Genomic DNA, 227184 nt, shown 5'->3' on the forward strand with positions numbered 1-227184 from the left:
CCTGGGGGTTTCGGAATTCCAGGCGATTTGCAGGCCATTGCTGTTTTTGAATACGTAGAGCATTTGGGTGTTTCCTCAGTGGCTGCGATCTCGTCGCGACGCCTTATGTTTTGTCGATCCAATACGCCTCGCAAATCCACGACGCCCCTCTGTAAATCGTCACGCGATGTCGCAAAATGAATAGTGCGTCTAAATGCGCAGGCAGGCGGTGATCCGGTTCGGATTTGCGGGGCCTGTTGACTTCACGCCCCGCATGTCCGACGATCTGAGTGCAATACGAATCCAGACAAACCCGAACACGGACCGGACGCCTCTGACATCTACGAATCGTCCGGTTTCGTCTGGCCTCTATGCGACCTTCCTCAATGATCCTATCCGGCAAAACAGCTCTTGTGCTCGGCGGCGCCCGCTCCGGGAAATCGGCCTTTTCCGAGCGCCTGGCTGAAGCTACAGGCCTCGAGCGCCATTATATAGCAACCGGTCGCGCCTATGACGACGAGATGCGCGAACGGATTGGCCGCCATCAGGAGGATCGTGGGGCATCCTGGGTGACGCATGAAGAGCCGGTCGAACTTTCCCATACGCTTGGCGCAATCGACAGGCCGGGACGCGTGGTGCTTGTCGATTGCCTGACGCTCTGGGTCACCAATCTGATGATGGAGGGCGAAGATATCCCGATGCGCTGCGCCGAACTCGCCGCACAACTCTCCAGCCTCGACGCCCGTATCATTTTTGTCTCGAACGAAGTCGGTCTGGGTATTGTGCCGGAGAACAGGATGGCGCGCGAATTCCGTGATCACGCCGGGCGCCTGCACCAGCAGATTGCCGCCTCGGTTGACGAAGTGTTCTTCGTGGCCGCTGGGCTACCCCTTCGGATGAAGGGGTAATCTTCCTCTCACCAGCCGAGCCAGAGCCGGGCAGGGTGGTTCGGGTCCGCAAGAAGCTTTGTCGCCAGCACAAGGCATGACAGCACCAGCAACGGCTTGATGATCTTCGCGCCCTTTTTCATCGCCAGTCCCGAACCGATCTGCGCGCCGATAAACTGGCCGACCCCCATCAGCAAGCCGACTTTCCACAGGATCGATCCTGTCGCGACGAAGACCAGGAACGAGCCGAAATTCGAGCCGAAATTGATGAGCTTGGTGTGTGCCGTCGCTTTCAGCATGCCGAAGCCTGCGAGAAGCACGAAGCCGAGCATATAGAACGAGCCCGCGCCCGGCCCGAACAGGCCGTCATAAAGCCCGACGAGCGGCACGGCGGTCAGGCCGAAAACGAATGGTGTCACCCGCCGCCGCCCATCCGTATCCGACAGGCTGGGCTTGAAGGCGAAGAACAGCGCGATCGCAATCAGCAGGAAAGGGATGGCGGCGGCCAGCGCCGAAGCCGGAACGACCGAGGCAAGCACTGCACCCACAGCACCGCCTGCGGCTGCCATCAGCGCCATGGGCAACTGGTTACGCAGGTTGATATGTCCCTTGCGCGCATAGGCAATCGTTGCCGACGCCGCGCCGAACTGGCCTTGCAGCTTGTTGGTCGCGATCGCCTCCAGCGGCGGTATGCCTGCGATCAGCAGGACGGGAATGGTGATCAGCCCGCCGCCGCCGGCGATCGAATCGACAAAACCTGCAAAGCAGGCGGCAAGGAACAGGATGAACAGCAATTCGAAAGCAATGTCGGGCACGGAGAATGCAATCACTGGGAGGGTGGATCTCAGGAGGGAGCCGCCTTTTGGCACCGAACGTGTTCACGGGCAAGGCCCCGGATAGCCTGGTGCCAACGGATGACTTTGCGGGATTGCGCCTGATCCGAATGCCGTTATGGTGCGCGGCTTCGCATTCGATTGAAAGACTGGATAAGCTCGCATGCTCAAAGTGATATTCGACACCGACCCCGGCGTGGACGATGCCATGGCGCTCCTCTACCTGCACCGGCATCCGGGCATAGATCTCGTCGGTGTCACGACTGTGTTCGGCAATGCTCCGATCGAGATCACGACCCGAAACGCACAGTACCTGCATCAGCAGTGGAAGATCGAAGCGCCCATCGCCGGGGGGGCGGGGCGGGCCTATGATGATGGCCGCGATGCCGCACATTTTGCACCGGTCGTTCATGGCGAGGACGGGCTTGGCAATATCGGCGTGCCGCTGGACGTCGACCATCCGCTTGACGAGCGCTCGGCCACACAATTCATCATCGATACCGTCAGGGCGGACCCTGGCAATGTCACGCTTGTTGCTGTCGGCCGCATGACCAATCTGGCGCTGGCGCTGAAGGCAGATCCGCAGATCGCTTCTCTGGTCAAGGAAGTAGTGATCATGGGCGGCGCCTTCGACGTCAACGGCAACGTGACACCGGCGGCCGAGGCCAATATCCATGGTGACCCGGAGGCTGCGGATGTCGTCTTCACTGCGCCCTGGAAAGTCACGATTATCGGCCTCGATGTGACCCTGAAAACAACCATGTCTTCTGATTATTTGGCGAAAATGGTCGAGGCCGGGCCTTCGGAGCTCAAGCTCCTTTCCGACCTGTCGCAATATTACATCGATTTTTATCGCCAGCGCGTTGGTCTGGACGGCATGGCGTTGCACGACAGCTGCGCCTGCGTTTATCTCACCGAGCCACATCTCTTTGAAGTTCGCACCGGGCCGGTTCGTGTCGTTTGTGGCGGCCTTGCAGATGGAAAGACTATCCAGGCACCGGATCAGGTCCGCAAATATGTCGGCAGCGCCTGGGATGGCGTGCCGAGTCAGGTCGTTTGCACCGGCATCCAGCCGGAGGCGGTACTCGAAGCTATCCGTGCTGTTCTCGTCGAAGGACGTACGCCGTAATCGTGGTGTGTGCGGGCGGTCAGTCGCCGCCCGCGGTCACGGCCAGCTTGTCGAGATCTGGCACATAAACCTGCCGGTTGTTTTCTATGTGAATGAGGCCGTCCTTGCGCAACTTGGTCATCTGGCGGCTGACCGTTTCGATCGTCAATCCGAGAAAGTCTGCGATATCTGCGCGAGACAGCGGCAGTTCGAAGGCGCAGGCACCGAGCCGGTCGGGGTCGGCATGTGCTGCTACCAGAACCAGAAGGCTTGCGACTTTCTCGCGGGCCGATTTGCGCCCCAGCGTCAGCATCCAGTCCCGCGCTTCGTCCAGTTCCGTCAGTGCCTGGTTGTGAAGACGGCTGCCGAGTTCCGATGATTCGGAGATCATCCGTTCAAGAATTTTTCTCGGCAACACGCAAAGTTCGGCATCTGTTGCCGCTTCCGCCGCCATCAGGCTTTCGCCGAGAAACGGCCGGCCCATGAAATCCGGCGCAAATTGCAGGCCGACGATCTGCTGGCGTCCGTCTGCCATGATCTTCGACAGCTTTATGACGCCCCTGAGTATATTCGAATAGGAATGAACCTGCTGGCCCTGGCCGATAAGCTCCGTACCGGCTTCTACCGCCCTGCGTTGCGAATGCTTGTTCAGCTCTGTGAGTTGAAGCGGGGTGAGCGTCGAACAGATACCGCTATGACGGGCGTCGCAGGCGCGACAGACCAGCGGCACCTCGTGAATGTCCAGAATTTTTAGCTGCGCATCCATTCCCATTCCCCCACGCCGGCACATCTGGCCCGAAAATCGGAATTGATTTTCGCAAACCTGATACACTGCTCAAAAGCTGCAGCACTCCTCATTCACCTGACGAAAGGTGCGGCGCTGCAGGCGGCGATCGATGGTCCGAACTTGGTTCAGTTGCCCTTCTCATGCTTGATCCAAGTCAAAGTCGCTAAAATATTCCGCAGGTAGCTCTTGAGGCACATGAGAAGAGGTGTGCGATGAGCGAAAGATTGCTTGCGAAATATTCAGGCTCTGTGCCGCGATACACTAGCTATCCGACTGCGCCGCATTTTCACACTGGTGTAAATTGCGACATCTATTCGCAGTGGCTGTCAAAGCTGGATACCGGCAACAATCTGTCACTCTATCTTCACATCCCCTATTGCGATCGGCTCTGTTGGTTCTGCGCCTGCCATACCAAGCAGACGCTCCGCTACGATCCCATAACAACCTATCTCGCCGCACTCCGCTTGGAGATCGCTGCTGTCGGCGCGAAAGTGCCGAAAGGTGCAAAGGTCACTGCCATACATTTCGGCGGCGGATCGCCGACAATGCTGAAGCCTGAGGACATGACAGATCTGATGGCCTGTCTGCGGGCATCATTCAATGTCGCCGCCGATGCCGAAATCAGCGTCGAAATGGATCCGAACGATCTTGACGAAGCCCGTTATGATGCGCTGGCGGCGATTGGTCTGACGCGCGCAAGTCTCGGCGTTCAGGATTTCGATCCGACCGTACAAAAGGCGATCAATCGCATCCAGACCTTCGAGCAGACCAAGTCCGTCGTTGATGCCGTCCGTGCACGTGGCGTCGGTTCGGTCAATTGTGATGTGCTCTATGGGCTTCCGCATCAGACGCTGGAAGGCGTCGGGCGAACGCTTTCCGACATTTTGTCCCTTTCGCCCGATCGCGTGGCGCTTTTCGGCTATGCTCACGTTCCGTGGATGAAGAAACATCAGACGATGATACCCGAATCCGCATTGCCGGATATCGGCGAACGCTTCCGTCAGAACAATTTTGCCAGTCAGCTTCTTATTGAAGCGGGTTACCAGGAGATCGGTATCGATCATTTCGCAAAGCCGTCTGATTCGATGGCCGTAGCGGCAAGGACAGGCCGGCTGCGGCGCAATTTTCAAGGCTACACCACCGATAGCGCTGATGCGTTGATAGGTCTTGGCGCGTCTTCCATCAGTCAGTTGCCGCAAGGCTATGTGCAGAATATGCCGGCTACCGGCGAATATCAGCGCATGGTCGAAGGCGAGGGGATGGCGGCGGTCCGGGGCGTGGAAATGTCTGAAGATGATCGTATGCGCGCCTATGTCATCGAGCGGCTGATGTGCGATTTTGGCTTCGATTTCATGCCCTTGCTCGCCAACTTTCCGGCGGGCGCTCACGCGTTGATTTCCGAGGCCCGCGCTTTTGCTCGCAGCAATCCGGATGACATCTGTCGCGTCGGCAACGCATCCTTCACGATTACGCCGGAGGGGCGGCCGTTTACCCGCACGATTGCCGCGGTCTTCGATCGTTATCTTGAGAGCGGGCGTGGCAGGCACTCTATTGCGGTATAAGTCGCAAGCCTTCATGATTGCGGTGTTAACGATTGCTGTTTAGGCAACAGTTTCGGTGCAAATTTTGCGTCCGAAAAACGAAGCCATTGGCATTTGGAACCATTTTCCCTATGTGGAGCTACGAATTACCTATTCTCAAAGGACATGGGCGTGACTGCTACATTCGACAAAGTTGCCGACATCATTGCTGAAACCAGCGAAATCGACCGGGAAACCATCACTCCGGAAAGCCACACGATCGACGATCTCGGCATTGATAGCCTTGATTTCCTCGACATCGTGTTCGCGATCGACAAGGAATTCGGCATCAAGATTCCGCTCGAGCAGTGGACCCAGGAAGTCAATGAGGGCAAGGTTTCGACGGAAGAATATTTCGTTCTGAAAAACCTCTGCGCCAAGATCGACGAGCTGAAGGCGGCAAAGGGCTGATGCCCTGTCGTAAACCAGATGCTGCTTGAATATTTCCAGATGATCGATCGGGTGGAAACACTCGATCTCGAAGGAAAGACATTGACGGCGCGCTCGACCGTGCCGGCAAAAAGCCCCGTATTCGAAGGTCACTTTCCCGGCATGCCTCTAGTGCCGGGTGTCCTTCTTATCGAAACGATGGCGCAGGCGTCCGGCATGCTTGTTCTCGCTGCCACCGATTTCGCCGCCATGCCGTTCCTAATGTCCGTCGACGGTGCCAAGATGCGTTCATTCGTAGAGCCGGAAGCCGTTCTCGACATCGAGGCGTTTTTGGAGCACGAGGGCTCAGGTTACGCCGTGACCAAGGCGAAGATCACCTCTGGCGGCAAGAAGGTTTGCGACGCACAGCTCAAGCTGCGAACCATGCCGTTCTCCGAAATTCCGCTGGCGCCGATCGTGCGCAAGCGCGCCGAGGAAATTGGTCTGGTCGCTGCGATGAAATCCGGCGCCTGAACGCGTCTCCCAAACGCGCTTGGGCTCCATTAGATGCGCAAGGTCCGCAAAGAGGACGAAGATGAAGTCTGACAATGATGTTGTTATCACCGGCATTGGTATCGTCACCGGCCAGGGTGTAGGCAAGGAAGCGCATATCGCTCTCCTGTCTGGTGCAGCAGCCGGCAAGCCGACCGTGGACACCGAGCGGTTCGCTCCCTATCCGGTCCATCCGCTTCCGGAAATCGACTGGTCTGCCCAGATCGTCAAGCGCGACCAGCGCCAGATGGAAAACTGGCAGCGGCTGGGCGTATTTTCAGCGGGTCTCGCGCTTGATGATGCTGGACTGAAGGAAGATGTCGAAGCCTGTGCCTCGATGGATATGATCGTAGCGGCTGGTGGCGGCGAGCGTGACATCAAGGTCGATTCGCTGATCGTAGACGAAGCGCTGAAGCGCAACGACCGTGACATCCTGTTGAACGAGAAGTTGACGACAGAGTTGCGGCCGACGCTGTTCCTCGCGCAGCTCTCCAATCTGATGGCCGGCAATATTTCGATCGTTCACAAGGTAACCGGTTCGTCGCGCACCTTCATGGGCGAAGAGGCTGCCGGCATTTCCGCCGTCGAAACTGCCTATCATCGCATCAAGGCAGGTCAGTCAAGCCACAGCCTCGTCGGCGGCGCCTTCATAGCTGAGCGTGCAGACATTCTGCTCCTTGTCGAAGGTATCCGCGCCCATGCAACGGGCGACTGGACACCGCTCTGGTCCCGCTCGTCTGAGAATGGCGGCGGCATGATTACGGGTTCGGTTGGCGCATTCCTCGTGCTCGAGAGCCGCGCACGTGCGCAAGCGCGCGGTGCCCATATCTACGCAGTCATCGATGCCGTCGAAGGCGATCGTGGCAACCGTGACGAAGGTAAACTCGAAAAGCGCCTGTCGCGTCTCGCAACTCCCGCTTCCGGCCTCAAGGGTGAAGACACGGTCGTGTTTTCCGGTGCAAGCGGTCTCGTCGATCTTGCCGCCCGCGAAAAAGCTGTCCTGGAAAAGGAATTCGAAGGCGCCGCCATCCGCGGATTTGGTGGGGCAACCGGCCACGGGCTGGAAGCACAGTTCCCGCTGGGCCTGGCACTCGCTGCTCTTTCGCTCGATGGCAACAGTCTCGTGCCGGTTTTCGACGCCGAAAACGAAAAGCAGATGACGAAACCTGCAAGTCATGCCGTGGTGACAACGGTCGGTTACACGCGCGGCGAGGGCGTCGCAGTCCTCTCTAAGAACGCGTGAAGGAGTAGACGATGAGTGACAACCGTTTCACCGACCATCTCGGACGTCCGCTCGTTGCCGTCACCGGCATGGGCGTCATTACCTCGCTCGGTCAGGGGCTGGCCGATAATTGGTCGGCGCTGACCTCCGGCACTTCGGGCATCCATAAGATCACCCGTTTCCCGACCGATGGCCTGTCGACTCGTATCAGCGGCACGGTTGATTTCATCACCGTCCCTGCCAACAATTCAGTCGAACGCTCTTTTGCCTTTGCCCGCGAAACGACCAGAGAAGCATTGGCTCAAGCCGGTCTTTCCGGCGATTTCGATGGTCCGCTGTTTCTTGCGGCCCCGCCGGTAGAGCCTGAATGGCACGACCGTTTCGCACTGGCTGATCGCTCCCCGCCTTCGAAAGCCGAGGGGGATGCCTATGAGCGGTTTCTGGCCGCCATGCGCGAACGTCCCGATCCGGTCTTCCTCGAAGCGGTGCAATTTGGCTCGATCTCGGAGCGCCTCGCCGACATGTTCGGCACGCGCGGTCTGCCGGTAACGCTGTCGACCGCCTGTGCATCGGGCGCGACCGCCATCCAGCTCGGTGTCGAAGCTATCCGCCAGGGTCGCACCGATCGCGCACTCGTTGCGGCGACCGATGGTTCGGTCAGCGTCGAGGCGCTGGTACGCTTCTCGCTGCTTTCGGCGCTTTCGACGCAAAATGACCCGCCGGAAAAGGCATCAAAACCCTTCAGCAAGGATCGCGACGGTTTCGTCATCGCTGAAGGTGCTGCGACGCTCGTGCTGGAATCGGTCGAATCCGCGCTCGCTCGTGGTGCCACGGTTCTCGGCATCATCAAGGGGCTGGGCGAAAAGGCCGACCATTTCCATAGAACCCGCTCTTCGCCGGACGGTGGTCCCGCGATCGCGACCATCCGTGCAGCGCTCGAAGATGCAGGCATGGACGAAAGCGGCATCGGCTATATCAACGCTCATGGCACATCCACACCGGAAAACGACAAGATGGAATATGGCTCCATGCTCGCCGTCTTCGGTGATCGCATGAAGAACATCCCGGCCTCGTCGAACAAGTCGATGATCGGCCATACGCTGACCGCGGCAGGTGCTGTGGAGGCCGTGTTCTCGATCCAGACCATGCTGACCGGAACCTTGCCGCCGACCATCAACTACACCAATCCCGATCCGACGATCGAGCTCGATGTGGTGCCGAATGTGAAGCGCGATGGGCAGCCGAAGGCCGTCCTGTCGAATTCCTTCGGATTCGGCGGCCAGAACGCCAGCCTTGTCATGACGCTGGAACCGGTCTAAGGCCTGCGCCACAGGTAGGAACACGTCATCCCCGGTCTCGCACCGGGGATTTTGTGACGTGGCTAGATAAGAACGAAGGTCGGCAGATGCTCGGGCTCGCCCGAGCATGACGCATATTTGGACGTCAGTGCAGGCCTCGTGAATCCGGAAGGAAAATGAAAACATGCGCGCGCTGCAACTGATTGATGATCGCAAGCTCGAAGCCGTCGATATCCCCGAGCCGGATGCACCAGGTCCGGGTGAAGTGACGCTGCGCGTCAAGGCCGTCGCGTTGAACCATATCGACGTCTGGGGCTGGCGCGGCATGGCATTTGCCAAGCGCAAGATGCCGCTGACGATCGGCGCGGAAGCGTCGGGTGTCGTCGAGGCGATCGGCCCCGGCGTCTCCAACGTTCTTCCCGGCCAGCTTGTGTCGATCTACGGCGCACGCACCTGTGGCCTCTGCAAGCCCTGCCGCGAAAAGCGTGACAATCTGTGCGAGCACGTCTCCGGTGTACATGGCTTCCACCTCGACGGCTTTGCCCAGGAAAAGGCAAATATTCCCGCCCGCCAGCTCGTTCCGGCGCCTCCGGGTATCGATGCGGTCGCAGCAGCTCTCGCACCTGTCACCTTCGGTACCGTCGAGCACATGCTGTTCGACAACGCAAAACTGCAGCCCGGCGAAACCATTCTCGTCCATGCCGGCGGTTCCGGCATCGGTACGGCGGCGATCCAGCTTGCCAAGAAGATTGGCTGCACCGTCATCACCACCGTCGGCTCCGACGACAAGATCGAAAAGGCCAAGGCGCTTGGTGCCGATCATGTCATCAACTACCGCAAGGACCGTTTCGAAGGCGTCGTGCGCAAGCTGACCAAGAAGAAGGGCGTCGATGTCGTCTTCGAACATGTCGGCAAGGATACCTGGGCCGGTTCCATGCTCTGCATGAAGCGCGGCGGCCGCCTTGTGACCTGCGGGTCCACTTCGGGCGTGTCGACCGACATGAACCTGATGATGTTGTTCCAGCAGCAGCTCAAGCTTCTCGGCTCTTTCGGTTGCCGCATGGAAAACATGGCCGACGCCATGCAGAAGATGGCGCAGGGCATCGTTCATCCGGTCATCGACACCGAAGTTACCTTCGACGAGATCGACCGCGCGCTCGAGCGGATGGAAGGTCGCCAGATCTTCGGCAAGATCGTCCTGCGTATGGATTGATCGACCATGAAGATGGTCATCACCCGCATCGTTCTGGCGTTCATGCATTTCCGGCAATGGCTGGTGGCGCAGGCGACCTTTGCTCTGCTGACAGTGCTGAAGGTTCTGCCTGCTGATCCGGCGATACGTTTCGCCGAGCGCGTTGCGCGTTTCATCGGTCCGAAGCTGTGGCGTCACAAGCTGATGATGGCCAATCTGCGCAACGCCTTCCCGGAAAAGTCTGAGAATGATCTTCAGGAGATCGCGGTCGCCAGCTGGGGACATATGGGGCGCATGGCCGCCGAATATGTGTTCCTCGACCGGCTTTTCGATTTCGATCCGGAAAAGACGGAAGCGGGCAGGGTGGAAGTTTCGGGCATACCGATCTTCCTCGATCTGCGCGACAACCCTCGGCCTTTTATCGTCTTTACCGCGCATACCGGCAATTTCGAACTGCTGCCTGTTGCTGGAAAGGCCTTCGGGCTTGAGGTCATGGTGCTGTTCCGCCCGCCGAACAACCCTTACATTGCCGACAAGGTCTTTTCCTTCCGTGCGGCCCGCATGGGAAGTCTCGTTCCCTCTCATGCAGGATCGTCCTTCGCGCTCGCGCGGCGTCTCGAGGCCGGCGGCGGAGTAGGGGTTCTTGTCGACCAGAAATTCAAAAAAGGCCTGTCGACCTCTTTCTTCGGGCGGCCGGTCAAAACCAATCCGCTTTTGGCCAAACTGGTCCGTCAGTTCGATGCCGAGGTCTACCCGGCTCGCTGCATCCGTCTTCCCGACAATCGCTTCCGCCTGGAGATCGAACCGAGAATCGATCTGCCACGCGATGAAAACGGCAACCTCGATATTCAGGGCACTTCGCAGGTTCTGAACGACAAGGTTGAAAGCTGGGTTCGCGAATATCCTGAACAATGGCTGTGGTATCATGATCGCTGGAACATCAAAGGAACCGTCGAGCGTTGATCGGCCTTCGATAACTTGTGATCCTATGGTATTTTGTGGGGCATTATTTGGGGCCGCACTAGACGAAATGATTAATTATAATCATATCTTATGCAGGGTAGGCTTGCAGTAGGTAGAAGGCGCCGCTTCTCGCGTTGTTCTGAGAGGGGTCGATTTTGAAAGCATTGATTGATCTGTTCTGGGCGAAATATTCCGACCTTCGCCAGGCAGTCGAACATGAAGATGACGATGCCGTTTCTCGGATCGACCGGGAAATCGATCCGCTCGTCAAGGCTATACTTGGAAGCCAGGGGCGCGATCAGTCGGCGATTGGCGTGCAGTTCCGATTCGCACTCGACCTGTTGAATGAGGAAGCCGATGATGGCGGCTGCGTCAGGCGCAACGGCCATCTGCTGCAGATGCTGGTCGAACGTTATTTGATAACCGACCAGTCACTGCCTTCCAAAACGAAAACCACCGAAGATCCGGCCCAGCCCGTCGATATCACGCAGGCCATCGCCGACGGTTACCTTGATGATGCGCTGCTCAACAGCCTGCCGGAACGGGTCATGGTCGTCGCGCCCGGTTATCGCATCTTCTATAGTAACGAAACCAATGCGCAGCGAATGGATGTGCCGCGCGATACTCTCATTGGCCGCCATTTTGCCGAGTTTGTCGGACTGCATCATTTCCGTCATGATCTGCAGCCCAGCCTTGATCGTTGTTTTGCCGGCGAGAGCCTGACCTTGACTTATGCTGACAAGCTTGAGGGCCGCACAGTCGTCATTCATTGCCGCATGTCTCCGATAAGCAGATCGGGAACATTGATCGGAGCGCTGGTGGTGATGCAGGAGAAGGAAGATCGCCGCCGGCGGCGTGCCGACTGACGCGGTCGTTATTCCGATATCGGGCTGAACGGCAGGTAGTCGTGTAGCAGATAGGCCTTTTCGAAGGCGATATGCCGCCTTACGCCCTCAAAGAAGCCGCGCAACATATATCCCACCGCTTCGTCATTGACCGGTTCGCCTGAGCCGAGACGTAAGAGTGATTCCGTCAGTTCCTCCGCATAGCCCTCATCTTCGAGATGCTCGAATTTGAGACGTGAAAGCGTTGCCGACATCGGTCCAGAATGGGCGTGCTGTCGCGCGATATGGGGAAACAGAACGCTCTCTTCGTAATGGTGGATGCTGCGGATCAGCGGACAGAGTGCCTTGGCGGCGTAGATGCACTTCTGTTTGTTGATGCTCGCCGGCAGCGAGTCGGCGATTTCTTCAAGTTCGACGCAAAGCGCGAGTTGTTCCTCATGCGCCTGCCGGATCCACGACATGATGACGTCCTGATCGTATTGTCGGACGGGCTGAGCAGACAGAACTGCATTCGTCAGATCGATATCGTGTCTCAAGTCTGACCTCCGGAAGCTGCATGACCGTTGATCGCGCAAAGTTCCATCATGCCCGGCTTACTTGCGTTGATTCAAATCAAGGCATTTGACGTGACCTGCTGCCATCTGTCGCGGTGGTCGCGACGGAAAGTGGCAGGGGGGATTCGTTCGGAATCGTTGTTTCGCCACCCTCGCGACGGCCAATCACGCCGTTGGGGGATACCAACAATGAACTACCCTTTGGAAACTGCAGCGCTGGTAATCGGGACATTCCTGGCGTTGCTTGGCGCGGCTTACGCGCATGACAGTCTGTTTGCCGCCCATATGTGGGTGCTGTTCCTGACACTCGGCATCAGCAGCATCGTCATGCTGCGCCGAGTCTCTTTCGCACCCGTCGGTGCACCACGAGCCGTCCCGGCAAAGTCGGAATACTTTGACGAAGTCATCAAATACGGCACGATCGCCACTGTTTTCTGGGGTGTGGTCGGCTTCCTGGTCGGCGTTGTCGTCGCCATGCAGCTGGCTTTCCCCGATCTGAACATCGAGCCATGGCTCAATTTCGGTCGCACGCGCCCGCTGCACACTTCGGCCGTTATCTTCGCCTTCGGCGGCAACGCCCTGATCGCCACATCATTCTATGTTGTCCAGCGCACCTGTCGGGCCCGCCTGTTCGGCGGCAATCTCGGATGGTTCGTGTTCTGGGGCTACCAGCTTTTCATCGTCATGGCGGCAACCGGCTATCTGCTCGGTATCACCCAGGGCAAGGAATATGCTGAGCCGGAATGGTATGTCGATATCTGGCTGACCATCGTCTGGGTCGCCTATCTCGTCGTCTTCCTCGGCACGATCTTCATGCGCAAGGAGCCGCATATCTATGTGGCGAACTGGTTCTATCTGGCCTTCATCGTCACGATCGCCATGCTGCACATCGTCAACAACCTGGCGATTCCGGTCTCTTTCCTCGGCATCAAGAGCTATTCGGCTTTCTCCGGCGTGCAGGATGCCCTGACCCAGTGGTGGTACGGCCATAACGCGGTCGGCTTCTTCCTGACGGCCGGCTTCCTCGGCATGATGTATTACTTCATCCCGAAGCAGGTGAACCGTCCGGTCTATTCCTACCGCCTGTCGATCATCCACTTCTGGGCCCTGATCTTCATGTATATCTGGGCCGGTCCGCACCACCTGCATTACACAGCGTTGCCCGACTGGGCGCAGACGCTCGGCATGGTCTTCTCCATCATGCTGTGGATGCCGTCCTGGGGTGGCATGATCAACGGTCTGATGACGCTTTCCGGCGCCTGGGACCGTATCCGTACTGACCCGATCGTCCGCATGATGGTCATGGCCGTCGCCTTTTACGGAATGGCGACCTTCGAAGGCCCGATGATGTCGGTCAAGGCCGTCAACTCGCTCAGCCACTATACCGACTGGACCATCGGTCACGTCCACTCCGGCGCACTTGGCTGGAACGGCATGATCACCTTCGGCGCGATCTATTTCCTCGTGCCCAAACTATGGAATCGCAAGCGGCTCTATAGCCTGCAGCTGGTCAACTGGCACTTCTGGCTCGCAACGCTCGGCATCGTTCTCTACGCCGCCGTCATGTGGGTTGCCGGTATCCAGCAGGGCCTGATGTGGCGCGAGTATGATGACCAGGGCTTCCTCGTCTATTCCTTCGCGGAAACTGTCGCAGCCATGTTCCCTTATTACCTGATGCGCGCCCTCGGTGGTCTCATGTTCCTCGCCGGCGCACTGCTCATGGCATTCAACGTCACAATGACAATTCTCGGTCACGAACGGCAGGAACGCACCCCCGGTGTCGCCCCCGCCGGTCTGCAGCCGGCTGAATAAGGAGCTGACAGCATGTCTCTTCTCGATAAACACCAATTCATCGAGCGAAATGCCACGCTCCTTCTTGTCGGCTCCCTGCTTGTCGTTTCCATCGGCGGTATCGTGGAAATCGCACCGCTCTTCTATCTCGAAAACACCATCGAGAAAGTCGACGGGATGCGGCCCTATACGCCGCTGGAGCTTGCCGGTCGCAACATCTACATCCGCGAGGGCTGTTACGTCTGTCATAGCCAGATGATCCGCCCGTTCCGCGACGAAGTGGAGCGTTACGGTCACTATAGCCTTGCGGCGGAATCCATGTACGACCATCCGTTCCAGTGGGGGTCGAAGCGAACTGGGCCTGATCTGGCCCGCGTCGGCGATCGTTATTCCAACGAGTGGCACGTTCAGCATCTCATCGAACCGCGCGACGTCGTGCCGGAATCGGTGATGCCGAGCTATTCCTTCCTCAAGGAAAATACGCTCGAAGTGACCGACGTCTCCATGGATCTAAAGGCAAACCGCACCGTCGGCGTTCCCTATACTGACGAGATGATCGCCGAGGCGAATGCCGATCTGAAGGCGCAGGCCGATCCGAATGCCGATACCAGCGCTTTGCTGGCTCGGTATCCGAAGGCAAAGGTCGGCGATTTCGACGGCGATCCGACCAAATTGACCGAAATGGATGCGCTGGTCGCCTATCTGCAGATGCTCGGCACGCTGGTCGATTTCTCGACCTATGACGACACAACCGGTTACCGCTGAGGAGGGCGCGATATGGAAACCTATACCGCACTCCGCCAATTCGCCGACAGTTGGGGCCTGCTCGCCATGACCCTGTTCTTCGCCGGCGTCATCCTGTTCACTTTGCGCCCGGGCTCGAAGTCTCATGCAGACGATGCCGCCCAGATCCCTCTGAAGGAGGACTAAAATGGCGGACAAACATATCGATGAGATCAGCGGCGTCGAAACCACCGGTCACGAGTGGGACGGCATCCGCGAACTGAACAATCCCATGCCCCGCTGGTGGGTGTGGACGTTTTATGCCACGATCGTCTGGGCTCTCGGATACACCGTCCTTTATCCTGCATGGCCGCTGGTAAACGACGCGACTCGCGGTGTTCTCGGCTATTCCAGCCGTGGTGCGCTGTTGGACGAAATGGCGACGGCAAAAGCAGCCCAGGGTGCAATCCTTGAACGGATCGCGGCTGCGACACCGGAAGAAATCATCGCCAACCCTGAACTCAACCAGTTTGCCATGGCCGGCGGCGCGGCGGCTTTCCGCGTCAACTGCACGCCCTGTCACGGAACCGGTGCAGCCGGTGGTGAAGGTTATCCCAACCTCAACGACGATGACTGGCTTTGGGGTGGCAGCGTAGATGCGATCTACCAGACTGTCGCGCATGGAATTCGCGATGCGGTCGATCCCGATACTCGTATCGGCGAGATGACCGCTTTTGCGGATGTACTTCAGCCGGACGAAATACGTCAGGCCGCAGCCTATGTTGTCAGCCTCACCGGCAAGCCTCGTGATCCTTCGATGGTCGAACCCGGAAAGCAGATCTTCATGGATAACTGCGCGTCCTGCCACGGCGAAAATGCCGAGGGCAATCGCGATCTGGGTGCCCCGAACCTAGCCGATGCCATCTGGCTGAAGGTGCATGGTGAAGATCAGATTGCCGGCCAGATCCGCGCACCGAAGCACGGCGTCATGCCAGCCTGGACCACCCGTCTTGGTGACGTCACCGTCAAGCAGTTGGCTGTTTATGTCCATTCCCTGGGAGGCGGGGAGTAGAGTTTCAGCCCTTCCGGGCAGAAACTCTCTTGGGCCGGGATCCTTGGGTCCCGGCCATCGAATATCCGGTATGGCAGGAGGTTGCGACCGACTAGGATTGTTCGAGGATTTGCTTCAGAGTGCCTAGGTCCGTTTGGATGGCCGCCGCATCCACCTCGAAAGCCTGATCGTCCGTGTCTGGCTGTCGGAGCAAGGTGAACATGATTTCCGCGCCATCGCCATTCGGTACGACCCGCAGTGCATTTTCGAAACTCATCCCGGTATCCAGCGTGACGGTGTGATCGATGACGCCAAGATCGTTTCGGGGCGTAAACCGCACACGAATCTTGCCGATCGGCCCACCGTCGCCGATCCAGTCTTCGCCTTCTCGGCTCAAGCCCGCGGCGAGGCCGGCAGCCCATCGGGGCATGTTTTCCGGCTGGGATGCGAAGGCGTAGACGTCACGCCATGGCCTGTCGATCGTCGTGTGAATGATGCGTGCGGGCATTGGCGTCATTGTAATCTCCGTTCTGTCGTCCGCATGGGCGAGGGGCGTGAACCGGTCTGCGAATGCCGCATGCCTTGACTTGCGTCAAGGAATTGAGGGTCGCGCGGTGGGAAAAGGCATGGTGCAAAGGAATGTTCCGATGAATCTCTATACCGCCGAAAGCGTTTCCGCAGGTGACGCATCTGTCGAACGGATTGATGTCAAGGCGGTGCATTCGCCTGGCGAAAAACGCCAGCCGCTTTATGAAAAACGCAAGAAGATTTTTCCCAAGCGTGCCGAGGGACGTTTCCGCCGGTTCAAGTGGCTGGTGATGCTCGTCACGCTCGGAATCTATTATCTGACACCGTGGATCAGGTGGGACCGTGGCCCCTTCGCCCCCGATCAGGCCGTGCTTGTCGATCTCGCCAGCCGGCGTTTCTATTTCTTCTTCATCGAGATCTGGCCGCAGGAATTCATCTTTGTCGCCGGCCTTCTGGTCATGGCGGGCTTTGGCCTTTTCCTACTGACCTCGGCCGTCGGTCGCGCCTGGTGCGGATATGCCTGTCCCCAGACGGTGTGGGTCGATCTCTTTCTCGTCGTCGAGCGCTTCATCGAAGGCGATCGTAACGCGCGGATGAAACTCGATGCCGGCCCCTGGACCGCGAACAAGATCACCAAGCGCGTCGTCAAGCATTCGATCTGGATCGCCATCGCAATCGCGACTGGCGGCGCTTGGATTTTCTACTTCGCCGACGCGCCGTCTCTTGCCTTCGATTTCATCACCGGTCAGGCGGCCTTCGTTGCCTATTCCACCGTCGCCATCCTGACCGCCACCACCTATCTGCTCGGTGGCCTGATGCGCGAGCAGGTCTGCATCTACATGTGTCCCTGGCCGCGTATCCAGGGCGCCATGCTCGACGAGCATTCGCTGGTCGTGACCTATAACGACTGGCGCGGCGAACCGCGCAGCCGCCACGCCAAAAAGGCGGCAGCCAGCGGCCAGATCGTCGGCGATTGCGTCGATTGCAACGCTTGCGTCGCAGTCTGTCCCATGGGGATCGACATTCGCGACGGCCAGCAGATGGCCTGTATCACCTGTGCGCTCTGTATCGACGCCTGCGATGGCGTGATGGACAAGATCGGCAAGGAACGCGGCCTGATCGCTTATGCGACGCTCGACGAATACGATGCCAACATGGCGTTGGCGACAGCCGGTGGTACCTCGCCGATCAATCCCACCCGAACCCGCAAGCCGGATGGTGGTTTTGTTGAAGGCGTCCGCCATTTCAACTGGAAGATCCTGCTTCGCCCGCGCACGTTGCTTTACATGGGCGTCTGGACAGCGGTCGGCATCGGCCTTGTCGTTGCGCTCCTGTCCCGCGACCGGCTGGAAATCAACGTGCTGCATGACCGCAATCCGCAATTCGTCATGGAGTCGGATGGTTCCATCCGCAATGGCTACACCGTTCGCCTCCTCAACATGATCCCTGAACCGCGCACGATCATGCTGACGCTAGACGGCATGCCGGAGGCGACGATGAAGATCATCGGCATCTCCGACGTGCCCGGACGCGAATTCGCCATCGAGGTCGCGCCGGACAAGGCAATGGCGCTGAAGGTCTATGTCACGCTGCCGAAGGATGAAGCCAAAAGCGAAGCATCCTTCCATTTCATCGCCGAAGACCGCTCCAGCCATGAGCGAAACAGTTACTCGGCTAACTTTTTCGTACCAGGAGGCAAAAGATGAGCACAGCATCGCAAAAGGGCTTCGTTTTCACGGGCTGGCACATGGCGGGCGTCATGGTGCTCTTCTTCGGCACGATCATCTCGGTCAATGTCTTCATGGCCTATAACGCTATTACCAGCTGGAGCGGTCTCGTCGTCCCGAACACCTATGTCGCCAGCCAGCAATTCAACGGCAAGGTGGCGCAGGCAAGGGCGCTTGCCGCAACCGGCGTCAACGGCAGGCTCGCCGTTAGCGCCGAGGGGGCTCGCTACGAAATCCTCGGTCCCGATGGCCAGCCGGTCGAGGCCGACCGCCTCGTCCTCAATTTCAAACGCCCTGTCGGCGAGCATCAGGATTTCAGCGTCGAGATGACGAAAGAAGGCATGGGTGTCTTCAGTATTTCCCGTGAGGTCCTACCGGGTCACTGGATCGTCGAGGCGATCGCCGAGCGCGGCGGAGAACGAATCCTTCATCATGCGGAGCGTGTCTCCGTTCATGGAGCAAAGAAATGAGCTGCTGCGCACCCGGAACGGAAGGCGAGATCGTCAGGTCTGCACCGTCTTCCGAAGAAATGCTGCTCGCAAGCCGGGACCTCGGCGAGGGCAGGCGGCAGGTAGATCTCAGCGTACCCGGCGTCCATTGCGGCGCCTGCATCGTCTCTATCGAAAACGCGCTCAAGGGCATCCATTCTGTCGAGAAGGCCCGCGTCAACCTTTCCACCAAACGCGTCTCGATCGTCTGGCAGCAGAAGGCTGACGAGCCATCTGTCGATCCGGCCGATTTCGTTGGTTCGATCACCGCTGCAACCGGCTATGACGCCTATCTCTTCGATGCTTCGCTCGATGATGGAGATAAGCTGCAGCGTGACCTCGTGCGCGCAGTCGCGCTTTGCGGTTTCGCCGCCGCCAACATCATGCTTCTTTCCGTTTCCGTCTGGTCCGGCGCCGATGATGCCACGCGCGACATGTTCCACTGGATTTCGGCCTTCATCGCCGCACCTGCGCTGATCTATGGCGGCCGGTTCTTTTACGCCTCCGCCTGGGCCGCGCTTAAGCGTGGACGCACCAATATGGACGTGCCGATCGCCCTTGCGATCACGCTCTCCTATGCAGTGTCGCTGTGGGAAACCATGCATCACGGCGAACATGCCTGGTTCGATGCCACCGTCTCGCTTCTGTTCTTCCTGCTGATCGGCCGCACGCTCGACCATATCATGCGTGACCGGGCAAGGGCTGCGATCAGCGGTCTTGCTCGCCTGTCACCGCGCGGTGCCATGGTCGTCTTGGCCGACGGCACACGTGAATACCGCCCCGTCGAGGATGTAAAACCCGGAGATCGCGTCGCGATTGCTGCCGGCGAACGCATCCCTGTCGATGGCACCGTCGAATGGGGCGCCAGCGATCTCGACGTCTCGATCGTCAACGGCGAAAGCGTGCCGCAGGCCGTCGCTGCCGGTGCCGCCGTCCATGCCGGCACGCTCAGCCTCACCGGCTCGCTCATCATCAAGGTCACCGCGACGGCAAGAGAATCCTTCCTTGCAGAAGTCATCTCGCTGATGGAGGTGGCGGAAGGGGCCAAGGCCGGTTATCGCCGTCTCGCGGACCGCGCCGCGCAATATTATTCGCCTGCCGTCCACCTTCTGGCTCTCACCGCCTTCGTCTCCTGGGGGCTTGCAGGCGGGGACTGGAAGCGCGCCATGCTGATCGCCATCGCGGTCCTGATCATCACATGCCCCTGTGCGCTCGGTCTGGCCGTTCCGGTCGTTCAGGTCGTCGCTGCCGGCCGTCTGTTCAGGAACGGCATCATGGTCAAGGATGGCTCGGCCATGGAGCGGCTCGCCCAGGCGGACAGCGTCATCTTCGACAAGACCGGGACCCTGACGCTCGGCCGTCCGCGCCTCGTCAATGGCAGCGATATTCCGGGGCCCATCCTGTCGCTCGCAGCCGGCCTTGCCGCCCATTCGCGCCATCCGCTGTCGCGGGCGATCTGCGCCGTGGCATCCGGCCCGTTCCCGCTCTTTGACGACGTGATCGAAATTCCCGGAAGCGGGCTTGAGGCTCGCCGTACCGAAGGGCTCTACAGGCTCGGCAACCGCCGCTTCGCCTGTGGCGAAACGACCGCCAGCGAGAATGCCGATCTCGAAGTCGTGCTGTCGCGCGACGGTCACGAGGTTACCTGCATCCGTTTCGAGGATGCGCTTCGCCAGGACGCCGCCTCTGCCATCCGGACGCTCGAAGCCGACGGCATGCCGGTCGACCTCGTCTCGGGTGATCGCGCCGGGCCGGTGACGGCGCTGGCGGCTCAACTCGGCATCGCCCGCTGGAAGGCGGAGGTCTCGCCCAAGGGTAAGGCCGATTATTGCGCCTCGCTTGCCGGTGAAGGCCGTAAGGTCCTGATGGTCGGCGACGGTATCAACGATGCACCTGCACTCGCCGCAGCTTATGTCTCGATGGCGCCGGCCACCGCGGCAGATATCGGCCGCAAGGCCGCCGATTTCGTCTTCATGCATGAAAGCCTTAACGCCGTGCCGCTGGCGATCGATATCTCGCGCCGTGCAAGCCGCCTGATCCGGCAGAATTTCGGGCTCGCTATCGGTTACAACATTATCGCTGTGCCGATCGCTCTTGCCGGCTATGCAACGCCGCTGATCGCCGCCGTCGCCATGTCCACTTCTTCGATCATCGTCGTCGTCAACGCACTCAGGCTGAACCAGATCGGCAGCGAGGATCTGGCGACACAGGCGGGGGCTGAGAAGACGGCTGAAAAAGGAAAGATGCGCGCCGCATGAACATGCTCATCTACCTCATCCCGGTCGCGCTCTTTCTCGGCGGACTCGGACTTGCTGCCTTTCTCTGGTCGTTGAAGAACGGCCAGTATGACGATCTCGACGGTGCCGCCTGGCGCATCATCGACGATGGCGAGGATCGCCCCGGCTGACAGGCCCGAATTATAGGGGCAGGCTATGGGGGCAGACAAATGCAGAATGTAGCCGATTTAGACAATCGCTCCCTTGCCCCCATGGCGCACCAATGCCAAAAGAAGGCGCAACAAAATCGGAGGCTCCTCCCGTGGAACAGGCAGAAATCGGCCTAATCGGCCTTGGCGTCATGGGCGCCAACCTTTCCCTCAATATCGCTGAAAAAGGCAACAAGATTGCCGTCTTCAACCGTACGGTCGAAGTCACGAAGAAATTCTACGCGGATGCAGGCGCCCTCCAGGGCCAGATCATTCCGTGCGAAACGATGGAAGATTTCATCAAGGCCATCCGCCCGCCGCGCCCGATCATCATCATGATCAAGGCCGGAGATCCGGTCGACCAGCAGATGGATCTCCTGAAGCCCTACCTGTCTTCCGGCGACATCATGATCGATGCCGGCAATGCCAACTTCCGCGATACGATGCGCCGCTTCAAGAGCCTTGAAGGCAGCGACCTGACCTTCATCGGCATGGGCGTTTCTGGTGGCGAGGAAGGTGCGCGCCACGGACCGTCCATCATGGTCGGCGGCACCGAGGAAAGCTGGAAGCGCGTCGAGAAGGTCCTGACCTCGATCTCGGCCAAGTTCAACGGCGAACCCTGCGTCGACTGGCTCGGCCCGAACGGCGCCGGTCACTTCGTCAAGACCATCCATAACGGCATCGAATATGCCGACATGCAGATGATCGCCGAAATCTACGGCATCCTGCGTGATGGCCTCGGCATGAGTGCGCCCGAGATCGGCGGCGTCTTCGGCCGCTGGAATGAAGGCCGCCTTGATTCCTATCTCATGGAAATCTCGGAAAAGGTGCTGAAGGCCAACGACCCGATCACCGGCAAGCCGATGGTCGACGTCATCGTCGATTCGGCAGGCCAGAAGGGCACCGGCAAGTGGTCGGTCATCGAGGCCCAGAACATGGGCGTCGCAGCGACCGCGATCGAAGCTGCCGTTGCCGGCCGTGTCATCTCCTCGCTCCGTTCCGAACGCCAGGCGGCCGAAAAGATCCTCGGCAAGCCGGCTCTGGTCGATCGCCCGAAGGATGGCATGGCCTTCCTCGCCGATCTGGAACTCGCGCTTCTGGCCGCCAAGATCGGCGCTTATGCGCAGGGCTTTGCCGTCATGGCGGAAGCTTCTAAGGAGTTCGGCTGGAACCTGCCGATGCCGACCATCGCCAAGATCTGGCGCGCTGGTTGCATCATCCGTTCGCAGTTCCTCGATGAAATCACCTCGGCCTTCACCAAGGATCCGAACGTGGCAAACCTCATCGTCACCCCGGCCTTCTCGCAACTGGTCAAGGAAACCGACGGCGCGCTTCGCCGCATCGTTTCCTACGCAGCACTGAATGGCCTTCCTGCTCCGGCGCTCACCTCGGCTCTTTCCTATTTCGACGCCTATCGTCGGGGCAGAGGCACGGCTAACCTCATCCAGGCTCAGCGCGACTTCTTCGGCGCGCATGGTTTCGACCGCCTCGATGGCGTCGACAAGCACCACGGCCCTTGGGGCAGCGGCCTTGCCGATTTCGCCTGATCGGTGTTCATAGATAAGATGAAAAAGCCCGGCCAAGTGCCGGGCTTTTTTCGTGATACGCTAATCTTTCGGTCCCATCACCGACCACACCGGCCCGTCGATGCTCTGCAGCAGTTCCGGTGCTACACCGTCGATACGAGCCAGAACCGCTTTTGCCAGTTCCCGGCCGGCATGGCGCACGTCTTCCGTCACGGTCAGCATTTCCGGCCTGATCCAGTTCAAAAATTCGGCCGACTGTTTCGAGACCATGTCGATCTCCTTGCCCAGTCGGCGTCCGGCAGCCTCGGCTCCGGCAACCAGTGCGATCGATGCGGATCCGCTGAGCGAGATGATACCGTCCGGCGGTTCGGCGAGGCGACACAGGCGCTCCGCATAGGCGCGGATTTCCTCGAGTGGCGTTTCCGTGGTCATCCGGCCCATCGAAACTTCCGTCGCCTGAAAATCGTTCAGGCCGCGCTCAAAACCTATCCGGCTATGGATCTGGTAGGAAAAGCGGCTGAGCGGCGCCAAGAGCGCGATGCGCCGGCGCCCGCGTCGTACAAGCCTTTGCACCGCCTGATAGACATAGGCTTCGTTGTCGAAATCGTGGAACGGGTGAACGATGCCCATATCCGTTCGTCCGTGGGTCACGAAGGGAAGATTCCGCTCGGTCATTAGCCGCACTCGCGGATCGTCAGGCTCCATGCGCGAGATGATCACCCCGTCCGCCGATCCGGTATCGAGGATGTAGCGCACCGGTACCATCGGATCTTTCTCGAATGAATGCGGCGTCACCACAAGGTGATACTGGGTTCCTCCCAACACTTCCGAAATTCCCTGCACCATCTGGCTGGTGAAACCCATCAATTCCTGCTCGATGCTCAGCACCAGCGCGATCACGTTGGTCTTGCCGGTCCGCAGGCGCACACCCGCCCGGTTCGGCTGATAGCCGAGCTGGCGCGCCACCAGTCGAACGCGCTCCTTGGTCTCGGACCCGATATCCGGCGCATCTTTCAGTGCGCGCGATACGGTCGTGATCCCGAGACCCGTCATGAAGGCGATCGTCTTGAGGGTAGGGCGTTCGTTAGTCGCCGTGTTGCGCGTGGATGTTTTTCTGATCTCGTCCATCTTGCTGCTCGCATCGATTGCCGTGATTGGCTTCTGAATGATGCAGATCGGTTATTACAGGAAAAACTGAAACGTTACAGGTAATTTTCAACCCGCATCCGATGAAAATACTTCTATCCGCAACCATGTGTTGGCATTACGCAATCGCACATCGATTTTGTGCATATGCGAAATAAAATAGCCTTAGATCGATCTTATGCCGGTATTTTCTGGAATTATTTACCTGATGACCTTGAGCTAAATGCCCTCAGAAGTTGTTCTAGTGCTCAATCATGCAATAATTTGGAGAAGCAGGCTTGCCACCTATCTGGCTTTGCCCTAGCTTTTTACTGCAACGTTTCAGTGAGGGAGGAGACTCATGCGTATCCGTGCATTCGCAGCCGTTCTGGCTGCCACCGCGGCGCTGCCTTGTGCAGCTATGGCCGCCGATCTGGAAGTCACGCATTGGTGGACATCGGGAGGCGAGGCGGCTGCCGTGAAGGAGCTGGCAACCGCATTCGATGCGACCGGCAATAAATGGGTCGATGGCGCCATTGCCGGTTCAGGCAGCACGGCGCGCCCGATCATGATCAGCCGCATCACCGGCGGTGATCCGATGGGCGCGACCCAATTCAACCACGGACGCCAGGCTGAGGAACTGGTCATGTCCGGCCTGATGCGCGACCTCAACGATGTCGCCGAAAAGGGCAAGTGGAAGGACATTATCAAACCGGCGAGCCTGCTCGCTAGCTGCACTTACGAGGGCAAGATCTACTGCGCCCCGGTCAACATCCATTCCTGGCAATGGCTGTGGCTTTCCAATGCGGCATTCGAAAAGGCTGGCGTACCGGTCCCGAAGGACTGGAACGAATTCGTCGCAGCCGGTCCCAAACTCAGGGAAGCCGGTCTTCAGCCGCTTGCCGTCGGCGGTTCCGCCTTCCAGGTCAACGGACTGTTCGACACGCTGGTGATCGCGCTGGGCGGCACCGAGCTTTACAACAAGGTCTACAAGGACAAGGACGAGGAAACCGCGGCCGGTCCTGAAATGGCAAAGATCTTTGCGGCGGCCGACGATGCCCGCAAGCTCGCCAAGGGCTCCAACGTGCAGGACTGGAACCAGGCCACCAATCTGGTCATCACCGGCAAGGCCGGCGGCCAGATCATGGGTGACTGGGCGCAGGGCGAGTTCCAGCAGGCCGGGCAGGTTGCCGGCAAGGACTATACCTGCCTTCCGGGCCTTGGTCTCAACCAGACCCTGACCACCGGCGGTGATGCCATCTACTTCCCGATTCTGAAGGACGAGGCGAAGTCCAAGGCGCAGGAAGTGCTGGCGGAAACCATTGTCGATCCCAAGGTGCAGGTGGCATTCAACCTCAAGAAGGGCTCCGTTCCGATCCGTAGTGACGTCGATCTTGCCGCTGCAAACGACTGCATGAAGAAGGGTATCGAGATCATCTCGAAGGGCAGCACGGCAACCAGTACCGACCAGCTCGTTTCGGCCGATACGCAGAAGCAGAAGGAAGACCTGATGTCCGAATTCTTCGCCAATGCGTCGATCACACCGAAACAGGCGCAGGAACGCTTCGCCTCCATCATCGGCTCGGCGGACTGATCACTCCATCACGATCCTGAACCGCACTGGCCTCGCCCTTTCGCAAGAGGGGCGGGGCCGGAAGGAAAGGCTGCGCCTTGAGCGTACCGATCGAGGAGGAACAATGTCCCGTACCGTGCCGTCCGCTACACCATCCAGACCGCTGCCGAAATCGTCCGGCCGGCCTAATCAGCTCTTCCGCAATCTCAATTCCAAGATTGCGCTCACCCCCATGATCCTCGTTGCCGCTGTCGTATTCTTCGGCGGCACGATCTGGACGGTGATCTATTCCTTTACCAATTCCAGGCTTCTGCCGCGGGCAAGCTTTGTCGGTTTTGACCAGTATGAGCGCCTTTGGGCGTCGTCCCGCTGGATCATCTCGATCCAGAACCTCTTGATCTACGGCATCCTGTCCCTGATCTTCTCGCTCGTGGTCGGCTTCGTGCTGGCGGCGCTGATGGACCAGAAGATCCGCTTCGAAAGCGCCTTCCGCACCATTTTCCTTTATCCCTTCGCTCTGTCCTTCATTGTCACCGGCCTTGTCTGGCAGTGGATCCTCAATCCGGAATTCGGGGTGCAGGGCATCGTCCGCTCGCTCGGCTGGACGAGCTTTACCTTCGACCCGCTCTACAATCCCGACATCGTCATCTACGGCATCCTGATCGCAGGTCTCTGGCAGGGGACAGGGCTGGTCATGTGCCTGATGCTCGCCGGCCTGCGCGGTATCGACGAGGATATCTGGAAGGCGGCCCGCGTCGACGGCATCCCGATGTGGCGGACCTATCTTTTCGTCGTCATTCCGATGATGCGTCCGGTCTTCATCACCACGCTGGTCCTCATCGGCAGCGGCATCGTCAAGCTCTATGATCTCGTCGTGGCACAGACATCCGGCGGCCCCGGCAATGCGTCGGAAGTGCCTGCAAAATACGTCTATGACTACATGTTCCAGGCGCAGAACCTGGGGCAGGGCTTTGCCGCCTCCACCATGATGCTGCTCACCGTCGCCATCATCATCATCCCCTGGGCCTATCTCGAATTCGGAGGGAAGAAGCGTGGCTAACGTCTCCACTCTCAACGCGACCGGCGCCGCGATAGACGCCGTCAGAACCGAAATTGCAGCGGGACCGCGCGGAAAAAAGCCGAAGAAGGTCCTCTCTCGCCGCAACATCATGATTTACGGCATTCTCGGCCTGGCGGCGCTTTATTACCTCCTGCCGCTCTACGTGATGGTCGTCACGTCATTGAAGGGCATGCCGGAAGTGCGTCTCGGCAACATTTTTTCGCCGCCGATGGAAATCACTTTCGAACCCTGGGTAAAAGCCTGGGCCGAGGCCTGCACTGGCCTTAACTGTGACGGTCTTTCCCGCGGCTTCTGGAACTCGGTGCGCATTCTCGTGCCCTCGGTCATAGTCTCGATCGCAGTCGCCTCGGTCAGCGGTTATGCGCTTGCCAACTGGCGTTTCAAGGGCTCGGAACTGTTCTTCTCCGTGCTCATCATCGGCGCCTTCATTCCCTATCAGGTAATGATCTATCCGCTCGTCATCATCCTGCGTGAAATCGGTATCTACGGTTCGCTCACCGGCCTCGTCATCGTCCATACGATCTTCGGCATGCCGATCCTGACGCTGCTCTTCCGCAACTATTTCGCCGGCCTGCCGGAGGAACTGTTCAAGGCGGCACGCATCGACGGTGCAGGCTTCTGGCAGATCTACGGTCGTATCATGCTGCCTATGTCGCTGCCGATCTTCGTCGTTGCGATCATCATCCAGGTCACCGGCATCTGGAACGACTTCCTCTTCGGCGTCGTCTTCACGCGGCCGGATACCTATCCGATGACCGTCCAGCTCAACAACATCGTCAACTCCGTCCAGGGGGTGAAGGAATACAACGTCAACATGGCAGCGACGCTGCTCACCGGCGCTGTTCCGCTCATCGTCTATTTCGTTTCCGGCCGGCTGTTCGTTCGCGGCATCGCTGCCGGCGCAGTAAAGGGGTAAGCCTTGATGACCGACCTCTCCAATTCCGTTTCCATTCGTGACCTGTCTCTGCACTTCGGGGCGGTGACCGTTCTCCAGAACCTCGATCTCGATATCAAGGACGGAGAATTCCTCGTCCTGCTCGGCTCTTCCGGCTGCGGCAAGTCCACGCTTCTCAACTGCATTGCCGGCCTGCTCGAGCCGACCGACGGCCAGATCTTCATCAAGGACAAGAACGTCACCTGGGAAGAGCCCAAGGACCGCGGCATCGGCATGGTCTTCCAGTCTTATGCGCTCTACCCGCAGATGACGGTGGAGAAGAACCTCTCCTTCGGCTTGAAGGTCGCCGGCATGCCCAAGGACGAGATCGCAAAGCGCATCGCCCGAGCCGCTGGCATCCTGCAGATCGAGCCTTTGCTTCAGCGCAAGCCGGCAGCCTTGTCCGGCGGCCAGCGCCAGCGCGTCGCGATCGGCCGCGCGCTTGTCCGTGATGTTGATGTCTTCCTTTTCGACGAACCGCTCTCCAACCTCGATGCGAAACTGCGCTCCGAACTGCGCGTCGAGATCAAGCGTCTGCACCAGTCGCTGAAGAACACGATGATCTACGTCACCCACGACCAGATCGAGGCGCTGACGCTGGCAGACCGGATCGCCATCATGAAGAGCGGCGTCATCCAGCAGTTGGACGATCCGATCACCATCTACAACCGCCCGAGAAACAAGTTCGTCGCCGGCTTCATCGGCTCGCCCTCGATGAACTTTCTCAATGGCGAACTGGCGGAGGAGGGCGGCAAAAAAGTCTTCCGCACCAATGGCGTCAGCATTTCGCTTGCCGGCTATGAAGCAACTGAGGCGCTCACCCCCGGCCGCAAGGTCGTGCTCGGCCTGCGCCCCGAACATATCAAGGTCGATGGCGACGTCACGACCGAACAGGCTCACGAAGCGATCGTCGATATCGAGGAGCCGATGGGCGCCGACAACCTGATCTGGCTGAAACTCGCCGGCCACACGATCTCCGTGCGCATCGGCGGTGCCCGGCGTTACAAGGTCGGCGCAAAAGTCCGCCTCGGCTTCGACATGACCATGGCCTCGCTCTTTGATGCGGAGACGGAGGAGCGGATTTGATTACCTGCAGCGGGATTTACCCCTCGCCCTGCTGCCGGTCCCGTCTCTCCGGTCATGCCGGAGAGACGGGGCGCGTTCTGACAATTGATGAGAAGCGACAATGACCAGCATGATCGATCTCTTGGGCGAATGGAGCCTTACGTCTCCCGACAGCGCCCACGCCGCCAGCATATCCATCCCCGGTGACATCCACACGGCGCTGAAAACCGCCGGCCTCATCCCGGACCCCTATATCGGCCGCAACGAAAACGACATTCAATGGGTAGCGCATCAGGACTGGCAGATCGAAAAGACCTTCTTCATCGATGATCCTGACGGCTCCTGGTATCTCGACATCACCTATCTCGACACGGTAGCGATCGTCTTCGTCAACGACGTGCCAGTCCTCTCTGCCGACAATTGCTTCCGGCGTTATCGCCCGGATGTCTCGTCGGCCCTGAAGCCCGGCGAAAACACCGTCCGCATTCTTTTCCATTCCAATATCAAGGCGGGGGCAGAACGCCAGGCAAGGCAGCCATTCTACCTGCCGTTTTCGAAGAACTGCCCGATCCCGGACGGTAACATGCTGCGCAAGCCGCAATGCCATTTCGGCTGGGACTGGAACCTCGCGATCGCACCGCTCGGCCTCTACGGTGAAATTTCCCTGAAACGACTGGAAATCGCCCGCATCGAACACGTTGTCACCGAGCAGCGACATCACGAAGATGGCTCCGTCGATCTCTATGTCACCGTATCCTTCCATGCCGACACGCAGGGTGTGATCCCCATCCATCTACAATTCGGCGAAGAACGTCTTCGCCTCGATTGCGGCATGCGCCCCGGCGAAAACAGCATTACCCACATCTTCCATGTCGAAAACCCAAAACTCTGGTGGCCGGCCGGAAGCGGTGAACAGACGCTCTATTCATTGATCGTCGATACGCAGAGCGAGACGGTTACCCGCCAGATCGGCCTGCGCACCGTCGAACTGCTGACCGACAAGGACGAGGCGGGCAGCCGTTTCGCCTTCCGCATCAACGGTCGTGAAATCTTCTGCCGCGGCGCTAACTGGATTCCCGCCGACGCGCTCTTCTCTCTCACCAGCCCGGAAAAGACGGAAGATCTTCTGCAATCCGCCGTCGATGCCAACATGAACATGATCCGCATCTGGGGCGGCGGCTTTTACGAGGATGAGCATTTCTACGATCTCTGCGACCGCCTCGGCCTGATGGTCTGGCAGGATTTTCAGTTCGCCTGCAACATCTATCCCTCGACGCCCGACTTTCTCGAAAATGTCGAACACGAAGTCGAGTATCAGACGAAGCGCCTGATCTCCCATCCGTCGATCGTGCTCTGGTGTGGCGATAACGAACTCGTCGGTGCGCTTCTCTGGTACGAGGAAACCCGCAACAACCGCGACCGCTATCTGGTCTCCTACGATCGCCTCAACCACACGATCGAGAGGGCGATGAAAAAGGCGGTCCCGCAGGCGATCTGGTGGCCGTCGAGCCCAGCTTCCGGTTATCTCGATTATGGCGACGCATGGCATGCAGACGGTTCCGGCGACATGCATTTCTGGTCCGTCTGGCACGAGAACAAGCCGTTCGAACATTACCGCGATGTCAAACCGCGCTTCTGCTCCGAATTCGGCTTCCAGTCCTACACGTCCCTGCCGGTGATCCACACCTATGCCGAGGAAAAGGACCTCAATATTGCCTCGCCGGTGATGGAGCATCACCAGCGCAATGTCGGCGGCAACGAGCGTATCGCCGCCACCATGTTCCGCAATTTCCGTTTCCCGAGCGGCTTTGCCAATTTCGTCTATCTGAGCCAAGTCCAGCAGGGTGTCGCGATCAAGACTGCGGTCGATTACTGGCGCTCGCTGAAGCCCCATTGCATGGGCGCTCTCTACTGGCAGCTCAACGACACTTGGCCGGTTGCCTCATGGGCAAGCCTTGATTACGGCGGCGGCTGGAAGGTGCTGCATTACATGGCACGCCGTTTCTTCCAGCCCGTTGCCGTAGCTGCCATCCCTTCGGAGGATGGCAGCGAGATCCGCTTCTCGCTGGTCAACGATACGCTCGAAGACGTCACCGTCACGCTCAACATCTCGCTGCTGACGCTTGCGGGCGAACGCCGCTCGTTGAGGAGTATCGACGCCGTCTGCTCACCGGATGCCGCCGTCACGGTTCTGACCATCCCCGCAACCACGGTCCCGAGCGACAACCTTCTGGCATGGAGCTTCACCGCCTCGAACGGATCGAGCGGCGAGGGGCATCATGTCATGGAAAGCTACAAGGCGCTGGAGCTTCTGCCCGCGAGCCTGGAAATGTCCGTGTCCCCATCCGGTGCCCAAGGGGAGAATGGCGCCTTCGACATTCTCGTTCAATCCAAAGGCCTCGCGCTTTTCGTCCTCATCGAGAGCGAAACACCCGGCCGTTATTCCGATAACGCTTTTGATCTTGCCGCCGGCGAAAACCGAACGGTTCGCTTTACCCCGAGCGTGCCGGCGGCAAGCCCCCCAGGTTCCCCGCCTGTTTTCCGCATCTACGACCTTCAATCCTGCCAGTCCGCAGGCTGACATTTCATTTCAAGGAGGATGACATGACGACCTTTGGTTTCCAGCTTTATAGCGCCCGCAATTTCCCGCCGCTCTCCGACGTGCTGAAACTCGTGGCGAAGAACGGCTACAAGCATGTCGAAGGGTATGGCGCTCTTTATGCGACGCTGGACGAGGCGGGCCTCAAAGCCATGCGCGCCGAACTCGACGCAAACGGCCTGACCATGCCGACCGGCCATTTCGGCATTGATCTGCTTGAAAAGGAGCCTGAACAGGCATTGCTGATCGCCAAGACACTCGGTGTCGAAGCGATCTATTGCCCGCATCTGGTTGCCGATCAGCGCCCCACCGACGCGGCCGGCTGGTTCGCCTTCGGCAAGCGTCTAGCCGAAGCCGGCAAGCGTTATCAGGATGCCGGCTATACATTTGGTTGGCACAACCACGATTTCGAATTCAAGGCATTGCCGGATGGCTCCACTCCGCAGGAGCAGATCTTTGCCGGCGGCCCTGATCTCACCTGGGAAGCCGATATCGCCTGGGTCATCCGCGGCGGCGCCGATCCCTTTGCCTGGGTCGAAAGCTACGGCCGGAAGATCACCGCGGTACACGTAAAAGATATCGCACCGGCCGGCGAAAACACCGACGAAGACGGCTGGGCTGATGTTGGTCACGGCACCGTTCCGTGGAAGGATCTGATCGCCGCCTTGAAGGCGAAGACCTCGGCGAAATACTATGTTCTGGAGCACGATAACCCCAAGGATATTGAGCGCCTTGCCTCCCGTTCCATCGCCGCCTTCAACACCTACTGATCTCACGTAATCATTCGGAGTATCCCCAATGACCAAGGAACTTGGCGTCGGCATCCTCGGATGCGGCAACATTTCCACCACCTATTTTGCGCTGTCTCCCCTGTTCAAGGGCATCAAGGTTCTCGCCTGCGCAGATATCAATCCCGTCGCCGCACAGGCGAAGGCGAAGGAATATGGCGTCAAGGCGCAGACGGTCGAAGAGCTTCTCGCCAATGACGAGATCGATGTGATCGTCAACCTGACCATTCCTGATGCACATTTCGCCGTCTCCAAGGCGATCCTGCAGGCCGGAAAACATGTCTATTCGGAAAAACCGCTGACGGTGACGCTGGATCAGGGCAAGGAACTGCAGGCGCTCGGCCGGGAAAAAGGGCTCGCCATCGGTTGCGCCCCCGATACTTTTCTAGGCGGCGCACACCAGCTTGCCCGCGCCTATATCGACGAAGGCGGGGTAGGGCGCATCACCTCCGGTACCTGCCACGTCATGAGCCCCGGCATGGAGATGTGGCACCCCAATCCGGGCTTCTTTTTCCTCAATGGCGGCGGCCCGATCCTCGATCTTGGCCCTTATTACATCGCCAACCTGATCAACTTCCTCGGCCCGGTAAAGCGTGTCGCGGCATTGACTACCATGGCGAACCCGACCCGTACCGTCACCAGCGAGCCGTTGAAGGGCACGATCATTCCGGTCGAGACGCCGACCAATATCCACGCGCTTCTGGAATTCGTCGATGGCGCGACCATCACGCTCTCTGCCAGCTGGGATGTCTGGTCCCATCGCCACGCCAATATGGAACTCTACGGCACGGAAGGCTCGATCTACGTGCCGGATCCGAACTTCTTCGGCGGCGTGGTTGAAGCGAGCGGTCGCAACAAGGATATCGCGCCCCTGAAGGATTGGGATCACCCCTTCGGCAAAGCCAATCAGGAGCATCCGAACGGCCCGCGCGCCAACTACCGCACGGCGGGTCTGGCGGATATGGCCATGGCGCTGATCGAAGGCCGCGATATCCGTTGCTCGATCGACCGTGCGCTTCACGGTGTCGATGTCATGACCTCGATCCTGAAATCCGGTGCCGAGGGCAATTTCGTCGCCACAACGACGACCTGCACCAAGCCTGCGGCACTTGGCATAGAAGAGGCACTGGCGCTTCTGGCGTGAGACGCTAAAACTGCAGCCGGCGCCGGAAATGAGGTTCGGCGCCGGTTTCATTTGGAGGACTTTTCATATGGCTTGGCTCCCGGCGGAAAACCGCTACGAAAGCATGACCTATAATCGCTGCGGCAAATCCGGCCTCAAGCTGCCGGCAATTTCGCTCGGCCTCTGGCACAATTTCGGTGATGACACGCCGCACCAGCGCAAGGTCGATATTTGCCAGAAAGCATTCGACCTCGGCATCACCCATTTCGACCTCGCCAACAATTACGGCCCGAAGCCCGGCTCAGCCGAACTCGCCTTCGGCCAGATCCTGCGCGAGGAATTTTCCGGGCTGCGCGACGAACTGATTATCTCGTCGAAAGCCGGCTACAACATGTGGCCGGGTCCTTACGGTGAATGGGGCAGCCGCAAATATCTGATCGCCTCCTGCGACCAGAGCCTGAAGCGCATGGGCCTCGATTACGTCGACATCTTCTATTCGCACCGTTTCGACCCGGATACGCCGCTCGAGGAAACCTGCGGCGCGCTGGATCACATTGTTCGCTCGGGCAGGGCGCTTTACGTCGGTCTCTCGTCCTACAATTCCAAGCGTACCCGCGAGGCGGTCGAAATCCTGAAACAGATGGGCACGCCCGTCCTCATCCACCAGCCGAGCTATTCGATGATCAACCGCTGGGTCGAGGAAGACGGCCTGCTTGATACGCTGGAGGATCTCGGCGTCGGCTCGATCGTCTTCTCGCCGCTGGCGCAGGGCATGTTGACCTCGAAATATCTCGGTGGCATCCCGGAAGACAGTCGCGCCGCCCAGGGGAAATCGCTGCGCCCGGCTTTCCTGAACGACAAGAACATCGAGAACCTCAAGGGTCTCAATGCAATAGCCGAACGCCGCGGCCAGACTCTGGCGCAGATGGCGCTCGCGTGGGTCCTGCGCGGCAACCGCGTCACGACCGCACTGATCGGTGCCAGCCGTCCGGAACAGGTCGAGGATTGCGTCAAGGCGCTCGAAAAGCGCGATTTCACGGCGGAAGAACTGGCCGAAATCGACAAGTTCGCCAGGGAAGCCGACATCAATATCTGGGCAGCCTCGGCTGAACGGGAAGGTCCGGCGCGGAATAAGTGAGCTGACATTTCCGCGCAAGCATTTGCCCTCACGTTAATGGAGGGATTTGCCCCTCTCCCCGTAAACGGGGCGAGGAGACTTGCCCCGCTCAACGGAGGAGAGCGAGGCAAGGCGGTGCCACATCGTCCTTCTCCCCGCGAGCGGGGAGAAGGTGCCGGCAGGCGGATGAGGGGTAGGCCTCTGTCCGCGCATAAGTGAAATCCTACAAGCGTCTGAGGAGCCGCCTCATACAATCTCTGGGAGGAGACACGTTCATGATCCGCAACCCAATCCTGCCGGGCTTCAACGCCGATCCATCCATCTGCCGTGTCGGCGAGGATTATTACATCGCCACCTCCACATTCGAATGGTATCCCGGCGTGCAGATCCATCATTCCCGTGATCTGGTGAACTGGACGCTCATCCGCCGCCCGCTGGAGCGAAAATCCCAGCTCGATATGCGCGGCAATCCCGATAGCTGCGGCGTCTGGGCGCCGTGTCTGTCTTATGCTGATGGCCTGTTCTGGCTCGTCTATACGGACGTCAAACGCTACGACGGCAATTTCAAGGACGCCCATAACTACATTGTCACCTCGCCGACGATCGAGGGCGAGTGGTCCGATCCGGCCTATGCCAATTCCTCCGGCTTCGATCCGTCACTCTTCCACGATGACGATGGCCGCAAATGGTTCGTCAACATGCAGTGGAACCACCGGACTGAAAGTTACGGCGGCGCGCCGAAACATCCGGCCTTTGACGGCATCCTGCTGCAGGAATGGGATACCGAGGCGAAGGCGCTGGAAGGCCCGATCACCAACATCTTTCCCGGCAGCCCGCTCGGCCTCGTCGAGGCGCCGCATCTCTTCAAGCGCAACGGCTGGTATTATCTGACGACGGCGGAAGGCGGCACCGGTTACGACCATGCGGTGACGATGGCCCGCTCGCGCGCCATCGACGGCCAGTACGAGCTTCACCCGAATACACATCTCCTGACATCCAAGGACAATCCGGAAGCCGTTTTGCAGCGCTCCGGCCATGGCCAATACGTCGAGACACCGGATGGTGACGTCTACCACACCCATCTCTGCAGCCGTCCCCTCGCGCCCAACCGTCGCTCGCCGCTCGGCCGCGAAACCGGCCTGCAGAAATGCGTCTGGAAGGAGGATGACTGGCTCTATCTGGCCCAGGGCGGCCTCGTGCCGGATGTCGATGTGCCGGCCCCTGCCGATGCGGAGCCGATCGCAAAACCCACTCGTATCGACTACTCCTTCAATGGAGACACGCTGCCGATCGATTTTCAATGGCTGCGCACGCCCGAGCCGGATCGCATCTTCAGCCTCACGGAACGTCCAGGCCATCTCCGGCTGATCGGCCGCGAAAGCATCGGCTCATGGTTTGAACAATCCCTCGTCGCCCGCCGGCAGGAGCATCACCGGTTTCGCGCAGAAACCACGGTCGAAACCTTCCAATCTGATACCTATCAGCAGGCGTGTGGCCTGACCTATTATTACAATCGCCACAAGTTCCACGCACTTGTCGTAACGCTGCATGAAAAGCTTGGCCGCGTGGTGACGATCTTTTCATGTCCCGGAGATTTTCCGCATGGTCGTATGCAGTTCCCCGCCGGCAGCGGCGTTGCCATTCCGGATGGCCCGGTGGAACTGGCAATGGAAATCCGTGACAACGACCTGCAATTCTTCTGGCGATCCGGCGGAACCAATGATTGGCAGGCAATAGGCCCAGCCCTTGATGCCAGTGTCATCTCGGATGAGGGTGGCCGCGGTGAGCACGGCTCGTTCACGGGTGCCTTTGCCGGCATGTTCGCCTTCGATACGTCGGGCAGGGCGAGGCCTGCTGATTTCAGTCGTTTTTCCTACGAGGCGATTCTCGACTGATTTGCCAAAGGGCTTGCGAAATCGTTAATTTCGTCCGCGAGAATGTTACCGCAAGTCCATATTTTCATTACGCATATTTAATCTTGCATTCATACGGCATTCATCGCTTGAGCCCTAATTCTCGGGTGTGTTCAACGCGAGGATTTAGCCATGAAGAAGTTCATTGTCGCACTTGTTGCCGCCACCGTTCTGGCCGGCCCGATCGCCACCGCAGCCCAGGCGCAGGACTGGCGCAACGACCGCAGCCGTCAGGTCGAACGTCACGTCGATAAGCGGGTGGACAAGCGCGTTCATGTCGACAAGAAGGTCGTCATCCACAAGCAGCGCTGGTCGAAGGGCCATCGTGCGACTGCCGCCGAGCGCCGCCGCATGGCTGATGTTCGCGACTACCGCCGCTACCGCCTGTCGGCTCCGCCGCGCGGTTACAAGTGGGTGAAGGTCGATAACGACTACCTGATGATCGGCATCGCCACCGGCGTCATCTCCAGCATCATCGCTGCTCGTTAAGAGCGGGTACTAAAAATAGGAGACCGGCGGGTGTGTCGTTAGGCACCCGCCGGTCGTCTGCCTGAAGACCGGTCGTGAGGGGAAACTCTTGCCGGTCCGTCACATCACTGCGACAGGCAGGTCTTCAACGAGGTCGCAAGACCCCGCATCATGTCGAAATAAAGCTCCGGCCCTTCCTTCAGGGCGCCTGCCTCCGGGTCCAGCACGCCGGATTTCGCCTTGCTCCCCTCGGTCACCACCTTCACCAGCTTCGGCTCGAACTGCGGCTCGGCAAAAACGCAGGTCGCGCCGAGATCTTCGACCTTCTGGTGGATTTCCTTCACCCGTTCTGCACCCGGCATCGTCTCAGGGCTGACCGTGATCGAGCCGGCCACCTTCACGCCGTAGCGATGCTCGAAATACTGATAGGCGTCGTGGAAGACGATGAACGGCTTGTCCTTGATCGGTGACAGTTCGGCTTTCAGATCTGTATCCAGCGCATCGAGCTTGCCCATCAGTTCGGCAGCATTCTTCTGATAGATGGCAGCATGTTCCGCATCGGCCTGAACCAGCTGTTTTTCGATCTCCGCGGTCATAGCCTTGGCATTCATCGGGTCGAGCCAGAGGTGCACGTCATTGCCTTCATGGTCGTGATCGCCGTCATCCTCGCCGTCGGCATGGTCTTCGCCGGCACCATGGTTGTGGCCATGCCCGTGGTCATGGCCTTCTTCCGCTTCCGGCTCGAACACGCCGCCTTCGCGGAATTTCAGCTTCGTCAGCCCCGGCGCATCTTCCAGCGTCACCACCGTCGCCTTCGATCCCAGCGCCTCGAGCGGCTTTTCCAGAAATGCCTCCATTCCGTGGCCAACCCAAAAGATCAGGTCGGCATTCTGTAGTGCGGCGGCATTCGACGGCCGCATGTTATAGGTATGCGGCGATGCTGCGCCCTCGACGATCAGCTTCGGCTCGGCAACACCCTTCATCACCGAGGCGACCAGCGAATGAATCGGCTTGATCGATACGACGACGTCCGGCGTAGCGGCAAAGGCGCTGGGGGCGCAGATCATCGCAGCCGAGGAAAGAAGGAGGGCGGCGGCAAATTTCATGGCATTCTTCCTTGTTTAGAGATGTAATGTTATTACATCAATTGCGTTATGCTATAACGTGTGCCAAGACGGTCGGCAAGAGGGCCGGTAACAGGAATTTTGAACCAAGATGCTGATGAGCAAGCGGGCCGCCCCGGCCGCAGACAACCGCCCGAAACTGAAGGAAACGCTGGTTTCTCTTTCCAATGCCGGCATCCGCCGCGATGGCCGCTGGCTTGTACGCGGCGTCGAATTCGATATTGCTCGAGGCGAAGTCGTCACCCTTATCGGCCCGAACGGCGCCGGAAAATCGACCACCGCCAAGATGGCGATTGGCGTTTTGAAGGCCGATGAAGGGTCTGTCACCCGCAAGCGCGATCTGCGCATCGGCTATGTCCCGCAAAAACTCGCCATCGACTGGACCATGCCGCTTTCAGTCCGCCGCCTGATGACATTGACCGGCCCGCTGAAGGAGGCTGAGATCGCTGCCGCTCTTGAGGCCACCGGCATTTCGCATCTTGCCGATTCCGAGGTCCGCCATCTTTCCGGCGGCGAATTTCAGCGCGCGTTGCTGGCCCGCGCAATCGCCCGCAAGCCGGATCTGATGGTGCTCGATGAACCCGTCCAGGGCGTGGATTTCGCCGGTGAGGCGGCCCTCTACGATCTGATCCGCACCATCCGCAACGCCACCGGCTGCGGCATCCTGATGATCTCGCACGATCTCCACATGGTCATGGCCGGCACCGATACGGTGATCTGCCTCAACGGCCATGTCTGCTGCCGCGGCACGCCGGAAGTGGTCAGCCAGAGTTCGGATTACATGAAGCTCTTCGGCGGCAATGCCCGCTCGCTTGCCGTCTATAACCACCATCATGACCACACCCATCTTCCCGATGGCCGGGTGCGTCACGCGGATGGCTCTATCACCGAACACTGCCATCCCGAAGACGGCCACCACCACGATCATTCGGATCATGATCACGGCCATGATCATCCTCAAGATCATGCCCATCACCACGACACGCAGAAAGGTGAGGGCACCCGCCATGCTTGACGATTTCTTCATCCGCGCTCTCATCGCGGGCATAGGCGTGGCGCTTACTGCCGGTCCGCTCGGCTGTTTCGTCGTCTGGCGGCGCATGGCCTATTTCGGCGATACGATGGCCCATTCGGCACTGCTCGGTGTGGCGCTGTCGCTGTTCTTCGAAGTCAACCTTCTGATTGCCGTTTTCGGCGTTGCCATCCTTGTATCCGCCGTACTGCTCTTGCTGCAGAGACGCCAGTCGCTTTCGGCTGATGCGCTTCTCGGCATCCTCTCCCATTCGGCACTGGCGATCGGCCTCGTTCTCGTCGCCTTCATGACCTGGGTAAGGATCGACCTTATCGCCTTCCTTTTCGGCGATATTCTCGCCGTCACGCCGTCCGATATCGCCCTTATCTGGGTCGGCGGCGCCGTTGTCGTCGCGGCGATCGTCTACCTCTGGCGCCCGCTCGTCGCCTCCACCGTCAGCGAGGACGTGGCGGAAGCCGAAGGCATGAATCCGGCGCGCACAAAACTCTTCTTCATGCTGCTGATGGCGCTCGTCATCGCCATTGCCATGAAGATCGTCGGCATCATGCTGATAACCTCGCTGTTGATCATCCCGGCCGCCACCGCGCGCCGCTTTTCGGCAAGTCCGGAATGGATGGCGGTATTCGCGTCGCTCATCGGATCGGCTGCGGTCGTCGGCGGTCTTTTTGGATCGCTCACCTATGATACGCCGTCCGGCCCTTCCATCGTGGTCGCGGCACTCCTACTTTTCATATTAAGTCTGATTCCTGCCTTCGGTCGTACCACCGCCGAACGGCCTGCAAACAAGGGAGTGCAAGGATGAACGCCCCGATCGTCAGTCCGGCCCTGACCAAGAACCAGGCGCTCGTCTTCGATGCGCTGAACCGCGCCGAAGGTCCAATGAGCGCTTATACGATACTCGACAAGCTGCGCGACCACGGTTTTCGCGCACCGCTGCAGGTCTATCGCGCGCTCGACAAGCTGACCGAATTCGGCATGGTTCACCGGCTGGAAAGCCTCAACGCCTTCGTCGCCTGCGCCCACCGCGAGCATGAATGCTGCGGCGGTGCCCAGGGGCACGGCCACGGCACGGTCGCCTTCGCCATCTGCGAAAGCTGCAATCAGGTGATGGAATTCCACGATCACAAGGTCGATCATCAACTCGGCGACTGGGCCAAGTCGAAAGGGTTCAAGCCGTCCAAGACGACGATCGAAATTCGCGGCCTTTGCGAAAAATGCGCGGCCTGATTAGGGCTTTATTTCTTTGAGATCTCGCGAAAAACGCTTCCAGTTTGCCACGTAACGCGCAGCTGAGGCCGTGAGCTTCGCGGCAGCTTCATCATCCAGCACGCGGATCGCCTTGGCGGGCGAGCCAACGATCAGAGAATTGTCGGGAAACTCCTTGCCTTCGGTCACCAGCGCATTTGCGCCGACAAGGCAGTTCCTGCCGATCTTCGCGCCGTTCAGGATCGTCGCCCCCATGCCGACCAGCGAATTGTCGCCGATCGTGCAGCCATGGATGATCGCATGATGCCCGATCGTGCAGTCGGAACCGATGGAGACCGGGAAGGCGGGATCGGTATGCACCGTCACGCCTTCCTGAATATTGGAACGTGCGCCGACAGTGATCGGCTCGTTGTCGCCGCGCAGGGTCGCGCCGAACCAGATGCCGGCATCCTCATGAAGAATGACCTTACCTATGACATTGGCATCCGGCGCCACCCAGTAGCGGTCGGGGGCGGGAAGTGAAGGCAGGAAATCCCCGAGCGCATAGATCGGCATCACGTCACTCCCCGATAGTTTCCGTCAGATGACGGATAGCGAAAGTTCGCCGACCCCGGCCACGCCGCAGGTGACCTTGTCACCCTTGACTATGGCGCCGACCCCGGCCGGTGTGCCGGTCATGATGATGTCACCCGGCGCCAGAACGAACTGTTTGGACAGTTCTGCGATGATCTCCGGCAGCTTCCAGATCATCTGGTTCAGATTGCCGTCCTGCTTGCGGGAGCCGTTGACCTCGAGCCAGATTGCGCCTTCCTGCGGGTGGCCGATCTTCGAAGCCGGCACGAGTGCCGAAACCGGAGCCGACTTTTCAAATGCCTTTGCAACTTCCCAGGACCGGCCCATCTTTTTCATCTGGTCCTGAAGGTCGCGACGGGTAAAGTCGATGCCGACGCCATAACCATAGACCTTGGACAGCGCGTCTTCGGCGGCAATATCCGCACCGCCGCCCGAAAGCGCCATCACCAGCTCCACCTCGAAATGCACGTTGGAGGAGAGCGGCGGATAGGGAAAGCTTTCGCCGTTATAGGCGTTGTCTGCATTTTTCTGGAAAAAGAACGGCGCTTCGCGGGAAGGGTCATGCCCCATCTCGATCGCATGGTCGGCATAGTTGCGGCCAACGCAATAGACCCGGCGCACCGGAAACTGTTCGGTTACGCCGACGACATCGAGAAGCACGGATTCGGGGGCAGGGATCACTGTGGCGCGCATCTTGGGTATCCTTACATCACTGGAAAAACGCAGGGCCTTTGTCCATCAATTCGCCCGGCAATCCTAGAGATGAAGGAAAATAAATTCATATGCGGTCAGATGGATACGGCCGAAATGACCGTATCCGGTTGACCACGCGCAGCAAATGTCAGCGGATAGCTCGTTATCAGCCTGCCAGCATGATCGGTGCTTGATTGTGGTCGATCGGCTTTTCCAGCAGATACACGGCACGGTTTCTCAGGGCATCGACAGTCATCGTCTCGCCGACCATCCAGACATGATAGTCATGAATACCCAGGCCATCGGCAAACATCAGGAACGAGCCGTCCCAATAATCGGGCGAATGCAGTTCCACCACCCGCTTGGTCTGCCAATAGACGAGATTGTACATGGCGCTTCCGTGATCGGCAAAAACCGTCTCGGCATTCCCGGCTGCGGCGAGATATTCTTCCAGCGAACGGCCCGCTGTCCTGATAATGGATACGCCGGCAGCCATCATTGCGGCCTCGATCAGCGTGTTGTTCATCTGCCGTTGCGGGCCTTCACCTTTTTCTCCCAGTCGCGAGAGATATACGGCGCTGCCGGGGCGGGCGGGCTTGGGTGCCACCTTCAGGGCTTTACGAAGATTGTCGGTCTCCGCTGCAGTCCAGTAATGTCCGGGGCGTGTCTTGCTCAGAACGGTTGCCTGCGCAATCTCGACCGGTTCATCGATTGCGATTGCCTCGATACCCAGTCGTGCCAGGTCTCTTTTTACATAGGGTTTCGCCAGCCAGTGGCTCGGCAGGATCAGAGGATCGAGTGTTCCCAATCGATTGAGGGCTATCGCAAGCGACGACACGTGTTCTGACATCCAGTCGCCAAATGTCTTCGGCGTTTGTGCCTGCAGTATCGTACCCCGTTCAAGTCGCCGCGCGGGTCTGGACGGCTTGTCCAGAAGATGTTTGAGATTCACTTCCTGGAAGCTTAGCCGCCGTTCAAGCCGGCCATTTACCCAGCCCATGCCCTTTGCGGTATAAATGACGTTCGACGCACTGCCGATGACATTACGTGGAATATCGTATTTCAGCCGGTACTGGTTGAATTCCGTCCCCGCCATCGGCGGTATCTCGCCCGAGAAATTCACAGCTTCGCGTCTGCTGAAGCGCCTCTCATCTCGCGACCAATTCCGATAATAACCGAGCTGTTCGGCAATTGTGTAGACGACGGGCGCAATGTTTCGCTTAAAATGAGAAAAACCCACAGAACACCTTCCAATGAAGCGCGTTTAAGATGATTAGTTAATTGTTTGTTACAGTATTATTTGGATTTGGTGTTCGAATGTTGGTTTGATGATTAATTTAACTCTCGTTTTTATTAAATTATTATTTGTTTTTTACTTTCTTGATTCCGCGATGGGGTGCACTCGTTCTGCTGGTCGGATTTGGGCACCTGAATTGCGGCTAGCGCCTGGATGAAGTGATCCGCAAATCCCCGTAAGGTGACACGGTAATGAAGGGGCTTGCCGGTAAGCGATAAGCGTGTGCGGGAGCTGTAGGATCTATCGCCAAGGAGAGTGCTGCACAGCGAGGGCCGTCAGTCGTTGATCCGTTATCGAGAAGGCTGCTTGCACTGGCTTGCGTTTCCGGCCAATGACTGTTGTGGACTAAAACAGGACTAGAAGGTCAGCACCCAATGTCGAAGCCGCCTAAACCGAACCAGCCGAAGTCGAAACAATCGAAGGAGCCTCAACTTGAGCACTCCGAATTTGCAGGCGAGTTCGAGGATGAAGGCGTAACTGTTCTGGTTGATATTTTTCGGGAAGCCGGCACCAATGGTGACTGGACGCTGGAAGTCATCAGCCAGACGGAGATCGTCACCACCTGGGAAGAAAATTTCGAAACCGATCAGGCGGCGTGGGAAGAATTCCTGGCAACGGCTGAACGCGACGGGCTGAAGAGTTTTCTGGAAGAGGATGACACCCCCTCGGTACATTGAGCCTGTGCTTCAAGACTGCAGACGATATATCCGCAGTCTTCAGGCCTCTGGGCAGTCGTCGTTTAGCCGCGATCCGAGCCGGCCTTTGATAATAGAAATGCAAAGCCGGCGATTAGCGCCAGCGCGCCGACAATTGCCCCGGTCGTCGCTCCCGGGTTCCGCCGAACTGTATCTGAAAGCTGATAACCTTCATGGCGAAGCTGACGGGCAGCTTGGCGAGCACGCGGCATTATATAACTTGAAGCGTCGTCTGCCGAAGCACTGGCCTGTTTTGCCAAGGCGGCACGCAGATCTGCGAGCTGGGTTGTCAGGCGGTCGATATCGGTAGACAGATCGCGGGGCATTGAGAGTCCTCGGTTGGCGTTGACGTGATGATGAACGGTCAGCGCGTGATACTGTTCCTTCCTCGTTGATATCTTTGCACGGCCTCGAACCTTTCTTTCCCGGCCGATCGCCTGTATAGCACCGCCATCTGGTCAGCCCCAAAGGTCTGAGCGGTTTCCCGGATAAGCCCCGGCCTGGTGATCGGGTCATGAACTCCGGTTTATCCCCGAGGCGAAAGGGTGTGGCATGGTATTGTGTCACCCACGCGGAGAAAAAGACGTGACCTTTTACGAGACAGCGCTGGAAACGGGCCAAAAAATCTTCGCCGTCGCGCCGATGATCGACTGGACCGACCGACACTGCCGTTTTCTCCATCGGCAGCTTTCGTCAGATGCTCTGCTTTACACCGAAATGGTCGTGGCTGACGCGATCATTCACGGTCCGCGCGAACGTCTCCTGTCGTTTTCCGCTCAGGAACACCCCGTTGCACTGCAACTCGGCGGTTCGGATGCAGGCAAGCTCTGCGAAGCGATCCGTATAGCCTCCGATTATGGTTATGACGAAATCGGGCTCAATGTCGGCTGTCCGTCCGATCGTGTCCAGTCTGGCACGTTCGGTGCTTGTTTGATGCGCGAGCCTGCTCATGTCGCTGACCTTGTCTCTGCGATGAAGAAAGTGTCTCCTGTTCCGGTTACGGTGAAATGCCGCATCGGTATCGATGACCAGGAGCCGCGCGATGTCCTGCCTGACTTTCTGGCCCGCATGATCGGGGCAGGGGCGGATGCAATCTGGATCCACGCCCGCAAGGCCTGGCTGCAGGGCCTGTCACCGAAGGAAAACCGCGAGATCCCGCCGCTCGACTACGATCTCGTCCATCGCATGAAGCGCGAGAATCCCAACGTGTTTGTCGGTATCAATGGCGGCATCTCCACTCTTGAGCAGGCTGAAGGCCACCTTTCGGTTATGGATGGCGTCATGCTCGGCCGCGCCGCCTATCAGAACACTGGTCTGCTGGCGGGGGTGGATGCCATGCTGGATGGTTCGAGTCCTGCCCGGACTCGAACTCTTGAGACTGACTGGACTGGCCTGCGTGACACGATGATTGCCTATGCCGATGAGGTCATCGCCTCCGGCGGACGCCTGCATCATGTCACTCGTCACATGGTCGGCCTTTTTCAGGGCTATGCCGGTGCCCGGCGTTTCCGCCAGATCCTGTCGTCCGAGGCGACAAAACCCGGCGCGGGGACGGAAATCATCACGGCAGCCTTCGCCGCCGTCAATCTTTCCGGCAACGCTGAGTGTGAGCCGGAACGGATCGCGGGATAAACCCCCAATAATTTATGGGTATTGGTGCATGTATCGGAATGCAACAGCTCTGCGTTGTTTCGTATTAGATATTTCTTAAATAGCGTACTCGTAATGTTCCAGCCCAGCCCAATGACGGTGAAATCAATCACCGCCTGGATCTGGTAGTGTATGATGTTCAAGGTTCTGGAATGCGTCGCGGTCCAGCACGATCACGCGCTGGTGGCTCTGGCAGCCGGCATCTGCGTCGTCGGCATGCTGGCGTTCTTTCTCATCCATCGCCGGGCAGTCGAATGCAGTGAGAAACGCCGAAAAATCTGGCTACTCGTTGCGGCCATCACCGGCGGACTTTCGGTCTGGGCCACCCATTTCGTCGCCATGCTCGCCTATCAGGGCACGGTCGCAATCGAATTCGAACTGTTCCGCACCATCCTTTCCGCCGTCATTGCTGCTGTCGGTTTCTGGGCAAGCCTCAGGATCGCCGAGGGCGGCACGCTGAAGAGCGAGATTGCCGCCGGCATTGCTGCGACGCTGACGGTTGCGGGAATGCACTTCACCGGCACGGAATCGATCCGCGCCGCGGCGACGATACGCCACGAGATCGGCATGATCCCGGCGGCGGCGATCCTTTCGATCGGCCTCATGACCTTCGCCTTCCGCATGTCGATGCGCCGCAAGGGTCGCCGCGGCCTCTGGGCCGCTGTCGGGGCAAGCGTGTTGTCGATCTGCCTCCTGCATTTCTCTGCCATGTCGGCCACCACGCTCGCCCCCGATCCGTCGCTGCCGGAAGTGTCTCTGGACGGTGATATTGGCCGGATCTGGATGGTCTGGGCGGTCTCCGTCGTTGTCGGCATGATCGTGCTGGCCGGGACGATCGCGAGCTTCCTCGACCGCTATCTCACCGACCTGCGCGGTTTCGCCAATGCGACGCTCGAAGGCCTCGCGGTCGTGCGCGAGGGTGTCATCATCGAGGCCAACGCCCGTTTCCCCGCCATGCTCGGCCTGCGTGATCGCGACGTCATCGGCCGCTCCCCCGATGCGCTGATGGTCGCAGCCGACGGGATTTCGTTGATTGATGTCGAGCGAACCCGCGCGGTCGAGGCAGCCCCCCTGAAGGCGGGACCGCTGAAGCTCGGCAAGGAGGCCTTTCTCGAAGTCGCAGTCCACACGATCGAATATCGCGGCCGCCAGTGCCAGGTGCTTGCGGTCCGCGATCTGACCGAAAAGCGCGTCGCCGAACTCAAGATCGAGCACATGGCCCGCCACGACGCGTTGACCGATCTGCCGAACCGTTCGCTGTTCAACGAGAAGCTCGACACCGCGATCGAAGTCGCGGGCGGCACTGGCGAAAGGCTGGCGGTGCTGGCGCTCGATCTCGACCGCTTCAAGGCCGTCAACGACGTCTTCGGCCACGCTGAAGGCGACCGGGTGCTGATCAGGGTCGCCGATATCCTGCGCCGCTGCGTCGGTATGACGGCCACGCCGGCCCGCATCGGCGGCGACGAATTCATCATCCTTCAGCCAGGTCTCGACCAGCCGACCGCGGCCTATCTCTTGGCCGACCGCATCCTCGACACGTTCCGCCAGGAGATGAACGTCAATTTCGACCCTAAGGCGGTCGGCGTCTCGATCGGCGTGTCGATCTTCCCCGAGGACGGACGCACCGCCGACGAGCTGCGCAATGCCGCCGACATGGCGCTCTACAACGCCAAATTCAACGGCCGCGGCACCGCCGCCTTCTATTCCGCCGACATGGACGCCGACCTGCGCCAGCGCCGGCTTGTCGAAAGCGAGCTGCGCCACGCGGCCCTGCGCGACCAGCTGTCGCTCGTCTTCCAGCCGCTGTTCGACGCCTCGAACGGCACCTGTACCGGATATGAGGCGCTGATGCGCTGGCACCACCCGGATCTCGGCCAGATCTCGCCGGCGACTTTCATTCCGGTCGCCGAAGAAACCGGCATCATCGTCACGCTCGGCGAATGGGCGCTGCGCGAGGCCTGCCGCACCGCCGCCTCATGGGATGACGGCCTGGCGGTGGCGGTCAATGTCTCGGCGGTGCAGTTCCGCTTCCCCGATCTTGTCGACACGGTCGCATCGGCGCTGACCGACAGCGGACTGGAGCCGCACCGGCTGGAGCTGGAAATCACCGAAACCTCGCTGATCGAAAACCGCGAGACGGTGCTTGCCATGCTGCAGAAGCTGCGCGCGCTCGGCGTGATGATCGTCATCGACGATTTCGGCACCGGATATTCCTCGCTCGGCAACCTGCAGGCCTTTCCCTTCGACAAGATCAAGATCGACCGCAGCTTCATCTGGCAGATGGAGGAGGACGACAGCGCCCGCGCCATCGTCAAGGCGATCATCGGGCTCGGCAAAAGCCTCGACCTGCCGGTCGTCGCCGAAGGCATCGAGACATTCGGCCAGCACCGCATGGTGATCGAGGAAGGCATCGAGCAGCTGCAGGGTTTTCTGCTCGGCAAGCCGAAAAGCGCCGGCGAAGTGGAAATCCTGTCCGGCATCCGCCGGGTGCCGTCCTTCCGCAAGCGGGGATGAAGCGGGGATGAGGACAGGCGGCGGGGGCAGGGCGCAGGCCGGAAGTCCTGTGGAAACTCCCGTCGCATTGCTTCATTCCTCCGCATCCCTCAGCCGATCGGCGGCCGCTATCCGTTTTTCGCGTGCGCGTCTGGCTTTATCCCATCGTGCCACCATCCAGCGATGCGCCACATTGCGGGCGATTGCGATCGACAGATCGTCGGAAAGCCGCTCCGGCCCGCTCAGCGCCTCGAAGAACGGACCGTCGCTGCCGAGAAACCCTTTTGCGAAATGCGCCGCCTGATAGATCTGGTCGAAGATCGCCCGCTGACCGGGATCGAGATTGCGCAGGCAGCAGGGTTCGCGGCTTGTCTCGAAATACCAGCGACAACGCTGGCCGCGACGGCAGCTATGGCGGCGGCAGACCATCTGCGGCATGGCCATGACATCGGCGGTGCACATGGCAAGATGGGCATCTAATGGCGGCTTGCTGTCAGACATTTTTCCCCCTTGGCGATCCTTGTTTTCCTCTCGAGGGTCAACTCGAAGAGGCTTGAACGGACGGGGCGCTGAAAGCTGCCTCGTAAGTTAGTTTATAGGTGACACCTCTCAGCGCCCCGTTCGGCAGTTTTTATCCGCGACTCCGGTCCCTCTGCCGTTGCCTTGCCGGATGGTGTTCGTCTGGCTTGATGGAAAACGGGCGAAACGACTTATCGCCAACCCTCCATGTCGCCGCCGCCGGATTTCCCGCTTTCACGAGCGGACTTGAACGCCCGGCGAAACCATCCTTGAGGCCACCATGTGTGCCGCACAGGCACGTCCGACGCGCCGTTCGGGCATCAGAAGCGGCAGGCCGGTCCGAAAACCTTGCCGCTTCCCCCGTGTCGCCGGAGGGAGACCATTTTCCGCGGACCCCGGTGGTGGAGATTTACGTCGTCCCTTCACCACCAGCGCCGGTCCCGTCTCGCCGGCACGCCTGCCGGTGTATCCGTGACGGAACGGGGAGATTGTAGGCATGGGGCGAGAGGGCGGGGATGAAAGGGGAGGGAGTTTCGTGCAAGCCGTTGGATTTACTGAATGAGAGCGCTAGGAACGTCCACAGAAAAGAGGCGTTTGTCCGTTGCGCGTGCGGCATGCTCCCTCATCCCCGTGCTCGTCACAGGGATCCAGCAGCGCCATGTCCATGGCGCGTAAGACTCCTTGAGACGTGATTCATTCACGGCGCGGACGCGCCGTGGCTGGATTCCTGTGACAGGCACAGGAATGAGGGGAGGTTGTTCCGCCGCCGGGTTTCACGGCTACGGTTGAAGCAGGCCCGATCTCAACCAGGTAAGTCCTGCCGCAATTGACACTCTGTCATGTTCTGTCACTGTGTCCACGGGCAAGCATCATTGTGTCGGGGGACAGGACGGAATGAACCAGGCATTGCAGGCGGCTCAGATCGGGTCGCGGGCGGCGCGATTGCGTTGCGAATTTTCGATCGGCCAGTCGATCGGCCATGTCATCGTCTGGGTCGTCCTGACGATCGTCACCCTCGGCCTCGCGCTGCTTGTCTTTCCCTATTACCTCAACCGGGCGGTGCTGAACCGGACCGAAGTGCTCGACCAGCAGGGCCGCCCGATCGGCAAGCTGCGCTGCAATTTCGACCTGATCTCCTCGATCGGCCACGTGATCATCTGGGGCATCCTGATCCTCATCACCTTCGGTATCGCTGGGTTCTTTTATCTGTACCGAGTGGTGCGGGTCGTGCTGAGCGATACGGTGATTGAGTATTATTGAGGGGGTGGAAGGGAGTATTTGAGGTGCTTTTTCAGCACTTTCTCCGCCCTTGAGTGCTTAGACAATCGATGGTGGTATAAACACTACATGCTATCAAACACCATAGAGTGCGGATTTATCGTGAAATCTTGAACGTCATGGGGCGTTTGGGCTGATCGGTCATGGAATAAAGAGACAGAAAATGCCGGAGGTGCTCGCGCAGGTAGCCTATTGAAAAAAAACGTTCCAAGCTGATGATCTATACTGGAATTTATAGTTGTAATGATTCGAGGCAATGTATGGCGAAGAAAGCAGAATTATTCGTTTGCTTTTATGAAGATATGGAGAGGGGATTTGGATTTTCCTACTCCGACAAAAATGACTTCTCAGATTTTGACTTCGACAACGGAGTTTTGGTCGAGAAATTTGAGAAAGAGATACAGAACACGACGACTGGAAAGTCTTCGGCAATGGCGACAAGATTCGTAAATTTCGCCGATACAATGAAAGGTTACATAGAGTTTCTGAGGTTTTTTGCCGGATTAGGATCTTTTGTTTCGGATAATATCGGGCGAGAAGCATTAAGTGACTTCCTCGTTAAAAATGGGACAGTTATCGAAGAGCGGCAAAATCAAAAGATTTTTCGCCTCCCTGCTCAAAAGAAAGTAGACCTTCTCAAGATAAGAGAATTGCTTAAGTCATCAAAGATCGTGGGGCGAGAAATACCTCAGATGCTTCTGATGGGTATAGTTAGCAGTTTTGAGCATCAGATGTCACTTTTGGCGAAGATAATAATAGATAATAATCCTAAAATAATCCTCACAAAAGACAAGTCTGTTTCACTTCTGGAAGTATTGGAGGCCTCTTCTCTTGAGGACGTGAAGTCGAGATATATTGAGAAAGAAGTTGAGAATATTTTTAGAGAAGGAACGGAACGTCAAATCGAATGGTTCGAACAAAAGGTCGGAATCTCCGATATTAGGAAGAATCATAAAAACATTGATGAATTCCTTGAGGTGTTTGAAAGGAGAAATATATATGCTCACAACAATGGAATAATTAACGATATTTACTTATCAAAAGTCTCCAAGAAAATAATAGAAAAAAACAATCTTGAGAAGGGGAATTATATTTTTGTTGACTCTGTTTATTTTCACAATTCTCTAGATTTTATAATAGAATTTGGAGTTAAGCTTATTACTGTATGTTGGAGAAAGATTGATCCTAGTGAGTCCGGGATATCCGACTCTCTTTTGTCGAGTTTATGCTTCGATCTGATATTGTCAGGTGAATATAGATTAGCGAAATACCTTGTGTCTTTTGCCAGGGATTTGAGAGGGGATCGGTCTGATATTATCAATAGAATATTTATCGTTAATCACGCTAGCGTGTGCAAGTTACTCTCAGAGGAGAAGGAAGCTCTTTCCATTCTAGATTCTGTAGATTGGTCAGCTTCGGCAGTTAATTTCCAGTGCTGTGTAGCGGCTATTCGTGGTGACGTAATGGAAGTTACGTCTATGATGAAAAGGATTGGTAAGAACGGAGAGATATCTGCCCTTGAATATCAGGAATGGCCAGTATTTTATCATGTTAGAGATGATGATGAGTTTAAGAAGACATTTAGAAGTATATTTGGCGTAGATTATATCTCTTCTGCAATTAAGAAAGGTGGTATTATTAATGCTCTCGGAGGAATTGCGATTGGTGTTGCTAGAGCCAAGGACCAGCCGAAAAAATCCGAAGAAGCGAAGAAGATTTTATTGCGAAGCGTGAATTGATTCGTCGCCTTAAATAGGTCAGCCGTTTACTTTGACAGCTTTCCTTCTAAACGATTATGTGGCCGCCGCTTCTCGTTCTGCGGCCACAATCTACTCCTTGACCTAGGTGAGAAGGGAATCTGTTTACCGCCCCGGTCGCCCCGTCTTCCCCTTCGTCCGTCCCTTGCGCTTCTGCTCTCCCGCATCCTCGTAACTCCCGGCGCCGATCTTGCCTCGGACTACAGGTCGCGGATCATCCTTGCCGCCATCTGCGCGTTCGGGTTGGCCTTCCATGAGCGGCGAGAAGCGCTTTTTGGTGCTGTAGGTTTCAGGCGGGCGTTCGGGGAGAGCGCCGGTTGATGGTTTTTCGGTGCGGCCGACGGTCATTTCGTCGAGCGTGTTGCGGCGGAAAAGGGGGCGTGCGGTGTCGGTGCCCGGGCCCATGTCGTCGAGCGTGGGTTTGGTGAAGTAGGAGGCGCTCTCCTCTGATCTCCCCCCTTGTGGGGGAGATGCCCCGATAGGGGCAGAGGGGGGTATCGAGGCGGGTTCGGAGGGTGAGGCGCCCCCCTCTGTCCTGCCGGACATCTCCCCCACAGGGGGGGAGATCGACTCGCGGTTAGGTTTCGTTCCGCCTTTGCCGCCGCGTTCCTGGCTTCTTGCCTCATCCCGCGCAATCGGGTCGTCCATGGTCGCAAGCTCTGCTGCCTTGAGGCGTTTGATTTCGTCGCGCAGGCGGGCGGCCTTTTCGAAGTCGAGATCGGCTGCGGCGTCGCGCATCGATTTTTCCAGCGCGTTGAGATGGGATTGCAGGTTGTTGCCGACCAGATGGCCGCCGTCTGCAAAACCCTTGCCGGAAGCGCCGGAAATGTCGGCGCGGACGTGGTCGCGTTCATAGACCGAGTCGAGGATGTCGGAGATCTTTGCCTTGACCGATTCCGGCGTGATGCCGTGTTCGGTATTGTAGGCCATCTGCTTTTCGCGGCGGCGGGCGGTTTCGTCCATGGCGCGCTGCATCGAGCCGGTGACCTTGTCGGCGTAGAGAATGACCTTGCCGTCGACGTTACGCGCCGCGCGGCCGATGGTCTGGATCAGCGATGTCTCCGACCGGAGAAAACCTTCCTTGTCGGCATCGAGAATGGCGACGAAGCCGCATTCGGGAATGTCGAGGCCCTCACGCAGCAGGTTGATGCCGACCAGCACGTCGAAAGCGCCGAGACGCAGGTCGCGGATGATCTCGATGCGTTCCAGCGTGTCGATATCCGAGTGCATGTAACGGACGCGAACACCCTGTTCGTGCAGGTATTCGGTGAGGTCTTCGGCCATGCGCTTGGTGAGAACCGTGCAAAGGGTGCGGTAGCCTTTCTGGGCGGTTTCGCGGATTTCGCCGAGAACGTCGTCGACCTGGGAGCGGGCGGAACGGACTTCCACCGGCGGATCGATCAGGCCGGTCGGGCGGATGACCTGTTCGGCAAACACGCCGCCGGACTGTTCCATTTCCCAATTGCCGGGCGTGGCCGAAACGGCGACGGTGAGCGGGCGCATTGCGTCCCATTCCTCGAAGCGCAGCGGGCGGTTGTCCATGCAGGAGGGCAGGCGGAAACCGTATTCGGCGAGCGTCGCCTTGCGGCGGAAGTCGCCCCGGTACATGCCGCCGATCTGGCTGACGGAGACGTGGCTTTCGTCGATGAACAGCAGGGCGTTATCGGGAATATATTCGAACAGGGTCGGTGGCGGTTCGCCGGGATTGCGGCCGGTGAGATAACGCGAATAGTTCTCGATGCCGGCGCAGGAGCCGGTGGCTTCGAGCATTTCGACATCGTAGCGGGTGCGCTGTTCGAGGCGCTGCGCTTCCAGCAGGCGGCCGCCCTTTTCCAGCTCGGCGAGGCGGATTTTCAGCTCTTCCTTGATGGATTTGATGGCGCCGTTGAGGGTGGGGCGCGGCGTGACATAGTGCGAGTTGGCGTAGATTTTCACCGACTTGAGGTCGCCGGTCTTCTGGCCGGTGAGCGGGTCGAACTCGGTAATGCTGTCGATCTCGTCGCCGAACATCGAGATGCGCCATGCGGCATCTTCCAGGTGGGCGGGGAAGATTTCGATCGTGTCGCCCCTCACACGGAACGATCCGCGGATGAAATTGATGTCCTGGCGTTTGTATTGCTGGGCGACGAGGTCGGCCAGGAGTTGGCGTTGATCCAGGCGGTCGCCGACTTCCATCTGGAAGGTCATGGCGGTGTAGGTTTCGACCGAACCGATACCGTAGATGCAGGAGACCGAGGCGACGATGATGCAGTCGTCGCGTTCCAAGAGCGAGCGGGTGGCGGAGTGGCGCATGCGGTCGATCTGTTCGTTGATCGACGATTCCTTCTCGATGAATGTGTCGGAGCGCGGCACATAGGCTTCCGGCTGGTAATAGTCGTAGTAAGAGACGAAATATTCGACCGCGTTGTCCGGGAAGAAATTCTTGAACTCGGAATAGAGCTGGGCTGCCAGCGTCTTGTTGGGCGCGAGGATGACGGCGGGGCGCTGGGTCTCCTCGATAACCTTGGCCATGGTGAAGGTCTTGCCCGAACCGGTGACGCCAAGCAGGACCTGGCTGCGCTCGTTGTTGTTGATGCCCTCGACGAGATCGGCGATCGCGGTCGGCTGGTCGCCGGCGGGCTTGTATTCCGACGCCATGCGGATGGTGACGCCGCCCTCGGATTTTGCCGGCCGTTCGGGGCGGTGCGGCGTCCACAGCTTGCCGTCCTTGAACAGCGGATTGCCCGATTCGATCAGTTTCGACAGGGCATCTACCGTGGCGGTGACGGCGCCCGGTGCAAGGCTCTGGGCGTCTTCCAGCGAGATATCGAGGCCGGCGACCGGATTGAGGCCGGCGGCGGCGCGGGTCTTCGGATCGGACGAGGCGCCGATCGAGACGCCGCGGGCGGTTTTGCTGGCCGTCGTGTTCTTGGCGGTCTTGCCGGTGGTTTTGGCCGCTTTCTTCGTCTTGGCAGCGTCCTCTCCCGCCTCGCGCAAAGCCTGTTCGCGGGCGGCGATCTCGATCTTCTTGCGGTGTTTGCCGGCCTTGGAGGCGATCTCGCGCTGGGTCTCGATCCCCGACGCTTCCGCCTCCGCCTCGAGCTGCTTCACCCAGTCGGCAACGCTGCCTTCCAGAGGCGCGCCTTCAAAGGATGACTGGGGAGCTTCACCGAAACCGCTGGAGGTATCGGGCGTGGATTTTTTCGGGGATCTGGCCATGGCCCGAATATGGAGACAGTTTTCGCGGAAGTGAAGAGGGGGCGGCGGAAAATGAGTACAAAAGGGAAACAGTTTTCGCCGGCAGAAATGGATGCGGCTCAGGCAGCCGGCGTCAGCAGTCTCGTCAGCAGCCAGCCGGCGATGGCGTCGACGGGCATGGGGCGGCCGAGGAAATAGCCCTGGGCGGCGGGGCAGCCGAGATCGCGCAGGGTGGCGGCTTCTTCCGCCGTCTCGACGCCTTCCGCGACGATATCCATGGACAATGCCTTGCCGAGGCCGGCCATGGCGCCGACGATTTCCTGGTTCTGGAAGCTGCTCTCGATGCCGGCGACGAAGCGGCGGTCGAGTTTCAGCCGGTCGACCTTCAGCGTGACGAGGTAGGCAAGCGACGAATGGCCGGCGCCGAAATCGTCGACGGCGAGCTTGTAGCCGGAGCGTTCGATATGTTTCAGCTGCTCGCCGGCCACCAGCGTATCGAGGATCGCCTCTTCGGTGATTTCGATCTCGAACAGCGCCGGATCGATACCATGTGCATGGGTGATGCGGTCGAGCGTTTCGGCGACCGAATAGAGTTCGAATTCGCGCGGCGAGATGTTGACCGACACGCTCGCTTCCGGCAGGCCGAGCGAGGGCAGGGTGGTGAGCAGCCGGCAGGCGCCGGTGGCGATGCTGGCCGTCAGCGCTTCGGAAAGATTGGCCGCATGCGCCGCCGCGACGATTTCCGGCGGGGGCACGGCGCCGAGTGACGGATGCGTCCAGCGCACCAGCGTTTCGAAACCTATGACACTGTTCTGCGCAAGTTCCACCTGCGGCTGGAAGACGACGGTCAGGGCGCCGGACGAGATCGCGCCGGCGAGATCCTGTTCGATACGCCGCTGGCGATCGGCGCGGGCTTTCAGCGACGGGTCGAATTCACGCCACTGGCCGCGGCCCTCGTCCTTGGCCCGGTAGAGCGCCATGTCGGCGGAGACGAACAGGTCGGCGGCGCTTTCCGCATGTTCCGGCCAGATGGCGAAACCGATCGAGACGCCGGACACGACCGGCCGGCCGCGGATGACGAAGGGCTCGCGGCCTCGATCGAGGATGCGGGAGGCAAGCTGGCGCGCCTCGGCGGCAGCGGTGGCGCCACCGATGACGACGGCGAATTCGTCACCGCCCAGCCTTGCGATGAAACCGCGTTCGCCGACGGCCTCGCGCAGTCTGTGACACGCTTCCAGCAGCAGTTCGTCGCCGGCCGAATGACCGAACGTGTCGTTGATCGTCTTGAACCGGTCGAGGTCGAGGATAAGCAGCGCCAGTTGCTCATCCTGCACGCCCGCATTTTCGATGCCGCGTTCGAGCGCGACATTGAATGCGGCGCGGTTCGCAACCCCGGTCAGCGGATCGCGATTGGCGAGCACTTCCAGACTTTCATTGGCGCTAAGAATGCTTGCATTGGCCCGGCTGAGCGATTGGGCCAGCGCCGTCGCCTTCACCTGCGCCTTTATATTGCCGATGACGATCGCCTGGCCCTTCGTGCTGCTCTTGTAGAGCACGAATGTCAGGGCCAGCACGTTGAGTGCCAGAAGATGACCGCCGGCGGCTTCACTCATCAAAAGCGTGACCACGACCGAAAGATGGACAGGTAGGGCAAAGGCGAGCGCGGTGACTGCATGGCCGGTTCCGAGCAGCACTGCGCCCGTGGCCATTCCGCACATCAGGATATAGATGCCGCCGTCGACACCCAGCGCATCGAAATCGGAAAGCATGAAGGGCAGGGCAGCCCAGGCGATACCGCTGACCAGAGCGCCCAAGGTCATCAGGCGTAGACAGTGGTTCGGCTTCAGGTCGTCCAGGCTGCGGCGTTTTATTGCGGTGCCTACGGCAAACCGCCAGACAACTGTTGCCAATGCGGCAACGCACCAGACAACGGCAAGAGTTGTTATGCCGCGATTGATCGCGCTCATCAGGAGCGCCGAAACCGACACGAGCGCATTCACCGTAAGCGTCGTGGGGAGACGCTCAAGTGTGGCCGCGGCTTGCGCCTGCCTCACCGCGAGTTCAAGTCGCGGGGCGTTTATCTGACTTGTCGAATCCTGCAGCATTCACTAGGTCGTCACATTCGCGGTCTGTGAATGTAACATAAGGTCAAGCTAATAATAAAGTCTTTCCGATACTGTGGCCGAGTACGATTGAGGCTCTGACTGGATCAACGTGCCGGTTTTCAAAGGGCTGTCAGGTTCTTTCTCTGATCCTTCTCAGGCGTGATGCCGAAAGTGTGAGATGAGCCGGCGAAACCATTGTGTTGAGATGAGGTTGGTCGATTTCGAAGTGCTGCTTTGGCAGGAACCTCAATACGGATCGACCGTTGGATTACAATCTGTCCATCTCTCGAAAATGCCACATTCTGTCACCGTTTCCGCCCTAGTTGTCGGTGAGGATTCTATCGAACAAGGAGTAGCGCATGGCTCTTGCACGGCCCACGCTTGCGGCAATCCGCTATGGATATGGTCTTCGGCCCGGGCAGGACAGCCCATCCGATGCCGACGGGCTGATGACCCAGCTTGCCAAAGGTATCGCCGCCAAGGATCGTTTTCCTCGCGAAGGGATCGTGGGCCGTCGTGAAACCGCCACGCGTGTGATCTCGCTCCGGGCCGCGGAGTCCAAGGCAGCGCGGGAAGGTAAGCCGAACGAGAGCATCCGCAAGGAGACGCAGCGCGAAGCGCAGCGAATCTACCGGCTCGACGCGATGTCGCGCCTTGCGCAGGCCGTTCATTCGCCCTTCGGGTTTTACGAGCGGCTGGGCAGCTTCTGGATGGATCATTTTTCCACCAGTGCGTTGAAATCCCTGCCGATGCGCATGATCGTGCCGCTTTACGAGACCGAAGCGATCCGCCCGCGCATGGCGGGGTCGTTTGCCGATCTGTTGAAGGCTGCCATCCTGCATCCGGCAATGCTGATCTATCTCGACCAGGACCAGAGCGTCGGCCCGGATTCGCGGGTTGCGCAGGAAAGCGGTCGCGGCCTGAACGAAAATCTAGGGCGTGAACTGCTGGAGCTGCACACTCTGGGGGCTGGAAGCGGTTATACCCAGGAGGATGTACGGGCCGCGGCGCTGATCCTGACCGGGCTGACGGTGGATAACCGGGCGCTGGAAATGGTCTATCGCCCGCGTCGCGCGCAGGGCGGCGCGATCACGCTGCTCGGGCGGGAATACCAGGATGACGAGGCCGGCAGTCAGGATCATATGCGCATGCTGGAGGATCTTGCTGCCGATCCCCGCACCGCCGCCCATATCTGCCGCAAGCTTGCAGCCCATTTCATCAGCGATGAACCGCCGGCCGACATGACCGAGGTGATGGTAGCAAGCTGGAAGGCAAGCAATGGCAATCTCGGTGAGGTATACCGGGCCATGCTCGAACATCCGCTCGCATGGGAAAATCCGGGTCAGAAGATCAAGCAGCCGTTCGAATTCATCGTATCCGGTTTTCGCGCCCTCAATCTGCCGGATGACAACATGGCAGCACTTCTGGCCGACATGGAAGGCGATGACGATGATGTCGGTCCGGTCGGAAAGGCGATGCAGATGGCCGGGACTGCGAAATCTGCCGAACAGCGTCGCAAACGCGCCGGGCAGGCAAATGCCCTGACGCTCGGCGCGCTGCAGAAGATGGGTCAACCGATCTGGCAGCCGCCAAGTCCGGCCGGCATACCCGATAAAAGCGATGCCTGGCTGACGCCGGGCCAGCTCAGCGAGCGGATCGACTGGTCGCGTCGTGCCGCAAGGTTGCTTGGACAGAAACTCGAACCGGCCGATTTTCTCCAAGTCGCACTCGCGGATGCCGCGACACCGGAAACACGCAAGATTATCTCACAGGCGCCAAGCAAGCTGCACGGCCTGACCATGGTGCTGGCGTCGCCCGAGTTCAACAGGAGATAGATGGATGGCATCGATCAAGGATATCGAGCGTATTGCGCTGTCCCGTCGCGGTTTTCTCGCTGGCGCCTGCTGCGTTGCCGCCGCACCGGTCCTCACGCCGGTAACATTCGCCGCAATGCCCGGAGACAACCGGTTTGTCACCATCATCCTGCGCGGAGCCATGGATGGTCTCGACCTCGTGCAGCCCTACGGGGACCCGGCCTTCGCCGCGCTGCGCCCCAAGCTCGGGCTGACGCCCGATACGGGACTGCTCGACCTCAACGGCTTTTTCGGCCTAAACCCGGCAGCCTCTGCACTGATGCCCTTGTGGCAGGCAGGCCAGCTATCCTTCGTTCATGCCGTTTCGACACCCTATCGCGACCAGCGAAGCCATTTCGACGGGCAGGACATTCTGGAAACCGGCGGTGCCGACAAAAGCCAGAAAACCGGTTGGCTGAACCGGGCGCTGGCGGCCATTCCTCGTTCTGACGCGCGCAAGGCTATCGATATCAATACATCGATGGAACTGATCCTGACCGGGCCGAACCAGGCGGATAACTGGTCGAGCCAGAGCGACTTCTCGCTTGCCGATGACGAGATCGCCTTTCTCGACCGCCTTTATTCCAACGATCCGCTTTTCGCCAAGGCTTTCGATGAGGCGAAGACGACGGGTGCCGCGGCGGATCAACTCTATGCCGATGGAAAGCGCGGTTCCGGCATTGCCGATATGGCGAAGCTCGCCGGTGGCATGTTGCGCGAGCAATACCGGGTCGCAAGCTTCTCGATCAACGGATGGGATACCCATGTCGGTCAGGCTGGCCAGTTCAAGAAGGCGGCCGGCGACCTTGCGACAGCAATCATAACGCTGAAGGACACGCTTGGTGACGAGGTATGGAACAAGACCGTGGTTCTGGCCATGACCGAATTCGGGCGCACCGCCCGTGAAAACGGTACCAATGGTACCGACCACGGTACGGGCGGCCTTGCCGTGCTTGCCGGCGGAGCCGTGGCCGGCGGTAAAGTGCTTGGCGTATGGCCGGGGCTCGGTGAGGGCAAGCTACTCGACGAGCGCGACCTGATGCCTACCGGCGACGTCCGCGAAGTGGCTGCCGCCATGCTCTACCGCCAGTTCGACATCAAGCCGAGCAGTTTGACCAGTCGTGTGTTTCCGGGGTTGGGGTTTGACGAGGGATCGGTGTTCTTGAAGGGGTGAGGGGGAGTTGGCAATTCCGCAGATGTGGTGATTGCTGACGATACGCTGAGCCGGTTCTGACTGCATTTTGTCTACGATGGTAACCGTGGTGATCTCAGTCTTGGGTTGCAGGTATATTTAATCACAGGGACGCGAGGTGACATCTCTGGTCTGTCCGGGCCAAAGCTGTGCAGCGCTTGGCAACCTTAACCTGAAGTCGTCTTTCGAGCCTCAATCAGAATGATGCGGTAGTCCCGAATTTCATGCTGTCGGGGCTTTTTATATCGATCATTAGAAATGAAGAGTTTATGCCTTCAGGGTGATTGCGCGGCGACGCGACCGCGCAGAGTGCGGAGAGCATAATGTTTACAAAACCTATCAGCGAAAAAGATTTCATCACGGCTATGACTGGGGTGGAAGGTGCCCCCCTGGATATCTCAGCGTCTCATTTTACAAATGGCAAGACGGTAAGACTTTTTGCGGCACGATATGAACCTGCGCATCATGCGGTCGCACCTTTCTCACGGCTTCAACTGGTGAAATCGATCGAACATCTGCTGGATGTGCCTGAGACGGGGAAAGTGTCGATTTACGATATTGCCCACGGGCGCCCGATGTATCTGAATGACCTGGCGAGCTCATTTCCATCACTCGTCGTCTATGTGGCAAGATCGGGTAAGAAGGCCTTTGCAATCATCAAGACGGCTGATCGCACAAGTTCAGATGCGGAGAAATTTTGGCTTGGCTATCACGGTAATGACAAACTGCCGAGCGGCAGCACGGCGTGAAATTTTCAGGCTGTATATCTGTCCTGATGCAGGCGTAGTGCGACTGCGTGATTAATAATTGTCCGGAAACAAATCGGAATCGTCAATAAATCGACAAATTTAAACGGTTTTATCTAAGTAACGTCATTGCGTTGCTTTGGTGTTATTGACCTGCAGTCGATATGCTGGCCCCTCGGAACCACACGAGGGGCCTTTCTGTGAGGTCGTCATCTTTTCGCGTATTCTCGCAAGCTATATCAATCACAGCGTTCGAGAGGACTTGTCTTTGCCAAGCCGCCTTGGCGGCATGCCCGGTTTTGCTGTGTTAGCTGAAACGGCGCAGGCTCAGTAAAGACCCTGGGCGACAGGACAGAGCGCCATCATTCAGCGGGAACCGGCTTCGGCTTGCCGTCTTCGTCGAGAGCGACCATGACGAAAGTGGCTGCGGTGACCTTCTCGAGTTGCTGGTGACGGGCACGGTGGGCCCATGCTTCCACATTGAGCGTGATCGAGGTCGTGCCGACGCGGGTGATTTCAGTGTAGATCGCCATCGTATCGCCGATCTTGACCGGAAGCTGGAAAGCCATTTCCTTCACCGCCGCGGTGACGACGCGGCCGCGGGCGCGCTCGGCGGCGCGGATGCCACTGGCAAGGTCCATCTGGGCCATGACCCAGCCGCCAAAAATATCGCCGGCCGGATTGGCGTCGCTTGGCATGGCCAGCGTTCGAAGGGTCAGTTCACCGGTCGGTTTGGCGAGTTCGGTCATTCCGGAATCATCCTTTTGTAATTATTCGTGTCGGTCGGGAGGCGGACACTAGCCTTGTTTCTGGCGATTGCCAGTTTCTTTTGGTCATGGCGACTATGAGCAGTCGTCATGACTTGGCTGCGGAGAATAACCCAAGAAGAAATATGGGTTCGACTTGATCGCGCCTTGCAGTCCGAGTTCTTCACGGCCCGGTAACTTCCGATCATTATCATTTAATGAGAATTGCAAATATCGGGGGAGGTATCATGCAACGTCTTGCCATTTCCTGGCGTCTTTATTGTCTCGTCGCGCTGTCGCTCGTCATTTTGGCCGGTGCGCTGACCTTCAGTCTTTTCGAAAGTTATGCGTCTTCCGAGCGGGAGCGGAAGGCTGGGCTTGCCCAGATGAATGATACGGCGCTGGCCGTGCTGGCTAAATATCAGGCGATGGAAGCCTCCGGCGCCCTGTCTCGCGAAGAGGCGCAGGCGCAGGCAAAGGGCGTGATCGCCGCCATGCGCTACGACAATGGTTCTGGTTATTTCTGGATCAACGACATGCACCCGAAAATGGTCATGCATGCGGTGAAGCCGGAAATGAATGGTTCGGACCTTTCACAGAACAAGGATCCGAACGGTAAATTCCTGTTCGTCGAATTCGTTCAGGTGGTGAAGGCGAACGGCAAGGGTTTTGTCGATTATTACTGGCCCAAACCCGGCGCCAGCGAGCCGGTGGAGAAGTTTTCGCATGTGGCAGGTTTCGCGCCCTGGGGATGGATCGTCGGCACCGGCGTTTATGTCGACGATCTGAAGGCGATGTTCCGCAAGGACGCGATCGATTTCGCCATGATCTTTGCAGTCGGCGCTCTTCTCGTGATCGGCGGGGCATGGCTGGTGGTCAAGAGCGTCACCACGCCTCTGTCGCGCGTGCAGCGGGTGCTGCAGGCGATTGCCGGCGGCGCGACGGGTGTTGTTGTTCCCTGCACGGGTGAAAAGAACGAGATCGGCGAAATGGCGCGGGCGCTGGTCGTGTTGCGCGACAATGTCGAGGAACGCGCCGGATTGCAGGCTCGCGAAGCCGAGCAGCAACGCGCCATCGCCGCCGAACGTTCGGCGAGCGAAAGGGCGATTTCGACGGCTGCGGACCGGCAGTCGCATGCAATGCATGAACTCGGGCAGGCGCTCGAAGGGCTGGCGGCCGGCGATCTTTCGGTGTCGCTCGGCGATATCGGCGAGGATTTCGTCAAGCTGAGGCAGGACTTCAACGATGCCGTCGGCGCGCTCAATCAGGCGATCGTGGCGATTTCCGAAACGGGCATGATCGTGCGCGACAGTGCGTCGGACATTTCCAGCGCGACCGGCAATCTGGCCAAGCGCACCGAACAGCAGGCGGCGGCGCTGGAAGAGACGGCGGCGGCGCTCGACGAGATCACCACCACCGTGCGCACCGCGTCCCAGCGTGCAAGGGAAGCGCGCGAAATGGTCAGCGAAACCAAGCTTAGCGCCAGCCGCTCCGGCGAAATCGTCCGCAATGCGATCGACGCGATGGGGCGGATCGAGCAGTCGTCCGGGCAGATCAGCCAGATCATTTCCGTCATCGACGAAATTGCCTTCCAGACCAATCTCCTGGCGTTGAATGCCGGCGTCGAGGCGGCGCGCGCCGGTGAGGCGGGCAGGGGCTTTGCCGTCGTGGCGCAGGAAGTGCGCGAACTGGCGCAACGCTCGGCGACTGCTGCAAAGGAGATCAAGGTCCTGATCGGCAACTCCGTGCAGGAGGTCGAGGGCGGCGTGACGCTGGTGCGCTCGACCGGCGAGGCGCTGGTGGAGATCGCCGTGCTGGTCGAGAAGGTCAATGCCCATGTCGAGACGATCGCCACCACATCGCAGGAACAGGCGAGCGGCCTGGCCGAGATCAATTCCTCGGTCAATCACATGGACCAGATGACCCAGCAGAACGCAGCCATGGTGGAAGAGACGACGGCGGCAAGCCAGACGCTTGCCGACCAGAGCCTGCATCTGCAGCAATTGCTGGGGGGCTTCAGGCTCGGCAATACGGGTATCCGCTCCGTCTCCCGCGCTGCCTGACCCGTTCGATACGGTTGATTTCTCAAAGGGCCGGAACGCGGAGGCGTCCGGCCCTTTCCCGTAATATGGCGAAGCCGATCCGAAATGGCCCGTAAACCGCCATGCTTCATCAAGCTTTCGTTTACCCAATCTGCCTAAAATCAAAACCTGTGTCATTTCGGCATCGAGCGAGAGGCAACTGGTATGGCGTATGCTTCCCTATCGACGCGAGTGATCAGCTCGCTTCTGGTTTCGACCTTTCTGGTCGCCTGTTCGGCAGAAAGCCTCGTGCCGCCGGCATCGATCGACAATGGCACGCAGGTCGGCTCCATCTCGCGCTCGTTGCCGCCGGCACCGATTTCCCAACCCGCATCGCATCAATCCTATGCAGTTGCTTCCGCGCCCGTTTCTCAGGCAAGCGGCGGCGGATATCTGGCACCGCCTTCAACCCAATCACCGATGCAATCCAATGGTGGCGGTCATTATCTGCGCGCTCCGAATGGCGCGCCGGCGACGATCCCGGCGGAGGGCGTCAACATGGATGAAGAGTTCGGTTTCGGCCCTGATGAAAGCGATGTCGTCGGTTTGGCCGAGGAGCAGGATGGAGATATTGCCGAAGGGGTCGGCGACCAGCCGGTGGTTGGTGGCATCGGCACTGACAATCCGGTGGCGCTTAATGCACGTCGTCAACCGATCGATGACCGCGTAATCGTACCGCCGAAGCGGTCAGCGGCGGGCATTGGCAGGCAGGGCGCTTCCGCTCCGATGACCTGGGGTGACAATTCTCCGGTGACCGCACCCGGTCGCGCGCCGGCGCGCGCCGAGGAGGTCGCCATGTTGCGACCGAATAATCCGGTCGCTGGCCCGGTAACCGACGGTGCCCCGATGAGTGCTCCCGATGGCGCCTGGCAGCGCACGGTCATGCCGCAGTCGGAAGTGGCCTGCCGCTCCGAACTGCGCCGTCTCGGTGTCGAGTTCAAGGATCTGCCGCGCATTTCCCAGGGGCCGAGTTGCGGTATAGATTATCCGGTGAAGCTTGCCGGCCTTTCGGGCGGTATCGATGTGAGGCCGGCGGTGACGCTGAACTGCCAGGTGACACTTGCCTTCGCCAAATGGGTGAAGAACGATCTGGCGATTTCCGCCCGCACCCGGTATCTCACCGGCATTCGACAGATCCAGCCAATGGGCGGTTATTCCTGCCGCAAGATGAACAACAGCCGCCAGCGCTACAATCCGATGTCCGAACATGCTCGCGGCAACGCGATCGATATCGGCCGCATCACACTCAAGAACGGTCACGACATCGATGTTCGCAAGAAGGGGCTGTTCTCTTTCCGCGAGGGCGGGCTGCTGAAATCAGTGCGCGGTGACAGCTGCAAGTATTTCTCGACGGTGCTTGGCCCCGGCAGCAATGCCGAGCATTGGAACCATTTCCACTTCGACCTTCGCTCACGCAAAGGCGGTCGCCAGTATTGCAACTGAGCGAGCTATCTGGATTTGAAGCGAGTGGCTGATATGGCGAGAAGCTTTTCGATGCTCAGTTGAGCCGCTTGGAAGGGGAAGGCGCAAGCATGTCTTTTTTACCGATATCGCAGCTGTCAGAATCGCGGAAATCTGCCGGCAGCGGAATTGTCAGCGCATCGACCATGAAATTCGCCAGATCATCAAGGGACGCGAAGTCGAAATCATCAGCTGCAGCCTCAGCATTAGCCTCTGGGGCGTTTTCGGTTTCTTGCTGAATTATGTTCTTCTTCACGGAATTCGGCATGATCATCGACTTTCATCTGCAGCAACAGATTTAGAAAATATGTATTCTGGTATCTTGGCACCACATATAAGGCAACGTACCTGAAATTGCATACGCCAATTGCCGGTATCTTCTTCATCGCCAAAGCGTTTTTGACGGCAATGAACGGTAGAATCTTGCTGGGAGCCGGCAATGGCGAACTCCCAGCAAGATCTTATCTGCCTAGATATTTCTGTTTTCTAAATGTCAGTTCGTGAGTAGGTGCCGTTGCTGTTTGCACCAATGCTCGCCCCCATTATTTCGGGGGTATTTCAGCATCTGCAGTAATTATCGTCGCCACCCGTTTGGGTGAGCCGCTTTCGGAATTGCAGCACTGCGAACAGGAAATCCGGCTCCGGTGCCCGGATGCCCTGTTTTGGCAAAACGGATTGGCCGACAAGCGTGTCATATGCAGCTATGAAGGCAAGTCATCTCTGTTCTTTACCTGACGGTCCGAACGTTGCTGATGACCTTGTGAGCAGCCGCCACACTGTGGCTTGTCTGACAACGACAATGATGCGATTAGGTCTCTTGATGATGAACAACCGTCAAGGGCCTTTTCCTCGGCTTACTCGTGCATGCCCCGCCCAATCGCTCATGCCTTTTTCGTCCGGCTCATGAGTCAAAATCACTGCCGGAGAACGTGATGCCTGCCCTTATCGATATTCTTCCTTTTGTTGTTGCGCTGCTCGCAGCCGGAATATTGGCCGGATTGCTTGCCGGCCTGTTCGGTATCGGCGGCGGTGCCATTCTCGTGCCGATCTTCTTTCATGTCTTTGGGCTGCTCGGTGTGGATGATGCGGTGCGCATGCATCTGGCGTTGGGTACGTCGCTTGCCATCATCGTGCCGACCTCGGTCCGTTCATTCACGGCGCACCGGCAGCGGGGAGCCGTCGATGTCGACCTCCTGAAGGGCTGGGTCATTGCCGTTCCGCTCGGCACCCTTATCGCCACCTTGATCGCCGCCTGGGCGTCGAGCACGGAACTGAGGCTGATCTTCGCGGTGATCGCGCTCGTTCTTGCGCTACGGATGATTTTCAACCGGGCAAGCTGGAAACTCGGCGACGATCTGCCCGAAAACCCGCTGAAATTCATGGTCGGTACCGGCATCGGCATCCTGTCGGGCTTGATGGGGATCGGCGGCGGCGTGTTGAACAATACCTTCATGACGCTTTACGGGCGAACCATCCACCAGGCGGTCGCGACCTCTTCCGGCGTCGGCGTGCTTATCTCTATCCCCGGGCTTGTCGGTTATGTCTGGGGTGGCTGGGGCAAGAGCGGTTTGCCACCGTTTTCGACCGGTTATATCAACTGGTTGGCAGTGGCGCTCCTGATCCCGGTCACGCTCTATACGGCACCTTACGGTGCACGGCTTGCGCATGCGCTGTCCAGGCGCCAGCTGGAGGTCGGGTTCGCGCTATTTCTCGTCTTCGTCGCACTGCAGTTTTTCGCCAGCGTGATTTTCTAGTGTTATGCCGACGTGAGTTGGCTGAGCTGACGCACTCTTCACTTTGAAGCGACCAAAGAATAGGACATCGGTACCTGCGCGGAGCGATCAGCGTAAATGTCGTATTCAGGCTCTCGGTTGCTATGAGGATATTCTTTAAGTTCGACCAGTTTTAAGCCTGCTTGAATGCAGGCGGTTACGATCTCGCCAAGAGGATGGATAAACCAGTAGCTGGGCTCGACGCTGCCGTGGTCCTTGCCATCATAGGTAATAGCTTGGGTAACAACCTGCGGCTCCCTCGCAAAGTAACTGAACCCGGGTTCATGCGGATTTACGCCATGCGGGTTGAAGACTTCGAGGAATGGGTGGGTTTCGTAGATCACGAGTACCGCGTTTTCTTCCATCAAACCTGCGATAATCCGAAAGAACTCTGGAAGGTCGGGCATCCAGCTCAACACACCGATGGTGATGAAAACCAGATCAAAATGCCCCAATCCTTCCGGCAGATCATAAATGTTGGCCTCAAGCAGCTTGATATCCAATCCGGCGGCCTCGGCAAGTTCACGCCCCTGCGCCAAGAAACCTCCGGATTGGTCTATCCCGAGCGCTGGAACGCCACCAAGAGAGGCCAGCGATATCAGCTCCCGCGCGTTGTTGCAGCCGACCTGCACCGCGCGGCGGCCTTCGACATTAAGCCTCTGCAAAATCTCAGTCACCGTGCCATCAAGAACTGAAAAGCCTGGGCGGCCCGCAGCCTCAATGAGCTTTGCCCAACCATCGCCGGATTTATGAAGATGCGCTGATGCTTCCCATGCCGCTTTATTGGCGGATGTGACAGATGCGATGGAGTTCTTGTTCATGGTGCTACCAATCTGCTGTCATAATTTTTGTCGTAATTAAAATGCCTAGAAGCATACCTGCGTTTGATGACGGCAGCATGTTGGGTTCGGGCCGGCTGCCGTCATGGCGCGAAGGCGCCACAAGCGGTCATCGGAAATCAAAAGGCGACTATAATATCGCCCACCTGTCGGTTTTGAAGAAAGACTGCTCGATCCCTCGGCCCAGGACCTTTGGCCAAGCTAAACTTTAACAGCCTCCCGCTTTTCCTTAAGTTGATGTTCTCAGACCGATAGGGAATGTAACAGTTACGTGTCCTGCAATAGACAATTGGACGGACGGAGCTGTCGTCGTATCGCACAAGCGAGAGGGTGATGTCGGAGGCCTTGTGGTCAACCATTTGGCACGGATACTTCGAACACGCGACTTCGCCGTAGATTGGCTCGTGTTGATCTATGAGGATTGCGTAACGAAATACTTTGGCAGGGGCATTCTCTTCGGCGAAAGCGCCACCACCGTTAATGGCTAAGGCAGCGCATAGTAGGATCACGGCGCGAAGCATGTACATGGTCTCCAGTAGGCCGAGTTACTGCTGCTATAGGAGTTTAGCCAAAATATGAAGGGTGCAAAGCCGGACGTCCGCAAAAGGCCTAACAGCATCCAAGGGGTCTCGACTGCTTCGCACCATGGGCGGTCTCAGATCAGTGTTGACGCCTATAAGCTGCAAAGGCAATATCATCCGGAAAAAGCAAGCGTGGGATCAGATGATCATTTTTGCCATCGCCATCGCACTTGCGGAGGTAGTGAACCCGGTTCGAATACTTTCGATCGCTCTTTCTGTGGCGTTGGTTTATTGTTGGGTCACTCCGAATGGGCGCTTTGTAGTCATCACGGCCGTACTCGCCATGATTGCGCTGGTGTTTAGCGTGGCGCAGCGCATGGCGATGGAGATTCCATCAGATATTTTCGAGTTTAGTGTCGTTACTTTCGCAGGTCTCACTGCGAACTGCATTATCTTCACATTGATATTCTGCGGTATTAGAGCATGGGCGGCATTTCGCCGTAGCACGTGGTGAATGCGATCGACCGATTTACCGCATGATGACCACTTCGGGCCGACTGCGGCCATCCGCTTCGCGCCAACTGCGGTCATCAGAATTCGACAATGCGGAGCCATTTTTCGATGGCCGCCGCAAGTGAGGCTGGCGCTTCTAATGGGATCATATGGCCGGTTTTATTGAGGATGGTGAATTCCGAACCTTCAATTCCGTGGTGGAGTTCTTCTAGTTCCGTTCGGGTTCGGAGCTTATCGTCCTCGCCAGCAATGACAAGGCATGGGCATTTGATTCCTGCAAGTGAGGCTCGTTCGTCGTGGCGGTCGATCAAGGACTGTCGACGGAAGACTTCGCCTCCCAGCCGTTGAGCCATCGATTTGATACGATCAATCAAGTCTACTCGATCAGTATTTTCCGGATGCAGGGATGAAGCCACCGCAGTCGTGCTGAGTCCTCTGAAGGATGAGCCATTGGTTTGCCCGGTGATCGCCGCTTTTCGTTGCCGCTGTAGATCAGTGTCACCTCTTGCTGAAGTCGCAACCAGCACAAGAGCGCTTACCCGGTTTGGTGCTTGGCGCACGATCTCACGAGCCACGTAGCCTCCCATCGAGAATCCGACGAGAACGAAAGTCTCTGGGGCCTCTGCCAGCGCTCGCTGAGCCATGTCATGAATTGAGGTGTCCCTCGAAAGGTCCGCGTACGCAATCGGGTGAAAGTCCGCCAAGCCCGGCACGACGTCACGCCAGAGATCGGCATCGAGCATGAAGCCCGGGACGAGAAGCATAGACATGATTTCTCTTGGCCCCACCCATATCCTTTGGCGATGCAACGGTATTAGCCGCGATGAACCCGATTGGCTACCGATGAGATATCCGGGTGCTGAGACCACGTCCGCTTTGGGCCGATAACGGACAACCCCGAACGTCTCCGCATCATCCTAAAATCCCGAACGCAATATTCTTCCATGAAGGGATAGCTTCATGGGAATGCGACCCTATATTGCGGCATCTCCGGGGAACAACTTCCTCGCAATGTCTTCCCATACAAATGCGGTTCCCATGCCTCCCATCATTTCCGTACAGCAACTGACAAAGACCTATGGCAACGGGTTCGAGGCCTTGAAGGGCATCGATCTCGATATCGAGCGCGGCGAGATCCTCGCTTTGCTCGGGCCGAACGGCGCCGGCAAGACGACGCTGATCTCGATCGTCTGCGGTATCGTCAACCCGACCGGCGGCAGGGTGCTGGTCGGCGGGCATGATGTGGTCAAGGATTTTCGCCAGACGCGATCGCTGATCGGTCTCGTACCGCAGGAGCTGACCACCGACCAGTTCGAAACGGTCTGGAACACGGTGAGCTTTTCCCGCGGCGTCTACGGCAAGAAGCCGAACCCGGCGCTGATCGAGAAGATCTTGCGCGAACTGTCCTTGTGGAAGAAGAAGGACAACATGTTGCGCGAACTTTCAGGCGGCATGAAGCGGCGCGTGCTGATCGCCAAGGCGCTGAGCCACGAGCCGGAGGTTCTGTTTCTCGACGAACCGACAGCCGGCGTTGATGTCAGCCTGCGCCGCGACATGTGGGAAGTGGTCAAGCGGCTGCGCGAGGATGGCGTCACCATTATCCTGACCACCCACTATATCGAGGAGGCGGAAGAGATCGCCGACCGGGTAGGGGTCATCAATGGCGGGCAGCTTCTGTTGCTGCAGGAAAAGACCGGCCTGATGAAACAGTTCGGCCGCAAGCAGATGAAACTCGAACTGACCGAGAAGCTGGAAGAGATACCGCCGAGCCTTGCTGCCTTTTCACTTTCGCTCAGTGAAGACGGCATGTCGCTTACGCATGAATACAGCCACGAGGAAAGCCAGGACAACATTGCCTCGCTGCTTTCGGCGCTGACGGCGGCAGGCATTCATTTCCGGGACCTCTCGACCCGGCAAAGCTCGCTGGAGGACATTTTCGTCGCTCTGGTGGAGGAAAAGGCATGAATATCGAAGCGATCAAATCCATCTACTTCTTCGAGATGGCGCGCATGCGCCGCACGCTTTTGCAGAGCGTCATCTCGCCGGTCATCACCACCTCGCTCTATTTCGTCGTTTTCGGCACGGCGATCGGTTCGCGCATCCAGTCGATCGAGGGCGTGTCCTACGGGTCCTTCATCACGCCGGGCCTGATCATGCTGACGCTTCTGACCCAATGCGTGGCGAACGGCTCGATCGGCATCTACTTTCCGAAATTCACCGGCACGATCTACGAGATTCTCTCGGCGCCGGTGGCGATGACGGAGATCCTGATCGGTTATGTCGGTGCAGCCGCCAGCAAGGGGCTGATCATCGGGTTGATTATTCTGGCGACGGCTTCCTTCTTCGTCGATATCCGCATCGCCCATCCGTTCATGATGGTGCTCTTCCTTGTGCTCACCGCGATCACCTTCAGCCTGTTCGGTTTCATCATCGGTGTCTGGGCGAAGAATTTCGAGCAGTTGAACATCGTGCCGATGCTTGTCGTGCCGCCACTGACATTTTTGGGTGGAAGCTTCTATTCGATCGACATGCTGCCGCCATTCTGGCAGGCGGTGAGCCACTTGAACCCGGTTCTTTATCTCGTCAGCGGCTTTCGCTGGAGCTTCTATGAGATCGCCGACGTCAACCCGGTGATCAGCCTGATCATGATCGGCGTTTTCCTCGCTCTGTGCCTGTCGGTGCTCGGCTGGATGTTCAAGACGGGTTATCGGCTGCGCAGCTGATGTGAAGGGGCGGGAGCCCCGGTCCGGTTGACGGCAAGGAGGCAGGCCACTATCGGAGATTTCCGTTAGGGGCCAGCCATGTCATCGTATTCAGAACCAACGTCTTCGGCATCCCGCACGGGCGTTCCGCGCACCGTCTGGATCCTCGGCATCGTCAGCCTGCTGATGGATATCTCATCGGAGATGGTCCAGACGCTCCTGCCTTTCTATCTCGTTTCCTCGCTCGGCGCTTCGGCCGTCACGATCGGCTTCATCGAAGGCCTTTCGGTCGCTATCGCGACGACGACCAAGTTGTTTTCCGGCATAGTTTCGGACTGGGCGAGGAACCGCAAATGGCTGGCGGTCGCGGGATATGGCCTTGGTGCTATCTCCAAGCTTCTGTTTCCTTTCGCCACGTCGACGGGATGGATCGTTACCGCCAAGGCGATCGACCGGGTTGGCAAGGGAATTCGCGGCACGCCGCGCGATGCGCTGATTGCCGATGTGACGCCGCCGCAGATCAGGGGCGCTGCCTTCGGGCTCAGAAAATCGCTCGATACGGTCGGCGGCTTTGTTGGCCCGCTTGCCGCGATCGGCCTCATGGTTGCGCTCGCCAACGATGTCCTGACGATATTCTGGATTGCGGTCGTTCCGGCATTCCTGTCGGTCTTCGTCCTGATGATCGGTATCCGCGAGCCGGAAAGCCCGGTCAGGAAGGCTGGGGGCTCGCTGAAGTTCAGGGATGTCGTGACCCTCAATCGCTCGGTCTGGATCGTCATCATCGCCGCCTCCGCGCTGACCTTTGTACGGTTCAGCGAGGCATTCCTGCTTCTGAAGTCAGAGGAGTCGGGTTTCCAGCCGGCATGGATCCCGATTACCATGGTGATCATGCATGCGGTTTATGGCCTGACGGCCTATCCTGTCGGAAAACTCTCCGATGTCATTGGCCGGACGGGCATTCTTGGCGCAAGCATGGCGGTTCTGGTCGCTGCCTATCTTACGCTCGCCTTCGCAGGCTCGATCGTGGTTTTCCTGATCGGGATCGTATTGTGGGGCTTGCATATGGGATTGTCGCAAGGCCTGCTTGCGACGTTGATAGCAGATGCGGCGCCCGCGCATCTGAAAGGAACCGCTTTCGGCGTGTTCAACCTCGTGACCGGCCTTGCCGTGCTGTTCGGTAACGTTCTCGCAGGCCTTGTCTGGGATATCTATGGTTCGTTCGGGACGTTTTTATCGGGCGCCATCCTGGCATGCATTTCGCTGCCGGTTCTGGTGCTGATCTCCCGTTCAGGATCTCATCGGGTGCGGCTCTAGCGGATTGCCGAATGGAAAGAGCCGCCCGCAAAAGTAAATTGCGGGCGGTTCGGTATCTATTGCACGGATTTCGATTCGAAACCGGTTATCCGAGCGACAGCTGGCGGCGTTCGCCGCGCGCGGCCATGACCGATGCTGCAAGCAGGCTGGCTGCCGCAAGAAGCATCACGACGGACACCGGACCCTGAGTTTCGATCAGGAGGCCGCCGAGAACCGCGCCGCTCGAGATTGCGATCTGGAAGGCCGGGATCACCAGAGCGCCGGCGCTTTCTGCCTCATCCTGCGCATGGCGCACGACGAAACTCTGTACGCTGACCGGGAAGGCGCCAAAGGCGAGGCCCCAGAATGCGATCGCGGTCGCAGCAACGGCAAGCGAGGCGCCGCCAATGGCCAGAACGACGGCCGATGCTGCAACGAGCGTGGTGAACAGGACGATCGACAGGCGCGGGCTGCGTTCCGAAACCATGCCGCCGAGCATGTTGCCGAAAAAGCCAGCAACGCCATAGGCAAGCAGGATCAGCGAGATGGTCTCGACATCAAGCTGCGGCACCCGCTCCAGGAACGGACGAATATAGGTGAAGCCGGCAAAATGGCCCGCGACGAAAAGCAGGATGGTGATAAGGCCGGTGCGGATTGCAGGCCGGCGCATCAGCGCCGCAAGCGTGCCAAGCCCGGCGTGACCGGTCGGCGGCAAAGCGGGCAGGAGCGTCGCCTGGGCGACCAATGCAACGAAGCCGACGGCAGCGGACAGATAGAATGCCGCCCGCCAGCCAAGCGTGTCGCCGATCCAGGCGCCGAGCGGCGCGGCACAGACGGTGGCAAGCGAAACGCCGGCCATGATGATGGCCATCGCGCGCGGCATCCGCGCCGGTGGGACGAGGCGCATGGCAAGTGCTGCTGACATGGCCCAGAAGCCGCCGAGCCCGACGCCGAGAAGGATGCGGGCGGCAAATACCGTATAGATATCGTTGGCGATCGCGGCGAGGAGGCTGGAAATGACCAGAAGTGTCGTCAGCGCCAGGACTGTCCAGCGCCGGTCGATCTTGCGGGTGCCGATGATGACGCCGGGTCCGGCAACTGCGGCGATCACCGCGGTGGTGGTGATCGACTGGCCGGCGACGCCGGTGCCGACGCCAAGATCAGCCGAGAGCGGGGTCAACAGGCTGACGGGAAGGAATTCGGCGGTGACGAGGCCGAACACGCCCAGAGTCAATGAGGCGACTGCGCCCCAACGTGCGACATCATGTTCCGTTCGCGCTGCAGCGTCAGATGATATGGGGGTGCCGTGCATGAGATTCTCCTGAATTGCAGCCTATTTGGCTTTTGTCAGGAATAGGCGTGACGGCCTGGCGTTTCCATGCTAGAAAATCCGATATGCTTGACAGATCGTCCAAATTCTCATCGTCGGCTGGAGCCGATCCCTTGTCGGAAATGCTGCGGGGCCTGCGGCTCGACGGCGTCGAATATGGCCGTTGCCGGCTTGCCGAGCCCTGGGCCACGGTCTTTCCGGCCGAGGAAGCGGCGCGTTTTCATTTCATTTCGTCCGGCAGGGCGTTTCTCAAGGCGCCTTCGGGCGAATGGCTGCAGCTGAATGCCGGAGATGCAGTCATACTGCCGCGCGGTGACGCCCATGTGATAGCGAGTGCTGAGACTGTCGAGCCTCTGCCTTTCGGGCGTTACGGCAAGAAGCAGGTCTGTGAGGGCGTATTCGACATGCAATGCGCCGATGCGCGTTGCGGCACGGTAGCGCTGACCGCGTCGATGCGCTTCAATATAGACAGGTTGCATCCGCTTTTGCAGCTCATGCCTGAAACGATGCTGACCAGCGACCTTGCAACCAGCGAGCCGGCTATTCCGCACCTTCTGGATGCCATGGCGCGCGAGGTGGATATGGATCGGGTCGGTGCCGGCGGCATTCTGGCGCGGCTGGCGGATGTGCTGACGGCAACGATCATCCGCACCTGGGTCGAACACGGCTGCGGCAATACGAATGGCTGGATCGCGGCGGTGCGCAATCCGGAGGTCGGGCGGGTTCTTGCCGCCATTCACCTGGAGCCTGAACGTGACTGGTCGGTGGCCGAACTTGCGCGGCTGATGGGTGCCTCACGTTCCGGTTTTGCCGAGCGGTTTGCCCGCGTCGTCGGAGAAACGCCCGCCCGGTATGTTGCGCTGGTGAGAATGCACCAGGCGCGGCTCTGGCTAAAGCAAGGCATGCGGGTAGCGACGGTGGCCGAAAAACTCGGTTATGATGCCGAAGCCTCGTTCAGCCGCGCCTTCAAGCGCATCATCGGACACCCACCAAGCCATTTTAGAGGCAAGCCGGATGGCGACACGGTCTCTAACGAGATGGTCGAACTGGCCGCGGTGGGGTGAGGGGAAAGACGTGGGAGCCGGCTCCGACCATCGGACGGCGCGAAGAGCTGGAAGCCTGATGGACCGGCGGCGCTTTTCTGGCATGTCGTCACGATGAGACGGCGTGTGCCGGCTTGCCTAATCCCTTAGCCGTAACTCGTCTGTCTGCATGTTGAGCGAACTCAGCGTCGACAGAAAGCTCATGCCAAGCAGGCTTTCGTCCAGCATTCCGTCCTGGGCTACCATGGCACGGACGTTTTTTCGCGAGATCGGGCCGATGGCGATCTCGTCGAGCCTGACGGGGGCAGCCATGGCCGGACCGTTGGCGGTCATTACCCGGACGGTGTAGGCGAGGCCGCCGGTGTCTATCCCGACTGCAGAGGCATCCTCGAAGGAGAGAACCACGCTGCTGGCACCGGTATCCACCAGCATCGGGATGTTTTTTCCGTCGACTGCGACATCGGCCTGGAAATGGCCGCCGAGTGCCTTCTGGATGATGACCTCGTTTCCGTCGCTTCCCGTGACGACGACGGCGCGGCCGGGCATCAGGCCGGCCACCATGCGGCCGGCGAACTGGTTGGCGTCGTTTCTGTAAAGATAGGCGGCAACCAGTCCGAGGATGATGACCAGCCAGATGGCGAGATTGCGTAATGCCTCGTTCATGCCACCGCGGCGACCGGCAAGAATGCCGGCACCAAGCAGGCCGGCAATCGGGACGAGATAGATGAGCTGGCCAAAATCGTTGTTGTCGATGCCGAAAGTCTGGCCCGATGAGTGGTTGAAGACGAGCAGCGCAAGGCCTGCGCCGAGCACGAGAAGCACGAAGGTCAGTCCGTTCATGTGATCTGGCGCTCCTTTGCTATTTTCTGTCGCCGGGTCTCCCGCCGCGGCTTTCGCTCGACCGTTTCCAGCCGGGCGGCAAGCCCGTCCATTATCGAATGCCGCTCGGCATCGGAATAGTCGATCCAGCCGGCAATCTCGTCGCGCGTGCGGCCGCAGCCAAAGCAATAGCCGGTCTTCAGGTCGATCGAACAGACAAGGATGCAGGGCGAAATCATGCAACCTATATCGGAGGTTCAGGCGATCAGGGCAAGGGTCGAAAGAAGCACGATTTCGCTAACCTGTTGTGTGGCGCCGATCGTATCGCCCGTATGGCCGCCAAGCTTGCGGCGGACGAAAGCGGTGAAGAACTGGCCAGCGGCGGCACAGACGAGGATCGCGAAGATAGCAACCGGAATGCCGAGGTGAGAGGCGATGAAGATCAGGCCCATCACGCCGCCGATCAGCAGTGCAAGGTTACGCGAGCCACGTTCGGGTGCGCCGATGGCGACTGCAACGCCGTTTGTTCGGGCAGGCGGGAGCGCACTCCAGTGCCAGATCATTACCGAGCGGCTGAGGCAAGCCGCAGCGAGCATGGAGACTGCCGCAAGGCTGCTGTCGAAACGGGCGAGGGCAGCAAGCGATGCGGCACGTAACGAGAAGGACAAAAGCATTGCAACGACGCCGTAGGAGCCGATACGGCTGTCTTTCATGATCGCGAGCGCATGTTCGCGGTCACGTCCGCCGCCCAGCCCATCGGCTGCATCCGCAAGGCCATCCTCATGCAACGCGCCGGTCAACAGAACCATCAGTGACAGAGCGATCAGGCTTGTCACAAGCGCGTCACCCGTCTGCGACAACGTGTAAAGCACGAGTGCCGGGACGAGTGCGATCAGCACGCCGGCAAGCGGAAATGCCCTGACTGCACGGGAAAACGAGCCGCTTTGACCGAGAAAGAAACGGTCCGGCACGGGGATGCGGCTGAGAAATGCGACCGAGCGGGCTAGGTCGGCGATGAAATCCGTCGCGTTTGGCAGTTGTCGCTCCCGATATAGGCGATTAAGAGATGCGCACACAAAGCGCGATTTGCCGGTGAACACAAGTGCCGGACGATGACGCGCCGGCTAAGACGAGAGAGATTTCGATGAGTTTGAGCGGCCTGCCTTTCGACGATTTTCGTAACCTGATTGCCAACCTGCCGGGACCGGATCCGCGCGCATTGGTGGATGCCCGCGAGCGTGACGCCAAGCTGACAAAGCCGCTCGGAGCGCTTGGAAGGCTTGAGGAAATCGCCTTCTGGCTCGCCGCTTGGACGGGCAGGGCACCTGCGGTTAACCGCCCGCTTGTTGCGATCTTCGCCGGCAATCACGGCGTCACAAGACACGGCATCACGCCCTTTCCGCCGTCCGTGACACAGCAGATGGTGGATAATTTTGCCGCAGGCGGTGCGGCAATCAACCAGATCTGCGTCACTCATGACCTGGGCCTGAAGATCTTCGATCTGGCACTCGATTATCCGACCGGCGACATTGCAACCGAAGCGGCTCTTTCCGAGCGCGATTGCGCTGCGACCATGGCGTTCGGCATGGAAGCGATTGCCGGTGGCACGGATCTCCTCTGCCTCGGTGAAATGGGGATCGGCAACACCACTATCGCTGCAGCCATCCATCTGGCGCTTTATGGTGGCGAGGCCGAAGACTGGGTCGGCCCAGGCACGGGTTCCCATGGCGAGCTGATGGCCCGCAAGATCGCTGTCGTTAAACAGGCGGTCGAGTTCCACAAGGACCATCTCTCCGATCCGCTCGAAATTCTGCGCCGTCTCGGCGGACGCGAGATCGCAGCAATTGCCGGCGCCATTCTGGCAGCCCGCATGGAGAAGATTCCGGTTCTGCTTGACGGCTATGTCGTCACTGCTGCCGCTGCAATTTTGAAGGCGATGAACCCGTCGGCGATCGACCACTGCCTGATCGGTCACGTTTCTGCCGAGCCGGGGCATCTGCGCTCGATTGAAAAGCTCGGCAAGACGCCTCTGTTGGCTCTCGGCATGCGCCTGGGTGAAGGCACTGGCGCGGCACTGGCGGCCGGTATCGTCAAATCTGCGGCCGCCTGCCATACCGGCATGGTGACCTACGAACAGGCAGGTGTGACCAACAAGGCATAAGAGAACGCCAATGGAAAACACGCCGCTCGACAGCACTCTTGGAAAAGCGAGCGGCGTCCGCCGAATCATCGCGGCGACCCGGTATTCGATGCAGGGTCTTGTACGCCTGTGGCGTGAACAAGCCTTCCGGCATGAAGTCTATGCCTTTTGCGCAGGTTTCGCGCTCTTCGCCATCATCGGCGCCGCGGCGATCGATTATTTCATCTTCCTTATTCTGACGCTGCTCCTGTTTTGCGTCGAGGCGCTTAACACGGCGATAGAGGAACTTGTCGACCGTATCTCTCCCGAAATCTCAACGGTCGGGCGCCACGCAAAAGATCTCGGTTCTTTCGCTGTCTTTTGTATGCTGACCGCAAACGGTTTGTTTGTGCTTTACGTTTTGGCCAAGACCTTCTTCCGATTGCATTAGGAAGACGCAATATCGACCTCTTCCGGCTCTGCCAAATTGAGATCACGAGCCCGTGATCACCAGATGCAACTTTTTATAGTGGACGCGCGAATTTCAAAAAATTAGCATTTGTCATGTTTTGGGGATTGCGGGACCTGTCACCTTGACCGATGACACGATCGAAGTTTTTGAATCTGATTTCAAATGGATTGTTCGGGTATGCGAAAACGGAGAAGTGACAGAGCGCGTTTTCAGCATCGCCGAACATGCCCATTCCTGGGCAGCAGGTCAGCGTATACGGATCAAATATCATTCGCAGAGGTTCGCGGACAGGCGCGCCGAATGATGCTCGTGAGCGGTTTGCGGACGAATACGCGGGTGATTATTCTGTAACTAAGCTCAGGCGAAAGAACGCCTACGTTTTTCGATCGCCGGCGCATCGGCAACGGCAGGAATGCTTTGCATCACCCGCGTGGCAGGCAGAATGGCGATGACTTCGGTGCCTTCACGCAGTTTGGAGCGAAGCACGAATTGGCCGTCATGCTTGGCCAGGATGGCCTGAACGATCGGCAGCCCGAGGCCGGTACCCTGCTCGGCACTCTTGATGGCAATCGAGCCCTGTCCGAAGGCTGACAGCACGACGGGAATTTCTTCCTCGGGGATGCCAGGGCCGTTATCCTTGATGGCCACATATTGCCCGCCGCCCGCCGTCCAGCCGACCTTGACCGAGATCTCTCCGCCTTGCTGCGTGAATTTCACCGCATTCGAGAGCAGGTTGAGAATGACCTGTCGGATCGATTTTTCATCTGCCCAGACCTGCGGCATCTCGTTTTCGAAACTGTGGCGAATTGCGATGTTCTTGGCTCGTGCCCGCAACTGAACCATGCCGATGCAGTCTTCTGCCACTTCCAGCAGCGACAGCGTCTCCTCGTTGAGATCATAACGACCGGCTTCGATACGGGACAGATCAAGGATTTCGTTGATCAGGTTGAGAAGATGCTCCCCGGAGCGGTGGATGTCGCCGGCATATTCGCGATATGTGGGGTTCGGCATCGGGCCGAGCACTTCGGAACTCATGACCTCGGAAAAGCCGAGAATGGCATTGAGCGGTGTTCTCAGTTCATGGGACATGGAAGCGAGGAAGCGGGATTTTGCCAGATTGGCTTCCTCCGCCCGGCGCCGCGCCTCGTCCGACATCGATTTTGCCACTTCCAGCTCGGCGATCAGGTCGTCCTTTTCCGACTGGTAGGACATCAGGGTAAGGTTCGAGCGGTAGAGGCGGTCGCAGATGAAATGAAAGAAAACGACGGCGATGGCGCAGATCGCGGTCAAGCCGATGTCGATGAGATCACGCGAGATGGCGACACGAAAGAGGAGTGCCGCAATCACCGGGACGAAGCCGACCAGAACGCCCTGACGCAGCATGAAGCTGCTCATTGCCGTGATGGAAATCGCAAAGAGCAGGACGGCGCCCTTGTAGAAGTAGAAGCTGTCGCCACCGCACGCATCGCAGGATTGAAGCGCAAAAGTCGCCCATCCGACGCCAAGCAGAATCTGCGCAAGAAGCAGCCGCCGGCGCCACTTGGTGGTTTCCGCCGCCGCGATTTCCTTGCGGCTGAAACGTCGGGCGAGCAGAAGGTTGATCGCATGCAGGCTGAGCATCAAAAGCGCCCAGGCAATCAGGTGGGCGCTGGGCGAGATATACATTCCGATCGCGGTGACGAGCGCGATGAAGAGGGGCACGACTGCCGCCGCCTGCAACACCGCATTGACATGCATGGCAAGCATGTCACGGTCGAAGGCCTGGTTGCCGCTATTGGAAAGTTGCAGCCGTTCACGTGTCGCGCGGACGGTCTTGGATACCGCCTTGTTGCGGTGGCCACGCGATCGATCAACGATTATTTTGTCGGTCGAGATACTGACGCCGCTACTCATTGGTTGTGAACTAACTTATTCGGATGATTGAGAGCTTATGTTCCAAACCTTAAGAAGATACTGCCGGGAAAGGTTTTGTTTGCCATTCTCCTGAAGCTTCCGTTTGTAATTGAGACCGGATTGTGACCCGTTTTGCCAAGACCCTGAAGGATGGTCTGTTCCTCGGAGCATTCCTCGTCCTTGCCTCGCTTATCGTCGCCAAGTTGGATCTCAACGGTGACACCCGCATCGACGGTCCGTTCTACGCGATTGACGGCGACACGCTGGCGGCTGGAGCCGAGCGATTGAGGCTGATCGGCATCGATGCTCCGGAGGCGGATCAGTCTTGCGGCGAAGGGCAGAAGGCCTGGGCATGCGGCGATGCAGCGCGCGATGCTCTCGCTAAATTCGCCTCGTCCCCCAGCGTCTATTGCGCGGGTTCCTCCAGGGATCGTTATGGCCGTGTACTTGTGCGCTGTCGGCTGGATGAAACGAATATCAATGCCGAACTCGTGCGCCAGGGGATGGCGGTTGCATCCGGCGATTATCACGCGGAGGAGACCGCCGCGCGGGGAGAGGCCAAAGGGATATGGTCTGGTTCTTTCGAAACACCGCGGGCATGGCGTGCCGCCAAGGGTGCCGCCGCCGAAGATGACGGATCGGCAGGGGCCGACAGCGGCAGCCGGATTGGAAACGGAATCGAGGCGATCTTCGAGCGACTGAAAGGCCTGCTGCCATGGTCGTGACGCAACCGGACCGGATTGCCGATCTTGGCGCGGCCATCGCCGCCTGTCGTATCTGTCGCGATCATCCCGCAAGGGTGGACAATCCGCTTCCCCATGAGCCGCGTCCTGTCGCGACATTGTCGTCGACGGCAAGGCTGTTGATTGCCGGCCAGGCCCCGGGCCTGCGGGTTCACGAAAGCGGACTGCCGTTCGATGATGCATCCGGCAACCGGCTGCGCGACTGGATGGGCGTCTCGCGCGAGGAGTTCTACGATGCGAGCCGGCTGGCGATCGTGCCCATGGGCTTCTGTTTTCCCGGCTACGACGCAAAGGGAAGCGACCTGCCGCCGCGCAAGGAATGTGCGCCCGCATGGCGCACGAGAGTGATGGCGGCAATGCCGCAAATCGACACCATTCTGGTGATCGGTCAATATGCGGCTGCCTGGCATCTGGGCGCTCGCCGGAAGAAAACGACGACGGAGACGGTGAGGAACTGGCGCGACTATTTCTTCGTCAATGACGGGCCGCGCATACTACCGCTGCCGCATCCGAGCTGGCGCAACAGCGGCTGGCTGAAAAGCAACGGCTGGTTCGAGGAAGAGATCCTGCCGGTACTGAGGCAGCATGTGGATAGCTTGATTCGCGGAACAAAATTCGCTTAACTGTGCGAAAATAGGGTGTATAACGAAAAATCATTTCGAAGGGGACAATGATGGACCGTCTTGACCGCAAGATCCTGCGCATTCTGCAGGAAGATTCCACACTCGCAGTGGCGGATCTCGCCAAGAAGGTCGGCCTGTCCACCACGCCCTGCTGGCGCCGTATCCAGAAGATGGAAGAGGACGGCGTCATCCGCCGCCGCGTAGCGCTGCTCGATCCGGGCAAGGTCAATACGAAGGTCACTGTTTTCGTCTCGATCCGCACCGCCAGCCACTCGATCGAATGGCTGAAGCGTTTTTCCGAAGTCGTGGTCGATTTCCCGGAAGTCGTTGAGTTCTACCGCATGAGCGGTGACGTCGATTATCTCCTGCGCGTCGTCGTGCCGGATATTGCCGCCTATGACGCCTTCTACAAGCGCCTGATCGCCAAGATCGAGATCCGTGACGTCTCTTCCGTCTTTGCCATGGAGCAGATCAAATACACGACGGAACTGCCGCTCGACTACATGATGATCGACAACCAGAAGTCTGGCGACGACTGAGCGATCCAACTCGGTTTTGATAATTTTGAGAGCGCTGCAATCCGGATCGGGTTGCGGCGTTTTCGCTTTGACATTCAGACGTTCAGCCGCCGCATGACCTTCTCGCCCGACAATTCTTTGAGCGCGTCCTTGCCGATCCAGCGTGCCGTTTTGTCATTCGATTCTGTGAGTTTTCCCGCAAGGGCGAGAGCCGGCTTGTGGCAGGTGGCATTTCGCTTGCCGATATTGCGCAAGGCCCAGTTGACAGCCTTTTTGACAAAATTGCGCGGGTCGGTGGAGTGTTGTTCGATCAGGCGCAGATAGCCTATCAAGGTCGCGTCCGGCTCCTTCTTCAGATGGACGGATGCTCCGGCGATCATCGCAAAGGCGGTGCGGCGGACGAACTCACGTTCGTCTTCGGCAAACTCTGCGATCAGGTCCTGCCAGAAGGGGACTTCGGTAAAGAGGTCGGCGGCGGCATCGACAATTTCCCAGGAGGCGAAATCATCCGCCCAGGAATGCGCTTCGGCAGATGTGAGCGCCTTCGGGTCGGCGGTGTAAATCGCCACCATCCGCGCTTCGCGAATGCCTGTTTTCCAGAGATCGAGCGCCCGGACGTGATCGCGTTTCACCACACGGGCGATTTTCTGCAGGTCGGGATTGGAGATCCCGAGCGCCGCCTCGGTGGCGATGCCGAAGCGACCCATGCCGGCAATGTTCTCCTCCGACCGCAAGGTACCAAGATGATCGATGATCCCGGGCGTATCGGAGGAGGGGCTGAGCATTGCCTTTGACCTTCTGTGTTACTTCCGTTCGAGACGGGCAAGCAGCGAGGACGTATCCCAACGATTGCCGCCCATGGCCTGTACGTCGCCATAGAACTGGTCGACTAGCGCCGTCAGCGGGAGTTTCGCCCCGTTGCGACGTGCTTCTGTCAGGACGATGTCGAGATCCTTGCGCATCCAGTCGACGGCAAAACCGAAATCGTATTTGCCCTGGTCCATTGTCTTGTGGCGGTTTTCCATCTGCCAAGAACCGGCAGCACCCTTGGAAATGACATCGACGACGGTCTCGATGTCGAGGCCGGACTGCTTGCCGAAATGGATGGCTTCCGACAGGCCCTGGACGATGCCCGCGATGCAGATCTGGTTCATCATCTTTGTAAGCTGGCCGCTTCCGACCGGCCCCATCAAGCCGACCATGCGGGCATAGGCATCGATAACCGGCTTGGCCTTGTCGAAGATCGCCTGTTCGCCGCCGCACATGACGGTGAGCACGCCGTTTTCCGCGCCCGCCTGACCACCGGAGACCGGAGCGTCGATGAAGTGGACGCCGCGTTCTTTCGCAACAGCATCCAGTTCGCGCGCAACCTCGGCACTGGCCGTGGTGTTATCGATCAGGATAGCGCCGGGCTTCATGCTTGAGAGCACACCGTTTTCGCCTGTTGTCACCGAGCGAAGATCGTCGTCATTGCCGACGCAGGTGAAGACGAAATCGGCATCCTTGGCGGCTTCCGCCGGCGTGGCTCCGGTCGTGCCGCCGAATTTCGCTACCCAGTCGGCGGCCTTGGCAGCGGTGCGGTTATAGACGGCAACCTCGTGGCCACCCTTTTGCTTGAGATGTCCCGCCATCGGGAAACCCATGACCCCGAGACCGATGAATGCCACTTTCGCCATGCCGAACCTCCGAACGCTTGTTGTTCCCGATGATTAGAACAAAGCATGGCCGACGGGAAGAACAAAGCAGGCAAAAATGATTTTCCGCAATGCGGTGGAGATTTGCACTTTAGCAGTTTTGCATTCCCATCTGCTTGAATCGGAGAAATGAAATCTCCGATTGCGGTTGTTTTTTAAAATGATGGAATGTCGACCAAGTCGATAGAGTATGGGAGCCTTTTGTCATCGGAGATCTGGTGAGGAAGGGCTCATTCCATGGTGACAGGCAATTTGAACCGTCGACAGACACTTGGCTTGATCGGCGCGGCAGCGGCCACTGCCATTCTGCCCATCGCGGGAAAGGCAAGGGCTGCCGCCAAGGAACTGCGCATCGGCTGGCAGAAGAACGGCGTGCTGGCTCTGGCAAAAAGCCAGGGGGCGCTCGAAAGGCGTTTCGCCGATCGCGGCATCAAGGTGACATGGGCGGAATTCACCTCCGGCCCGCCACTTCTTGAAGCGCTCGGCGCGGGCGCACTCGATTTCGGCCCGACGGGTGACGTGCCGCCGCTATTTGCCCAGGCGGCGCGCGGCAACCTGCTTTATGTCGGTACCTATCGCGGCAGTTCTCAAGGATCGGCCATCCTCGTCCACAAGGATAGCCCGATCCAGTCGATCGCGGATCTGAAGGGCAAGAAGCTGGCCTTCAAGCGCGGCTCCAGCGCCCACAATGTTACGGTCAAGGTTCTGCGCAAGGGCGGACTTTCCCCCAGCGACGTGACGCAGCTCGATCTTGCGCCACCGGATGCGGCAGCCGCCTTCAAGAACGGTTCGATCGACGCCTGGTCGATCTGGGATCCCTATACGGCGATTGCCGAAGCCGACCCGCAGACCCGCGTGCTCACGACGGCGGAAGGCATTGTCGATAGCTGGAGCTATTTCCTCGGCAATGGCGATTTCGCTGCCGAGAACGGCGATCTGATCGTCGAGGTGATCGACGAGCTGAAAAAGGTCGGCGGCACGGCACAGTCGAATTTCGACGAGACGGTGAAGGCGATCGCCTCGATCACCGGCGTGCCAGAAAACGTCACCAAGGTCGTACTGTCGCGCCGTGGGGCGGATCTCGGCGCGGTCTCCACCGTGCCGGATGCGGCGGTCCAGTATCAGCAGGCGCTTGCCGACGAATTCTACGATCTCAAGATCATTCCGCGAAAGCTGGACATTTCCGACATCGTCTGGCGCCCCAAGGCAAGCTGAGCCTGCGTTCGTCACAGACCAACCGAGATCAAGGATTTTTCACGATGAGCGATACGAAGAACCCCATCGATTTTCTCTGGTTCATCCCGACCGGCGGCGACGGCACCTATCTCGGCGGCAGCGAGCTGAACCGTCCGCCTGAAAACAGGTATCTGCGCGAACTGGCGCAGACTGTGGACAGGCTCGGTTATTCCGGCGTGCTTTTGCCGACCGGCGTCTCCTGCGAAGAATCCTTTGTCACGGCCGCCTCGCTGGCGCCCTTCACCGAGAAGCTGAAATTTCTGGTGGCCATCCGGCCCGGCACGGCCGCGCCCGCCTATTACGCAAGGCTTGCGGCAGCGCTAGACCGAGTGTCGAACGGCAGGCTGCTGCTCAACATCGTCGTCGGCGGCAATCCATCGGAACTGGCCGGTGACGGCATCTTTCTCGAGCATGACGAGCGCTACACCCATGCTGAGGAATTCTTCCAGGTCTTCGAGGATCTCGTCACCACCGGCCATGCGGATCTCGACGGCAAGCATATCAAGGCGAGGAATGCCAGGCTCGGTTTCCCGACCATCCAGCAGCCGCGGCCGCCGCTCTATTTCGGCGGATCGTCGGATGCCGGCATCGAGTTCTTCGCCGGCCGTGGCGACAAATATCTGACCTGGGGCGAGCCGCCGGAACAGGTGGGTGAGAAAATCAAGGCTGTACGTTCTGCCGCCGAAAAACGGGGCAGGGAGGTTTCCTTCGGCATCCGGCTGCACTTCATTGTCCGCGAGACCGACGAGGAGGCCTGGGAGGCTGCGGACAAGCTGATCTCCAAGCTCTCCGACGAAACCATTGCGAAAGCGCAGGCGCATTTCGCGCGCGATTCCGACAGTGTGGGCCAGCAGCGGATGGCGGCGCTCCACAACGGCCGCCGCGACAAGCTGGAAGTCTCGCCCAACCTCTGGGCCGGGATTGGGCTGGTGCGCTCGGGGGCAGGCACCGCACTCGTGGGCTCGCCGAAGACGGTGGCGGCCCGCCTGCGCGAATATCAGGCCCTCGGCATCGAGACGGTGATCGGCTCGGGTTATCCGCATCTGGAAGAAGCCTACCGCGTGGCCGAACTGCTCTTTCCGGAACTGGGCATCACCCGCGAGGAGCAGCGTGCCGGTTTCGGCAACGAGTTCGCTTCGGAAAAACCGCTCTTCGGCGGCGGTGGTCACGCGACCATCCGTGCTGTTGCTGCATCCTGATAAGATAGGGAGGGCGAGATAATGACGACAGTCGATACGTTTTCGGAAGGGCGCAGCCTAAGGCGCATCAGAGAAGACAGAACTCCATCTGCGGCAATCGGCTATTCAGATCCTCCCAAGGGTGCGGCGGAGAAGGCTGCGCGGGCAAATGACGGGAAGCCGCGACGCCCGCGCAGCGTCTCCGGCGTTGCACTTTTACCCTTTCTCCTGCCGGTGACATTGGTCCTGCTCTGGCAGGCGGGCTCGTCTTTCGGCTTTATCTCCGACCGGATCATGCCGTCGCCGGTGGCGGTGGTTGCGGCCTTCTGGGAAAGGTTGCTCTCCGGCGAACTCGCCCGCGATGTGGGCGTCAGCGGTGCGCGGGCGCTAAGCGGTCTTCTGATCGGTGGCTCAATCGGGTTCCTGCTCGGTATCGCCAACGGCGTGTCGAAACTGTCGGAACAACTGACCGACACGACGCTGCAGATGCTGCGCACCATTCCGCATCTGGCGATGATCCCGCTCGTCATTCTCTGGTTCGGCATCGGCGAGGAGGCAAAGTTGTTCCTCACCTCGCTCGGCGTGCTTTTCCCGATCTATTTGAACACCTATCACGGGGTGAAGAATGTCGATCGCGATCTTATCGAGATGGGACGTATCTACGGCATGAGCGGCTGGTCGCTGTTCCGCAAAGTGATCTTTCCGGGCGCGCTGCCGTCGATCTTCGTCGGCCTGCGCTATGCGCTCGGTATCATGTGGTTGACGCTGATCGTCTCGGAAACGATCGCTGCAAATTCCGGCATCGGCTACATGGCCAATACGGCCCGCGAATTCATGATGACCGATGTCGTCGTGCTGGCGCTGGTCATCTACGCAGTGCTCGGCAAGCTCGCGGACGTCATTGCCCGCACGCTGGAGCGCGCAGCGCTCTCATGGAACCCGGCCTATCAGCGGTAAGGAGGATAAAATGCCTGTTGGACCCTATCAGTCACCGCTCGCGTTCATTTCCGATGCGGAGCTCGACGCGCACCATGCCGCACAGCCGGTGGACTATCAGGCCGCGCCGCAACCCGCTGGCCTGAAGCTGCGCGGCGTCGAAAAACGCTTCGGCGACAATCTGGTCTTACGCGGTCTTGATCTCGATGTGCCCGCCGGGCAGTTCCTGGCGATCGTCGGCAAGAGCGGTTGTGGCAAGAGCACGCTTTTGCGGCTTCTGGTGGGATTGGACGAGCCGACTGGCGGCCGGATCGAATTCGTTGATGAGGAAGGCGAGGCGGCGGAGCCTAATTCCCGCATTGTCTTTCAGGAGCCGAGGCTTCTGCCCTGGTTCTCTGTTGCCGACAACGTGGCTGTCGGACTGGGCGACGGCGTGCCCAAGGCTTTCGGGCGGCGCGAGGCCGAGCGGGCGCTCAAGGGCGTGCAACTGTCGGAAAAGTCGAAGGAGTGGCCGTCGAAGCTTTCCGGCGGCCAGCGGCAGCGTGTGGCACTGGCACGAGCATTGGTCAGCCGTCCGGGCCTGCTGGCGCTCGACGAACCGCTCGGCGCGCTCGATGCGCTGACCCGGATCGGCATGCAGGATCTGGTGACCAATGTCTGGCGCGAGCTTGGCTTCACCGCTGTGCTCGTCACCCACGACGTGGCGGAAGCCGTGCATCTGGCCGACCGGGTGATCGTGCTCGATGAAGGCCGCATCAGCCTCGACCTCGAAATCCCGAGAGACCAGCCGCGCCGCCACGGTGATCCGGTTCTGGCGGAACTCGAAGGCAGCCTGCTCGATACGATCCTCGGAAAGGCCTGAGGATCGTATCTGAAACAGGTCGGGCCGATCAGATCGATCGGCCGGCTCGCGCCAGTCCGTGTTCGACCAGCCGGTCGATGACTTGCGGATAGCTCACGCCGCTTGCGCCCATCACCTTTGAATACATGCTGATATCGGTAAAGCCGGGAATGGTGTTCAGCTCGTTGACGAGAATGCGGCCCTCGGCGGTGAGGAAGAAATCTGCCCGCGCCATGCCGTCGCAGCCGAGCGCGCGAAAAGCCCTGACCGCGAAGGCGCGGATCTCGTCCTCGACATCCGGCGGCATCTGCGCCGGCACTCTGAGCGCCGCGCCGTCCTCATCTATATATTTGGCATCGTAACTGTAAAAGCCGTGGCTTTCCGCCGGAACGATCTCGCCCGTTGTCGAGACGAAAAGGCTGCCGTCCGGCGCCTCCAGAACGGCACACTCGATCTCGCGGCCCTTGATGAATTCTTCGGCGAGAAGCTTGCTGTCGTGGCGAAAACCTTCCGACAGCGCTGCCGCGTAATCCGCCTGCGTCGACACCTTGCTGACGCCGACTGAAGACCCCTGGCGGGCGGGCTTGATGAAGATCGGCAGGCCGAGCGCCTGTTCCAGTTCCTCGAAAGCGGGTGTATCGTTCTGATAGATCGTCACCGAACGTGCAGCCGGGATACCGGCCTCGTTGAACAGCCGCTTGGCGACATCCTTGTCGAGAGCATTGGCGGAACCCAGAATGCCGCAACCGACAAGTGGCACGCGCGCCACTTCGGCCAGCCCCTGAACCGCACCGTCCTCGCCATGCAGGCCGTGGAGTACGGGAAACAGGATGTCGATCTTCGGCAATTCGTAAGCCGCAGTACCTTCGGGGAGCGCAAAAAGGCGTCCCTTGCAGCCGGGGATCAGGGAGAGTTGCGTACCGTTCGTCGGTTTCGACAGTTCGCCGCCCTCAAACGCGCTGAGCAGCCATTGGCCGTCGCGACTGACGAAGACCGGTAATGCGTCGTATTTTTGCGGATCGAGGGCGTTCATGACAATGGTTGCGGAAAGCACCGATACGTCATGTTCCGCCGAACGCCCGCCAAACAATACGGCAATACGCAGTCTGTCTGAATTTCCCGTCATGTAACCCTCTCCAGTCCGGCTTGTAGCCGGTATCCGATTCTGCTTCGGCTTTTCGCCCGCTTCTTGCGACGACGAAAAGCGGGCTGTTTTGCGGCGCTCTGGCTACGGAGATCAGGAAAGCTGGAATCAGAACGGCTTGATGACGGCGAGCGCCACGACAAGCACGAGACAGATCAGGATAACCGGCATGCCGATGCGCACGAAGGCATTCGGCTCAAGCTTCGGATCGGCCGCCATCTTGCGCATTGCAGCCTGCTGCATGCCGTGCAGCGCCGAGAGAATGACAACGAGAAGAAGCTTGGCATGCAGCCAGCCATTGCCGGCAAAGCCGATGTAACCGAAGGCGAGCCACAGGCCGAAGATCCAGGCGCCGGCAAGCGCTGCCGTGGTCACTGTGCGGTCGTATCTGCGCAGCGCGACGATCACGCCGACACGGATCGGCGGCGGCACCATCGAGATGACGAAAGCATTGATCAGCATGCCGCCGATCAGGAGGAAGTCGGAGAGTTGGTGCAGGGCCTTGATGACGAAATACAGCATTATCGATCACTCCAGATCATGGTTTCGGTAAATCCGAGTTCAGCCAGATCCTGCGCGCGAAGCGCCTGTTCTGCCGGGTCTGATGGAAAGAATTCGTCCAGCTGCGGCGGCTTTACGCCCGTTGCGGATACCATCGCATGAACCTGTCCGCGATGATGTATCTGGTGCTGGAAGAGATGCAGCAGGATGCGGTCTGCCGGTTCGACCTGCATATGCATGTCGCGCGGGATGCTGACTTCGGCGCAAAGTGTTTCGTCCGTCAGGCTGCGACAGTGGTCGATGAGGCGGCGATCGGCTACGCGCTGTTCGCGGTCGAGATCGGCAAGGGCGGGAAACGGGATTTCCGGTTCGAAGGCGGAAGCACCCGGACAGTGGCCTTCGAGCGCACCGATATAGAGCCAATCGACGGTCAGGATATGGTTCAGCGTGTGGATGATCGACGGAAAGAAGTTTTGGCGCGGTGCGGCCAGGTCTTCGGCGGACAGCAGGGCGCAGGCTTTCAGCAGCCGGTGATTGGCCCAGGCGTTGTTATATGCCTGGGCTATGAAGTAACGCTCCGGCGTCATTGGGCCGTTCTCCGTTGAGGCGAAGAAATTATCCCTTCAACTTCGCGATGACCAGATGGCCCGGGCTGGGATTGCCGTCCTGCATGCGCACGTTGATGTCGCTCATTTCGACAAGCTCGAAACCGGTATCGGCAAGCCGTGTGCGGATATAGGCCGGCGAATGCATGAAGCGCTGGTGCGGGCCGACCGTGTAGGTCCGCTCGTCGCTTTCCGGCAGGGATTCGGAGGAGAAGATGAACAGGCCACCGGCGACCATGTTTTCGGCAGCACCGAAGAACAGCGGCTCGAGCGCGCCCAGATAGGGAAGCACGTCGGTCGCGGTGATCAGGTCGAAGGGCTCATCGTCATTGTCCTCGAGGAAATCCTCGACTTCTGCGACGTAAAGCGTCTCGTAGAGATCCTTCTCATGAGCGATCTCGACCATGTTCTCGGAGATGTCGAGACCGGTAATGTCGTCCACCATGTCGCGCAGCGTGCCGCCGGTCAGCCCCGTGCCGCAGCCGAGATCGAGCATGCGCTTGAACGGGCCGAGCTTCAGCTCCTGCAGGCGCTGGCGCACCAGAACCGGAACCGCATAACCGAGTTGTTCGACGAGAATGTCCTCAAAGCTTTCCGCATGCTGGTCGAACAGCGTTTCGACATAGGCGTCGGGCGCTTTCGGCGGCGCTTCGCCGCGGCCCATCGAGGCGATGCGAACAGCAGCGCCACCGTGGTCTTCCGGATCGATTTCCAGCACCTGTTTGTAGGCTTCGACGGCCGCATCGATCTCGCCGGCCTTTTCATGCGCCAGCGCCCGGTTATAGGCTTCCGCCAATGCTTCTTCGTCGATCTTCGCCATAACCATATCCTCGTTGTTGCCAGCCGCTTTACGTGTCGCGGCAGCGTTTGGCAATTGCGAGGATCATAGCCAAGCGCAATCAGTGCAGGATGATTTCGCCCTTCACCTGCCGCCACTCGCTGGCCGAGATCAGCTTGCGATGCACGTAGCGGACAGAGTGTAGCGGCCCTTCCAGCTTCTCCTGCCAGAATTTTAGAAACCCGTTCATCTCCGGAAATTCAGGGGCGAGATCGTAGTCCTGCCAGACATAGCTCTGCAGCAAGGCAGGGTGATCCGGCATGCGGTAGAAAATCTGGGCGGTGGTGAGGCCGTAGCCTCGCAGCATCATTTCGAGTTCCGACATCTGCTGTTCCCTTTTTTAATGACGCATTGGCTGCGTCATTGAAATGGGAACACGCGATGCTTGACGGAAACTTAACGACTGTCGCTTCTGGTGAAAATTGGTGTTTTATTTCAGAGCGTTAGCATCAGTGTAATTGGAGTGCTGCTAGCGCACCAGATGGCGGGTCAGACGTCGCTCGATGAAGTTCCACAGATGCCGCAATGCTTCCACCATGGTCAGGTAGAATATCGCCGCCCAGAGATAGGTCTGGTAGTCGAACGTCCGCGAGAAAGCGTAGCGTGTCTCGCCCATCAGGTCGTAGACGGTGACGATCGCGACGACGGCCGAGCCTTTGATCATCAGGATGATCTCGTTGCCGTAGGGGCGAAGCGCCACGATCAGGGCCTGCGGCAGGATGATCTTCCAGAAGGCGACGCGCTTGGAAATGCCGAGTGCGGCTGCGCCCTCATGCTGGCCTACGGGAACACTCTGGATCGCGCCACGAAGGATTTCCGCCTGATAGGCGGCGGTGTTCAGCGTCAGCGAGAAGAGACCGCAATACCAGGCCTCGCGGAAGAACCACCACAGGCCGACGGATTCCAGCTGCGGCCGGAAACTGCCGAGACCGTAATAGATAAGGAACAGCTGCGCCAAAAGCGGCGTCGAGCGGAAGACATAGACATAGGCGTAGGCAACCGCATTCAGCGCGCGGTTCTTTGACATGCGGGCAAACGCGATCGGCAGCGATAGAACCGCGCCGAGCACGATGGAAATGCCAACCAGCGAAATCGTCGTCCACAAGCCGTTGAGATAACGCGGTCCGTAACGCTCGAACTTGGCAGGGTCCCATCCCTCGATCACCATGCTGACCAGAGCCATGGCAAGCAGGGCCCAGAGGATCAGCACGCCGATACCGACGACTTTTGCCGTTGTCAGTGGCCGGTGCAGGACCGCAGGCGCCGGGCGCGGCGGGATCATCTCGTTCGTCACGCTCATCGGGAAACCTCCGACCGCTTGGCCCAGCGCTCGATGAAGCCGAGACCGTAGGACGAGATCATCGCCAGGATCAGGTAAAGCAGGCAGGCAAGGAAATAGAAGAAGAAGGCTTCCTTGCTGACGCGCGCCGCAACGCCCGTCTGGCGCACGATATCGGCAAGTCCGATGACGGAAACATAGGATGTGTCTTTGAGCAGAATCAGCCAGAGATTAGTAAGGCCGGGCAGGGCGATGCGGATGAGCTGGGGCAGAACGATCAGCAGCATCGTCTTGCCGCGGCGAAGGCCAAGCGCATCGCCGGCCTCATATTGCCCGCGCGGAATGGCGCGGAAGGCGGAAAGCAGAACTTCCGACGAATAGGAGGAGAATACCACCGCCAGCGCCACCATGCCGGCAACGAAGGCATTGATCTCGACGCGACCGTCATATCCGAAGAAAGCCAGCACCGACTGGATCAGCATCTGCGCGCCGTAATAGACGATGAACAGCGTCAGCAACTCGGGCAGGCCGCGGAATATGGTGGTGTAGATGCCGGCGGCCAGCCTGAGCAGCTTTTCCTGCGACTGGGCGGCAAGCGCGATCAGGAAACCGATCAGCAGCCCGACCGGCAGTGTGGCGAGCGCCAGCGAGATCGTCACCTTGACGCCGAAGGCGATTTCATCGCCCCAGCCGCTATCGCCACAGGAGACGAGGCCGGTGCCGCCGAACCAGGTAAAGATACCGGCAGGGCCGCAAAACGGGTCGAGTGTATTAAAGAGGGCGGAGAGCCATCCGCTCATAGGATCATGTTCCGGTTCATATTCCCCTGCGGCTTATGTCGTGCCGCTTTCAAATGCCAATTAAAAAGGAAAATTTTCTGAGGACAAGTGCTTGATGAAAATGAAAACGGCGGAAGGTGACCCTTCCGCCGCTTTTTTTAGCGATTGGACCGATTACTTGTCGCCGCCATAGACGTCGAAGTCGAAATACTTGTCCTGGATCTTCTTGTAGGTGCCGTCGGCGCGGATCGCGGCGATTGCGGCGGTGAACTTGTCGGCGAGAGCCTGTTCGTCCTTGCGCACGGCAATGCCTGCACCCTGGCCGTTGATTTCCGGATCGACCGCCAGCGGGGTCAGGATCTTGCAGCAAGAGCCGGCATCCGACTTCACCCACTCGGTAAGCACGACGATATCGTCGACAACACCATCGATGCGGCCGTTGGTCAGGTCGAGCTTGTATTCGTCGGCGGTCGGATAAAGCTTCTCATCCGCGTCGGGGAAGTGCTTTTCGACATAGTTGGCATGGCTGGTCGAGCCCTGCGCGCCGATGGCCTTGCCCTTCAGCGAAGCAGCGGTTGCTTCCGTCAGCGGTGAATCCTTGGGCACGGCGATTGCCGGCGGCGTGTTGTAGTACTTCTTGGAGAAGGTAACCTGCTGCTGGCGCTCAGGCGTGATCGACATGGAAGCGATGATCGCGTCGAACTTCTTGGACTGCAGGGCCGGGATGATGCCATCCCAGTCATTGGTGACAAAGGTGCACTCGGTCTTCATCTGGACGCAGAGCGCCTTGGCGATGTCGATATCGAAGCCAGTCAGTTCGCCGTTGGATTCCAGAACGTTGAAGGGCGGGTATGCGCCTTCCGTACCGATGACCAGCTTGTCCTGGGCCGAAGCGGCGCCAGCAAAAAGCGAGATCGCCGCGATCGACGCGGCAGCAAACAAACGGGTGGAGATCTTCATAATTGTCCTCTCTGTTGGTAGTCCGGCAACGTTTTCTCGGTTTTTCGTAGCCGGCGAGGGGCGTTTTGCAGCCCTTGTTTTTTATAGATACCGGCTCCGGGAAAATTGCAACGGCATTTTCTAGGGCAACCTCGGGCTTCACATCCCTTTGACGTTTACGTCCAAACCCTCATGTTGCCAGAGGGTTCCTGGAGGAGATCGTTGCCGGGAGAAAATGCCTGACAGGCTTAGCTTTTTTGTGATGCGCCAAGATGGCGCAGCCGTAATTGCCGGATGAATACGGCATTCAAGCGCAGTTCAGACTTTGGTCCCGATGATGTGGACCTTTGCAGGTGGCCATAATGGGAACCAAATTGGAACAAATACAGTTGTGGTGCCGCGAAAAACTGCCCGCAAGAGGTGGGCCTCAACAGGTATGACCATTGGGGCCGTCGCGAGCATCTAGGGACGAAAGCCAGAAGAAGGAAAATCTCATGTCGATGAAATCCAGATTGTTCGCCAGCGTGGCGGCGCCTGTTTTGTCCCTGCCATTGTTGATGCAACCAGCCTATGCCCTGCCGTCCGGTGCGGATCTCGGATCGGTGCAGCCGGCGGCGCCCGGTATCATTCGGGTGCAGGAGCAGGTTCCGGCAGACGGCGAGGAACTTCCGAAGCGCCGCAAGCCGCAGGCTGATCAGGGTGAAGGAGCTGAACGTCCGCGCGGTGAGCGCCAGCAGCGGGCCGAACAGCCAGAGGGTGAACGTCCCCAGCGTCGCCAACAGCAGGCAGATCAGGGTGAGGGTGGTGGTGAACGGCCGCAACCCCGCCAGCGTGAACAGCGTGCCGAGCAGCCGGACGCCGAGCGCCCGCAGCGTCGTGAGCAGCAGGCAGATCAGGGCGAGGGCAGCGAACGCCCGCAACGGCGTCAGCAGAACGCCGAGCAGGCCCCCGATCTCCGAGAACAGGCAAAGCCGGATGCAGATCAGGCCGAACAGCCCAAGCCGCGCAAGGAACGCCAGCAGCAGGCGGAACAGCCTCAGGTCGAGCGGCCTCAGCGTCAGCAGGCCGAACAGGGTGATGTGATCCAGCCGCCAAAACCTCGCGCACAACAGAATGCGGATCAGGCACCCGAACCGAAGCCGTCAGCAAAGCCACCTGCAAAGGCCGATGCGCAACAGGCGGAACAACCCAAGCCACGGCAGGAACGCCAGCAACAGGCGGAACAGCCGCAGGCCGAGCAGCCTCAAGGCCGTCCGCAGCAGGCCGAGCGTCCTCAGGCCGAACGGCCGCAGCGTCAACAGGCAGATCAGGGTGATGTGATCCAGCCGCCAAAGCCTCGCTCGCAGCAGAATGCCGATCAAGCGCCGGTGCCTCAGCAGCAACCGGGCCAGCCGCCCAAACCTGCCCGTCAGCAGGCTCAGGACGCGGACAAGGCACCTGATCAGGCGGTGAGCGGTGGCGAGCGCAACCAGCCGCGTCCCGTTGAGCAGACCGCCGAGCAGCCGAGGCTTCCGGTCGAAAACGGCGCCGCCGTGCTCGACAGCGCCAAGGAACAGCGGCCAGACCGTGCGCAACGCGGCGGTGACCGTCCACAGGATCCGAGCCGTCCGGACAGACGCGGAACTCCGCTCGCGCCGGATCAGCAGCAAGCACAGGAACGCGCGGCTCCGCCGCCGCGTAACGATGCGGATGCGCAGGTCAATGATCGTGTCACCCGCGAAGACCGGGAGCGCTGGCGCAACCAGCGTCGCGAGCTGGTCGAGGAACGCGGCCAGCGCATCGATGGCAGGCCCGATTTCGAACGGCCGCGCGGCTGGGATGTTCTAGGCCCGATCGGCGATGCCCTTCTGGGACAGAACCAAAACCAGGATCGCAATCGTGACCGTGGCCGCGACAGGAATTGGGATCGGGACCGTGACGATGGTCGCGTTATGATCTCGATCGATAACCAGACCTATGTGCGCCACGACGACAGCCGCCGCTTTTACGATGATGGGGGCCGTCCGGAATATGAGCGTCTGGGCGACGGTCGCTATCGCGAAGTCGTCGAACGCAGCGACGGTACCCGCGTTGTGACGATCCGTAACCGTTATGGCGAAGTCGTCCAGCGTTCGCGCATCGTCCGTGGCGGTCGGGAATATGTGCTCTATTACGCACCGGAGCTTCTGGAAGACCGTCAGGACTATACCTGGCGCGATCCGGGTGACGACCTGCCGCCGATGCGTCTTGGCGTGCCGATCGACGACTATATCATCGATACGTCCAGCGAGCCGGACCGAGACTATTACCGCTTCCTTGAACAGCCCCCGGTGGAGCGGGTTGAACGGCCCTATTCGCTCGATGAGGTCCGTTATTCGGCTCGTATCCGTGACAAGGTTCCGCGTATCGACCTCGATACCATCACCTTTGCCACGGGCAGCGCCGAGATTCCGATGAATCAGGCAACCTCGCTTCGCAAGGTTGCAGACGCGATAAACAAGGTACTGGAAAAGGATCCGTCGGAAACCTTCCTGATCGAAGGCCATACGGATGCGGTCGGCTCGGATGAAAGCAATCTTGTCCTTTCGGACCGGCGCGCGGAATCGGTGGCTGTGGTGCTGTCGGATGCATTCGGCATTCCGCCGGAAAACATGACGACGCAAGGTTATGGCGAGCGGTACCTGAAGGTGAATACCGAAGCCGCGAACCAGGAAAACCGCCGCGTGACGATCCGCCGGATCACGCCTCTGGTGAAACCTGTCGCCTCCAACCAGTAACGGTTCGGACAGGCATGAATTGGAAGCCGTCGACCATTCGGTCGGCGGCTTTCAGCGTTTTGGAAGGCCTGTAGTGCTGATGATGAAGTCGGCAATGGATGCTGTGTCGTCGAGCTCGAAGACGGGCAATGTTTGCGAAGCGAGCGAGTGATCCGTGGCGATGGCTACGATATGGGGATCAAGCGGTGCAAGAGGTTCGCGGCTTTTCGATTCCAGTCGGCGCAGTTCTATCTTCGGGATGGCCTCTCGCTTGTAGCCCTCTACGAGTACGAGATCGCAAGGTGCCAGCCGTGAAAGGATTTCGGCAAGCGTCGGCTCAGCTTCGTCTCGCAGTTCATGCATGATCGCAAAGCGCGCTCCCGAGACAATTGCCACTTCTCCCGCGCCCGCCTCCCTGTGCCGGAAGGAATCTGCGCCGGGCTTGTCGATGTCAAAGTCATGATGCGCATGCTTGACGGTGGAAACGCGATAACCGCGGGCGGTAAGCTCCTCAACCAGACGAACGGTCAGTCCCGTCTTTCCAGAATTTTTCCATCCGGAAATCCCGAAGGCGGGCGTGGTGTTCATTCAAGGATCTCCGTAAAGGCCGCGGCTTGGGTAAGCTCTTCTGGTGTGTTGATGTTGAAGAAGGGATCCAGCATGCCGCGGCGTGTCTGAAGTGACGGAAAATCGACGGTCACCGTGCGGTGACGGTTCAGGAATGCATTGATGCGGCGATTATCGCTATCTGTCAGCCAGTGTTCGAGATCTTCCGCAAGCGCGATCGGCCAGAGGCCGAAGACAGGGTGACGACGCTCCAGTGAGGTAGCGATGACGATGGTTTCCGGATCGGGACAGACTGCACTCAACTGCGGCACAAGATCTGACGGCAGAAAAGGGCTGTCGCAGGGAGCGCTGGCGAAATGCGACGCTTCTGCGAGCTGGCGGGAATAATGGCGCATCCCGGTAAGGATGCCGGCGAGCGGTCCTAACTGTCCGGCGAGATCATCTGCAAGATAGCGATAGTTCTCAAACCCCGGAAACGGGGCATTGGCGTTGACAGCGAGATCCGATACCTGAGGAGTCAGTCGCCCAATGACATGACCGAGAACGCTTTTGTCGCCGAGCGGAAGCAGCGCCTTGTTCGCTCCCATGCGGCTTGACCGGCCACCGGCAAGAATGAGACCGGGTGGGCGCATCCTCAACCACCCGCCGCGGGCGTAGCCGTCTTTTTGGCCGTGTCGATGGCGCGGCGGCTTTCACGGTAGAATGTATAGAGGCCGGAGCAGATCACGACGGCCGCGCCCAGGAGCACCGTCATGCCCGGACGCTCGCCGAAAACCAGGACGCCGATGAGGAGCGCCCAGATCAGACTGGTATAGCGGAATGGCGCAATGAAGGAGATTTCTCCACCGCGCATGGCGAGGATGATTGCCTGATAGCCGCAGAATACCGCAATCGCCGTCAGCGCCAGAAGCAGCCAGTTGAAGCCCGAAATCGGATGCCAGCCGCCTGTCGGGCCGATGAGAACAAAGCCAACGACCATGATGATGAAGGAGGTGAAGAGGGTCACGTGGATGGTCGGGATTTCCGTTGCGATCCTGCGTGTCACGAGATCCCGGCAGGCGGTGAAGAAAACCGCGGCAAGCGGGAACAGCGCGTCGCTGGAAAAACCTTCAGGTCCCGGCTGGATGATCAAAAGCACGCCGAGGAAGCCGACGATGATGGCGCTCCAGCGCCGCCAGCCGACCGGTTCGTGAAACAGAAGCGCAGCCCCGAGCGTCACCGCAAGCGGCAGCGATTGCATGATCGAGGAGGCCGAGGCGAAATCGATCCTGGCAAGCGCATTGAAGAACGACAACGTTCCGCCGAGTTCGCAGGCCGTGCGCAAAAGCACCAGCGGATGAGTGAAGGCGCGTAACGAGAACTTGGCGCGCAGGAGAATGGAGACCGCGAATACGAGTATGGTCGTCAGGACCCCGCGTACTGCCATGATCTGCGGAATGCTGAGGTCGTGCGTCAACGCCTTGACCATTGCGTCGTTGCAGGAGAACACGGCCATCGCGGTCGCCATGAGCAGCGCACCGCGCGTGTTATCCGACAATGCCATCCCGATTCCTCCACCCGTTCCGCCCCGTCTTTACGTGATCGGAAAGTTTGCTGCCAGCAAATTTCCATCTGATTTTTCCGCGCGCAAATGTCGCCGGCTGCCATTAACGGTTGCTCAACCGAAAGTGGCCATCGTGTGGGGGTGTTCCCGCATGAGGCTGGAATCGCTCCGTTGTGCACACATGCAATAGTGCCTTCAGCGCAGCTAATGACGGGGAAAAAATTGTTTATCGATCGACTTTTGCAAAGCCGGAAAATTGTAACCAAGGTTCTTCTGTTCGTTGTACCTCTCGTTCTGCTGATCGCGGGCGTAGGCCTTGCCGGATATTACACGGCCAATACTCTGAATGGCCATATGACCGTGACCCGTGCCACGATTGAGAACATCGGCGATTTCGAGCGCCTTCAGGCGAGCTTGCAGGAATATTCCTCGACGCCGAATGAAAAGACGCTTTCGGCACTGAGGGCCGATATCGACACCCAGCAACAGGGCGTCGGTGTGCTCGAGGGACTTCTGACAAGCGAAGGGGATCGATCACGGGTTGCGCCGGTTATGGGGCTCGCTTCGGCAATGCGCAGTCATGTCGATGCGCTGTGGGCCGTCAAGCTGCTGCGGGACGAAACGGATGCGCAGATGGCCAGCGCCGTGACGGAAATCAATACTCTAGGCACGGAAGTGGAGGCGCAGGTGGGAAGCCTGCGCAAGCAGAGCGCCGGCAAGGAAAAATTTGCCAAGGGCATGTTGCTGGAAGCCTATGCCTATAACGCCATTTCGGGCAGGGTCTCGGACTTGCGTGAAGCAATGCGTCGTGCCGAAAGCGACGATGCGGCCATCAATACGGCCAAGCTTTACCTCGGCCCGTTGGAAGAGGAATTCGCAAAGATCAGCACGCTCGTATCGGAAAAGGCGGGCAAGGCTTTCGATCCGGCGCGACAGGCCGCTGCCGGCTTGAAAGCGACCATTACCAGCGACGCCCCGATCGCAGACAAGGCACAGGCCGTGCGTGTGGGAACAAGTGCACTCATGCCGATCCAGCGGGATCTGGATAACTTGTCCAACAGCCGGGCCGTAACGGCAGCTGAACGGTTTGTCGGCCTTGAAGGTGATGTGGCCGTCCAGCGTGAACTGCTTGCCCAGACAGAGGATTCCCTGCGCAGGATCGATGAGCTCAAACTGCTTGTCGAGCGGATGAGCAGTACGATGAGCGAGGCTTCGCAGAAGCCGCTTCTTGAATCGACGGCGGGTTTGCGTACCGTCTCGGCGCGTGTTTCTGAACTTGCCAAGACCAATTTCACCATGGCCGGCTTTGCTGTGAAGCTGGAGCCGCTTCTCGCATCTCTGGACGCCGGATCGACAAAGCTGATCGTGATTGCTTCCGACTGGCAGAAGAAGAGGGCTGAAGCCACGGCCACTCTGACCGGCGCGATGGCCGGGCTGAAGAATTTCGTTGCCCAGGCCCAGGAAGTCGGCAAGGAAGATAGTGAGCGCTCGGCAAACCTTTCGGTCGTCGCCATGGTGGTCGGAACGATATTGGCGATCGCGGGCGGCCTGATGCTGGTCGAGACATTGCGCGGCCCTCTGCGCCGGGTGACCGAAGTGATGAAGCGTCTTGCCGACGGCGACCTGGAGGTTTCGATCGAAGGCCGCGAGCGTGGGGATGAGATCGGTGACATGGTTCGTTCCGTCACGGTATTCCGCGACGCTGCGAGAGAAAATGTTCGGCTGGAGCAGGAAGCCGCTGCCGCCCGGGAACTTTCTTCGGCGGAAGCAGAACAGCGCGCCGGCGAACGTGCCCGCATCGCGGCCGATCAGCAGCATGCGTTGACCGCACTCTCGGGCGTGCTCGGCAATCTGGCCGAAGGCGATCTGGCAACGGGGATGGACGAAGATCTGCCGGCAGATTTCGTGATGATGGCCAAAACCTATAATCAGGCTGTCGATGCTCTGCGTGCGACTTTGTCCGAAGTCGGTTTTGCGGCGCAGGAGATCAATGGCGGTACGGCCAACCTTTCTGCCTCCGCCGACGATCTGGCGAAACGCACGGAACAGCAGGCGGCAGCGCTTGAAGAAAGCTCTCGGGCGTTGCGCCATCTGAGCGATGTTGTGCGCAGCACCGCAACCAATGCCCGTCAGACCTCTCAATCGGTCAATGAGACCGAAGAGTTCGCCGTTCGTTCAGGCGAGGTCGTGGCACGCGCCGTCGATGCCATGGGCGAAATCAGCCGGTCCTCCGACAAGATCAGCCAGATCATCGGCGTGATCGACGAGATCGCCTTCCAGACCAACCTTCTGGCACTCAATGCCGGTGTCGAGGCTGCGCGTGCCGGTGAGGCGGGCCGTGGTTTTGCGGTTGTCGCCCAGGAGGTCCGCGAACTGGCCCAGCGTTGCGCCGGTGCCGCCCGCGAGATCAAGCAACTGATTTCGGCAAGCGCGATGCAGGTGGAAAGCGGCGTCCAGCTCGTCGAGGAAACCGGCGAGGCGCTTTCGAAGATCATCGCCCACGTGACCGACGTACGCAAACTGGTGGCGCAGATTTCCTCGGCTGCGGCCGAACAGTCTACCGGCATCACGCAGGTCACCCAAGCCGTCAATGATGTGGAACTGATCACCCAGCAGAATGCCGCGATGGTCGAGGAGAACAATGCCGAAATCCGCGGCCTGCGCCATCGGGTCGAGGATCTGACGCAGAAGATTGGCCGCTTCCGGACTGGCGACAGCGTCGGATATTATAAAGAGCCGTCGCAGTCTCGATATCGCAGCAACGCTGCCTGAGATGCCGACCTGACCATGTGTCTCTTATGAAGCTCAAAAGCCGCCCTTTGAAACGAGGGCGGCTTTTTGTTGCGAACATCGTGGTGATGTGCGGCTTTCGCCAAAAAAGCTGGAACCATATCGCCTCATCCGCTAGTTGTTGGACATGACAGGGGCGTCCGGTGAAAGCCGGGCTGAGAAGAACCCTTTGAACCTGAACCAGATCATGCTGGCGGAGGGAGTCGTTCGGGTCTTCGTTCATTCACGTTGTATCCCCACGCCGCCTCTGCAGAAGAAGGAGGCGCAAATGACCGACGATCCCGTTCAATCCCTGAAACCCGGCTCGCTGCTTGCGGCCATGCGGCGGAGAAATCCGCTGGTGCAGAACATCACCAATTTCGTCGCGATGAATATCGCCGCGAATGTCATGCTGGCGGCTGGCGCTTCGCCTGCCATGGTGCACAGTCCCGAGGAGGCCGGAGAGTTTGCCGCTATCGCATCGGCGCTCACGATCAATATCGGCACGATCTCGCCGGACTTCTTCGAAGGTATGAAGACGGCAGCGAAGGCGGCCGGCGAGGCGGGAAAACCCTGGGTGCTGGATCCGGTCGCGCATTTCGCCACATCCTATCGTCGTTCTGCAGTGGCTGAACTGCTTGCGCTGAAGCCGACGGTGATCCGCGGCAACGCTTCCGAAATCATCGCGCTGGCCGGCGAGCATGCATCGGGGCAGGGCGTCGACGCCGGCGATAGCGTCGCTTCCGCCGAAGCTGCGGCCAAGGCACTTGCGCTGCGCCATGGCTGCGTGGTCGCGGTGACCGGCGAGCGTGATTTTGTCACGGACGGACAACGCTCCGTTCAAGTTCTCGGCGGCTCAAAGCTGATGCCGAAAGTGACGGCGCTCGGCTGCTCGCTGACCTGCATTGTCGGCGCTTTCGTCGCGACGGCACCCGACAGTCCGTTCGAGGCAACTGTGGCGGCACTAGCCCTCTTCGCCGCCGCAGGTGAACTGGCGGGGCGCGAAGCGCAGGCGCCGGGATCGTTCGCCGTACGTTTTCTCGATCTTCTGGCTGAAGTGACGCCTGATGCGGTGGATGCGGTGGCAAGGGTGGTACCGGTATGAAGCGCTTCGACCTCTCCCTTTATCTGGTGCTTGATCCCGAGCTTTGCCGAGTGATCGGAATGACCGAGACGGCGCGGCTTGCGGTACAAGGTGGCGCAACCATGGTCCAATTGCGCGATAAGCAGGCAACGACCGCCGGGATGATCGCCGCGGGCCTTGAGCTCAAGGCCGCCCTCGCTGGAACCGGCGTGCCGCTGATCGTCAATGATGACGTCGAGGCCGCCATCGCGATCGGCGCGGACGGCATCCATGTCGGGCAGGACGATATGGATGCGGCTATCGTGCGCGGGCGCATCGGTGGAGACATTATCCTCGGCCTTTCCGTCGAAACGGAGGAACTGGCGCGACGGGTCGATGCGACGGTGGTCGATTATGTCGGGATCGGTCCGGTCTTTGCCACCGGCACCAAACCGGACCACAAGCCACCTGTCGGGTTCGAAGGGCTGGCGCGGATCGCCGCGATATCTCCGGTGCCGGCAGTCGCGATCGGTGGTCTCAAAGGCGAACATGCAGGCGAGGTTTTCTCCGCCGGTGCGAAGGGGCTGGCGGTCGTTTCCGCCATTTGCGGACAGCCGGACCCGCTGGCCGCCACAAAGCTGATTGCAGCAGAAATCGCGAGGGTAACGAAATGACCATTCGGAATGTCCTATCGATTGCGGGCTCCGATCCGTCCGGTGGTGCCGGCATACAGGCCGATCTCAAGGCATTTTCCGCCCGCGGCACCTATGGCATGGCGGCGCTCACCGCATTGACGGCGCAGAACACGCAAGGCGTGACTGCCATCCATGCGCTGCCGCCCGATTTCGTCCGCGCCGAGATCGAGACGATCTTCGCCGATATCAGCGTCGATGCGGTGAAGATCGGCATGATCGCCAATGCGGAGATCGCCGAAACGGTAGCCGCCACGCTCAAGGCGCATGCGACGGGGATTCCTGTCGTGCTCGATCCGGTCATGGTTGCCAAGGGCGGGGCGCCGCTTCTGGCAAGCGATGCCAACCAGGCGATCATGAAACTGCTTCTGCCGCTTGCGACGGTCATTACGCCGAACCTGCCGGAGGCGGCAGCCCTGCTTGGCGAACCGGAGGCGAAGACGCGGGAAGCGATGGCCGAGCAGGCCAAACGACTGCTTCAGCACGGGCCACGTGCGGTGCTGATCAAGGGTGGGCATCTGGAGAGCGATGACAGCCCGGACGTGCTGGCCGAAGCCGACGAAGTGACCTGGTTCGAAGGGCCGAGAACCAGGACAAGGAACACCCACGGAACCGGCTGCACCCTGTCGAGCGCCATTGCCGCCGAGATTGCCAAAGGCCAGTCCGTGATCGAGGCGGTGAGGGTGGCGAAGGCTTATCTCGCAGGGGCGATCTCGGCCGCAGACGAACTGTCAGTCGGCAGCGGCCACGGGCCGGTGCATCACTTCATTGCATTGTGGGAGGACGGGGTCACCCGCCGGTGACGCTCATGTGTCGCGCGACCGCGGGGCGTTTGTGCGTGCGGTCGATGATGAAGTCATGGCCTTTCGGCTTGCGGGTGATTGCCTCGTCGATGGCATTGGCAAGGTAATCATCATCGTCGGAGCCGCGCAACGCGGAACGCAGGTCCGCGGCGTCGTTCTGGCCGAGACACATGTAGAGCGTGCCGGTGCAGGTGAGACGTACGCGGTTGCAGCTTTCGCAGAAATTATGCGTCATCGGCGTGATGAAGCCTAATCGTCCATTTGTTTCCTTTACCTCGACATAGCGGGCAGGACCGCCTGTCTTGTAAGGAATTTCGGAAAGCGTGAACTGCTCTTCGAGGCTAGCACGCACCTGCGACAGGGGAAGATAACGGTCAGTCCGGTCCTCTTCGATCTCGCCCATCGGCATGGTCTCTATCAGCGTCAGGTCCATGTCACGGCCATGTGCGAAACGGATCATCTCCGGGATTTCGTGCTCATTGAAATCCTTCAACGCCACGGCATTGATCTTGATCTTGATCCCGGCTTTCTGGGCAGCATCAATACCGTTCATGACCTGACGGAAATTGCCCCAGCGGGTGATAGCCTTGAATTTCGCTTCATCGAGCGTGTCGAGCGAAACATTGATGCGGCGCACACCGTTGTCATGAAGCTCCTGAGCATAACGGGCAAGCTGCGAACCGTTGGTCGTCAGCGTCAGCTCGTCGAGCCTTCCTGCATCGATTTGTTTTCCGAGCGCCTCGACCAGGAACATGATGTTCTTGCGCACCAGTGGTTCGCCGCCTGTGAGCCGCAATTTGCGCACACCCTTCGCGATGAAGGCGGAACAGAGGCGCTCAAGCTCTTCGAGCGTCAGCAGGTCCTTCTTCGGCAGAAAAGTCATGTTTTCCGACATGCAATAGGTGCAGCGAAAATCGCAGCGGTCTGTTACCGAGACGCGAAGATAAGTCACCGCACGGCCGAACGGATCGATCATCGGCGCCTGGGCCGGTGCTGGATTGCCGAACAATGGTGGGGTAACGATGGAATTCAAGTCAATATACTCCTGATTGCCGGAATCTGGTGGTCATCATCGATGACGTCAAGCTTTATACCGGCAAAGCGGATGGCACTTTGATCAAAACGGCGCGACGGACAGGGTTGCGGCGAATTGATGAAATCCATAATCCTGAGCGGGTGAAATTGGAAGAGCGGATATGACCGAGGTTTCGAACGACAGCTGGCCGACCGAACTGCGCGTGGCCGAAGACAAGCGGACGTTGACGGTGACATTCGACGATGGAGCGCGTTTTGCGCTGCCCGCCGAGCGGCTGCGCGTTCTCTCGCCCTCGGCCGAGGTTCAAGGCCATGGCCCGGGCCAGAAGGTGACGGTTCCCGGCAAGCGTATGGTAGCGATCCGCAATCTGGTTGCGGCCGGAAATTATGCCGTGCGTATCGCTTTCGACGACGGACACGACAGTGGAATTTTCACCTGGCGTTATCTGCGCGAGTTGGGAACGGACGGCGACGATCTTTTTCGACAATACGAAGAGGAACTGGCTGCTAAGGGCCTGAGCCGAGACGGCGCGCGAGCGCGTTAACAGGAAAGCAAGGGGAAAAGCGGGTGGCGGCAGAATCGAATGCAGGTGAACTGGTCCAGGTCGTGGCGCTTTTGGGCGCAGGCGTTATCGCCGCGCCGCTGTTCAAGCGGATAGGGCTTGGCTCGGTTCTCGGTTATCTGGCGGCAGGCCTGGTTGTCGGCCCATTCGGCCTTAAGCTGGTCTCTGATCCGCAAGCCATCCTCCACATTGCCGAACTCGGCGTGGTCATGTTCCTCTTCATCATCGGGCTGGAAATGCAGCCCTCGCGTCTATGGAGCATGCGCAAGGATATATTCGGCCTCGGCGCACTTCAGGTTTGCGCCTGTATCGTGGCGCTGATGGCGATTGGAATGGGGTTTGGCCAGACGGCTCCCGTTGCCTTCGTGGCAGGGACAGGTTTCGTTCTGACATCGACGGCAATCGTCATGCAGATGCTGCAGGAGCGCAATCATCTGCACACACCGAAAGGCCAGCATATCGTCTCGATCCTGCTTTTCGAGGATCTGGCCATTGTACCCCTGCTGGCGATTGTCGCGCTGCTTGCTTCGCATGGTGAGACTGTATCCCTCATGGATCGCCTCCAGTCTGTTGCTATCGGCTTTGCCGCGCTGGTGGCTCTCGTTCTTGCGGGACGTTACCTTCTCAACCCCTTTTTCCGGTTGTTGGCCAATTCCGGTGCCCGTGAAGTTATGACCGCAGCCGCCCTGCTGGTGGTGCTTGGGTCGGCGCTGCTGATGGATTTCGCCGGACTTTCCATGGCTATGGGCGCCTTCCTTGCTGGCGTGCTCCTGTCCGAATCCTCTTTCCGGCACCAGCTCGAAGCCGATATCGAACCCTTCAGGGGGATATTGCTCGGCCTGTTCTTCCTTGGCGTCGGCATGGCGGTTGATCTCGCAGTCATCGCCGCGAACTGGCAGCATGTCGTTCTTGCCGTGATCGCCTACATGATCGTAAAGGCACTGGTAATCTATGGTGTAGCCCGCCTTCTCGGTACGCCTCATCCGGAAAGTGTCGGCCGGGCGATCCTGATGGCGCAGGGCGGTGAATTCGCATTCGTGCTCTATGCCGCTGCGACATCGGCCGGCATTTTCGACGCAGAGACGAATGCAGTGCTGACCGCAACGATCGTGTTGTCCATGGTGGTCACACCGCTTGTCGTAGCTGTTTATGTCCGAATTGCACCGAAGCCGCAGGTCGACACAAGCGGGCTTGATGCGCCGGAAGATATCGCCGGCACCGTGCTGATGATCGGTTTCGGCCGTTTCGGCCAGATCGTCAGCCAGCCGGTGCTGGCGCGCGGTTATACGCTGTCGATCATCGACAAGGATGCCGAATTCATCCGGGATATCGGTGATTTCGGCTTCAAGGTCTTTTATGGGGATGGTTCTCGCCCGGAAATCCTCCACGCCGCGGGCGCAGCGACCGCAAAAGCGATCCTCATTTGCGTTGACGACAAGGAAGCGGCCATCAAGATAGCCGAGATCGTCAAGGATGAATTTCCCATGGTTCCGCTGCTTGCCCGCGCCTATGACCGCGGCCACGCGATAGATCTCTTGAAAGCCGGCGTCGACTACCAGATTCGCGAGACCTACGAATCGGCGCTGAATTTCGGCAGCGAAGTGCTGAACGTGCTTGGCGAGGAGGAAGAACTGGCAGCCCAGATCATCGAGGAGTTTCGCGAGACCGATCGCGAGCGTTTCGCACTCGAGCAGATCGGTGGCATCTATGCCGGTCGCTCGCTGATTAAGGGCAATTCACGTCCCGCCGACGTCATTGCCGCACGAACGGGACGGCAACGAGAGCAACGCGCGGCAGAACAGGCCGCCGCGCAGGGGGCTGCAACGTGAATGACGAAACCATGATCATCCGCTCGATCGAAGAACTGCAAGCGATCTATGGCGTTTCGAGCGAAGCGTCGATTGCCAAGGTGACGACAAAATTGACGTCGGAATATCGGCACATGATCGAGCTCTCTCCATTCGTGGCGCTGGCGACGGTGGGGCCGGAAGGTCTCGACTGTTCGCCGCGCGGCGATATTGGCGGCGTTGTCAGGATCGAGGATGAAAATACGCTGCTGCTGCCGGATTGGCGCGGCAACAACCGGGTCGATTCGCTTATCAACATCGTTCGCGATCCTCGTGTCGCCCTGATGTTCCTTATTCCAGGTTCGACCACCACAATGCGCGTCAATGGCAGGGCAGTCGTTTCCGCCGAGCCATCTCTTCTGCAGAGCTTCGAGATGGATGGCAAACATCCGCGAACGGTTGCGATCGTCAGTATCGATGAGGTCTATTTCCAATGCGCCCGTGCACTGATGCGATCCGAGCTGTGGAATGTCGATCGTTTCGTCAATCCGACGACATTGCCGACGCCAGGACAATTGTTGAAGGCGGCAAAAGCGGATTTCGACCGGGAGACCTATGATCGCGAATGGCCGGCGCGTGCTGCCAAAACCATGTGGTGAGTGAGAGATACTGAAGGAGAAAAGGCAGGCCGGGCGGCCTGCCTTTTTTACTTCTTGTAAATTAGCCAGTTCTTGCTGATGTAATGGCTCTTCATGCTCTCCTCGAAGAGGACCGAGCGATTGCGGCCGCTGTTCTTGGCATAATAGAGAGCTGCATCCGACTGGGCGTAAAGCTCGCCAGGATCGGCCGCCTGGACGGCCATCGAATAACCGAGCGAGATTGTCACCGGTCCGTAGTTTACGCCCGAGCGAGAGTTGCGGAAGGTTCTTGTCTCAAGGGCACGCCGCACGCGCTCGCAGATCACCATGACTTCGTCCGGCGTATTGCCTTCAACGATGATCGCAAACTCTTCACCGCCGGTGCGCGCGACGAATACATCTTTCCGTACATTGGCGCGCAGCACGGAAGCGACAGTCGCGAGAATTTTGTCGCCGACCGGATGGCCAAAATTGTCGTTTATCTTCTTGAAGTTATCGATGTCAGCCAGCACAAGCGCGGTGAGGGGCAGGGCCGTCTGGTTATCGAATGAGCTGGCCAGACGCCCATCAAAGGCGCGACGGTTTGAAAGTCGCGTCAGTGAATCGGTATTGGCAATGCGCTTGTACTCGTCAAGTTCACGGCGCACCTGATCCATTTCGTTGGATCGTTGAACCATGTCATCGACGGTCTTTTCTCCATGCGCCATCTTGTCATCGGTTGCCTGGTGCAACAGGCTGATGGCACTGCGGATGATATCCGTAGAGAAACTGTTCTTGGTATTGATTCTCGACGCGGTCTCGCTGAGCAGCTTGCCGTAGCTTTCGAGCGAGTTCTGCTCTTGGCGTAGAAGTTTCAGCAGCGCATCGAGTTCCCCGAGCAAACGATCGTTTGCCTTCTCGATAACCGCAGACTGAGGTCCGCCGAGATAACGTTCTGAAATTATGTCCAGATCTTCCTGAGTAGCTCGGCTGCCAAGTGCTGCGAGTTCTCGAGTAAGATCCGGGTTCGAGCCTATATAGGCCTCATAGAAAAGCTGATAATTGCGCGGTATGGGCGACACGCCCATCGACCGCACTGCATAGATGATCTGCCCCATCAGGTCGCCCGAATGCGGCTTCGATGCAGATATCGTCGTCATCGACGACCCCCAGTTAGACCCCACTACATGGATTTGATAAAATCTTATATTAAAAACTATTGGAAAATAATTAAGGATCTATTTCCCTAACGCATTCCCAAAGTAGTTTGAAGAGATTTTGCATTTGCTAAAAGTCATTGTCGCTCAATGCGATAAGTCGTCATGTATTTTTATTTAGGAGATTTTACTTTAGTAGGCATTGTATTTCTATAGAGAAATTTGCGGTATTGGGAGGCCGCATTCCGGCTTAATGCCGGAATGCGAAGCTCGATCTTCGTTGTTTTATTTCGGGCCGATCATGTTTTCCGGGCGGACATACTGATCGAATTCTTCATTCGACAAGTAACCGCCGCCAACTGCTTCCTCGCGCAAAGTTGTTCCGTTCTTGTGTGCGGTCTTTGCGATCTTGGCGCAGATGTCGTAGCCGAGCTTCGAGTTCAGTGCGGTGACGAGCATCAGGGAGTTTTCGACACCCTTGCGAATGTTGTCTTCGCGAGCTTCGATGCCCACGACGCAGTTGTCGGTGAAGGAGACGGCCGCATCGCCCAGCAGTTGAACCGACTGGAGGAAGTTGTAGGCCATCATCGGGTTGTAGACGTTGAGCTCGAAGTGACCCTGGCTGCCGGCAAAGGTCAGGGCTGCATGGTTTCCGAAGATATGGGCGCAGACCTGGGTAAGTGCTTCCGACTGGGTCGGATTGACCTTGCCCGGCATGATCGACGAGCCAGGCTCGTTTTCCGGCAGCGACAACTCGCCGAGACCGGCGCGCGGGCCGGATCCGAGGAAGCGGATGTCGTTTGCGATCTTGAAGAGAGCGGCCGCAGCAGCATTGATGGCGCCGTGTGAGAAGACCATCGAATCATGCGAAGCGAGTGCCTCGAACTTGTTCGGCGCGGTGACGAAGGGCAGGTCGGTGATCCTGGAGATTTCCTCGGCGACCTTTTCGGCAAAGCCGATTGGTGCGTTGAGGCCGGTACCGACAGCCGTACCGCCCTGCGCGAGCTTGGAAAGGGCAGGCAGCGTCAGTTCGATATTGGCGATCGCCGACGCGACCTGGGCTGCGTAACCCGAAAATTCCTGGCCAAGCGTCAGCGGCGTCGCGTCCTGCGTGTGGGTGCGGCCGATCTTGATGATGTGGCTGAAGGCCTTGACCTTCGCTTCCAGCGCTTCGTGGAGATGCTTCAGCGACGGCAGGAGGTGGCGAACGATCGTTTCGACGCAGGCGATATGCATGGCCGTCGGATAGGTGTCGTTCGACGACTGGCTCATGTTGACGTGATCGTTCGGATGTACCGGCTTCTTGGAGCCCATGACGCCGCCGAGCATCTCGATTGCCCGGTTGGAGATCACTTCATTGGCATTCATGTTTGACTGAGTGCCTGAGCCGGTCTGCCAGACGACCAACGGGAAATGCTCGTTGAGCTTTCCGTCGATAACTTCCTGTGCAGCGTCGATAATTGCTTTACCAAGGCCTTTGTCGAGACCTGCCAGTTCCATATTGGCAACGGCTGCGGCCTGCTTGACGATGCCGAGTGCGCGAACCACCGCAAGTGGCTGCTTCTCCCAGCCGATCTTGAAGTTTCCAAGCGAACGCTGCGCCTGAGCGCCCCAATAGCGGTCGCTCGCGACCTCGATCGGGCCAAACGTATCGGTTTCGGTGCGGGTCGATGCCATGGTTGCTGCCTTTTCTCCCTGATGCATTCACCGGCGTCGCGTTCCTCGACAATTATATGGGGGAGGCGTACCGTACCGGCGCGGCGCATTACTATACGATTGCCGGACGTCCGCAAGCTGCTGATGCGGCTTTTTGCAGCAGCAAATGCGTGTCCTTCATGACACGCCGAACCGATTTATGCGCAGGGTAGGCTCACGCTACAGCTAAGATTGCGTTGGTTGTCAGCAAAAAATTAACCAATACTTTCTTAACCTTTATGCAGATCGGCGTGTCGCTTTTTTCAGTCTTTTAGAACCAAGAAGTGAACGACCGTTTTCTTTCCATCCCTCACGCGATCGGATAGATGGCGTGATACTGAAGTCGAGCCCGCCAACAAGACGCGGACGAAGGTCACGGGGACTACATTGCAGCACACACATAAGAAGACATCGATCGCACTGGCGCTCCTGTCGGGTATTTCCATCTTTGCAGGAGCGGCCGCTCCGGCCCATGCTATCACTCTTATGGATATTCTTCGTGGTGGGCCAGGCAAGCGCGATGGTGCAGCTCAGGCAAATACAAGGGCGCAAGAGGCGATGCCGAGCGAGCGTGCCTTGGCTGATCCCGAGCCTCTGCCCAAAGTTTCTGGTCCTCGATACTACACATACAAGGCGGACAGTCAGCGTCTGGTAAGGACGGGTTTCTCTTCTTCCGCTGTGGCCCCGTTCCAGTCGATGGCGAACGCCAAGGTGTCGGCACCGGGAGATGTCGCGTCCGTGCTTGAGGCCTATTATGGCAAGGCCGCGGCGCCTCTGTGGGTTTCCGGTGGTGAGATCAACGACAAGGCGAGGGCAGTCCTCGCTCTTTTCGAAAGAGCAGGCGACTACGGGCTTGATCCGGCCGACTATCTGCTGACGCCGCCGGTACTGACAACCGCAAGCGTTGAGCCGGCTGCTGCACTCGCAGTCGATGCGACCGCTGCGGAGGTTGCCCCTGTAGCTGCACAGACGCCGGTTGCTGACGCAGCTGCCGCCCCGGTCACCGATAATGCATCTGCGCCTTCAGTTGAATCCGCTGCATCTGCTCCCGTTGTCGCTGCAGAACCGGCGGTTTCCCATGATGCTGAACTGATGCAGTTCGAGCTGGCGCTGTCCGGCAAGGTTCTGCTGTTCGCGCAGGATATGGTGCGTGGCCGGATCGATCCGAACCGCATTTCCGGATATCACGATTTCAAACGTAAAGACGTCAATCTGGCGCAAACCTTGTCATCGAGTGCGACGGCACCCGATGCTGCAGCCTATCTCGAAGGCCTTGCGCCGAAGGGCCCGAATTTTGCTGCACTCAAGGCGGAACTCGCAAAGCTGAAGGTCGAGGCAGCTAGCGCCGGTGACGATATCCTTCTGCCTGAAAAACTGTTGCTGAAGCCCGGTAATGTGAGCGCCGACCTGCCGCAGATCGTGGCCGTGATCGAAAAGAAGGCGTCCGAGGCGCTGAAGGTACAGCATGCCGCGACACTCGCAGCCTATCAGAAAACGCCGGAATATACGCCGGAACTGGTAGAGCTGGTGAAGGCTTTTCAAGGTGAGGTCGGTCTGAAGGCCGACGGTGTCATCGGCACCGCGACGCTGCGAAAGATGGCCGGTCATTCTCCGCAGTCCATGATCGACAAGGTGGTCGTTGCCATGGAGCAGGCTCGGTGGCTGCCGGACGATCTCGGTCAGCGCTACGTCTTCATCAACCAGCCCGCTTACCGCGTCTATTATCACGACCACGGCGCCGAGCAGTTCTCGATGCGCGTCGTCATCGGCGCTAAGGCGCATCAGACATTCTTCTTCGAGGACCAGATCCAGACGGTCGAGTTCAATCCGTATTGGGGCGTGCCGCAGTCGATCATCGTCAACGAGATGCTGCCCAAGCTGCGCCAGGATCCGAGCTATCTCGACCGCACCGGTTATGAAGTTGCCGTCAACGGCAAGGTCATGCCGTCTAGCGCGGTCAACTGGTTTGGTTCGACCAACAACATCTCTGTGCGCCAGCCGCCATCCAGCGACAATGCTCTCGGCGACCTGAAAATCCTCTTCCCCAACGCACATGCGATTTATATGCATGACACGCCATCGAAGAGCTTTTTCCAGCGCGACATGCGTGCGCTCAGCCATGGCTGCGTGCGCTTGCAGGAGCCGCGCAAGATGGCCGCAGCCGTGCTCGGGGTTACCGAGCAGCAGGTCGACGCTGAAATTGCTGCAGGCAAGAATGTCGCCGAAAAGGTGAACGCGAAGATCCCGGTCTATGTCGCTTACTTCACCGCATGGCCGAACAAGGACGGCGCAATCGAATATTTCGATGACGTCTATGATCGTGATGTTGCGGTCGAAAAGGCTTTTGACGCCACGACGAAGGCGCGCATCTGATCCTTCGGGATATCGGCATATTAAAAAAGGCGACCGATCGGTCGCCTTTTTTGCAGGGTCAGGAAACGACCTTGCTGGCGACCAAGAGGTCTCTCACCAGATCATCGGTGAGCGCGTCAAAGTGACTGATTACGGTGCTGGGCGAAAGGCTTGCTATCGGAACGTCGGAGTAGCCGAAATCGACCCCGATAGATGGAATGCCGGCATTTTGGGCGGCAAGAATGTCGTTGATGCTGTCACCGATCATGACCGCCCGATCTCTCGATCCTCCAGCCCTTTCGATTGTGCCGAAGATATGGGCGGCGTCAGGTTTGCGGACAGGGAATGTATCGCCGCCGGTGATCGCCGCGAAATGGTCGCTCAGGCCCAAAGTCTCGATGAGCGGGATGGCCAGTGCCTCGCTTTTGTTGGTGCAGATCGCAAGTGTCATGTCGGCCGCGGCAAGGCGTTGAAGGCATTCGACCGTGCCCGCAAACGGCTGGCTTTGGCCAGGCATGTTGTGCCGATAATGTTCGACGAAATTGTTGAACAGGGTGTCGGCATCCGCCTCGTCGAGCGGGACGTTCCGCAATTCGAAGGCACGTTTGATCATCACTCGTGCGCCCTGGCCGACGAGATGGTGCAGGTCGTCCAATGTCATGGGAGCAAGGCCGACTGGCGCAATCGTGTGGTTTAGGCTGTCGATCAGATCGGGCGCGGTATCGATCAGCGTGCCGTCCAGATCGAAGATGACGAGGGGAGAACTCACGGGGATATTACCTCACTGCTGCTTTGGATGGTCTGTCCGGTTAAGCACGCCGGGGCGCCCTTGGAAAGGCCGCCGGTGCCGCATGTTGGCAGTGAGAAACGACGGTGGGGGTCTTCCGCTCTATCAATCAGGCGTGTAAACAGCGTCTCGGCTGGAACAATGGGGAGCAACAGGCGCATGGACGCCCGGGAAATGAAGGTCAAGGCGGCAGCTGCTGCACTTGCGCATGTTGAAGACGGGATGAAGCTTGGCATCGGGACCGGCTCGACGGCGGAGGAGTTCGTTCGTCTTCTGGCCGAGAAGGTTCATGCAGGTTTGCGTGTTCAGGGTGTTCCGACGTCTGAACGAACAGCACGGCTTTGCCTGGAACTCGGGGTCTCGCTGAAGTCTCTGGATGAGCTTCCTGAACTCGATCTGACGATTGACGGCGCTGACGAATTGGACGGCAATCTCAGCCTGATAAAAGGCGGCGGCGGTGCTCTGTTGCGCGAAAAAATCGTTGCCGCTGCATCCGAACGCGTCATCGTTATTGCCGACGAAAGCAAGCTCGTCGAGACGCTCGGTGCGTTTCCGCTGCCGATCGAAATCAACCCGTTCGGGCAGATGGCGACGCGCGTTGCTATCGAAAAGGCGGCGGCGAGGCTCGGTCTCGGTGGCTCGCTCTCGATGCGCAAGACTGGCGACGAACTCTTCACCACCGATGGCGGCCACTACATCGTCGACGCATCTTTTGGCCGCATTCCTGATGCAGAGGCACTGTCTGCCGAACTGCATTCTATACCAGGCGTCGTAGAACACGGACTTTTCATTCATATGGCGTCCCTTGCGATCATCGCCGGCCCGGCGGGAGCGCGGACGCTTCAGGCCAAATAAAAGTAGGAGCATTCACTCATGATCAAATCCGCGGTTTTCGGCCGTGCCGTTGTGCTAGCTGTTCTTCTGTCCGGTTCCGTGGCTGTTCAGGCCCGCGCCCAGGAGATTCCGGAGGCTCATCTGGCCGCTGCTCGCGAAGCGATCAAGGCGCTCAACGTCACGGATCGTTACGACAACATCCTGCCGGCAATCGCAGAGAACCTGAAGGCGCAGTTCATCCAGTCCTCGCCGAACTTCCAGGATCAGATTTCCGCGATCGTCAACGAGCAGGCGCTGGCGCTTGCTCCGCGCCGCGCAGACCTGGAAAAGGAAGCAGCGACCATCTACGCCAAAAGCTTCTCGGTCGACGAACTCAAGGCGATTGCCACCTTCTTCAACACCGAAGCAGGCAAGAAGCTGATGACCAGCACGCCGCTCGTTGCTCGCGAACTGGGCCGTGCAGCCGAAATCTGGAGCAACGGCATTTCGCGTGACCTGACGGCGCAGAGCACGACCAAGCTGCGTGGCGTGATTGACGCCAACCCGATCCAGATGCCGGCAGCCGAGGCAGCTCCTGCCGCACCGGCGCCCGCCGCAGCCGCTCCTGCACCTGCACCTGCGAAAGCCCCTGCGCCGACGCTGAACCTGCCGAAGCCGTAATCGGCTGAGGAAAGCAAGAACTTTATAGAAAGCCCGGAGCGATCCGGGCTTTTTCTTGTTCGGGAACATGCCTATATGCGGCATCCATCCCGTATGCCTAAGGAGAAGAGAATGACCGCCTATGACTACGATCTGTTTGTAATTGGCGGAGGTTCCGGTGGCGTCAGGGCAGGGCGTGTCGCCGCAAGCCTCGGCAAGAAGGTCGGCATCGCGGAAGAATATCGCTTCGGCGGCACCTGCGTCATCCGCGGCTGCGTGCCGAAGAAGCTATTCGTTTACGCCTCGCAGTTTCATGAGCATTTCGAGGATGCCGCCGGTTTCGGCTGGGAGGTCGGAGCAAGCAGGTTCGACTGGACCAAGCTGATCGAGGCCAAGGACAAGGAGATTGCCCGGCTCGAAGGGCTTTATCGTCGTGGCTTGGAGAACAACAAGGCCGAGATTTTCGATAGCCGCGCGGAACTGGTCGATGCCCACACAGTGCGCCTCACCAAGAGCGGTAAGACGGTGACCGCGGAGCGGATCGTCATCGCCACGGGTGGCGTTGCAAACCCGCACTCGGCACTTCCCGGCCACGAGCTTTGCATCACCTCCAACGAGGCCTTCCATCTGGAAACCCTGCCGAAGTCGATCCTGATCGCCGGCGGCGGTTATATCGCAGTCGAATTCGCCAACATTTTCCATGGCCTCGGTGTCGATACGACCCTGATCTATCGCGGCAAGGAAATTCTTTCGCGCTTCGACCACGACATGCGCCGGGGCCTGCACAAGGCCATGGTCGAGAAGGGCATCAAGATCATTCTAACCGACGTCATTGAGGAAGTCGCAAAAGTGCCTGCCGGCGGACTGACGGCACGCACAAAATGCGGCGAGACGCTTTCGGTCGAGACAGTCATGCTGGCACTCGGCCGCGATCCCTATACAAAGGGTCTCGGGCTTGAGGCGGCGGGTGTAAAGACCGACGAGCGCGGCGCAATCATCGTCGACGAATATTCCCGGACCAATGTCGAAAACATCTATGCACTCGGCGACGTCACCGATCGGGTACAGCTGACGCCGGTCGCGATCCACGAAGCCATGTGCTTCATCGAGACCGTCTACAGGAACAACCCGACCTCGCCGGATTACGATCTCATTCCGACAGCTGTTTTCTCACAGCCTGAAATTGGCACCGTCGGTCTTTCCGAAGACGACGCAGCCAAGCGTTACGAGGAGCTGGAAGTTTATCGCGCCGAATTCCGCCCGATGAAGGCGACTCTCTCCGGCCGCTCTGAGCGGATGATCATGAAGCTGGTCGTCGATGCGGCAAGCCGCAAGGTTGTCGGCGCACATATCCTTGGCCACGAGGCCGGCGAAATGGCGCAGCTTCTCGGAATCTGCCTTAAGGCTAGTGCGACCAAGGACGATTTCGACCGGACGATGGCATTGCACCCGTCGGCCGCCGAAGAACTCGTGACCATGTACAATCCGAGCTATCGGATAAAGAACGGCGAGCGCGTCTGAGGACCGATCGATTTCAGAGTCCGGAGACGTTTTTCAAGGACGTCTCCGAGCACTGATCGTTCACCGAAACGAGCTGTCCAAAGCGGCTAGGCAAAGGCGGCATCACGGTCTATAAGCCGCCACTATTGTGAAGAGGAACGGCCGGACCCGGTGGTCCGGCCCCACAGGTGAGACAAATGGCACAGAATTGGACCCCGAGCAGCTGGCGGAACAAACCCATCCAGCAGGTTCCGGCATATCCCGATCCGGCCGCTCTGGCGGCTACAGAAGCCCAGCTGGCGAAGTTTCCCCCGCTCGTGTTTGCTGGTGAGGCACGCCGCCTCAAGGCGCAGCTTGCCAAGGTAGCGGAAGGCGATGCCTTCCTGCTTCAGGGCGGCGATTGCGCCGAGAGCTTCTACGAGCATGGTGCGGACAATATCCGCGACTTCTTCCGCTCGTTCCTGCAGATGGCCGTTGTCCTGACCTATGGCGCGCAGCTGCCGGTCGTGAAGGTTGGCCGTATCGCCGGCCAGTTCGCCAAGCCGCGTTCCTCGAACTTCGAGAAGCAGGGCGATATCGAGCTGCCATCCTACCGTGGTGACATCATCAACGGCATCGATTTCACCCCGGAGAGCCGTATTCCGGCGCCGGAACGCCAGCTGGATGCCTACCGTCAGTCGGCCGCGACGCTGAACCTTCTGCGCGCGTTCGCGATGGGCGGTTACGCCAATCTGGAAAACGTTCACAAGTGGATGCTTGGTTTCGTCAAGGATTCACCGCAGGGTGAGCGCTACAAGAAGCTGGCGGATCGCATCAGCGAAACGATGGACTTCATGCGTGCGATCGGGATTTCGGCAGACAACCAGCCGAGCCTGCGCGAGACGGATTTCTTCACCAGCCACGAAGCGCTGCTTCTCGGTTATGAAGAAGCCTTCACCCGCGTCGATTCCACCTCGGGCGACTGGTACGCGACCTCCGGCCACATGTTGTGGATCGGTGACCGCACGCGTCAGCTCGACCATGCACATGTGGAATATTTCCGCGGCATCAAGAACCCGATCGGTCTGAAATGCGGCCCCTCGCTGCAGCCTGATAACCTGATCGAGCTGATCGATGCACTGAACCCGGCAAACGAGGCTGGTCGTCTGACGCTGATCTGCCGTTTCGGCCACGATAAGGTTGCAGAACATCTGCCGAAGCTCATCCGCGCCGTCGAGCGCGAGGGCAAGAAGGTGGTGTGGTCCTGCGATCCGATGCATGGCAACACGATCACGCTCAACAACTACAAGACCCGGCCGTTCGACCGGATCCTGTCGGAAGTGGAGAGCTTCTTCCAGATCCATCGTGCAGAAGGCACGCATCCGGGCGGCATCCATGTCGAAATGACCGGCAAGGACGTGACGGAATGCACTGGCGGTGCGCGCGCGGTCACCGGTGCGGATCTGCAGGATCGCTATCACACCCATTGCGACCCGCGTCTCAACGCGGATCAGGCTCTGGAACTGGCCTTCCTTTTGGCCGAACGGATGAAGACCGGTCGCGACGAAAAGCGGATGGTCGTCAACGGCTGAGCGATATCGCAATTCATGCTTCAGGAATGAGAAAAGGCCGGCAATCGCCGGCCTTTTCTTTTTCGCATTCGCTGTAACCTCCGCATCTGTCATCGGCGGGGTATGGTGTCCAGATATCCGCCGGATCAGGCTTCGAGCGAAGCCATATCGATGACGAAGCGGTAGCGGACGTCGCTCTTGAGAACCCGTTCGTAAGCTTCGTTGACCTGCTGGATATTGATCTTCTCGATCTCCGAGACGATGCCCTTTTCGCCGCAGAAATCCAGCATTTCCTGGGTTTCCTTGATCGAGCCGATCATCGAGCCGGAAAGTTCCTTGGCACCGAAGATCAGCGAGAAGGCATGGACCGGGATCGGATGCTCTGGGGCACCGACGACAACCATGGCACCCTTCGGCTTGAGGAGCGCGAGATAGGCGTTCCAGTCGATTGCCACACCTGCGGTGCAGATGATCAGGTCGAAATAGCCGGCGAGCTTCTTGAAGGTCTCTTCGTCGCTGGTGGCGTAATAATCCTTGGCACCGAGCTTGAGGCCGTCATCCTTTTTCGACAGGGTCTGGGACAGTACGGTGACATCGGCACCCATGGCTGAGCCGATCTTGACGCCCATATGGCCGAGGCCGCCCATGCCGACGATGGCAACCTTCTTGCCCGGACCTGCCTGCCAGCGGTGCAGCGGCGAATAAAGCGTGATGCCGGCGCAAAGAAGCGGGGCCGCTGCGTCGAGCGGCAGGTTTTCCGGGATCGACAGGACGTAACCCTCCTTGACGACGATGGAGTCGGAATAACCGCCGTGGGTGGGGGCGTTGCCGTTCAGTGTGTCCACGTCGTTATAGGTCTGGACCAGACCCGGCAGGTAATGTTCGTTGTCGAGGTCGCGCGTGGCGCAGCCGACGCAGCTATCGACGAAGCAACCGACGCCGACGCGGTCACCGACCTTGAATTTCGTGACCTTGGAGCCGACAGCCTTGACGATGCCGGCGATTTCATGGCCCGGCACGATCGGGTAGACCGCGTTCTTCCATTCGTTGCGAACGGTGTGGATGTCGGAGTGGCAGATACCGGCGAACTTGATGTCGATGACGACGTCGTCATCATTCGGTTCGCGGCGCTCGAAGGTGAAAGGGGTGAGCGGGCTCGACGCGTCGGTCGCAGCATAGCCTCTGGCGATGGGCATGGGGAACTCCATTCATTGATGGGTTGAAAATCAACGGCCGGACTATGCGTCACGACACGGGGCGGGCGTTAGATCGATCCTCCAAGCTTCTTGCACGATCCTGCAAGATTGCGGCGTAGCCCTCGTTGCGAAGATCGCTACGCATTATAGAATGGACACGGTTAGACGCCCGCTTCGGAGAAATGGCTCAATGACACTCTCTTTCAATCCCTATCAGGAAATTGCCTCGATTGCGGCGCGCCATGGACGTGGCGAGGGAGACGGGACGACGGCGATCGACGGACTGGGAATCAGCCGGCGGACGTCGCCAAGCGAGCCTTGCCACGGAAGCTACAGGCCGTGTTTCGCGATGGTGATTCAGGGTGCGAAACGCGTTCAACTCGGCAGTGATACGATCAATTACGGCGCTGGCGACTACCTTCTGACCTCGCTTGAACTTCCCGTCGCGTGGCGGGTCGTCGAGGCCAGTCCCGAGGTTCCGCATTTCTGTATCACCGTTGCGATCAGCAGCGACAAGGTGCTCGATCTGATGGGCAGAAACGGGCTTTCCAAGCCGGTGGGGCCGAGCAAAAATCAACGAGGTATCGTGGTGAATGTCGCCACGCCCGAGCTTCTGGATGCTTCCGTTCGGCTTATGCGCTTGCTCGATCGTCCAAGTGATATCCCGTCTCTCTCGCCTCTGATCGAACAGGAAATCCTCTATCGCATCCTGACAGGGCCGGCAGGCGGCCAGTTGATCAACATCGCCATTGCCGACAGCCACGGCAACCGGGTGGCGCGCGCTATTGCCTGGCTGAAGGAAAACTTTGCCGGCTCGCTCAGGATCGAGGAGCTGGCCGAACATGTCGGCATGAGCGTCTCGTCCTTCCATCATCATTTCAAGGCAATCACGGCGATGACGCCGGTTCAGTACCAGAAGCAGTTGAGGCTTCACGAAGCCCGGCGGCTGATGCTGGTGGAGGGGCTCGACGTCGGCAATGCGGGCCACCGCGTCGGATATCAGAGCCCGTCGCAGTTCAGTCGCGAATATAGCCGCCTTTACGGCCTGTCTCCTGCGCGTGACATGGATGCGGTCCGGGTTTCGGCCACGGGCTGAGTTTTCACTTTTCCAGATTCCTATCAGCCGTGTGCAAGTCAGGCTTGACGGAAAGCAGAATTGCTTTATACGACGGAACCGTACCGTACGGTACCTGATGGGAGCAGTCGCAATTGAGACCGGACAACGCCGATACGCCGCAATTTTCGCCACGCCAGAACGAGGTTCTGGAACAGGCGCTTCGTCTTCTCGTCGAAGGTGGCGACAAGGCGTTGACGACGTCGGGACTGGCCCGTGCCGCAAGCTGCTCCAAGGAAAGCCTCTATAAGTGGTTTGGTGACCGCGACGGCGTTCTGGCCGCGATGATCGCCTATCAGGCGAGCAAGGTTCGTACCGCCGACCGTTCCGGCGAGAAACTGACGGATCAGATTCTGAAACAACATCTCGAACAGTTCGGGCGCGATCTTCTGGAGGTTCTGGGCGGCGACGTGTCTCTGGCGCTCAACCGACTGGCGATCGGCCAGACGAGCCGCGATGGATCGAAACTCGGCAAGCTTCTGGTCGAGCATGGCCGCAGGCAGATCGACCGTCGCGCCATGGCGCTGATGGAGGCCGGCAAGCGGGCAGGTCTGTTGCGTTTCGAGAATGCCGATGCTGCTTACCACACATTCTATGGCCTGATCGTCTCCGATCTGCATGTTCGCATGCTGCTGGGCGAGCCGGGGCTGAAGGACAATTCGCGCCAGGCGGAGAGGGCGGTCGAAGCCTTCCTTGCACTGCATGGCGTAGAGCAGAAAACCGCGGACGCGCTGCGCGTATCCGCCGGACGATAACACAACTGAAACAAACACTCGCATAGGGAAGGAATTTAAGATGCGCGTTTATTATGATCGTGATGCCGACCTCAACCTGATCAAGTCGAAAAAGGTCGCCATCATCGGCTACGGTTCCCAGGGCCGCGCGCATGCGCTGAACCTGAAGGATTCGGGCGCCCAGAACATGGCGATCGCTCTGAAGGCCGGTTCCGCCACCGCGAAGAAGGCCGAAGCCGACGGCTTCAAGGTCATGACGGTTGCCGAAGCTGCTGCCTGGGCCGACCTGATGATGATGGCAACCCCGGACGAACTGCAGGCCGACATCTACCGCGACGAAATCGCCGGCAACATCCGCGATGGCGCCACGATCGCATTCGCTCATGGCCTCAACGTTCATTTCGGCCTGATCGAGCCCAAGGCATCGATCGACGTCGTCATGATCGCTCCGAAGGGCCCGGGCCACACGGTTCGCGGCGAATACCAGAAGGGCGGCGGCGTTCCCTGCCTCGTTGCCATCCATCAGAACGCTTCCGGCAACGCGCTTGAACTCGCTCTTTCCTACGCCTGTGGCGTTGGCGGCGGTCGCTCGGGCATCATCGAAACGACGTTCAAGGAAGAGTGCGAAACCGACCTCTTCGGCGAACAGGTTGTTCTCTGCGGCGGTCTGGTCGAACTGATCCGCGCTGGCTTCGAGACACTGGTCGAGGGCGGTTATGCGCCTGAAATGGCCTATTTCGAGTGCCTGCACGAAGTAAAGCTGATCGTCGACCTGATCTATGAAGGCGGTATCGCCAACATGAACTACTCGATCTCCAACACGGCCGAGTGGGGCGAATACGTCACCGGTCCGCGCATCATCACGGAAGAAACCAAGGCCGAAATGAAGCGCGTCCTGAAGGACATCCAGACCGGCAAGTTCACCTCCGACTGGATGCAGGAATACCGTGCTGGCGGCGCCCGCTTCAAGGGTATCCGTCGTAACAACGACAGCCACCAGATCGAAGAAGTCGGTGCCAAGCTGCGTGGCATGATGCCGTGGATCGGCAAGAACAAGCTCGTCGACAAGGCCGTCAACTAATCGGCTCGGTCACCGAGTAGGGAAAACGCACCGCGCGGGATAACCGCGCGGTGCTCGTATCATCATTCCTTGGGCGGGATGACGCCCTTGGTGAGGATGAAGCAGCCATAGAAGCGGAGTTCGCCGGTGGCGACGACGCAATAGGCCTTTTTGGCCGTCTCGTAGAAGGCGTGGCGTTCGATTGCATACATCGGCGCAGGCTTGCTTTCGGCGGCATCGATCTCCGCCTGTATCTCTTTCTGAATGTCTGGGATTTCGTCCGGCTTGCCGATGACCTCCATGCGCCCGACCGAAGGTTGCAGCGGCGTATCGAGCGGAAGGACCGAAAGGATCGCCTTCAGGGCGCGCGGCGCCGAAATATTGTCCATCCTTATGACCTTGCCTAGCACCGTTTGGCGGGCGATCGAATCGGATGGGAAATTTGCATCTGCAAGCACGAGCGTATCGCCGTGCCCCATGGATTTCAGGGCATAAAGAAGATCGGCGCTCAGCGCCGGATCCAGGTTTTTCAGCATTCGTTTCTCCTCCAGAATACGGAAATTTCCTCGTCCGATGCGTTATCGCAGGCAAATGGCGAGACGCACAGAGAAATGTCATGGAGACAAAAAATGCCGCAGGAGATGATAGGTCAGTATTGCTGACCTGTCGAAATTTATATAAACGGATTGCAACAAAATTGAAATAACAGGAAACATCCCCATGCTAGATTGGGAACATATCTTCGCCACGCGCTCCAGCCGGATGAAAGCCTCCGAAATCCGCGAGCTGCTGAAACTGCTTGAACAGCCGGACATCATCTCCTTTGCCGGCGGCATTCCCGACCCCGCCCTGTTTCCTGCAGAAGAGTTCAAAGCGGCCTATGCCGATATCTTTTCCGGCTCCCAGGTGAACTCCGCTCTGCAATATTCCGTCAGCGAGGGTTACAAGCCGCTGCGCGACTGGATCGTCGCTGATGTCGCGAAGATCGGCATCGAGTGTTCCGCCGATAACGTGTTCATCACCTCCGGCTCGCAGCAGGCGCTCGATTATCTCGGCAAGCTGTTTTTGTCGCCAAAGGATACCGCACTAGTCACCTGGCCGACCTATCTGGGCGCACTATCTGCCTTCAACGCCTATGAGCCGAATTACGACCAGCTGTCGCTGAACGGCAACCGGACGCCGGACGCCTATCGCGATACGGCATCCAAGCTGGGTGGTTCGGTCAAGTTCGCCTATCTGTCTGCAGATTTTTCCAACCCGACCGGCGAGACGATCGACCGCGCGGGCCGTGAAAAACTGCTGGCGCTGGCGGACGAGCTGGATATCGCGATCCTCGAGGATGCGGCTTATCAAAACCTGCGTTTCGATGGCGAGCCTGTTGCCCCGATTCTGGCGCTCGACATCGCCCGCAAGGGCGGCATCGAAAATACCCGCACGATCTATAGCGGCAGTTTTTCCAAGACGCTGGCTCCGGGCCTGCGCGTCGGTTTCGTCATCGCCGCCATGCCGGTCATCCGCAAGCTGGTTCTGATGAAACAGGCGGCCGACCTGCATTCCTCGACGATTAACCAGATCGCCGTCGAACATGTCGCATCGCGGGGCTTTGCCGAACAGGTCGCCAAGATCAAGCGCGTCTATAGCGGCCGCCGTGATGCGATGCTGGCGGCGCTCGAAAAATACATGCCGAAAGGCACGACATGGACGAAACCGGAAGGCGGCATGTTTGTCTGGATCACGCTGCCGGAAGGCATGGACGGGGCCGAACTGCTCGCCAAGTCACTGGCGACAGAAAAGGTCGCCTTCGTGCCGGGCAAGGCTTTTTATGCGGATGGCAGCAATGCCAACACGCTTCGTGTGTCGTTCTCCTGCGCCAATGACGAGATGATCGACGAGGGCATCAAGCGCCTTGGACGTCTGGTCGCCAACGCATCCGTATCTGAACATGAAAGCCTGCCGATCATCTGATCGACAGTCGCATTCACAAGTTAAAAGGGCGGAAAACTCGAGTTTCCGCCCTTTTGTTTTCAATCCTTACCTGGACGTCAATCATTGTCATATGAGTGTCAATGTATATGTGTTTAAGCGCGTCATCTCAAACTGGATGACCCTGATGAAAAAGCTTCTCTCCACCTTCACGGCGCTCGTCGCGCTTGGTCTTTCCGGCGTTGCCAACGCTGCCGACCTCGTCATCTATACGAGCCAGCCGAATGCAGATGCGCAGGCAACCGTCGATGGCTTCAAGGCTGCCAATCCGGGCGTCGATGTCGAGTGGGTGCGTGATGGAACGCCGCAGATCATGGCGAAGCTCAATGCGGAACTCGCTGCCGGAAATCCGGTCGCAGACGTGCTGCTGATCGCCGACACGGTTACCTTCGAGCGCATGAAGGCCGCCGGCCAGCTGCTCGCCTACAAGTCGCCGGAAGCCAAGAATTTCGATGCCTCGCTCTATGATGCAGACGGCTATTACTACTCGACCAAGCTGATCACCACCGGCATCATGTACAACACCCAGGCTGCGATGAACCCGACGAGCTGGGCTGATCTTGCCAAGCCGGAAGCCAAGGGCCTCGTCACCATGCCGAGCCCGGTTGCTTCGGGTGCAGCGCTTATCCACGCACAGACGCTGGCTGCCGTCGACGGTCTCGGCTGGGACTATTACAAGCAGCTGAAAGACAATGGCGCGGTTGCAGCTGGTGGTAACGGTGGCGTTCTGAAGGCCGTCGCTTCCGGCGAGAAGGCCTATGGCGTCGTCGTCGACTACATGCCGATCCGCGAAAAGGCCAAGGGCGCTCCGGTCGAATTCGTCTTCCCGAAGGAAGGCGTTTCGGCCGTCACCGAACCGGCTGCGATCCTGTCGTCGACCAAGCATCAGGACAATGCCAAGAAGTTCATCGATTACCTTCTCTCCGAAAACGGCCAGAAGATCGCAGCCGGCCTCGGCTACATCCCGGCTCGCAACGGCATCGACCTGCCGGCCGGCTACCCGGCTCGCAGCGAGATCAAGGTTCTGCCGCTCAACGCTGCGGATGCGCTGAAAAACTCGGAAAAGGACGTCAAGACGTTCTCCGATATCTTCGGCACCAAGGGCTGATATAAAGCCTGATGTTCCGATCTCAGAATCGAGGAAACAGCCAGCCACGCTGGCTGTTTTCCTTTGTCGTCGTGGTGATCTTCTTCCTGAGCATCTTGCCGCTCGGACGTCTCGCCGCGACCGGATTTTCATCGCTTTTCAATGGCGGTGCCCGCGAGCTGTTGTCCGACCCGGCCGTGTGGCAGGCGCTTTACGACACGCTCACCACGTCATTTCTGGGCATGATCGCGGCCGTCATTCTCGGCGGCGGGTTCGCGCTGCTGCTGACGCTATTCGACGTGCGCGGCAAGACGGCCCTCGGTTTCTTGTTCATGCTGCCGACGATGATCCCGCCTCAGGTGACGGCGCTCTCATGGATCGGCATGACCGGCCCTTCGAGCGCATTGTTGAAGGCGATCGGCATGGCGCCGCCGCTCGGCTCACCGCAACCGCTTTATTCGATCGGCGGAATTGCGCTGCTTTATGGGGTGCAGAATGCACCGCTGGTTTTCCTGTCGCTGCGTGCCGGGCTTCTGGCGCTGCCGCGCGATGGTGTGGAGGCGGCCCGGCTTTCGGGGGCTTCGTCGTGGCAGGTATTGAAGGATATCATCCTTCCTCTGTCACTGCCCGGTTTCGTCGCCGGTGCGGCGATCGCCTTCGTCTCCTGCGTCGGTAATTTCGGTATTCCGGCGATCCTCGGTATTCCGGCCTCGATCTACACGCTGCCGACACTGATCTATTCGAAATTCGCCGCCTTCGGGCCGAATACCTTCGCCGATGTGTCGCTGCTCTCAGGCCTGATCGCCATTCTTTCGGTGATCGGTCTGACGGTCGAGGAACGGGTGCTGCGCGGGCGTGACTATCGCGTCATCGGGCTCTCCGGGCAGGTAGCGATGTTCCGGCTCGGCACCTGGCGTCCGATCGGTGAAATCGTCCTGTGGCTGGCGATTTTCATCACGCTGGTCATGCCGCTGACAGCGCTGATTGCAAGCTCGCTGGCGCCCGCCTATGGCGTGCCTTTGACGCCGGCGACCGCAACGCTGGATGCCTATCGCGAGGTCCTGTTCAAACAGGCGATCACCCGCACTGCCTTTATCAACTCCATCTCGCTATCGCTTGCGACGGCGCTTGGTCTCCTGGTGGTGACCGTGCTGACCGGATATTATCTCGTGCGCTCGAAAAGCCGGTTGGCACCGGTGCTTTCCGCACTTGCCGAAATCCCTTATGCGCTGCCCGGTATCGTGCTCGCGGTGGCCTTGATCCTCGTCTTCGCCGCTCCGATCCCGATCATCGGCATTTCGATCTACGGGACGATCTGGATCATTCTCGTTGCCTATTTCTCCAGCTTCTTCGCGGTCAGCCTGAAGCCGGTGGTGAGCGCCTTTCGGCAACTCGATCCGTCGCTGGAGGAGGCCGCACGGCTTTCCGGCGCAGGGTTCGGACGGCGCCTGATCGATATCGTCGTGCCTCTGGTGGCGCCGGCGGCAGGCGCGTCGGTCATTCTCGTCTTTCTCATTGCCTGCAACGAGCTCACCGTCTCGGCCATTCTATGGTCGGCCGGTACGCAGACGCTCGGTGTGGCGATCTATAATCTCGACGATAGCGGCAGCTTCAATCTCGCAGCAGCGCTCTCCGTCCTCGTGGTCATCATGGTGATCGCGATGATGCTGGCGCTGGAACTGATGGCGAAAAGACTGCCGAAAGGTGTGGTACCGTGGCGAAGCTGATCCTCAACCGCCTTTCCAAGGCATTCGAAACCGGCGGGCGTCCGGCCGTCAACGACGTGTCGCTTGAAGTGCGTGATGGCGGTTTTCTGGCGCTGCTCGGGCCTTCCGGTTGCGGCAAGACGACGGTGCTCAGAATGATCGCCGGTTTCGAGCAGCCGACCGATGGCTCGATCCTGCTCGGCGACCGGGTGCTTGCCGATGCCGGCGATATGGTGGCTCCGGAACATCGCAACATGGCGATGGTGTTCCAGTCCTACGCGCTGTGGCCGCATATGAGCGTCGCCGACAATGTCGGTTATCCGCTGAAAGTTCGCGGTGTCACCGGTGAGAGATGCACTGCCAAAATCCGGGAAGCGCTGGCAGCCGTACGGCTGGAAGCCTATGCGGATCGCCGCCCCGCCGATCTTTCCGGCGGCCAGCGGCAGCGGGTGGCGCTGGCGCGATGCCTTGTGACGGAGCCGGACGTGGTTCTGCTGGACGAGCCGCTTGCCAATCTCGACCGGCATCTGCGCCAGGAAATGGAAGAGACCTTTCGCGAATTCCATGCGCGGTCGGGTGCGACGATGATTTATGTCACGCATGACCAGGCGGAAGCGATGGCGCTGGCGACGGATGTCGCGGTGATGTCCGAAGGCCGGCTTCTGCAGGTGGCGAGCCCGCAGGAAATCTATGCGCGGCCTGAGGGCCGGCTGGTCGGCGGACTGGTCGGGCAGGGGGCGATCGTCACCTGGCCCGCAGCCTCGGTGGAGAACCGGCAGCTGGACTGGGATATTCTGCAGCAACTTCTGAGCCGCTCGGATGGCACCGAATGCGCCGATATTCTTATCCGGCCGCAGGATGTCGAGATTGCCGGCGAAGGCGTACCGGCGCGAGTGACATCCGTGCTGTTTGAAGGCGAGCGTTACGCGCTGAAACTGGCGCTCGGTGACGAGCAGGTTCTGCGTGCGTTCAGCCGTCAGCCGGTCCAGGTGGGCGACATGGTCTCGATCGTCATCCGATCCGCCTGGAGGCTCTAGCCGTCCTGAAAGTCTGTAGCCAGCCACATTTCGGCTGGCTAAGGTGCGCCTGCTAACAAGGAAGCATGCATGTCCCTTCGTCTCGGCACCTTCAATATCGAAAACCTCATGACCCGTTTCGACTTCTCCGGCTGGCGCAACCAGTTGCGTCAGGACAGGGTCTTGCGGCTGTTCGAAGTGGGCAGCAAACAGGAATACGAGCAACTTGAGCAGGCTCGGCTGATCGCCGAGACGGATGATACCCGCCAGCTTTCGGCTCTCGCCATCGCCGATGCGGATGCCGATATCCTGTGCCTGCAGGAAGTCGACAACATGCCGGCGCTGCAGGCTTTCGAATATGGCTATCTCTACCGGATGGTCGGCAACGGCTATCTGCAGAAATTTTTGGTTGAGGGTAATGATGGGCGAGGCATCGATGTCGCGGTCCTGATGCGCGAAGAGACGCGAAGCGGCCAGAAAATAGAAGTTCTCGATGTGCGTAGCCACGCGATGCTGACCTATCAGGATCTCGATCTGTTTAACGACGAACTAGCGCTTACCAGCCGACCGACCGACAAGATTTTCAAACGCGACTGCCTCGAACTGGATCTCAAAATCGGGGACAAGCGCTTGTCTCTCTACGTCGTGCATTTCAAATCGATGAGTAATTCACGCGACAACAAGGACGGGCGTATCGGTACGATGGCGCTCCGGATCGCGGAAGCAAAGGCCGTGCGACACATCATCGAGAAAAGATTCGGTACGGAGAATACCGGTCGAATGAATTTCGCTATCTGCGGCGACATGAATGATTATCAGGAGCGGGTGAAGGTGATCGGCACCCGCCGCACCGGCTATCAGTTCGAGCCTGTGACGGAGGAGATGAGTGCACTCGACGTTTTCAGTCACGACGACTTTGCGCACAATGTCATGACCCGGCGCGGCGTGATGGATCGCTGGACGCTTCATCATGCGCGCGGGCCAGAAGAACAGCATCTCTGCCAACTCGACTACATCTGGCTATCTCCGGCACTTGCGCAACATAATCTGGCTGCAGTGCCGGATGTCATCCGCAACGGCCAGCCGTTTCGCACGGTTTTTCCGCCGGGGCAGGAGGTGGAGCGCTATCCACGTATCGGCTGGGACAGGCCCAAGGCATCCGACCATTGCCCCGTGGTCGTGGAGTTCAATCTTCGATGACCATTGATCCTGCGGGCAAGCTTGGCGCAAAGCCCGATGGTATCTGGCCGCCGCCGACAAATCCTATTCGCATCGACGCCTTCAATCTTTCGGTCGTGGACGATCCGCATCCGCTCTATCTGGCGCACGAGAGGGAAATCGAGGCGAACTGGGAAAAGGAAGCGACAGCCAATCCGCATCTTTTCAACGGCCAGATGGTGTTGCAACGGCACCTGACCTACGACAGGGGCGTCATTCGCGGTGTGGCGCATGTCATTCCCTATTCGACGCTTCTGTGGTGGCGCAAGCAGCCGGAGCCAGAAGGGGCGCTGCATCTGTTCGGCTTTGCGGTGATCGTTTCATCCGATGGCGCCATCGTTGCCATTCGTATGAGCGATCGAACAGCTAATCCTGGGCAAGTCTATTGCGCGGCCGGCTCGCTCGACCTGAGCGACATTATTGATGGAAAACTAGATGTTGCCGGCAATATGGCCAGGGAAGTGCGTGAAGAAACCGGGTTGGACCTCTCGGAGGCTGCGGCCGACACGCATTTCTATGCCAGCCACAAGGATAATCGAGTCGTCGTTTTCAGGATATATCGCTTCCCGGTGACAGCCGAAGAACTCACCGCCCGAATCGAGGCGCATATGCCCCATGACGAGGAACAGGAGATCGACGCTGTCGTGGTGATCCGGTCTGCGGACCCCGAGGCTCATACCTATAATCCCTTGATGCTGCCGATCCTGGACTGGTTTTTCGCAAGCGTACGCAGTTAGCCTGCCGCCTTGCTTCCGCGCGTTCGGTCGGGCAGGGTGCGACACTGTCTTGAAGGGGAGGAGAGCCGTGGCAAGACATTATGCTATCTACGATGTTTTCACCGACCGGAGACTTTCCGGCAATCCGCTTGCCGTCATCTTCGATACGGAAGGACTTTCGGACGACGCCATGCAGGCGATCGCGCGCGAGATAAACCTGTCGGAAACCGTCTTTCTGTGGCCCGCGGAATCCAACGGGCATTCGGCGCAGATCCGCATTTTCACGCCGGGAAAAGAATTACCCTTTGCGGGACACCCAACGGTCGGTGCGGCCATCGCGCTTGCGGAGCGAGACCACGAGCCGGGGGTGACGGAGCTCGATCTTATGTCCGTGCTGGAAGAAAAGGTTGGCCCGGTTCGCTGTGCGATCAGGATGCGGAAGGGCGAGGCGACCTTCGCCGAGTTCGAGCTTCCGCGCCGCCCGGTAAGGATCGACATCCCGCTGGATCGGGAAGGTATCGCGGATTCGATTACGGTCAAAACCACTGACATGGCGTTTGAAAATCATACTCTGTCGATTTGGACTGCAGGGGTTCCGTTTCTGCTCGTGCCGCTGCGCAATCTCGCAACGGTGCAGAATCTGGAATTTGAGGCGACCCTGTGGGAGCGGGTAGCCCCATTCGTCGATGGTGCGCTCGCTTCAGCCTATGTCTATTGCAGGGGCGGCGTGCATCATCAGGCGAAATTTCACGCACGGATGTTTTCACCAGATATGCGGATATGGGAGGATCCTGCGACTGGTGCCGCGGTTGCCGCGCTGGCGGGTGCGATCCAGCAATTCGATGCCTTGCCGGAGGGACATCATCCGATCATCGTGGAACAAGGTTTGGAAATCGGTCGCGCATCCTTCATTCATCTGCATATCGATTCCAAAGGTGGCGAGATCGCCAAGGCACGTATCGGAGGGCAGGCGGTGAAGGTCGCGGAAGGCATGCTGCACATCTGAAAAATATTCACGGGCGGGAAGTCCCACGAAATAAGGCTTTTCACCGAAATCGGTGATTTTTTTGAGCAGTTGCACAAAGAAAATGATTTTGGCCGCTAGACAAGCCAAAATAAGCTCTTTATACGGCCACTCACACCAACGGCGCAGGCCACTGAGGCAGTTGGTTACGGGTGATTAGCTCAGTTGGTAGAGCAGCTGACTCTTAATCAGCGGGTCGTAGGTTCGAGCCCTACATCACCCACCATATCTTCCTAAAACAACTATATGACAATAGTTTATCGCTGAAAACAAAGTTTTCGGCGATCGGAACTTCTTTGGCTTTCCGCGCATTTTACCGGCAATTCCAATCTTTATGGGCTGCTTGGCGTGCGCGCGATTTTTACTCTTGTCTCCACAATAGTATGTGCGGTGATTCTGTTCGCCGCAGGCCTTGTTGTCGTGGCTTATGCGACGCGAGACTACGAGCCGCATCATTTCGCCCATATGGAAACACCCGACTTGTGGACGTCGAAGCCAACGGCCGTCGATCCGGCCAAACAGGGCTACGAGCGCATCGAAGGCGTTCAGGTGGCTGACTACGTCGCGCCGACCGATGGAGACGTGGAGACCGCTTCCTTTGCACGTAGCGAGGAGCGGGTTTTGAAGACACAGGACATCGCGGAAAATGCTGCCGAGGCCGTCCAACCGGTCGATAGCGCCGCGACGGGTAATGCGCAGCTAAGTGCCGGGCATGTGGATTGGTGTCTTGCTCGTTACCGATCCTATCAGGTCGAGGACAACAGTTATCAACCCTATGGCGGCGGTCAACGGCGGGAATGTGTGTCACCGGTCATTGACACTGCTTCCGTCCAGCCAGCAACGGACTTGTTTGCTGCCGGTGGGCATGAGCCGGCGAGGGATATTGCTGTCGCGTCGCCTGTCGTGATGGTCTCGCAGGAGCAGCAGACCGCAGACGTGAGGTCGATGCCTATAGGTACACACGAGGCATGGTGCCACGATCGCTACCGCTCCTATCGAAGCGAAGACAACAGTTACCAGCCGTTCGATGGAGGCCCGCGTCGGGCATGCACGTCACCCTACGGCTGATCCGCAAGGCAGTGGAGCATCAGCTTGCCTCACGCATGAGCATGCGGTTTTCCTCGACCTTCAACGTCTGTACGCGCTTGGCGAGCCAATCGACAACGACGCGCACCTTGTTACTGAGATGGCGGGTCTGAGGATAAACGATGTAGAGCGGGAAACTTTCGCAGGCCCAGTCCGACAGGATCGGAACGAGCTTACCCTCCTGCATGGGCTTCAGGGCCATGAAGCGCGGCACCTGTGCGACGCCGACACCGGCGATAGTCGCATCCAGATAGGAGCGGGCATCGTTCACCGAGACGATGTAGTTCGGATCGATCTCTACCTGCTCGTCGCCGCGCGTGAAATTCATCTGCATGATCTTGCCGGATGGCGCCTGTAGATAACCAACGCAGCGATGACCATTATTGAGGTCTGTCGGATGCGCCGGCTCGCCCATTTTCTCCAGATAGAGCGGAGCGGCATAGGCCTGCATGCCGATTTCTCCGACCTTTCGGACAATCAGCGACTGGTCTGTCGGGGTGCCTCCGCGAAGCGCGCAATCGACGTTTTCTGCAATGTAATCCACCAGCCGGTCACCGACGCCGATGTCGAGCTTAATCAGCGGATATCGTTCATGAAAATCGCATAAGTGCGGGATGATAAGGAGGTCGGCAAAGGCGCCTGCCATTTCCAGGCGGACACGGCCGCTGGGCTGTGTCTGGGAGGTTGAAAGACTACCGTCGAGCTCGGCGATGTCGGCGAGGATCTGGATCGCCCGCTCGTAATAGAGGGCGCCGTCGGTCGTCACCATGACTCGCCGCGTCGTGCGGTTGAGCAGGGTGGTGTGCAGATGCGCCTCAAGCGCCTGCACCATGTTGGTGACGGTGGTTTTCGGGATGTTGAGCGTCGTCGCCGCACGGGTGAAGTTCCCGGTCTCGACGACCCTCACGAAAACACGCATTGCCGATAGCTGGTCCATGGAATTCTCCTTGTGACGCGATTATCCATGAATTTGGAAAAGTGTTGCCGATCACAGCATATTGCGCTCGCGATCCCGAACAATAATATCTGAATACGAATTCGCCGCAAGACCTGTGGCTAAAACGGAAGAAACGTCATGTCGCTGCGCTGGGAAACATTGGAGATCGATGGGCCTTGGAAGGCCGCTATCCCCGTGCGCATTCACAAGGGCAATGTGCAGGGGGCAAAGCCGCCGGTCGTGCTCTATCTGAAGGGTGATGCATTTCAGGTGCCGACAGATCAGGACGCTCCGCGGCCGGTCGTCAGTGCTCTTGAAGAGGCCGGTGCGGTCGTGGTCGAAGCCGACTACGGACGCGTGTCGGGCAATGTATTCCCCAAGGCAATGGAATGCGCGTTTTTGGCGCTCTATGGCCTCAGCAAGAAGCTGAACGATTATGGCAAGGGCAAATCGCCCCTGCTGATTGCCGGCGACGAGGCTGGCGGCAATGTTGCCGCGGGAGCCGCGTTGAAGGCGAGGGACCAGATGCCGGGCCGGCTTACCGGGCAGGTTCTGCTATCCCCGATGATCGACCCGATGATGACATCGGCCTCGATCCGCGGTGCCGACGAGATCGGCATGCGTGAACGCTGGTCGGACGGATGGAGCCATTATCTCGGTTCCGCCTGCTCGATGCAGCACCCCTATGCCGCGCCTTGTCTGTGTTCGCGGTTATCGGGTGTCGCGCCGGCGCTGGTCATGACATCTGAAGACGATCCTCTGCGCGATGAAGCGCTCGGTTATGCCGACAAGCTTTCCGGCGCAGGGGTGAGTGTCACCAAGCGTGTATTGCCCGCCGGCAGTGGTTGGACGGGCCTGTATCATGGTGTTGGCGGAGCTTGGCTGGCCGGGCTCTGCACGGAGTTTTCGACCTTCGTTCGTCAATTGACGAGCTGAGGCCAGAAGTTTCTGCCCCGCATTTTTTAGTTCCAGGAAACGATAACAGCCCTTCCCAAGGCTGAAGGAGTTCACAATGACAGTGAAGACACCCCGCTGGGCCCTGTTGGGCGCCTGCTTGACCACCTCTGTGCTTATCGCAGGCGCAGCCTTCTATTTCGATATGCCGAACGGCGCCAATGCCGCTTCGCCTGTCGAGGCCGCGGCACCGGCCGCCATTCCGGTTACCGTTGCCACCGTGCAGCCCCGCAAGGTTGGCACATGGCAGGAATTTTCCGGCCGTCTGGAAGCCGTCGATCGTGTCGACGTTCGTCCTCGCGTCGCCGGCGAGGTCAAGTCCGTCCATTTCCGTGAAGGCGGGCTGGTCAAGGCTGGTGACTTGCTGGTGACACTCGATCCCGAGCCTTACATGGCGGCCGTCGCCGAAGCGGAAGGTTCCGTTGCCTCGGCGGAGGCAAAGCTTGCCTTTGCCGAAACCGAACTCGAGCGCGGCAATACCCTCCTGTCGCGCAACACGATCTCGCAGAGTGATCTGGCACAACGACAGAGCACGCAGCGCGAGGCCAAAGCCAATCTCCAGTCGGCCAAAGCAGCGCTTCGTGTCGCCGAACTCAATCTCGGTTACACCGAAATCAAGGCACCGATTGCCGGACGTGTCGGCAGAATAGAGGTCACTGTCGGTAATCTGGTTGCCGGTGGCTCCGCCTCGGCACCACTGACGACGTTGGTTTCCGCCGATCCGATCTATGCGAGCTTCGATGCCGACGAGCAGCTGGTGACCCGCACGCTCGCGGAACTGCCGCTTGCCGATGGCCAACCGGCGATCGATCAGGTTCCGGTGGAAATAGCAACGCTTGATCCGGGCGCTGAACCGATCAAGGGGCATCTGCAACTCATCGACAACCAGGTCGCGGCCGGCACCGGCACGATCCGGGTGAGGGCGGTGTTCGGTAATCCGGGCGGGCGCTTGATTCCCGGCCAGTTCGTGCGGGTGCGCATGGGCGAGCCTGCGCCGATGGACCGTGTTCTCGTCAGTGAAAAGGCGCTCGGCAACGACCAGGACAAGAAATTCGTCCTCGTGGTCGACGGCAAGAATACCGTCGCCTATCGCCCGGTCGAACTGGGTGAAGCCATCGATGGCATGCGGATCGTCGAAAAGGGTCTCAATGCCGGCGACCGCATCATCGTCAACGGATTGCAACGCGTGCGCCCCGGCGCAACGGTTGAGCCGCAGGACGAAGCGAAACTCGCCTCGAAGTAAAAACCGGGCCGGTTGACCGGCCCTTCCAACACTGAACCAAACGATCGCCCGCGGCAGTGTGCTGCGGGCGCAGGGGCCTTTTGCGCCCTGAACGTCGCCCAGGAGAGAGGGCTTTCAAGATGAACATATCCCGCTTCTTTATCGACAGACCGGTGTTTGCCGGGGTCCTGTCCATTCTCATCGTGGTTGCCGGCTTGCTGGGACTGCGATCGCTGCCGATCTCGGAATATCCGAATGTCGTTCCGCCATCCGTGGTGGTGAAGGCGACCTATCCGGGTGCGAACCCGAAGGTCATCGCCGAAACCGTAGCAACGCCGCTCGAAGAGCAGATCAACGGCGTCGAGGACATGCTCTACATGTCCAGTCAGGCAACGTCCGACGGCGTCATGACGCTGACCGTCACCTTCAAGCTCGGCACCGACCCCGACAAGGCGCAGCAGCTGGTGCAGAACCGCGTCAGCCAGGCGGAACCCCGTTTGCCGACCGAAGTGCGTGCGCTCGGCATCACGACGGTGAAAAGCTCGCCGGACTTCATCATGGTGGTCAATCTCGTCTCCGATACCGACCGCTATGACCTGACCTATCTGCGTAATTACGCGACGCTCAATATCAAGGATCGTCTGGCCCGTATCGAAGGCGTCGGCCAGGTGCAGATTTTTGGTGCCGGCGACTATTCGATGCGCATCTGGATCGATCCGCAGAAGGCCGCAGCGCTTTCGCTCGCGGCCAGTGACATTACCGAAGCAATCCGCGGACAGAACGTTCAGGCAGCAGCAGGCACGATCGGTGCATCGCCATCGCTCAAGGGTGTCGATCTACAATTGAACGTCAATGCACAGGGCCGTCTGACGACGCCGGAACAGTTCGGTAATATCATCGTCAAGACCGGCTCGAACGGTGAGATCACGCGTCTTCGCGACGTTGCCCGTATCGAACTCGGCGCTGCCGATTATTCGCTGCGGTCGCTTCTCGACGGCCAGCCGGCGGTGGCCATTCCGGTCCTGCAGGCTCCCGGTTCCAACGCGATCGAAATCGCCGACCAGGTTCGCTCCACCATGGACGAACTGCAGAAGGCGATGCCGGAAGGCGTGAAATACGAGATCGTCTATGACACGACCAAGTTCGTGCGCTCGTCGATCGAGAAGGTTCTGGATACGCTTCTCGAAGCGATCGCACTGGTCGTTCTCGTCGTTATCATCTTCCTGCAGACATGGCGCGCCTCGATCATTCCGCTGATCGCGGTTCCGGTCTCGGTCATCGGCACGTTTGCGGTCATGTATGCCTTCGGCTTCTCGATCAACGCGCTGACCCTGTTCGGGCTTGTGCTGGCAATCGGTATCGTCGTCGACGATGCGATCGTTGTCGTCGAAAACGTCGAGAGAAATATCGAAAATGGCCTAAGTCCCCGTGAGGCGACTTACAAGGCGATGAGCGAAGTGTCCGGTCCGATCATCGCGATCGCGTTGGTTCTGGTCGCGGTCTTCGTTCCGCTTGCCTTCATCACCGGACTGTCGGGCCAGTTCTATCGCCAGTTCGCGCTGACGATCGCCATCTCGACAGTCATCTCGGCGATCAACTCGCTGACGCTTTCTCCGGCTCTGGCTGCCCTTCTTCTGAAGGATCACCATGCGCCGAAGGACTGGCTGACGCGCGGCATGGACAAAGTGTTCGGCTGGTTCTTCCGCGGCTTCAACCGAGTTTTCGGTAAGGCGGCCAATGGTTATGGCCGCTCGGTCGGCGGGCTTCTATCGCGCAAGAGCATCGTCATGGTAATCTATCTGGCGCTGGTCGGTGCGACCTACAGCATGTTTGCGGCCGTTCCTGGCGGTTTCGTGCCGGCGCAGGACAAGCAGTATCTGATCGGCTTCGCCCAGCTTCCCGATGGCGCAACGCTCGACCGGACAGAAGACGTGATCAAGCGGATGAGCGATATCGCGATGGAACAGCCGGGCGTCGAACATGCGATCGCATTCCCGGGCCTGTCGATCAACGGTTTCACCATCGGCTCCAATTCGGGCATCGTGTTCGCCGTGCTTGACGATTTCGACAAGCGCACCACGCCGGAGCTTTCGGGCGGCGCCATCGCCATGGCGCTGAACCAGAAATATGCCGGTATCCAGGATGCGTTCATCGCCATGTTCCCGCCACCGCCGGTCAACGGTCTCGGCACGACGGGTGGCTTCAAGTTGCAGATCGAGGATCGGGCCGGCTACGGTTACGAGGCTCTCGACGAGGCAACCAAGGCCGTCATGGCAAAGGCCATGGCTGCACCGGAACTGACCGGCGTGTTCTCGAGCTTCCAGATCAACGTGCCGCAGCTCTACGCAGACCTTGATCGTGCTCGGGCCGAACAGCTTGGTGTGTCGGTGCAGGACGTGTTCGAAACGCTGCAGATCTATCTCGGTTCGCTCTACGTGAACGACTTCAACGCCTTCGGCCGCACCTATAGCGTCCGGGTTCAGGCGGATGCGCAATATCGCGCCAAGGCCGAGGATATCGGCCAGCTGAAGGTCCGTTCACAGTCGGGCGAAATGATCCCGCTCTCGGCACTGCTGAAGGTCGATGCATCGGCTGGTCCGGAACGGACGACCCGTTATAACGGTTTCCTGTCGTCGGATATCAACGGCGCTCCGGCACCGGGCTATTCGTCCGGTCAGGCGGAAGCAGCGATCACCAAGATCCTGGCGGAAACGCTGCCTTCAGGCATCGATTTCGAATGGACGGACCTGACCTACCAGCAGATCCTTGCCGGCAATTCGAGCCTCATCGTCTTTCCGCTGGCCCTGCTGCTCGTCTATCTCGTGCTGGCTGCCCAGTATGAGAGCCTGACACTGCCGATCGCGATCATCATGATCGTGCCGATGGGTGTCCTGGCGGCGCTGACAGGCGTGTGGCTGACCGGTGGCGACAACAACATCTTCACCCAGATAGGATTGGTGGTGTTGGTGGGGCTATCGGCAAAGAACGCGATCCTGATCGTCGAGTTCGCCCGTGAACTCGAACTTGCCGGAAGGAAGCCCTTCGAGGCCGCAGTCGAGGCAAGCCGGTTGCGTCTTCGCCCGATCCTGATGACGTCGATGGCGTTCATCATGGGCGTGGTGCCGCTCGTGATCTCGACGGGTGCGGGTGCGGAAATGCGTGCCGCCATGGGTGTTGCCGTCTTCTCCGGCATGATCGGCGTCACCTTCTTCGGCATCTTCATGACACCGGTCTTCTACATCCTGGCGCGGCTTCTCACGGGCAACCGTCCGCTGCGGAGCCACGGCACCGAGGTTGCGCCTACTCTCTCCCCGGCAGAGTAGGTCGCACGGGCCGCGCGGACATCTCTCTCCGTCCGCGCGGCATTTTTATTTTGATCAAAGTGTTCCGCCGTCGATGACCAGCGTCTGCGAGGTTATGGCGGCGGAGGCGTCTGAGGCGAGGAACAGGCAAGGGCCGACAAGATCGGTTCCGTCGAGCGTTCGCTTGAGGCATTGCCGGTCGATCATTGCGGCGATGCTTTCATCCGTCAGCCACAGGCGCTTCTGTCTTTCGGTAATGATCATGCCGGGAAGGATCGCATTGACCCGGATCCCGTCAGGGCCAAGCTTTCCGGCGAGACTTTTGGTCAGCCCGATGATACCGGCCTTGGCCGTCGTATAAGCCGGCATCCGGCCGGTATTGAGCAGATACGAGATCGACGAGAAATTGACGATCGCCCCGCCGCCCGCTTCTTTGATGAACGGCGCGGCCGCCTGAGAAACGAAGAACATCTGCTTCAGGTTGATCGCCTGGCTCTTGTCCCAATAGTCCTCGGTAACTTCCGCCATTTCATGCCGGTCGTCCCAGCCTGCATTGTTGACCAGAACGGAAAGCGAGCCCAGGTGCTGGGCAGCTTTACGGACGGCGGCTTGAGCCTCGTCGACTTTAGAAAGATCTGCTCGGACGAATACCGGTTTGTGATCTACGTCTTTTGCCAGTCGCTCGGCCAGCTCCCGGCTGGGCTCCTCGGCGATATCGATGAATGCGACCCTGACGCCCTGTTTGGCGAAACCTTCGACGAGTGCTGCGCCGATTCCCGAGCCGCCGCCGGTAATCAAGACGCCGCGCCCACTGAGATCGGCATGGCTTACGGATGGGTATGTCAAATGATCCTCCCTTTGATGTCCCGCGGCAAACTTACGCCAGGGTGCTAAAAAATCACGGGATTATTTGCGCCTGCGTCACTGGCGGGATAGTCATGGAGATCCCGCCATCTACCACTCATTTCGAGAGGAATTCCTTTGTCTTTTGCCGCTTCCGCCAAACCTGTCCTACCGTCGCGCGACTATGCCGCCTTTCTGTTCGATATGGATGGAACGATCCTGACGTCTACCGCGGCCGCAGAGCGTGTTTGGGGCAAATGGGCGGAAGGAATGGGCCTCGATGTGGAGAAATTCCTGCCGACCATGCACGGCCGTCGCGGCATCGACACGATCACCGATCTGAACCTGCCCGGCGTCGATCCGATCGTCGAAGCGGAAAAAATTCTACAGGGAGAGATCGATGACGTGGAAGGCGTTGTTGCGCTTGGCGGCGCTGCCGAATTCCTGAAGCAGCTGCCGGTCGAGCGCTGGGCGATCGTCACATCGTCGCCGCTGGAACTGGCCAAGGCGAGGCTCGCGGCTGCAGGTATCCCGGTGCCGAAATATCTCGTCACGGCGGAAGACGTCACCATCGGCAAGCCCAATCCACAGGGCTATCGTCTCGGTGCCGAACGGCTCGGTTTCAGCTCAAGCGACGTGCTCGTGTTTGAGGATGTACCGGCTGGCATTCAGGCCGGCGAGGCGGCAGGGGCCGAGGTGATGGTGATCACAGCCACCCACAGCCATCCGGTTGAAGGCGGGCAGTACCGTATGACCGACTACAGCGCCGTCGCCCCACATGTCGCGGGCGACGGCCGTCTGTCATTCCAGGCCAGGTAATCAAGGTTAGGCCGACTGGCTGGCGGTGCGCATGAACTGCACCGTGGCCAGCCAGAGCACTGTACCCAGGACGAGAAGGCAGCCAGCGATCACGTACTGGATCGGATCGCGGCCTGTCCAGGGGCCGGCGAAGAAGGCGCAGGTCAAGGCACCCAGCACCGGCAGGATGGTCGGCGTGCGAAAGTGCTTGTGGCTTACCTTGTCTTTCCTGAGGATCAGTACGGCAACGTTGACGATTGCAAAGACGCAGAGCAGCAGCAGCGCCGTTGTGCCGCCCAGCTCCTTCACGCCGCCTGCAAACAGGATCAGCGCCACCGCGAGCAGCGATGTGAAGATGATCGCGATGTATGGGGTGCGGCGCGCCGAATGAACCTTGCCGAGCGAAGCGGGCAAAACGCCTTCGCGGCTCATGCCGTAAAGGAGGCGGCTAGCCATCATCATGTTTATCAGCGCCGAATTTGCGACGGCAAACATGGTGATTACGGCGAAGACACCTACAGGAAAGGCGGGCGCCCCGGCCTGGATGACCTTCAGGAGTGGCGTCTCACCTTCGCCCAGTTCTGCAGCCGGCACCAGCGTGATGGCCGAGATTGCCACCAATACGTAAATGGTGCCGGTGATCGCGAGACCGCCCAGGAGAACCTTGGGAAAGATCTTGCTGGGTTTCTTGCATTCCTCGGCCATGTTCACCGAGTCTTCGAAGCCAACCATGGCGAAAAAGGCAAGCGTGGTTGCCGCAACGACCGGCCAGAAAGTTCCTCCACCCTCGGGTGCTTCAAACGTCCATGCGCGTGACACGTCACCCTGTCCACCGGCTATAGCCCAGAGGCCGATGCCGATGATCAACAGCAGACCGGTCAATTCGACGACGGTCAGGAGCACGTTCAATTTCACGCTTTCGCCGACGCCGCGAAAATTGATCGCCGCAACGAGTGCGATGAAGCCGACCGCAATCAGCGGCACGCCGAAGGAGCCGACGTCCAGCCCGAGAGAAGTCGAGAAGTTGGCGGCAAATGCGCGTGATGCAGTGGCGGCTGAAGTGATGCCGGACGACATGACTGCGAAGGCGACGAGGAAGGTCACGAAATGAATGCCGAAAGCCTTGTGGGTGTAGAGCGCCGCACCGGCTGCCTTCGGATATTTTGTGACCAGTTCGAGATAACTGCAGGCAGTGAGGAGTGCGACGACGAAGGCGATCAGAAACGGCAGCCAGACGACACCACCGACTTCTGCCGCCACCTGTCCGGTCAGCGCGTAGATGCCGGTCCCGAGCACATCGCCGACGATGAACAGAAGCAACAGTCCGGGACCCATGACCCGTTTCAGTTCTCCACGTTCCTCATCGTCCCCGGTCGGTTCGATTGTGTTGTTCATCGTCTGGCTCCTCCACATGCATCGATTTCGAACGCATTAATGGCGGCAGCCCAAGCATTGTTCCCTCCGCCATCATTTCGCAACAATTTGCGACGGTCATTGCGCTTGTCCGGTGGACTCACCACCTTCAGACGTGCAAGCCCCAAACGGAGATGTTGTCGATGCGTTGGTTTCGATCTCACTGCCGAAGCGACGCCATCGCAGACGCTTCGGATGTCATCGCAGCAGAGCCAGGTTTTGGCGAGGCGCAGTTGTCGGACATCCTGCATTTCCTTCGCTCATGGGTGAGTAATCCTCTGCGCGTGGGAGCGGTTGCCGCATCGGGCGAAACGCTCGCCAGGCTGATCACTCAGGAAATCGACGGCTCTGCCGGGGCGGTGATCGAGCTTGGACCCGGGACGGGCGTATTTACCCGCTCGCTTCTGGCGCGCGGCGTGAGCGAGGATGACCTGACGCTGATCGAATACGGCGATGAATTCCTGCCGCGGCTGAAGCGTCGTTTCCCGAAGGCGCGCGTCTTGCAGATGGATGCATCGAGATTGCGAAAGGCGCATCTTTTCGAGGAGCCGAGTGTAGGCGCTGCGGTCAGCGGACTGCCACTTCTTTCGATGTCGCCGCGCAAGCAAACGGCGATCCTGGCCGGCGTATTCGCCTATCTGCGGCCAGGAGCATCACTTTATCAGTTCACCTATGGGCCGCGCTGCCCGGTGCCGCGACGAATTCTCGACAGGCTGGGGCTGAAGGCCGTGCGTGTCGGCGGCACGGTGCGCAACATTCCGCCTGCTGCGGTCTATCGAATTTCGCGCCGCCGGCCCTTCGATTTCACGCCCAGTGCAGAGTGACCCAGGCGAGAACGGCATAACGGGCCGCCTTGCCGATAAACACAAGTAGCAGGAAAGTCGGCAAAGGTTCGCGCAGGACACCCGCCACGACAGTCAGCGCATCACCGCCGATCGGCAGCCAGCTGAACAGAAGTGACCATTTTCCATAACGTCGATACCAGGCCTGCGCCTCTTCCAGCTGTGCGGATTTGACCGGAAACCAGCGCCGGTCCTTGAACCGCTCGATGCCGCGCCCAAGAAGCCAGTTGACCGCGCCGCCGAGCGTATTACCAACCGAGGCCGTGAGCAGCAGCGCCGCAACGGAATGCTCACCGGTCAGCAGCAGGCCAACAAGGATAGCCTCCGATTGCATGGGCAGGATCGTCGCTGCGATGAGTGCCGAAAAGAAAAGCCCCGCATAGGCGGCAAGCTCCAGAACCATGAAATCAATCACTCCAGGCGAGCGTGGATAGCAAAAGGGGCGGAATTCGATCCGCCCCTTCGCATGTCTGTCTATGTCGGGATCAGGCCTTGCTGATGCCCTTGGTGTCTTCTGCAACATCGTCCGCCGGCTTCTGTGCCCGGTGACGGGTGCGCCAGTCCCCGAGGAAGAGCAGGATCGGGGCTGCGATGAAGACCGACGAGAGGGCGGCAACCGCGATACCGAAGACCATCGGGATGGCGAAGCTCGACACGGCACTGCCGCCCCAGATTGCCATCGGCAACATGCAGAGGAAGGCGGTGGCGGAGGTGTAGAGGCTTCGTGCCAGCGTTTCGTTGATCGACAGGTCGATCAGGTCACGCAACGGCATCTTCTTGTAGATACGCATGTTTTCGCGCATGCGGTCGTAGACGACGACCTTGTCGTTGACCGAGTAGCCGACAAGCGTCAGCACCGCGGCGATAGCGGTCAGGTTAAAGTCCAGACCGGTGATGGCGAAGAAGCCGACGGTTTTCGTGATGTCTAGGATCAGGGTGACGATCGCGCCGACCGCGAACGGCCATTCGAAGCGCACCCAGATATAGATCATCATCGCAATCGAGGCGAGGAAGAGCGACAGGAAGCCTGCGACGGCAAGCTCACCCGAAACCTTCGGGCCGACGACTTCGGTGCGCTCCACCTTGGCGGTCGGATCGATCTTGATGACTTCAGCCTTGAGCGCCTCGACGGCAACGGTCTGTGCCTGTTCGCCGCCTTCCTGACGTTCGACGCGAACCAGAACGCGGTTATGCGCGCCGAATTCCTGCAGGCCGACTTCGCCGAAACCGAGTTGGTTGAGACCGGAGCGGAATGCCGCAAGATCGGCTTCGTTCTGCGTCACGACTTCCATCTGGATACCGCCGCGGAAGTCGACGCCGTAGTTCAAGCCGGGCTTGAAGAACAGGAAGACAGAGGCGATGGAAAGCACGATCGAGACGCCGATGCCGATGTAACGGCCACGCATGAAGCGGATCTGGGTGCCGTCCGGCACGAGGTTGATCGGCAGGAGCGGCTTGATTTCGATCTTCTTCAGCTTGCGGCGGGCGGTGATGGCGATCATGGCGACGCGCACGACCGATACGGCCGTGAACATCGAGATCATGATGCCGAGGCCCATGGTGACGGCAAAGCCGCGAACAGGGCCGGAGCCGAACCAGAAGAGCAGAACGGTGGCGATGAGAGCCGTGACGTTGGAGTCGACGATGGTCGAGTAGGCGCGGGCAAAGCCCGCATCGATTGCCGCAAAGGCACTCTTGCCCTTGCGGGTTTCTTCCTTGATGCGCTCGTTGATGAGAACGTTGGCGTCAACCGCGAGGCCGATACCGAGCACGACACCGGCGATGCCGGGCAGTGTCAGCGTCGAGCCGATCAATGTCAGGCCGGCGAAAGTCAGGATGACGTTGATGAGCAGCGCAGTGTTGGCGAGGATGCCCCAGAAGCCATAGAGAAAGAACATGAAGCCGACGACCAGGACGAAGCCGAGGAAGCCGGTGAAAATGCCCATTTCGATGGCGTCGGAACCGAGGTCGGCGCCAACGGTGCGTTCTTCGATGACGGTCAGCTTGGCGGGAAGCGAACCGGCGCGCAGCAGAGCTGCTAGCGTGGTGGTTTCCTGAGGCGTGAAGCTGCCGGAAATCTGGCCGGAGCCGCCGGTGATCGGCGTCTGGATGGTCGGAGCGCTCAGAACCTTGTTGTCGAGAACGATGGCGAAGGGACGGCCGACATTCTGTTGGGTGATCTGGGCAAAACGGGTTGCACCGGCGCTATCGAAGCGGAATGTGACGATCGGCTGCTGGGTCTGCTGCTCGAATGCGGCGCGCGCATCCGTCAGACGGTCACCGGAGAGTTCGACGCGATCGAGAACCGGATACTGCTGGCCACGCTCGTCGGAGAGCATGGTGACACCGGGTTCGCCGGGGTTGCCGAGCAGGTGGAAGCTCATCTTGGCGGTCGAGCCGAGAAGCTGGCGCAGGCGCGACGGATCCTGTTCGCCCGGAAGCTGGACGAGGACGCGGTCAGAGCCGACGCGCTGGATCGTCGGTTCGGCAACGCCGACCTGGTCGACACGCTGACGGATGATTTCAAGGCTCTGTTCCACGGCACCGGCGATGTGGGCATTGATGCCCGCTTCGGTCTGGGCGATCGAGATCGAGTTTTCGCTTGGCGTGGTGATCGAAAGGTCGGAACTGCCGACCGAGCCGAGACCGACCGGGTTGGACAGCGTCTGCAACTCGGTGACGGCCTGATCGCGCTGGGCGGGATCGCGCAGCGTCACCAGGATAGCATCGCCGGCACGACGGATGGCAGAGGTGTTGATGTTCTTGTCGCGCAGGACGCGACGCGTGTCCTGCGTCAGGCTCTGGATGCGCTCGTTGATCAGATCGGCGCGATCGACTTCCAGAACGAGATGCGAGCCACCGCGAAGGTCGAGACCCAGCGATACGCGGCTATGGGGAAGCCAGGACGGCATGCGGTCCAGTGTGGACTGCGGAATGACATTCGGCAGCGCCACCAGAATGCCGATGATGATGATGAGAGCATAGCTTCCCACCAACCACGGAGAGTTTCTCATTGTCTAGATCCTGTTTGGCCCGGACCGATCAGCGGTCGGCATGGCCGTCAAATTTCGTGCCGTGAGGCGAATGTCCCTATCAGGTCGATACCGGCGGTGCGCGGGGCAGGGCGCTCGGCCAATCATCCCCGGCAATCACAGCATTGTTGTGACCCGATGCCCGGGCGGTAGCGTAGTTTACGGCCGGAAGGGCGACAAATTGCTGGGCGGGAAGGCCCTCGTCGGTGGAGGCATGCGTGCCTGCACCATCCTTGCGCTCCGCAATCGAGACTGCACGCAAGGGGTCGCGCTTGGTCAGCACCGGGGAACGGTCAGAGCCGTCATCCACCGGCCTTGCCGATGTGGCGATCTCGGCATTACGCGGAGATCCGGCGAGTAGACCGAAGAGAGCAATCAGGAATGCGGCGGCGAGAACCGGCAGGCGCGCAAGATCGGCTTGCACGCGTCCACCCTTTTTCCGATTTCGCAGCGGGAATACCGCCATCCGCACCTGCTCCGGACATTAGAGATTCGGAATTATTTCCGAGCGAGGCCGCCTTCTAAAGGAAGGGGGCTTTTCGGTCAACAAAAGGGCCTCCGAGGAGGCCCTATGCATTCAGCGAATACGCTTGGCGGCCGGTTCCGGCACCAGTTCGCCCTGCAGGCGACGGTCGAGGTAATCTTCGCATTCGCCCATCAGCGTATCGACCTGACCGTTGAAGAAGTGATTGGCTCCCTCGACGATCTTGTGGGTGATCAGAATACCCTTCTGGGTCTTCAGCTTCTCGACAAGGCCGTTGACGTCCTTTTCCGGCGCAACCTTGTCCGAATCACCATTGATGATGAGGCCGGACGACGGGCAGGGCGCGAGGAACGAGAAATCGTAGATGTTCGGCTGCGGCGCGATCGACATGAAACCTTCAATTTCCGGGCGACGCATCAGAAGCTGCATGCCGATCCAGGCACCGAAGGAATAGCCGGCGACCCAACAGCTCTTCGAGTCTGGGTGCAGGCTCTGCACCCAGTCGAGCGCCGATGCAGCATCCGACAATTCGCCGGCGCCGTGATCGAATTCGCCTTGGCTGCGGCCGATCGAGCGGAAGTTGAAGCGCAGTGTCGTGAAACCGCGCTTCTGGAACATGTAGAAAAGTTGGTAGACGATCTGATTGTTCATCGTGCCACCGAACTGTGGGTGCGGATGCAGGATGATCGCGATCGGCGCACTCTTTTCCTTGGAGGGCTGGTAACGTCCTTCCAGGCGGCCTGCAGGGCCGTTGAAAATCACTTCGGGCATTGGTACTCCGGTCAATCGTGTTTGGTTCCAACTTGCGCTTGCCGTCGAGTTTGACTTGACGAAGGCGCTCAGCTTTTCTAGAACTCAGTTTAGAACCATTCGAAACTTAGGCATGCGACAGCAATGCCTGTTGCGAAGTCTCATAAGGCAAGCGCAGTTGAGATTTCAACTAAAATGAGGATTCCGCGCACCGCGTGGAGTTCAATTCTATTGAACGACGAGGAAGTGCGGCTAGGCAATGGCTTTGCAGAGGACATATCTCGACTGGAATGCGACGGCTCCGCTATCGGAAGCCGCGCGTCTCGCGATGGTTGAAGCCTTCTCCTTGCCGGGAAATGCGTCCTCCGTACATAGCGAGGGAAGGGCGGCGCGCGCTGCTGTCGAAAAGGCAAGGCGTCAGGTCGCAGCGCTCGTCGGGGCTGAACCTGCACATGTAACCTTCACGAGCGGCGCGACAGAGGCATCCAGCCATGTCCTTACGCCGGATTATCGCATGGGCCGTGCGCCCGTTACGGTATCGCGTCTTTATGTTTCCGCCATTGAGCATCCGGCGATCCGCGAAGGCGGCCGCTTTGCGCCGGATCAGGTGACGGAAGTGCCGGTAACGCCCTCAGGCATCGTTGATCTTGCCGCCCTTGAAACGCTTCTCGTCAATCATGATCCGGCTTCCGGCCTGCCGATGGTGGCCGTGATGCTCGTCAATAACGAGACGGGCATCATCCAGCCGGTGGCCGAGGCGGCAGCGCTTGCTCACAAGTATCGCGGCCTGATGGTGGTTGATGCGGTACAGGCGGCTGGGCGCATCGCGCTCGACATCGACGCGCTGGATGCAGACTTCCTGATCATTTCCTCGCACAAGATCGGCGGCCCGAAAGGTGTCGGCTCGCTCATTTCCCGTGGCGAAGTGTTGATGCCGCGGCCGCTCATTCGAGGCGGCGGCCAAGAAAAGGGTCACCGCTCGGGGACGGAGAATTTTCACGCAATCATCGGCTTCGGTGCGGCGGCTGAAGTGATGTCTGAGGATCTGGAAAGCCGCAACGGCCGAATCGGTGAATTTCGCAACGCGCTCGAGCAGGCTATGGTGGAGGCCGCTCCGGATGTGGTCATACACGGGTTAGCCGGTCCGCGCGTTGCCAATACCAGCTTTTTCACGCTTCCGGGACTGAAGGCCGAAACCGGTCAGATCGCCTTCGATCTTGAAGGTATCGCTCTTTCGGCGGGGTCTGCCTGCTCTTCCGGCAAGGTCGGGCAGAGCCATGTCCTCACCGCGATGGGTCTCAATTCCGATGTCGGTGGCCTGCGTATTTCGCTTGGCCCGGCAACGACGCAAACCGAGATCGAAAGAGCCATCGCAGCGTTCGGGAAGATCGCCGGCCGGCGCAAGCTGCCAGGTCAGGCCGCGTAGCGGCTTCGAGAATTGGCGGAAAAGCAATTTTCTGCTTGCCAAAAGGTGGGAAAATCGCCTTTTGGCCCTTACATGGGGGAGGCCTTGTTTTCCCCGCAAGACTGACGGAATTGCCGGAATTTGAACCGGCAAAATTTGGAGACTGAAGATGCCTGCTGTCCAGGAAACGATCGATCAGGTCCGTGGGATCGATATCGATCAGTACAAATACGGCTTCGAGACAGTTATCGAAGTGGACAAGGCTCCGAAGGGGCTTTCTGAAGATATCATCCGCTTCATTTCGGCCAAGAAGCAGGAGCCGGACTGGATGCTTGAATGGCGTCTGGATGCCTACAAGCGCTGGCTGACGATGGAAGAGCCTACCTGGGCTCGTGTCGAGTACCCCAAGATCGACTTCAACGATATCTACTATTATGCCGCACCCAAGAACGTGACCGGCCCGGTATCGCTGGACGAAGTCGACCCGGAACTGCTGCGCACCTATGAAAAGCTCGGCATTCCGCTGCGCGAACAGGAAATCCTGGCCGGCGTGCAGACCTCCAAGGTCGCCGTCGACGCGGTGTTCGACTCGGTTTCGGTCGTCACGACCTTCAAGAAGGAACTCCAGAAGGCCGGCGTGATCTTCATGTCGATCTCGGAAGCCATCCGCGAGCATCCCGAACTGATCAAGCAGTATCTCGGTTCGGTCGTGCCGACGACGGACAATTATTACGCGACGCTGAACGCTGCGGTCTTCACCGACGGTTCTTTCGTCTTTGTACCGAAGGGCGTTCGCTGCCCGATGGAACTGTCGACCTACTTCCGCATCAACGAGAAGAACACCGGCCAGTTCGAGCGCACGCTGATCATCGCCGAAGAAGGCGCATACGTCTCCTATCTCGAAGGCTGCACCGCACCGCAGCGCGACGAAAACCAGCTTCATGCTGCCGTCGTCGAACTCGTTGCTCTGGATGACGCCGAGATCAAGTATTCGACCGTGCAGAACTGGTTCCCAGGCGATAAGGAAGGCAAGGGCGGCATCTACAACTTCGTCACCAAGCGTGGCGATTGCCGTGGTGCGCGCTCCAAGATCTCCTGGACCCAGGTTGAGACCGGTTCGGCGATCACCTGGAAATACCCGTCCTGCATCCTGCGGGGTGACGACAGCCGTGGCGAGTTCTACTCCATCGCGGTTTCCAACGGTCACCAGCAGATCGACTCAGGCACCAAGATGATCCATCTCGGCAAGAACACGTCGAGCCGTATCATTTCCAAGGGGATTTCGGCGGGCGTTTCGCAGAATACCTATCGCGGCCAGGTGTCGATCCACCGCCGGGCGGAAAACGCCCGCAACTTCACCAACTGCGATTCGCTTCTCATCGGCGACAAGTGCGGCGCGCACACTGTGCCTTACATCGAGGCGAAGAACCAGTCGGCGCAGATCGAACACGAGGCGACCACCTCGAAGATTTCCGACGACCAGAAATTCTATGCCATGCAGCGCGGCATTCCGGAAGAAGAGGCGATCGCACTGATCGTCAACGGCTTCGTCAAGGATGTCATCCAGCAGCTGCCGATGGAATTTGCGGTAGAAGCCCAGAAGCTGATCGGCATCTCGCTTGAAGGCTCCGTAGGCTAATTGGCCGTCATCTGAATTATCGCGTCACCACGCGTCACTGAAAAACATCCGGAAGGATAGACTTATGCTTGAGATCAAGAACCTGCACGCCCGCATCGCCGAAGACGGCACCGAGATCATCCGCGGCCTGAACCTGACCGTGAAGCCGGGCGAGATAGCCGCCATCATGGGCCCGAACGGGTCGGGCAAGTCGACGCTGTCCTACATCCTGTCGGGCCGCGAGGACTACGAAGTCACCGAGGGTGACATCACCTATAACGGCGAGAGCATTCTCGAACTGGATCCGGCCGAGCGCGCCTCCAAGGGTATCTTCCTGGCCTTCCAGTATCCGGTCGAAATCCCGGGCGTTGCCACCATGCAGTTCCTCAAGGTGGCGATGAACGAGCAGCGCAAGGCTCGTGGCGAAGACGAGCTGACGACGCCGGACTTCATGCGCCGCGTCAAGGAAGCCGCCGAACAGCTTAAGATCGACCCGGCCATGCTGCGCCGTCCGCTCAATGTCGGTTTCTCCGGCGGTGAAAAGAAGCGCGCCGAAATCCTGCAGATGGCTCTTCTCGAGCCGACGCTCTGCATCCTCGACGAAACCGATTCCGGCCTCGACATCGATGCGCTGAAGATCGTTGCCGACGGTGTCAACGCACTCCGCTCGCCGGATCGTGCTGTGATCGTCATCACCCACTACCAGCGCCTGCTCGACTACATCGTGCCGGATACGGTCCACGTTCTCTACAAGGGCCAGATCATCCGTTCGGGCGACAAGGAACTGGCGCAGGAACTGGAAGCCAACGGTTATGCTGACGTAATCGAGACCGCGGCCTGAGACCGGGGAGGAATTGGCATGAACATTCAAGCTAACCAGCCAGCGGCCAAGCTCACGGTTGCCGAGACTGCGCTCGTCGAGGCTTTTTCCGCCCAGATCGGCGACCTGCCGGGCAATGGCGCTGTCGCAGGCACTCGCGACCGTCTTCTCGACGACCTGAAGACTGCCGGTCTTCCGACCCGCCGGATCGAATCCTGGCATTATACCGACCTGAAGAACCTGCTGCGGTCCGTGCCGGAGCAGGTCGCGGGCACCAAGGTTTCGTCCATCGCGCCGCTGGTCAAGGGTTCGACCGTGCTGCCGGTGCTGCAGGGCGCAGCCCATGCGGATGCCGAAATCGACGGCGTGACCATCACTGCGTTTCGTGATCAGTTGAGCGACGGCTCCGCCGTTGCCGGCCTGACAGCACTCGACAAGGACGATGCGATCGGCCGCCTGAACGGTTCGTTCGTGCGTGACGGCCTGGCACTCATCATTCCCGCCAATGCGGAAATCGAAGACGTCATCGAGTTGCAGGCTTCGCACGGCGAAGGCCAGATCCACACCCGCTTCCCTGTGTCCTTCGGTGCGGGTTCCAAAGCCACCATCGTCGAGCGTCACCGCTCGGAGACGGATGCCGCAGCACTCGTGTCGTCGATCAGTGATCTGACACTCGAAGACGGCGCGGAAATCACCTGGATCATCCTGCAGCAGCAGGGCGCGGCCGATACGCATCTGGCGCAGATCCGGGTCAAGCTCGGTGCCGAGGCGAAGCTTCGCCTCTACGTCGTTAATGCCGGCGGCAAGCTGGTTCGTCAGGAACTTCGTATCGAGGTTCAGGGCGAGGGCGCTGAACTGACGCTGCGCGGTGTCAACCTGCTCGGTGGCGACACGCATACGGATGTCACGCTGGTGCTTGGCCACAATGTGCCGCATACCAACTCGACGGAAACCTTCCGCAACGTTGTGTTCGACAAGGCAAGCGGCGTCTTCCAGGGCATGATCCGGGTTGCTCCGGACGCGCAGAAGACCGATGCGAAGATGGCATGCAACACGCTGCTCATGTCCGACGACGGCGATTTCTCCGTCAAGCCGGAACTCGAAATCTTCGCCGACGACGTCATCTGCGGACATGGCGCCACGGTTGCCGATATCGACCGCAACCATCTCTTCTACCTGATGGCGCGCGGCGTTCCTGAGAACAAGGCGCGTGCCATGCTGGTCAACGCCTTCGTCGCCGAAATCGTCGAGGAACTGGAAGAGGACAAGCTGGTCGAACCGCTGGAAGAGATCATTTCCGCCTGGCTCGACAAGCACGCCTGATATGATTGACGGAGGGGGCGCGGACGTCTCCTTCGTCATGCTCGGGCCTGCCCCGGGCATCTGCGACCGTTGAACCGGTTGCAACGTGATTGGATCCTCGGCACAAGGCCGAGGATGACGCAGTGGGTATGGCGACATAGATGCCGATCGTAACTGCGATATTTACGGTACTTCGCCCAGAAGCGCGATATGAAAGGGTCTGCAATGGACCAGACGACACCGTTGGCTTCCTATGACGTCGATGCGATCAGGCGGGATTTTCCGATCCTATCGACCCTGGTGCATGGCAACAAGCCGCTCGTGTATCTTGATAACGGCGCATCGGCGCAGAAGCCGCAAGTGGTAATCGACGCGATCGCCCATGCCTATTCCAGCGAATATGCCAATGTGCATCGCGGCCTGCACTTCCTGTCCAATGCCGCGACCGACGCCTATGAGGCGGCGCGCGAAAAGGTGCGCCGCTTTCTCAATGCCGGCTCGGTCGACGAGATCGTCTTCACCAGCAATTCGACCGCGGCGATCAACACGGTCGCCTATGGCTACGGCATGCCGCATATCGGCGAGGGCGATGAGATCGTCATCACCATCATGGAGCACCACTCCAATATCGTGCCGTGGCATTTCATCCGCGAGCGCCAGGGCGCCAAGATTACCTGGGTGCCGGTGGATGACGACGGTGCCTTCCATATCGAGGATTTCGTGAATGCGCTGACGGAGAAGACCAAGATGGTCGCCGTCACGCATATGTCGAATGCGCTCGGCACGGTCGTGCCGGTGAAAGAGATTTGCCGCATCGCGCATGAGCGCGGCATTCCGGTTCTCGTCGATGGCAGCCAGAGCGCCGTGCATATGCCGATCGACGTGAAGGATATCGATTGCGACTGGTTCGTGATGACCGGCCACAAGCTCTACGGCCCGTCCGGCATCGGCGTTCTTTACGGCAAGATGGATCGTCTGAAAGAGATGCGACCCTTCCAGGGCGGCGGAGAGATGATTGTCGAGGTGACGGAGGATTTCGTCACCTATAACGATCCGCCGCATCGTTTCGAGGCCGGCACGCCGCCGATCGTCCAGGCGATCGGGCTCGGTTATGCGCTGGACTATATGGACAAGGTCGGACGCGCGGCAATTGCTGCTCATGAGGCTGATCTGACGGCTTATGCCACCGAACGGCTGCAGGCCATCAACTCATTGCGGATCATAGGCAATGCGCCGGGCAAGGGCGGGATCTTCTCCTTCGAACTTGCCGGAATTCATGCCCATGACGTATCGATGGTGATCGACCGCCGCGGCGTTGCCGTGCGTGCCGGCACCCATTGCGCCATGCCGCTCTTGAAACGTTTCGGCGTCACCTCCACATGCCGCGCATCATTCGGCATGTATAATACCCGTGCCGAAGTCGACGCGCTCGCGGACGCACTCGACTACGCCCGCAATTTCTTTGCTTAAATTCAGCGAACTGACTGGGACATTTGAAGGCCATGGACCAAGACATACCGAAGTGGGATGCCCGCGAAGGGATCATCGAATCCGCAATTCCGGCGGACGAACTGGAGCGCCTGTCCGACGATATCATCGCAGCCCTGAAGACCGTCTATGACCCGGAAATTCCGGCGGACATCTTCGAACTCGGGCTGATCTACAAGATCGACATCGAAGACGACCGTATGGTCAAGATCGCCATGACGCTGACCGCACCGGGCTGCCCGGTTGCCGGCGAAATGCCTGGCTGGGTCGAAAATGCTGTGAGCGCGGTTCAGGGCGTATCCGGCGTCGAAGTCGAAATGACTTTCGATCCGCCGTGGACGCCGGAGCGCATGTCGGAAGAAGCGCAGGTCGCGGTCGGCTGGTATTGATAGCTTAGGCTGCTACGACTAAATTGATTGTCAGAAACGCCGGGCCTTGAACCCTGTTGTGGAAGAGGAATGAGCCGATGGGCTTTGCAGTGATGACCATGACCGATGCGGCGGCAGACCGCGTCAAGCAGATCGTTTCCAATTCCGGTCCGGATGCCAAGGGCATACGCGTCGGGATCAAGAAGGGCGGTTGCGCCGGCATGGAATACACGATCGACCTCGTCACCGAGGCAAATGCCAAGGATGACCTCATTGAGCATGACGGCGCCAAAGTTTGGATCGAGCCCTCGGCCGTTCTTTATCTGCTGGGCACTCAGATGGATTTCGAAATCACCAAGATGCGCTCAGGCTTCACTTTCGTAAATCCGAACCAGACGTCCGCCTGCGGCTGCGGCGAATCGGTGGAGCTGAAGCCCGCGGATCTTGCCGCACTCGCAAAACAACGCGAATCTGGCGTTACCGCCTGACGAAACTGATATTTGGTGACGTGAGGTCGTTTTAAATCCATCCGGGTTGCGTTGCGCACCAAGATAGAACGCAGCGTATCGCGGGGGAATTTGGCCACCCCCGGCCTTCGCGCAGCGCCTCTATTGCGCGGAGATGGTTCGCCGGAGCGATCCGGGAAGCAGCTGAGAGCGCCGCTTTTGGTTTCGCTGTTGAACGTTAGCCGTCAAGCCAACTCCAAAAATCAATCCTGTCATTGTCGCCCCGCCGGGGGCGATCGCCAGAGGCGCCATCGCGCCATAAGCCGTCAGCATTGTTCCAGTCAGAAAAAGCGGCCAGCCGTATTTCATCGGCAATGACCGCTGTGGAGTGGAGCATCGCCAGAGGATGACCAGATACAAGACCAGGCCGATCAGGCCGAACTCAAACCACACCCCGACACTGCCCACATCTCCCGGGAAGATAAGATAAGGCCCGAGGAATGGCTTGGACGCATCTGACGTCGGCGACATTCCAAACCCCCATAGTGGATCTGCAAAAATCCGGTCGCGCATGACTTCGTATTCCAGCGCTCGATAGGCGCCCGAAGCGTCACTTGCAAACAGATCGAATGGATTGAAGGCCGGAACCAACATGCCAGACAAAACGAATGTGGTTCCAAGTCCCAGAACGGAGATCGCCAATATTCGTAAAAAAGCAGGTCTGGGCGAAAGCATGAACACGATGGTGAGGCAGAAGATCACCAGAAGATAGACGCGAGAAAGAGATAGCAGTGATGCCAGCGTGCATATCAAGAAAAAGGACAGGCTGACCCAGGTCACGCGTGTCCGTATCTGCACCAGCCAATAGAAATATGTGAGTGCAGCTAGGCCGGAATAGAGGAAAATCCGCGCGCCCCGGAAATCAAGATCGGAAACGAGTCCCGCCAGAATTTTTCCGGGCAAGACGCCCACCATCTGCATCATCGAGACAAGTGCGTAAAAGCAGCAATAACCCGTTCCGTAGCCGACAACGCATTTCAGCAGATAGGTTCGCCCACCGGCCAGGCAAACGCCCGCGAACGGAACGAATGACATCACCCATATGTATTGGAAGAAGGCGTTTGTATTGACCGGCAGCCAAAGCTTGTCTGCGAACACTGTCAATTGTGTCATGACGAGCGCCACATAACCAACGGCCATCAGTGGTATGAGTATGTGACCTCTTATTGCTGTATAGACGCAATAAAAAATGATGATAGCGGCACAGCTGCCCAAAATTAGCGGCTGTAGGAATAGACCGATCGCTTGGTAAATCCGGGATGCAAACAGGACGTCGCAAATAAGAATGACATGAATCAGCACTCGATGAAGAGCAAATTCAAGTTCCTCCAAGGGCTCTCTCATGCTGCTGACAGTCTTCATTTCCACCTAGCTTATAGGGTTGGCATTGATGCTTTGCGAGTTTGCTAAAATTTCCAGAGGTGTGAAAACAAGGCATATGAAGCCGATTTATTCGGAAGCATCTGTGTCTTCATCGTGTTGCCTATGAATGAATTCAATCAGCTTATTCTACGTAGGTATTAGACTGTCAACGACACGTCTTGTTTTTCGGTTGATTGTATTAATGACGGGGTGAGCAAGGCGCTTGGTCGGTTTGCTCATGAATGCCCATTGGCTCCCAAACGAAGTTTGCAAGCCTTTGGACGGTGTTTGCGTAGCAGGTGGCGGCTATATCGGAAATTAGGCGGACCTGACCTGCCGATCCCTCAGCTCAGAATGCGTTTCGGTAGGTATTGAATGGCGCTTCATGCAAAAGCGGTGGCGCTTTCCGCCTCCCGCCAGCGTCTATCGCATCACCCACTGTCGGCCGGTGTTTCTCTCTCTCGATGACGGTGACGCTTAGACAGTCAACAAACTCTGGAGCGCGGCATGTGGCGTCAGACTGTTGGCGCGATACGCAAGTCATGTGGCATATAATGCCAATGTCATGACGTGTTGATGCCGCTAGTTTGCATTCCGGGATACGCAGCCTGATCGAGTTAGTTAGGGCTTTGAAAACAACAGTTTCCAACGCAAGGAACCGGCACATGGCCAACAAAGTCGCACTTGTCACCGGCGCTTCTTCCGGTATCGGGGAATCCGCCGCCCTCAAGCTCAAGGACCTCGGCTACACGGTTTACGGCGCCGCGCGCCGTGTCGATCGCATGCAGCATCTGACGCAGTCCGGTATCAAAATTCTGGCGATGGACGTGACTGATGACGCTTCCATGCAGACAGGGATCGATGCCATCATCGCCGAATTCGGCCGCATCGACGTCCTCGTCAACAATGCCGGCTACGGTTCCTATGGTGCCGTCGAGGACGTGCAAATGGAAGAGGCGCGCGCCCAGTTCGAAGTCAACGTCTTTGGCGCGGTCCGGCTGATCCAGTTGGCCCTACCGCACATGCGCGCCCAACGTTCGGGCACGATCGTCAACATCACGTCGATGGGCGGCAAGATCCATACCCCACTTGGTGCCTGGTATCACGGCACCAAGTTCGCACTGGAGGCAATCAGCGACTGCCTTCGCATGGAAGTTCAGCCTTTCGGCATCGATGTCGTCGTAATCGAACCGGGCGGCATCAGGACCGAATGGGCCGGCATCGCCGCCGACAAGCTGCGCGAGACCTCGGGCCACGGTCCCTATGCGGTGCAGGCCAACGCCATGGCGAAATCCATGGTCGGTGAAGCCAGCGTCAAGCGCCAGTCACCGCCGCAGATCATCGCCGACACCATTGCCAGAGCCGTCACCGCAGCCAGGCCGAAGACCCGCTACGCAATCGGTTTCGGTGCGAAGCCGATGATCTTCATGCGCGGCATACTGTCCGATCGGACCTTCGACGGCATGATGCGGATGGCGACTGGTATTTCGAAGGCGCTCAAGACCCAGAAGGCATAGAAGGCATAGAAGGAACCGACGATGGCGCAGGTCGATAAGTGCAAGATACCGCAGGCTTTCTGGCGGGCGACGGAGCAGTTCGGAATCCGTCCCGCAGCCCTGCTGCGGCAGGCGCGCCTGCCGGCGAGGCTACATCTTGGCGCGCAGGCCTTCGTCACCACGGCGCAGTATTTTGCGCTTATGCAGGCGATGGCCGATCTGGCCGGCGATGCAGCACTTGGCATCCGCATGGTTCAGATTGTCGATACGGCCGTCCATCCGCCGTCGAGCCTCGCCGCCTTCTACGCCCGAGACTATCGCGACGGCTTGACCCGGATCGCGCGCTTCAAGCGTCTGTGTACGCCGGAGCACCTGCAGATCGTCGAGGCGAACGGAGATTGCACCATATCCGTGGAATGGCCGTTCGCCACCGGCGCGGAGCCTGCGATTTCGGTCGATATCACCTTCGCGACGTTGGTGGAGCTTGGAAGGCGCGCCACCGGGCGACACATCTTGCCGCGCCGGCTGGAGCTTGCCCGACCGGGGCCGGCTGGCGCAACACACGCGGAGTATTTCTGCTGCCCTATCCGCGCCAGCGCGGCTCGCAACCTGCTGGTGATCGACGCGGCCGATCTCGACAGGCCGTTCCCGGGTCACAATCCCGAGATGCTGGAGATGTTGACGCCGGCCCTCAGCGCGGCGCTCGGCGAACTGGAAGCGCAAAGCTCGGTAAAGGAGCAGGTGAAGATCGTGCTGAAGCGCAGTCTCGCCAGCGGCCAGCCGGGCCTGTCCGACGTGGCGAAGCAACTCGGCATGAGCGACAGGACGCTTCAGCGGCGCATCACCGGGGAGGGCTCGACCTTCCGCGACCTCCTGTCCGACGCGCGCCGGGATCTGGGCCGTCATCTACTTGCCGATCCGGCGACCGACATTGACGAAGTCGCCTGCCTGCTCGGCTACCAGGACACGACCTCCTTCTACCGCGCCTTCCGCGAATGGGAGGGAATGTCGCCCAGCCGCTGGCGTGAAATAAACATGAACAGCCTCGGCCCGGCCGGAACCGTCGGTCTCCATTGAGCCGACCTCCACTGCATCAAGAGCCGGGCGCTCGCTAGCGTACCAAAGGAGTCTATAGTATGCCTCAACGCGTTCTTCTCGCCGGCAGTACCGGCTTGGTCGGCGGCCTCGTGGCTGCACGGCTTGCCGGAGACGACAATATCGATCTCGTCAGCCTCATCCGGCGCGGGTCATCGGCATCGGGCCGGGCGATTGACTACGAAGGCCTCTGTGAGACGCCTGAACGGGTGTTGCGACCGATCGCGCCCGAAGGCGTCGATGTCGCCATCTCCTGCCTCGGCACGACCATTCGCACGGCCGGATCGCAGCCGGCCATGTTCCGGGTCGACCATGATTACGTGCTCGCCGTGGCGAAAGGCGCAAAGGCGCTTGGTGCACGCCAATTCATTCTCGTGACCTCGGCGAGCGCTGGTGGTCCCGGTTTTTATCTCCAGACAAAGGGCAAGATCGAGCAGGCGGTCATAGGTCTCGGCTTCGAGCAGCTTGACCTGATCCGCCCTGGCTTTCTCATCGGACACCGCAACGAACGGCGCGTGTGGGAGGCGATCGGCCAGAGCATCTTCGCGGCTCTCACGCCGATCCTGCCCGGCCAGCTCTCCCGCTACGGAGCCATTCCCGCCGGGACCGTCGCGGATGCGATCGCCAGGCGCATCGCAGATGTGAAACCTGGCGTCACCATCATCGACAATGACGGCCTTAGACGTCTTTCCGGGTCTGGGCGTTGAAAGCTCTTTTTGGGCTTCGGGCCCTTAGCCATTGACGCGAGCTTCCCCTGAGATCTGCCTCTAGAGGGTAAAAGGTGGCAATCGGCGGTAACCCGTTGGTAAAATCGCACGTTTTGATGAGAGTGGCGGATGGGGTGTCCGCGTATCCGTGTAACGTATTGAAAATACGTATCAATAGACCTTGCCATTAGCCGTATTTTCCGTAATTTCCTTGTCGAGGTTATGACATTGGGGAAATGACGTGGCTAAAGAAAAGCTCACCAAAACGAAAATTGAGAAGCTGACTAAGCCCGGTGTCTATAGCGATGGCGCGGGTCTTTTCCTACGCGTTCGGGTTGGTGGCTCAAAGTCTTGGCACTTCATATGGAAGAAGGACGGCAAGCGTTCTGAAAAAGCCCTTGGCCCATATCCCGGTTTCAGCACGCGACCGGTGACGCTGGAGCTTGCACGGGAAAAGGCTGACGAAATCCGAGAGCGGCTGGCCCGTGGGCAGGATGTTGAAAGCGATAAAGAAAAGGGCGAGCGGCCGACCTTCCGAGATATCATGCGAGATGTAATTGATATCAAGCAGAAGGCGTCCAAGAACGCGAAGCACGCGGCGCAGTGGGCAATGACACTGGAAACCTATGCGAAGGCGCTTCACGCCCGCCCTGTAGGAGAAATTACGCTCGCCAATGTAGCTGACTGCCTCAAGCCTATATGGAGCGAAAAGCCGGAGACGGCTGACCGCACCCGAATGCGCATCGCCACGGTCATGGATGCTGCTAAGGTGCATGGGCACTACCAAGGGGACAATCCGGCAGCGTGGAAAGGTGGGCTTGAGCACCTTCTTCCCGCCCGGTCTAAGCTGACGCGCGGTCACCACGCGGCATTGGATTACAAGGCCATGCCGAAAACCATGAAGGCTCTTCGCGCGTCCTCTGGCGTTTCTGCGCGCGCTGTTGAGTTCGCTGCTTTGACAGCAGGACGCTCCGGCGAGATACGCGGCGCGGTATGGGGCGAGATCGACTTCGATGCAGCTGTTTGGATTATCCCCAAGGAGCGCATGAAAGCCGGGGTTGAACACCGTGTTCCGTTATCTGCTCGTGCAGTCGAGATTCTGCGAGAACGGGAACCCCATGCAACGGGCGCGCTTATTTTCGAGGGTGGCAAGGAAGGCCAGCCAATAAGCGATACGGCGATGGTGAAAGCTTTACGGCTTGCCAGCGGAACGGGAGACACGTTGCACGGGCTGCGATCTACATTCCGCGATTGGGCTGGCGATGAAACTCATTACCCTAGGGACGTCGCGGAAGCAGCCTTGGCCCACGCTGTGAGGGATAAAACTGAGGCAGCTTATAGGCGCTCAGATGCACTAGGAAAGCGTCGTGCCCTGATGACCGATTGGGCCGCTTACTGCGGAAAAGATGCGGAACCGAAGTCTTGATGGCTCAAGCAAAAAAATGTTTTAGGCCGCGTTTTTGTCAACAGATTAGCGAAAAAATATACTTGAGCCTATTTTGCGTTTTTTAGTTGCGAGCAAGAAACGCGCGGAGCTATAAACCATCCATCGCAAGTGAATTGGCGATCACCCGAACAATCAGCGCGTTTTCGTACCGGCCAAAGGAGGTCCGGTAATGACGAAGTGCGTCCAGAGAAAGGAGAATATATGCCTGAAAATACTTTGCCGCGCCTTATGTCCCCGAAGGAAGCAGCGGCCGAAACCACATTTTCCGCTGTGCAGCTTACGCTTTTGAGCGCAACCGGTCATTTCCCGAAAGCCGTCCAGCTTTCCACCCGTCGTATCGCTTATGTGCGTAGTGAAGTGACAGCGTGGCTTGATGAGCGAATTGCCCGCCGCACGGCTCACTAGTGGAAGCGCATGCAAATGACTCCCCCGGTTGGGGCGGGAAGTTCAATTTCGAAAAGCTAGGCAAGAGGCGGGCAGCTATCGAGCCGCAGGCGAGTGGGCCTCAATCGGAAATCAAAAGCCGCTTCAGCCTGATATGGGCGCATGACATCGGAGACGAGGATAACCACAAGGAATGGATTATCCGGGACATCTTCGGCGCTGGTGAATTCTCTTACATCGTAGGTCAGCCCGGAGCCGGGAAGAGCATGTGCGCGACCGATATGGCGTGTCACCTCGCAGCCGGTTGGGATTGGCACGGCTTTAAGGTGAAGAAGCCGAGCTTTGTGCTCTATATCGCGGCAGAACGGGCCAAACTGACGCGTAGACGCATTAAGGCTTGGCGCAAAAAGCATTGCTTCAGCGACGATCTGCCGGTGCTGGTTGTGTCTGGCTACATGAACCTGACGGACGGGCTGGAAGACGCGAAAGAGATAATCAGCGTCATTGAGCAGGCGGAAGGTGAATGCGGGCTGGAATGCGGTCTTATCGTAATCGACACATTGACCCGTGTCTTCGGTGGCGGCGATCAGAACGCCTCTAAGGACATGACCCGGCTGATTGATGCAGTGAGCTTGATACAAGAGACCGTTCCTCGCGCGCATGTTTCCGTCATCCACCATACCACCCATGCAGGTACGCGAGCCAAAGGCGCGATTGATCTGGATGGCGCGGTTGATGTGTCGTTCATGGTCGGGCCGAAGGGCGGCGCCGTGGTGCTGGAGAATACCGGCGCGAACGATGGCAAAGAAGGCGACCTAATGGCCTACGAGTTCGAAAGCGTGACGCTCGGCAAGGATGACGAAGGGGAATGGACTACTGCCCCGGTTCTCGTTCCAGTGTCCCTGCCGGACACAAACGGAAAAGGGCTGCCGCCCCTGTCGAAGAGCCATAAGGACATTTTGGAAATTGCGCGCGAGTTAATGGGTGACAAGGAAGAGCCTGTTCCCGGCCAGTTGGTCAGGGAAGCCTATTACACGAAATACCCGAACAAGGATCGGGAGACGCTCAAGCGGGGATATAGCCGCGCAATCAAGTCATTGAAGGATCGGGGACTTGTAGACGCCTCTGACGGCTTCGTTTCGATCATTGAGGGACATTAGGGACATTTGGGGGACATTGTCCCGTTTGTCCCGGACATCGTAGGGGGACGGACAGGGACACACACCTTTAGGTGTGTCCCGGTGTCCCTCTGTCTGACACCAAACTAAGAAGGAGATACAATCATGGAAGGAATGCGCGAACAAAACGAAATGGTCATCCGGGCAACGGTAGGCGAGCCGGTGGCGTGGGATGGTGGCGAAGAGGGACATGTGCAACGGTTGTTGACGCTCTTGCGCAAAAGGACCGTGCCATCTGAGCCTATGACGCTGGCACGGCTTACGGGCTTAACGCGGCTGGATGTCAACAAGTACCTGTTGCGGCTGAAGCGGGCCGGTCTGGCTGATCCAGTCAGTCATGGCAAATGGGTTGCTGTATGAAGCGCGGCAATCTGAACAGACAGGTGTTTGCACATAACAGCCGGGACAACCGATTGCCGAAACAGCCGATACCGGTGAAGGCGCAGGTGATTGTTGCTGCCGCTATGCGGCAGGTTGCCCGACCCTCATGAGCAAATGGCCGTACAACACGGCGCAATGGCAAAGGCTCAGGCAGGCCAAGCTGATGGAGTGCCCGGTCTGCGAAGTGTGTCGTGCGCGTGGTGTCATCGAACTGGCAGACGTGGTTGACCATGACAAGGCGATCAATGCGGGCGGGTTAGCCTTTCCGCCTCTGTCCGACCTGACCAGCATGTGTGCATCCTGTCATAACCGCAAGACGAATGCGAAGGACCGACGCACCGCCAAGACAGGCAAGAGCAGCGGCTTTAGGCGGGCGTGGGCTGGCTTCTCAGAAAGCGGTGACCCGATTGACCCGGAAGGCTGGACCGATGCCTGACGGGCCTACCTGACCGAACCCAAGGGTAGGGGGCCTTCAAAGACGAAGGATCGAGTGCCTGGGATCGGCGATGGTCATTGGTGAAGACTTAGTTCCAAATTTTGAACGACGAAAAGGAAATCGTCATGGAAAAGTGAACAATGAAAGGAGACTATTATGGGCCGTCGTGGACCCGGCGCGAAGCCGAAAGCATCCGGGAAGACCGGGGATATCATGAGTGGGGCGGGTAGCAAGCACCGCAAGGTGCTTCCATGGAATGAGCCGGGGCTTTCTCGCCTCGAAGCCGTTGTCGCATTCGTCAACGACATGAAGATTACGCAGGGCAAACTTGCGGGCCAGAACATGCAGTTGCGTGACTGGCAGATAGACGAATTCCTTGCGCCGATTTACGCCGTTGACGAATTCGGACGCCGCCCGGTGCGCACGGCAGTGCTCTCGATGGGCCGCAAGAACGGGAAGACCGGCCTTAGCGCAGCGCTTGCCCTTTGCCATCTAGTAGGCCCAGAGGCGGAACAGCGCGGGGAATTGTACTTTGGGGCAATGGACAAGATTCAGGCCGGTAAGGCTTGGGCAGAGTGCAAGGCTATGCTGGAAGCGCACGTCGAGCTTTCGGAGCGCGTAAACATTATCAAATTCAGCAAGGAAATCGAGGTCGAGCCGGGTTATCCCGGTGAAGGCTCCGTCCTGAAGGCTGTGAGCGCCGATGCCGATTCCAAGCTCGGTTTGTCGCCTTCATTCTTCCTTGCCGACGAGGCCGGGTATTGGGTGAAGCGCGACCTATTCGACGCCATGGATTCCGCCCTTGGTGCGCGGGACGAACCGCTTGTGGTGGTAATTTCCACACAGGCAAAGGACGACACCCACTTCTTTTCCGAGATGATCGATTACGGCGTGAAGATAAAGACGGGCGAGATCGAGGACGAGAGCTTTCATCTGGCATTTTTCACGACTGACCCTGATGAAGATGCATGGTCTTACGAAACGTGGATCAAGGCCAATCCGGCATTAGGCGATTTTCTTGCCCTTGAACAGGTTGAGCGCATGGCGGCGCAGGCGCAGCGTATCCCCTCGAAGGAGGCCGATTTCAGAAACAAGATTCTGAATCAGCGGATCGACGGCACGGTGCGGTTCATCGCGGCGCGGGAGTGGAACGATTGCGATCTAGGCCCGATTGACGAAGATGCGTTGGTAGGCCGGGAATGCTACGGCGCTCTTGACCTGTCGGCAGCACGAGACTTGACTGCGTTCGTTCTGGTATTCCCGGAAGAGGATGGCCGCTTCACGGTTCTGCCGCGCTTCTTCCTGCCGGAATTCGATATCGCCGGGAAGAGCGAGAATGACCGCGTTCCTTACGATGTTTGGGCGCGTCAGGAATCGTCGCGGCTCACGCTGTTGCCGGGCAAGGTCATAGACCCTGCCTTGGTGGCGGAATACATCGCGGATGAGGCTGGGCGGTTCGATATCAAGGAAATTGCTTTCGACCGGTGGCGCATTGAAGACCTGAAGCGAGAGCTTTCCAAGGCTTCCATTGATCTACCGTTGCAGCCGTTTGGACAGGGATACAAAGACATGTCTCCAGCCGTTGACATGCTGGAGGTGGCCGTTGCGCAACAGAAGGTCAACCACGCCGGAAACCCGTTGCTTCGGATGTGCGCGGCTAATGCTGTGGTGACCAAAGACCCGTCCGGCGCTCGTAAACTCGATAAATCGAAGGCTTCAGGCAGGATCGACGGGCTTGTTGCGCTCGCGATGGCATTGCAGACTGCCGCGCGACATGAGGAAGACGATTCACTTCCGGCGTGTTTGATGGAAGATGCTTAATGTGAAGGACATGTAATGTTTGAAGTTGGCAAGGCATATGTACTGACGATTAGTGATAACGAGGGCTGGTTTTCAGGGATAAGGCAGGACAAAGTGCGGCTAGATTACTTATGCGTTTCTATCAATGGAGAGATCGTAACTTTCGAGCCTGTGAAGCTGGCCCACAATGAAAAGAGCGTCGCGAAACGCGGGGTTACCCTATTCGACACCACAAGCCCTAAGTTCATCTCGGCATTCGAATACGATGGCCCTATCGAAAAGATTTAGCCCGCAATTTTGTCAACCAAAACAGTGAAAAATATACTTCCTTGCCAAATGCGATTTTTGCTTGTTCGACAGTAAAAGCGGAGTATAACCACAGTCATCGAGCGGCAGCAAAGACCGCGCCGTTCGAAACACTCATACAATTCGAAGAGCTTCGCCCCGCTTAAGGGACGGGCAGCCCGTGCCATCGGCACGGAATAAACCAGCCGTTCAACGCGACCGGCACCAACAAACCCAACATCGTTGCGCCTACCCAACCGAAGCAATTCCGCATCGGCATGGCTCTTTGCGCGCTTATTCAGAAGGAGACCATATTTGAATATCCATCATCTTCGCGAAACCCGTGCTGCCAAACTCGCCGCTATCAAGGCTCTTGGCGACAATCCCGACAATGCGCAGTTTGCGACACTCGAAACCGAAATCCGCTCTCTTGACGGCCAGATCAAGAATGCTGCGACCATTTCAGAGTTTGAGCGTCATGAGCAGTCTCCGAATGGTGACATGGCCCGCGAACTGCGCAGCTACTCGGTTTCGAAGGCGATCCGCGAAGGCAATAGCGACAACCTGACCGGCCTTGAGCGCGAAGTTCATGAAGAGCTTTCTCGTGGCCGTGAAGTCCGTGGCCTGATGATCCCGACCGCCGCAATCTTTGGCGATGAGAACCGCGCGATGCTGACCTCAGGGACCGCAGGCAATACCGTTGCCACTGATATGGGCGGCCTGATCGACCGTATCCGCCCGACGCTGGCGGTGCAGGGTCTTGGCGCTACGATCATTTCCGGCCTGACTGGCAATCTCGATCTCCCGCGTCTGACCAGCGGCCCAACCGCCCATTGGGTCAATGAGGACGAGGCCACGACGGCGAGCGACGCGACCTTCGACAAGGTTTCGCTGAAGCCGAAGACGGTTTCCGGTGAGATGTATCTGAGCCGACGCCTTCAGCTTCAGAACGGCGTTGCGCTCGAAAACGTTCTCCGCAACGATCTGGCCTTCGTTCTGGCGCAGGCTCTCGATGCCGCCGCGATCAACGGCCTTGCAGCTAATAAGCAGCCGGTCGGCATCCTGAATGCTATTGCCGAAACCGTCACCACGTCTCCCGCGTTCATCTCGGATACCACGGCTGATCTGATCGCAGCGCTTGAGCTTGACGACGTGACCGGCACCACAGGCTTCCTGACGAACAAGAGCCTCATGGGTCAGGTCCGCAAGGTGAAGACCCTTGGCCGCGTGATCCCGGTTTCGGAACTGTTCCACGGCGAAAAGGTGGTTTCCACCAATCAGGTTCCTAAGGTCGGCGGCAAAGACCCGCTCATCTTCGGCGCATGGAGCAACCTGCTCATCGGTTATTGGAGCGGCGTCGATATCCTTCTGAACCCGTATTCGGACGCTTCCAAGGGCGGTCTGCGCATGCACGCCTTCCTCGACGCTGATATCGCAGTTCGCCACAACGAGGCGTTTGCATGGACTTCTACGGAGATCGCAGAAGACCAGACCGCAGGCAACAACAACGGCTAATGGCAGCGGTCGAACTAGCCGAAGCGAAGACTCACCTCCGCGTAGATTACGCGGAGGATGACTCCTACATCGCAGGCCTCATTAGCGCGGCGGAAAACTACGTCTCGGAAATCGGCGTCACCATCGCTGATCCGGCACAGCCAGCCGTGAAACACGCAATCCTTCTCCTTGTCGGCCATTGGTACAATTACCGCGAAGCCGCCGCCGAGAAGCCCCCACAAGCCATCGCTTTCGGTGTCAACGCCCTTGTGCAACCCTTCAGGGAGGTGTCCTTTTGACCAATATCGAGAAGCGCGCCGCAACGGACGTTAAAGCATCCGGGCGCAAACTGACGGGCTATGTTGCCACCTTCGGGCTTGAAACGCGTATCGGTGATTTCCGGGAGACCATCAGGGCAGGGGCGTTTTCTGCCAGCCTTCGCAGCAACCCGGATATCCTTGCCTTAGTCGATCATGACCCCGGCAAGATTCTTGGCCGTAGTGGTTCGGGCAGCCTGATCCTTGCAGAGGATCAAAGAGGCCTCCGCTTCGAACTGGAATTGCCGGATACACAGCTTGGCCGAGATATCTCTGCATTGGCTGCGCGTGGTGACATCGGTGGCATGTCGTTCGGCTTCAACGTCCCTGAAGGCGGTGATGAATGGGCCGGAGAGCTGCGGACGCTCAAGGCCATCGACCTCCGCGAAATCAGCATCGTGCAGGCCTTCCCGGCCTATAGCGGCACTTCGATCTCAGTTCGGTCCCGCTACGCGATGACCGATGCTGCCCGACGCATCCGCATTCTGGAACTGGAAGGAGGCGCCTATGTGGAATCCGTTTAGCACGAAAGAAAGCCGCGCCGTTGCCACAAGTGATCCTTATCTAGGCGAATTCCTCGGTGCGCGCTGGCAGGCACGGGCCGACATTGAAAAGGCCAGCGGCCATGCCGTCGCCCATCGGTGCATTCAGCTTATTGCGGAGCAACTGTCGTCAGTCCCTCTGAAGGTCTACCGCAGAGAGGCAGACGGGGGCCGTGTAGCGGCTTCGGACCACGCCCTTTACTCGGTGCTTCAGGATAGCTTTTCGCCGTTCCTGACCGCGTTTGAGGGCCGGGAATGGATGCTGGTTTCCGCCCTGATGTATGGCAATGCCTATGCTCGCATCGAGCGGAATGGCCGCAGCCAGATTGCCGCGCTTCATCCGCTGAAGTCGCCAAGCGTCACGGTCGAGCGGCTTTCGTCTGGTCGGTTGCGCTACAAGGTGGCGAAGGACAACGGCGGAACGGAGGTCTTCACTCAAGACGAGATTCTCCATGTCCGCTATCGGACGGGTGACGGCGTTCTAGGTCTGTCGCCTATCCAGATCGCAAGCGCGGCCTTCGGTCTCGCTCTTGCGCAGCAGGACACGGCGGGCGCGGCGGCAGAGAACAGTTTCCGACCGGCTGGCGCTCTGGTGTTCCCTGAGAAGCTAGGCGGCACCGGCAAAGATGATGCGATCAAGAAGTTCAAGGAGCGCTTCGTCGGCCAGCTTAAAGCCAATGAGGTCATGGTGCTGGATGGCGGTGCGAAATTTGAGACCTTCCAGTTCAACAGCAAGGACTCGGAATTTCTCGATAGCCGCAAGCTCTCGAATCTGGATGTCTGCCGGGTTTGGGGTGTTCCTCCGTCAGCGGTCGGAATCACTGACGATGCGACCTATTCGAATATTGGCGAAGAAAGCCGCGCTCTGGTGAATCGAGTCCTTGCGCCTTGGGCTAAGAGGTTCGAGTCGGTCTACAACGCCACGCTGCTTTCGCCTGAAGCTCGCAAGACACATTACATCGAGCATGACCTATCCGGCTTGCTTCGTGGTGATCTGGCTACCCGTTACGAGGCGTACCGCGTGGGCCGCGAAGCTGGCTTCCTGTCCGTCGATGAGATTCGCGGGTTCGAAAACATGAGCAAGGTCGAGGGCGGCGATACGTACATGCGGCCTTTGAACATGGCTCCGCTCGGTGTGACCCAAAACGCCCAGGCATCGGAGGCCACGCAATGACGGGCGGCGGCGATCTTCGCGGGGTTTTCGAATTTCGGAAGGCTGACGACGGTAACGACGGCTTCGGGGGCGTGATCCCCGGAGCCGGTCCCGTCACGACGATCTTCACCACGTCAGGCCGGATCGACGTTCGTAGTGGTGATGAAATGGTTTTGAACAACTTGCCTCGCGGCGTTTCCACCGTGGAAATCATCGTCCGTCAGCAGCCCGCCACCAAGGCCGTCAACACAACATGGAGCATCCGGGAAAAGCGTTCCGGGCGCTCTTACAACGTCAAGATGATGAAGCCAGACCAGAAAGGAGCTTTCATCACGTTTACAGCAGAAGGAGGCACGCCATGATTAACGTAAAGACGATCAGCATTGAACCGCTTGGCAGGAGCTACGACCGGGAGACCGGCGCGCGTCGTCTGGCGAAGATTCAGGTGTTCTTGCCCGACCTGCAAACGACGCTCCGAGATATCATCCTGACCCATGACCACGAAGTAGGTTTCGTGGCGACCCCTGAGCGGCCTAAGAAAGGCGCTGCGCCTATCCAGTGGGTGCGAGGCTCGGGATTCGCAAAAGCCGTCTCTGAGGCTGGTGCGGAAGCCTATAGCAGCATGCTTGCCGAAGACATCGCCGAACTGAAGGAGCTTTTCGAAGCCGCCTGATCAAAAGCCCCTTGGTTGACGCCTTGGGGCTTTGCTTTCAATCGTCTTCGGCTTCTCGTTTTTCCGTGCCGCCCGCTGTGTCGGAGACCATAAGTCTCTGTTTCTCAGCAAGAGCGAGAAGCCTCATTCCTTTTTCAGTCAGATAGCTGCGCCTGACCGCGCTTCCTGTTGGCTTCTCGTTGGCGGCGAGCTCATGAATAATCAATTTCGGAAATACGACATTATACAAAAACCTAGTACCCGGATTAGTTGCCCCCTGAACAACGCCGTTCACTAGACTATTTGAATATGAAGACATCAAGCTGGCCAAATCCTTCGTTGCGGGTGGCCGACCTGACACGTCTTCCGGCACAACGATTGAAGTAAGTCTCAGAATTTCCAACTTTTCTTCTAGATCATCATATGATCCGGATGTCTTGCCGCTTTTCTGCGCCGAGGTTTTTGCGGATTTAGCTGCGTCCAATTCCGCTCGGAGACGGGTAATTTCAGCATGCAGGGCAGAAGCGTCAACAATTTCCGCTGCGGACACCCAGCCAACTAGATCGGCTTTATGACCGAGTTCTCCGAGACTTTCGTGTATGGCAAGCTTGATATCGCGGTCATCAGAGAAAAATGCTGACATCGTGCTCAGCACCTTCTCACGAAATTTTTTCAGCGCTTGAGGATCGCTTTGCTCGAATACGGATGACCCGACCAGTTTTACCTTGGCCTCTAGAGCGGCTTCATTGATCACCACCGAAAACAACGGCTTCTTTTGCTCTACCGCGTAGTCGTATTCCATCTCGGTGTAGCTGACACCCGTAGCGGTATCTACAGAGCCGTAACGTCCGCCGAGAATCAGCATATAGACGTCAGATTCGTCTATCCATCGCTTGATGATCTCCCACTGCGACTTGTCGCTGGCAGTAAAAAGTTCCATGCCAGCGGGAATATGTCCCGCCTTTAGAATGGCTTGTACCGCAGCCTGTCGTTCAGACTGCAAATCAGTGAACGTACTGGAGACGAATACCTGAAGTTTTTTTCTCATGGGAAAATCCGCGCATTATCGAGTGATGTAACGTGTACTTATTCGAGCAACGCCTTCAACTACGCGCAAAAGTTATCAACAAACTACAAGAAAACATGGGGCCGCGAAAACCCTGAGGTTATGTCACTCGGAATTTTTTCGGCATAAGTGATTGATTTTATTATTAAATGGCGGATGGGGTGGGATTCGAACCCACGGTACGGTTCCCCGCACGACGGTTTTCAAGACCGTTGCCTTAAACCACTCGGCCACCCATCCAGACCGTTGCGCTTTATCGTCCATTGATCGCCCCGTCAACGGCAGCTGCGATGATAGGAGGGCGCGAAGGGCGACAATCATACGTCCCGCGTTGGGGTTATAGCTTTGCTTGATTGTGATTCTTGTCATGTTCACATGTGGAGAAGTTAAAGCAAAGTATAAGTTCCGGCGTGTTGCGTATTGGAACAGCAATAAAACGAACTGAATTTACCAATCATTAACCATAACCGTCTGAATTTTAACCATTCCACAGATTTCGTTCGCATTTCTGCCACGAACGAAGCAAAACCTGTTCAGTATTAGGCCTGAGTGGTTTCACGAGGGTGGGGTTGTGGTTGCGAATGGTACGGGTTGCGAGGCTCTGCATCATATTCGCACAATGCGAAATAGGGACGGACGAGTTTTGAGTTTGAGTGGCGGCAAACTTTCCCTCTGGTCTAAATGGCTTGGGATCAGCGTAATGTGTGCGACGATGGCATCCTGTGCCTCGACCAAGATGGCTGAAGCCCCGAAGAAGAAGGGTCACGGCAAGGAATATTTTGCCGAGTCGGAATATGGTGTGAAGGCCAGCCCGCGCGTCGTTGCGGACGGCAGGCCTGTTCCGAAGGGTGGTGGACGCTTCATGGTCGGACAGCCTTATGAGGTCAAGGGCAAGACCTACGTGCCCAAGGAAGACCCGAACTACAACAAGTCCGGCCTTGCTTCCTGGTATGGTTCTGCATTCCACGGTCGTCTAACCGCCAATGGCGAAGTGTATGACAGCTCGCATCTTTCGGCTGCGCATCCGACATTTCCTCTCCCGAGCTACGCCCGCGTAACCAATGTCGATACCGGTTCGTCCGTCGTCGTTCGCGTCAACGACCGCGGGCCATATCACCCGGGTCGCATCATCGACGTTTCGGACAAGACCGCAGAGATGATCGACATCAAGCAGACCGGTACCGGTCGAGTTAATGTCCAGTATCTTGGTCGTGCGCGAATGGATGGCGAGGATATGCCATTCCTGATGGCCTCCTATATTCGCAAGGGTGATCGCCTGCCGTCGTTCAACCCCGGCGGCCAGATTGCGAGCGGGGTAATGGTTGCATCTAACCAGCCCCTTGGTGATCAGTTGCAGAGTTACAGCTCGTCCATGCCGGCGGCCGCCTATGCCGGACGCAGCCCGAGCGCATCGCCTGCCAAGCGCCCGGCCGCCGAAAAGTTCGAACAGCAGACTGCGCAGATCGCATCTGTCACGCGCGCCGCTCCCGTGCCCGTCGAGCGCAAGGCCGCTCCTGCCGCCCGTCCCGTCCAGCAGGAGCGCGTTGTTGCTTATGCGTCGGCGCCAAGCCAGCCAAAGCCCGCACAACGTGTTCAGCCGGTGCAGCGTGTTCAGCAGCCGGTTCAGGCTCAAACGACTGAGACCGCCTATGCAGCGGAACCGCAGCAGGGCAAGGTTACACGCGTGATGTTCGGCAACGTGCTGCTGGAGCCGCCGAAGCCCGGCCAGAAATATTGACGCCGACTCTCGTCGACACACGAAACGATACTGACTTTTCATCACCCCGAAAGCCCGAAAGGTTTTTGGGGTGATTTTGTTTTCACGGATGCCATGTCGCTCTTAATTCACCATAAAAGACCTCTTGCTACTCTGAGCATGAATCGGATGGACTGCGGGGGAATGATGCGAAGTTTTCTGCTTTTGGTTTTTGTGCTGGCTGCGACCACATTGCAGGCGGCAGGGAACGTAATGGCGCAGGAAGCGCAGCCCGTTTTCGCGACAAAGGCGAAACAGGCGTATCTCATTGAGGCGGCGACGGGCACCGTGCTCTTGGCTGTCAACGAAAACCAGTCCTTTCCGGCAGCATCGCTTGCCAAGCTGATGACGATGGAAGTCGTTTTCGATGCCTTGAAAAGCGGCGCGATTTCGCCGGAGACGTTATATCCGGTCAGCGAATATGCCTGGCGCACGGGTGGTGCACCTTCCGGTACGACAACAATGTTTGCCGCGTTGAAATCGCAGGTGCCGGTGGCCGACCTGATGCGCGGCGTGATCATCCAGAATGCCAATGACGCCTGTATCATTCTGGCGGAGGGTATTGCTCGCTCGGAAGGTGAATTTGCGGCCCGCATGACGGCAAAGGCCAAGGATATCGGTCTGGCGCGCTCCACATTCGGCAATGCCACAGGTTTGCCTTATGCAGAAAGTTGGACCACCGCGCGCGATTTGGTCGAGCTTTCGCGGCATCTCTATCGAAACTATCCGGAATATTACCCTCTTTATGCTCAGCCGGATTTCGCCTGGAACAAGATATTCCAGCGCAACAAGAACCCGCTTTTGTCGCTTAATATGGGGGTAGACGGCTTGGGGGCGGGTTTTGCCGAAGGGACGGGTTATGCTCTAGCCGCGTCGGTCGCGAGAGATAATACCCGCCTCTTCCTCGCCCTCGGCGGCCTTGCCACGGACAAGGAGCGGACAGATGAAGCCAGACGCATTCTGGAATGGGGATTGTCCTCATTCGAGACCCGGGTCGTATTTAAGGCAGGAGAGGTGATCGGGCAGGCCAGCATATATGGAGGTGTTGAAAGCAAGGTTGACCTCGTTACGCGAGAACCTGTCGATATTTTCGCGCCGAAGAGCAACCCGGAAAGGCTGTCTGGACGGATCGTCTACAACTGGCCCCTGCGGGCGCCTGTCGCCCAGGGACGGGAGATCGCGACCTTGCGAATCTCGTCGGGGGACAGGGTGATCCGGGAAATCCCGCTGGAAGCTGCAGCTTCTGTGGAGGTTGGCGGTCTGAGAGCTCAGGCAAGCGATGCCCTGATGGAGCTACTGTTCTTTTGGCTTTGACGACACGTGAGGCATGCCGAAAGTCGTTCCGAATTTCTGGCCGATGCGCTATATGCCGTTCAGACATAGACAGGTTCAAAGACAAGCGTGACAGATCGTTCGGGCATATTCATCACCTTCGAGGGCGGCGAGGGGGTCGGCAAGTCGACCCAGATCCGCCGGTTGGCCGATCGGCTTCGCCGTGCCGGTTACGATGTGCTGGTGACACGCGAACCGGGCGGATCTCCGGGCGCAGAGGCCGTTCGGCACGTTCTCCTCAGTGGAGCAGCCGAAACCTTCGGGGTCCGCATGGAAGCGATCCTGTTTGCCGCCGCCCGCAACGATCATGTCGAAGAGGTTATTCGCCCTGCGCTGGAAACGGGCGCAGTCGTGCTCTGCGACCGATTCGTTGATTCCTCGCGCGTGTATCAGGGTGTCACCGGAAATCTCGAGCCAGGCTTCATCGAAGCCCTTCAGCGCATCGCCACAGACGGCGTCATGCCTGACCTCACCTTTATTCTCGATCTTCCGGCCGAGGCAGGTCTTGCCCGTGCACGCCGCCGTGGTGGCAGCGATGCGCCCGATCGTTTCGAGAAGGAAGAGGTAGATACGCATGAAAAGCGGCGGCAGGCCTATCTGGATATTGCAGCGGCCGAGCCGCGACGCTGCCGGGTTATAAACGCAGGTCGGCCGGAAGACGAAATCGCTGAGGAGATTTTCAAGCTGGTGGAAGCCGCGACCGAGGCGTCAGTCGCCGCGGAGCAGGTCTCGTGAGCGATAACGCAGCAAACATTCTTGACGGAGCCATTCACCCGGCCGCGAATACGCAGCTATTCGGCCATTCGGGCGCGCAGGAGTTTCTGGCGCGTAGCTATCGTACCGGCAAGTCGCATCATGCGATCCTGATCGAAGGGCCGGAAGGGATCGGCAAGGCGACGCTTGCCTTCCGTTTTGCCAATTACGTGCTCTCCAATCCCGAGCCAGGTCTCGCACCGGTGACAATTCCGGATCCCGACCCGTCGACGCCTATCAGCCGGCAGATCCTGTCTGGCGCCTCCCACAATCTGCTGCATCTGTCGCGGCCGGTCGACGACAAGACCGGCAAGGTGAAGAGCGCAATCACCGTCGACGAGGTGAGGCGGGCAGGGCACTTTTTCTCGCAGACCTCAGGTACCGGCAACCGGCGTATCGTCATCATCGATCCGGCCGATGACCTGAACCGGAACGCGGCCAACGCGATCCTGAAGATTTTGGAAGAACCGCCGCGCGGCGCCATGTTCCTGGTTCTGTCGCACGCCCCCGGCAAGCTTCTGCCGACGATCCGCTCCCGTTGCCAGACACTCAAGCTGTCACCGCTTGGAGACGACGATCTTGCCGGAGCCTTGAAAGCTCTCGGGCAGTCGCTTGACGGCGGCCAGTCGGCGGAGACGGTCCGGGCTCTCGCCAAGGGCAGCGTCGCGCGCGCGCTGAAGCTGAAGAATTATGGCGGGCTCGATATCATCGCCGCATTCGACGAGATCGTCTCCGGGGAGGGACCTTCTGCACGCAAGGCCATGCATCGGCTGGCCGATGTTCTGTCGGGCAAGGACAGCGAGGTCATCTTCACCTTCTTCCTCGAACATTTAAGCGAATATCTCGTGGAACAGGCCCGTGGTGCGGCGTTGCAGGGGCAGTTGGCGGTTGCCGACCGGCGGGCCAAGCTGGTCAGCGAGATCGTCGAGAAGATCACGGTGTCGACCGCCTATAATCTCGACAAGAAACAGACGCTTCTGTCGATCCTGGAAGCGGCAAAAGCGGCCTGACGATCGGTCGTTAACGGCTCCCATAAGGAAGTTTGGGTTTCGCATCAGGCAAACATGCGCTAAGAGCGGCATGACCCGCGCCGCTGTGCCGCGAAAAACCATTTTCCGAGTGTATCTATGTCCGACAAGACGCCCTTCTACATCACCACCGCGATTTCCTATCCGAACGGCAAGCCGCATATCGGCCATGCCTACGAACTGATCGCGACCGATGCCATGGCGCGCTTCCAGCGCCTTGATGGGAAAGACGTCTTCTTCCTGACAGGCACCGACGAACATGGTCAGAAGATGCAGCAGACCGCACGCAAGGAAGGCATTTCGCCTGAAGAGCTGGCAGAGCGCAATTCCAATGAATTCCGCGCCATGGGCAAGGTACTCAACGCCTCGAACGACGATTTCATCCGCACCACCGAGCCGCGCCATCATGAGGCGTGCCAGATCATGTGGAACCGGCTGGCCGACAATGGCGACATCTACAAGGACAGCTATGCCGGCTGGTATTCCGTCCGTGACGAAGCCTATTACGCCGAGGACGAAACGGAAGTTCGCGACGGCGTGCGTTACGGCGGGCAGGGGACGCCGGTCGAGTGGGTTGAGGAGTCGAGCTACTTCTTCAAGCTTTCGGCCTATCAGGACCGGTTGCTGAAGCTTTACGAGGAACAGCCCGACTTCATCGGCCCGGCCGAGCGTCGCAACGAAATCATCTCCTTCGTCAAATCCGGCCTGAAGGATCTTTCGATCTCGCGCACGACCTTCGACTGGGGCGTGAAGGTTCCCAACGACCCGGAACACGTCATGTATGTGTGGGTCGATGCGTTGACCAATTATGTGACCGCGACCGGCCTTCTGACCGATGAAAACGGTCCGCGGGCGAAATTCTGGCCGGCGGATGCGCATATCATCGGCAAGGACATCATCCGCTTCCACACGGTCTACTGGCCCGCCTTCCTGATGTCGGCCAAGCTGCCTCTGCCCAAGCGCGTCTATGCGCATGGTTTCGTGCTGGCCAAGGGTGGCGAGAAGATGTCGAAGTCGCTCGGCAACGTGCTCGATCCGTTCGAGCTGATCGAACATTTCGGTCTCGACGCGATCCGCTATTACCTGATGCGCGAAATCTCCTTCGGCCAGGACGGTTTCTGCAGCGAAGAAGCGATCGGCATCCGTATCAATGCCGACCTTGCCAACGGTATCGGCAACCTTGCCAGCCGTTCGCTGTCGATGATCGTCAAGAATTGCGAAGGCCAGATCCCGACGCCGGGCGAACTGACCGAGGCCGACCGCGAGATGCTTGCTTCCGCCGATGCGCTGATTGCCACCTGCCGCGAGGAGATGGGCAAGCAGATGATCCACAAGGCGCTGGCGGCAATCATCGCCGTCGTCTCCGAAACCGACCGGTATTTCGCCGGCCAGCAGCCTTGGGCATTGAAGAAGACCGATCCGGAGCGGATGGGTACGGTTCTTTATGTCACGGCCGAGGTCGTGCGCCAGATCGCCATTCTGCTGCAGCCGTTCATGCCGGAATCCTCGACCAAACTGCTCAATCTTGTCGCCGCTTCTGAGGACGCACGGGATTTCGCAACCCTGGGCGAAGTCGGACGCCTGAAGCCAGGCACCGTGCTTGAAGCGCCAACTCCGGTCTTCCCGCGTTATGTCGCGCCCGCGGCAACGGCCTGAGAAAGAAAAGGATGGTCCGGCATGTCAGCCGGACCGTCGCCCATATTGCAGTCAAGGTTTGAATAACGTGTCCATGCTGATCGATACCCATTGCCATCTGGATTTTGCCGAGTTCGATGAGGAGCGCGACCAGCTCATCGAGCGAGCGCATGAGGCCGGCGTGAAGCAGATGGTGACGATCTCCACGCGCGTGAAGAAACTCGAGACGCTGCTGGCAATTGCGGAAAAATACCCATCCGTCTTCTGCTCTGTCGGTACGCACCCGAACAATGCCGGCGAGGAATTGGATATCCAGGCGGAAGACCTGATCCGGCTCGCCAATTCGCATGAAAAGATCGTGGCGATCGGTGAAGCCGGTCTCGACTATTTCTATGACACGCAGACGCCGGCTGACCAGAAGACCGGCCTTGGCCGGCATATTGAAGCGGCGCGTGTGACCAACCTTCCGCTGGTTATCCATAGCCGCAGCGCTGACGAAGACATGATCGAGATCCTTACTGCAGAGAGCGGGAAGGGGGCATTTCCATTCATTCTGCACTGCTTTTCTGCCGGACCCGACCTCGCCCGCACCGGTGTTGAACTCGGTGGCTACGTGTCCTTTTCAGGCATCCTGACTTTTCCAAAATCCCAGGACATCCGCGACATAGCAAAGACCGTGCCGCTGGACCGGCTGCTGGTGGAAACAGACGCACCGTTTCTTGCGCCGAAGCGCTGGCGCGGCAAGCGCAACGAGCCATCCTATGTGGTCAATACTGCCGAGGTTCTGGCCGAGGTCCATGGCGTCAGCTACGACGAGATGGCTGCGATCACGACGGAAAACGCGTTCCGCTGCTTCTCCAAGATGCCGAGGCTTTAAAGCGTGCCCGAAGCCTCAAACGGATACCGCAGGCGTTTCACCATTCTTGGCTGTTCGTCATCGCCGGGTGTGCCGCGGCTGAATGGCGACTGGGGCGCCTGCGATCCTGACAATCCAAAAAACCGCCGCACGCGCACGGCCTTTCTCGTCGAACAGATTGCTCCGGATGGCGGCCGCACGATCGTTGCAGTCGATACCGGGCCTGATTTTCGTGAGCAGATGATTGCGGCCAGGGTGCCGCGGATCGACGCAGTTCTCTATACGCATGCCCATGCCGACCATCTGCACGGCATTGATGACCTGCGTGGCTACGTTCTCTTGCAGAAGCACCGGATACCGATCTACGCCGATCCGCTGACGATGGAACGCATCCACCAAGGCTTCGGTTATTGCCTGGAAACGCCGCCCGGCGGAAATTATCCGCCGATCGTGACACCGGTCCTGATCGACAATCTCGACGACGAGATCGTGGTCGACGGCGCCGGCGGACCGATCCGGTTCCATGCGCATATGCAGGCCCATGGCGACGTTCATTCGTTGGGCTTCAGGATCGGTGACGTCGCTTACTGCACGGATGTAAGCGATTTTCCGGCAGAGAGCATCGAGCGGCTTTCCGGGCTCGACATGCTGATCATCGACGCGCTGCAATATAAGCGGCATCCGAGCCATCTCTCGTTGGAGCAGGCTCTCGACTGGATCGCACGCCTTGGCGCAAAGCGCGCCATTCTCACGCATATGCATATTCCGCTCGACTATCAGAACGTGATGAATGAGACGCCGGACCATGTAGAGCCGGCATATGACGGATTGAGTTTCGAGATCGCTGTGCCGAGCAGCGATTTATAAGGGCGTTTCAAGGGAGCTTGGCAAGTCTCTGATCATCCTTCAACATAAATTTGTTCCATAATCTATCTTATGCGATCTTTGCGTATGGGCCGGGTGGGTTCAAGGATGAAGTGCGCCGAAGACATTCTCTCCGTGTTGCACTTTACGTTTAAGCTAATTCGTTTGTCGCAGCCTTCGCCCCGCCCGATGAATTCGAGAACTCAGACAAACTTCGTCCGGCCGATGGAAAATACATAAGCCTGTCCTAAATGACCAAGTGGCCAGTTTGTCCCCTTGTACTGCTGAACTGATGTTCGGCTTGGCTAACTCTGCTCGTTTAAGCCTAGCATGCCAATTCGTGCAAACCTGATGATTTTGAACTCGTCAGCGCCTCGCTCGTGAGGCTCGCAAAATGGAGGAAAGAACCATGGTGAGTGGTCAACTGAAAGCTTTGCTCGGCGTTCTTGCCGTCGCCGGATATCAGAACAGAGACAAGATCGCGGAAATGCTGCGCGGAATACAGAACCCGCAGGCTGGAGACCCGAATATCGCACAACCGGATGGTCGATCGTCACAGCCACAGACGGCAGGACTGGATGATCTGTTCGGCAAGTTAGCCGGCGGCGGCGGTGCCGGTGGGCTCGGCGGCTTGGGCGGCCTTCTTGGCGGACTTGCGTCCGGCGGGATTCTCAGCGGCGGTCTGGGCGATCTCCTGAAGACGTTCCAGCAGAACGGGCTTGGAGAAAAGGCCGAATCCTGGGTAAATCCAGGCGCGAATGAGGATATCGACGACGTTCAACTCGAACAGGCAATCGGACCCGATGTGCTCGAAGAGCTTTCGACGAAGACTGGCCTTTCGCGAGAAGAGATCCTCGCGCGCCTGAGCAAGGATCTGCCGCGTGCGGTCGACGATCTGACGCCGGGCGGCCACCTACCCCGTGACGACGGGGATTTTAGGACCGCCTGAAATCCTGCGTCCGTGAGAGGTCGAGTCTTGCAACATGACGTCCTGTCGGCCGAAATATTCCGTCCGATCAATTGTATTAGAGCCGCGGCAAACTCGAAAAGCGATGCAAGTCGTGTTTTTGAGCACGCTCCTTGGATTGCGCGAGGCAGGGGCTTAAGGCCCTGCCCGCCTACCAGCGAACGCAACCAGCGCGTCAGCTGAAAGCCGGTAGCGGATCCATTCGCTCTGCGGTTCAGCACCAATGGCGTCATAGACCTTGATTGCCGGTTCGTTCCAGTCGAGCACGCTCCATTCGAAACGGCCACAGCCGTTCTCCAGAGCGATCTGCGCCAGTCGTTGCAGCAAAGCCTTGCCGGCTCCAAGGCCCCGCGCGCTCGGCGTGACGTAGAGGTCCTCCAGATACAGGCCGTTGCGGGCCTGCCAGGTGGAGTAGTTGAAGAACCAGATCGCCATGCCGATCGCCTGCCCGTCCCTTTCGCAGATCAGCGCTTGCGTCACCGAACGGGGACCGAAGATCGATTGTTCAATCGTCTCGACGGTGGCCGCCACTTCGTGCTCGGCTTTTTCATAGATCGCAAGTTCGCGAATGAAGCCGAGCAGGGTAGCGGCATCGCCACGCGTGGCGGGGCGAATAGAGAGTGACATCAATAGTCTCCGGAAATCAGTTTAAAATCTGGATGAGGCTGCCGAGCCTACTCGGCGGCGTCCTGGATCTCGGGAATTTCGAGCTCGTAGGCATAACCGTCGAGCATGCCATAGGCCTGTTCGATCGTCTTGATCTCGGCTTCGGATTTGGAGATCGCCTCTCCGATCGTCTCGCAACGTGCCTTCAGCATGCGCCCCAGCACGTCGGTTCCTGGCTTGCGGCCCATCCGGTCCATGTGATTGCGGATGCGTGCGCGATGCCGTTCCATCTCCAGGATGTGAAAGCGGGCGCTGACGATCCGGTCGGTCAACTTGCGGCGCATGGAGGCGACGGGATCGAAGGAGCCCGGTTCGCGTTCGTCGAGGATCATCTCGTTGACGAGCGTTTCCAGAATGACGAGACCCTGAAGGTCCCTGGTATCCGCCAGTTCCGGATCATAGCCGGTATCGTCGAAAACCTTGCGGCGTACGGGATCGAGCAGTAGTTCATAGGCCCGCTTCAGGTCGCCAAAGGTCTCCTGGTCGCCGCCGGCGTCAGGATGAGCCGTCTTCACACGCTTCCTGTAGGCGGATTTTACCGCCGCGTTATCTGCGTCTCGCGAAAGGCCCAGAATGTCATAGGGGTCGATCAAGGAGCGTCACCTGTCTTCGGCATGTCATGCTTGGAGCAATCATAGTCGTAAGCGTTAAGCCCCGACGGCTCAACCCCTTACCCATTCTTATGGCCAATTATGGGCGGCTTCTTACCCTGCCCGGCTTTGCCCACAGTTATTGTTTTCTGAAGCGAAACGGGCGTTTACCTTCCGCAACCGGCGCCATCAGGAAACTTATCAAAACGCAGGGCAGCAGCACCAGGAAGGTCGCGGTCAGGCTCACATGCTCGGCAATGAAGCCGAGAAGCGGCGGAATGCCGATGGTTGACAACATCAAGGTCAGGGCGAGAGCCGCCAGGTTTTCCGATGGCTGCCCCTTGCCGAGCGCGATCGTGGTGGCGACCGCCAGCGGGAAGGCCAGAGCGATGCCACAGCCGATCAAAAAGAGTGCCACGCCCGCATATATGTAGGAAGGAGACGTAACCAGGAGCACGATGCCGACTGCAACTGTCACCGCCGACATGCGGATCAGCGCCAGCGCGCCAAACCGATCGCGCAGCATGTCGCCCATCATTCGGGTTGCGCCCATGCCGATGGTGAATGCGGCGTAGAGCGTGCCGGCGAGCGCCGGATCGACACGCAATTCCTCGCGCAGGAAGAAGATGCCCCAGTCATAAATCGCGCCCTCGACGATGCAGAGGCCGAAGACCATGACGCAGATCAGCAGGATGGTGCGATCCGGCAGGACATAGGCGGAACGGCGTTTTTTCGTGGGTACGGAAGGCGGGTCGGCGGGTGTCAGCAGGAAAACCGTGAGACAGGCGAGGAGAACAAGGACAGTCGCCATGCTCTGCTGGATTGTCGGGGAAATCCCCTCCTCCGCCAGAAAACCGGACGCAAGCGAACCGACCAGAAGGCCGACCGACCAGAAACCATGGCTGCGCGACAAAACCTTGACGCCCGTGCGTGCTTCGATACCGGCAGAGATCATGTTCGCCGCGACGTCGAAAATGGTGCGGAAAAAGCCAAATAGAAAGAAACAGAGAATGAAACCCGGCAGCGGAAAGATCGTCAGAAGCGGACTCAGGAGCGCCACGATCGGCAGCATGGTGACGGCGGTCAGACGCGGCGTCAGGCGATCAGTGATGCGACCGGCGATCGGCAGGGCGAGAAAAGTCCCGACGGGAGCGCTGAGAAGCGCGAGGCCAAGCACCGCCTTGTCGACTTGAAGGGTTTCCTGAATGGAAGGCAGGCGGGTGAAAAGTGAAATGAAGAGAAGGGCATTGCTGAAATAGAGCAAGGCCGGGGGCAGAAGAGTCATAAAGGGTATCCGATCGAATCAGGCACGGCATTCGTCGCAAAAGGTCACGGGAACAACAAGCGCGTATGACAGGACCCTGCCCTGCGTTACAAAGCAGCCGGCTTCAATTACACGCGATCTGCCGATAAATTTCGCATGCCCATCTTTTCAGCGATCGGAAACGCGCTACCATCAATCCTCCTGCTGGAGAACGTCTGATGGTTGCTCGCTTTGCTTCACTCGTTGCCACTCTGGTGCTTGTCGCTCCTCCGATCGTCCACGCCGAGGACCCGGCCTTGCAGGCCCAATCGGTGATTTCAGAACAGATAAGGGCGCTGATGCGGGACGATGCGGAGAAGGCCTACTCATACGCCTCCCCCGATATCCGCATGATGTATCCCGACAAGAACGCATTCCTGACGATGGTGCAGAAGAATTACGAGGCGGTCTATCACGCCGGCAACTATGCCTTCGGCCGCTCTAAACTGGTCGGTGGCGGCGAGATGGTGTTTCAGGAAGTGATGATCACCGGCCCGGGCGGCAAGGACTGGACCGCGATCTACGAGATGCGGCTTATGGACGACGGCAGCTACAAGGTGAATGGCGTCAGGATGATGAAAAACTCAACGAGCACCGGCATCTGACGAGCAACAGTTGCTAAAGCGGCGCGGCCGACATCATCTCATCCGCATCGTCCCGAGTGAGGCCGATGACGCGGCGCGCTATATCGGAGCCGAAGCCGTTACGCGCGAAGGAAGACAGTTCCTTGATGATCCGCTTTTCATCAGCGTCCTCGCGCCGATAAGGGCCGAAGCCGCGGCGTCGCGCATAGGCGAGCGCGGCCTGGAGGTCATCTGCATCCTCAAGTGCTACCGCAGCGGTTTCCGAGGTTATGCCCTTTTCCTGCAGCTTTCGTTGAAGCATGCGCCGGGAGCGACCCGTCCGGACGCCGGAACGAACCTTGGTCTCGGCATAATTCGCATCGTCGAGGCAACCAAGGGTACGGCCGCATTCGAGAGCGGCCGTTGCCAAGATCTGCAGGTCTTCGTCGGAAATATCCTCAAATTTCTGCCTGGCCTTGCGCCTGATGGCATCGGCGAGTTCTCGTTCCGACATCATCCGGCGCGACAGCCGGTAGATGGCGGAATTGCGCGCCCAGCTAAGCATGCGAGGCGTGACGCCGAGTACCTGATCCTGTTCGCTCTCGCCGCTCACGCCTGCAAAACTCCTCAGAGCGGGTCGATATCGCCCTTGGCCCAGTTTTCCTGGGTTTCGGCGTAAAAGTCGGCGAACCGGCCTTCCTCGATCGACTGGCGGATGCCCTTCATCAGGTCCTGATAGTAGTTCAGGTTGTTCCAGGAGAGCAGCATGCCGCCCAGCGCCTCGTCGGAGCGAATGAGGTGATGCAGATAGGCGCGGGAATAATCACGCGCTGCCGGGCAGTTGGACTCTTCGTCCAGCGGGCGCATATCCTCGGCATGGCGGGCATTGCGGATGTTGACGCGGCCGCGGCGGGTGAATGCCAGGCCATGACGACCAGAGCGGGTCGGCATGACGCAGTCGAACATGTCGATACCGCGGGCAACCGATTTCAACATGTCGTCCGGCGTGCCGACGCCCATCAGGTAACGCGGCTTTTCGGTCGGCAGGACGGGAAGCGTCGTTTCCAGCATGGAAAGCATGACATCCTGCGGCTCTCCCACGGCAAGGCCACCAACCGCATAGCCCTTGAGATCGAGCTGTTTCAGGCCTTCTGCAGAGCGAATGCGCAGTGCGGGCTGATCGCCGCCCTGAACGATGCCGAACATCGCCTTGCCGGGCTGATCGCCGAAAGCAACGCGGCAACGCTCGGCCCAGCGCAGCGACAGTTCCATCGCGCGTTCGATCTCCCGCGGCTCGGCCGGCAGCGCCACGCATTCGTCGAGCTGCATCTGGATATCGGAGCCGAGCAGGCCCTGAATTTCGATCGAGCGCTCCGGCGACATGTGGTGCAGCGAGCCGTCGACATGGCTCTTGAAGGTCACGCCCTTTTCGTCGAGCTTGCGCAGGCCCGACAGCGACATGACCTGGAAACCGCCCGAATCCGTCAGGATCGGACCATCCCAGCGGATCAGCTTGTGGAGGCCGCCGAGGCGCGCGACGCGTTCGGCGCCGGGGCGCAACATCAGGTGATAGGTATTGCCGAGGATGATGTCGGCGCCTGTGTCCTTGACCTGGTCGAGATACATCGCCTTGACGGTGCCGACAGTGCCGACCGGCATGAAGGCAGGGGTGCGGATCACGCCGCGCGGCATGGAGACTTCGCCAAGGCGGGCACCGCCATCGGTCTTCTTCAGGGTCAACTGGAAATTCTCGGTGCTCATCTAGTCTTTCCGAAATAGCAGGCTGGAATCGCCGTAGGAATAAAAGCGATAGCCCGTCTTGATGGCATGGGCATAGGCGTCCTGCATCGTCTCCAGGCCGCAAAAGGCCGAGACGAGCATGAACAGGGTGGATTTAGGCAGGTGGAAATTGGTCATCAGCATATCCACCGCCTTGAAGCGATAACCGGGCGTGATGAAGATGCCGGTCGGGCCGCTCCACGGCTCGATCGTGCCGTCATCGGCGGCAGCGCTTTCGATCAGCCGCAGCGAGGTGGTGCCGACGCAGACGATGCGCCCGCCCCTCGCCTTCACGGCATTTAGCCTTTCGGCCGTCTCGGCACTGACATAGCCGATTTCCTGATGCATCTTGTGATCGACCGTATCGTCAACCTTCATCGGCAGGAAAGTGCCGGCGCCGACATGCAGGGTAACGAAATGCCGTTCGATGCCGGCGGCATCGAGTTTTGCGAAAAGATCAGGGGTAAAATGCAGGCCTGCGGTCGGTGCTGCGACAGCGCCTTCCTCGCGGGCATAGATGGTCTGATAGTCCTGCCGGTCCTTCTCATCCTCAGCGCGCTTGGCGGCGATATAGGGCGGCAGCGGGATATGGCCGACGGACATGATCGCCTCGTCGAGCGCCGGGCCGGAACGATCGAAGCGCAGCGTGACTTCGCCGCCCTCGCCTTTTTCCTCGACAGTCGCCATCAGCGAACCGAGAAGGCAGGTTTCGGAACCGTGGCCGAATTCGATGCGGTCGCCGATCTTGATACGCTTGCCGGGCTTGGCAAATGCCTTCCAGACGTCGGGTTCGGTGCGCATGTGCAGCGTTGCCGAAACCTGCTGGCCACCTGCGCCTTCACGATGCCTGATGCCTTCGAGCTGCGCCGGAATAACCTTGGTATCGTTGAACACCAGCGCATCGCCGGGCTTCAGGAAATCGGCGAGCTCCGTGACGCGGTGATCCGCGAGAACCGGGTCGGCATCCGGGCGCACGACGAGAAAACGCGCGCTGTCACGCGGGTTTTCGGGCCGCAGAGCAATGTTTTCTTCCGGCAGATCGAAATCGAAAAGTTCGACACGCATGGTGTGGTTTCGGGCCTGTTCTTGAAATGCGTAAGCCCGCCCCGCCCTTCAAAGGACGGAGCGGGCCAAAAGCGAAAGCGCGACTTAGACGTCGGCGGCGACGCGGACCGAGACGATCGAATCCGGATCCTGCACCGGCTCGCCCTTCTTGATCTGGTCGATGATGTCCATGCCTTCGATGACCTGGCCCCAGACGGAATACTGCTTGTTCAGCCACGGAGCGTCGGTGAAGCAGATGAAGAACTGCGAGTTGGCGGAGTTCGGGTTCTGCGAACGGGCCATGGAGCAGGTGCCGCGAACGTGCGGAACAGCCGAGAATTCAGCCTGCAGATCCGGCTTTTCGGAGCCGCCCATGCCGGCGCGCGACGGGTTGAAGCTTTCGCCGCCCTTCTTGCCGAACTTGACGTCACCGGTCTGCGCCATGAAATCGGGGATAACGCGGTGGAAGACTACGCCGTCATAGGCTTCTTCACGAGCCAGTTCCTTGATGCGGGCAACGTGGCCCGGTGCAAGGTCCGGCAGAAGCGAGATCACGACCTTGCCCTTGGTGGTTTCCATGATGAGGGTGTTTTCGGGATCCTTGATCTCCGCCATGTGTATCTCCTTGCTTGCCTCTCGGGCTTTCTTCTAGTGGAAAATCACGGCTTTGTGCCGTTACTTATTGGTGCCGTTATTTCTTGGTGACTGTGACCTTGATCATCTTGTCGGGGTTGCTGACTTCGCCATTGCCGCCCTCGCCGCGCTTAATCTTGTCGACGAATTCCATGCCGGACTGAACCTGGCCGACGACCGTATACTGGCCGTTCAGGAAGGCACCTTCGTCAAACATGATGAAGAACTGCGAATTGGCCGAGTTCGGGCTCTGAGACCGCGCCATGCCGACGGTGCCGCGCTTGAACGGGACCTTGGAGAATTCCGCCGGAATATCCGGCATCTCGGAACCGCCCATGCCGGCACGCTTCGGGTTAAACTTCGCACCGCCCTGCTTGCCGAACTCGACGTCGCCCGTCTGGGCCATGAAGCCGTCGATGACGCGGTGGAAGACGACATTGTCATATTCGCCCTTGGAAGCGAGCGCCTCGATCTGGGCGACATGCTTCGGCGCAACTTCCGGCGCGAGCTTGATAACAACCGGACCGTCCTTCAACTGGATGGTCAGCAGATCGTCTGCATAGGCGGCACCCGCCATGGATGCGAAGGCGACCAGACCGGCAAAGGCAGTGTGAAGCAATTTCATTGGAAACTCCATGGTTTCTAAACAAATCAGCGCGCAAATCTCGATTTCAAGGCCGCGAGCACGGTTGGCGGTACAAAAGCTGCCACATCGCCGCCCATTGCAGCGATCTGGCGGACCAATGTGGCGGTTATGGGCCGAGAGGCCGTGCCGGCCGGCAGGAAGACCGTCTGCACGTCAGGCGCCATCTGACGGTTCATGCCGGCCATCTGCATTTCGTAATCCAGATCCGTCCCGTCACGCAGGCCGCGGATCAGAAGTCTTGCGCCATTGGCGCGGGCAGCATCTACAACGAGGCGATCAAAGGAAACGACATCTATATTGGCCGCCCTTTCCGGCAACGCCTCCTCGAGCGACGCACGGATGAGTTCCGCCCGTTCTTCGAAGGAAAACAGCGGTGTCTTGCCAGGATGGACGCCGATCGCGACGATCACGCGGTCGGCGACCTGCAGTGTCTGAACCAGAACATCCAGATGCCCGTTCGTCATCGGATCGAACGATCCGGGATAGAAAGCGGTCGTCATGCCTAGGCCCAGCCCCTGACTTTGCCGTTTAAGATTCCCCGGCCTTTTGTCACGTCGCCCCCTCGTCTGCAAGGGTCAGAGGCTATCGATGCCGTGAATGCAAGATGAACGGGCCATTCAAGGTCGTTTCAGCGGTAGTTTGTTTTACTCCAGATCAGCGGCAGGGCTTCCTGCCCGATCATGGAGAGAAAAATGCTGGTTATGGTCGTTCTTGGTGCTGTTCTTGCTGCGTTTCTTATTGAAGGCGCCCTTTTTGCCCTGGAACAGAACGACGCCTGACAAATGCAAAAGATGAACGCCAGATGAACGGCCCTTTCAGGGAGGCTTCAGCGGCGTTCAGTTAAGTTCTCTCAAAATGCGGTGGAACCCGTGTGTGCTTGATGCGCCGGGACCAGTTAAGAAGGAATGCGGATATGTTTAAGCGGAACCCGATGATGCTCGACAAGGTCACCATGATCAACGTCGTCTGGACGTCTATGATTGCAGTGATGCTGACGGCAACGGTTACCCTTTACCAGAACAAGTCCGATCCGTCGGAAATGAACTACTCGCAGATGACCGGTCGTTATCAGGACGTATCCTTTTACTAATCGGGCCGCATAGGCCCAAGCCCGAGAGGCAGGCCATGTTCGAGACCCTGGTTGCTCTTGCTATCCTGATTAGTAGTTTGTGTGTCGTATCGGTGGCACTGATGGTTTCCGCGCTTCACCGCCTGCGCGGAGACATTGAAGAGTTTGCCCGCAGACATAGCGCCTTCTGAAAGGTCTGCATGGCTCCGGCTTTACACAGACCAAAGTCACCACAGAGTGTCAGACAGTTAAAATTCAAAAGCCGGAGAACATGTTCTCCGGCTTTTTTCGTATCTGACTTCAAGTTGGGATCAAGCGGCGCGCATCACGCGCCGCTATCGTCACCTTCCGGTGCCGGATCGTCGGCGGAGGCGGTGCCTGCGGCATCGACGCCATTTTCCTCTTCGCCCTCGACGCCGTTCTCTTCGTCGTTTTCCGGCTCACTGATACGCTCGACGGAGACAACCTTCTCATCCTTGGCGGTGGAGAAGATCGTGACACCCTTGGTCGCGCGGCTGGCAATACGAATGCCGTTGACCGGAACGCGGATCAGGACGCCACCATCGGAAACCAGCATGATCTGGTCTGCTTCGTCGATCGGGAAGGCCGCAACCTGTTCGCCGATTTCCGCGGTCTTGGACGTATCGGTGGCGCGGATACCCTTGCCGCCACGGCCCGATGTGCGGAAGTCGTAAGAGGACGAACGCTTGCCATAACCCTTTTCCGACACAGTCAGAACGAACTGCTCGCGAGACTTCAGGTATTCGTAACGTTCATCGGAGAGCTGTCCCTCTTCGGTGACTTCCTCACCAACCAGAGCGATTTCCTCCTCGTCGACGCCTGCGGCGCGACGCTCTGCAGCGGAGCGCTTGAGATAGGCAGCACGTTCCCACGGCTCGGCATCGACATGGTTGACGATGGTCATCGAGATGATGCGGTCGCCATCGGCCAGATTGATACCGCGAACACCGATCGAATTACGGCCGGCAAACACGCGGACTTCATCGACCGGGAAGCGGATCGCCTGACCGAGCGCCGTCGTCAGAAGCACGTCGTCACCCGGGATAGCGAGATCATGGTTCGGCGCCGTGCAGGTCTCGACGGAGAGGATTTCGTCACCCTCTTCCTCGAGTTTCATGGCGATCTTGCCGTTGCGGTTGACCTGGACGAAATCGGACAGCTTGTTACGGCGAACCGTACCGCGCGTCGTCGCGAACATGACGTCTAGGTTTTCCCACGTTGCCTCGTCTTCCGGCAGAGGCATGATCGTGGTGATTCGCTCGCCGGCTTCCAGTGGAAGCATGTTAATCAAGGCCTTGCCGCGCGACTGCGGGGTGCCGATCGGCAGGCGGTAGACCTTTTCCTTGTAGACGATGCCACGCGAGGAGAAGAACAGGACCGGCGTATGCGTGTTGACCACGAACAGGCGCGATACGAAATCCTCGTCGCGCGTCGCCATGCCGGAGCGGCCCTTGCCGCCACGACGCTGGGCGCGGTAGGTGTTGAGCGGAACGCGCTTGATATAGCCGAGATGCGAGACCGTCACCACCATCTCTTCGCGGGCGATGAGGTCTTCATCGTCCATGTCGAGGCCGGCATCCATGATCTGGGTGCGGCGCGGCGTGCCGAATTCGTCACGGACGGCTGCGAGCTCTTCCTTGACGATGGTCTGGATACGAACCCGCGACGAGAGGATGTCGAGATAATCGGAAATCTCGGCGCCGATCTTGTTCAACTCGTCGGCGATTTCATCGCGTCCGAGAGCTGTCAGGCGGGCCAGACGCAGTTCGAGAATGGCGCGGGCCTGTTCCTCGGACAGATTGTAGGTCGCGTCCTCGTTGATCTTGTGGCGCGGGTCATCGATCAGCCGGATCAGGCCTTCGACGTCATGCGCGGGCCAGCGGCGCGTCATCAACTGCTCGCGGGCGCTTGCCGGATCTGGCGCGCGGCGGATCAGCTGGATGACTTCGTCGATATTGGCAACCGCGATCGCAAGACCGACCAAGACATGGGCGCGTTCACGCGCCTTGCGCAGCAGGTATTTGGTGCGGCGGCTGACGACTTCCTCGCGGAAGGAACAGAAGGCGCGCAGCATGTCGAGCAGCGTCAGCTGTTCCGGCTTGCCGCCGTTCAGCGCCACGATATTGCAGCCGAACGAGGTCTGCAGTGGCGTGTAGCGATAAAGCTGGTTGAGAATGACATCGGCATTCGCATCGCGCTTCAGCTCGATGACGACGCGATAGCCCTGGCGGTCAGACTCGTCGCGCAGGTCGGAAATGCCCTCGATGCGCTTGTCCTTGACCAGTTCGGCCATCTTTTCGATCATCGTCGCCTTGTTCACCTGATAGGGAACTTCGGTGATGATGATCTGCTCGCGGTCGCCGCGCATCGGTTCGATCGTGGCAAGGCCACGCATCATGACCGAGCCGCGACCCGTCTCATAAGCCGAGCGGATACCGTTCTTGCCGAGAATCATTGCGCCGGTCGGAAAATCCGGACCGGGGATGATATCCATCATCTCGGGCAGTTCGATCGCCGGATTGTCGATCAGCGCGATACAGCCGTTGATGACTTCGGAGAGATTGTGCGGCGGGATATTGGTGGCCATGCCGACGGCGATGCCGCCCGCTCCATTGACCAGCAGGTTGGGAAACTTGGCCGGAACCACGACCGGCTCCGACATGGTGCCGTCGTAGTTGTCGCGAAAATCGACGGTTTCCTTGTCGAGGTCGTCGAGCAGCGCATGCGCCACCTTTTCCAAACGGCACTCGGTGTAACGCTGGGCCGCTGGCGGATCGCCGTCGATCGAGCCGAAATTGCCCTGACCGTCGATCAGAGGCATGCGCAAGGACCAGTCCTGCGCCATACGGGCCAAAGCGTCATAGATCGCCGAGTCGCCGTGCGGATGGTATTTACCCATCACGTCACCGGTAACGCGGGCGCTCTTGACGTATTTCTTGTTCCAGTCGAGCCCCAGCTCGTTCATCCCGTAGAGAATGCGGCGATGGACCGGCTTCAGGCCGTCACGAACATCAGGAAGCGCGCGGCTGACGATGACGCTCATGGCGTAATCGAGATAGGAGCGCTGCATCTCCTCCATGATGGAAATGGGTTCGATGCCTGGGGGCAGCTTTCCGCCGCCGGGTGTGCTTTGCTCAGTCAAATCGGATCACGATCTCTGTACGGAATCAGTTGCATTTTTATAGCGGAAAGAGGTAACGAGCGCCAATTTCCGCAAGGGTTTTGAACAGCTTTCGACGCCATTCAAGGCAAGACTTTGTCCATCACCGCGCGTGCGGCAATGGTCTCGCCTTTCCCATAAGCCGGGAGTGTCCTAACAATCATCTACCGGGTTCGCAAGGAACTCGAACCGTCAAGGAATTATATATGGCAACTGCCGATGCGCTGATCAACGCAATGACGACAATGCTGGTAACGCTGGATCCACCCGGCCTCGCCCCGGTCTTCCTTGGTTTGACGGTCGGAATGAGTGCCGCACAGCGCAAGCAGGTCGCCCTGCGCGGCTCGATCATCGGCTTCGGCATCCTGACCGTGTTCGCGCTGTTCGGTGCCGGCGTGCTCGGCCTGCTCGGCATCTCGATGGGAGCTTTCCGCATTGCCGGCGGCATGCTGCTCTTCTGGATTTCCTTCGAAATGGTCTTCGAGAAGCGGCAGGAGCGCAAGGAAAAGACCTCGCAGGCCGCCATCACCATCGACCATATCCGCGACCTCGCCGTGTTTCCGCTGGCGATCCCGCTGATTGCCGGTCCCGGCGCGATTTCCGCCACGGTTCTGCTTGCCGGCACGTTCACGAGCGTATTTGACCGCGCGCTTCTGATCTCCGTCATCGCCCTGATGATGCTTATTCTCTATGTGACGCTGCTGCTTGCCGAAAGGCTGGACCGCATCTTGGGCGTTACCGGCCGCGCTATCCTGACCCGGCTTCTCGGCGTGCTTCTGGCCGCACTTTCGGTGCAATTCGTGGTGGACGGCGTTCGCGCAGCATTCAATCTCTGAACTGCCAATATCGATCTTTTGACAGACGACAAATCAGTTGCTTCTGATAGAAGCGGGCGCCGCCGAAGATTCTGGCGACGCAATTGTCTGACCGAAGGAAATATCGATGTTGTCCATGCTGCGCCGGATGCTGCCCGACACTCAGCTCGTCAGCAAAACGGAGCGGCTACGCGCCTCGTCGGGTGCGCTTTTGGGAATATTGATCACCGGGCTTGTCGCAGGCCTCGCCGTCGGCCTTGACCCGGCCCTGCCCGCGCTCATCGCGCCGATGGGGGCTTCGGCCGTATTGCTGTTTGCCGTCCCGGCCAGCCCGCTCGCGCAACCATGGTCGATCCTTGGTGGAAATACGGTGGCGGCAATCACGGGAGTATCGGTGAGTCTGCTGGTGCCCGATCCATTCTTTGCAGCGGCACTCGCAATCGGCATCGCCATCGGATTGATGATGACGCTTCGCTGTCTTCACCCGCCGAGCGGCGCAATCGCGCTGACCGCCGTGCTCGGAGGACCTGCAATCCACGATCTCGGCTACGCCTTCGTCATATGGCCTGTTCTTGGAAATTCTCTGGCTCTGCTTGCTCTCGCACTGCTTTATAACAATGTCACCGGCCGCAGATATCCGCATCGAGCAAACCTTGCTCCAGTCGATCACCGAACCAGGGATCCGGCACCCATCCAGCGAATTGGTTTTTCTTCGGACGATCTGGACGAGGTGCTGAAGGACTATGATGCATTTCTCGATATCGACCGGGATGATCTGGAATCCATCCTCCGGCGCACCGAGCTGCGCTCCTATCGGCGCCGGGCAGGCGATCTGACCTGCAAGGAGATCATGTCCAGGGATGTCGTTGCGGTGTCCCCGGATGAGAGCTTGCGCAATGCCCACGTCATCATGCGTAGCCGTCACCTGAAGGCGCTGCCAGTCACCAATGATGCAGCAGAAGTCGTCGGGATCGTCACCCAGACTGATTTTCTCGACAAGCCCAACTGGATAAAAGGAGAGCCGACAATCGGTTTTCGTCACCGTTTACGGCTGATTGCACAAGGCGCCTCGGCAGCCAATGGGACGGTTAAGGACATCATGACATCCCCCGTCAAAACGATCGGCCCTGACGCATCACTCTCCGATGCGATCATCATGTTTGCGGAACAGGGTCTACACTATCTGCCCGTGGTCGGGGAAAACAGGAAAATGGTCGGCATTCTCTCGCAATCGGACGTATTGATAGCCACGCTCGAGGCGGCGACAAAAGGCGACAGTCGCCTATAGAGGCCGTCCTTAGCGATCGGTCCGCTTTGCCTTCAGGATCCGCTTCCAGATCGTTCCGCCGAGGAATTTGTTGAAGACGACAAAATAGGCGACGATCAGTGCGAAACACAAAAGCGCCGGCCATCCGTCAAGTGCGAAACCACCATCCGTGCGACCTCCGAAAATCGACGCCACCAGAAATCCGGCAGCCCAGAAAATCGTGAAGAAATCCAGGATGGCAGCGAGAACGATTCGCCATGTCGAAGGCTGTCTGGTGATATTGGCGGCATCGTTCATTTATAGTTTCCGATCCTTTATATTGCAGCGCTCATGAAAGAGGCGCCTCGCGGCGCCTCTGATCAGAACGGAATATCGTCATCCAGATCGCGGGAGAAGTTTCCGCCGCCAGACTGGCCGCCACGGCCGCCCTGCCCGCCACCTTGATTGCCACCCTGGCCGCCGGAGCGCGGGCGATCGTAATCATTGCCGCCGCCACCGTAACCGCCGCCAAAGTCATCACCGCCGCCGCCGAAATCGCTCGAGCCGCCACGGCCGCCGCCGTAACCGCCGCGATCACCACCACCTTCACCACGGCCATCCAGCATGGTCAGTGTCGAATTGAAGCCCTGCAGCACGATTTCCGTCGAATAACGGTCATTGCCGCTCTGGTCCTGCCACTTGCGGGTCTGTAGCGCGCCTTCGATATAGAGCTTGGCACCCTTTTTTACATACTGCTCGACAACCTTGCACAGGCCTTCATTGAAGACGACGACCGTGTGCCATTCGGTCTTTTCCTTGCGCTCGCCGGAATTGCGATCGCGCCAGGTTTCCGACGTCGCGATGCGAAGGTTGGCGATCGGACGGCCGTCCTGGGTCCGACGGATTTCCGGATCTGCACCCACGTTGCCGATCAGAATGACCTTGTTGACGCTACCTGCCATAATCTTCTCACCTTACTTTGCCGCCACCGCGGCCTAAATCCAATTCGTTCACCATAGACCATAGGCCGGGCAAGGCGCGACCTCCCCCCTATCTCTCATCCACAGGCAAAGTTCGCTATCGACCAAATCAGGTCCCGGCTTTTCATGGACTCGGTAATTTTGTTCTTTATTTGTTCTATTTTATTCCTATACTCCTGTCAACGGAGTCGGAACCGTAGCCGATTGCGGCAGTTTCGCCTCGACAGGCGCGGATCAATGACTACATAAGGGCCTTCAAATCCTCCCAGATGGGCCTCTCCAAAGGCATGACGATGAGCGAACTCAAGACCATTTCCATTCGCGGTGCGCGCGAGCACAACCTGAAGGGTGTCGATCTCGACCTGCCCCGAAATTCGCTGATCGTGATGACAGGGCTTTCCGGATCGGGCAAGTCGTCGCTTGCCTTCGACACGATCTACGCGGAAGGCCAGCGCCGTTACGTCGAAAGCCTTTCGGCCTATGCCCGCCAGTTTCTGGAAATGATGCAGAAGCCGGATGTCGACCAGATCGAAGGTCTGTCGCCGGCGATCTCGATCGAACAGAAGACGACGTCGCGCAACCCTCGCTCGACCGTCGGCACGGTGACGGAAATCTACGACTATATGCGCCTGTTGTTTGCGCGCGTCGGCGTTCCCTATTCGCCGGCCACCGGCCTGCCGATCGAAAGCCAGACAGTCAGCCAGATGGTCGACCGCGTGCTCGCCTTCGAGGAAGGCACGCGTCTCTACATTCTTGCGCCGCTGATCCGCGGTCGCAAGGGCGAGTACAAGAAAGAACTCGCCGAACTGATGAAAAAGGGCTTTCAGCGCGTGAAGGTCGATGGCCAGTTCTATGAGATTGCCGACGTCCCTGCCCTCGACAAGAAATATAAGCACGACATCGATGTCGTCGTCGACCGCCTGGTCGTGCGTCCGGATATCGGCGCGCGTCTGGCGGATAGCCTCGAAACCTCTTTGAAACTGGCCGACGGCCTAGCCGTTGCCGAATTCGCCGACAAGCCGTTGCCGGCCGATGAAACGGCTGCCGGTGGCGCGGCCAACAAGTCGCTGAACGAAACCCATGAGCGCGTGCTGTTTTCGGAAAAGTTCGCCTGCCCGGTTTCCGGCTTCACCATTCCGGAAATCGAGCCGCGGCTGTTCTCCTTCAACAACCCATTCGGCGCCTGCCCCACATGCGACGGCTTGGGTTCGCAGCAGAAGGTAGACGAGAACCTGATCGTTCCCGAACCGGCGCGCACGCTGCGCGACGGCGCGATCGCGCCTTGGGCAAAATCGTCTTCGCCCTATTACAATCAGACGCTTGAAGGTCTCGGCAAGGTGTTCGGCTTCAAGCTGTCCGACCGCTGGGACAAGCTTGCGAGCGACGCGCAGGCTGCGATCCTCAAGGGCACTGAGGAAAAGATCGAGTTCAACTATGTCGACGGCGCCCGTTCCTACAAGACGGTGAAGAATTTCGAAGGCATCGTGCCGAACCTCGAGCGTCGCTGGAAGGAAACCGACAGCGCCTGGGCACGCGAGGAAATCGAGCGCTACATGTCGGCCGCGCCCTGCCCGGCCTGCGCCGGTTATCGCCTGAAACCCGAAGCGCTGGCGGTGAAGATCAACAAGCTGCATATCGGCGAAACGACGGAAATGTCGATCAAGGTTGCGCGCGACTGGTTTTCCGCACTGCCGGAACACCTGAATGCCAAGCAGAACGAGATTGCCGTCCGCATTCTCAAGGAAATCCGTGAACGCCTGCAGTTTTTGAACGATGTCGGTCTCGATTATCTCAGCCTGTCGCGCAATTCCGGCACGCTGTCGGGTGGTGAAAGCCAGCGCATCCGGCTTGCCTCGCAGATCGGCTCGGGCCTGACCGGCGTGCTTTACGTGCTCGACGAACCGTCGATCGGCCTGCATCAGCGCGACAATGCGCGGCTTCTCGAAACACTGAAGCACCTGCGCGATATCGGCAATACGGTGATCGTCGTCGAACATGACGAGGATGCGATCCTGACGGCTGATTATGTGGTCGACATCGGCCCCGCCGCCGGCATTCACGGCGGCACGGTGGTCGCCGAAGGTACGCCGCAACAGGTCATGGCAAACCCCAAGTCACTGACCGGTAAATACCTGTCTGGAGAGCTCGGCGTTGCCGTGCCGGCCGAGCGCCGTAAGCCGAAAAAGGGCAAGGAGATCAAAGTCGTCGGAGCCCGCGGCAACAATCTGAAGAACGTCACGGCCTCGGTGCCGCTTGGCGTCTTCACGGCGGTTACCGGCGTGTCGGGCGGCGGTAAGTCCACCTTCCTGATCGAGACACTCTATAAGTCGGCCGCACGCCGTGTGATGGGCGCACGCGAAATCCCGGCGGAACATGATCGTATCGACGGGTTTGAGCATATCGACAAGGTGATCGATATCGACCAGTCGCCGATCGGCCGCACGCCGCGCTCTAACCCGGCCACCTATACCGGCGCGTTCACGCCGATCCGCGACTGGTTCGCCGGCCTGCCGGAAGCGAAGGCGCGCGGTTATGCGCCGGGTCGCTTCTCGTTCAACGTCAAGGGTGGTCGCTGCGAAGCCTGCCAGGGCGACGGTGTCATCAAGATCGAAATGCACTTTCTGCCTGATGTCTATGTCACCTGCGACGTCTGCCACGGTAAGCGGTATAATCGCGAAACGCTCGACGTGCATTTCAAGGGCAAGTCGATTGCCGATGTGCTCGACATGACGGTCGAGGAAGGTGTCGAGTTCTTCTCGGCAGTGCCGGCGGTGCGCGACAAGCTGCAGGCCCTGTTCGATGTCGGCCTCGGCTATATCAAGGTCGGCCAGCAGGCGAACACGCTGTCGGGCGGCGAGGCGCAGCGCGTCAAGCTCGCCAAGGAACTGTCGAAACGGTCTACCGGCCGCACGCTCTACATTCTCGACGAGCCGACCACCGGCTTGCATTTTCATGACGTCGCGAAACTGCTGGAAATGCTGCAGGAGTTGGTCAACCAGGGCAATTCCGTCGTCGTCATCGAGCACAATCTCGAAGTCATCAAGACGGCCGACTGGATCATCGATATCGGCCCAGAAGGCGGCACCGGCGGCGGCGAGATCGTCGCGCAGGGCACGCCGGAACAGATCGTCAAGGAAAAGCGGTCCTATACCGGCCATTTCCTCAAAGAGCTTTTGGAGCGGCGCCCGGCGAAAAAGGTCGAGGCTGCCGAGTAACGCAGGCAGTCCGCAGGAGGGAAGATGAGCAAGAGTGGTACGATCCGCACCGGTATCGGCGGCTGGACCTTCGAGCCGTGGGAGGGCACGTTCTACCCCGAAAAGCTCGCGAAGAAACGGCAGCTCGAATATGCCGCGAGCAAGCTCTCGGTGATCGAGGTCAACGGCACCTATTACGGTTCGCAAAAGCCTGAGACCTTTGCCAAATGGGCTTCGGAAGTGCCGGACGGCTTTATCTTCTCGCTCAAGGCCAGCCGCTTCACCACAAACCGCAAGATTCTGGCGGATGCTGGTGAGTCCGTCGAGAAATTCCTGACGCAGGGCCTGGTCGAATTGGGAGATCATCTAGGCCCCCTGCTCTGGCAATTCGCGCCGACCAAAAAGTTCGAGCCTGAAGATTTCGAGGCATTTTTGAAGTTGCTGCCGGAAAAGCTGGAAGGCTTGCCATTGCGGCATGTCGTCGAGGTTCGCCACGACAGTTTCAAGGTGCCGGAATTCGTGGCGCTTTTGGAAAAATACAATATTGCGCCGGTCTGCGCCGAGCATTTCGACTATCCGATGATCGCCGATGTTACGGCCGATTTCGTTTATGCACGCCTGCAGAAAGGCTCGGACGATATTCCGACCTGTTATGCCGATGGCGACATGAAAGAATGGGCAAAGAGGCTCACCACCTGGGCCGAAGGTGGCGTGCCGAACAGCCTGCCGCTGGTCGATGAAAAACGGGCGGTGAAAAAAGAACCGCGCGACGTGTTCGCCTTCTTCATCCACGAAGGCAAGGTGAATGCTCCGCGGGGTGCAATGGCCATGCAGGCGCTGATCGGCTAAATCAAATCCAGCAAAAGTTGGAACCGGTTTTGCGTCCGGAATTGCGTTGAAAGAAATAGATAGAGCGGTTTCGCGTTTCAAAGAAAGGCGGAAACGCTCTAAAAACGTGCCGTAATATCGGCCATGGCCTGGCCTGCTAATCCGGCAAGATCCTCGGCAGTCATATAGGGCCCGGCAAGTCCGGCAGCCTGACCGTGCAGATAGACACCTGCGGCAGCCGCCTCGAAAGTCGGCAATCCCTGCGCCAGAAAAGCGCCGATCATGCCGGCCAAAACATCGCCGGATCCCGCGGTGGCAAGCCATGGCGGGCCGTTGGTGTTGATCGCAACGCGACCGTCAGGCGAAGCGATAACTGTGTCCGCCCCCTTATAAACGATTGCCGCATGGGCGCGCCGCGCCGCTTTCAACGCCTTTTCCGGTTTGCTCAATGTCTCGTCGGCAGCGATATCGGGAAACAGGCGACCGAACTCCCCCTCATGCGGGGTTAGAACCAGGTGTGTCTCGCCATCTGCAAAGGCATCGAACAAGATGGCAGGATCATCCCTGAACGAGGTTATACCGTCTGCATCCAGCACAAGCGGCCTGTCCTTCAACGCCAGAACGAAATCGCGGGCGTGGCTGCCGATGCCGAAGCCGGGGCCAAGAACGAAAGCCGACAGTTTTGCGTTTTCCAGCCAATCGCTCAATTCGGCTTCGGAATCGACCTTTCTCAACATCACGGCCGTGAGCTGCGCAGCATTGGCTACCATCGCATTTTCAGGCGACGCCACGGTGACAAGCCCTGCACCGGTCTTCAGGCCGGCTATTGCGGACAAGCGTGCGGCACCTGTCTTCGACGCCTCACCTGAAAATATGACAAGGTGCCCTCGCCGATATTTGTGACTGTCGGCGCCGACAAGCGGCAGGTTCGCGGACCAGATCTGCGGCCCGTTTTCGGAAAGCCGGCCCCTCACTGCCTCCATGATACGCCGCGGAATACCGATATCCGCAACCTTTATGTCTCCGCAGAGGGACTTTCCGGGTAGCAGGAGATGGCCCGGCTTTCTGGCCATGAAAGTTACCGTGCAGTCTGCCTTGAAAGCTGCGCCGAGCGGCCTGCCGCTTCGCCCGTCGATGCCCGATGGCAGATCTACCGCTAATACCGGCACTCCGGCTCTTTCAACGCTAGAAATCAGCGCTGTAACGTCGTCCGGCAGCGTGCGCGACAGACCCGCGCCGAAAAGCGCATCGATAACGACATCACCGGGCCTCGGCTCGAACTCGCAAAGCGGAGCCACAAGGCCGCCCCACAGCTGATACGCCCGACCTGCATCCCCTTTCAGATCATCGGGGTCTCCAAGAGCATAGACAGTTATGTCCGCGCCGCTCTCAGCGAGCTGACGGGCGGCAACATAACCGTCTCCCCCATTGTTTCCCGGTCCGCAAAGAACGGCGAAACGCAAGGCGGCAGGAAAAAGGGACAGGGCGGTCGCCGCAACGGCATAACCGGCGCGCTGCATGAGATCGAAGGACGGAATTCCCGATTCAGCTGACATGCGATCGGCGCGAGCCATTTCGTCAGGCGTCAGCAGAAGATGCGATGGAATGTGAGCCATGCCGCAATTGATCCCAAAGCCGCACAAAATACAAGCAGGACCACGCACGGCCACGATGCGCAATTATTACTCTTTTGCATATTTTTTATACATACAGATTTTGACTTTCACTCACCAGGATTTTGCATTTTCGTCACAAATCGAGCCAGTGCGGCGTCATTTCACATCGGAAACCTAAAAAAGCGAGCGCTGGCGAGGCTTTCCGGCATGGAAACGGACAGGAATACGTGCAAAATGAGAATATCCTTTTGAAAGTGCACCATTAGTTTGGCACGATATCTGCATTGGCATGGCCGAGTAGGTCTTGGACCTGCGCATGGGGAGAAGCGGAGAGATAGTTTCTCATGAAGAAGATCGAAGCGATCATTAAACCCTTCAAGCTCGACGAAGTGAAGGAAGCCCTTCAGGAAGTCGGATTGCAGGGTATTACGGTAACCGAAGCCAAGGGTTTCGGTCGCCAGAAGGGCCATACCGAACTTTACCGCGGCGCCGAATACGTCGTGGACTTCCTGCCCAAGGTTAAGGTGGAAGTGGTTCTTGCCGACGAGAATGCCGAAGCCGTTATCGAAGCGATTCGAAATGCGGCGCAGACTGGACGGATCGGCGACGGCAAGATATTCGTGTCGAACGTCGAGGAGGTCATCCGTATTCGCACCGGCGAAACGGGTGTAGACGCTATTTAAGCCGGCTCGGCGTCACCGTTCATATCGTTACTGAAATCGAGGAACCTGTAATGACGAGCGCAAGCGAAATCATGAAACAAATCAAGGAAAACGACGTCAAGTTCGTTGACCTTCGCTTTACCGACCCGCGCGGCAAGCTGCAGCATGTGACGATGGATATTTCTGCCGTCGACGAGGACATGTTCGCCGATGGCGTCATGTTCGACGGTTCCTCGATCGGTGGCTGGAAGGCGATCAACGAGTCCGACATGGTGCTGATGCCTGATCCGGCAACGGTTCACATGGATCCGTTCTTCGCCCAGTCGACGATGGTCATCTTCTGCGACATTCTCGACCCGGTTTCAGGCGAATCCTACAACCGCGACCCGCGCGGCACGGCCAAGAAGGCGGAAGCTTATCTGAAGGCATCTGGCATCGGCGACACCATTTTCGTTGGCCCTGAGCCGGAATTCTTCGTCTTTGACGACGTGAAGTACAAGGCTGATCCGTACAATACGGGTTTCAAGCTGGACTCGTCCGAACTGCCGTCCAACGACGATACCGATTACGAGACCGGCAACCTTGGTCACCGTCCGCGCGTCAAGGGCGGCTATTTCCCGGTTCCGCCGGTCGACAGCCTGCAGGACATGCGTTCCGAAATGCTGACCGTGCTCACCGAAATGGGCGTGGTCGTCGAAAAGCATCACCACGAAGTGGCTTCCGCCCAGCACGAACTTGGCGTCAAGTTCGACACGCTGGTGCGCAACGCCGACAAGATGCAGATCTACAAATATGTCGTGCACCAGGTCGCTAATGCCTATGGCAAGACGGCCACCTTCATGCCGAAGCCGGTCTATGGCGACAACGGCTCGGGCATGCACGTGCACCAGTCGATCTGGAAGGACGGCAAGCCGACTTTCGCCGGCGACGAATATGCAGGCCTGTCGGAAAGCTGCCTTTACTACATCGGCGGCATCATCAAGCATGCTAAGGCGATCAACGCCTTCACCAACCCGACGACCAACTCCTACAAGCGTCTGGTTCCCGGCTATGAAGCACCGGTCTTGCTTGCTTATTCGGCACGCAACCGTTCCGCCTCCTGCCGCATTCCTTTCGGCTCCAACCCGAAGGCAAAGCGCGTCGAAGTCCGCTTCCCGGATCCGGCACAAAACCCCTATCTCGGTTTTGCCGCGATGCTGATGGCCGGTCTCGACGGCATCAAGAACAAGATCCATCCGGGCAAGGCCATGGACAAGGATCTTTACGACCTTCCGCCGAAGGAACTGAAGAAGATCCCGACCGTCTGCGGCTCGCTGCGTGAAGCGCTCGAAAGCCTAGACAAGGATCGCAAGTTCCTTACCGCCGGCGGCGTCTTCGACGACGACCAGATCGACGCCTATATCGAACTGAAGATGACCGAAGTCATGCGTTACGAAATGACGCCGCACCCGGTCGAATTCGATATGTATTATTCGGCGTGATCGGCCGGACAACACGACATGCGGTTTAAACCGTATCCAGAAACGGCGGGCCTCCCCGCCGTTTTTCTTTTCAAATGGTCTCGGCCGCATGCGGCAATATTCTATTCCTGGTGAAAGATGGCTCCCCAAGCAAAGCCTGAATCAGGCCGGCCTGTCGACTGGCTGATTTTCTCCCTCGTTCCGATTTTCTTCTCCAGCAACATGATCTTCGGTCGCGGCATTATCGGTGATGTCGCGCCTTATACAACGGCCTTCCTGCGATGGGCCGGATCGACCGCGATCATGCTGCCCTTCATCTATGCGGACCGGCGGGCAAGCATACGTTTCGTCCGCAACCATTTCTGGCTCTGGCTGCTGCTCGGCGGGCTGGGCATGGGCATATGCGGCGGGCTCGTCTACTGGTCGCTGACCTATACGAGCGCTGCCAATGGCACGCTGATCTATACGACCTCGCCGCTTTTCATCATCCTGTTCCAGTGGATGTTCAGTGGCCGCCATATCAGCGGACGGGAACTGGCCGGCATGCTGGTCGCCTTTGCCGGCGTGATCTCGATCGTGTTGCGTGGCGACCCTGCGGCCTTGCTTCATCTCCGCTTCAATATCGGCGATCTCGGCATACTCATTGCCGCCATTTCCTTCGCCATCTATTCGATATTGCTGAAAGACCCGGCTCTTCGGAACCTGTCGCCGCTGGCACTATTCGGCATGATCGCGCTTTCGGGCGCACTCGTGCTTCTGCCACCAAGCATCTGGGAGTTTATCGAAGGTGGCCCGCTTCCGGATTCCGCTTCCGACTGGTGGAAGATCGCGGGAATGGTCGCCTTTGCGTCGCTTGCAGCTTTCTTCTGCTTCCAGCATGCCGTGCGCGTATTCGGCCCGGCGACGGCCGGCATAACGCTCTATCTCATGCCGCCGGTGTCCATCGTCATGGCCATGTTTTTCCTTGGAGAGCCCTTCGAGGCTTACCATGCGCTCGGTATCGTGCTTGTATTGGGCGGTGTCGTACTTGCATCTCTTAGAGGCAGGAAACACATTAAGGAGTGAAAGGCGGAGGAAGAGCTCCGGAAACACCACATCTTGATGTTTCGCCACCTCGCCACCACATTATTCTGTGAAAGGACATCGCACCATGAAACAGAAAAACGCAAAGTTCATGATTGGGGAGGTCGTCCGTCACAAAGTATTCCCGTTCCGTGGCGTCATATTCGATGTGGACCCGGAGTTTGCAAATACTGAAGAGTGGTGGAATTCGATCCCGTCGGAAATCAGGCCCGCCAAGGACCAGCCATTTTATCATCTGCTCGCCGAGAACGACGACACGGAGTATGTCGCCTATGTTTCGGAACAGAATCTCGAGCATGACGAGAGCGAGCAGCCGCTGCGCAATCCGCAGGTCTACCAGATTTTCGAACCGCGTGACGGCGGCCAGTTCAAGCCCAAGATGATACTGGCGCACTAAATCGTCTGCAGCCCTAACGAACAAAGCCCGGCATGACCGGGCTTTTTTTCATGGCAGCGGATCACCGCCAGTGACGGAAAAGCGGTTAGCCGCCCCTACGGCTTACTGGCCGAAGATTTCGTGGCTGAGGAGTTTCCAGCTTTCCTCGTCGGTCGCAAGCAGCAGGCCGCCATCGAGATGGTGGGGAAGATAAGCGGAGCCATCAAGCCTGCGGATGTAACCGCCGGCTTCCGTGCCGATCAATGTCCCCGCAAGGTGATCCCAGGGCATCAGCTTGTTGTAGATCGCGAACTGGACATGACCGCCCGCAAAGGTGCGGTATTCATGCGCCGCACAGCGATAGCTGGCGAAAAGCCGAACTTTGGCGAGATTGGCCAGAACCTTTTCGCGCTCGTGACCGAAGAAATAGCCGGCCGAAGCCATGCCGATCATGTCGCCGAGAGGCTGAGGGGCTGCGACCGCCAGCTTTATCGCCTCGCCATCCGGGCGACGAAGGAACGCGCCGGCCCCCTTCTCCGCCATGACCCAGTCGTCACCCATCGGATCGTAGATGATGCCGGCAACCGTTTCGCCCTTGTAGACGACCGCGGCCATGACGCCGAAGGCGGGAATGCCGGAGGCGAAATTGAAGGTTCCGTCGATCGGATCGACGACGACAGCCAGTTCCGCATCGGCCAGCTTGCTCAGCAGAGACGGATCTGCCGCAACGGATTCTTCGCCGACGAAAAGTGCGCCCGGCACCACGTTGTCGATCTCCCGGCGGATCATGCGTTCCGCAGCCTCATCCGCCTCGGTCACCAGATCCGACGGCTCGCTCTTGGAGCGGATGTCATCACCACCCAGGCGGCGGAAGCGCGGCAATATTTCGGCCTTGGCGGCAGCTTTCAGGAGGTCGGCAAGTTTTGCGACGTCGAGCGGCAAAGTCATTTGAAATCCAATCTGCGTTTCAAGATGGGAAGATCAGTCGCCGGCCGAGGCCGACAGGCCGGTAAAGTCAAAGAGTTTAGGGTCGAGAAGGTGGGATGGGTTCACATGCGCGAGCGCACGCAGCATCGTGTCCTTGCGGCCCGGCATGCGCGTCTCGATATCGGCAAGCATCTGCTTCATCGCATTGCGCTGCAAGCCATCCTGCGAGCCGCAAAGGTCGCACGGGATGATCGGGAACTGCATTGCCGCTGAAAACTTCGCCAGATCGTCCTCGGCGCAATAGGCCAGAGGCCGCAGCACCATCAGGTCACCCTCGTCGTTCAAAAGCTTGGCCGGCATGCCGGCAAGACGGCCGCCGTGAAAGAAGTTCATGAAAAAGGTTTCAAGAATATCCTCGCGGTGATGACCAAGAACCAGCGCCTGGCATCCCTCCTCGCGCGCGACGCGATAAAGATTGCCGCGGCGCAGCCTGGAACAGAGCGAGCAATAGGTGGCGCCCGAAGGCACCTTTTCCTTCACAATCGAATAGGTATCTCGATATTCGATGCGATGTTTCACGCCGATCAATGTCAGATAGTCGGGCAGAATATGCTTGGGGAAGTTCGGCTGGCCCTGATCGAGATTGCAGGCGATGAGTTCGACCGGCAGAAGGCCGCGCCACTGGAGATCTAGAAGAACGGCCAGCAGCGCATAACTGTCCTTGCCGCCTGAGAGGCCGACAAGCCAGCGCTGCTGATCCTTCAGCATGCCGAAATCTTCGAATGCCTGGCGAACCTGCCGCAGCAAGCGCTTGCGCAGCTTGTTGAACGAAACCGAGTTCGGCGCGTCGCGAAACAATGCAGGCGCAAGACCTGTTATGGCCTCGTCCATCTCGTCTTCGATGACAGCGTTCAATCCCATGGCAGACCTCATGCAAGACGGGCGGCCCAAAGCCGCCCGGTCGTTTCCTTCAATCAGGCGCCAAGTGCGGCCGCAACCGCCTCGATCGCCTCGTCAGCCTTGGTGCCATCCGGACCACCGGCCTGGGCCATGTCCGGGCGACCACCGCCGCCCTTGCCGCCGAGGGCGGCCGAGGCGATGCGGACCAGATCAACGGCGCTGAACCGGCCGACGAGATCTTCGGTCACGGCGACAACGGCACTTGCCTTGCCGTCTTCAGAGACGCCGATCAGCGTGACGACGCCGGACCCGAGCGATGCCTTGCCTTCGTCGGCGAGACCCTTCAGATCCTTGGCATCGATACCGGCCAGCACACGGCCCATGAACTTGGTGCCGGCGATTTCGCGGGCATCCGAGCCTGTGCCGCTTTCACCGCCGCCCATGGCGAGACGACGCTTGGCATCGGCCAGTTCCTTTTCGAGCTTGCGGCGCTCGTCGAGCAGAGCCTCGACGCGAGACACGACGTCCGAAGGCTGAACCTTCAGCGTGCCCGCCAGCGTCTTCACCCGATCGTCCTGTTCCGACAGATAGGCGCGGGCCGCTTCACCTGTCACGGCTTCGACACGGCGAACGCCGGCGCCGACGGCGCTTTCCGACAGGACACGGACCAGGCCGATATCGCCGGTCGCATTGACATGCGTGCCGCCGCAAAGCTCGATCGAATAAGGCTTGCCGGCCTTGGGGCCGTCGATTGTCGTTCCCATGGAGACGACGCGAACTTCATCGCCGTATTTTTCGCCGAACAGCGCCATCGCACCTTCGGCAATCGCGTCATCGACGCTCATCAGGCGCGTGGTGACCTTGGCGTTCTGGATGATGATGGCGTTCGCCATTTCTTCGACGCGGCGCAGTTCTTCGGCCGACATGGGCTTCGGATGCGATACGTCGAAACGCAGACGCTCCGGCGCGACCAGCGAGCCCTTCTGAGCGACATGGGTGCCGAGCACTTCGCGCAGCGCCTCATGCAGCAGATGAGTTGCCGAGTGGTTGGAACGCAGGCGCGAACGACGCGCGTGATCGACCGTCAGGATGACGGCGTCGCCGACCTTCAGCTTGCCTTCGGAAACCTTGGCAACATGAACGAACAGGCCCTCGCCCTTCTTCTGGGTATCGGAAACGGCAACCTTGCCATTATCCGTCGAGATGATGCCGGTATCGCCCATCTGGCCGCCGGATTCGCCGTAGAACGGCGTCTGGCTGACGACGATCTGGACTTCCTCGCCGGCAGCAGCGCTATCGACGGCCTTGCCGTCCTTGACGATCGCCTGGACGACGCCTTCGGCCTTTTCCGTGTCGTAACCGAGGAATTCGGTTGCGCCGTGCTTTTCCTTCAGCTCGAACCAGATCGTCTCGGTTGCCTTGTCGCCGGAACCTGCCCAGTGCGAGCGAGCTTCCGCCTTCTGGCGTTCCATCGCATCGGTGAAGCCGGCAATATCGACGCCGATTTCGCGGGCGCGCAATGCGTCCTGCGTCAGATCGAGCGGGAAACCGTAGGTGTCGTAAAGCTTGAAGGCGGTTTCGCCATCCAGCATGTCGCCCTTGTCGAGATCCGTCGTTGCGTCGGAGAGCAGAGAAAGGCCACGCTCCAGCGTCTTGCGGAAGCGGGTTTCTTCCAGCTTCAGCGTTTCGGAGGTGAGGGCCTCGGCACGGACCAGCTCCGGATAGGCGCGGCCCATTTCCTGGATGAGCGTCGGCAAGAGCTTGTACATAACCGGCTCTTTTGCACCCAGAAGCTGGGCGTGACGCATGGCACGACGCATGATGCGGCGAAGGACGTAACCGCGACCTTCATTCGACGGCAGGACGCCATCGGCAATCAGGAAGGCGGATGAACGTAGATGGTCGGCGATGACGCGGTGGCTGGCGCTACCTTCCGCCTTGACGCCCATGACGTCCTCGATCGTGCCGATCAGGGTGCGGAACAGGTCGGTGTCGAAAACGCTCTGCTTGCCCTGCAACACGCAGGCCATACGCTCGAGGCCCATGCCGGTATCGATCGACGGGCGCGGCAGAAGCGAACGCTCGCCCGGTGCCGTCTGCTCGAACTGCATGAAAACGAGGTTCCAGAATTCGAGGAACCGATCGCCATCCTCTTCCGGCGAACCGGGAGGGCCGCCCCAGACATTCTCGCCCTGGTCGATGAAGATTTCCGAGCAGGGGCCGCAGGGGCCGGTATCGCCCATCTGCCAGAAATTGTCGGAGGTCGGGATGCGGATGATCTTGTCGTCGGAGAAACCGGCGATCTTCTTCCACAGGGTCGCAGCTTCCTCGTCCTCGGAATAGACGGTTACCAGCAGCCGGTCCTTCGGCAGGTCGAAACCTTCGGTAACGAGCTTCCAGGCAAGCTCGATCGCATTCTCCTTGAAATAATCGCCGAAGGAGAAGTTGCCGAGCATCTCAAAAAAGGTGAGATGGCGGGCGGTATAACCAACATTGTCAAGGTCGTTATGCTTGCCGCCGGCACGCACGCACTTCTGCGAAGTCGTGGCCGTGGAATAAGGACGCTTTTCAAGACCGGTGAAGACGTTCTTGAACTGCACCATGCCGGCATTGGTGAACATAAGCGTCGGGTCGTTGCGTGGAACGAGCGGGCTCGAATCCACAACCTCGTGGCCGTTCTTCTTAAAGTAGTCGAGGAAGGTCGACCGGATGTCATTCACGCCGCTCATGCTACGCCCTTTTCAACCGCCGATGCGGTACCAGTATTTGAAGTCAAAAGGCTTGTATCGTCCACATAAGCGACTGTCCAGCCGAACAGAAAACCGGCCGCACATCTTGCGATGGCGGCCGGTAAAAAGTGACATCAGGGAAACAGAAAGGGGGGCCGACTGCGGCGCAACGCCCCTCACCCGGTCAAGTCAGTCGTCTGCGGATCCATCGCCGTCATTGGCATCCGGGCCGCCGTTCTGCAGGAAACGATCAGCAATCAGGCCGGCATTCTGACGCAACGACATTTCGATCTCGCGAGCGAGTTCCGGATTGTCGCGCAGGAATGTCTTGGCGTTTTCACGGCCCTGACCGAGGCGCTGGCTGTTATAGGAGAACCAGGCGCCCGACTTTTCGACAATACCGGCCTTGACGCCGAGATCGACGAGTTCGCCGGTCTTCGACACGCCTTCGCCATACATGATGTCGAATTCGACCTGCTTGAAGGGAGGCGCCATCTTGTTCTTGACGACCTTGACGCGGGTCTGGTTGCCCACGACCTCTTCACGTTCCTTGACCTGGCCGATACGGCGGATGTCGAGGCGAACCGAGGCGTAGAATTTCAGCGCGTTACCGCCGGTCGTCGTTTCCGGTGAACCGAACATCACGCCGATCTTCATGCGGATCTGGTTGATGAAGATGACCATGCAGTTCGACTTTGAGATCGATGCGGTCAGCTTGCGCAGCGCCTGGCTCATCAGGCGGGCCTGAAGACCCGGCAGGCTGTCGCCCATCTCGCCTTCGATTTCGGCGCGCGGGGTCAAAGCTGCGACCGAGTCGACGACCAGAACATCGACCGCGCCGGAGCGTACCAGCGTATCGGTGATTTCGAGCGCCTGCTCACCGGTGTCCGGCTGCGAGATCAGGAGGTTCTGCAGATCGACGCCAAGCTTGCGGGCATAGACAGGATCGAGCGCGTGTTCGGCGTCGACGAACGCACAGATGCCGCCCTTCTTCTGGGCTTCCGCAATCGTCTGCAGCGCGAGTGTCGTCTTACCCGAACTTTCCGGGCCGTAAATTTCGATGATACGGCCCTTGGGGAGACCGCCAATGCCGAGCGCAATATCGAGACTGAGAGAGCCGGTCGAAACCGTCTCGATCTCGACGATATTTTCGTTCGAACCGAGCTTCATGATCGAGCCTTTGCCGAAGGATCGTTCAATCTGCGAGAGTGCTGCTTCGAGCGCCTTACTCTTGTCCACGCCTTTTTCCTCTACGAGCCGCAATGTGTTCTGTGCCATGAGATCCCACCTTTAGGTTATTGCCGCCGCGCAAGCAATGAAGCAGCCGATGGGATATTTGTACTCATTTTGTTCTCATTTTGCAAGCCCCGCCCAAGCGCCTGCAACAAAAACATTATTTCACCTTTGTTCCATTAATGTTCACGGCATCTTCCAGCTGTGGAAAGATCGATTGGAATCAAAAGCTTCGGCGACTGGATGCCAAGGGGCGATTCGCTCTCGGAAAGGCCGTTGGGCACTATTCAGAATCAAGCATCTCGCGCACTGCAACAGCCAGTTGCTTGAGCGAAAACGGCTTCGGCAGGAAGCCGAATTTCGCATCCGCCGGCAGGTTGCGGGCAAAGGCGTCTTCCGCATATCCCGACACGAAGATGAACTTCAGGTCGGGATAGGACTTGCGCAACTCGCCGAGCAACGTCGGGCCGTCCATCTCGGGCATGACGACGTCGGACACCACGATATCCACCTTACCTTCAAGCTCTTCCATGATTTCGAGCGCTTCCGTGCCTGAACCGGCCTCATGGACAGTGTAGCCACGTGTCTCCAGCATGCGCTTGCCACCGCGACGGACTGCTTCCTCATCTTCTACAAGAAGAACGACAGCAGATTTTCCCGTCAAATCCAAATGCTCGGCGGTGGCGACGGCCGTCTCAGCCTTCACCGTGTTATCAGTTACCCCTGCGATAGTGGCCGGCGCATGAGAGATCTGCTGAACTTCAGGGATATGGCGTGGCAGGAACATACGGAAGCTCGTTCCCTTGCCCATCTCCGATTCCGGATAGATATAGCCGCCAGATTGCTTGACGATGCCATAGACCATCGCGAGGCCGAGGCCCGTTCCCTTGCCCACTTCCTTGGTGGTGAAGAACGGTTCGAAGATCTTGTCCATGATTTCCGGCGCAATACCCGTACCGCTGTCGGAGACCTCGATCATGACGAAATCTTCGGACGGCAGATCAGCCTGCTGGAAGCTTGCGGCATCGCTGGCCGTCACGTTGCGGGTTTTGATCAGGATGGTGCCGCCGCTGGGCATCGCATCGCGCGCATTGACGCAGAGATTGATCAGAACCTGCTCGAACTGCGAGAGGTCCGTGCGCACCGGCCAGAGATCTCGACCGTAGTCGACCTCCAGCTTGACATTGGTGCCGGAAATCAGGCGATCGACCAGCATGCGCAGGTCGCCTACCACATCTGTCAGGTTGAGCACAGCTGGGCGCATCGTCTGCTTGCGCGAGAAGGCCAGCAGCTGGCGCACCAGCACGGCCGCCCTGTTGGCGTTGCGCTTGATTTCCATCAGGTCGGCGAAGCTTGCGTCCGAAGGGCGTGCCTGCAGCAGAAGGTGGTCGGAAGACAGCAGGATCGCCGTCAGCACGTTGTTGAAATCGTGCGCGATACCGCCCGCCAGCGTACCGACTGCATTCAGCTTCTGCGTCTGCGCCATCTGCGTTTCGAGCGCCTTCTGCTCGGTGGTCTCGACAGCGTAGACGATCGCCACTTCCTCAGGCGCCTCGTCGCTTTCGTCGATCACCGCATTGACGTAAAAGCGCACATAACGGTTTTCGTCCGCCGGATGCCGCGATTCGAGCGGCAAAATATCACCCTGCCTGTCCTTGGCAGCGGCAAGTGCCTCCATCAATGTTTCCCGGGCGCTCTCGTGGACGATGCGCTCCAGTTCTGCGCCACCGGCATCAACGTCGTCGCGAGACACGACGCCGGCGAAAAGCCTGAGGAACGGCGCATTGATGCGCAGTATCTTGCCATTCCCGTCCACCGAGGCGATCGCCATAGGCGTATTGTTGAAAAACCGGGTAAATCTCATGGCGGAGGCGGATTGGTCGGTTTCCGTGCCTTTCGCCCGCATCAGAACGACAGTGCGGCTTTCCCCCGGCGCTCCATCGCGCATGGCGCTGACATTGTGAACCAGTTTCGCCGGAAGGCTCTGACCGTTCGCGCGGCGAAGGTCGAGTTCCAGTGTTTCCGTGCGCTTCAGCCCGGGCGCAGCCTGCACGGATTGGATGAGAGCCATGCCCTCACCTGCAACCAGATCCGAAATCCTCATGGACTGCGGCGTGAACTTGGTCAGGTCCAGCCCAAGCCACTCGGCAAGCGTCGCGTTCAGATAGAAGATCTCTCCCTTTCTGCCGGCAGAGAAGAACCCCACAGGCGCGTGATCGAGATAGTCGATCGCATTCTGCAATTCGCGGAAGAAGCGCTCCTGGTCATCCCGCTCCGAGGTGATGTCGGTAATTTCCCATATGTCGAGCGCATTACGGCGGCCCGTGCCGAGCAGACGGGCCTTGAGGCGATACCAGTGCGCATCCGAACTGTTGCCAGTCAGCCGGCCAAGCGGCTGCAACAAGCGAAATTCCTCGTGTCCCTCCCGCCCTTCGCGAAGGGCTGCCGTCAGGCGGTAAAGAGCCTCGGTCGATTCGCGCGTTTTCGACAGCAGCGTTTCCAGCGACTGGACGTTGTGGCTGCCAGAGGCACCCGTCATCCGCCCATAGGCGGCGTTGGCATAAACAATTCGCCCCTTGGCATCGGTCACGACAATCCCATCGGGATGACTGGCTAGAAAGCTGCGAGCCAATTCATCGGAGCGCGACTGCGGCATGACCTCGACAAGGCCGATCAATGACGAAACGATGAAGAAGATTCCCACCATCGCCAGGATGCCGAGAATGCCGAGAACGACCTCGTTATCCAGTGCCCGCTGAAAGACGATAAACGCGATGGCGACCCCCAGAAGCACCATCGCCAGAAGCACGATCCTGACAGCCGTACCACCGCGGCTGCCGCGATCAACCAATGGCGCTTCATCGTTGCCGGCTTTCGGCGAACTGGTCATCGATACCTCTTGCTCCGATGCATGCACCGGCGTCACAAATGCACCCCGTGGCGCTTGCGATTCTCTCTTAGCAATTTGAAGATGAAGCAAAAAGCTCCTGAAAGCCACAAAAGGCGGGACAGCGCAGCACCCTGCCCTATGTGAGATGCGAATGAGACACATTTTAGCGTTGACGGGCAGACCCGACACTTGCCTCGCGGGGCAAAAAATCGTCTGTGTCAGAAGCATAGATCGCATAAGGAGTTACATAAATGGTCGCAGAACTGTGGGGCGAATACGGTCGCAACCTCCTCGTGGCGGTCATTGGCGTAGGTTTGGCCCTTATCTGCCTCGTCGGAATTCTGTGGATAGTGCGCGGACGCCGCGGGCCATCGCCTTTCGTGCGTGGCGGGCGCAACCGTCAACCGCGATTGCAGGTGCTCGACGCGGCCGCCGTCGATGCGCGACGCCGGCTGGTTCTTGTCAGGCGTGACGATGTCGAACATCTGATCATGATCGGTGGACCGACCGATGTGGTTATCGAAAGCCGGATTGTCAGTTCAAACCGAAGCGCAGAACCTTCGGAACAGGAAGTGCCTCCTGCTCCACAGTCAGCCATTCCTACGTCCGCCACTGCAAGACCAACCGCAGCCGAGCCTGCAAGACGACCGGTGCCGGCCTCCGCCCAACGGGTGGAAATGATCAACGAGCGTGACACCAACATTCCCTCGCGAGAAGACCGAGGCGCAGTGTCACCGCCGCAACCTGCCGCCACTGTAGCGGCAAATACCATTCCGGCGCCGCGCCGGGAGCCCGTTGCGGTAACTCCATCCGCAAATCCGGCTCGCATTGACCATTTGCCTTCTCAGCCGCGCATGGAAGCACAGGCGTCCGCGCAGCCGTCGCTCGACGATGCCGCCCGTTTTCTTGACAGTCAGCGCGAGCGCGTTTTTGTCGATCGCGATCCGCCAGCAACCGCTTCGGCACCTGCAGTACAGACGACATCTCAGCCGACCCCGGCTGCTGTTGCGAAGCCCACAGGTCTCGGAAGCGATTTCGAGAAAATTCTTGAAGAGGAAATGGCGCAGAACATGGCTGCGCGCCAACCATCCCTCGCCAATCGGACAAATCGCCCGTCGCAGCCAGCAGGTTCGGCTATCGCCATACCGGTCGTCGCTGCGCCCGGTAATGCGAAGCGGGACGAGCCGGCGCTGCAAAGCGAGGTTGCTCGCATATTCGGTGAAATGTCCGCCAGCCGCGACAAGTAATGCAGCTCACAAACCGTGAGATGCTAACAAAAAAGGCACGTCAAAACGTGCCTTTTTTGTTTTCTATCCTGACCCGACGAATATTATTCGTCGCGATAGACCTTTTCACGTCGCTCGTGACGTTCCTGCGCCTCGATTGAAAGTGTTGCGATGGGACGGGCGTCCAATCGCTTCAGGCCGATCGGTTCGCCGGTTTCTTCGCAATAGCCATAAGTCCCATCATCGATACGCTGCATGGCGGCATCGATTTTGGATATAAGCTTGCGCTGCCGGTCACGAGCGCGCAATTCGATTGCACGGTCCGTTTCCGATGAAGCGCGATCTGCGAGGTCCGGATGGTTTGCACTTTCCTCAGCTAGGTGCCCGAGTGTCTCCCGCGCCTCCCTGAGGATGTCATTCTTCCATGCTATCAGTTTGGCCCTGAAGTATGCCTTCTGATTTGCATTCATGAACTCTTCGTTTTCCGAGAGCACATAGTTACTAAGATCGATCTTCTCACTCAACGCGATTCTCCTGAAGAACATCTCATGAGGCCCCTATACTCCATTAAGCAGTCCTCATTCAAGCCTTCCGCCCAGATTTGCAGCAGTTTTAAATTTGTCACAAAATTCGGCTAAGTGACTAATTTTTATGCTTTTCCCATAATCGCATGGGTAGCCGGCTTCCAAACACCTCAACCGTCAGCACATGATCCGGTTGACCAATCGACCAAAGCAACGCTACGCCTTTTACTCAGCGTTTCATTTTGGCGAGCCGAAGATGATCGAACCTGAACCATTCCGTATTTATCTGATGCGCCATGCGCAGGCGGCCTCGGCAGCGCCGGGTGGACGGGATTTCGACCGTGTGCTCGACGACCGCGGTTATGCGCAGGCTGAGATGGTGGCCGATCGCGCGGCAGACCTTGGATACGTGCCGGATTGTCTTATCAGCTCGACGGCCGAACGCTGCCGGCAGACTGCGGAAATCGTGCGCAGGGCGGTTCGCGAAACGCTGGAGATCACGTTCGTCGACGAACTCTATAACGGCACGCCCGATCTTTATGCGGCGATCATTGCCGCGCAGCGCCCCGCCCGATCCGTCATGCTGATCGGGCACAACCCGAGCATAGACCTGTTGCTGGAAGGACTGATAGGCAAGGCAGAGCGGCGGGCCGCCATGCCGGGAGGATATCCGACGGCGGGACTTGCCGTGCTCGACTATAGCGCGCAGGGAGATTCCGGCGGCTGGACGCTGACCAACCTGCTCAGCATCTGAGCAGGTCGACATTGCGGGGCGGCATCCCACGCCTATATAGGGGAAAACACTTTTTCGGGATCCCGCCTTGGCGCCTTCGCTGACCAGTTTTACCGACGACGCTCGCATTGCCCTCGACAACATCGCCGACCGCGCGTCGGGGCTCGTCAACCCGACGATACGGCTCGGCGTGACCGGACTTTCCCGCGCGGGCAAGACGGTGCTGATTTCGTCGATCGTGCAGAATTTGCTGAATGGTGGTCGTTTGCCATTGTTCGAAGCGGTTCGCTCCGGCCGGGTTTCGGGTATCCGGCTCGAAGAGCAGCCGGATGACGCCATTCCGCGATTTCAATACGAAGATCACATACAGGCGCTCGTTCGAGACCGGATATGGCCCGATTCGACGCGCGCCATTTCCGAATTGCGGCTGACAATCGACTATCAGAGCGCCAGCGGCTGGAACCGCCTCTTTTCTCCCGGCAGGCTTTCCCTCGATATCGTCGATTATCCGGGCGAGTGGCTGCTCGATCTGCCGCTTCTTGCGCAGGATTATCGCCAGTTCAGCAATACCACTGCGGAGCTGGCGCAGACGGGCATCCGCAAGGAACTCGCCCAGGACTGGATGCAGCTTGCAACCACGATCGATATGGACGCGCCAGCCGACGAAATGAAGGCCCGACGTCTTTTCGAGGTGTTTTCTGCCTATCTCAAAGCCTGCAAGTCCGACGAGAGGTCCTTGTCGACGCTGCCTCCGGGGCGTTTCCTGATGCCTGGAGATCTCGAAGGCTCGCCGGCGCTGACATTCGCGCCTTTGCCCGGCATAGCCGAGACACCTGCGATAAAGGGCTCACTACGGGCGATGATGGAGCGCCGTTTCGAGGCCTACAAGACCGTGGTCGTGAAACCTTTCTTCCGGCATCACTTCGCCCGCCTCGACAGGCAGATCGTGCTCGTCGATGCGCTTCAGGCGATCAATCGCGGTCCGGAAGCGCTGGAGGATCTCGAACGGGCGCTCGGCGATGTTCTCGGCTGTTTCCGGCCGGGACATAACAGCTTCTTTTCATCCTTCGTCACGCGCCGGATCGACAAAGTTCTGATCGCCGCCACCAAGGCAGACCATCTCCACCACGAGAGCCATGACCGGCTTGAGCGGCTGACCGGTCGCCTGGTGGACCGTGCCATTCAGCGCATAGGTCTGTCGGGTGCCGGTTTTGAAGTCATGGCGATTGCCTCGGTGCGTGCCACACGCGAAGCCAGCGTCAAGGAAGGCAATCATATGCTTCCGGTGATCGTCGGCACGCCGATGGCGGGCGAAACGATCAATGGTGAGCGATTCGACGGCACGAAGACGACGGCGATCTTTCCCGGCGACCTGCCGGCAGATCCGACGCATATGTTTAACACGCTTGATAGCGACAGCCCTGATCTGCCGGACATCAACTTCGTCCGCTTCCGGCCCCCAGCGCTGGAGGGGCGTCCGGGCAGCCTCAATCTCGCAGTGCCGCATATCCGGCTCGACCGTGCCCTGCAGTTCCTGCTCGGAGACCGCCTCGCATGAGACCGCCCTACACCAACGATCCGTCCCGACGCCGTCCGGCTGCATTTCAGGTAGAGGATGATACTGCGCGGGAGGCCGAAACGCCTTCCCCCGTGCGCCGCCCCAAAAGTTTCGACCAGCCCGTTACCGTGGTGCCGGACGAAGACGATCCGTTTTCCGGTGCCGATCTCGATGCAGCGAGCCTTCCGGTTGCGGAACCGCGCCCGCGCAGAGGTTTCTCGTTTGTCGGATTGGCAACGGCTGCGCTTGGCACATTCCTGTCGCTCGCCTTCGGGCTCTGGGCAGACCAGGTCGTTCGCGATCTTTTCGCGCGCGCAGATTGGCTCGGTTATGCTGCGATCACAGCGCTGGCGCTGGCGCTTTTTGGATTGCTGGTCGTTGTCGGGCGCGAGATCATGGGAATCGCCCGGCTCGCCGCCGTGCAGAGCCTGAAGACCGAAGCGTACGAGGCGGCGGCGGCGGTGCAGGCCCATCCTGCGCGCAAGGTGGTGGAACGGCTGACATCTCTCCTCAGCCACCGGGCGGAGACTGCCAAGGGACGTAGTGTTATCGAAGGCACCAAGGACGACATTATCGACGGACCGCATCTTCTCGATCTGGCCGAGCGTGAATTGCTGACGCCACTCGATCGCAAGGCTCGCGGTCTTATTCTAAATTCATCAAAGCGGGTGGCGGTCGTCACAGCCATCAGCCCGCGCGCCATCGTGGATCTTGCCTATGTGCTGTTCGAGGTCACCCGCCTTGTGCGGGCAATGGCCGAACTTTACGGGGCAAGGCCCGGAAAACTGGGGCTTTTGCGGCTGATCCGTGATGTCATAGCGCATCTGGCGGTCACAGGCTCCATCGCCGTCGGCGATGGTCTGGCCCAGCAGGTTCTCGGTCACGGACTTGCCTCGCGATTGTCGCGGCGGCTCGGTGAAGGCGTCATCAACGGGCTTCTGACGGCCCGTATCGGGATCGCCGCCATGGACCTGTGCCGACCGCTGCCATTCCGCGCTCTGCCCCGTCCGGGGATCGGCGATTTCATGTCCGATATCGTCGCTGCCGGCCGCACAGACGAGAAGGATTAACCCCTTCCGGAACATCCCAGGGACGCCAAAAGATACGAAGCATTAACCATTCTCGCTTAATTTCGGCCCCACTAAACATTGCCGCTGACTGCGGAACGTCCCAAGGGGAAAGCCTCATGTATTCGCGCTTCTTTTCGCTTTTCGGCGGGCTTGCCGCTTTGACTTTGGTCACCGCGGTCCCGGCATTTGCCCCGCAGGCAGAAGCAGCCTCCAGGGATCAGGTCTTCTTCCAGTCCGTTGCAGGCGCATGGAAGGGACCGGGCGAGATCGTTGCCGGCAAGTACAAGGGCACCAAGTTCAACTGCAGCCTGACCGGATCGCCATCTCCCGAAGGCGACACGGGAATCAAGCTCGACGGCACCTGCCGGGTCGGTGTCTTCCAGCAGCCAATGACCGCGATCATCACCCAGAACGGACGTGGTTATACAGGCAAGTTCCTTGATGGCGCTGAAGGCAAAGGCCTGGATATCGTTTCCGGCTCGGTCAACGGCGACAAGGTCGTGATGGGTATCAACCGCGCTAAGCTCAACGGCGCAATGGTTGCCAGCCTGCGTGGTGACAACAAGATGAACATCACCATTTCGGTGAAGGTAGAAGACCAGATGGTGCCCGTGATCGGCCTGTCGCTTGATCGTGACGTCGATTCGATCGCCGTAGGCGCGATCAAGGAATAATCAATACCGCACCGCAGGCATTCAAGCTAATCTTCTGCATTAATTTTATAAAGCATATCATTGCCTGAAAACGGATTTTCGTTTTCAGGCAAAACCGTTTATTCAACCGTGGAAATCTGCCGCCACCACAGACCGTCAGGTTTTGCTATCCTGATCCCGGTCGAATTCAGGCTCCCCGCCCAGCTTTCCGCCTTGCGTCCGTTGATGATCATATGCGGCGCGAGATCTGCCAGCGGCAACATCACAAAAGCGCGCTCGGTCATCCGCGGATGCGGTAATTCCAGCGCCGGCGTTTTCTCAACGCGGTCACCATAGGTCAATATATCGATGTCCAGCGTTCTTGGCCCCCAACGCTCCGCCCTCACCCGCTTGCTTTCTCGCTCAAGCGCAAGACAGAGATCAAGCAGTTCCTCCGGCTCGAGCTCGGTGTCGATCAGCGCGCAGCAATTTAAGAAATCGGCTTGGTTCGTATTGCCCCATGGCGGGGTAAGATAGAGCCGCGAGACAGCCAGAACCCGACAGTCTTTTCGCGCATCGATTGCCTGCAAAGCATGCGCCATGGCCGCGGCCGGATCGCCGATATTGCCGCCCAGTCCGAGCGCTGCGGTTTCCCAGGGACGATCAATTCCGATGCTCAACACGCACCTCCACATAATCCAGAATGCCGGCGATCGGTGCACTTGGCTTCCTGATCGCCACCTCGACCCGGCGGATCATCGGCGACCATGCGGTGAGACCGAGAGCCACGTCATTGGCAAGTGTTTCGATCAGGTTACGACGGCTACCGGTCATGATCTTTTCGACCAACTCATAGACCAGCCCATAGTGAACGGTCTGCTCGATATCATCGGACCCGAGGGCATCGCCTGCCTCGACATCCATGACGACGTCGACGAAAAAGCGCTGACCAAGCGCCTTTTCCTGCTCGAAAACCCCGTGATGCGCGTAGAAGGCGCAGTTCTTGAGCGTGACCTGAAAGATCGTCATCAGTGTGCGTCTCCTGCCTGTCGAGTTGACCGTCGCGCCTCCAGAATTGCGTCAGCCATGCGCAACGCATCCAGATTTGCCGCCACATTGTGAACCCTGAAGATCGACGCACCGGCCAGCCGCAGCATTGCAGTCGTGGCAGCCGTGGCGAAATCCCGCTCCGTCGCCACATCACGCGAGGTAATCGCGCCGACAAAACGTTTTCTCGATGTCCCGACGAGCAATGGAAAACCGAGCGTGTGAAGCTCACGGCAGCGCGCCATCAACTCATTGTCCTGTTCGCGCCTCTGGACGAAACCGAACCCGGGATCGAGCACGATTGCATCGTCCGCAATACCGGCAACTTTCGCCCTATCCAGCGATTGGCCAAAAAACATCACCTCGTCTTCGATAATGTCTTCAAGAAGGTCGTCACGCCCGCGTGCGGTATACATGATGCAGAGTCCGGCTCCGCTCTCGGAAACGACATCGGCCATCTCGCGATCGTGCCGCAAACCGTAAACATCGTTGACGATATGGGCGCCGGCAGAAATGGCGAGCCTGGCTGTCTCGGCGCGGTACGTATCTACGGAAATCAACGCATCCGTTTCCTGCGCCAGCCTTTCGATAACCGGCAGAATGCGATCCTGCTCCTCCGCAGCTGTCACCATTGCGGCGCCTGGCCGCGTAGATTCCCCACCGACATCGAGGATGGACGCGCCGTCGCAGACGCAGGAAAGCCCATGCCTCACAGCGCTTTCGACATCAATGTAACAACCGCCATCGGAAAAGCTGTCAGGCGTCACGTTGACGATTGCCATGACGTGACCGGCCTCACCGAGCGTCAGGCTGCGTCCATGGGCAAGACGCCAGGCGTTGTTGCGCGACGATGTCACAGGTGATCCATCTTTTTGAAAGTAACGCAAAATTTCATGCCTTCGTGTTGCACTTGCGTTGGCTATGCCCCAAGCTCGTTTCAACTTCAACGTACCAGGCCAGAGAATGTTTTTGATGCGCAGAGTCCACCGAGCCTTCGGTGCAGCCTTTCTACTCTGCCTGATCTCGGCCCCGGTACAGGCTGAGCCTGTCATCTCAAAATCATACTCCTATTTCCGCATCGGCGGACGCACGGCAGAAGAACTCGACAAGGAGCTGGAGCGCCACGGCCCCGTCACCAAAACCAGCGGACACAGGCATCCAGGAGCCACCGAGATCAAGTTTGGCGGAGAGGTTACCTATGTGGAGCGCGGCGGTCGCTGCTCGGTCGGCGGCGCCAAGGTCACGCTTCGCACCCATATCATCCTACCGCGATGGAATAATGGCGGTAAGGCCGAGAAAGATCTGCGCTTCATCTGGGCGACCCTGTCGTCAGATATCAAGCGGCACGAGGAACGGCACGCAGAAATCGCTCGAAATTACGCCCGCATGCTGGAGAAGGAACTGCTTGCCCTGCCTGCCCGCAACACCTGCGACGGTGTAGAGGCTCTCGTGACGGAAACCACGCGGCGCGTACTTGCCGAACACGATAAGCAGCAAGCCCTTTTCGATCGCGTCGAAGCCAAAAATTTCGACGCTCGCATGACGAGGCTTCTGCAATATCGCATCGACCAGCGTCAGTGATAGATACGATCATTGACGAGCCGTTACCCGGCCTTGCGCCAGGCTTGCGCAGATACGGTTGAATAAGGGGTAATTTATTGCGGTGGCCTGATGAAAGCCATTCCTGTATATTAGGCAGCAATTACCTATATATGTATCGGACAACCATCCGACATCATTCGCTGCATGAAGCATGCCCACTTCAATTCAATCCGAGAGCAAGCTCGTCGGTCAGCGTCCATTTTGTGGCGTTTCAGTTTTCCGTGTTCCCCCGGCGCGTAACCGAGCCGCAGGCGTCACCTCCCTCGCCTGCCGGCCTTGCGCCCACCTCGCCTCGCTCGACTCTGTAGAGCGAGGCTATTTTTTTCCGGAAACTCTATTCTTATCAGGCCTGACGCTCGGGAATATTAATGATGAGACCATCGAAATCAGCCTTCATTTTGATCTGACAGGAAAGACGTGAAGTCGGACGGACATCGAAGGCAAAGTCCAGCATGTCTTCTTCCATCGGAGCCGGCGCGCCAACCTTTTCCGTCCATTCCTCGTCGACATAGACATGACAGGTAGCGCAGGCGCAGGCGCCGCCGCATTCCGCATCGATACCGGGAACAGAATTGCGTACAGCATTCTCCATCACCGTCGAACCGTTGTCCGCGTCGATCTCGAAGCGTGTGCCGTCGAAGGCTACGATGATCAGTTTCGTCATTTTTGGAAGATCCGGGATTTGCGGGCATTGCCCTTTGGAAGCCTTGGGTAAACCCCGTCTCTGCCACCAAACTGCCGGTTCAGTCAATCGCACGGACGACGCCGGCTTTGCTGCCGGCGTCCATGCGATGTAAGGCAGGTGTCAGCGGCAGAGGCCGGTGATGAAGTTTTCAGCCTCTATGACCGCCGCGTAAAGCGAGGCCAACGCCGCCGCCTCACCGGGCTCTGCTTCCAGACGTGCGGCCGCAGCCGCTACATTGAAGGCGCCGACGGCATTTGCTGACCCTTTGAGCCGGTGTGCAAGCGCGGTCACCGTTGCAACATCGGCAATAGCGATTTCCTGTACGAGCGCGCGTGCCTGCCGCGCGAACATCTGCAGGATTTCGGCCTCCAGCGCCTTGTCGCCCATCGTCTGTTTTGCCAGATGGACGAGGTCGACCGGACGATCCTTCGACGGGCATGCCGTCTTGTGATTGTCGGGAGATTCAAAAGCGATACGCGCGGCCGTTGCCATCTGCTGGGTTCCTTGCTTTATAATGATCTCAACTTCGGATTGTCCGTCTGAGCCATGGCTATCCCGTTAAATTTCGGCACAAACGCGGCGCAAATCTTCGCGAATGGTTAATTTGCATTAAAGTGCCGTGATTGCAGGGGTTTTACCCTGAGGCATGGTTTAAATCCTGTTAACAAGACGGCGGTGCCGGTATCATGATGGCGCGTTTCATTTGTGCGAAAAGGCTGATTGTGCCAGTACAATACGGTTCAATGGCTCACTGGAACTTTACAGTGACCAATGTGGGACGGTCGGTAAGCTTTCATTATCATCCATTTGAAAGAACGGCCGTCGAATGAATTTGTAATAGGTGATCCAAAGCTCTAGGGCTGGCGATCTCCGGCATGAGTATCCCGCTCATCGATCTGCAGGCCGCAGCAAGTCGAGTGGGATGCCGGGCGTGTATGTAACGAGGCGTAACCGCATGGCGAAGAACACTAATAATGAATCCATCGATGAAACGGCATTCCAGGCATTGGAAGATGCGCTAAAGATCGACTTCAACGATGAACCGCCCCGCGATAAGCCCGCCTCGGAGGCCAGAGTGTCAGACAAGCCGCGATCCCGCCCTGCCCCGTCTCAATCAGCGTCGCCCCGCCGCGAGGCGACCGCGGAAGCACCGCGCCAATCTTCGAATGAGACGTCGCCGCGCCAGCCTGCCTTTGAGCCCGCCAACGATGCCGGACGCAGGAACACGGCGTCTATTATGCGTGCACTGGACGGCGGCTCTGTTCGTGGCGCAATCCGCAACGCTTTGATTATCTCCATTCTTTGGGCGGTGGCTGGTATCGGCCTCGGTCAATTGATCTATGGCGGAGCACTGTGGGAAATCACATCGGTTGCCGGCGTTCTCGCCGCCCCGGGCTTGGTCGCGCTTGCCGTCGGCATTCTCGTCCCCATCCTCCTGTTCTTCGCTTTCGCCATCATGATGGCCCGTGCGCAGGATCTCAGGAACGCTGCCCGCTCCATGGCAGAAGTCGCCCTGCGCCTGTCCGAGCCGGAAACCATCGCATCTGAACGGATCATGAGCGTCGGCCAGGCCGTACGCCGCGAAGTCTCGGCCATGAACGAGGGCATCGAGCGTACGATCGCGCGCGCAGCCGAGCTGGAAGTTCTCGTCCATTCGGAAGTCAACGCGCTTGAACGCAGCTACAGCGACAACGAGATGCGCGTTCGCGGCCTGGTTCAGGAACTGGGTTCCGAACGCGAAGCAATCGTCAATCACGCAGAACGCATTCGCTCTTCGATGGTCGGTGCGCACGATCAGCTCAAGGAAGAGCTGGCGCTCGCGACCGAAGAAATCTCTATCCGTCTCGCAACATCCGGCGAAGCTTTCGCCTCGATGATCGATACGCGGGCCGCAGCCCTGATGGAGAAGTCGGATGCAGCCGGCGAAGCGCTGGCCTCATTGCTCGCAACCAAGACCGAAAATCTGATCGACACGCTGACGACCTCTGGCATCGCGTTGTCGACCGAATTCGATATCCGTCTGGAAATGCTCAGCTCGACCTTGTCAGACAAGGGCGACGCGATCCTGTCCAATTTCGAAACCCGCGCATCGAGCCTCGACGCCAATACCGAAAAGCTCAACGCGGCACTTGCCGACCGCACACGCCAGCTGAACGAAACCCTGATCGCCCGCACAAGGGAAATCACCGAAGGGCTGACGAACAGCGAAAGGACGATCACCGGTTCGCTCGACGGTGTGCTCACTGCCCTCAATCGTTCACTCGACGACAAGAGCAGCTCCTTCCGTCAAAGCCTGCAGTCCGCAGCAGATGACGCGGTCATGGATCTGGACCTGCGCACCGGCTTCTTCGAGGAACGCCTCCATACGACGATCGGCCATCTCAGCACGTCGTTCGACGAGGGACTGTCGCAGTTCACCACGGCCTTCGACCAGCGTGCTGGTAGCCTGGACAGCAAGCTGATGGACAGCCTCGCTCGCATTAACGAGACCGTAGCCGGCGGCCACGAGGCGATCGACGGCATCCTGTCGTCAAGCATCGAACGGATCGGCAATGCGCTGACCGACCAGCAGCTGGCGCTCGCCACGACGCTTGGAACGGGCCAGGAAGTTCTTGATTCGATGCTGGAAAGCCGCTCGAAGGAGTTTTCCGACGCACTCGCCGCACGCAGCAGCGAGATCAGCGGCGCCTTCGGCGATGCGCACAACAAGATAGACATGATCATGGCGGCGCGTGGCGGGGAAATTTCCGCCAGCCTTGCCGACAGCCAGAAGCGGTTCGAAGACAGCATTTCCAGCCGCACCTCCGCCATCATCGAATCGGTCACGGAAAGCCACGAGCGCTTCGCCGGTGCTGTCGACGAAAAGGCTGGCGCATTGCAATCGCTGATGGCGGAAACGCCGGATCGCCTTGCCAATATTCTCGACCAGAAGAGCGAAGCGATCACGCGCGCCTTGTCTGAAAGCGAACTGCGCCTGACCGACGAGATGGACAAGCGGGCGGCTGCGCTCGACACCACCCTCGCCTCCAGCCGTGATCGCATGTCGGAAATGCTCGACGACAAGTCCATGGAAATCGTGACCTCGCTGTCGCTGCACGAGGATCGTCTCACGACCGCGCTGACCGACCACACGTCGAATGTCGTCAACAGTGTTGCGGATGCGGATACCCGCCTCGGACAGGCGTTTGCAAAGCGCGCCGAGGCCATCCGCGAGGCGTTTGCCGACAACCAGCTCAATCTCGACATCTCGCTGGAAAGCCGTACGTCCGAGCTTGCCAGCCTTCTCCAGAGTGGCGGCGATCGTCTCGAACAGACTGTCGGCGGCGCGGCAGGCCGGATTGAAACGGCTTTGTCCGAAGGCACCGGGCGCTTCGACGCGACGATGAGCGATGGATTGCAGCGCATGGATACGTCGCTTGCCGTATCCCACGAGCAGCTAGCTAGTTCGCTCACCTCCGCACGTGAACAGATTACATCGTCTCTTGGAAACGCCCATGAGCAGATGACGTCTTCTCTGGACACCGCTCACGAACGGTTTGCATCGTCGCTCGATGCCGGCCATGAACGGATTTCTGGAACGCTCGATACGGCTGCGCGCCAGATCGGCGATACGCTGGCCCTCAGCGGAGACCAGCTTACCGATGCCGTCGGTTCCGCTCATCTGCGCATGGCGGATGTGCTTGGCCAGGCAAGCCGCGAAATGTCGGATGCACTCGATTCCGGCCATGATCGCCTGCGCACGACGCTTGACGAACGTGCCGCCACGATCGCCGGCACGCTGACCGATGCCCGCGACCAGATCGATACCCTGATGATGGATCAGGCGACCTCGATCGGCACGACGATTGCCACCAGCGCCGGCATGCTCGAAATGTCGCTCGAAAACCAGCAGGAAGTCCTGCGCTCCACGATCGATACGGCCAGCGAAATGCTGGACACCCGTCTGCGCGACAATATTGGCTCGATCGCCACCCAGATCAGCGATGCAGCCCGCGAAATCAACCAGTCGACAGACGCCTTCACCTCCCGCGTCGAACAGACGGTCGGCGGTGTCTCGACGGCACTCGACAGCGCCGGAAGCCGCATCGAAGTGACCTTCGGCGGACTGGAAGACCGTATTCGCAACGAGGTTCTCAGCGTCAGCTCTATCGTCGATACCGCCGGCAGCAGCCTGGCGGACGCGCTCGGCGCCCGTACGGCCGAACTGGAGCGTATCTCCAACGCTGCGGCCGACCGGGTCTCCGAAACCGTCAACAGCCGCGGGATCGAAATCGAACGCGCAACCGGCGAAGCTGCGGAACGCATCGCCCGCACCATCGACGAACGGACGAACGCTCTTGAGCAGACAAGCGCGGAAGCCGCTGCCCGTATCGCGGAAACACTCGAAGGCCGCACGGCCCATATCGAGGAACGTTTCGGCACCATGGACCGGGCACTGTCCTATGGCCTCGAAAACGTCGCCAAGACGATCGAAGGCAAGGCCGTAGGTTTTGCCTCCTCGCTTCGCGAAGCTGTCGTTGAAGCCGGTCAGGGCATGAATGACGAAGCCAGCCGCTCGGCAGAAACGCTGTCTCGCGCCGGCTCCGAATTCACCCAGGAACTCACCAGCCGCAACGAGGAATTCACCCGTTCGATCGAGGAGCGCTCCAACGAAATCGTCGGCCGCATCTCCGAAACGCAGAGCCGCCTCGCCGGCCAGGCTGCGACTGTCGCTCAGGCCTTCTCCGATGCCGGCAGCGCAATCGTCAACAAGGTGGCCGAAGCCGACAAGCTGGTAAAACAGCAGGTCGAGGCGATTTCGACCGCGCTCGGCGATGCCGAACAAGCGCTCGATAGCCGCGGCCAGTCTATCCGCTCGACCCTGTCGGACGCCGCAGGCGAGCTTGATGTCGCACTGGATGCCGTCGATCGCGCACTGGCCGCTCGTGGTGATGCGATCCGCACCGCGCTCGACACCCGTTCCCGCGACCTCAACTCGATGCTTGCAAGCCGTTCGGAGGAACTGTCCCGCCTGCTCGACGAGAAGGCAAAGCCGATGGTGGAGGCCTATGCCGAAACTGGCAGGACCGCGGCCGAACGCATGGAAGCGGCAGCGCAACAGAGCGCAGAACGCCTGACCTCCGCCACGCAGCAAAGTGCCGAGTGGTTGACGTCTGCGTCCCAGCAGAACGCCGAACGCCTCGCCTCCGCCGCCAAGGAAACCAGCGCTCGTATCCGCGAAGAGAACGCCGCCCTGGTTGAAGCCATCGCAGCCCGTACCAACGAGACGCTTGCTGCACTCAATCAGCGCACGGAAGCTGCCGCCCATGTGGTTCGTGGTGCCGAGCAGAGCCTGCTTGCCAATGTCGAAGGTATTATCGAGCGGCTGTCGAGCAGCAATGTCAACATTGCCTCTCTCGTCGAAACTGCAGCCGACCAGCTGGCAGCAACCGACCAGAAACTCGACCAGACTGCTTCGCGCTTCGCCCATTCGGCGGGTTCGGCGGCAGATCTGGTTGCAGGCTCTACCCGCCTGCTCGAAAACAATATCGACCGCCTCGTCAACATCTCCGGCCAGACGCTGAGCCAGGTCGGCGGCATTGTCGGTCGGTTTGAGGATCACTCCAAGGTTCTCGCCCAGGCCTCGGAGCTTCTCAATGCCGCCCAGTCGAACCTCGTCAGCACGCTGGACGAACGCCAGGATGCTCTACGCAACCTGTCCGTTGGCCTGGTAAAGCGCTCGGACGAGATCGAGGCAACGCTTCGCAACCTCACCGCGCTCGTCGACGGCGCCTTCGAACGTGCCGAGGAGCGGACAGCCCATGTCGGCGACAAGCTGCGCGAAGGTCTGCATGCGTCGTTTGTTGATATCGGTCGTCGCCTTGGCGAGACCCAGCAGCGTGCCGAGCAGACAGCGCAAGTCATGCGCGCTGCCCTTCTCAACGCAGGCGATGAAGCTAACCGCACGATCGAGACGACACTCTCCGACGCCGAAAAGCGTGCCCGCGAACTGGCCGAGCAGATGCGCGGCAACATTTCCGGTTCGCTCACCGATGTCGAACGCCTGATGGGTGATGCCACGCAGCGATCCGATACAGCCGCCAAGCACCTGCGTGAGACGCTGCGCCAGTCTGTCGAGGAAGCTGTCGGCCGCTTCTCCGGTGCCACCGACGAGATCCGCCGCTCGGCGCAGGATATCCGTCAGGAACTCGATGCCACCCGCTCGGAACTGAAGCGCGGTGCCTTCGACCTGCCGGAAGAAGCCAAGGAAAGCGCCGCAGCCATGCGACGCGCCGTATCCGAGCAGATCAAGGCGCTTCAGGAGATCTCCCAGCTCGTCGGCCGCTCGTCGCAGCAGCTCGAAGTCGCCGAGGCTGGTCAGCCCAAGGTATCGCTCGCACAGAGCGGGCCGACGGCTCCGGTCCGGCCGCAGCAGCAGATCACTCAGCAACCGGCTCCAGCGCCGGTCTCTGCCCCGGCAACACCGCGCAACGATGCCTATTCAGCTGGCGTGCTTCGGGGCAGTCTGCCCGCAGGCAAGCCGGCTCCGGCGGCAACACCCGCTGCGCGTCAGGCAGACACATCGGCTCCTGCGGGCCAGGGCGGCTGGATCAGTGACCTCCTGCGTGGCGCGTCGCGTGATGAGACTGCGGCACAGGCCCCGGCGCGCGCGCCTGCTGCCCGTCCGGCAGAACCTGCCCAGGCGCCACGGACCGCCAATGGTGACAATCGAAACCCGCGTCACATGGTGGAATCGCTCAACTCGCTGTCCGTCGATATCGCCCGCGCTATCGATCATGATGCCTCTGTCGATCTGTGGCGTCGTTACCAGCGCGGCGAACGCGATGTCTTCACCCGCCGGCTCTACACGCTGAAGGGCCAGCAGACATTCGACGATATCAAGCGCAAGTATGATCGCGAGCCGGAATTCCGTACCGCAGTCGACCGCTATAT

Annotated in this window: 211 protein-coding genes, 2 tRNA genes and 1 riboswitch (2 of these 214 running past the window's edge); of the genes, 137 read left to right on the top strand and 76 right to left on the bottom strand. The window is 59.0% G+C overall.

Annotation, left to right across the window (positions count from 1 at the left end; all coding sequences use genetic code 11):
* Positions 1 to 63, bottom strand: the beginning of a protein-coding gene (locus HNQ72_RS00910) for a hypothetical protein (protein WP_183989157.1). 81 nt of this gene lie to the left of the window's left edge; the window shows 63 of its 144 coding nt (coding positions 1-63); it begins with the start codon at positions 61 to 63; its stop codon lies beyond the left edge, outside the window.
* 302 nt (positions 64 to 365) lie between these two features.
* On the opposite strand from HNQ72_RS00910, the gene cobU reads away from it, so the two are divergent.
* Positions 366 to 887: a bifunctional adenosylcobinamide kinase/adenosylcobinamide-phosphate guanylyltransferase gene (cobU, locus tag HNQ72_RS00915; protein WP_148146463.1), complete on the top strand. Its 522-nt coding sequence runs from the start codon at positions 366 to 368 to the stop codon at positions 885 to 887.
* Between the two features lie 8 nt (positions 888 to 895).
* On the opposite strand, the gene HNQ72_RS00920 is transcribed toward cobU, so the two are convergent.
* Positions 896 to 1681 (bottom strand): TSUP family transporter, encoded by a 786-nt coding sequence (locus HNQ72_RS00920; protein WP_183989158.1) that lies wholly within the window; start codon positions 1679 to 1681, stop codon positions 896 to 898.
* Positions 1682 to 1862: 181 nt separating this feature from the next.
* On the opposite strand from HNQ72_RS00920, the gene HNQ72_RS00925 reads away from it, so the two are divergent.
* Positions 1863 to 2828, top strand: a complete 966-nt coding sequence (locus tag HNQ72_RS00925) for a nucleoside hydrolase (RefSeq protein ID WP_183989159.1) — start codon at positions 1863 to 1865, stop codon at positions 2826 to 2828.
* A gap of 19 nt (positions 2829 to 2847) precedes the next feature.
* Here HNQ72_RS00925 and HNQ72_RS00930 read toward each other — a convergent pair whose 3' ends face one another.
* Positions 2848 to 3573 (bottom strand): Crp/Fnr family transcriptional regulator, encoded by a 726-nt coding sequence (locus HNQ72_RS00930; protein ID WP_148146466.1) that lies wholly within the window; start codon positions 3571 to 3573, stop codon positions 2848 to 2850.
* A 233-nt stretch (positions 3574 to 3806) separates the two neighbouring features.
* On the opposite strand from HNQ72_RS00930, the gene hemN reads away from it, so the two are divergent.
* From hemN to HNQ72_RS00970, 8 genes are all read left to right on the top strand, one after another.
* Positions 3807 to 5156 (top strand): oxygen-independent coproporphyrinogen III oxidase, encoded by a 1350-nt coding sequence (gene hemN / locus HNQ72_RS00935; protein ID WP_183989160.1) that lies wholly within the window; start codon positions 3807 to 3809, stop codon positions 5154 to 5156.
* A 144-nt stretch (positions 5157 to 5300) separates the two neighbouring features.
* Positions 5301 to 5585, top strand: coding sequence for an acyl carrier protein (locus HNQ72_RS00940; protein ID WP_092662234.1), 285 nt, complete (start codon positions 5301 to 5303; stop codon positions 5583 to 5585).
* 18 nt (positions 5586 to 5603) lie between these two features.
* Positions 5604 to 6077, top strand: a complete 474-nt coding sequence (locus HNQ72_RS00945; protein ID WP_183989161.1) for a 3-hydroxyacyl-ACP dehydratase FabZ family protein — start codon at positions 5604 to 5606, stop codon at positions 6075 to 6077.
* A gap of 61 nt (positions 6078 to 6138) precedes the next feature.
* Positions 6139 to 7338, top strand: coding sequence for a beta-ketoacyl-ACP synthase (locus HNQ72_RS00950; RefSeq protein ID WP_183989162.1), 1200 nt, complete (start codon positions 6139 to 6141; stop codon positions 7336 to 7338).
* An 11-nt stretch (positions 7339 to 7349) separates the two neighbouring features.
* Entirely contained in the window at positions 7350 to 8636 is a 1287-nt protein-coding gene (locus HNQ72_RS00955; RefSeq protein ID WP_183989163.1) for a beta-ketoacyl-ACP synthase, read from the top strand.
* A gap of 163 nt (positions 8637 to 8799) precedes the next feature.
* Complete coding sequence (locus HNQ72_RS00960; protein ID WP_183989164.1) at positions 8800 to 9828, top strand: zinc-binding dehydrogenase; 1029 nt, start codon at positions 8800 to 8802, stop codon at positions 9826 to 9828.
* A 6-nt stretch (positions 9829 to 9834) separates the two neighbouring features.
* Positions 9835 to 10770 carry a lipid A biosynthesis lauroyl acyltransferase gene (locus HNQ72_RS00965; RefSeq protein WP_183989165.1) on the top strand — a complete coding sequence of 312 codons (936 nt, stop codon included), beginning with the start codon at positions 9835 to 9837 and terminating at the stop codon, positions 10768 to 10770.
* 155 nt (positions 10771 to 10925) lie between these two features.
* Positions 10926 to 11636, top strand: coding sequence for a PAS domain-containing protein (locus HNQ72_RS00970; protein ID WP_183989166.1), 711 nt, complete (start codon positions 10926 to 10928; stop codon positions 11634 to 11636).
* Between the two features lie 8 nt (positions 11637 to 11644).
* Here the strand turns inward: HNQ72_RS00970 and HNQ72_RS00975 are convergent, their stop codons facing one another.
* Positions 11645 to 12151, bottom strand: a complete 507-nt coding sequence (locus HNQ72_RS00975) for a hemerythrin domain-containing protein (protein ID WP_244654259.1) — start codon at positions 12149 to 12151, stop codon at positions 11645 to 11647.
* A gap of 207 nt (positions 12152 to 12358) precedes the next feature.
* Here HNQ72_RS00975 and ccoN point away from each other — a divergent pair, with 207 nt between their 5' ends.
* Genes ccoN through ccoP form a run of 4 tightly spaced genes read left to right on the top strand, consistent with a single transcriptional unit; the run spans position 12359 to position 15755 of the window.
* Complete coding sequence (ccoN, locus tag HNQ72_RS00980; protein WP_183989167.1) at positions 12359 to 13981, top strand: cytochrome-c oxidase, cbb3-type subunit I; 1623 nt, start codon at positions 12359 to 12361, stop codon at positions 13979 to 13981.
* Positions 13982 to 13993: 12 nt separating this feature from the next.
* Positions 13994 to 14725, top strand: a complete 732-nt coding sequence (ccoO, locus tag HNQ72_RS00985) for a cytochrome-c oxidase, cbb3-type subunit II (RefSeq protein ID WP_148146475.1) — start codon at positions 13994 to 13996, stop codon at positions 14723 to 14725.
* Between the two features lie 12 nt (positions 14726 to 14737).
* The gene (locus HNQ72_RS00990) at positions 14738 to 14890 is read left to right on the top strand and encodes a cbb3-type cytochrome c oxidase subunit 3 (protein WP_148146476.1); all 153 of its coding nucleotides are present in this window, start codon (positions 14738 to 14740) and stop codon (positions 14888 to 14890) included.
* Between the two features lies 1 nt (position 14891).
* Positions 14892 to 15755, top strand: a complete 864-nt coding sequence (ccoP, locus tag HNQ72_RS00995; RefSeq protein WP_183821795.1) for a cytochrome-c oxidase, cbb3-type subunit III — start codon at positions 14892 to 14894, stop codon at positions 15753 to 15755.
* Between the two features lie 91 nt (positions 15756 to 15846).
* Here the strand turns inward: ccoP and HNQ72_RS01000 are convergent, their stop codons facing one another.
* Positions 15847 to 16251, bottom strand: a complete 405-nt coding sequence (locus tag HNQ72_RS01000) for an SRPBCC family protein (protein ID WP_183686918.1) — start codon at positions 16249 to 16251, stop codon at positions 15847 to 15849.
* A 130-nt stretch (positions 16252 to 16381) separates the two neighbouring features.
* Here HNQ72_RS01000 and ccoG point away from each other — a divergent pair, with 130 nt between their 5' ends.
* The 5 genes from ccoG (at position 16382) to gndA (ending at position 22449) form a co-directional block, all read left to right on the top strand.
* The gene (gene ccoG, locus HNQ72_RS01005; RefSeq protein ID WP_183989168.1) at positions 16382 to 17968 is read left to right on the top strand and encodes a cytochrome c oxidase accessory protein CcoG; all 1587 of its coding nucleotides are present in this window, start codon (positions 16382 to 16384) and stop codon (positions 17966 to 17968) included.
* Positions 17965 to 18459 (top strand): FixH family protein, encoded by a 495-nt coding sequence (locus tag HNQ72_RS01010; RefSeq protein WP_183989169.1) that lies wholly within the window; start codon positions 17965 to 17967, stop codon positions 18457 to 18459. The genes ccoG and HNQ72_RS01010 overlap by 4 nt, the downstream gene beginning before the upstream one ends.
* Positions 18456 to 20735 carry a cation-translocating P-type ATPase gene (locus tag HNQ72_RS01015; RefSeq protein ID WP_183989170.1) on the top strand — a complete coding sequence of 760 codons (2280 nt, stop codon included), beginning with the start codon at positions 18456 to 18458 and terminating at the stop codon, positions 20733 to 20735. Before HNQ72_RS01010 ends, HNQ72_RS01015 begins: the two co-directional genes overlap by 4 nt.
* A complete protein-coding gene (ccoS, locus tag HNQ72_RS01020; RefSeq protein WP_112455538.1) occupies positions 20732 to 20884 on the top strand; it encodes a cbb3-type cytochrome oxidase assembly protein CcoS in 153 nt (50 codons plus the stop codon). The genes HNQ72_RS01015 and ccoS overlap by 4 nt, the downstream gene beginning before the upstream one ends.
* A 131-nt stretch (positions 20885 to 21015) precedes the next feature.
* Positions 21016 to 22449, top strand: a complete 1434-nt coding sequence (gene gndA, locus HNQ72_RS01025) for an NADP-dependent phosphogluconate dehydrogenase (RefSeq protein ID WP_183989171.1) — start codon at positions 21016 to 21018, stop codon at positions 22447 to 22449.
* Between the two features lie 60 nt (positions 22450 to 22509).
* Here the strand turns inward: gndA and HNQ72_RS01030 are convergent, their stop codons facing one another.
* On the bottom strand, positions 22510 to 23556 hold the full coding sequence (locus HNQ72_RS01030) for a LacI family transcriptional regulator (RefSeq protein WP_183989172.1): 1047 nt from the start codon (positions 23554 to 23556) through the stop codon (positions 22510 to 22512).
* Positions 23557 to 23914: 358 nt separating this feature from the next.
* Here HNQ72_RS01030 and HNQ72_RS01035 point away from each other — a divergent pair, with 358 nt between their 5' ends.
* The 10 genes from HNQ72_RS01035 to HNQ72_RS01080 all read left to right on the top strand — a co-directional run bounded on the left by HNQ72_RS01035 (position 23915) and on the right by HNQ72_RS01080 (position 36235).
* Positions 23915 to 25147 carry an ABC transporter substrate-binding protein gene (locus HNQ72_RS01035; protein ID WP_183989173.1) on the top strand — a complete coding sequence of 411 codons (1233 nt, stop codon included), beginning with the start codon at positions 23915 to 23917 and terminating at the stop codon, positions 25145 to 25147.
* A gap of 103 nt (positions 25148 to 25250) precedes the next feature.
* Positions 25251 to 26186 (top strand): carbohydrate ABC transporter permease, encoded by a 936-nt coding sequence (locus tag HNQ72_RS01040; protein ID WP_148146485.1) that lies wholly within the window; start codon positions 25251 to 25253, stop codon positions 26184 to 26186.
* Positions 26179 to 27123: a carbohydrate ABC transporter permease gene (locus HNQ72_RS01045; protein ID WP_148146486.1), complete on the top strand. Its 945-nt coding sequence runs from the start codon at positions 26179 to 26181 to the stop codon at positions 27121 to 27123. The genes HNQ72_RS01040 and HNQ72_RS01045 overlap by 8 nt, the downstream gene beginning before the upstream one ends.
* A 6-nt stretch (positions 27124 to 27129) precedes the next feature.
* Positions 27130 to 28227, top strand: a complete 1098-nt coding sequence (locus tag HNQ72_RS01050; RefSeq protein ID WP_183989174.1) for an ABC transporter ATP-binding protein — start codon at positions 27130 to 27132, stop codon at positions 28225 to 28227.
* A 100-nt stretch (positions 28228 to 28327) separates the two neighbouring features.
* The gene (locus HNQ72_RS01055; RefSeq protein ID WP_183989175.1) at positions 28328 to 30787 is read left to right on the top strand and encodes a beta-mannosidase; all 2460 of its coding nucleotides are present in this window, start codon (positions 28328 to 28330) and stop codon (positions 30785 to 30787) included.
* 23 nt (positions 30788 to 30810) lie between these two features.
* Complete coding sequence (locus HNQ72_RS01060) at positions 30811 to 31575, top strand: sugar phosphate isomerase/epimerase family protein (RefSeq protein ID WP_183989176.1); 765 nt, start codon at positions 30811 to 30813, stop codon at positions 31573 to 31575.
* Between the two features lie 28 nt (positions 31576 to 31603).
* The gene (locus tag HNQ72_RS01065) at positions 31604 to 32737 is read left to right on the top strand and encodes a Gfo/Idh/MocA family protein (protein ID WP_183989177.1); all 1134 of its coding nucleotides are present in this window, start codon (positions 31604 to 31606) and stop codon (positions 32735 to 32737) included.
* Between the two features lie 67 nt (positions 32738 to 32804).
* Positions 32805 to 33854 carry an L-glyceraldehyde 3-phosphate reductase gene (gene mgrA, locus HNQ72_RS01070; RefSeq protein ID WP_183989178.1) on the top strand — a complete coding sequence of 350 codons (1050 nt, stop codon included), beginning with the start codon at positions 32805 to 32807 and terminating at the stop codon, positions 33852 to 33854.
* Between the two features lie 254 nt (positions 33855 to 34108).
* The gene (locus HNQ72_RS01075) at positions 34109 to 35728 is read left to right on the top strand and encodes a glycoside hydrolase family 43 protein (RefSeq protein ID WP_183989179.1); all 1620 of its coding nucleotides are present in this window, start codon (positions 34109 to 34111) and stop codon (positions 35726 to 35728) included.
* Positions 35729 to 35878: 150 nt separating this feature from the next.
* Complete coding sequence (locus HNQ72_RS01080; protein WP_148146493.1) at positions 35879 to 36235, top strand: RcnB family protein; 357 nt, start codon at positions 35879 to 35881, stop codon at positions 36233 to 36235.
* Positions 36236 to 36339: 104 nt separating this feature from the next.
* Here the strand turns inward: HNQ72_RS01080 and HNQ72_RS01085 are convergent, their stop codons facing one another.
* Positions 36340 to 37320: a zinc ABC transporter substrate-binding protein gene (locus HNQ72_RS01085; protein ID WP_183989180.1), complete on the bottom strand. Its 981-nt coding sequence runs from the start codon at positions 37318 to 37320 to the stop codon at positions 36340 to 36342.
* A gap of 109 nt (positions 37321 to 37429) precedes the next feature.
* On the opposite strand from HNQ72_RS01085, the gene HNQ72_RS01090 reads away from it, so the two are divergent.
* From HNQ72_RS01090 to HNQ72_RS01100, 3 genes are read left to right on the top strand one after another with little or no spacing between them, the layout of a single operon-like run.
* On the top strand, positions 37430 to 38353 hold the full coding sequence (locus tag HNQ72_RS01090) for an ATP-binding cassette domain-containing protein (protein WP_183989181.1): 924 nt from the start codon (positions 37430 to 37432) through the stop codon (positions 38351 to 38353).
* Positions 38346 to 39173, top strand: coding sequence for a zinc ABC transporter permease subunit ZnuB (znuB, locus tag HNQ72_RS01095; protein ID WP_183991195.1), 828 nt, complete (start codon positions 38346 to 38348; stop codon positions 39171 to 39173). The genes HNQ72_RS01090 and znuB overlap by 8 nt, the downstream gene beginning before the upstream one ends.
* 8 nt (positions 39174 to 39181) lie before the next feature.
* Positions 39182 to 39598, top strand: a complete 417-nt coding sequence (locus HNQ72_RS01100) for a Fur family transcriptional regulator (RefSeq protein ID WP_183991197.1) — start codon at positions 39182 to 39184, stop codon at positions 39596 to 39598.
* On the opposite strand, the gene HNQ72_RS01105 is transcribed toward HNQ72_RS01100, so the two are convergent.
* The 3 genes from HNQ72_RS01105 to HNQ72_RS01115 all read right to left on the bottom strand — a co-directional run bounded on the left by HNQ72_RS01105 (position 39599) and on the right by HNQ72_RS01115 (position 41939).
* A complete protein-coding gene (locus tag HNQ72_RS01105; protein ID WP_183989182.1) occupies positions 39599 to 40132 on the bottom strand; it encodes a gamma carbonic anhydrase family protein in 534 nt (177 codons plus the stop codon).
* 24 nt (positions 40133 to 40156) lie between these two features.
* Entirely contained in the window at positions 40157 to 40843 is a 687-nt protein-coding gene (locus tag HNQ72_RS01110) for a fumarylacetoacetate hydrolase family protein (RefSeq protein WP_183989183.1), read from the bottom strand.
* Between the two features lie 166 nt (positions 40844 to 41009).
* Positions 41010 to 41939 carry a glycosyltransferase 61 family protein gene (locus tag HNQ72_RS01115; protein WP_183989184.1) on the bottom strand — a complete coding sequence of 310 codons (930 nt, stop codon included), beginning with the start codon at positions 41937 to 41939 and terminating at the stop codon, positions 41010 to 41012.
* A 575-nt stretch (positions 41940 to 42514) separates the two neighbouring features.
* Here HNQ72_RS01115 and HNQ72_RS01120 point away from each other — a divergent pair.
* Positions 42515 to 42817 (top strand): hypothetical protein, encoded by a 303-nt coding sequence (locus HNQ72_RS01120; RefSeq protein WP_183989185.1) that lies wholly within the window; start codon positions 42515 to 42517, stop codon positions 42815 to 42817.
* A 62-nt stretch (positions 42818 to 42879) separates the two neighbouring features.
* Here the strand turns inward: HNQ72_RS01120 and HNQ72_RS01125 are convergent, their stop codons facing one another.
* Entirely contained in the window at positions 42880 to 43161 is a 282-nt protein-coding gene (locus HNQ72_RS01125) for a hypothetical protein (protein WP_183989186.1), read from the bottom strand.
* Positions 43162 to 43387: 226 nt separating this feature from the next.
* Between HNQ72_RS01125 and dusA the strand changes: the two genes are divergently transcribed.
* Both dusA and HNQ72_RS01135 read left to right on the top strand, forming a co-directional pair.
* Positions 43388 to 44467: a tRNA dihydrouridine(20/20a) synthase DusA gene (dusA, locus tag HNQ72_RS01130; protein WP_183989187.1), complete on the top strand. Its 1080-nt coding sequence runs from the start codon at positions 43388 to 43390 to the stop codon at positions 44465 to 44467.
* Positions 44468 to 44620: 153 nt separating this feature from the next.
* A complete protein-coding gene (locus HNQ72_RS01135) occupies positions 44621 to 46999 on the top strand; it encodes a bifunctional diguanylate cyclase/phosphodiesterase (RefSeq protein WP_183991199.1) in 2379 nt (792 codons plus the stop codon).
* 72 nt (positions 47000 to 47071) lie between these two features.
* Here the strand turns inward: HNQ72_RS01135 and HNQ72_RS01140 are convergent, their stop codons facing one another.
* Positions 47072 to 47479, bottom strand: a complete 408-nt coding sequence (locus HNQ72_RS01140) for a hypothetical protein (RefSeq protein ID WP_183989188.1) — start codon at positions 47477 to 47479, stop codon at positions 47072 to 47074.
* Positions 47480 to 48391: 912 nt separating this feature from the next.
* Here HNQ72_RS01140 and HNQ72_RS01145 point away from each other — a divergent pair.
* Together HNQ72_RS01145 and HNQ72_RS01150 are read left to right on the top strand one after the other, a co-directional pair.
* A complete protein-coding gene (locus HNQ72_RS01145; protein WP_210319481.1) occupies positions 48392 to 48757 on the top strand; it encodes a DUF6693 family protein in 366 nt (121 codons plus the stop codon).
* 278 nt (positions 48758 to 49035) lie between these two features.
* The gene (locus HNQ72_RS01150; RefSeq protein ID WP_183989189.1) at positions 49036 to 50514 is read left to right on the top strand and encodes a hypothetical protein; all 1479 of its coding nucleotides are present in this window, start codon (positions 49036 to 49038) and stop codon (positions 50512 to 50514) included.
* Between the two features lie 123 nt (positions 50515 to 50637).
* Here HNQ72_RS01150 and uvrB read toward each other — a convergent pair whose 3' ends face one another.
* Both uvrB and HNQ72_RS01160 read right to left on the bottom strand, forming a co-directional pair.
* Positions 50638 to 53730 carry an excinuclease ABC subunit UvrB gene (gene uvrB / locus HNQ72_RS01155; protein ID WP_183989190.1) on the bottom strand — a complete coding sequence of 1031 codons (3093 nt, stop codon included), beginning with the start codon at positions 53728 to 53730 and terminating at the stop codon, positions 50638 to 50640.
* 98 nt (positions 53731 to 53828) lie between these two features.
* The gene (locus HNQ72_RS01160; protein WP_183989191.1) at positions 53829 to 55814 is read right to left on the bottom strand and encodes a putative bifunctional diguanylate cyclase/phosphodiesterase; all 1986 of its coding nucleotides are present in this window, start codon (positions 55812 to 55814) and stop codon (positions 53829 to 53831) included.
* A gap of 359 nt (positions 55815 to 56173) precedes the next feature.
* Here HNQ72_RS01160 and HNQ72_RS01165 point away from each other — a divergent pair, with 359 nt between their 5' ends.
* The 3 genes from HNQ72_RS01165 to HNQ72_RS01175 all read left to right on the top strand — a co-directional run bounded on the left by HNQ72_RS01165 (position 56174) and on the right by HNQ72_RS01175 (position 59608).
* Positions 56174 to 57649, top strand: coding sequence for a DUF1800 domain-containing protein (locus HNQ72_RS01165; RefSeq protein WP_183989192.1), 1476 nt, complete (start codon positions 56174 to 56176; stop codon positions 57647 to 57649).
* 4 nt (positions 57650 to 57653) lie between these two features.
* Positions 57654 to 58841 carry a DUF1501 domain-containing protein gene (locus HNQ72_RS01170; RefSeq protein WP_183989193.1) on the top strand — a complete coding sequence of 396 codons (1188 nt, stop codon included), beginning with the start codon at positions 57654 to 57656 and terminating at the stop codon, positions 58839 to 58841.
* Positions 58842 to 59182: 341 nt separating this feature from the next.
* Positions 59183 to 59608, top strand: a complete 426-nt coding sequence (locus HNQ72_RS01175) for a hypothetical protein (RefSeq protein WP_183989194.1) — start codon at positions 59183 to 59185, stop codon at positions 59606 to 59608.
* Between the two features lie 359 nt (positions 59609 to 59967).
* Here HNQ72_RS01175 and HNQ72_RS01180 read toward each other — a convergent pair whose 3' ends face one another.
* Complete coding sequence (locus tag HNQ72_RS01180) at positions 59968 to 60354, bottom strand: acyl-CoA thioesterase (RefSeq protein WP_183989195.1); 387 nt, start codon at positions 60352 to 60354, stop codon at positions 59968 to 59970.
* A gap of 245 nt (positions 60355 to 60599) precedes the next feature.
* On the opposite strand from HNQ72_RS01180, the gene HNQ72_RS01185 reads away from it, so the two are divergent.
* Both HNQ72_RS01185 and HNQ72_RS01190 read left to right on the top strand, forming a co-directional pair.
* Positions 60600 to 62414 (top strand): methyl-accepting chemotaxis protein, encoded by a 1815-nt coding sequence (locus HNQ72_RS01185; RefSeq protein WP_183989196.1) that lies wholly within the window; start codon positions 60600 to 60602, stop codon positions 62412 to 62414.
* Positions 62415 to 62597: 183 nt separating this feature from the next.
* On the top strand, positions 62598 to 63875 hold the full coding sequence (locus HNQ72_RS01190; RefSeq protein ID WP_183989197.1) for an extensin-like domain-containing protein: 1278 nt from the start codon (positions 62598 to 62600) through the stop codon (positions 63873 to 63875).
* A gap of 55 nt (positions 63876 to 63930) precedes the next feature.
* Here the strand turns inward: HNQ72_RS01190 and HNQ72_RS01195 are convergent, their stop codons facing one another.
* Positions 63931 to 64167, bottom strand: coding sequence for a hypothetical protein (locus tag HNQ72_RS01195; RefSeq protein ID WP_183989198.1), 237 nt, complete (start codon positions 64165 to 64167; stop codon positions 63931 to 63933).
* A 658-nt stretch (positions 64168 to 64825) separates the two neighbouring features.
* Here HNQ72_RS01195 and HNQ72_RS01200 point away from each other — a divergent pair.
* Positions 64826 to 65647 (top strand): sulfite exporter TauE/SafE family protein, encoded by an 822-nt coding sequence (locus tag HNQ72_RS01200; protein WP_183989199.1) that lies wholly within the window; start codon positions 64826 to 64828, stop codon positions 65645 to 65647.
* A gap of 38 nt (positions 65648 to 65685) precedes the next feature.
* Here HNQ72_RS01200 and HNQ72_RS01205 read toward each other — a convergent pair whose 3' ends face one another.
* Positions 65686 to 66486 carry a class I SAM-dependent methyltransferase gene (locus tag HNQ72_RS01205; RefSeq protein WP_183989200.1) on the bottom strand — a complete coding sequence of 267 codons (801 nt, stop codon included), beginning with the start codon at positions 66484 to 66486 and terminating at the stop codon, positions 65686 to 65688.
* 741 nt (positions 66487 to 67227) lie between these two features.
* Here HNQ72_RS01205 and HNQ72_RS01210 point away from each other — a divergent pair.
* Positions 67228 to 67539 (top strand): hypothetical protein, encoded by a 312-nt coding sequence (locus tag HNQ72_RS01210; RefSeq protein ID WP_183989201.1) that lies wholly within the window; start codon positions 67228 to 67230, stop codon positions 67537 to 67539.
* A gap of 76 nt (positions 67540 to 67615) precedes the next feature.
* On the opposite strand, the gene HNQ72_RS01215 is transcribed toward HNQ72_RS01210, so the two are convergent.
* The gene (locus tag HNQ72_RS01215; RefSeq protein WP_183989202.1) at positions 67616 to 68308 is read right to left on the bottom strand and encodes an alpha/beta fold hydrolase; all 693 of its coding nucleotides are present in this window, start codon (positions 68306 to 68308) and stop codon (positions 67616 to 67618) included.
* A 268-nt stretch (positions 68309 to 68576) separates the two neighbouring features.
* On the opposite strand from HNQ72_RS01215, the gene HNQ72_RS01220 reads away from it, so the two are divergent.
* The 3 genes from HNQ72_RS01220 to HNQ72_RS01230 all read left to right on the top strand — a co-directional run bounded on the left by HNQ72_RS01220 (position 68577) and on the right by HNQ72_RS01230 (position 71554).
* Entirely contained in the window at positions 68577 to 69503 is a 927-nt protein-coding gene (locus HNQ72_RS01220; protein WP_183989203.1) for an ABC transporter ATP-binding protein, read from the top strand.
* Positions 69500 to 70261: an ABC transporter permease gene (locus HNQ72_RS01225; protein ID WP_183989204.1), complete on the top strand. Its 762-nt coding sequence runs from the start codon at positions 69500 to 69502 to the stop codon at positions 70259 to 70261. Before HNQ72_RS01220 ends, HNQ72_RS01225 begins: the two co-directional genes overlap by 4 nt.
* 78 nt (positions 70262 to 70339) lie before the next feature.
* On the top strand, positions 70340 to 71554 hold the full coding sequence (locus tag HNQ72_RS01230; protein WP_183989205.1) for an MFS transporter: 1215 nt from the start codon (positions 70340 to 70342) through the stop codon (positions 71552 to 71554).
* Between the two features lie 85 nt (positions 71555 to 71639).
* Here HNQ72_RS01230 and HNQ72_RS01235 read toward each other — a convergent pair whose 3' ends face one another.
* On the bottom strand, positions 71640 to 72845 hold the full coding sequence (locus tag HNQ72_RS01235; protein ID WP_183989206.1) for an MFS transporter: 1206 nt from the start codon (positions 72843 to 72845) through the stop codon (positions 71640 to 71642).
* An 83-nt stretch (positions 72846 to 72928) separates the two neighbouring features.
* Here HNQ72_RS01235 and HNQ72_RS01240 point away from each other — a divergent pair, with 83 nt between their 5' ends.
* Positions 72929 to 73927 carry an AraC family transcriptional regulator gene (locus tag HNQ72_RS01240; RefSeq protein WP_183989207.1) on the top strand — a complete coding sequence of 333 codons (999 nt, stop codon included), beginning with the start codon at positions 72929 to 72931 and terminating at the stop codon, positions 73925 to 73927.
* A 117-nt stretch (positions 73928 to 74044) separates the two neighbouring features.
* Here HNQ72_RS01240 and HNQ72_RS01245 read toward each other — a convergent pair whose 3' ends face one another.
* The 3 genes from HNQ72_RS01245 to cobS are packed head-to-tail and all read right to left on the bottom strand — an operon-like array spanning position 74045 to position 75801.
* A complete protein-coding gene (locus tag HNQ72_RS01245) occupies positions 74045 to 74746 on the bottom strand; it encodes a TIGR02281 family clan AA aspartic protease (protein WP_183989208.1) in 702 nt (233 codons plus the stop codon).
* Positions 74743 to 74964, bottom strand: a complete 222-nt coding sequence (locus HNQ72_RS01250) for a DUF1289 domain-containing protein (protein ID WP_183989209.1) — start codon at positions 74962 to 74964, stop codon at positions 74743 to 74745. Before HNQ72_RS01250 ends, HNQ72_RS01245 begins: the two co-directional genes overlap by 4 nt.
* A gap of 18 nt (positions 74965 to 74982) precedes the next feature.
* On the bottom strand, positions 74983 to 75801 hold the full coding sequence (gene cobS / locus HNQ72_RS01255) for an adenosylcobinamide-GDP ribazoletransferase (protein WP_373289344.1): 819 nt from the start codon (positions 75799 to 75801) through the stop codon (positions 74983 to 74985).
* A 68-nt stretch (positions 75802 to 75869) separates the two neighbouring features.
* Between cobS and cobT the strand changes: the two genes are divergently transcribed.
* Both cobT and HNQ72_RS01265 read left to right on the top strand, forming a co-directional pair.
* On the top strand, positions 75870 to 76886 hold the full coding sequence (cobT, locus tag HNQ72_RS01260; RefSeq protein WP_148148497.1) for a nicotinate-nucleotide--dimethylbenzimidazole phosphoribosyltransferase: 1017 nt from the start codon (positions 75870 to 75872) through the stop codon (positions 76884 to 76886).
* A 10-nt stretch (positions 76887 to 76896) separates the two neighbouring features.
* Positions 76897 to 77295: a diacylglycerol kinase gene (locus tag HNQ72_RS01265; protein ID WP_183989210.1), complete on the top strand. Its 399-nt coding sequence runs from the start codon at positions 76897 to 76899 to the stop codon at positions 77293 to 77295.
* Between the two features lie 378 nt (positions 77296 to 77673).
* Here HNQ72_RS01265 and HNQ72_RS01270 read toward each other — a convergent pair whose 3' ends face one another.
* Positions 77674 to 79209 (bottom strand): sensor histidine kinase, encoded by a 1536-nt coding sequence (locus tag HNQ72_RS01270; RefSeq protein WP_183989211.1) that lies wholly within the window; start codon positions 79207 to 79209, stop codon positions 77674 to 77676.
* A gap of 122 nt (positions 79210 to 79331) precedes the next feature.
* Here HNQ72_RS01270 and HNQ72_RS01275 point away from each other — a divergent pair, with 122 nt between their 5' ends.
* Genes HNQ72_RS01275 through HNQ72_RS01285 form a run of 3 tightly spaced genes read left to right on the top strand, consistent with a single transcriptional unit; the run spans position 79332 to position 81114 of the window.
* Positions 79332 to 79934, top strand: coding sequence for a thermonuclease family protein (locus HNQ72_RS01275; protein WP_183989212.1), 603 nt, complete (start codon positions 79332 to 79334; stop codon positions 79932 to 79934).
* Complete coding sequence (locus tag HNQ72_RS01280; RefSeq protein WP_183989213.1) at positions 79925 to 80575, top strand: uracil-DNA glycosylase family protein; 651 nt, start codon at positions 79925 to 79927, stop codon at positions 80573 to 80575. The genes HNQ72_RS01275 and HNQ72_RS01280 overlap by 10 nt, the downstream gene beginning before the upstream one ends.
* 50 nt (positions 80576 to 80625) lie before the next feature.
* Positions 80626 to 81114: an Lrp/AsnC family transcriptional regulator gene (locus HNQ72_RS01285; RefSeq protein ID WP_148148515.1), complete on the top strand. Its 489-nt coding sequence runs from the start codon at positions 80626 to 80628 to the stop codon at positions 81112 to 81114.
* Positions 81115 to 81188: 74 nt separating this feature from the next.
* Here HNQ72_RS01285 and HNQ72_RS01290 read toward each other — a convergent pair whose 3' ends face one another.
* Together HNQ72_RS01290 and HNQ72_RS01295 are read right to left on the bottom strand one after the other, a co-directional pair.
* Positions 81189 to 81878 carry a DNA alkylation repair protein gene (locus tag HNQ72_RS01290; protein WP_183989214.1) on the bottom strand — a complete coding sequence of 230 codons (690 nt, stop codon included), beginning with the start codon at positions 81876 to 81878 and terminating at the stop codon, positions 81189 to 81191.
* An 18-nt stretch (positions 81879 to 81896) separates the two neighbouring features.
* Positions 81897 to 82769: an NAD(P)-dependent oxidoreductase gene (locus HNQ72_RS01295; RefSeq protein ID WP_183989215.1), complete on the bottom strand. Its 873-nt coding sequence runs from the start codon at positions 82767 to 82769 to the stop codon at positions 81897 to 81899.
* Between the two features lie 255 nt (positions 82770 to 83024).
* Here HNQ72_RS01295 and HNQ72_RS01300 point away from each other — a divergent pair, with 255 nt between their 5' ends.
* Genes HNQ72_RS01300 through HNQ72_RS01315 form a run of 4 tightly spaced genes read left to right on the top strand, consistent with a single transcriptional unit; the run spans position 83025 to position 86999 of the window.
* On the top strand, positions 83025 to 84002 hold the full coding sequence (locus HNQ72_RS01300) for an aliphatic sulfonate ABC transporter substrate-binding protein (RefSeq protein ID WP_183989216.1): 978 nt from the start codon (positions 83025 to 83027) through the stop codon (positions 84000 to 84002).
* A 44-nt stretch (positions 84003 to 84046) separates the two neighbouring features.
* Positions 84047 to 85222 carry an FMNH2-dependent alkanesulfonate monooxygenase gene (gene ssuD / locus HNQ72_RS01305; RefSeq protein WP_183989217.1) on the top strand — a complete coding sequence of 392 codons (1176 nt, stop codon included), beginning with the start codon at positions 84047 to 84049 and terminating at the stop codon, positions 85220 to 85222.
* Positions 85223 to 85243: 21 nt separating this feature from the next.
* Positions 85244 to 86158, top strand: coding sequence for an aliphatic sulfonate ABC transporter permease SsuC (gene ssuC / locus HNQ72_RS01310; RefSeq protein ID WP_183989218.1), 915 nt, complete (start codon positions 85244 to 85246; stop codon positions 86156 to 86158).
* A 10-nt stretch (positions 86159 to 86168) separates the two neighbouring features.
* The gene (locus HNQ72_RS01315; RefSeq protein ID WP_183989219.1) at positions 86169 to 86999 is read left to right on the top strand and encodes an ABC transporter ATP-binding protein; all 831 of its coding nucleotides are present in this window, start codon (positions 86169 to 86171) and stop codon (positions 86997 to 86999) included.
* A 28-nt stretch (positions 87000 to 87027) separates the two neighbouring features.
* Here HNQ72_RS01315 and HNQ72_RS01320 read toward each other — a convergent pair whose 3' ends face one another.
* The 8 genes from HNQ72_RS01320 to HNQ72_RS01355 form a co-directional block, all read right to left on the bottom strand.
* On the bottom strand, positions 87028 to 88104 hold the full coding sequence (locus tag HNQ72_RS01320) for a D-alanine--D-alanine ligase family protein (RefSeq protein WP_183989220.1): 1077 nt from the start codon (positions 88102 to 88104) through the stop codon (positions 87028 to 87030).
* A 126-nt stretch (positions 88105 to 88230) separates the two neighbouring features.
* A complete protein-coding gene (locus HNQ72_RS01325) occupies positions 88231 to 88644 on the bottom strand; it encodes a CopD family protein (RefSeq protein WP_183989221.1) in 414 nt (137 codons plus the stop codon).
* Positions 88644 to 89210 carry a DinB family protein gene (locus HNQ72_RS01330; protein ID WP_183989222.1) on the bottom strand — a complete coding sequence of 189 codons (567 nt, stop codon included), beginning with the start codon at positions 89208 to 89210 and terminating at the stop codon, positions 88644 to 88646. The genes HNQ72_RS01325 and HNQ72_RS01330 overlap by 1 nt, the downstream gene beginning before the upstream one ends.
* Before the next feature lie 28 nt (positions 89211 to 89238).
* On the bottom strand, positions 89239 to 90054 hold the full coding sequence (locus HNQ72_RS01335; protein ID WP_183991205.1) for a class I SAM-dependent methyltransferase: 816 nt from the start codon (positions 90052 to 90054) through the stop codon (positions 89239 to 89241).
* Positions 90055 to 90127: 73 nt separating this feature from the next.
* Positions 90128 to 90391 (bottom strand): usg protein, encoded by a 264-nt coding sequence (locus tag HNQ72_RS01340; RefSeq protein WP_148148484.1) that lies wholly within the window; start codon positions 90389 to 90391, stop codon positions 90128 to 90130.
* 144 nt (positions 90392 to 90535) lie between these two features.
* A complete protein-coding gene (locus HNQ72_RS01345) occupies positions 90536 to 91366 on the bottom strand; it encodes an ABC transporter permease (protein ID WP_183989223.1) in 831 nt (276 codons plus the stop codon).
* On the bottom strand, positions 91363 to 92145 hold the full coding sequence (locus tag HNQ72_RS01350; protein ID WP_183989224.1) for an ABC transporter permease: 783 nt from the start codon (positions 92143 to 92145) through the stop codon (positions 91363 to 91365). The genes HNQ72_RS01345 and HNQ72_RS01350 overlap by 4 nt, the downstream gene beginning before the upstream one ends.
* A gap of 153 nt (positions 92146 to 92298) precedes the next feature.
* Positions 92299 to 93084 (bottom strand): ABC transporter substrate-binding protein, encoded by a 786-nt coding sequence (locus HNQ72_RS01355; protein WP_183989225.1) that lies wholly within the window; start codon positions 93082 to 93084, stop codon positions 92299 to 92301.
* 479 nt (positions 93085 to 93563) lie between these two features.
* On the opposite strand from HNQ72_RS01355, the gene HNQ72_RS01360 reads away from it, so the two are divergent.
* Positions 93564 to 95819: an OmpA family protein gene (locus HNQ72_RS01360; protein ID WP_425503150.1), complete on the top strand. Its 2256-nt coding sequence runs from the start codon at positions 93564 to 93566 to the stop codon at positions 95817 to 95819.
* Between the two features lie 51 nt (positions 95820 to 95870).
* On the opposite strand, the gene mobB is transcribed toward HNQ72_RS01360, so the two are convergent.
* Genes mobB through HNQ72_RS01375 form a run of 3 tightly spaced genes read right to left on the bottom strand, consistent with a single transcriptional unit; the run spans position 95871 to position 97908 of the window.
* Positions 95871 to 96386, bottom strand: coding sequence for a molybdopterin-guanine dinucleotide biosynthesis protein B (gene mobB, locus HNQ72_RS01365; RefSeq protein WP_183989227.1), 516 nt, complete (start codon positions 96384 to 96386; stop codon positions 95871 to 95873).
* Complete coding sequence (gene mobA, locus HNQ72_RS01370; RefSeq protein ID WP_183989228.1) at positions 96383 to 96997, bottom strand: molybdenum cofactor guanylyltransferase MobA; 615 nt, start codon at positions 96995 to 96997, stop codon at positions 96383 to 96385. Before mobA ends, mobB begins: the two co-directional genes overlap by 4 nt.
* Before the next feature lie 2 nt (positions 96998 to 96999).
* Entirely contained in the window at positions 97000 to 97908 is a 909-nt protein-coding gene (locus HNQ72_RS01375; RefSeq protein WP_183989229.1) for a DMT family transporter, read from the bottom strand.
* Between the two features lie 207 nt (positions 97909 to 98115).
* On the opposite strand from HNQ72_RS01375, the gene HNQ72_RS01380 reads away from it, so the two are divergent.
* From HNQ72_RS01380 to thiD, 4 genes are all read left to right on the top strand, one after another.
* A complete protein-coding gene (locus tag HNQ72_RS01380) occupies positions 98116 to 100680 on the top strand; it encodes a methyl-accepting chemotaxis protein (RefSeq protein WP_183989230.1) in 2565 nt (854 codons plus the stop codon).
* Between the two features lie 140 nt (positions 100681 to 100820).
* Positions 100821 to 100917, top strand: a riboswitch (TPP riboswitch).
* Positions 100918 to 100966: 49 nt separating this feature from the next.
* Complete coding sequence (gene thiM / locus HNQ72_RS01385) at positions 100967 to 101782, top strand: hydroxyethylthiazole kinase (protein ID WP_183989231.1); 816 nt, start codon at positions 100967 to 100969, stop codon at positions 101780 to 101782.
* On the top strand, positions 101779 to 102414 hold the full coding sequence (gene thiE / locus HNQ72_RS01390; protein ID WP_183989232.1) for a thiamine phosphate synthase: 636 nt from the start codon (positions 101779 to 101781) through the stop codon (positions 102412 to 102414). The genes thiM and thiE overlap by 4 nt, the downstream gene beginning before the upstream one ends.
* Positions 102411 to 103235, top strand: a complete 825-nt coding sequence (gene thiD, locus HNQ72_RS01395) for a bifunctional hydroxymethylpyrimidine kinase/phosphomethylpyrimidine kinase (protein WP_183989233.1) — start codon at positions 102411 to 102413, stop codon at positions 103233 to 103235. Before thiE ends, thiD begins: the two co-directional genes overlap by 4 nt.
* Here thiD and moaA read toward each other — a convergent pair.
* Positions 103222 to 104211: a GTP 3',8-cyclase MoaA gene (gene moaA, locus HNQ72_RS01400; protein WP_183991207.1), complete on the bottom strand. Its 990-nt coding sequence runs from the start codon at positions 104209 to 104211 to the stop codon at positions 103222 to 103224. The two genes, thiD and moaA, sit on opposite strands and share 14 nt — an antisense overlap.
* An 86-nt stretch (positions 104212 to 104297) precedes the next feature.
* Here moaA and HNQ72_RS01405 point away from each other — a divergent pair, with 86 nt between their 5' ends.
* The 4 genes from HNQ72_RS01405 to HNQ72_RS01420 are packed head-to-tail and all read left to right on the top strand — an operon-like array spanning position 104298 to position 107279.
* The gene (locus HNQ72_RS01405; protein WP_183989234.1) at positions 104298 to 104435 is read left to right on the top strand and encodes a hypothetical protein; all 138 of its coding nucleotides are present in this window, start codon (positions 104298 to 104300) and stop codon (positions 104433 to 104435) included.
* Positions 104432 to 104815 carry a gamma-butyrobetaine hydroxylase family protein gene (locus HNQ72_RS01410; RefSeq protein ID WP_183989235.1) on the top strand — a complete coding sequence of 128 codons (384 nt, stop codon included), beginning with the start codon at positions 104432 to 104434 and terminating at the stop codon, positions 104813 to 104815. The genes HNQ72_RS01405 and HNQ72_RS01410 overlap by 4 nt, the downstream gene beginning before the upstream one ends.
* 23 nt (positions 104816 to 104838) lie before the next feature.
* Positions 104839 to 106662, top strand: a complete 1824-nt coding sequence (locus tag HNQ72_RS01415; RefSeq protein ID WP_183989236.1) for a monovalent cation:proton antiporter-2 (CPA2) family protein — start codon at positions 104839 to 104841, stop codon at positions 106660 to 106662.
* A gap of 11 nt (positions 106663 to 106673) precedes the next feature.
* The gene (locus HNQ72_RS01420) at positions 106674 to 107279 is read left to right on the top strand and encodes a pyridoxamine 5'-phosphate oxidase family protein (RefSeq protein ID WP_183991209.1); all 606 of its coding nucleotides are present in this window, start codon (positions 106674 to 106676) and stop codon (positions 107277 to 107279) included.
* Between the two features lie 47 nt (positions 107280 to 107326).
* On the opposite strand, the gene HNQ72_RS01425 is transcribed toward HNQ72_RS01420, so the two are convergent.
* Both HNQ72_RS01425 and fumC read right to left on the bottom strand, forming a co-directional pair.
* Positions 107327 to 108397 (bottom strand): GGDEF domain-containing protein, encoded by a 1071-nt coding sequence (locus HNQ72_RS01425; protein WP_183989237.1) that lies wholly within the window; start codon positions 108395 to 108397, stop codon positions 107327 to 107329.
* A 282-nt stretch (positions 108398 to 108679) separates the two neighbouring features.
* Positions 108680 to 110098, bottom strand: a complete 1419-nt coding sequence (fumC, locus tag HNQ72_RS01430) for a class II fumarate hydratase (protein WP_308422305.1) — start codon at positions 110096 to 110098, stop codon at positions 108680 to 108682.
* Between the two features lie 549 nt (positions 110099 to 110647).
* On the opposite strand from fumC, the gene HNQ72_RS01435 reads away from it, so the two are divergent.
* On the top strand, positions 110648 to 112462 hold the full coding sequence (locus HNQ72_RS01435) for a L,D-transpeptidase family protein (protein ID WP_373289400.1): 1815 nt from the start codon (positions 110648 to 110650) through the stop codon (positions 112460 to 112462).
* A gap of 58 nt (positions 112463 to 112520) precedes the next feature.
* Here HNQ72_RS01435 and HNQ72_RS01440 read toward each other — a convergent pair whose 3' ends face one another.
* Entirely contained in the window at positions 112521 to 113210 is a 690-nt protein-coding gene (locus HNQ72_RS01440) for an HAD family hydrolase (protein ID WP_183989239.1), read from the bottom strand.
* Between the two features lie 177 nt (positions 113211 to 113387).
* On the opposite strand from HNQ72_RS01440, the gene rpiA reads away from it, so the two are divergent.
* The 4 genes from rpiA to HNQ72_RS01460 all read left to right on the top strand — a co-directional run bounded on the left by rpiA (position 113388) and on the right by HNQ72_RS01460 (position 117772).
* The gene (gene rpiA, locus HNQ72_RS01445; protein WP_183989240.1) at positions 113388 to 114083 is read left to right on the top strand and encodes a ribose-5-phosphate isomerase RpiA; all 696 of its coding nucleotides are present in this window, start codon (positions 113388 to 113390) and stop codon (positions 114081 to 114083) included.
* 18 nt (positions 114084 to 114101) lie between these two features.
* Positions 114102 to 114722 carry a DUF2059 domain-containing protein gene (locus tag HNQ72_RS01450; protein WP_183989241.1) on the top strand — a complete coding sequence of 207 codons (621 nt, stop codon included), beginning with the start codon at positions 114102 to 114104 and terminating at the stop codon, positions 114720 to 114722.
* A 111-nt stretch (positions 114723 to 114833) separates the two neighbouring features.
* Complete coding sequence (gor, locus tag HNQ72_RS01455; protein ID WP_183989242.1) at positions 114834 to 116222, top strand: glutathione-disulfide reductase; 1389 nt, start codon at positions 114834 to 114836, stop codon at positions 116220 to 116222.
* A gap of 176 nt (positions 116223 to 116398) precedes the next feature.
* Positions 116399 to 117772 carry a class II 3-deoxy-7-phosphoheptulonate synthase gene (locus HNQ72_RS01460; RefSeq protein WP_183989243.1) on the top strand — a complete coding sequence of 458 codons (1374 nt, stop codon included), beginning with the start codon at positions 116399 to 116401 and terminating at the stop codon, positions 117770 to 117772.
* A gap of 125 nt (positions 117773 to 117897) precedes the next feature.
* On the opposite strand, the gene HNQ72_RS01465 is transcribed toward HNQ72_RS01460, so the two are convergent.
* Positions 117898 to 118947 (bottom strand): NAD(P)-dependent alcohol dehydrogenase, encoded by a 1050-nt coding sequence (locus tag HNQ72_RS01465; RefSeq protein ID WP_183989244.1) that lies wholly within the window; start codon positions 118945 to 118947, stop codon positions 117898 to 117900.
* A gap of 190 nt (positions 118948 to 119137) precedes the next feature.
* Between HNQ72_RS01465 and HNQ72_RS01470 the strand changes: the two genes are divergently transcribed.
* The 3 genes from HNQ72_RS01470 (at position 119138) to ilvC (ending at position 121876) form a co-directional block, all read left to right on the top strand.
* Entirely contained in the window at positions 119138 to 120043 is a 906-nt protein-coding gene (locus HNQ72_RS01470; RefSeq protein ID WP_183989245.1) for an AraC family transcriptional regulator, read from the top strand.
* A gap of 113 nt (positions 120044 to 120156) precedes the next feature.
* Positions 120157 to 120816: a TetR/AcrR family transcriptional regulator C-terminal domain-containing protein gene (locus HNQ72_RS01475; protein ID WP_183989246.1), complete on the top strand. Its 660-nt coding sequence runs from the start codon at positions 120157 to 120159 to the stop codon at positions 120814 to 120816.
* 40 nt (positions 120817 to 120856) lie between these two features.
* Positions 120857 to 121876 (top strand): ketol-acid reductoisomerase, encoded by a 1020-nt coding sequence (gene ilvC, locus HNQ72_RS01480; protein WP_183821713.1) that lies wholly within the window; start codon positions 120857 to 120859, stop codon positions 121874 to 121876.
* Positions 121877 to 121938: 62 nt separating this feature from the next.
* Here the strand turns inward: ilvC and HNQ72_RS01485 are convergent, their stop codons facing one another.
* Positions 121939 to 122391, bottom strand: coding sequence for an RbsD/FucU family protein (locus tag HNQ72_RS01485; RefSeq protein WP_183989247.1), 453 nt, complete (start codon positions 122389 to 122391; stop codon positions 121939 to 121941).
* A gap of 184 nt (positions 122392 to 122575) precedes the next feature.
* Between HNQ72_RS01485 and HNQ72_RS01490 the strand changes: the two genes are divergently transcribed.
* The 9 genes from HNQ72_RS01490 (at position 122576) to HNQ72_RS01530 (ending at position 131673) form a co-directional block, all read left to right on the top strand.
* Complete coding sequence (locus HNQ72_RS01490) at positions 122576 to 123820, top strand: aminotransferase-like domain-containing protein (RefSeq protein WP_183989248.1); 1245 nt, start codon at positions 122576 to 122578, stop codon at positions 123818 to 123820.
* Positions 123821 to 123965: 145 nt separating this feature from the next.
* Positions 123966 to 124946 (top strand): ABC transporter substrate-binding protein, encoded by a 981-nt coding sequence (locus tag HNQ72_RS01495; protein ID WP_183989249.1) that lies wholly within the window; start codon positions 123966 to 123968, stop codon positions 124944 to 124946.
* A gap of 11 nt (positions 124947 to 124957) precedes the next feature.
* Positions 124958 to 126652, top strand: a complete 1695-nt coding sequence (locus tag HNQ72_RS01500) for an ABC transporter permease (protein WP_183989250.1) — start codon at positions 124958 to 124960, stop codon at positions 126650 to 126652.
* Positions 126640 to 127668, top strand: coding sequence for an ABC transporter ATP-binding protein (locus HNQ72_RS01505; protein ID WP_183989251.1), 1029 nt, complete (start codon positions 126640 to 126642; stop codon positions 127666 to 127668). Before HNQ72_RS01500 ends, HNQ72_RS01505 begins: the two co-directional genes overlap by 13 nt.
* Before the next feature lie 69 nt (positions 127669 to 127737).
* The gene (locus HNQ72_RS01510) at positions 127738 to 128847 is read left to right on the top strand and encodes an endonuclease/exonuclease/phosphatase family protein (RefSeq protein WP_183989252.1); all 1110 of its coding nucleotides are present in this window, start codon (positions 127738 to 127740) and stop codon (positions 128845 to 128847) included.
* On the top strand, positions 128844 to 129602 hold the full coding sequence (locus HNQ72_RS01515; protein WP_183989253.1) for an NUDIX hydrolase: 759 nt from the start codon (positions 128844 to 128846) through the stop codon (positions 129600 to 129602). The genes HNQ72_RS01510 and HNQ72_RS01515 overlap by 4 nt, the downstream gene beginning before the upstream one ends.
* 67 nt (positions 129603 to 129669) lie before the next feature.
* Positions 129670 to 130587, top strand: a complete 918-nt coding sequence (locus tag HNQ72_RS01520) for a PhzF family phenazine biosynthesis protein (protein WP_183989254.1) — start codon at positions 129670 to 129672, stop codon at positions 130585 to 130587.
* Between the two features lie 168 nt (positions 130588 to 130755).
* Positions 130756 to 130831: transfer RNA gene (locus HNQ72_RS01525), tRNA-Lys, on the top strand.
* A gap of 164 nt (positions 130832 to 130995) precedes the next feature.
* Positions 130996 to 131673: a BA14K family protein gene (locus HNQ72_RS01530; protein ID WP_183989255.1), complete on the top strand. Its 678-nt coding sequence runs from the start codon at positions 130996 to 130998 to the stop codon at positions 131671 to 131673.
* 19 nt (positions 131674 to 131692) lie between these two features.
* Here HNQ72_RS01530 and HNQ72_RS01535 read toward each other — a convergent pair whose 3' ends face one another.
* A complete protein-coding gene (locus tag HNQ72_RS01535) occupies positions 131693 to 132628 on the bottom strand; it encodes a LysR family transcriptional regulator (protein ID WP_183989256.1) in 936 nt (311 codons plus the stop codon).
* Positions 132629 to 132766: 138 nt separating this feature from the next.
* Here HNQ72_RS01535 and HNQ72_RS01540 point away from each other — a divergent pair, with 138 nt between their 5' ends.
* The 3 genes from HNQ72_RS01540 (at position 132767) to HNQ72_RS01550 (ending at position 138127) form a co-directional block, all read left to right on the top strand.
* A complete protein-coding gene (locus HNQ72_RS01540; RefSeq protein ID WP_183989257.1) occupies positions 132767 to 133564 on the top strand; it encodes an alpha/beta hydrolase fold domain-containing protein in 798 nt (265 codons plus the stop codon).
* Between the two features lie 76 nt (positions 133565 to 133640).
* On the top strand, positions 133641 to 134825 hold the full coding sequence (locus HNQ72_RS01545) for an efflux RND transporter periplasmic adaptor subunit (protein ID WP_183989258.1): 1185 nt from the start codon (positions 133641 to 133643) through the stop codon (positions 134823 to 134825).
* A gap of 119 nt (positions 134826 to 134944) precedes the next feature.
* Entirely contained in the window at positions 134945 to 138127 is a 3183-nt protein-coding gene (locus HNQ72_RS01550; RefSeq protein WP_183989259.1) for an efflux RND transporter permease subunit, read from the top strand.
* 54 nt (positions 138128 to 138181) lie between these two features.
* On the opposite strand, the gene HNQ72_RS01555 is transcribed toward HNQ72_RS01550, so the two are convergent.
* Positions 138182 to 138952 (bottom strand): SDR family NAD(P)-dependent oxidoreductase, encoded by a 771-nt coding sequence (locus tag HNQ72_RS01555; protein WP_183989260.1) that lies wholly within the window; start codon positions 138950 to 138952, stop codon positions 138182 to 138184.
* 201 nt (positions 138953 to 139153) lie between these two features.
* Here HNQ72_RS01555 and HNQ72_RS01560 point away from each other — a divergent pair, with 201 nt between their 5' ends.
* Positions 139154 to 139768, top strand: coding sequence for an HAD-IA family hydrolase (locus HNQ72_RS01560; RefSeq protein ID WP_183991213.1), 615 nt, complete (start codon positions 139154 to 139156; stop codon positions 139766 to 139768).
* A gap of 6 nt (positions 139769 to 139774) precedes the next feature.
* Here the strand turns inward: HNQ72_RS01560 and HNQ72_RS01565 are convergent, their stop codons facing one another.
* On the bottom strand, positions 139775 to 141142 hold the full coding sequence (locus tag HNQ72_RS01565; protein ID WP_244654263.1) for an APC family permease: 1368 nt from the start codon (positions 141140 to 141142) through the stop codon (positions 139775 to 139777).
* A 161-nt stretch (positions 141143 to 141303) separates the two neighbouring features.
* Between HNQ72_RS01565 and HNQ72_RS01570 the strand changes: the two genes are divergently transcribed.
* On the top strand, positions 141304 to 141984 hold the full coding sequence (locus HNQ72_RS01570) for a class I SAM-dependent methyltransferase (protein ID WP_183989262.1): 681 nt from the start codon (positions 141304 to 141306) through the stop codon (positions 141982 to 141984).
* Here HNQ72_RS01570 and HNQ72_RS01575 read toward each other — a convergent pair.
* The 4 genes from HNQ72_RS01575 to HNQ72_RS01590 form a co-directional block, all read right to left on the bottom strand.
* Positions 141965 to 142405, bottom strand: a complete 441-nt coding sequence (locus HNQ72_RS01575; RefSeq protein ID WP_183989263.1) for a YqaA family protein — start codon at positions 142403 to 142405, stop codon at positions 141965 to 141967. The two genes, HNQ72_RS01570 and HNQ72_RS01575, sit on opposite strands and share 20 nt — an antisense overlap.
* 82 nt (positions 142406 to 142487) lie before the next feature.
* Positions 142488 to 145016 carry a protein translocase subunit SecD gene (secD, locus tag HNQ72_RS01580; RefSeq protein WP_183989264.1) on the bottom strand — a complete coding sequence of 843 codons (2529 nt, stop codon included), beginning with the start codon at positions 145014 to 145016 and terminating at the stop codon, positions 142488 to 142490.
* A gap of 79 nt (positions 145017 to 145095) precedes the next feature.
* Positions 145096 to 145458, bottom strand: coding sequence for a hypothetical protein (locus HNQ72_RS01585; RefSeq protein WP_183989265.1), 363 nt, complete (start codon positions 145456 to 145458; stop codon positions 145096 to 145098).
* A gap of 153 nt (positions 145459 to 145611) precedes the next feature.
* A complete protein-coding gene (locus HNQ72_RS01590) occupies positions 145612 to 146289 on the bottom strand; it encodes an alpha/beta hydrolase (RefSeq protein WP_183989266.1) in 678 nt (225 codons plus the stop codon).
* Positions 146290 to 146527: 238 nt separating this feature from the next.
* On the opposite strand from HNQ72_RS01590, the gene HNQ72_RS01595 reads away from it, so the two are divergent.
* From HNQ72_RS01595 to sufA, 7 genes are all read left to right on the top strand, one after another.
* Positions 146528 to 147694: a cysteine desulfurase family protein gene (locus tag HNQ72_RS01595; RefSeq protein WP_183989267.1), complete on the top strand. Its 1167-nt coding sequence runs from the start codon at positions 146528 to 146530 to the stop codon at positions 147692 to 147694.
* A gap of 148 nt (positions 147695 to 147842) precedes the next feature.
* Entirely contained in the window at positions 147843 to 149312 is a 1470-nt protein-coding gene (sufB, locus tag HNQ72_RS01600) for a Fe-S cluster assembly protein SufB (protein WP_183989268.1), read from the top strand.
* 64 nt (positions 149313 to 149376) lie between these two features.
* Positions 149377 to 150132 carry a Fe-S cluster assembly ATPase SufC gene (gene sufC / locus HNQ72_RS01605; RefSeq protein ID WP_148148439.1) on the top strand — a complete coding sequence of 252 codons (756 nt, stop codon included), beginning with the start codon at positions 149377 to 149379 and terminating at the stop codon, positions 150130 to 150132.
* An 18-nt stretch (positions 150133 to 150150) separates the two neighbouring features.
* Positions 150151 to 151434 carry a Fe-S cluster assembly protein SufD gene (gene sufD, locus HNQ72_RS01610; protein ID WP_183989269.1) on the top strand — a complete coding sequence of 428 codons (1284 nt, stop codon included), beginning with the start codon at positions 150151 to 150153 and terminating at the stop codon, positions 151432 to 151434.
* A 204-nt stretch (positions 151435 to 151638) separates the two neighbouring features.
* Complete coding sequence (locus HNQ72_RS01615) at positions 151639 to 152883, top strand: cysteine desulfurase (RefSeq protein ID WP_183991215.1); 1245 nt, start codon at positions 151639 to 151641, stop codon at positions 152881 to 152883.
* A 32-nt stretch (positions 152884 to 152915) separates the two neighbouring features.
* A complete protein-coding gene (locus HNQ72_RS01620; RefSeq protein ID WP_112511628.1) occupies positions 152916 to 153290 on the top strand; it encodes an SUF system Fe-S cluster assembly protein in 375 nt (124 codons plus the stop codon).
* A 77-nt stretch (positions 153291 to 153367) separates the two neighbouring features.
* Positions 153368 to 153757 carry a Fe-S cluster assembly scaffold SufA gene (gene sufA / locus HNQ72_RS01625; RefSeq protein WP_183989270.1) on the top strand — a complete coding sequence of 130 codons (390 nt, stop codon included), beginning with the start codon at positions 153368 to 153370 and terminating at the stop codon, positions 153755 to 153757.
* 120 nt (positions 153758 to 153877) lie between these two features.
* Here the strand turns inward: sufA and HNQ72_RS01630 are convergent, their stop codons facing one another.
* The gene (locus tag HNQ72_RS01630) at positions 153878 to 155107 is read right to left on the bottom strand and encodes an O-antigen ligase family protein (protein ID WP_183989271.1); all 1230 of its coding nucleotides are present in this window, start codon (positions 155105 to 155107) and stop codon (positions 153878 to 153880) included.
* A 695-nt stretch (positions 155108 to 155802) separates the two neighbouring features.
* Between HNQ72_RS01630 and HNQ72_RS01635 the strand changes: the two genes are divergently transcribed.
* The 16 genes from HNQ72_RS01635 to HNQ72_RS01710 all read left to right on the top strand — a co-directional run bounded on the left by HNQ72_RS01635 (position 155803) and on the right by HNQ72_RS01710 (position 168525).
* Positions 155803 to 156654 carry an oxidoreductase gene (locus HNQ72_RS01635; RefSeq protein ID WP_183989272.1) on the top strand — a complete coding sequence of 284 codons (852 nt, stop codon included), beginning with the start codon at positions 155803 to 155805 and terminating at the stop codon, positions 156652 to 156654.
* Between the two features lie 21 nt (positions 156655 to 156675).
* Positions 156676 to 157710 carry an AraC family transcriptional regulator gene (locus HNQ72_RS01640; protein ID WP_183989273.1) on the top strand — a complete coding sequence of 345 codons (1035 nt, stop codon included), beginning with the start codon at positions 156676 to 156678 and terminating at the stop codon, positions 157708 to 157710.
* A gap of 59 nt (positions 157711 to 157769) precedes the next feature.
* Complete coding sequence (locus HNQ72_RS01645; RefSeq protein WP_183989274.1) at positions 157770 to 158435, top strand: NAD-dependent epimerase/dehydratase family protein; 666 nt, start codon at positions 157770 to 157772, stop codon at positions 158433 to 158435.
* A 241-nt stretch (positions 158436 to 158676) separates the two neighbouring features.
* The gene (locus HNQ72_RS31050) at positions 158677 to 159861 is read left to right on the top strand and encodes a tyrosine-type recombinase/integrase (RefSeq protein ID WP_183989275.1); all 1185 of its coding nucleotides are present in this window, start codon (positions 158677 to 158679) and stop codon (positions 159859 to 159861) included.
* 222 nt (positions 159862 to 160083) lie between these two features.
* The gene (locus HNQ72_RS01655) at positions 160084 to 160287 is read left to right on the top strand and encodes a helix-turn-helix transcriptional regulator (RefSeq protein WP_183989276.1); all 204 of its coding nucleotides are present in this window, start codon (positions 160084 to 160086) and stop codon (positions 160285 to 160287) included.
* Positions 160287 to 161426: an AAA family ATPase gene (locus HNQ72_RS01660; protein ID WP_183989277.1), complete on the top strand. Its 1140-nt coding sequence runs from the start codon at positions 160287 to 160289 to the stop codon at positions 161424 to 161426. Before HNQ72_RS01655 ends, HNQ72_RS01660 begins: the two co-directional genes overlap by 1 nt.
* A gap of 123 nt (positions 161427 to 161549) precedes the next feature.
* Positions 161550 to 161804, top strand: a complete 255-nt coding sequence (locus HNQ72_RS01665) for a hypothetical protein (RefSeq protein ID WP_183989278.1) — start codon at positions 161550 to 161552, stop codon at positions 161802 to 161804.
* Positions 161805 to 161931: 127 nt separating this feature from the next.
* The gene (locus tag HNQ72_RS01670) at positions 161932 to 162261 is read left to right on the top strand and encodes an HNH endonuclease (RefSeq protein WP_183989279.1); all 330 of its coding nucleotides are present in this window, start codon (positions 161932 to 161934) and stop codon (positions 162259 to 162261) included.
* A gap of 306 nt (positions 162262 to 162567) precedes the next feature.
* Complete coding sequence (locus tag HNQ72_RS01675) at positions 162568 to 164082, top strand: terminase large subunit (RefSeq protein ID WP_183989280.1); 1515 nt, start codon at positions 162568 to 162570, stop codon at positions 164080 to 164082.
* 15 nt (positions 164083 to 164097) lie between these two features.
* Positions 164098 to 164349, top strand: a complete 252-nt coding sequence (locus tag HNQ72_RS01680; protein ID WP_183989281.1) for a hypothetical protein — start codon at positions 164098 to 164100, stop codon at positions 164347 to 164349.
* A gap of 312 nt (positions 164350 to 164661) precedes the next feature.
* Positions 164662 to 165861, top strand: a complete 1200-nt coding sequence (locus tag HNQ72_RS01685) for a phage major capsid protein (RefSeq protein ID WP_183989282.1) — start codon at positions 164662 to 164664, stop codon at positions 165859 to 165861.
* On the top strand, positions 165861 to 166139 hold the full coding sequence (locus HNQ72_RS01690) for a head-tail connector protein (RefSeq protein WP_183989283.1): 279 nt from the start codon (positions 165861 to 165863) through the stop codon (positions 166137 to 166139). Before HNQ72_RS01685 ends, HNQ72_RS01690 begins: the two co-directional genes overlap by 1 nt.
* Positions 166136 to 166681: an HK97 family phage prohead protease gene (locus HNQ72_RS01695; protein WP_210319483.1), complete on the top strand. Its 546-nt coding sequence runs from the start codon at positions 166136 to 166138 to the stop codon at positions 166679 to 166681. The genes HNQ72_RS01690 and HNQ72_RS01695 overlap by 4 nt, the downstream gene beginning before the upstream one ends.
* The gene (locus HNQ72_RS01700; protein WP_183989284.1) at positions 166665 to 167873 is read left to right on the top strand and encodes a phage portal protein; all 1209 of its coding nucleotides are present in this window, start codon (positions 166665 to 166667) and stop codon (positions 167871 to 167873) included. The genes HNQ72_RS01695 and HNQ72_RS01700 overlap by 17 nt, the downstream gene beginning before the upstream one ends.
* Entirely contained in the window at positions 167870 to 168214 is a 345-nt protein-coding gene (locus HNQ72_RS01705) for a phage head completion protein (RefSeq protein WP_183989285.1), read from the top strand. The genes HNQ72_RS01700 and HNQ72_RS01705 overlap by 4 nt, the downstream gene beginning before the upstream one ends.
* Entirely contained in the window at positions 168211 to 168525 is a 315-nt protein-coding gene (locus tag HNQ72_RS01710; RefSeq protein WP_183989286.1) for a hypothetical protein, read from the top strand. Before HNQ72_RS01705 ends, HNQ72_RS01710 begins: the two co-directional genes overlap by 4 nt.
* A gap of 37 nt (positions 168526 to 168562) precedes the next feature.
* Here the strand turns inward: HNQ72_RS01710 and HNQ72_RS01715 are convergent, their stop codons facing one another.
* The gene (locus HNQ72_RS01715; RefSeq protein ID WP_183989287.1) at positions 168563 to 169552 is read right to left on the bottom strand and encodes a DUF4062 domain-containing protein; all 990 of its coding nucleotides are present in this window, start codon (positions 169550 to 169552) and stop codon (positions 168563 to 168565) included.
* Between the two features lie 168 nt (positions 169553 to 169720).
* Positions 169721 to 169810, bottom strand: a tRNA-Ser gene (locus HNQ72_RS01720).
* 379 nt (positions 169811 to 170189) lie between these two features.
* On the opposite strand from HNQ72_RS01720, the gene HNQ72_RS01725 reads away from it, so the two are divergent.
* From HNQ72_RS01725 to HNQ72_RS01760, 8 genes are all read left to right on the top strand, one after another.
* Positions 170190 to 171308, top strand: coding sequence for a septal ring lytic transglycosylase RlpA family protein (locus HNQ72_RS01725; protein ID WP_183989288.1), 1119 nt, complete (start codon positions 170190 to 170192; stop codon positions 171306 to 171308).
* Between the two features lie 165 nt (positions 171309 to 171473).
* Complete coding sequence (locus HNQ72_RS01730; RefSeq protein ID WP_183989289.1) at positions 171474 to 172640, top strand: D-alanyl-D-alanine carboxypeptidase family protein; 1167 nt, start codon at positions 171474 to 171476, stop codon at positions 172638 to 172640.
* An 87-nt stretch (positions 172641 to 172727) separates the two neighbouring features.
* Complete coding sequence (tmk, locus tag HNQ72_RS01735; protein ID WP_183989290.1) at positions 172728 to 173393, top strand: dTMP kinase; 666 nt, start codon at positions 172728 to 172730, stop codon at positions 173391 to 173393.
* Positions 173390 to 174421 (top strand): DNA polymerase III subunit delta', encoded by a 1032-nt coding sequence (locus HNQ72_RS01740; RefSeq protein WP_183989291.1) that lies wholly within the window; start codon positions 173390 to 173392, stop codon positions 174419 to 174421. The genes tmk and HNQ72_RS01740 overlap by 4 nt, the downstream gene beginning before the upstream one ends.
* 117 nt (positions 174422 to 174538) lie before the next feature.
* The gene (gene metG / locus HNQ72_RS01745) at positions 174539 to 176095 is read left to right on the top strand and encodes a methionine--tRNA ligase (protein ID WP_183989292.1); all 1557 of its coding nucleotides are present in this window, start codon (positions 174539 to 174541) and stop codon (positions 176093 to 176095) included.
* 73 nt (positions 176096 to 176168) lie between these two features.
* Complete coding sequence (locus HNQ72_RS01750) at positions 176169 to 176951, top strand: TatD family hydrolase (RefSeq protein WP_183989293.1); 783 nt, start codon at positions 176169 to 176171, stop codon at positions 176949 to 176951.
* Between the two features lie 3 nt (positions 176952 to 176954).
* Positions 176955 to 177797 (top strand): MBL fold metallo-hydrolase, encoded by an 843-nt coding sequence (locus HNQ72_RS01755; RefSeq protein ID WP_183989294.1) that lies wholly within the window; start codon positions 176955 to 176957, stop codon positions 177795 to 177797.
* Between the two features lie 406 nt (positions 177798 to 178203).
* The gene (locus HNQ72_RS01760) at positions 178204 to 178743 is read left to right on the top strand and encodes a YidB family protein (protein WP_183989295.1); all 540 of its coding nucleotides are present in this window, start codon (positions 178204 to 178206) and stop codon (positions 178741 to 178743) included.
* Between the two features lie 153 nt (positions 178744 to 178896).
* Here HNQ72_RS01760 and HNQ72_RS01765 read toward each other — a convergent pair whose 3' ends face one another.
* The 3 genes from HNQ72_RS01765 to HNQ72_RS01775 all read right to left on the bottom strand — a co-directional run bounded on the left by HNQ72_RS01765 (position 178897) and on the right by HNQ72_RS01775 (position 181302).
* Entirely contained in the window at positions 178897 to 179388 is a 492-nt protein-coding gene (locus tag HNQ72_RS01765; protein WP_183989296.1) for a GNAT family N-acetyltransferase, read from the bottom strand.
* Positions 179389 to 179435: 47 nt separating this feature from the next.
* Positions 179436 to 180020 (bottom strand): J domain-containing protein, encoded by a 585-nt coding sequence (locus HNQ72_RS01770; protein WP_183989297.1) that lies wholly within the window; start codon positions 180018 to 180020, stop codon positions 179436 to 179438.
* Between the two features lie 136 nt (positions 180021 to 180156).
* Positions 180157 to 181302, bottom strand: a complete 1146-nt coding sequence (locus HNQ72_RS01775) for an MFS transporter (protein WP_183989298.1) — start codon at positions 181300 to 181302, stop codon at positions 180157 to 180159.
* Positions 181303 to 181499: 197 nt separating this feature from the next.
* On the opposite strand from HNQ72_RS01775, the gene HNQ72_RS01780 reads away from it, so the two are divergent.
* Positions 181500 to 181925, top strand: coding sequence for a DUF4864 domain-containing protein (locus HNQ72_RS01780; RefSeq protein WP_183989299.1), 426 nt, complete (start codon positions 181500 to 181502; stop codon positions 181923 to 181925).
* A 13-nt stretch (positions 181926 to 181938) separates the two neighbouring features.
* Here HNQ72_RS01780 and HNQ72_RS01785 read toward each other — a convergent pair whose 3' ends face one another.
* The 6 genes from HNQ72_RS01785 to coaD all read right to left on the bottom strand — a co-directional run bounded on the left by HNQ72_RS01785 (position 181939) and on the right by coaD (position 186485).
* The gene (locus HNQ72_RS01785) at positions 181939 to 182496 is read right to left on the bottom strand and encodes a regulatory protein RecX (protein WP_244654265.1); all 558 of its coding nucleotides are present in this window, start codon (positions 182494 to 182496) and stop codon (positions 181939 to 181941) included.
* 14 nt (positions 182497 to 182510) lie between these two features.
* Positions 182511 to 183644 carry a tRNA guanosine(34) transglycosylase Tgt gene (tgt, locus tag HNQ72_RS01790; RefSeq protein WP_183989300.1) on the bottom strand — a complete coding sequence of 378 codons (1134 nt, stop codon included), beginning with the start codon at positions 183642 to 183644 and terminating at the stop codon, positions 182511 to 182513.
* Positions 183645 to 184727 carry a tRNA preQ1(34) S-adenosylmethionine ribosyltransferase-isomerase QueA gene (gene queA / locus HNQ72_RS01795; protein WP_183989301.1) on the bottom strand — a complete coding sequence of 361 codons (1083 nt, stop codon included), beginning with the start codon at positions 184725 to 184727 and terminating at the stop codon, positions 183645 to 183647.
* 84 nt (positions 184728 to 184811) lie between these two features.
* A complete protein-coding gene (locus HNQ72_RS01800) occupies positions 184812 to 185321 on the bottom strand; it encodes a peptidylprolyl isomerase (protein ID WP_148144361.1) in 510 nt (169 codons plus the stop codon).
* A 76-nt stretch (positions 185322 to 185397) separates the two neighbouring features.
* Positions 185398 to 185964, bottom strand: a complete 567-nt coding sequence (locus HNQ72_RS01805) for a peptidylprolyl isomerase (RefSeq protein WP_183989302.1) — start codon at positions 185962 to 185964, stop codon at positions 185398 to 185400.
* Positions 185965 to 185990: 26 nt separating this feature from the next.
* The gene (gene coaD / locus HNQ72_RS01810) at positions 185991 to 186485 is read right to left on the bottom strand and encodes a pantetheine-phosphate adenylyltransferase (protein ID WP_183989303.1); all 495 of its coding nucleotides are present in this window, start codon (positions 186483 to 186485) and stop codon (positions 185991 to 185993) included.
* 413 nt (positions 186486 to 186898) lie between these two features.
* Here coaD and HNQ72_RS01815 point away from each other — a divergent pair, with 413 nt between their 5' ends.
* On the top strand, positions 186899 to 187075 hold the full coding sequence (locus HNQ72_RS01815) for a hypothetical protein (protein ID WP_183991429.1): 177 nt from the start codon (positions 186899 to 186901) through the stop codon (positions 187073 to 187075).
* A gap of 35 nt (positions 187076 to 187110) precedes the next feature.
* A complete protein-coding gene (locus HNQ72_RS30910; RefSeq protein ID WP_280518254.1) occupies positions 187111 to 187245 on the top strand; it encodes a hypothetical protein in 135 nt (44 codons plus the stop codon).
* 134 nt (positions 187246 to 187379) lie between these two features.
* Here the strand turns inward: HNQ72_RS30910 and gyrA are convergent, their stop codons facing one another.
* Positions 187380 to 190217, bottom strand: coding sequence for a DNA gyrase subunit A (gene gyrA, locus HNQ72_RS01820; RefSeq protein ID WP_183989304.1), 2838 nt, complete (start codon positions 190215 to 190217; stop codon positions 187380 to 187382).
* A gap of 224 nt (positions 190218 to 190441) precedes the next feature.
* Here gyrA and HNQ72_RS01825 point away from each other — a divergent pair, with 224 nt between their 5' ends.
* Entirely contained in the window at positions 190442 to 191071 is a 630-nt protein-coding gene (locus tag HNQ72_RS01825; protein WP_183989305.1) for a MarC family protein, read from the top strand.
* Positions 191072 to 191177: 106 nt separating this feature from the next.
* Positions 191178 to 192338 carry an HPP family protein gene (locus tag HNQ72_RS01830; RefSeq protein WP_183989306.1) on the top strand — a complete coding sequence of 387 codons (1161 nt, stop codon included), beginning with the start codon at positions 191178 to 191180 and terminating at the stop codon, positions 192336 to 192338.
* A gap of 9 nt (positions 192339 to 192347) precedes the next feature.
* Here HNQ72_RS01830 and HNQ72_RS01835 read toward each other — a convergent pair whose 3' ends face one another.
* Positions 192348 to 192614 (bottom strand): RDD family protein, encoded by a 267-nt coding sequence (locus HNQ72_RS01835; RefSeq protein ID WP_183989307.1) that lies wholly within the window; start codon positions 192612 to 192614, stop codon positions 192348 to 192350.
* Between the two features lie 62 nt (positions 192615 to 192676).
* Positions 192677 to 193258 (bottom strand): single-stranded DNA-binding protein, encoded by a 582-nt coding sequence (locus tag HNQ72_RS01840; RefSeq protein WP_183989308.1) that lies wholly within the window; start codon positions 193256 to 193258, stop codon positions 192677 to 192679.
* Positions 193259 to 193569: 311 nt separating this feature from the next.
* Here HNQ72_RS01840 and uvrA point away from each other — a divergent pair, with 311 nt between their 5' ends.
* On the top strand, positions 193570 to 196491 hold the full coding sequence (gene uvrA / locus HNQ72_RS01845) for an excinuclease ABC subunit UvrA (RefSeq protein ID WP_183989309.1): 2922 nt from the start codon (positions 193570 to 193572) through the stop codon (positions 196489 to 196491).
* Between the two features lie 24 nt (positions 196492 to 196515).
* The gene (locus HNQ72_RS01850; protein ID WP_183989310.1) at positions 196516 to 197319 is read left to right on the top strand and encodes a DUF72 domain-containing protein; all 804 of its coding nucleotides are present in this window, start codon (positions 196516 to 196518) and stop codon (positions 197317 to 197319) included.
* Between the two features lie 98 nt (positions 197320 to 197417).
* Here HNQ72_RS01850 and HNQ72_RS01855 read toward each other — a convergent pair whose 3' ends face one another.
* Positions 197418 to 198914: an NAD(P)H-hydrate dehydratase gene (locus tag HNQ72_RS01855; RefSeq protein ID WP_183989311.1), complete on the bottom strand. Its 1497-nt coding sequence runs from the start codon at positions 198912 to 198914 to the stop codon at positions 197418 to 197420.
* Between the two features lie 344 nt (positions 198915 to 199258).
* Between HNQ72_RS01855 and HNQ72_RS01860 the strand changes: the two genes are divergently transcribed.
* The 4 genes from HNQ72_RS01860 (at position 199259) to hspQ (ending at position 202516) form a co-directional block, all read left to right on the top strand.
* The gene (locus HNQ72_RS01860; RefSeq protein ID WP_003515720.1) at positions 199259 to 199597 is read left to right on the top strand and encodes a P-II family nitrogen regulator; all 339 of its coding nucleotides are present in this window, start codon (positions 199259 to 199261) and stop codon (positions 199595 to 199597) included.
* 50 nt (positions 199598 to 199647) lie between these two features.
* Positions 199648 to 201057: a type I glutamate--ammonia ligase gene (gene glnA, locus HNQ72_RS01865; RefSeq protein WP_112455651.1), complete on the top strand. Its 1410-nt coding sequence runs from the start codon at positions 199648 to 199650 to the stop codon at positions 201055 to 201057.
* Between the two features lie 117 nt (positions 201058 to 201174).
* On the top strand, positions 201175 to 202101 hold the full coding sequence (locus tag HNQ72_RS01870) for a DMT family transporter (RefSeq protein ID WP_183989312.1): 927 nt from the start codon (positions 201175 to 201177) through the stop codon (positions 202099 to 202101).
* Positions 202102 to 202186: 85 nt separating this feature from the next.
* Positions 202187 to 202516 carry a heat shock protein HspQ gene (gene hspQ, locus HNQ72_RS01875; RefSeq protein WP_183989313.1) on the top strand — a complete coding sequence of 110 codons (330 nt, stop codon included), beginning with the start codon at positions 202187 to 202189 and terminating at the stop codon, positions 202514 to 202516.
* Positions 202517 to 202618: 102 nt separating this feature from the next.
* Here the strand turns inward: hspQ and HNQ72_RS01880 are convergent, their stop codons facing one another.
* The 5 genes from HNQ72_RS01880 to cckA form a co-directional block, all read right to left on the bottom strand.
* Positions 202619 to 203443, bottom strand: a complete 825-nt coding sequence (locus tag HNQ72_RS01880; protein WP_183989314.1) for an inositol monophosphatase family protein — start codon at positions 203441 to 203443, stop codon at positions 202619 to 202621.
* A gap of 33 nt (positions 203444 to 203476) precedes the next feature.
* Entirely contained in the window at positions 203477 to 204343 is an 867-nt protein-coding gene (gene ttcA, locus HNQ72_RS01885) for a tRNA 2-thiocytidine(32) synthetase TtcA (RefSeq protein ID WP_183989315.1), read from the bottom strand.
* A 53-nt stretch (positions 204344 to 204396) separates the two neighbouring features.
* Positions 204397 to 207051 carry an alanine--tRNA ligase gene (alaS, locus tag HNQ72_RS01890; protein ID WP_183989316.1) on the bottom strand — a complete coding sequence of 885 codons (2655 nt, stop codon included), beginning with the start codon at positions 207049 to 207051 and terminating at the stop codon, positions 204397 to 204399.
* A gap of 189 nt (positions 207052 to 207240) precedes the next feature.
* Entirely contained in the window at positions 207241 to 208329 is a 1089-nt protein-coding gene (recA, locus tag HNQ72_RS01895) for a recombinase RecA (RefSeq protein ID WP_183989317.1), read from the bottom strand.
* Positions 208330 to 208567: 238 nt separating this feature from the next.
* Positions 208568 to 211174, bottom strand: coding sequence for a cell cycle histidine kinase CckA (cckA, locus tag HNQ72_RS01900; RefSeq protein ID WP_183989318.1), 2607 nt, complete (start codon positions 211172 to 211174; stop codon positions 208568 to 208570).
* Between the two features lie 251 nt (positions 211175 to 211425).
* Between cckA and HNQ72_RS01905 the strand changes: the two genes are divergently transcribed.
* Positions 211426 to 212421 (top strand): flagellar biosynthetic protein FliO, encoded by a 996-nt coding sequence (locus HNQ72_RS01905; RefSeq protein ID WP_183989319.1) that lies wholly within the window; start codon positions 211426 to 211428, stop codon positions 212419 to 212421.
* Positions 212422 to 212504: 83 nt separating this feature from the next.
* On the opposite strand, the gene dksA is transcribed toward HNQ72_RS01905, so the two are convergent.
* The gene (dksA, locus tag HNQ72_RS01910) at positions 212505 to 212924 is read right to left on the bottom strand and encodes an RNA polymerase-binding protein DksA (protein WP_148144342.1); all 420 of its coding nucleotides are present in this window, start codon (positions 212922 to 212924) and stop codon (positions 212505 to 212507) included.
* Between the two features lie 256 nt (positions 212925 to 213180).
* On the opposite strand from dksA, the gene HNQ72_RS01915 reads away from it, so the two are divergent.
* From HNQ72_RS01915 to HNQ72_RS01930, 4 genes are all read left to right on the top strand, one after another.
* Entirely contained in the window at positions 213181 to 213678 is a 498-nt protein-coding gene (locus HNQ72_RS01915) for a SixA phosphatase family protein (RefSeq protein WP_183989320.1), read from the top strand.
* 67 nt (positions 213679 to 213745) lie between these two features.
* Entirely contained in the window at positions 213746 to 215215 is a 1470-nt protein-coding gene (locus tag HNQ72_RS01920; RefSeq protein WP_183989321.1) for a YcjX family GTP-binding protein, read from the top strand.
* On the top strand, positions 215212 to 216285 hold the full coding sequence (locus HNQ72_RS01925) for a YcjF family protein (RefSeq protein ID WP_183989322.1): 1074 nt from the start codon (positions 215212 to 215214) through the stop codon (positions 216283 to 216285). The genes HNQ72_RS01920 and HNQ72_RS01925 overlap by 4 nt, the downstream gene beginning before the upstream one ends.
* 116 nt (positions 216286 to 216401) lie before the next feature.
* Positions 216402 to 216959: a hypothetical protein gene (locus tag HNQ72_RS01930; protein ID WP_183989323.1), complete on the top strand. Its 558-nt coding sequence runs from the start codon at positions 216402 to 216404 to the stop codon at positions 216957 to 216959.
* Between the two features lie 98 nt (positions 216960 to 217057).
* Here HNQ72_RS01930 and folK read toward each other — a convergent pair whose 3' ends face one another.
* The 3 genes from folK to folP are packed head-to-tail and all read right to left on the bottom strand — an operon-like array spanning position 217058 to position 218821.
* Positions 217058 to 217612, bottom strand: coding sequence for a 2-amino-4-hydroxy-6-hydroxymethyldihydropteridine diphosphokinase (gene folK, locus HNQ72_RS01935; RefSeq protein ID WP_183989324.1), 555 nt, complete (start codon positions 217610 to 217612; stop codon positions 217058 to 217060).
* Positions 217581 to 217946 (bottom strand): dihydroneopterin aldolase, encoded by a 366-nt coding sequence (gene folB, locus HNQ72_RS01940; protein WP_183989325.1) that lies wholly within the window; start codon positions 217944 to 217946, stop codon positions 217581 to 217583. Before folB ends, folK begins: the two co-directional genes overlap by 32 nt.
* Complete coding sequence (gene folP / locus HNQ72_RS01945; RefSeq protein WP_244654266.1) at positions 217946 to 218821, bottom strand: dihydropteroate synthase; 876 nt, start codon at positions 218819 to 218821, stop codon at positions 217946 to 217948. The genes folB and folP overlap by 1 nt, the downstream gene beginning before the upstream one ends.
* A 115-nt stretch (positions 218822 to 218936) precedes the next feature.
* Between folP and HNQ72_RS01950 the strand changes: the two genes are divergently transcribed.
* On the top strand, positions 218937 to 219545 hold the full coding sequence (locus HNQ72_RS01950) for a DUF922 domain-containing Zn-dependent protease (protein WP_312405462.1): 609 nt from the start codon (positions 218937 to 218939) through the stop codon (positions 219543 to 219545).
* Between the two features lie 364 nt (positions 219546 to 219909).
* Here the strand turns inward: HNQ72_RS01950 and HNQ72_RS01955 are convergent, their stop codons facing one another.
* Positions 219910 to 220230, bottom strand: a complete 321-nt coding sequence (locus HNQ72_RS01955; protein WP_183989327.1) for a 2Fe-2S iron-sulfur cluster-binding protein — start codon at positions 220228 to 220230, stop codon at positions 219910 to 219912.
* A 141-nt stretch (positions 220231 to 220371) separates the two neighbouring features.
* Positions 220372 to 220743, bottom strand: coding sequence for an Hpt domain-containing protein (locus HNQ72_RS01960; protein WP_183989328.1), 372 nt, complete (start codon positions 220741 to 220743; stop codon positions 220372 to 220374).
* Positions 220744 to 221206: 463 nt separating this feature from the next.
* On the opposite strand from HNQ72_RS01960, the gene HNQ72_RS01965 reads away from it, so the two are divergent.
* Positions 221207 to 227184: the 5' portion of an apolipoprotein A-IV repeat region-like domain-containing protein gene (locus tag HNQ72_RS01965; protein ID WP_183989329.1), read on the top strand. 133 nt of this gene lie beyond the right edge of the window; only the first 5978 of its 6111 coding nucleotides appear in the window; the start codon lies at positions 221207 to 221209; its stop codon lies off the right edge, out of view.

It is taken from the genome of Aliirhizobium wenxiniae, assembly GCF_014201355.1.
GTDB classification, from domain to species: domain Bacteria; phylum Pseudomonadota; class Alphaproteobacteria; order Rhizobiales; family Rhizobiaceae; genus Neorhizobium; species Neorhizobium wenxiniae.

Excerpts from the sequence above, each read along its gene's own strand:
- cobU (WP_148146463.1), top strand. The coding sequence starts at position 366 with ATGATCCTATCCGGCAAAACAGCTCTTGTGCTCGGCGGCGCCCGCTCC.
- HNQ72_RS00925 (WP_183989159.1), top strand. The coding sequence starts at position 1,863 with ATGCTCAAAGTGATATTCGACACCGACCCCGGCGTGGACGATGCCATG.
- HNQ72_RS00930 (WP_148146466.1), bottom strand. The coding sequence starts at position 3,573 with ATGGATGCGCAGCTAAAAATTCTGGACATTCACGAGGTGCCGCTGGTC.
- hemN (WP_183989160.1), top strand. The coding sequence starts at position 3,807 with ATGAGCGAAAGATTGCTTGCGAAATATTCAGGCTCTGTGCCGCGATAC.
- HNQ72_RS00940 (WP_092662234.1), top strand. The coding sequence starts at position 5,301 with ATGGGCGTGACTGCTACATTCGACAAAGTTGCCGACATCATTGCTGAA.
- HNQ72_RS00945 (WP_183989161.1), top strand. The coding sequence starts at position 5,604 with ATGCTGCTTGAATATTTCCAGATGATCGATCGGGTGGAAACACTCGAT.
- HNQ72_RS00950 (WP_183989162.1), top strand. The coding sequence starts at position 6,139 with ATGAAGTCTGACAATGATGTTGTTATCACCGGCATTGGTATCGTCACC.
- HNQ72_RS00955 (WP_183989163.1), top strand. The coding sequence starts at position 7,350 with ATGAGTGACAACCGTTTCACCGACCATCTCGGACGTCCGCTCGTTGCC.
- HNQ72_RS00960 (WP_183989164.1), top strand. The coding sequence starts at position 8,800 with ATGCGCGCGCTGCAACTGATTGATGATCGCAAGCTCGAAGCCGTCGAT.
- HNQ72_RS00965 (WP_183989165.1), top strand. The coding sequence starts at position 9,835 with ATGAAGATGGTCATCACCCGCATCGTTCTGGCGTTCATGCATTTCCGG.
- ccoN (WP_183989167.1), top strand. The coding sequence starts at position 12,359 with ATGAACTACCCTTTGGAAACTGCAGCGCTGGTAATCGGGACATTCCTG.
- ccoO (WP_148146475.1), top strand. The coding sequence starts at position 13,994 with ATGTCTCTTCTCGATAAACACCAATTCATCGAGCGAAATGCCACGCTC.
- HNQ72_RS00990 (WP_148146476.1), top strand. The coding sequence starts at position 14,738 with ATGGAAACCTATACCGCACTCCGCCAATTCGCCGACAGTTGGGGCCTG.
- ccoP (WP_183821795.1), top strand. The coding sequence starts at position 14,892 with ATGGCGGACAAACATATCGATGAGATCAGCGGCGTCGAAACCACCGGT.
- HNQ72_RS01000 (WP_183686918.1), bottom strand. The coding sequence starts at position 16,251 with ATGACGCCAATGCCCGCACGCATCATTCACACGACGATCGACAGGCCA.
- ccoG (WP_183989168.1), top strand. The coding sequence starts at position 16,382 with ATGAATCTCTATACCGCCGAAAGCGTTTCCGCAGGTGACGCATCTGTC.
- HNQ72_RS01010 (WP_183989169.1), top strand. The coding sequence starts at position 17,965 with ATGAGCACAGCATCGCAAAAGGGCTTCGTTTTCACGGGCTGGCACATG.
- HNQ72_RS01015 (WP_183989170.1), top strand. The coding sequence starts at position 18,456 with ATGAGCTGCTGCGCACCCGGAACGGAAGGCGAGATCGTCAGGTCTGCA.
- ccoS (WP_112455538.1), top strand. The coding sequence starts at position 20,732 with ATGAACATGCTCATCTACCTCATCCCGGTCGCGCTCTTTCTCGGCGGA.
- HNQ72_RS01030 (WP_183989172.1), bottom strand. The coding sequence starts at position 23,556 with ATGGACGAGATCAGAAAAACATCCACGCGCAACACGGCGACTAACGAA.
- HNQ72_RS01035 (WP_183989173.1), top strand. The coding sequence starts at position 23,915 with ATGCGTATCCGTGCATTCGCAGCCGTTCTGGCTGCCACCGCGGCGCTG.
- HNQ72_RS01040 (WP_148146485.1), top strand. The coding sequence starts at position 25,251 with ATGTCCCGTACCGTGCCGTCCGCTACACCATCCAGACCGCTGCCGAAA.
- HNQ72_RS01050 (WP_183989174.1), top strand. The coding sequence starts at position 27,130 with ATGACCGACCTCTCCAATTCCGTTTCCATTCGTGACCTGTCTCTGCAC.
- HNQ72_RS01055 (WP_183989175.1), top strand. The coding sequence starts at position 28,328 with ATGACCAGCATGATCGATCTCTTGGGCGAATGGAGCCTTACGTCTCCC.
- HNQ72_RS01060 (WP_183989176.1), top strand. The coding sequence starts at position 30,811 with ATGACGACCTTTGGTTTCCAGCTTTATAGCGCCCGCAATTTCCCGCCG.
- HNQ72_RS01065 (WP_183989177.1), top strand. The coding sequence starts at position 31,604 with ATGACCAAGGAACTTGGCGTCGGCATCCTCGGATGCGGCAACATTTCC.
- mgrA (WP_183989178.1), top strand. The coding sequence starts at position 32,805 with ATGGCTTGGCTCCCGGCGGAAAACCGCTACGAAAGCATGACCTATAAT.
- HNQ72_RS01075 (WP_183989179.1), top strand. The coding sequence starts at position 34,109 with ATGATCCGCAACCCAATCCTGCCGGGCTTCAACGCCGATCCATCCATC.
- HNQ72_RS01080 (WP_148146493.1), top strand. The coding sequence starts at position 35,879 with ATGAAGAAGTTCATTGTCGCACTTGTTGCCGCCACCGTTCTGGCCGGC.
- HNQ72_RS01085 (WP_183989180.1), bottom strand. The coding sequence starts at position 37,320 with ATGAAATTTGCCGCCGCCCTCCTTCTTTCCTCGGCTGCGATGATCTGC.
- HNQ72_RS01090 (WP_183989181.1), top strand. The coding sequence starts at position 37,430 with ATGCTGATGAGCAAGCGGGCCGCCCCGGCCGCAGACAACCGCCCGAAA.
- znuB (WP_183991195.1), top strand. The coding sequence starts at position 38,346 with ATGCTTGACGATTTCTTCATCCGCGCTCTCATCGCGGGCATAGGCGTG.
- HNQ72_RS01105 (WP_183989182.1), bottom strand. The coding sequence starts at position 40,132 with ATGCCGATCTATGCGCTCGGGGATTTCCTGCCTTCACTTCCCGCCCCC.
- HNQ72_RS01110 (WP_183989183.1), bottom strand. The coding sequence starts at position 40,843 with ATGCGCGCCACAGTGATCCCTGCCCCCGAATCCGTGCTTCTCGATGTC.
- HNQ72_RS01115 (WP_183989184.1), bottom strand. The coding sequence starts at position 41,939 with ATGGCGGGGACGGAATTCAACCAGTACCGGCTGAAATACGATATTCCA.
- HNQ72_RS01120 (WP_183989185.1), top strand. The coding sequence starts at position 42,515 with ATGTCGAAGCCGCCTAAACCGAACCAGCCGAAGTCGAAACAATCGAAG.
- HNQ72_RS01125 (WP_183989186.1), bottom strand. The coding sequence starts at position 43,161 with ATGCCCCGCGATCTGTCTACCGATATCGACCGCCTGACAACCCAGCTC.
- dusA (WP_183989187.1), top strand. The coding sequence starts at position 43,388 with ATGGTATTGTGTCACCCACGCGGAGAAAAAGACGTGACCTTTTACGAG.
- HNQ72_RS01135 (WP_183991199.1), top strand. The coding sequence starts at position 44,621 with ATGTTCAAGGTTCTGGAATGCGTCGCGGTCCAGCACGATCACGCGCTG.
- HNQ72_RS01140 (WP_183989188.1), bottom strand. The coding sequence starts at position 47,479 with ATGTCTGACAGCAAGCCGCCATTAGATGCCCATCTTGCCATGTGCACC.
- HNQ72_RS01145 (WP_210319481.1), top strand. The coding sequence starts at position 48,392 with ATGAACCAGGCATTGCAGGCGGCTCAGATCGGGTCGCGGGCGGCGCGA.
- HNQ72_RS01150 (WP_183989189.1), top strand. The coding sequence starts at position 49,036 with ATGGCGAAGAAAGCAGAATTATTCGTTTGCTTTTATGAAGATATGGAG.
- uvrB (WP_183989190.1), bottom strand. The coding sequence starts at position 53,730 with ATGGCCAGATCCCCGAAAAAATCCACGCCCGATACCTCCAGCGGTTTC.
- HNQ72_RS01160 (WP_183989191.1), bottom strand. The coding sequence starts at position 55,814 with ATGCTGCAGGATTCGACAAGTCAGATAAACGCCCCGCGACTTGAACTC.
- HNQ72_RS01165 (WP_183989192.1), top strand. The coding sequence starts at position 56,174 with ATGGCTCTTGCACGGCCCACGCTTGCGGCAATCCGCTATGGATATGGT.
- HNQ72_RS01170 (WP_183989193.1), top strand. The coding sequence starts at position 57,654 with ATGGCATCGATCAAGGATATCGAGCGTATTGCGCTGTCCCGTCGCGGT.
- HNQ72_RS01175 (WP_183989194.1), top strand. The coding sequence starts at position 59,183 with ATGTTTACAAAACCTATCAGCGAAAAAGATTTCATCACGGCTATGACT.
- HNQ72_RS01180 (WP_183989195.1), bottom strand. The coding sequence starts at position 60,354 with ATGACCGAACTCGCCAAACCGACCGGTGAACTGACCCTTCGAACGCTG.
- HNQ72_RS01185 (WP_183989196.1), top strand. The coding sequence starts at position 60,600 with ATGCAACGTCTTGCCATTTCCTGGCGTCTTTATTGTCTCGTCGCGCTG.
- HNQ72_RS01190 (WP_183989197.1), top strand. The coding sequence starts at position 62,598 with ATGGCGTATGCTTCCCTATCGACGCGAGTGATCAGCTCGCTTCTGGTT.
- HNQ72_RS01195 (WP_183989198.1), bottom strand. The coding sequence starts at position 64,167 with ATGATCATGCCGAATTCCGTGAAGAAGAACATAATTCAGCAAGAAACC.
- HNQ72_RS01200 (WP_183989199.1), top strand. The coding sequence starts at position 64,826 with ATGCCTGCCCTTATCGATATTCTTCCTTTTGTTGTTGCGCTGCTCGCA.
- HNQ72_RS01205 (WP_183989200.1), bottom strand. The coding sequence starts at position 66,486 with ATGAACAAGAACTCCATCGCATCTGTCACATCCGCCAATAAAGCGGCA.
- HNQ72_RS01210 (WP_183989201.1), top strand. The coding sequence starts at position 67,228 with ATGATCATTTTTGCCATCGCCATCGCACTTGCGGAGGTAGTGAACCCG.
- HNQ72_RS01215 (WP_183989202.1), bottom strand. The coding sequence starts at position 68,308 with ATGTCTATGCTTCTCGTCCCGGGCTTCATGCTCGATGCCGATCTCTGG.
- HNQ72_RS01220 (WP_183989203.1), top strand. The coding sequence starts at position 68,577 with ATGCCTCCCATCATTTCCGTACAGCAACTGACAAAGACCTATGGCAAC.
- HNQ72_RS01225 (WP_183989204.1), top strand. The coding sequence starts at position 69,500 with ATGAATATCGAAGCGATCAAATCCATCTACTTCTTCGAGATGGCGCGC.
- HNQ72_RS01230 (WP_183989205.1), top strand. The coding sequence starts at position 70,340 with ATGTCATCGTATTCAGAACCAACGTCTTCGGCATCCCGCACGGGCGTT.
- HNQ72_RS01235 (WP_183989206.1), bottom strand. The coding sequence starts at position 72,845 with ATGCACGGCACCCCCATATCATCTGACGCTGCAGCGCGAACGGAACAT.
- HNQ72_RS01240 (WP_183989207.1), top strand. The coding sequence starts at position 72,929 with ATGCTTGACAGATCGTCCAAATTCTCATCGTCGGCTGGAGCCGATCCC.
- HNQ72_RS01245 (WP_183989208.1), bottom strand. The coding sequence starts at position 74,746 with ATGAACGGACTGACCTTCGTGCTTCTCGTGCTCGGCGCAGGCCTTGCG.
- HNQ72_RS01250 (WP_183989209.1), bottom strand. The coding sequence starts at position 74,964 with ATGATTTCGCCCTGCATCCTTGTCTGTTCGATCGACCTGAAGACCGGC.
- cobT (WP_148148497.1), top strand. The coding sequence starts at position 75,870 with ATGAGTTTGAGCGGCCTGCCTTTCGACGATTTTCGTAACCTGATTGCC.
- HNQ72_RS01265 (WP_183989210.1), top strand. The coding sequence starts at position 76,897 with ATGGAAAACACGCCGCTCGACAGCACTCTTGGAAAAGCGAGCGGCGTC.
- HNQ72_RS01270 (WP_183989211.1), bottom strand. The coding sequence starts at position 79,209 with ATGAGTAGCGGCGTCAGTATCTCGACCGACAAAATAATCGTTGATCGA.
- HNQ72_RS01280 (WP_183989213.1), top strand. The coding sequence starts at position 79,925 with ATGGTCGTGACGCAACCGGACCGGATTGCCGATCTTGGCGCGGCCATC.
- HNQ72_RS01285 (WP_148148515.1), top strand. The coding sequence starts at position 80,626 with ATGGACCGTCTTGACCGCAAGATCCTGCGCATTCTGCAGGAAGATTCC.
- HNQ72_RS01290 (WP_183989214.1), bottom strand. The coding sequence starts at position 81,878 with ATGCTCAGCCCCTCCTCCGATACGCCCGGGATCATCGATCATCTTGGT.
- HNQ72_RS01295 (WP_183989215.1), bottom strand. The coding sequence starts at position 82,769 with ATGGCGAAAGTGGCATTCATCGGTCTCGGGGTCATGGGTTTCCCGATG.
- HNQ72_RS01300 (WP_183989216.1), top strand. The coding sequence starts at position 83,025 with ATGGTGACAGGCAATTTGAACCGTCGACAGACACTTGGCTTGATCGGC.
- ssuD (WP_183989217.1), top strand. The coding sequence starts at position 84,047 with ATGAGCGATACGAAGAACCCCATCGATTTTCTCTGGTTCATCCCGACC.
- ssuC (WP_183989218.1), top strand. The coding sequence starts at position 85,244 with ATGACGACAGTCGATACGTTTTCGGAAGGGCGCAGCCTAAGGCGCATC.
- HNQ72_RS01315 (WP_183989219.1), top strand. The coding sequence starts at position 86,169 with ATGCCTGTTGGACCCTATCAGTCACCGCTCGCGTTCATTTCCGATGCG.
- HNQ72_RS01320 (WP_183989220.1), bottom strand. The coding sequence starts at position 88,104 with ATGACGGGAAATTCAGACAGACTGCGTATTGCCGTATTGTTTGGCGGG.
- HNQ72_RS01325 (WP_183989221.1), bottom strand. The coding sequence starts at position 88,644 with ATGCTGTATTTCGTCATCAAGGCCCTGCACCAACTCTCCGACTTCCTC.
- HNQ72_RS01330 (WP_183989222.1), bottom strand. The coding sequence starts at position 89,210 with ATGACGCCGGAGCGTTACTTCATAGCCCAGGCATATAACAACGCCTGG.
- HNQ72_RS01335 (WP_183991205.1), bottom strand. The coding sequence starts at position 90,054 with ATGGTTATGGCGAAGATCGACGAAGAAGCATTGGCGGAAGCCTATAAC.
- HNQ72_RS01340 (WP_148148484.1), bottom strand. The coding sequence starts at position 90,391 with ATGTCGGAACTCGAAATGATGCTGCGAGGCTACGGCCTCACCACCGCC.
- HNQ72_RS01345 (WP_183989223.1), bottom strand. The coding sequence starts at position 91,366 with ATGAGCGTGACGAACGAGATGATCCCGCCGCGCCCGGCGCCTGCGGTC.
- HNQ72_RS01350 (WP_183989224.1), bottom strand. The coding sequence starts at position 92,145 with ATGAGCGGATGGCTCTCCGCCCTCTTTAATACACTCGACCCGTTTTGC.
- HNQ72_RS01355 (WP_183989225.1), bottom strand. The coding sequence starts at position 93,084 with ATGAAGATCTCCACCCGTTTGTTTGCTGCCGCGTCGATCGCGGCGATC.
- HNQ72_RS01360 (WP_425503150.1), top strand. The coding sequence starts at position 93,564 with ATGAAATCCAGATTGTTCGCCAGCGTGGCGGCGCCTGTTTTGTCCCTG.
- mobB (WP_183989227.1), bottom strand. The coding sequence starts at position 96,386 with ATGAACACCACGCCCGCCTTCGGGATTTCCGGATGGAAAAATTCTGGA.
- mobA (WP_183989228.1), bottom strand. The coding sequence starts at position 96,997 with ATGCGCCCACCCGGTCTCATTCTTGCCGGTGGCCGGTCAAGCCGCATG.
- HNQ72_RS01375 (WP_183989229.1), bottom strand. The coding sequence starts at position 97,908 with ATGGCATTGTCGGATAACACGCGCGGTGCGCTGCTCATGGCGACCGCG.
- HNQ72_RS01380 (WP_183989230.1), top strand. The coding sequence starts at position 98,116 with ATGACGGGGAAAAAATTGTTTATCGATCGACTTTTGCAAAGCCGGAAA.
- thiM (WP_183989231.1), top strand. The coding sequence starts at position 100,967 with ATGACCGACGATCCCGTTCAATCCCTGAAACCCGGCTCGCTGCTTGCG.
- thiE (WP_183989232.1), top strand. The coding sequence starts at position 101,779 with ATGAAGCGCTTCGACCTCTCCCTTTATCTGGTGCTTGATCCCGAGCTT.
- thiD (WP_183989233.1), top strand. The coding sequence starts at position 102,411 with ATGACCATTCGGAATGTCCTATCGATTGCGGGCTCCGATCCGTCCGGT.
- moaA (WP_183991207.1), bottom strand. The coding sequence starts at position 104,211 with ATGATCGATCCGTTCGGCCGTGCGGTGACTTATCTTCGCGTCTCGGTA.
- HNQ72_RS01410 (WP_183989235.1), top strand. The coding sequence starts at position 104,432 with ATGACCGAGGTTTCGAACGACAGCTGGCCGACCGAACTGCGCGTGGCC.
- HNQ72_RS01420 (WP_183991209.1), top strand. The coding sequence starts at position 106,674 with ATGATCATCCGCTCGATCGAAGAACTGCAAGCGATCTATGGCGTTTCG.
- HNQ72_RS01425 (WP_183989237.1), bottom strand. The coding sequence starts at position 108,397 with ATGACGACGATATCTGCATCGAAGCCGCATTCGGGCGACCTGATGGGG.
- fumC (WP_308422305.1), bottom strand. The coding sequence starts at position 110,098 with ATGCATCAGGGAGAAAAGGCAGCAACCATGGCATCGACCCGCACCGAA.
- HNQ72_RS01435 (WP_373289400.1), top strand. The coding sequence starts at position 110,648 with ATGCCGAGCGAGCGTGCCTTGGCTGATCCCGAGCCTCTGCCCAAAGTT.
- rpiA (WP_183989240.1), top strand. The coding sequence starts at position 113,388 with ATGGACGCCCGGGAAATGAAGGTCAAGGCGGCAGCTGCTGCACTTGCG.
- HNQ72_RS01450 (WP_183989241.1), top strand. The coding sequence starts at position 114,102 with ATGATCAAATCCGCGGTTTTCGGCCGTGCCGTTGTGCTAGCTGTTCTT.
- gor (WP_183989242.1), top strand. The coding sequence starts at position 114,834 with ATGACCGCCTATGACTACGATCTGTTTGTAATTGGCGGAGGTTCCGGT.
- HNQ72_RS01460 (WP_183989243.1), top strand. The coding sequence starts at position 116,399 with ATGGCACAGAATTGGACCCCGAGCAGCTGGCGGAACAAACCCATCCAG.
- HNQ72_RS01465 (WP_183989244.1), bottom strand. The coding sequence starts at position 118,947 with ATGCCCATCGCCAGAGGCTATGCTGCGACCGACGCGTCGAGCCCGCTC.
- HNQ72_RS01470 (WP_183989245.1), top strand. The coding sequence starts at position 119,138 with ATGACACTCTCTTTCAATCCCTATCAGGAAATTGCCTCGATTGCGGCG.
- ilvC (WP_183821713.1), top strand. The coding sequence starts at position 120,857 with ATGCGCGTTTATTATGATCGTGATGCCGACCTCAACCTGATCAAGTCG.
- HNQ72_RS01485 (WP_183989247.1), bottom strand. The coding sequence starts at position 122,391 with ATGCTGAAAAACCTGGATCCGGCGCTGAGCGCCGATCTTCTTTATGCC.
- HNQ72_RS01490 (WP_183989248.1), top strand. The coding sequence starts at position 122,576 with ATGCTAGATTGGGAACATATCTTCGCCACGCGCTCCAGCCGGATGAAA.
- HNQ72_RS01495 (WP_183989249.1), top strand. The coding sequence starts at position 123,966 with ATGAAAAAGCTTCTCTCCACCTTCACGGCGCTCGTCGCGCTTGGTCTT.
- HNQ72_RS01500 (WP_183989250.1), top strand. The coding sequence starts at position 124,958 with ATGTTCCGATCTCAGAATCGAGGAAACAGCCAGCCACGCTGGCTGTTT.
- HNQ72_RS01510 (WP_183989252.1), top strand. The coding sequence starts at position 127,738 with ATGTCCCTTCGTCTCGGCACCTTCAATATCGAAAACCTCATGACCCGT.
- HNQ72_RS01515 (WP_183989253.1), top strand. The coding sequence starts at position 128,844 with ATGACCATTGATCCTGCGGGCAAGCTTGGCGCAAAGCCCGATGGTATC.
- HNQ72_RS01535 (WP_183989256.1), bottom strand. The coding sequence starts at position 132,628 with ATGGACCAGCTATCGGCAATGCGTGTTTTCGTGAGGGTCGTCGAGACC.
- HNQ72_RS01540 (WP_183989257.1), top strand. The coding sequence starts at position 132,767 with ATGTCGCTGCGCTGGGAAACATTGGAGATCGATGGGCCTTGGAAGGCC.
- HNQ72_RS01545 (WP_183989258.1), top strand. The coding sequence starts at position 133,641 with ATGACAGTGAAGACACCCCGCTGGGCCCTGTTGGGCGCCTGCTTGACC.
- HNQ72_RS01550 (WP_183989259.1), top strand. The coding sequence starts at position 134,945 with ATGAACATATCCCGCTTCTTTATCGACAGACCGGTGTTTGCCGGGGTC.
- HNQ72_RS01560 (WP_183991213.1), top strand. The coding sequence starts at position 139,154 with ATGGATGGAACGATCCTGACGTCTACCGCGGCCGCAGAGCGTGTTTGG.
- HNQ72_RS01565 (WP_244654263.1), bottom strand. The coding sequence starts at position 141,142 with ATGAACAACACAATCGAACCGACCGGGGACGATGAGGAACGTGGAGAA.
- HNQ72_RS01570 (WP_183989262.1), top strand. The coding sequence starts at position 141,304 with ATGCGTTGGTTTCGATCTCACTGCCGAAGCGACGCCATCGCAGACGCT.
- HNQ72_RS01575 (WP_183989263.1), bottom strand. The coding sequence starts at position 142,405 with ATGGTTCTGGAGCTTGCCGCCTATGCGGGGCTTTTCTTTTCGGCACTC.
- secD (WP_183989264.1), bottom strand. The coding sequence starts at position 145,016 with ATGAGAAACTCTCCGTGGTTGGTGGGAAGCTATGCTCTCATCATCATC.
- HNQ72_RS01590 (WP_183989266.1), bottom strand. The coding sequence starts at position 146,289 with ATGCCCGAAGTGATTTTCAACGGCCCTGCAGGCCGCCTGGAAGGACGT.
- HNQ72_RS01595 (WP_183989267.1), top strand. The coding sequence starts at position 146,528 with ATGGCTTTGCAGAGGACATATCTCGACTGGAATGCGACGGCTCCGCTA.
- sufB (WP_183989268.1), top strand. The coding sequence starts at position 147,843 with ATGCCTGCTGTCCAGGAAACGATCGATCAGGTCCGTGGGATCGATATC.
- sufC (WP_148148439.1), top strand. The coding sequence starts at position 149,377 with ATGCTTGAGATCAAGAACCTGCACGCCCGCATCGCCGAAGACGGCACC.
- sufD (WP_183989269.1), top strand. The coding sequence starts at position 150,151 with ATGAACATTCAAGCTAACCAGCCAGCGGCCAAGCTCACGGTTGCCGAG.
- HNQ72_RS01615 (WP_183991215.1), top strand. The coding sequence starts at position 151,639 with ATGGACCAGACGACACCGTTGGCTTCCTATGACGTCGATGCGATCAGG.
- HNQ72_RS01620 (WP_112511628.1), top strand. The coding sequence starts at position 152,916 with ATGGACCAAGACATACCGAAGTGGGATGCCCGCGAAGGGATCATCGAA.
- sufA (WP_183989270.1), top strand. The coding sequence starts at position 153,368 with ATGGGCTTTGCAGTGATGACCATGACCGATGCGGCGGCAGACCGCGTC.
- HNQ72_RS01635 (WP_183989272.1), top strand. The coding sequence starts at position 155,803 with ATGGCCAACAAAGTCGCACTTGTCACCGGCGCTTCTTCCGGTATCGGG.
- HNQ72_RS01640 (WP_183989273.1), top strand. The coding sequence starts at position 156,676 with ATGGCGCAGGTCGATAAGTGCAAGATACCGCAGGCTTTCTGGCGGGCG.
- HNQ72_RS01645 (WP_183989274.1), top strand. The coding sequence starts at position 157,770 with ATGCCTCAACGCGTTCTTCTCGCCGGCAGTACCGGCTTGGTCGGCGGC.
- HNQ72_RS01655 (WP_183989276.1), top strand. The coding sequence starts at position 160,084 with ATGCCTGAAAATACTTTGCCGCGCCTTATGTCCCCGAAGGAAGCAGCG.
- HNQ72_RS01665 (WP_183989278.1), top strand. The coding sequence starts at position 161,550 with ATGGAAGGAATGCGCGAACAAAACGAAATGGTCATCCGGGCAACGGTA.
- HNQ72_RS01670 (WP_183989279.1), top strand. The coding sequence starts at position 161,932 with ATGAGCAAATGGCCGTACAACACGGCGCAATGGCAAAGGCTCAGGCAG.
- HNQ72_RS01675 (WP_183989280.1), top strand. The coding sequence starts at position 162,568 with ATGAAGATTACGCAGGGCAAACTTGCGGGCCAGAACATGCAGTTGCGT.
- HNQ72_RS01680 (WP_183989281.1), top strand. The coding sequence starts at position 164,098 with ATGTTTGAAGTTGGCAAGGCATATGTACTGACGATTAGTGATAACGAG.
- HNQ72_RS01690 (WP_183989283.1), top strand. The coding sequence starts at position 165,861 with ATGGCAGCGGTCGAACTAGCCGAAGCGAAGACTCACCTCCGCGTAGAT.
- HNQ72_RS01700 (WP_183989284.1), top strand. The coding sequence starts at position 166,665 with ATGTGGAATCCGTTTAGCACGAAAGAAAGCCGCGCCGTTGCCACAAGT.
- HNQ72_RS01705 (WP_183989285.1), top strand. The coding sequence starts at position 167,870 with ATGACGGGCGGCGGCGATCTTCGCGGGGTTTTCGAATTTCGGAAGGCT.
- HNQ72_RS01710 (WP_183989286.1), top strand. The coding sequence starts at position 168,211 with ATGATTAACGTAAAGACGATCAGCATTGAACCGCTTGGCAGGAGCTAC.
- HNQ72_RS01715 (WP_183989287.1), bottom strand. The coding sequence starts at position 169,552 with ATGAGAAAAAAACTTCAGGTATTCGTCTCCAGTACGTTCACTGATTTG.
- HNQ72_RS01725 (WP_183989288.1), top strand. The coding sequence starts at position 170,190 with ATGCGAAATAGGGACGGACGAGTTTTGAGTTTGAGTGGCGGCAAACTT.
- HNQ72_RS01730 (WP_183989289.1), top strand. The coding sequence starts at position 171,474 with ATGCGAAGTTTTCTGCTTTTGGTTTTTGTGCTGGCTGCGACCACATTG.
- metG (WP_183989292.1), top strand. The coding sequence starts at position 174,539 with ATGTCCGACAAGACGCCCTTCTACATCACCACCGCGATTTCCTATCCG.
- HNQ72_RS01750 (WP_183989293.1), top strand. The coding sequence starts at position 176,169 with ATGCTGATCGATACCCATTGCCATCTGGATTTTGCCGAGTTCGATGAG.
- HNQ72_RS01760 (WP_183989295.1), top strand. The coding sequence starts at position 178,204 with ATGGTGAGTGGTCAACTGAAAGCTTTGCTCGGCGTTCTTGCCGTCGCC.
- HNQ72_RS01765 (WP_183989296.1), bottom strand. The coding sequence starts at position 179,388 with ATGTCACTCTCTATTCGCCCCGCCACGCGTGGCGATGCCGCTACCCTG.
- HNQ72_RS01775 (WP_183989298.1), bottom strand. The coding sequence starts at position 181,302 with ATGACTCTTCTGCCCCCGGCCTTGCTCTATTTCAGCAATGCCCTTCTC.
- HNQ72_RS01780 (WP_183989299.1), top strand. The coding sequence starts at position 181,500 with ATGGTTGCTCGCTTTGCTTCACTCGTTGCCACTCTGGTGCTTGTCGCT.
- tgt (WP_183989300.1), bottom strand. The coding sequence starts at position 183,644 with ATGAGCACCGAGAATTTCCAGTTGACCCTGAAGAAGACCGATGGCGGT.
- queA (WP_183989301.1), bottom strand. The coding sequence starts at position 184,727 with ATGCGTGTCGAACTTTTCGATTTCGATCTGCCGGAAGAAAACATTGCT.
- HNQ72_RS01800 (WP_148144361.1), bottom strand. The coding sequence starts at position 185,321 with ATGGCGGAGATCAAGGATCCCGAAAACACCCTCATCATGGAAACCACC.
- HNQ72_RS01805 (WP_183989302.1), bottom strand. The coding sequence starts at position 185,964 with ATGAAATTGCTTCACACTGCCTTTGCCGGTCTGGTCGCCTTCGCATCC.
- coaD (WP_183989303.1), bottom strand. The coding sequence starts at position 186,485 with ATGACGACCGCTTTCTATCCCGGATCGTTCGATCCGATGACGAACGGG.
- HNQ72_RS01815 (WP_183991429.1), top strand. The coding sequence starts at position 186,899 with ATGTTTAAGCGGAACCCGATGATGCTCGACAAGGTCACCATGATCAAC.
- HNQ72_RS30910 (WP_280518254.1), top strand. The coding sequence starts at position 187,111 with ATGTTCGAGACCCTGGTTGCTCTTGCTATCCTGATTAGTAGTTTGTGT.
- HNQ72_RS01825 (WP_183989305.1), top strand. The coding sequence starts at position 190,442 with ATGGCAACTGCCGATGCGCTGATCAACGCAATGACGACAATGCTGGTA.
- HNQ72_RS01830 (WP_183989306.1), top strand. The coding sequence starts at position 191,178 with ATGTTGTCCATGCTGCGCCGGATGCTGCCCGACACTCAGCTCGTCAGC.
- HNQ72_RS01835 (WP_183989307.1), bottom strand. The coding sequence starts at position 192,614 with ATGAACGATGCCGCCAATATCACCAGACAGCCTTCGACATGGCGAATC.
- HNQ72_RS01840 (WP_183989308.1), bottom strand. The coding sequence starts at position 193,258 with ATGGCAGGTAGCGTCAACAAGGTCATTCTGATCGGCAACGTGGGTGCA.
- uvrA (WP_183989309.1), top strand. The coding sequence starts at position 193,570 with ATGAGCGAACTCAAGACCATTTCCATTCGCGGTGCGCGCGAGCACAAC.
- HNQ72_RS01850 (WP_183989310.1), top strand. The coding sequence starts at position 196,516 with ATGAGCAAGAGTGGTACGATCCGCACCGGTATCGGCGGCTGGACCTTC.
- HNQ72_RS01855 (WP_183989311.1), bottom strand. The coding sequence starts at position 198,914 with ATGGCTCACATTCCATCGCATCTTCTGCTGACGCCTGACGAAATGGCT.
- HNQ72_RS01860 (WP_003515720.1), top strand. The coding sequence starts at position 199,259 with ATGAAGAAGATCGAAGCGATCATTAAACCCTTCAAGCTCGACGAAGTG.
- glnA (WP_112455651.1), top strand. The coding sequence starts at position 199,648 with ATGACGAGCGCAAGCGAAATCATGAAACAAATCAAGGAAAACGACGTC.
- HNQ72_RS01870 (WP_183989312.1), top strand. The coding sequence starts at position 201,175 with ATGGCTCCCCAAGCAAAGCCTGAATCAGGCCGGCCTGTCGACTGGCTG.
- hspQ (WP_183989313.1), top strand. The coding sequence starts at position 202,187 with ATGAAACAGAAAAACGCAAAGTTCATGATTGGGGAGGTCGTCCGTCAC.
- HNQ72_RS01880 (WP_183989314.1), bottom strand. The coding sequence starts at position 203,443 with ATGACTTTGCCGCTCGACGTCGCAAAACTTGCCGACCTCCTGAAAGCT.
- ttcA (WP_183989315.1), bottom strand. The coding sequence starts at position 204,343 with ATGGGATTGAACGCTGTCATCGAAGACGAGATGGACGAGGCCATAACA.
- alaS (WP_183989316.1), bottom strand. The coding sequence starts at position 207,051 with ATGAGCGGCGTGAATGACATCCGGTCGACCTTCCTCGACTACTTTAAG.
- recA (WP_183989317.1), bottom strand. The coding sequence starts at position 208,329 with ATGGCACAGAACACATTGCGGCTCGTAGAGGAAAAAGGCGTGGACAAG.
- cckA (WP_183989318.1), bottom strand. The coding sequence starts at position 211,174 with ATGACCAGTTCGCCGAAAGCCGGCAACGATGAAGCGCCATTGGTTGAT.
- HNQ72_RS01905 (WP_183989319.1), top strand. The coding sequence starts at position 211,426 with ATGGTCGCAGAACTGTGGGGCGAATACGGTCGCAACCTCCTCGTGGCG.
- HNQ72_RS01915 (WP_183989320.1), top strand. The coding sequence starts at position 213,181 with ATGATCGAACCTGAACCATTCCGTATTTATCTGATGCGCCATGCGCAG.
- HNQ72_RS01925 (WP_183989322.1), top strand. The coding sequence starts at position 215,212 with ATGAGACCGCCCTACACCAACGATCCGTCCCGACGCCGTCCGGCTGCA.
- HNQ72_RS01930 (WP_183989323.1), top strand. The coding sequence starts at position 216,402 with ATGTATTCGCGCTTCTTTTCGCTTTTCGGCGGGCTTGCCGCTTTGACT.
- folK (WP_183989324.1), bottom strand. The coding sequence starts at position 217,612 with ATGTGGAGGTGCGTGTTGAGCATCGGAATTGATCGTCCCTGGGAAACC.
- folB (WP_183989325.1), bottom strand. The coding sequence starts at position 217,946 with ATGACGATCTTTCAGGTCACGCTCAAGAACTGCGCCTTCTACGCGCAT.
- HNQ72_RS01950 (WP_312405462.1), top strand. The coding sequence starts at position 218,937 with ATGCGCAGAGTCCACCGAGCCTTCGGTGCAGCCTTTCTACTCTGCCTG.
- HNQ72_RS01955 (WP_183989327.1), bottom strand. The coding sequence starts at position 220,230 with ATGACGAAACTGATCATCGTAGCCTTCGACGGCACACGCTTCGAGATC.
- HNQ72_RS01960 (WP_183989328.1), bottom strand. The coding sequence starts at position 220,743 with ATGGCAACGGCCGCGCGTATCGCTTTTGAATCTCCCGACAATCACAAG.